Origin of the sequence: Metaclostridioides mangenotii (assembly GCF_018917235.1) — a bacterium.
Taxonomy (GTDB): Bacteria; Bacillota; Clostridia; order Peptostreptococcales; family Peptostreptococcaceae; genus Metaclostridioides.
In genome coordinates this window covers 1-230,686 of the sequence record NZ_JAHLOF010000005.1, presented here as the reverse complement: position 1 = coordinate 230,686, position 230,686 = coordinate 1, and the positions used below count along the sequence as shown (strand labels likewise).

Annotated in this window: 226 protein-coding genes, 1 rRNA gene, 5 pseudogenes and 8 riboswitches (1 of these 240 cut by a window edge); of the genes and pseudogenes, 183 read left to right on the top strand and 49 right to left on the bottom strand. The window is 30.6% G+C overall.

The features are described from left to right. From KQI18_RS09500 to glmS, 4 genes are all read left to right on the top strand, one after another. On the top strand, positions 1–600 hold the 3' portion of the coding sequence (locus KQI18_RS09500) for a thiamine pyrophosphate-dependent enzyme (RefSeq protein ID WP_216467546.1). Its footprint begins 156 nt before the window's first position; the window shows 600 of its 756 coding nt (coding positions 157–756); its start codon lies off the left edge, out of view; the stop codon is at positions 598–600. Continuing rightward, positions 601–1,146, top strand: coding sequence for a 2-oxoacid:acceptor oxidoreductase family protein (locus tag KQI18_RS09495; protein ID WP_216467545.1), 546 nt, complete (start codon positions 601–603; stop codon positions 1,144–1,146). 218 nt (positions 1,147–1,364) lie between these two features. Then, positions 1,365–2,717: a phosphoglucosamine mutase gene (glmM, locus tag KQI18_RS09490; protein WP_216467544.1), complete on the top strand. Its 1,353-nt coding sequence runs from the start codon at positions 1,365–1,367 to the stop codon at positions 2,715–2,717. A gap of 226 nt (positions 2,718–2,943) precedes the next feature. Then, complete coding sequence (glmS, locus tag KQI18_RS09485; RefSeq protein WP_216467543.1) at positions 2,944–4,770, top strand: glutamine--fructose-6-phosphate transaminase (isomerizing); 1,827 nt, start codon at positions 2,944–2,946, stop codon at positions 4,768–4,770. Between the two features lie 149 nt (positions 4,771–4,919). Here glmS and KQI18_RS09480 read toward each other — a convergent pair whose 3' ends face one another. Further along, positions 4,920–5,417 (bottom strand): GNAT family N-acetyltransferase, encoded by a 498-nt coding sequence (locus tag KQI18_RS09480; RefSeq protein ID WP_216467542.1) that lies wholly within the window; start codon positions 5,415–5,417, stop codon positions 4,920–4,922. 4 nt (positions 5,418–5,421) lie between these two features. After that, positions 5,422–5,823, bottom strand: a complete 402-nt coding sequence (locus KQI18_RS14190; protein WP_420372068.1) for a MarR family winged helix-turn-helix transcriptional regulator — start codon at positions 5,821–5,823, stop codon at positions 5,422–5,424. 350 nt (positions 5,824–6,173) lie between these two features. On the opposite strand from KQI18_RS14190, the gene KQI18_RS09470 reads away from it, so the two are divergent. The 10 genes from KQI18_RS09470 (at position 6,174) to KQI18_RS09425 (ending at position 16,685) form a co-directional block, all read left to right on the top strand. Further along, on the top strand, positions 6,174–7,304 hold the full coding sequence (locus KQI18_RS09470; RefSeq protein WP_216467541.1) for a (Fe-S)-binding protein: 1,131 nt from the start codon (positions 6,174–6,176) through the stop codon (positions 7,302–7,304). A 296-nt stretch (positions 7,305–7,600) separates the two neighbouring features. Next, positions 7,601–8,347: a rhodanese-like domain-containing protein gene (locus tag KQI18_RS09465; protein ID WP_216467540.1), complete on the top strand. Its 747-nt coding sequence runs from the start codon at positions 7,601–7,603 to the stop codon at positions 8,345–8,347. A gap of 224 nt (positions 8,348–8,571) precedes the next feature. Beyond that, positions 8,572–9,309: a YwmB family TATA-box binding protein gene (locus KQI18_RS09460; RefSeq protein WP_216467539.1), complete on the top strand. Its 738-nt coding sequence runs from the start codon at positions 8,572–8,574 to the stop codon at positions 9,307–9,309. Between the two features lie 20 nt (positions 9,310–9,329). Then, complete coding sequence (murA, locus tag KQI18_RS09455; RefSeq protein ID WP_216467538.1) at positions 9,330–10,583, top strand: UDP-N-acetylglucosamine 1-carboxyvinyltransferase; 1,254 nt, start codon at positions 9,330–9,332, stop codon at positions 10,581–10,583. Positions 10,584–10,675: 92 nt separating this feature from the next. After that, positions 10,676–11,734: a stage II sporulation protein D gene (gene spoIID / locus KQI18_RS09450; RefSeq protein WP_216467537.1), complete on the top strand. Its 1,059-nt coding sequence runs from the start codon at positions 10,676–10,678 to the stop codon at positions 11,732–11,734. 62 nt (positions 11,735–11,796) lie between these two features. Beyond that, on the top strand, positions 11,797–12,477 hold the full coding sequence (locus KQI18_RS09445; protein WP_216467536.1) for a M23 family metallopeptidase: 681 nt from the start codon (positions 11,797–11,799) through the stop codon (positions 12,475–12,477). Between the two features lie 406 nt (positions 12,478–12,883). Next, entirely contained in the window at positions 12,884–13,144 is a 261-nt protein-coding gene (spoIIID, locus tag KQI18_RS09440; protein WP_216467535.1) for a sporulation transcriptional regulator SpoIIID, read from the top strand. 205 nt (positions 13,145–13,349) lie between these two features. Further along, complete coding sequence (locus tag KQI18_RS09435; protein ID WP_216467534.1) at positions 13,350–14,366, top strand: rod shape-determining protein; 1,017 nt, start codon at positions 13,350–13,352, stop codon at positions 14,364–14,366. An 18-nt stretch (positions 14,367–14,384) separates the two neighbouring features. After that, on the top strand, positions 14,385–14,813 hold the full coding sequence (fabZ, locus tag KQI18_RS09430; protein WP_216467533.1) for a 3-hydroxyacyl-ACP dehydratase FabZ: 429 nt from the start codon (positions 14,385–14,387) through the stop codon (positions 14,811–14,813). Positions 14,814–15,803: 990 nt separating this feature from the next. Further along, positions 15,804–16,685: a hypothetical protein gene (locus KQI18_RS09425; RefSeq protein WP_216467532.1), complete on the top strand. Its 882-nt coding sequence runs from the start codon at positions 15,804–15,806 to the stop codon at positions 16,683–16,685. A 205-nt stretch (positions 16,686–16,890) separates the two neighbouring features. Here KQI18_RS09425 and yyaC read toward each other — a convergent pair whose 3' ends face one another. Beyond that, positions 16,891–17,400: a spore protease YyaC gene (gene yyaC, locus KQI18_RS09420; RefSeq protein WP_216467531.1), complete on the bottom strand. Its 510-nt coding sequence runs from the start codon at positions 17,398–17,400 to the stop codon at positions 16,891–16,893. Between the two features lie 200 nt (positions 17,401–17,600). Next, a riboswitch (SAM riboswitch) is annotated at positions 17,601–17,705 on the top strand. Positions 17,706–17,845: 140 nt separating this feature from the next. On the opposite strand from yyaC, the gene metK reads away from it, so the two are divergent. The 17 genes from metK to KQI18_RS14505 all read left to right on the top strand — a co-directional run bounded on the left by metK (position 17,846) and on the right by KQI18_RS14505 (position 40,493). Beyond that, positions 17,846–19,039, top strand: a complete 1,194-nt coding sequence (gene metK / locus KQI18_RS09415) for a methionine adenosyltransferase (RefSeq protein ID WP_216467530.1) — start codon at positions 17,846–17,848, stop codon at positions 19,037–19,039. Positions 19,040–19,209: 170 nt separating this feature from the next. Next, a riboswitch (cobalamin riboswitch) is annotated at positions 19,210–19,385 on the top strand. A gap of 93 nt (positions 19,386–19,478) precedes the next feature. Next, entirely contained in the window at positions 19,479–19,985 is a 507-nt protein-coding gene (locus KQI18_RS09410) for an ATP:cob(I)alamin adenosyltransferase (RefSeq protein ID WP_216467529.1), read from the top strand. 30 nt (positions 19,986–20,015) lie between these two features. Continuing rightward, entirely contained in the window at positions 20,016–20,924 is a 909-nt protein-coding gene (locus tag KQI18_RS09405; RefSeq protein ID WP_236887717.1) for an ABC transporter substrate-binding protein, read from the top strand. Further along, on the top strand, positions 20,914–21,930 hold the full coding sequence (locus tag KQI18_RS09400; RefSeq protein WP_216467528.1) for a FecCD family ABC transporter permease: 1,017 nt from the start codon (positions 20,914–20,916) through the stop codon (positions 21,928–21,930). The genes KQI18_RS09405 and KQI18_RS09400 overlap by 11 nt, the downstream gene beginning before the upstream one ends. A gap of 8 nt (positions 21,931–21,938) precedes the next feature. Next, positions 21,939–22,721 carry an ABC transporter ATP-binding protein gene (locus KQI18_RS09395; RefSeq protein ID WP_216467527.1) on the top strand — a complete coding sequence of 261 codons (783 nt, stop codon included), beginning with the start codon at positions 21,939–21,941 and terminating at the stop codon, positions 22,719–22,721. Positions 22,722–22,947: 226 nt separating this feature from the next. Further along, entirely contained in the window at positions 22,948–25,167 is a 2,220-nt protein-coding gene (locus tag KQI18_RS09390) for an ATP-dependent RecD-like DNA helicase (protein ID WP_216467526.1), read from the top strand. 2 nt (positions 25,168–25,169) lie between these two features. Continuing rightward, positions 25,170–25,982 (top strand): ComF family protein, encoded by an 813-nt coding sequence (locus tag KQI18_RS09385; RefSeq protein WP_216467525.1) that lies wholly within the window; start codon positions 25,170–25,172, stop codon positions 25,980–25,982. Positions 25,983–26,785: 803 nt separating this feature from the next. Then, positions 26,786–27,331 carry a ribosome hibernation-promoting factor, HPF/YfiA family gene (gene hpf, locus KQI18_RS09380; RefSeq protein WP_216467524.1) on the top strand — a complete coding sequence of 182 codons (546 nt, stop codon included), beginning with the start codon at positions 26,786–26,788 and terminating at the stop codon, positions 27,329–27,331. 451 nt (positions 27,332–27,782) lie between these two features. Further along, positions 27,783–30,458: a preprotein translocase subunit SecA gene (secA, locus tag KQI18_RS09375; RefSeq protein ID WP_216467523.1), complete on the top strand. Its 2,676-nt coding sequence runs from the start codon at positions 27,783–27,785 to the stop codon at positions 30,456–30,458. A 26-nt stretch (positions 30,459–30,484) separates the two neighbouring features. Further along, positions 30,485–31,598, top strand: a protein-coding gene (gene prfB / locus KQI18_RS09370) for a peptide chain release factor 2 (protein ID WP_216467522.1) whose coding sequence is annotated in 2 segments (ribosomal slippage) — positions 30,485–30,559 and positions 30,561–31,598 — 1,113 coding nt in all. Because the reading frame shifts where the segments join, the coding sequence is not laid out codon by codon here. A gap of 99 nt (positions 31,599–31,697) precedes the next feature. Beyond that, positions 31,698–33,839, top strand: coding sequence for a Tex family protein (locus KQI18_RS09365; RefSeq protein WP_216467521.1), 2,142 nt, complete (start codon positions 31,698–31,700; stop codon positions 33,837–33,839). Between the two features lie 94 nt (positions 33,840–33,933). Beyond that, positions 33,934–35,103 (top strand): amidohydrolase, encoded by a 1,170-nt coding sequence (locus KQI18_RS09360; RefSeq protein WP_216467520.1) that lies wholly within the window; start codon positions 33,934–33,936, stop codon positions 35,101–35,103. Between the two features lie 355 nt (positions 35,104–35,458). After that, a complete protein-coding gene (locus tag KQI18_RS09355) occupies positions 35,459–36,445 on the top strand; it encodes an ornithine cyclodeaminase family protein (RefSeq protein ID WP_216467519.1) in 987 nt (328 codons plus the stop codon). A 32-nt stretch (positions 36,446–36,477) separates the two neighbouring features. Beyond that, positions 36,478–38,130 (top strand): dihydroxy-acid dehydratase, encoded by a 1,653-nt coding sequence (gene ilvD / locus KQI18_RS09350; protein ID WP_216467518.1) that lies wholly within the window; start codon positions 36,478–36,480, stop codon positions 38,128–38,130. 210 nt (positions 38,131–38,340) lie between these two features. Then, complete coding sequence (locus KQI18_RS09345; RefSeq protein WP_216467517.1) at positions 38,341–39,141, top strand: TrmB family transcriptional regulator; 801 nt, start codon at positions 38,341–38,343, stop codon at positions 39,139–39,141. Positions 39,142–39,227: 86 nt separating this feature from the next. Then, positions 39,228–39,348, top strand: a riboswitch (FMN riboswitch). A 102-nt stretch (positions 39,349–39,450) separates the two neighbouring features. Further along, positions 39,451–40,065 (top strand): ECF transporter S component, encoded by a 615-nt coding sequence (locus tag KQI18_RS09340; protein WP_216467516.1) that lies wholly within the window; start codon positions 39,451–39,453, stop codon positions 40,063–40,065. Positions 40,066–40,241: 176 nt separating this feature from the next. Then, positions 40,242–40,493 carry a 4Fe-4S binding protein gene (locus KQI18_RS14505; RefSeq protein ID WP_216467515.1) on the top strand — a complete coding sequence of 84 codons (252 nt, stop codon included), beginning with the start codon at positions 40,242–40,244 and terminating at the stop codon, positions 40,491–40,493. Between the two features lie 150 nt (positions 40,494–40,643). Here the strand turns inward: KQI18_RS14505 and KQI18_RS09330 are convergent, their stop codons facing one another. The 3 genes from KQI18_RS09330 to KQI18_RS09320 all read right to left on the bottom strand — a co-directional run bounded on the left by KQI18_RS09330 (position 40,644) and on the right by KQI18_RS09320 (position 44,469). Next, positions 40,644–41,606 (bottom strand): D-alanyl-D-alanine carboxypeptidase family protein, encoded by a 963-nt coding sequence (locus KQI18_RS09330; RefSeq protein WP_216467514.1) that lies wholly within the window; start codon positions 41,604–41,606, stop codon positions 40,644–40,646. A 286-nt stretch (positions 41,607–41,892) separates the two neighbouring features. Beyond that, positions 41,893–43,047 carry a hypothetical protein gene (locus KQI18_RS09325; protein WP_216467513.1) on the bottom strand — a complete coding sequence of 385 codons (1,155 nt, stop codon included), beginning with the start codon at positions 43,045–43,047 and terminating at the stop codon, positions 41,893–41,895. A gap of 204 nt (positions 43,048–43,251) precedes the next feature. Further along, the gene (locus KQI18_RS09320) at positions 43,252–44,469 is read right to left on the bottom strand and encodes an SPOCS domain-containing protein (protein ID WP_216467512.1); all 1,218 of its coding nucleotides are present in this window, start codon (positions 44,467–44,469) and stop codon (positions 43,252–43,254) included. 406 nt (positions 44,470–44,875) lie between these two features. Between KQI18_RS09320 and tsaE the strand changes: the two genes are divergently transcribed. The 4 genes from tsaE to tsaD are packed head-to-tail and all read left to right on the top strand — an operon-like array spanning position 44,876 to position 47,549. Next, positions 44,876–45,328, top strand: coding sequence for a tRNA (adenosine(37)-N6)-threonylcarbamoyltransferase complex ATPase subunit type 1 TsaE (tsaE, locus tag KQI18_RS09315; RefSeq protein WP_216467511.1), 453 nt, complete (start codon positions 44,876–44,878; stop codon positions 45,326–45,328). Further along, complete coding sequence (gene tsaB, locus KQI18_RS09310) at positions 45,328–46,044, top strand: tRNA (adenosine(37)-N6)-threonylcarbamoyltransferase complex dimerization subunit type 1 TsaB (protein ID WP_216467510.1); 717 nt, start codon at positions 45,328–45,330, stop codon at positions 46,042–46,044. The genes tsaE and tsaB overlap by 1 nt, the downstream gene beginning before the upstream one ends. A gap of 2 nt (positions 46,045–46,046) precedes the next feature. Next, on the top strand, positions 46,047–46,529 hold the full coding sequence (rimI, locus tag KQI18_RS09305) for a ribosomal protein S18-alanine N-acetyltransferase (RefSeq protein WP_272876223.1): 483 nt from the start codon (positions 46,047–46,049) through the stop codon (positions 46,527–46,529). A 3-nt stretch (positions 46,530–46,532) separates the two neighbouring features. After that, complete coding sequence (tsaD, locus tag KQI18_RS09300; protein ID WP_216467509.1) at positions 46,533–47,549, top strand: tRNA (adenosine(37)-N6)-threonylcarbamoyltransferase complex transferase subunit TsaD; 1,017 nt, start codon at positions 46,533–46,535, stop codon at positions 47,547–47,549. Between the two features lie 199 nt (positions 47,550–47,748). Here tsaD and KQI18_RS09295 read toward each other — a convergent pair whose 3' ends face one another. Both KQI18_RS09295 and KQI18_RS09290 read right to left on the bottom strand, forming a co-directional pair. After that, on the bottom strand, positions 47,749–48,105 hold the full coding sequence (locus tag KQI18_RS09295) for a hypothetical protein (RefSeq protein WP_216467508.1): 357 nt from the start codon (positions 48,103–48,105) through the stop codon (positions 47,749–47,751). Between the two features lie 291 nt (positions 48,106–48,396). Next, a complete protein-coding gene (locus tag KQI18_RS09290) occupies positions 48,397–49,320 on the bottom strand; it encodes a hypothetical protein (protein WP_216467507.1) in 924 nt (307 codons plus the stop codon). 657 nt (positions 49,321–49,977) lie between these two features. On the opposite strand from KQI18_RS09290, the gene KQI18_RS09285 reads away from it, so the two are divergent. The 6 genes from KQI18_RS09285 to KQI18_RS09260 all read left to right on the top strand — a co-directional run bounded on the left by KQI18_RS09285 (position 49,978) and on the right by KQI18_RS09260 (position 53,019). Continuing rightward, a complete protein-coding gene (locus KQI18_RS09285; RefSeq protein ID WP_236887716.1) occupies positions 49,978–50,223 on the top strand; it encodes a phage holin family protein in 246 nt (81 codons plus the stop codon). Between the two features lie 39 nt (positions 50,224–50,262). Then, positions 50,263–50,508, top strand: a complete 246-nt coding sequence (locus tag KQI18_RS09280; protein ID WP_216467506.1) for a hypothetical protein — start codon at positions 50,263–50,265, stop codon at positions 50,506–50,508. A gap of 11 nt (positions 50,509–50,519) precedes the next feature. Next, entirely contained in the window at positions 50,520–51,344 is an 825-nt protein-coding gene (locus KQI18_RS09275) for an N-acetylmuramoyl-L-alanine amidase (protein WP_216467505.1), read from the top strand. A 111-nt stretch (positions 51,345–51,455) separates the two neighbouring features. Then, the gene (locus KQI18_RS09270) at positions 51,456–51,650 is read left to right on the top strand and encodes a hypothetical protein (protein ID WP_216467504.1); all 195 of its coding nucleotides are present in this window, start codon (positions 51,456–51,458) and stop codon (positions 51,648–51,650) included. A 2-nt stretch (positions 51,651–51,652) separates the two neighbouring features. Next, the gene (locus KQI18_RS09265) at positions 51,653–51,970 is read left to right on the top strand and encodes a hypothetical protein (protein ID WP_216467503.1); all 318 of its coding nucleotides are present in this window, start codon (positions 51,653–51,655) and stop codon (positions 51,968–51,970) included. Positions 51,971–52,464: 494 nt separating this feature from the next. Further along, complete coding sequence (locus KQI18_RS09260) at positions 52,465–53,019, top strand: hypothetical protein (RefSeq protein ID WP_216467502.1); 555 nt, start codon at positions 52,465–52,467, stop codon at positions 53,017–53,019. A 466-nt stretch (positions 53,020–53,485) separates the two neighbouring features. Here KQI18_RS09260 and KQI18_RS09255 read toward each other — a convergent pair whose 3' ends face one another. Together KQI18_RS09255 and KQI18_RS09250 are read right to left on the bottom strand one after the other, a co-directional pair. Beyond that, positions 53,486–54,862 (bottom strand): MATE family efflux transporter, encoded by a 1,377-nt coding sequence (locus KQI18_RS09255; protein ID WP_216467501.1) that lies wholly within the window; start codon positions 54,860–54,862, stop codon positions 53,486–53,488. 100 nt (positions 54,863–54,962) lie between these two features. Beyond that, positions 54,963–56,876, bottom strand: a complete 1,914-nt coding sequence (locus KQI18_RS09250) for an ABC-F family ATP-binding cassette domain-containing protein (protein ID WP_216467500.1) — start codon at positions 56,874–56,876, stop codon at positions 54,963–54,965. Positions 56,877–57,017: 141 nt separating this feature from the next. Between KQI18_RS09250 and KQI18_RS09245 the strand changes: the two genes are divergently transcribed. Beyond that, positions 57,018–57,647 (top strand): redox-sensing transcriptional repressor Rex, encoded by a 630-nt coding sequence (locus tag KQI18_RS09245; RefSeq protein ID WP_216467499.1) that lies wholly within the window; start codon positions 57,018–57,020, stop codon positions 57,645–57,647. 74 nt (positions 57,648–57,721) lie between these two features. Here KQI18_RS09245 and KQI18_RS09240 read toward each other — a convergent pair whose 3' ends face one another. Further along, positions 57,722–57,892 carry a DUF362 domain-containing protein gene (locus KQI18_RS09240; RefSeq protein WP_027703004.1) on the bottom strand — a complete coding sequence of 57 codons (171 nt, stop codon included), beginning with the start codon at positions 57,890–57,892 and terminating at the stop codon, positions 57,722–57,724. Between the two features lie 718 nt (positions 57,893–58,610). On the opposite strand from KQI18_RS09240, the gene KQI18_RS09235 reads away from it, so the two are divergent. The 8 genes and pseudogenes from KQI18_RS09235 to KQI18_RS09200 all read left to right on the top strand — a co-directional run. Beyond that, positions 58,611–59,858 (top strand): Glu/Leu/Phe/Val family dehydrogenase, encoded by a 1,248-nt coding sequence (locus KQI18_RS09235; RefSeq protein WP_216467498.1) that lies wholly within the window; start codon positions 58,611–58,613, stop codon positions 59,856–59,858. Positions 59,859–60,474: 616 nt separating this feature from the next. Next, complete coding sequence (locus tag KQI18_RS09230; protein ID WP_236887715.1) at positions 60,475–61,677, top strand: NlpC/P60 family protein; 1,203 nt, start codon at positions 60,475–60,477, stop codon at positions 61,675–61,677. A 243-nt stretch (positions 61,678–61,920) separates the two neighbouring features. Continuing rightward, positions 61,921–62,841 (top strand): aspartate carbamoyltransferase, encoded by a 921-nt coding sequence (gene pyrB, locus KQI18_RS09225; protein ID WP_216467497.1) that lies wholly within the window; start codon positions 61,921–61,923, stop codon positions 62,839–62,841. A gap of 10 nt (positions 62,842–62,851) precedes the next feature. Next, positions 62,852–63,544, top strand: a complete 693-nt coding sequence (locus KQI18_RS09220; RefSeq protein ID WP_216467496.1) for a dihydroorotate dehydrogenase electron transfer subunit — start codon at positions 62,852–62,854, stop codon at positions 63,542–63,544. Continuing rightward, positions 63,537–64,439: a dihydroorotate dehydrogenase gene (locus KQI18_RS09215; protein ID WP_216467495.1), complete on the top strand. Its 903-nt coding sequence runs from the start codon at positions 63,537–63,539 to the stop codon at positions 64,437–64,439. Before KQI18_RS09220 ends, KQI18_RS09215 begins: the two co-directional genes overlap by 8 nt. Positions 64,440–64,496: 57 nt before the next feature. Beyond that, entirely contained in the window at positions 64,497–65,075 is a 579-nt protein-coding gene (pyrE, locus tag KQI18_RS09210; protein WP_216467494.1) for an orotate phosphoribosyltransferase, read from the top strand. A 269-nt stretch (positions 65,076–65,344) separates the two neighbouring features. Then, positions 65,345–66,718 carry a cell wall-binding repeat-containing protein gene (locus KQI18_RS09205; RefSeq protein ID WP_216467493.1) on the top strand — a complete coding sequence of 458 codons (1,374 nt, stop codon included), beginning with the start codon at positions 65,345–65,347 and terminating at the stop codon, positions 66,716–66,718. Positions 66,719–66,849: 131 nt separating this feature from the next. Continuing rightward, positions 66,850–67,014 (top strand): annotated as a pseudogene (locus tag KQI18_RS09200) (hypothetical protein); the annotation flags it as partial. A gap of 109 nt (positions 67,015–67,123) precedes the next feature. On the opposite strand, the gene KQI18_RS09195 reads toward KQI18_RS09200, so the two are convergent. The 3 genes from KQI18_RS09195 to KQI18_RS09185 are packed head-to-tail and all read right to left on the bottom strand — an operon-like array spanning position 67,124 to position 68,102. Further along, complete coding sequence (locus KQI18_RS09195) at positions 67,124–67,273, bottom strand: cyclic lactone autoinducer peptide (protein WP_216467491.1); 150 nt, start codon at positions 67,271–67,273, stop codon at positions 67,124–67,126. Next, positions 67,270–67,857, bottom strand: coding sequence for an accessory gene regulator ArgB-like protein (locus KQI18_RS09190; protein ID WP_216467490.1), 588 nt, complete (start codon positions 67,855–67,857; stop codon positions 67,270–67,272). Before KQI18_RS09190 ends, KQI18_RS09195 begins: the two co-directional genes overlap by 4 nt. A 20-nt stretch (positions 67,858–67,877) precedes the next feature. Next, complete coding sequence (locus KQI18_RS09185; protein WP_216467489.1) at positions 67,878–68,102, bottom strand: hypothetical protein; 225 nt, start codon at positions 68,100–68,102, stop codon at positions 67,878–67,880. A gap of 57 nt (positions 68,103–68,159) precedes the next feature. Here KQI18_RS09185 and KQI18_RS09180 point away from each other — a divergent pair, with 57 nt between their 5' ends. After that, positions 68,160–68,345: a recombinase family protein gene (locus KQI18_RS09180; protein ID WP_216467488.1), complete on the top strand. Its 186-nt coding sequence runs from the start codon at positions 68,160–68,162 to the stop codon at positions 68,343–68,345. Between the two features lie 32 nt (positions 68,346–68,377). On the opposite strand, the gene KQI18_RS09175 is transcribed toward KQI18_RS09180, so the two are convergent. Continuing rightward, positions 68,378–69,073 (bottom strand): TraX family protein, encoded by a 696-nt coding sequence (locus KQI18_RS09175; RefSeq protein WP_216467487.1) that lies wholly within the window; start codon positions 69,071–69,073, stop codon positions 68,378–68,380. A gap of 133 nt (positions 69,074–69,206) precedes the next feature. Further along, the gene (locus KQI18_RS09170; protein ID WP_216467486.1) at positions 69,207–70,100 is read right to left on the bottom strand and encodes a LysR family transcriptional regulator; all 894 of its coding nucleotides are present in this window, start codon (positions 70,098–70,100) and stop codon (positions 69,207–69,209) included. 233 nt (positions 70,101–70,333) lie between these two features. Here KQI18_RS09170 and KQI18_RS09165 point away from each other — a divergent pair, with 233 nt between their 5' ends. From KQI18_RS09165 to KQI18_RS09075, 20 genes and pseudogenes are all read left to right on the top strand, one after another. After that, a complete protein-coding gene (locus tag KQI18_RS09165; RefSeq protein WP_216467485.1) occupies positions 70,334–71,377 on the top strand; it encodes a YeiH family protein in 1,044 nt (347 codons plus the stop codon). Positions 71,378–71,617: 240 nt separating this feature from the next. Further along, entirely contained in the window at positions 71,618–72,493 is an 876-nt protein-coding gene (locus KQI18_RS09160; RefSeq protein WP_216467484.1) for a DNA-3-methyladenine glycosylase family protein, read from the top strand. A gap of 22 nt (positions 72,494–72,515) precedes the next feature. Further along, positions 72,516–74,006 carry a cardiolipin synthase gene (gene cls, locus KQI18_RS09155; protein WP_216467483.1) on the top strand — a complete coding sequence of 497 codons (1,491 nt, stop codon included), beginning with the start codon at positions 72,516–72,518 and terminating at the stop codon, positions 74,004–74,006. Between the two features lie 135 nt (positions 74,007–74,141). After that, the gene (locus KQI18_RS09150; protein WP_216467482.1) at positions 74,142–74,429 is read left to right on the top strand and encodes a co-chaperone GroES; all 288 of its coding nucleotides are present in this window, start codon (positions 74,142–74,144) and stop codon (positions 74,427–74,429) included. 118 nt (positions 74,430–74,547) lie between these two features. Beyond that, entirely contained in the window at positions 74,548–76,179 is a 1,632-nt protein-coding gene (gene groL, locus KQI18_RS09145) for a chaperonin GroEL (RefSeq protein WP_216467481.1), read from the top strand. A 366-nt stretch (positions 76,180–76,545) separates the two neighbouring features. Beyond that, positions 76,546–76,794, top strand: coding sequence for a nickel insertion protein (gene larC / locus KQI18_RS14560; RefSeq protein WP_216467572.1), 249 nt, complete (start codon positions 76,546–76,548; stop codon positions 76,792–76,794). Positions 76,795–76,894: 100 nt separating this feature from the next. Beyond that, positions 76,895–76,996, top strand: a riboswitch (purine riboswitch). 264 nt (positions 76,997–77,260) lie between these two features. Further along, positions 77,261–78,796 (top strand): glutamine-hydrolyzing GMP synthase, encoded by a 1,536-nt coding sequence (gene guaA / locus KQI18_RS09135; RefSeq protein WP_216467480.1) that lies wholly within the window; start codon positions 77,261–77,263, stop codon positions 78,794–78,796. A 620-nt stretch (positions 78,797–79,416) separates the two neighbouring features. Continuing rightward, complete coding sequence (locus tag KQI18_RS09130; protein WP_216467479.1) at positions 79,417–79,644, top strand: hypothetical protein; 228 nt, start codon at positions 79,417–79,419, stop codon at positions 79,642–79,644. 84 nt (positions 79,645–79,728) lie between these two features. Beyond that, on the top strand, positions 79,729–79,908 hold the full coding sequence (locus KQI18_RS09125; protein ID WP_216467478.1) for a hypothetical protein: 180 nt from the start codon (positions 79,729–79,731) through the stop codon (positions 79,906–79,908). Between the two features lie 353 nt (positions 79,909–80,261). Further along, a complete protein-coding gene (locus tag KQI18_RS09120; protein WP_216467477.1) occupies positions 80,262–80,555 on the top strand; it encodes a hypothetical protein in 294 nt (97 codons plus the stop codon). Further along, positions 80,551–80,812: pseudogene (locus KQI18_RS09115) on the top strand (lysozyme family protein); the annotation flags it as partial. The gene KQI18_RS09120 and the pseudogene KQI18_RS09115, both read left to right, overlap by 5 nt. A gap of 28 nt (positions 80,813–80,840) precedes the next feature. Beyond that, a pseudogene (locus KQI18_RS09110) lies at positions 80,841–81,067 on the top strand (conjugal transfer protein); the annotation flags it as partial. Between the two features lie 82 nt (positions 81,068–81,149). Further along, a complete protein-coding gene (locus tag KQI18_RS09105) occupies positions 81,150–81,578 on the top strand; it encodes a MarR family winged helix-turn-helix transcriptional regulator (RefSeq protein ID WP_216467476.1) in 429 nt (142 codons plus the stop codon). Beyond that, positions 81,571–83,823, top strand: coding sequence for an ATP-binding cassette domain-containing protein (locus KQI18_RS09100; protein WP_216467475.1), 2,253 nt, complete (start codon positions 81,571–81,573; stop codon positions 83,821–83,823). Before KQI18_RS09105 ends, KQI18_RS09100 begins: the two co-directional genes overlap by 8 nt. Before the next feature lie 14 nt (positions 83,824–83,837). Continuing rightward, on the top strand, positions 83,838–84,020 hold the full coding sequence (locus KQI18_RS09095) for a cysteine-rich KTR domain-containing protein (protein WP_216467474.1): 183 nt from the start codon (positions 83,838–83,840) through the stop codon (positions 84,018–84,020). Positions 84,021–84,405: 385 nt separating this feature from the next. Continuing rightward, complete coding sequence (locus tag KQI18_RS09090; protein ID WP_216467473.1) at positions 84,406–84,582, top strand: hypothetical protein; 177 nt, start codon at positions 84,406–84,408, stop codon at positions 84,580–84,582. 215 nt (positions 84,583–84,797) lie between these two features. After that, complete coding sequence (locus KQI18_RS09085; protein WP_236887714.1) at positions 84,798–84,995, top strand: helix-turn-helix domain-containing protein; 198 nt, start codon at positions 84,798–84,800, stop codon at positions 84,993–84,995. 126 nt (positions 84,996–85,121) lie between these two features. Continuing rightward, positions 85,122–85,253 (top strand): hypothetical protein, encoded by a 132-nt coding sequence (locus KQI18_RS14325; protein ID WP_272876222.1) that lies wholly within the window; start codon positions 85,122–85,124, stop codon positions 85,251–85,253. A 143-nt stretch (positions 85,254–85,396) separates the two neighbouring features. Then, positions 85,397–85,522 (top strand): annotated as a pseudogene (locus tag KQI18_RS14555) (hypothetical protein); the annotation flags it as partial. Between the two features lie 15 nt (positions 85,523–85,537). Beyond that, positions 85,538–85,876, top strand: coding sequence for a hypothetical protein (locus KQI18_RS09075; protein WP_216467472.1), 339 nt, complete (start codon positions 85,538–85,540; stop codon positions 85,874–85,876). Between the two features lie 23 nt (positions 85,877–85,899). On the opposite strand, the gene KQI18_RS09070 is transcribed toward KQI18_RS09075, so the two are convergent. Further along, positions 85,900–86,478 (bottom strand): hypothetical protein, encoded by a 579-nt coding sequence (locus KQI18_RS09070; protein WP_216467471.1) that lies wholly within the window; start codon positions 86,476–86,478, stop codon positions 85,900–85,902. A gap of 161 nt (positions 86,479–86,639) precedes the next feature. Then, positions 86,640–87,065: a hypothetical protein gene (locus KQI18_RS09065; protein WP_216467470.1), complete on the bottom strand. Its 426-nt coding sequence runs from the start codon at positions 87,063–87,065 to the stop codon at positions 86,640–86,642. Between the two features lie 495 nt (positions 87,066–87,560). Here KQI18_RS09065 and KQI18_RS09060 point away from each other — a divergent pair, with 495 nt between their 5' ends. The 6 genes from KQI18_RS09060 (at position 87,561) to KQI18_RS09035 (ending at position 94,397) form a co-directional block, all read left to right on the top strand. Next, positions 87,561–88,481, top strand: coding sequence for a helix-turn-helix transcriptional regulator (locus tag KQI18_RS09060; RefSeq protein WP_216467469.1), 921 nt, complete (start codon positions 87,561–87,563; stop codon positions 88,479–88,481). A 440-nt stretch (positions 88,482–88,921) separates the two neighbouring features. Next, positions 88,922–89,506, top strand: a complete 585-nt coding sequence (locus KQI18_RS09055) for a DJ-1/PfpI family protein (RefSeq protein WP_216467468.1) — start codon at positions 88,922–88,924, stop codon at positions 89,504–89,506. Between the two features lie 866 nt (positions 89,507–90,372). Beyond that, the gene (locus KQI18_RS09050) at positions 90,373–91,050 is read left to right on the top strand and encodes a response regulator transcription factor (RefSeq protein WP_216467467.1); all 678 of its coding nucleotides are present in this window, start codon (positions 90,373–90,375) and stop codon (positions 91,048–91,050) included. After that, positions 91,032–92,183 (top strand): sensor histidine kinase, encoded by a 1,152-nt coding sequence (locus KQI18_RS09045; RefSeq protein WP_216467466.1) that lies wholly within the window; start codon positions 91,032–91,034, stop codon positions 92,181–92,183. The genes KQI18_RS09050 and KQI18_RS09045 overlap by 19 nt, the downstream gene beginning before the upstream one ends. A 105-nt stretch (positions 92,184–92,288) precedes the next feature. Continuing rightward, a complete protein-coding gene (locus KQI18_RS09040) occupies positions 92,289–93,707 on the top strand; it encodes an ABC transporter permease (protein WP_216467465.1) in 1,419 nt (472 codons plus the stop codon). 6 nt (positions 93,708–93,713) lie between these two features. Further along, complete coding sequence (locus KQI18_RS09035) at positions 93,714–94,397, top strand: ABC transporter ATP-binding protein (protein ID WP_216467464.1); 684 nt, start codon at positions 93,714–93,716, stop codon at positions 94,395–94,397. Positions 94,398–94,561: 164 nt separating this feature from the next. Here the strand turns inward: KQI18_RS09035 and KQI18_RS09030 are convergent, their stop codons facing one another. Both KQI18_RS09030 and KQI18_RS14500 read right to left on the bottom strand, forming a co-directional pair. Beyond that, positions 94,562–94,747, bottom strand: a complete 186-nt coding sequence (locus tag KQI18_RS09030) for a hypothetical protein (RefSeq protein ID WP_216467463.1) — start codon at positions 94,745–94,747, stop codon at positions 94,562–94,564. 390 nt (positions 94,748–95,137) lie between these two features. Beyond that, entirely contained in the window at positions 95,138–95,284 is a 147-nt protein-coding gene (locus KQI18_RS14500) for an AgrD family cyclic lactone autoinducer peptide (RefSeq protein WP_077173542.1), read from the bottom strand. Positions 95,285–95,850: 566 nt separating this feature from the next. On the opposite strand from KQI18_RS14500, the gene KQI18_RS09020 reads away from it, so the two are divergent. The 4 genes from KQI18_RS09020 (at position 95,851) to KQI18_RS09005 (ending at position 98,485) form a co-directional block, all read left to right on the top strand. After that, complete coding sequence (locus KQI18_RS09020) at positions 95,851–96,105, top strand: hypothetical protein (RefSeq protein WP_216467462.1); 255 nt, start codon at positions 95,851–95,853, stop codon at positions 96,103–96,105. 149 nt (positions 96,106–96,254) lie between these two features. Then, the gene (locus KQI18_RS09015; protein ID WP_216467461.1) at positions 96,255–96,779 is read left to right on the top strand and encodes a VanZ family protein; all 525 of its coding nucleotides are present in this window, start codon (positions 96,255–96,257) and stop codon (positions 96,777–96,779) included. 508 nt (positions 96,780–97,287) lie between these two features. Then, complete coding sequence (locus KQI18_RS09010; RefSeq protein ID WP_216467460.1) at positions 97,288–97,902, top strand: recombinase family protein; 615 nt, start codon at positions 97,288–97,290, stop codon at positions 97,900–97,902. After that, positions 97,892–98,485 (top strand): hypothetical protein, encoded by a 594-nt coding sequence (locus KQI18_RS09005; protein ID WP_216467459.1) that lies wholly within the window; start codon positions 97,892–97,894, stop codon positions 98,483–98,485. The genes KQI18_RS09010 and KQI18_RS09005 overlap by 11 nt, the downstream gene beginning before the upstream one ends. Before the next feature lie 365 nt (positions 98,486–98,850). On the opposite strand, the gene KQI18_RS09000 is transcribed toward KQI18_RS09005, so the two are convergent. The 3 genes and pseudogenes from KQI18_RS09000 to KQI18_RS14460 all read right to left on the bottom strand — a co-directional run. Beyond that, complete coding sequence (locus tag KQI18_RS09000; protein ID WP_216467458.1) at positions 98,851–99,603, bottom strand: Fic family protein; 753 nt, start codon at positions 99,601–99,603, stop codon at positions 98,851–98,853. 318 nt (positions 99,604–99,921) lie between these two features. Beyond that, positions 99,922–100,065 carry a hypothetical protein gene (locus KQI18_RS14465; RefSeq protein WP_330654389.1) on the bottom strand — a complete coding sequence of 48 codons (144 nt, stop codon included), beginning with the start codon at positions 100,063–100,065 and terminating at the stop codon, positions 99,922–99,924. A gap of 45 nt (positions 100,066–100,110) precedes the next feature. Beyond that, a pseudogene (locus KQI18_RS14460) lies at positions 100,111–100,215 on the bottom strand (ATP-binding cassette domain-containing protein); the annotation flags it as partial. Positions 100,216–100,438: 223 nt separating this feature from the next. Between KQI18_RS14460 and KQI18_RS08990 the strand changes: the two are divergent. The 13 genes from KQI18_RS08990 (at position 100,439) to KQI18_RS08930 (ending at position 120,024) form a co-directional block, all read left to right on the top strand. Continuing rightward, positions 100,439–101,008, top strand: a complete 570-nt coding sequence (locus tag KQI18_RS08990) for a TetR/AcrR family transcriptional regulator (RefSeq protein WP_216467457.1) — start codon at positions 100,439–100,441, stop codon at positions 101,006–101,008. A 255-nt stretch (positions 101,009–101,263) separates the two neighbouring features. Next, positions 101,264–103,057 carry an oleate hydratase gene (locus KQI18_RS08985; protein WP_216467456.1) on the top strand — a complete coding sequence of 598 codons (1,794 nt, stop codon included), beginning with the start codon at positions 101,264–101,266 and terminating at the stop codon, positions 103,055–103,057. Between the two features lie 138 nt (positions 103,058–103,195). Then, on the top strand, positions 103,196–105,307 hold the full coding sequence (locus tag KQI18_RS08980; protein ID WP_216467455.1) for a hypothetical protein: 2,112 nt from the start codon (positions 103,196–103,198) through the stop codon (positions 105,305–105,307). Beyond that, positions 105,304–106,542, top strand: coding sequence for a hypothetical protein (locus KQI18_RS08975; RefSeq protein WP_216467454.1), 1,239 nt, complete (start codon positions 105,304–105,306; stop codon positions 106,540–106,542). Before KQI18_RS08980 ends, KQI18_RS08975 begins: the two co-directional genes overlap by 4 nt. Before the next feature lie 12 nt (positions 106,543–106,554). Next, positions 106,555–108,498 (top strand): vWA domain-containing protein, encoded by a 1,944-nt coding sequence (locus KQI18_RS08970; RefSeq protein ID WP_216467453.1) that lies wholly within the window; start codon positions 106,555–106,557, stop codon positions 108,496–108,498. 636 nt (positions 108,499–109,134) lie between these two features. Continuing rightward, entirely contained in the window at positions 109,135–109,836 is a 702-nt protein-coding gene (locus KQI18_RS08965; protein ID WP_216467452.1) for a (Fe-S)-binding protein, read from the top strand. Positions 109,837–110,378: 542 nt separating this feature from the next. Continuing rightward, a complete protein-coding gene (locus KQI18_RS08960; protein ID WP_216467451.1) occupies positions 110,379–111,854 on the top strand; it encodes an aldehyde dehydrogenase family protein in 1,476 nt (491 codons plus the stop codon). 247 nt (positions 111,855–112,101) lie between these two features. Then, complete coding sequence (locus tag KQI18_RS08955) at positions 112,102–112,533, top strand: VOC family protein (protein WP_216467450.1); 432 nt, start codon at positions 112,102–112,104, stop codon at positions 112,531–112,533. A 127-nt stretch (positions 112,534–112,660) separates the two neighbouring features. Then, complete coding sequence (locus KQI18_RS08950) at positions 112,661–112,942, top strand: GNAT family N-acetyltransferase (RefSeq protein ID WP_216467449.1); 282 nt, start codon at positions 112,661–112,663, stop codon at positions 112,940–112,942. A 355-nt stretch (positions 112,943–113,297) separates the two neighbouring features. Further along, the gene (locus KQI18_RS08945; RefSeq protein ID WP_216467448.1) at positions 113,298–114,266 is read left to right on the top strand and encodes a zinc ribbon domain-containing protein; all 969 of its coding nucleotides are present in this window, start codon (positions 113,298–113,300) and stop codon (positions 114,264–114,266) included. A 677-nt stretch (positions 114,267–114,943) separates the two neighbouring features. Beyond that, the gene (locus tag KQI18_RS08940) at positions 114,944–117,646 is read left to right on the top strand and encodes a cell wall-binding repeat-containing protein (RefSeq protein ID WP_216467447.1); all 2,703 of its coding nucleotides are present in this window, start codon (positions 114,944–114,946) and stop codon (positions 117,644–117,646) included. 238 nt (positions 117,647–117,884) lie between these two features. Further along, positions 117,885–118,496: a pentapeptide repeat-containing protein gene (locus KQI18_RS08935; protein WP_216467446.1), complete on the top strand. Its 612-nt coding sequence runs from the start codon at positions 117,885–117,887 to the stop codon at positions 118,494–118,496. A gap of 163 nt (positions 118,497–118,659) precedes the next feature. After that, positions 118,660–120,024: a rhodanese-like domain-containing protein gene (locus KQI18_RS08930; RefSeq protein ID WP_216467445.1), complete on the top strand. Its 1,365-nt coding sequence runs from the start codon at positions 118,660–118,662 to the stop codon at positions 120,022–120,024. 61 nt (positions 120,025–120,085) lie between these two features. On the opposite strand, the gene KQI18_RS08925 is transcribed toward KQI18_RS08930, so the two are convergent. Both KQI18_RS08925 and KQI18_RS08920 read right to left on the bottom strand, forming a co-directional pair. Further along, positions 120,086–121,057 (bottom strand): alpha/beta hydrolase, encoded by a 972-nt coding sequence (locus KQI18_RS08925; RefSeq protein WP_216467444.1) that lies wholly within the window; start codon positions 121,055–121,057, stop codon positions 120,086–120,088. A 188-nt stretch (positions 121,058–121,245) separates the two neighbouring features. Further along, on the bottom strand, positions 121,246–122,133 hold the full coding sequence (locus tag KQI18_RS08920) for a CAP domain-containing protein (protein ID WP_216467443.1): 888 nt from the start codon (positions 122,131–122,133) through the stop codon (positions 121,246–121,248). Between the two features lie 301 nt (positions 122,134–122,434). Here KQI18_RS08920 and KQI18_RS08915 point away from each other — a divergent pair, with 301 nt between their 5' ends. Then, on the top strand, positions 122,435–122,938 hold the full coding sequence (locus tag KQI18_RS08915) for a sigma-70 family RNA polymerase sigma factor (protein WP_216467442.1): 504 nt from the start codon (positions 122,435–122,437) through the stop codon (positions 122,936–122,938). Next, complete coding sequence (locus KQI18_RS08910) at positions 122,931–123,782, top strand: DUF3298 and DUF4163 domain-containing protein (RefSeq protein WP_216467441.1); 852 nt, start codon at positions 122,931–122,933, stop codon at positions 123,780–123,782. Before KQI18_RS08915 ends, KQI18_RS08910 begins: the two co-directional genes overlap by 8 nt. Before the next feature lie 139 nt (positions 123,783–123,921). On the opposite strand, the gene KQI18_RS08905 is transcribed toward KQI18_RS08910, so the two are convergent. The 5 genes from KQI18_RS08905 to KQI18_RS08885 all read right to left on the bottom strand — a co-directional run bounded on the left by KQI18_RS08905 (position 123,922) and on the right by KQI18_RS08885 (position 127,741). Next, on the bottom strand, positions 123,922–124,782 hold the full coding sequence (locus KQI18_RS08905) for a cysteine ABC transporter substrate-binding protein (protein WP_216467440.1): 861 nt from the start codon (positions 124,780–124,782) through the stop codon (positions 123,922–123,924). Positions 124,783–124,794: 12 nt separating this feature from the next. Continuing rightward, positions 124,795–125,526, bottom strand: coding sequence for an amino acid ABC transporter ATP-binding protein (locus KQI18_RS08900; RefSeq protein WP_216467439.1), 732 nt, complete (start codon positions 125,524–125,526; stop codon positions 124,795–124,797). 2 nt (positions 125,527–125,528) lie between these two features. Next, positions 125,529–126,206, bottom strand: coding sequence for an amino acid ABC transporter permease (locus KQI18_RS08895; protein ID WP_216467438.1), 678 nt, complete (start codon positions 126,204–126,206; stop codon positions 125,529–125,531). Further along, complete coding sequence (locus KQI18_RS08890; protein WP_330654388.1) at positions 126,187–126,855, bottom strand: amino acid ABC transporter permease; 669 nt, start codon at positions 126,853–126,855, stop codon at positions 126,187–126,189. Before KQI18_RS08890 ends, KQI18_RS08895 begins: the two co-directional genes overlap by 20 nt. A gap of 541 nt (positions 126,856–127,396) precedes the next feature. After that, on the bottom strand, positions 127,397–127,741 hold the full coding sequence (locus KQI18_RS08885; RefSeq protein ID WP_216467437.1) for a RidA family protein: 345 nt from the start codon (positions 127,739–127,741) through the stop codon (positions 127,397–127,399). A 229-nt stretch (positions 127,742–127,970) separates the two neighbouring features. On the opposite strand from KQI18_RS08885, the gene KQI18_RS08880 reads away from it, so the two are divergent. After that, positions 127,971–128,378, top strand: a complete 408-nt coding sequence (locus KQI18_RS08880) for a VOC family protein (RefSeq protein ID WP_216467436.1) — start codon at positions 127,971–127,973, stop codon at positions 128,376–128,378. 11 nt (positions 128,379–128,389) lie between these two features. On the opposite strand, the gene KQI18_RS08875 is transcribed toward KQI18_RS08880, so the two are convergent. From KQI18_RS08875 to pdxS, 3 genes are all read right to left on the bottom strand, one after another. Then, positions 128,390–128,986 (bottom strand): DedA family protein, encoded by a 597-nt coding sequence (locus KQI18_RS08875; RefSeq protein WP_216467435.1) that lies wholly within the window; start codon positions 128,984–128,986, stop codon positions 128,390–128,392. Positions 128,987–129,078: 92 nt separating this feature from the next. Further along, positions 129,079–129,690, bottom strand: coding sequence for a pyridoxal 5'-phosphate synthase glutaminase subunit PdxT (gene pdxT, locus KQI18_RS08870; protein ID WP_216467434.1), 612 nt, complete (start codon positions 129,688–129,690; stop codon positions 129,079–129,081). Between the two features lies 1 nt (position 129,691). Continuing rightward, positions 129,692–130,573: a pyridoxal 5'-phosphate synthase lyase subunit PdxS gene (gene pdxS / locus KQI18_RS08865; protein WP_330654390.1), complete on the bottom strand. Its 882-nt coding sequence runs from the start codon at positions 130,571–130,573 to the stop codon at positions 129,692–129,694. Positions 130,574–130,989: 416 nt separating this feature from the next. Here pdxS and KQI18_RS08860 point away from each other — a divergent pair, with 416 nt between their 5' ends. The 8 genes from KQI18_RS08860 (at position 130,990) to KQI18_RS08825 (ending at position 137,823) form a co-directional block, all read left to right on the top strand. Then, positions 130,990–131,853 carry a histidinol-phosphatase HisJ family protein gene (locus tag KQI18_RS08860; protein ID WP_216467432.1) on the top strand — a complete coding sequence of 288 codons (864 nt, stop codon included), beginning with the start codon at positions 130,990–130,992 and terminating at the stop codon, positions 131,851–131,853. A gap of 255 nt (positions 131,854–132,108) precedes the next feature. Continuing rightward, the gene (mscL, locus tag KQI18_RS08855; RefSeq protein ID WP_216467566.1) at positions 132,109–132,492 is read left to right on the top strand and encodes a large conductance mechanosensitive channel protein MscL; all 384 of its coding nucleotides are present in this window, start codon (positions 132,109–132,111) and stop codon (positions 132,490–132,492) included. Positions 132,493–132,569: 77 nt separating this feature from the next. Then, positions 132,570–132,681, top strand: a riboswitch (TPP riboswitch). 149 nt (positions 132,682–132,830) lie between these two features. Further along, entirely contained in the window at positions 132,831–134,132 is a 1,302-nt protein-coding gene (thiC, locus tag KQI18_RS08850) for a phosphomethylpyrimidine synthase ThiC (protein ID WP_216467431.1), read from the top strand. 60 nt (positions 134,133–134,192) lie between these two features. Further along, positions 134,193–134,387, top strand: a complete 195-nt coding sequence (thiS, locus tag KQI18_RS08845; RefSeq protein ID WP_216467430.1) for a sulfur carrier protein ThiS — start codon at positions 134,193–134,195, stop codon at positions 134,385–134,387. Beyond that, entirely contained in the window at positions 134,388–135,215 is an 828-nt protein-coding gene (gene thiF, locus KQI18_RS08840; protein WP_216467429.1) for a sulfur carrier protein ThiS adenylyltransferase ThiF, read from the top strand. Between the two features lie 16 nt (positions 135,216–135,231). Beyond that, positions 135,232–136,002 carry a thiazole synthase gene (locus KQI18_RS08835; protein ID WP_216467428.1) on the top strand — a complete coding sequence of 257 codons (771 nt, stop codon included), beginning with the start codon at positions 135,232–135,234 and terminating at the stop codon, positions 136,000–136,002. A 79-nt stretch (positions 136,003–136,081) separates the two neighbouring features. After that, positions 136,082–137,185: a 2-iminoacetate synthase ThiH gene (thiH, locus tag KQI18_RS08830; RefSeq protein ID WP_216467427.1), complete on the top strand. Its 1,104-nt coding sequence runs from the start codon at positions 136,082–136,084 to the stop codon at positions 137,183–137,185. Further along, complete coding sequence (locus KQI18_RS08825) at positions 137,185–137,823, top strand: thiamine phosphate synthase (protein WP_216467426.1); 639 nt, start codon at positions 137,185–137,187, stop codon at positions 137,821–137,823. The genes thiH and KQI18_RS08825 overlap by 1 nt, the downstream gene beginning before the upstream one ends. 71 nt (positions 137,824–137,894) lie before the next feature. On the opposite strand, the gene nadA is transcribed toward KQI18_RS08825, so the two are convergent. Genes nadA through nadB form a run of 3 tightly spaced genes read right to left on the bottom strand, consistent with a single transcriptional unit; the run spans position 137,895 to position 141,347 of the window. Next, on the bottom strand, positions 137,895–138,992 hold the full coding sequence (nadA, locus tag KQI18_RS08820) for a quinolinate synthase NadA (RefSeq protein ID WP_216467425.1): 1,098 nt from the start codon (positions 138,990–138,992) through the stop codon (positions 137,895–137,897). Beyond that, the gene (gene nadC, locus KQI18_RS08815) at positions 138,980–139,834 is read right to left on the bottom strand and encodes a carboxylating nicotinate-nucleotide diphosphorylase (RefSeq protein WP_216467424.1); all 855 of its coding nucleotides are present in this window, start codon (positions 139,832–139,834) and stop codon (positions 138,980–138,982) included. The genes nadA and nadC overlap by 13 nt, the downstream gene beginning before the upstream one ends. After that, entirely contained in the window at positions 139,803–141,347 is a 1,545-nt protein-coding gene (nadB, locus tag KQI18_RS08810) for an L-aspartate oxidase (protein WP_216467423.1), read from the bottom strand. The genes nadC and nadB overlap by 32 nt, the downstream gene beginning before the upstream one ends. A 323-nt stretch (positions 141,348–141,670) precedes the next feature. Then, a riboswitch (guanidine-I (ykkC/yxkD leader) is annotated at positions 141,671–141,778 on the top strand. Positions 141,779–141,844: 66 nt separating this feature from the next. Here nadB and KQI18_RS08805 point away from each other — a divergent pair. Then, positions 141,845–142,189, top strand: a complete 345-nt coding sequence (locus tag KQI18_RS08805) for a DMT family transporter (protein WP_216467422.1) — start codon at positions 141,845–141,847, stop codon at positions 142,187–142,189. Then, on the top strand, positions 142,189–142,503 hold the full coding sequence (locus KQI18_RS08800) for a DMT family transporter (protein WP_236887712.1): 315 nt from the start codon (positions 142,189–142,191) through the stop codon (positions 142,501–142,503). Before KQI18_RS08805 ends, KQI18_RS08800 begins: the two co-directional genes overlap by 1 nt. A 189-nt stretch (positions 142,504–142,692) precedes the next feature. Here KQI18_RS08800 and KQI18_RS08795 read toward each other — a convergent pair whose 3' ends face one another. Further along, positions 142,693–143,211 (bottom strand): folate family ECF transporter S component, encoded by a 519-nt coding sequence (locus KQI18_RS08795; protein ID WP_216467421.1) that lies wholly within the window; start codon positions 143,209–143,211, stop codon positions 142,693–142,695. A gap of 64 nt (positions 143,212–143,275) precedes the next feature. Continuing rightward, positions 143,276–143,354, bottom strand: a riboswitch (ZMP/ZTP riboswitch). A gap of 136 nt (positions 143,355–143,490) precedes the next feature. Between KQI18_RS08795 and KQI18_RS08790 the strand changes: the two genes are divergently transcribed. Continuing rightward, a complete protein-coding gene (locus tag KQI18_RS08790; RefSeq protein ID WP_216467420.1) occupies positions 143,491–144,777 on the top strand; it encodes a transcriptional regulator in 1,287 nt (428 codons plus the stop codon). Positions 144,778–144,883: 106 nt separating this feature from the next. Here KQI18_RS08790 and KQI18_RS08785 read toward each other — a convergent pair whose 3' ends face one another. Genes KQI18_RS08785 through KQI18_RS08775 form a run of 3 tightly spaced genes read right to left on the bottom strand, consistent with a single transcriptional unit; the run spans position 144,884 to position 147,536 of the window. Continuing rightward, positions 144,884–146,197: an amidohydrolase gene (locus KQI18_RS08785; RefSeq protein ID WP_216467419.1), complete on the bottom strand. Its 1,314-nt coding sequence runs from the start codon at positions 146,195–146,197 to the stop codon at positions 144,884–144,886. Between the two features lie 23 nt (positions 146,198–146,220). Further along, positions 146,221–146,691, bottom strand: coding sequence for a hypothetical protein (locus tag KQI18_RS08780; RefSeq protein ID WP_216467418.1), 471 nt, complete (start codon positions 146,689–146,691; stop codon positions 146,221–146,223). 2 nt (positions 146,692–146,693) lie between these two features. Then, the gene (locus tag KQI18_RS08775; protein ID WP_216467417.1) at positions 146,694–147,536 is read right to left on the bottom strand and encodes a DUF3100 domain-containing protein; all 843 of its coding nucleotides are present in this window, start codon (positions 147,534–147,536) and stop codon (positions 146,694–146,696) included. Positions 147,537–147,864: 328 nt separating this feature from the next. On the opposite strand from KQI18_RS08775, the gene KQI18_RS08770 reads away from it, so the two are divergent. Then, complete coding sequence (locus KQI18_RS08770) at positions 147,865–148,749, top strand: DMT family transporter (RefSeq protein WP_216467416.1); 885 nt, start codon at positions 147,865–147,867, stop codon at positions 148,747–148,749. A 24-nt stretch (positions 148,750–148,773) separates the two neighbouring features. Here KQI18_RS08770 and KQI18_RS08765 read toward each other — a convergent pair whose 3' ends face one another. Further along, positions 148,774–150,045, bottom strand: coding sequence for a voltage-gated chloride channel family protein (locus KQI18_RS08765; protein ID WP_216467415.1), 1,272 nt, complete (start codon positions 150,043–150,045; stop codon positions 148,774–148,776). Between the two features lie 70 nt (positions 150,046–150,115). Then, positions 150,116–150,178, bottom strand: a riboswitch (Fluoride riboswitch). 56 nt (positions 150,179–150,234) lie between these two features. Then, positions 150,235–151,071, bottom strand: coding sequence for an alpha/beta fold hydrolase (locus tag KQI18_RS08760; RefSeq protein WP_216467414.1), 837 nt, complete (start codon positions 151,069–151,071; stop codon positions 150,235–150,237). 291 nt (positions 151,072–151,362) lie between these two features. Between KQI18_RS08760 and KQI18_RS08755 the strand changes: the two genes are divergently transcribed. From KQI18_RS08755 to KQI18_RS08740, 4 genes are all read left to right on the top strand, one after another. Beyond that, positions 151,363–152,097 (top strand): ABC transporter ATP-binding protein, encoded by a 735-nt coding sequence (locus tag KQI18_RS08755; protein ID WP_216467413.1) that lies wholly within the window; start codon positions 151,363–151,365, stop codon positions 152,095–152,097. Then, positions 152,087–153,112 (top strand): ABC transporter permease, encoded by a 1,026-nt coding sequence (locus KQI18_RS08750; protein WP_216467412.1) that lies wholly within the window; start codon positions 152,087–152,089, stop codon positions 153,110–153,112. Before KQI18_RS08755 ends, KQI18_RS08750 begins: the two co-directional genes overlap by 11 nt. A 12-nt stretch (positions 153,113–153,124) precedes the next feature. Then, a complete protein-coding gene (locus KQI18_RS08745; protein WP_216467411.1) occupies positions 153,125–153,775 on the top strand; it encodes a TetR/AcrR family transcriptional regulator in 651 nt (216 codons plus the stop codon). 132 nt (positions 153,776–153,907) lie between these two features. Further along, the gene (locus KQI18_RS08740; protein WP_216467410.1) at positions 153,908–154,942 is read left to right on the top strand and encodes a hypothetical protein; all 1,035 of its coding nucleotides are present in this window, start codon (positions 153,908–153,910) and stop codon (positions 154,940–154,942) included. Positions 154,943–155,001: 59 nt separating this feature from the next. On the opposite strand, the gene wecB is transcribed toward KQI18_RS08740, so the two are convergent. Further along, a complete protein-coding gene (gene wecB / locus KQI18_RS08735; RefSeq protein ID WP_216467409.1) occupies positions 155,002–156,102 on the bottom strand; it encodes a non-hydrolyzing UDP-N-acetylglucosamine 2-epimerase in 1,101 nt (366 codons plus the stop codon). Between the two features lie 33 nt (positions 156,103–156,135). After that, the gene (locus tag KQI18_RS08730) at positions 156,136–158,055 is read right to left on the bottom strand and encodes a glycosyltransferase (RefSeq protein WP_236887711.1); all 1,920 of its coding nucleotides are present in this window, start codon (positions 158,053–158,055) and stop codon (positions 156,136–156,138) included. Between the two features lie 302 nt (positions 158,056–158,357). Between KQI18_RS08730 and purE the strand changes: the two genes are divergently transcribed. From purE to htpG, 50 genes are all read left to right on the top strand, one after another. Then, positions 158,358–158,834 carry a 5-(carboxyamino)imidazole ribonucleotide mutase gene (gene purE, locus KQI18_RS08725; protein WP_216467408.1) on the top strand — a complete coding sequence of 159 codons (477 nt, stop codon included), beginning with the start codon at positions 158,358–158,360 and terminating at the stop codon, positions 158,832–158,834. Between the two features lie 4 nt (positions 158,835–158,838). Beyond that, positions 158,839–159,534, top strand: coding sequence for a phosphoribosylaminoimidazolesuccinocarboxamide synthase (purC, locus tag KQI18_RS08720; protein ID WP_216467407.1), 696 nt, complete (start codon positions 158,839–158,841; stop codon positions 159,532–159,534). 10 nt (positions 159,535–159,544) lie between these two features. Beyond that, positions 159,545–160,900 carry an amidophosphoribosyltransferase gene (purF, locus tag KQI18_RS08715; RefSeq protein WP_216467406.1) on the top strand — a complete coding sequence of 452 codons (1,356 nt, stop codon included), beginning with the start codon at positions 159,545–159,547 and terminating at the stop codon, positions 160,898–160,900. Positions 160,901–160,905: 5 nt separating this feature from the next. Beyond that, positions 160,906–161,982: a phosphoribosylformylglycinamidine cyclo-ligase gene (purM, locus tag KQI18_RS08710; RefSeq protein WP_216467405.1), complete on the top strand. Its 1,077-nt coding sequence runs from the start codon at positions 160,906–160,908 to the stop codon at positions 161,980–161,982. Continuing rightward, complete coding sequence (gene purN, locus KQI18_RS08705) at positions 161,976–162,569, top strand: phosphoribosylglycinamide formyltransferase (protein ID WP_216467404.1); 594 nt, start codon at positions 161,976–161,978, stop codon at positions 162,567–162,569. The genes purM and purN overlap by 7 nt, the downstream gene beginning before the upstream one ends. Next, on the top strand, positions 162,562–164,097 hold the full coding sequence (gene purH, locus KQI18_RS08700; protein WP_216467403.1) for a bifunctional phosphoribosylaminoimidazolecarboxamide formyltransferase/IMP cyclohydrolase: 1,536 nt from the start codon (positions 162,562–162,564) through the stop codon (positions 164,095–164,097). The genes purN and purH overlap by 8 nt, the downstream gene beginning before the upstream one ends. 10 nt (positions 164,098–164,107) lie before the next feature. After that, positions 164,108–165,358: a phosphoribosylamine--glycine ligase gene (gene purD / locus KQI18_RS08695; RefSeq protein WP_216467402.1), complete on the top strand. Its 1,251-nt coding sequence runs from the start codon at positions 164,108–164,110 to the stop codon at positions 165,356–165,358. A 23-nt stretch (positions 165,359–165,381) separates the two neighbouring features. Continuing rightward, a complete protein-coding gene (locus tag KQI18_RS08690) occupies positions 165,382–169,191 on the top strand; it encodes a phosphoribosylformylglycinamidine synthase (protein ID WP_216467401.1) in 3,810 nt (1,269 codons plus the stop codon). A 184-nt stretch (positions 169,192–169,375) separates the two neighbouring features. Next, positions 169,376–170,062 (top strand): lytic transglycosylase domain-containing protein, encoded by a 687-nt coding sequence (locus KQI18_RS08685; RefSeq protein WP_236887710.1) that lies wholly within the window; start codon positions 169,376–169,378, stop codon positions 170,060–170,062. 6 nt (positions 170,063–170,068) lie between these two features. Then, positions 170,069–170,491: a YaaR family protein gene (locus KQI18_RS08680; protein ID WP_216467399.1), complete on the top strand. Its 423-nt coding sequence runs from the start codon at positions 170,069–170,071 to the stop codon at positions 170,489–170,491. Between the two features lie 31 nt (positions 170,492–170,522). Continuing rightward, positions 170,523–170,834: a FliM/FliN family flagellar motor switch protein gene (locus KQI18_RS08675; RefSeq protein WP_216467398.1), complete on the top strand. Its 312-nt coding sequence runs from the start codon at positions 170,523–170,525 to the stop codon at positions 170,832–170,834. 145 nt (positions 170,835–170,979) lie between these two features. Beyond that, positions 170,980–171,252: a flagellar biosynthesis anti-sigma factor FlgM gene (locus KQI18_RS08670; protein WP_216467397.1), complete on the top strand. Its 273-nt coding sequence runs from the start codon at positions 170,980–170,982 to the stop codon at positions 171,250–171,252. Between the two features lie 4 nt (positions 171,253–171,256). Continuing rightward, positions 171,257–171,673 (top strand): flagellar protein FlgN, encoded by a 417-nt coding sequence (locus KQI18_RS08665; RefSeq protein WP_216467396.1) that lies wholly within the window; start codon positions 171,257–171,259, stop codon positions 171,671–171,673. A 12-nt stretch (positions 171,674–171,685) separates the two neighbouring features. After that, positions 171,686–172,966: a flagellar hook-associated protein FlgK gene (gene flgK / locus KQI18_RS08660; protein ID WP_216467395.1), complete on the top strand. Its 1,281-nt coding sequence runs from the start codon at positions 171,686–171,688 to the stop codon at positions 172,964–172,966. A gap of 11 nt (positions 172,967–172,977) precedes the next feature. Continuing rightward, the gene (flgL, locus tag KQI18_RS08655; RefSeq protein WP_216467394.1) at positions 172,978–173,901 is read left to right on the top strand and encodes a flagellar hook-associated protein FlgL; all 924 of its coding nucleotides are present in this window, start codon (positions 172,978–172,980) and stop codon (positions 173,899–173,901) included. A 12-nt stretch (positions 173,902–173,913) separates the two neighbouring features. After that, entirely contained in the window at positions 173,914–174,300 is a 387-nt protein-coding gene (locus KQI18_RS08650) for a flagellar assembly protein FliW (RefSeq protein WP_216467393.1), read from the top strand. Next, the gene (gene csrA / locus KQI18_RS08645) at positions 174,300–174,512 is read left to right on the top strand and encodes a carbon storage regulator CsrA (protein WP_216467392.1); all 213 of its coding nucleotides are present in this window, start codon (positions 174,300–174,302) and stop codon (positions 174,510–174,512) included. Before KQI18_RS08650 ends, csrA begins: the two co-directional genes overlap by 1 nt. A 19-nt stretch (positions 174,513–174,531) precedes the next feature. Beyond that, a complete protein-coding gene (gene fliS / locus KQI18_RS08640; protein WP_216467391.1) occupies positions 174,532–174,909 on the top strand; it encodes a flagellar export chaperone FliS in 378 nt (125 codons plus the stop codon). A 13-nt stretch (positions 174,910–174,922) separates the two neighbouring features. Then, positions 174,923–176,419 (top strand): flagellar filament capping protein FliD, encoded by a 1,497-nt coding sequence (gene fliD / locus KQI18_RS08635; RefSeq protein ID WP_216467390.1) that lies wholly within the window; start codon positions 174,923–174,925, stop codon positions 176,417–176,419. A gap of 5 nt (positions 176,420–176,424) precedes the next feature. After that, a complete protein-coding gene (locus KQI18_RS08630) occupies positions 176,425–176,760 on the top strand; it encodes a hypothetical protein (protein ID WP_216467389.1) in 336 nt (111 codons plus the stop codon). 110 nt (positions 176,761–176,870) lie between these two features. Further along, a complete protein-coding gene (locus tag KQI18_RS08625) occupies positions 176,871–177,719 on the top strand; it encodes a flagellin (protein WP_216467388.1) in 849 nt (282 codons plus the stop codon). A 424-nt stretch (positions 177,720–178,143) separates the two neighbouring features. Then, a complete protein-coding gene (locus KQI18_RS08620; RefSeq protein ID WP_216467387.1) occupies positions 178,144–180,300 on the top strand; it encodes a glycosyltransferase family 2 protein in 2,157 nt (718 codons plus the stop codon). A gap of 226 nt (positions 180,301–180,526) precedes the next feature. Next, the gene (locus KQI18_RS08615; protein WP_216467386.1) at positions 180,527–180,844 is read left to right on the top strand and encodes a flagellar basal body protein; all 318 of its coding nucleotides are present in this window, start codon (positions 180,527–180,529) and stop codon (positions 180,842–180,844) included. A 4-nt stretch (positions 180,845–180,848) separates the two neighbouring features. After that, entirely contained in the window at positions 180,849–181,253 is a 405-nt protein-coding gene (gene flgC / locus KQI18_RS08610) for a flagellar basal body rod protein FlgC (protein ID WP_216467385.1), read from the top strand. Between the two features lie 9 nt (positions 181,254–181,262). Continuing rightward, positions 181,263–181,586 carry a flagellar hook-basal body complex protein FliE gene (fliE, locus tag KQI18_RS08605; RefSeq protein ID WP_216467384.1) on the top strand — a complete coding sequence of 108 codons (324 nt, stop codon included), beginning with the start codon at positions 181,263–181,265 and terminating at the stop codon, positions 181,584–181,586. A gap of 23 nt (positions 181,587–181,609) precedes the next feature. After that, on the top strand, positions 181,610–183,175 hold the full coding sequence (gene fliF, locus KQI18_RS08600; protein WP_216467383.1) for a flagellar basal-body MS-ring/collar protein FliF: 1,566 nt from the start codon (positions 181,610–181,612) through the stop codon (positions 183,173–183,175). 14 nt (positions 183,176–183,189) lie between these two features. Then, a complete protein-coding gene (gene fliG / locus KQI18_RS08595; protein ID WP_236887709.1) occupies positions 183,190–184,245 on the top strand; it encodes a flagellar motor switch protein FliG in 1,056 nt (351 codons plus the stop codon). Next, positions 184,229–184,960 (top strand): flagellar assembly protein FliH, encoded by a 732-nt coding sequence (locus KQI18_RS08590; RefSeq protein ID WP_216467382.1) that lies wholly within the window; start codon positions 184,229–184,231, stop codon positions 184,958–184,960. The genes fliG and KQI18_RS08590 overlap by 17 nt, the downstream gene beginning before the upstream one ends. After that, on the top strand, positions 184,960–186,303 hold the full coding sequence (gene fliI / locus KQI18_RS08585; RefSeq protein WP_216467381.1) for a flagellar protein export ATPase FliI: 1,344 nt from the start codon (positions 184,960–184,962) through the stop codon (positions 186,301–186,303). The genes KQI18_RS08590 and fliI overlap by 1 nt, the downstream gene beginning before the upstream one ends. Before the next feature lie 325 nt (positions 186,304–186,628). Further along, on the top strand, positions 186,629–187,069 hold the full coding sequence (gene fliJ, locus KQI18_RS08580; protein ID WP_216467380.1) for a flagellar export protein FliJ: 441 nt from the start codon (positions 186,629–186,631) through the stop codon (positions 187,067–187,069). Positions 187,070–187,089: 20 nt separating this feature from the next. After that, complete coding sequence (locus KQI18_RS08575; RefSeq protein ID WP_216467379.1) at positions 187,090–188,346, top strand: flagellar hook-length control protein FliK; 1,257 nt, start codon at positions 187,090–187,092, stop codon at positions 188,344–188,346. 15 nt (positions 188,347–188,361) lie between these two features. After that, positions 188,362–188,877, top strand: a complete 516-nt coding sequence (locus KQI18_RS08570) for a flagellar hook assembly protein FlgD (RefSeq protein WP_216467378.1) — start codon at positions 188,362–188,364, stop codon at positions 188,875–188,877. A gap of 3 nt (positions 188,878–188,880) precedes the next feature. After that, a complete protein-coding gene (locus tag KQI18_RS08565) occupies positions 188,881–189,777 on the top strand; it encodes a flagellar hook-basal body complex protein (RefSeq protein ID WP_216467377.1) in 897 nt (298 codons plus the stop codon). A gap of 30 nt (positions 189,778–189,807) precedes the next feature. Next, a complete protein-coding gene (locus KQI18_RS08560; protein WP_216467376.1) occupies positions 189,808–190,641 on the top strand; it encodes a motility protein A in 834 nt (277 codons plus the stop codon). After that, positions 190,631–191,338: an OmpA/MotB family protein gene (locus KQI18_RS08555; RefSeq protein WP_216467375.1), complete on the top strand. Its 708-nt coding sequence runs from the start codon at positions 190,631–190,633 to the stop codon at positions 191,336–191,338. Before KQI18_RS08560 ends, KQI18_RS08555 begins: the two co-directional genes overlap by 11 nt. Next, a complete protein-coding gene (locus tag KQI18_RS08550) occupies positions 191,335–191,745 on the top strand; it encodes a flagellar basal body-associated FliL family protein (RefSeq protein WP_216467374.1) in 411 nt (136 codons plus the stop codon). Before KQI18_RS08555 ends, KQI18_RS08550 begins: the two co-directional genes overlap by 4 nt. Positions 191,746–191,758: 13 nt before the next feature. Then, positions 191,759–192,130: a flagellar biosynthetic protein FliO gene (locus KQI18_RS08545; protein ID WP_216467373.1), complete on the top strand. Its 372-nt coding sequence runs from the start codon at positions 191,759–191,761 to the stop codon at positions 192,128–192,130. Then, positions 192,114–192,776 carry a flagellar type III secretion system pore protein FliP gene (gene fliP, locus KQI18_RS08540; RefSeq protein ID WP_216467372.1) on the top strand — a complete coding sequence of 221 codons (663 nt, stop codon included), beginning with the start codon at positions 192,114–192,116 and terminating at the stop codon, positions 192,774–192,776. Before KQI18_RS08545 ends, fliP begins: the two co-directional genes overlap by 17 nt. A gap of 15 nt (positions 192,777–192,791) precedes the next feature. Then, positions 192,792–193,061 (top strand): flagellar biosynthesis protein FliQ, encoded by a 270-nt coding sequence (gene fliQ, locus KQI18_RS08535; RefSeq protein ID WP_216467371.1) that lies wholly within the window; start codon positions 192,792–192,794, stop codon positions 193,059–193,061. A gap of 9 nt (positions 193,062–193,070) precedes the next feature. Next, positions 193,071–194,876, top strand: coding sequence for a fused FliR family export protein/FlhB family type III secretion system protein (locus KQI18_RS08530; RefSeq protein ID WP_216467370.1), 1,806 nt, complete (start codon positions 193,071–193,073; stop codon positions 194,874–194,876). A gap of 95 nt (positions 194,877–194,971) precedes the next feature. Then, entirely contained in the window at positions 194,972–197,023 is a 2,052-nt protein-coding gene (gene flhA / locus KQI18_RS08525) for a flagellar biosynthesis protein FlhA (protein ID WP_216467369.1), read from the top strand. Further along, positions 197,024–197,152, top strand: coding sequence for a hypothetical protein (locus tag KQI18_RS14320; RefSeq protein WP_272876220.1), 129 nt, complete (start codon positions 197,024–197,026; stop codon positions 197,150–197,152). Further along, positions 197,149–197,949 (top strand): sigma-70 family RNA polymerase sigma factor, encoded by an 801-nt coding sequence (locus tag KQI18_RS08520; RefSeq protein ID WP_236887708.1) that lies wholly within the window; start codon positions 197,149–197,151, stop codon positions 197,947–197,949. The genes KQI18_RS14320 and KQI18_RS08520 overlap by 4 nt, the downstream gene beginning before the upstream one ends. 6 nt (positions 197,950–197,955) lie before the next feature. Further along, positions 197,956–198,156 (top strand): hypothetical protein, encoded by a 201-nt coding sequence (locus KQI18_RS08515; RefSeq protein WP_216467368.1) that lies wholly within the window; start codon positions 197,956–197,958, stop codon positions 198,154–198,156. A gap of 307 nt (positions 198,157–198,463) precedes the next feature. Next, positions 198,464–199,234: a flagellar hook-basal body complex protein gene (locus tag KQI18_RS08510; protein ID WP_216467367.1), complete on the top strand. Its 771-nt coding sequence runs from the start codon at positions 198,464–198,466 to the stop codon at positions 199,232–199,234. A gap of 54 nt (positions 199,235–199,288) precedes the next feature. Continuing rightward, on the top strand, positions 199,289–200,050 hold the full coding sequence (locus KQI18_RS08505) for a flagellar hook-basal body complex protein (protein WP_216467366.1): 762 nt from the start codon (positions 199,289–199,291) through the stop codon (positions 200,048–200,050). A 15-nt stretch (positions 200,051–200,065) separates the two neighbouring features. Continuing rightward, entirely contained in the window at positions 200,066–200,947 is an 882-nt protein-coding gene (locus KQI18_RS08500) for a FliM/FliN family flagellar motor switch protein (RefSeq protein ID WP_216467365.1), read from the top strand. Positions 200,948–200,950: 3 nt separating this feature from the next. Beyond that, the gene (locus KQI18_RS08495) at positions 200,951–201,301 is read left to right on the top strand and encodes a FliM/FliN family flagellar motor switch protein (RefSeq protein ID WP_216467364.1); all 351 of its coding nucleotides are present in this window, start codon (positions 200,951–200,953) and stop codon (positions 201,299–201,301) included. Between the two features lie 153 nt (positions 201,302–201,454). After that, a complete protein-coding gene (locus KQI18_RS08490; RefSeq protein ID WP_216467363.1) occupies positions 201,455–202,807 on the top strand; it encodes a tetratricopeptide repeat protein in 1,353 nt (450 codons plus the stop codon). Positions 202,808–202,909: 102 nt separating this feature from the next. Further along, the gene (htpG, locus tag KQI18_RS08485) at positions 202,910–204,844 is read left to right on the top strand and encodes a molecular chaperone HtpG (protein ID WP_216467362.1); all 1,935 of its coding nucleotides are present in this window, start codon (positions 202,910–202,912) and stop codon (positions 204,842–204,844) included. An 89-nt stretch (positions 204,845–204,933) separates the two neighbouring features. Here the strand turns inward: htpG and KQI18_RS08480 are convergent, their stop codons facing one another. Continuing rightward, complete coding sequence (locus KQI18_RS08480) at positions 204,934–206,136, bottom strand: HD domain-containing phosphohydrolase (protein WP_216467361.1); 1,203 nt, start codon at positions 206,134–206,136, stop codon at positions 204,934–204,936. A 395-nt stretch (positions 206,137–206,531) separates the two neighbouring features. Here KQI18_RS08480 and KQI18_RS08475 point away from each other — a divergent pair, with 395 nt between their 5' ends. The 15 genes from KQI18_RS08475 to KQI18_RS08405 all read left to right on the top strand — a co-directional run bounded on the left by KQI18_RS08475 (position 206,532) and on the right by KQI18_RS08405 (position 220,381). Further along, the gene (locus KQI18_RS08475) at positions 206,532–207,782 is read left to right on the top strand and encodes a sensor histidine kinase (RefSeq protein ID WP_216467360.1); all 1,251 of its coding nucleotides are present in this window, start codon (positions 206,532–206,534) and stop codon (positions 207,780–207,782) included. 23 nt (positions 207,783–207,805) lie between these two features. Continuing rightward, complete coding sequence (locus tag KQI18_RS08470) at positions 207,806–208,225, top strand: RrF2 family transcriptional regulator (RefSeq protein ID WP_216467359.1); 420 nt, start codon at positions 207,806–207,808, stop codon at positions 208,223–208,225. A gap of 24 nt (positions 208,226–208,249) precedes the next feature. After that, entirely contained in the window at positions 208,250–208,390 is a 141-nt protein-coding gene (locus tag KQI18_RS08465) for a 4Fe-4S binding protein (protein ID WP_216467358.1), read from the top strand. A 113-nt stretch (positions 208,391–208,503) separates the two neighbouring features. After that, positions 208,504–208,767, top strand: a complete 264-nt coding sequence (locus KQI18_RS08460; protein WP_216467357.1) for a hypothetical protein — start codon at positions 208,504–208,506, stop codon at positions 208,765–208,767. A 209-nt stretch (positions 208,768–208,976) separates the two neighbouring features. Then, positions 208,977–209,996, top strand: coding sequence for a LacI family DNA-binding transcriptional regulator (locus KQI18_RS08455; RefSeq protein WP_216467356.1), 1,020 nt, complete (start codon positions 208,977–208,979; stop codon positions 209,994–209,996). A 31-nt stretch (positions 209,997–210,027) separates the two neighbouring features. After that, positions 210,028–210,924, top strand: a complete 897-nt coding sequence (gene rbsK, locus KQI18_RS08450) for a ribokinase (RefSeq protein WP_216467355.1) — start codon at positions 210,028–210,030, stop codon at positions 210,922–210,924. Between the two features lie 177 nt (positions 210,925–211,101). After that, positions 211,102–212,055: a substrate-binding domain-containing protein gene (locus KQI18_RS08445; protein ID WP_216467354.1), complete on the top strand. Its 954-nt coding sequence runs from the start codon at positions 211,102–211,104 to the stop codon at positions 212,053–212,055. 126 nt (positions 212,056–212,181) lie between these two features. Continuing rightward, positions 212,182–213,693: a sugar ABC transporter ATP-binding protein gene (locus KQI18_RS08440; RefSeq protein ID WP_216467353.1), complete on the top strand. Its 1,512-nt coding sequence runs from the start codon at positions 212,182–212,184 to the stop codon at positions 213,691–213,693. After that, positions 213,677–214,672 carry an ABC transporter permease gene (locus KQI18_RS08435; protein ID WP_216467352.1) on the top strand — a complete coding sequence of 332 codons (996 nt, stop codon included), beginning with the start codon at positions 213,677–213,679 and terminating at the stop codon, positions 214,670–214,672. Before KQI18_RS08440 ends, KQI18_RS08435 begins: the two co-directional genes overlap by 17 nt. A gap of 46 nt (positions 214,673–214,718) precedes the next feature. Further along, positions 214,719–215,993, top strand: a complete 1,275-nt coding sequence (locus tag KQI18_RS08430) for a M20 family metallopeptidase (protein ID WP_216467351.1) — start codon at positions 214,719–214,721, stop codon at positions 215,991–215,993. Between the two features lie 14 nt (positions 215,994–216,007). Then, positions 216,008–216,751: a glutamine amidotransferase gene (locus KQI18_RS08425; protein WP_216467350.1), complete on the top strand. Its 744-nt coding sequence runs from the start codon at positions 216,008–216,010 to the stop codon at positions 216,749–216,751. 87 nt (positions 216,752–216,838) lie between these two features. Further along, complete coding sequence (locus KQI18_RS08420; RefSeq protein ID WP_216467349.1) at positions 216,839–218,236, top strand: M20 family metallopeptidase; 1,398 nt, start codon at positions 216,839–216,841, stop codon at positions 218,234–218,236. A gap of 283 nt (positions 218,237–218,519) precedes the next feature. Then, positions 218,520–219,350 (top strand): DUF5685 family protein, encoded by an 831-nt coding sequence (locus KQI18_RS08415; protein ID WP_216467348.1) that lies wholly within the window; start codon positions 218,520–218,522, stop codon positions 219,348–219,350. A 122-nt stretch (positions 219,351–219,472) separates the two neighbouring features. Next, positions 219,473–219,880, top strand: coding sequence for a hypothetical protein (locus KQI18_RS08410; RefSeq protein ID WP_216467347.1), 408 nt, complete (start codon positions 219,473–219,475; stop codon positions 219,878–219,880). A gap of 9 nt (positions 219,881–219,889) precedes the next feature. Beyond that, positions 219,890–220,381: a hypothetical protein gene (locus tag KQI18_RS08405; protein WP_216467346.1), complete on the top strand. Its 492-nt coding sequence runs from the start codon at positions 219,890–219,892 to the stop codon at positions 220,379–220,381. Between the two features lie 116 nt (positions 220,382–220,497). Here KQI18_RS08405 and KQI18_RS08400 read toward each other — a convergent pair whose 3' ends face one another. Next, positions 220,498–221,226, bottom strand: coding sequence for an HAD family hydrolase (locus tag KQI18_RS08400; protein WP_216467345.1), 729 nt, complete (start codon positions 221,224–221,226; stop codon positions 220,498–220,500). A gap of 124 nt (positions 221,227–221,350) precedes the next feature. Between KQI18_RS08400 and KQI18_RS08395 the strand changes: the two genes are divergently transcribed. Beyond that, positions 221,351–222,448 carry a hypothetical protein gene (locus KQI18_RS08395; protein WP_216467344.1) on the top strand — a complete coding sequence of 366 codons (1,098 nt, stop codon included), beginning with the start codon at positions 221,351–221,353 and terminating at the stop codon, positions 222,446–222,448. 215 nt (positions 222,449–222,663) lie between these two features. On the opposite strand, the gene KQI18_RS08390 is transcribed toward KQI18_RS08395, so the two are convergent. After that, on the bottom strand, positions 222,664–222,804 hold the full coding sequence (locus tag KQI18_RS08390) for a hypothetical protein (RefSeq protein ID WP_216467343.1): 141 nt from the start codon (positions 222,802–222,804) through the stop codon (positions 222,664–222,666). Positions 222,805–223,170: 366 nt separating this feature from the next. On the opposite strand from KQI18_RS08390, the gene KQI18_RS08385 reads away from it, so the two are divergent. Then, entirely contained in the window at positions 223,171–224,583 is a 1,413-nt protein-coding gene (locus KQI18_RS08385) for a cation:dicarboxylate symporter family transporter (RefSeq protein ID WP_236887707.1), read from the top strand. A gap of 171 nt (positions 224,584–224,754) precedes the next feature. On the opposite strand, the gene KQI18_RS08380 is transcribed toward KQI18_RS08385, so the two are convergent. Beyond that, positions 224,755–226,071: a DUF4175 domain-containing protein gene (locus KQI18_RS08380; protein WP_216467342.1), complete on the bottom strand. Its 1,317-nt coding sequence runs from the start codon at positions 226,069–226,071 to the stop codon at positions 224,755–224,757. 339 nt (positions 226,072–226,410) lie between these two features. On the opposite strand from KQI18_RS08380, the gene KQI18_RS08375 reads away from it, so the two are divergent. Then, complete coding sequence (locus tag KQI18_RS08375) at positions 226,411–226,785, top strand: ArsR/SmtB family transcription factor (protein ID WP_197314424.1); 375 nt, start codon at positions 226,411–226,413, stop codon at positions 226,783–226,785. A 14-nt stretch (positions 226,786–226,799) separates the two neighbouring features. Then, on the top strand, positions 226,800–229,181 hold the full coding sequence (locus KQI18_RS08370; RefSeq protein ID WP_216467341.1) for a heavy metal translocating P-type ATPase: 2,382 nt from the start codon (positions 226,800–226,802) through the stop codon (positions 229,179–229,181). A gap of 70 nt (positions 229,182–229,251) precedes the next feature. Here KQI18_RS08370 and trhA read toward each other — a convergent pair whose 3' ends face one another. Beyond that, the gene (gene trhA / locus KQI18_RS08365) at positions 229,252–229,899 is read right to left on the bottom strand and encodes a PAQR family membrane homeostasis protein TrhA (protein WP_197314422.1); all 648 of its coding nucleotides are present in this window, start codon (positions 229,897–229,899) and stop codon (positions 229,252–229,254) included. A gap of 663 nt (positions 229,900–230,562) precedes the next feature. Between trhA and KQI18_RS08360 the strand changes: the two genes are divergently transcribed. Further along, positions 230,563–230,686 (top strand): 16S ribosomal RNA (locus tag KQI18_RS08360); the annotation flags it as partial.

Here is a 230,686-nt window from a genome sequence, read left to right as displayed (position 1 = left end):
TCAGTATTAGGATATAAATATTATAATGTTGATACACAAGAAGCATCTCACGGTAGAGCTCCAGCTGCGGCTACAGGAGTAAAAAGAGTACACCCTGACAAAACAGTGTTTACTTACCAAGGAGATGGAGACTTAGCTTCAATAGGTACAGCTGAAATAATTCACGCTGCAGCTAGAGGAGAAAAAATAACAACTATATTCGTTAACAACACTACTTACGGAATGACTGGTGGACAAATGGCTCCTACTACACTAGTAGGTCAAAAAGCTACTACTGCTCAATCAGGAAGAAACCCAGAAACTCAAGGTTTCCCAATAAGAGTAAGTGAAATGTTATCTACATTAGATGGAGCAGTATTCGTTGAGAGAGTTACTGTTGATACTCCAGCTAATGTAAGAAAAGCTAAAAAAGCAATAAAGAAAGCTTTCCAAGTTCAAAAAGCAGGATTAGGATTTGGTATAGTTGAAGTACTTTCTACATGCCCAACTAACTGGGGATTATCACCAGTTGATGCATTACAATGGTTAAGAGATAATATGATGCCACATTATCCATTAGGAAACTTTAAAGATGTTGAAATTGATGGGGAGGTGAAGTAAATGTCTACAGCTAGAGTAATATGTGCAGGCTTCGGAGGCCAAGGTGTTATGTCAATGGGACAATTACTTACTTATGCAGGAATGTTAGAGAACAAAGAAGTATCTTGGTTACCATCATACGGACCAGAGATGCGTGGAGGTACAGCAAACTGTGCTGTAACAGTGTCTAGTGAGCCAGTAGGTTCTCCACTTATAACTGATGATGCAACTGCTGCTATACTAATGAATGCACCAGCATTTGAAAAATTCCAAAAAGACGTTGTTCCTGGAGGAAAAATATTAGTTAACAGTTCATTAATCGATGCAAAAGTTGATAGAGATGATGTTGATGTTTACTATATACCAGCTAATGATTTAGCTGTTGAATTAGGAAATCCAAAAGTTGCCAACATGATAATGTTAGGTGCTTACTTAGAAGTATCTGATACTGTTGACATAGAGTCAGTATTAGATGCATTTAAGAAAGTTTTCGGACCTTCAAAAGAGAAATTTGTTCCATTAAACAGAGAAGCTCTTCAAAAAGGTATGGATGCAACTAAGAACTAATAATAATTAGTATTTAAAAGGCAATAGAATTATTCTATTGCCTTTTTTTGTTATAGCAAGATACCAAAACATAAAATATTTATACCACCAATATTTAGGATAATAACAATTTTGTTATATTTTTTGTAATGATAGATTATTTCTTGATTTTATGATAATGTGGTATAATATATGAGATAGTGCATTTTATGCTTTCATCTTTGAAAGGAGTTTTTGAAGTGAGGAAATATTTTGGAACAGATGGTGTCAGAGGAGTAGCTAATACTGAACTGACATGTGATCTGGCTTATAAACTTGGAAGAGCTGGGGGATTTGTTTTAGCTCAGAATGATCATAAAGACAATGTAAAAGTCGTTGTAGGAAAGGACACTAGAGTGTCAGGAGATATGTTAGAGGCATCACTTATTTCAGGACTTATGTCAGTAGGATGTGATGTAATATCAGTAGGGGTTATACCTACACCAGCAGTTGCGTATTTAATTAAGAAGTACGAAGCTGATTGTGGTGTTGTTATTTCTGCGTCTCATAATCCTTTTGAATACAATGGGATTAAATTTTTTAATGAAAATGGATATAAACTTGACGATGAAATAGAATTTAAAATTGAAGAATATATAGATGATATAGACAAAATCGAATACTACCCAACTGGTGAAAAATTAGGTAAAAAGATTTACCTACATAATGCGCAAAAGGACTATGTAGAATACTTGAAATCTATAGTAAATGAAGATTTAAGTGGTTTAAAAGTTGTTCTTGATTGTGCTAACGGTGCTGCATTCAAAGTAGCTCCAACAGTATTTAAAGAGTTAGGAGCAGAAGTAATTGCTATACATAACGATCCAGATGGAATCAATATAAACGATAAATGTGGTTCTACGCATCCAGAGTTATTATGTGAGGCTGTAGTAAAAAATGGTGCAGACCTAGGTTTAGCTTATGATGGAGATGCCGATAGACTTATAGCTGTAAATGAACAGGGGCAAATAGTAGATGGAGATCATATAATGATTTTGGGTGCTATTTATCTGAAGAAAAAAGAAAAGCTTGCAAAAGACACGTTGGTTGTTACAGTTATGAGTAATATTGGTCTTACAATAGCAGCGAAAGAGCATGGAATTGAACTTGCAACTACATGTGTTGGAGACAGATATGTTCTTGAAGAAATGGTAAAGAGTGGTTACAATCTTGGAGGAGAGCAGTCTGGGCATATGATTTTCCTTGATTACAATACTACAGGTGATGGAGTATTAAGTTCACTAGTACTATCAAGTATTGTAAAAGAAGAAAAGAGAAAATTATCAGAGCTTGCATCTGTAATGACAAAGTATCCACAAGTACTCGTTAATGCAAGAATTAAAAATGAAAATAAAAACAAGTATATGGAAATACACGAAGTAAAAAAAGAAATAGAAAAAATAGAAAGCTTACTGCATGGTGAAGGAAGAGTCTTAATAAGACCATCTGGAACAGAACCATTAGTAAGAGTAATGTTAGAGGGTAAAGAGGAAGGTCAACTAAAAGAATTGGCGACAAATTTAGCTAATCTTATTACAGAAAAATTGTCGTAGATAAAAGGGATCTTTAGAAAAAACTAAGGATCCGCTAAAGCGCCAGAACTCACTATATGTGAGTTGACGAGGACAGAGTTAATCGAATTATCGGCGGATGCTCTGCGGTGTGTTTACCATCGAAGAATTTCTTTAAAACATTCGAGTAATCGTATGGACAAAGGGAAGTTCAAGTAAATGTAGACCTAACTCTTAAAATATATAAAAATTTTAGGAGGACACAAATATGTGTGGAATAGTTGGATATTTAGGAAAAGGGAATGCTTCTGAAGTAATTATGAATGGACTTTCAAAGCTGGAGTACAGAGGTTACGATTCAGCAGGGATTGCAGTAAACAACAATCATAAGTTAGATATCAGAAAGCACAATGGTAGACTTGCAATACTAGGTGAAGATGTTGAGTTTAATGGAATGGAAGGATCTTTAGGAATTGGCCATACAAGATGGGCAACTCATGGTGAGCCATCAGATACAAATAGTCATCCTCATTTCAATAAAGACAAGAGCCTAGCTGTTGTCCACAATGGAATAATAGAAAACTACATGGAAATAAAAGAAGAGTTATCAAAAGAAGGTTATGAGTTTTTAACACAAACTGATTCTGAGGTAATAGCTCACTTAATAGATAAGTACTATGATGGAAATTTACTAGATGCAACTTATAAAACAATAGCTAGATTAAGAGGAGCATTTGCATTAGCTATAATTTCTCAAGATAATGACAAAGAGCTTGTAGCTGTTAGAAAAGACAGTCCACTAGTAGTTGGATTAGGTAAAGATGAAAATATAGTAGCTTCAGATATAACTGCTTTATTAGCTTACACTAGAGATGTATATTTCTTGGATAATGGTGAAGTAGTTCATATGCAAGGAAGTGACCTAAAAGTATACGATTTCGATAGAAATTTAGTAGAAAAAGAATCTGTTCATATAGATTTAGATATAGAAGCAGCTTCAAAAGGTGGTTACGATCACTACATGGCGAAAGAAATACACGAGCAGCCAACTGCAATAAAAGACACATTAGAGAGAAGATTAGACGATAACGGAACTATAACACTAGATACTATAAATATGACTAAAGAAGATCTAGATAAAGTTCAGAGAATATATGTAGTAGCTTGTGGTACTGCTTACCATGCAGGATTACTTGGAAAATACGCTATGGAGAAATTTATGAAAGTTCAAGTTATAGCCGATATAGCATCTGAATTTAGATATTCAGATCCTATACTTGATGAAAATACTCTAATAGTACTAGTAAGTCAATCTGGAGAAACAGCAGATACACTTGCTGTATTAAGAGAAGCAAAAGAGAAAGGTGCTAGAGTACTAGCAGTTACTAATGTTGTTGCTTCTTCAATAGCAAGAGAAGCACACGATGTATTCTACACTTGGGCTGGACCTGAGATATCAGTTGCATCTACAAAAGCTTATACAACTCAAATAGTTTCACTATATATGATAGCATTAGACTTTGCTCTTAAAAAAGGTACAATAACTAGAGAGTACTACAATGAAATGATAGCTAAAATGAGAGCAATACCTGCTCAAGTGGAAGAAGTATTAAAAGGCGAAGAATCAATCAAAGAAATAGCTAAAAAGTTTGAAGAAACTACTAGTGCATTCTACTTAGGTAGGGGTATAGACTGTAGTTTAGCTATGGAGGGTGCTCTAAAACTTAAAGAGATATCATATATCCATGCTGAAGCTTTTGCAGCTGGAGAATTAAAGCACGGTACTATAGCTCTTATAGAGCAGGATATACCAGTAATAGCAGTGGCAACTCAAGAGAAATTATTTGAAAAAATGGTTTCAAATATGGAAGAGGTTAGAGCAAGAGGTGCTTATATTATAGGTATAGCACAATCTCACAACAAAGACGTTGAAAAAGCGGCTGATGATGTAATATACATTCCAGATGCTGACGATATACTTGCACCAATATTATCAGTTGTGCCAATGCAAATTCTAGCTTACTACGTATCTGTGTTAAGAGGATGCGATGTAGATAAACCAAGAAACTTAGCTAAGTCAGTTACAGTTGAATAATTAAATATAAATATACATGACATCTCTATTAATAACTGCGTATCAGTATTTATAGAGATGTCTTTTTAATGTTTTTGATTAATTTTTTATATTACTTAAAAAAAGAATATTTTAAATAATAATAAAATATTTTTATTAGATTAATTAACTTATCCTAATATTTTGTCATAACAGTTAAAATGAAATTCTTTACCTAAAAAGCTCATCTCACCAGCAAGTTGGTATCCGAATTTCTGAAATAGCGAATTCATCTTTACATTAAGTGAATATGTATCTGTCTTTAAATAACTTACGTTGTTTGTTTTGGCAAGCTCCTCGGCAAACTCCATCAATCTCGTGCCTATCTTTTTGTTTCTGTAGTTAGAGTTTACAGCCATTCTATGGACTATCATACACTTAGCGTTAGATACCCAATTTATGCACTTATACTCGTCTGGCTCTACGTAGTTTACGCATATAAAGCCGACTACTTGATCATCTAATAAGTCTACGTAAAGATCGCCATTATTTATATCATTTTCAAAATCTTTTACTTGAGGATAATTTTCATCCCACTGAGTGTTGTTGTAAGTCTTCATTTCTTCAACTGTGTCAGAAATAATATTCATTATTTGGTCTAGATCTTTTAAATTTGCTTTTCTTATCATAATATCACTCCTTGTAATGTTTTAGGTCATACCAATCGGATTCTATATTTTCTTGCATTTTTTTAACTAATTTATATGCAGTCAATTTTTCTTCTTCTGAAAAGCCGTTAAAGCATATATCGATACTTCTGTTTTCTTCATCTATTATAGTCTTGTATATCTCAAGTGCTTTTTCTGTAGGAGATAGTCTTGCTATCCTTTTGTCATTGTCATCGGTTTTTTTAGTTAAATAATCTTCTTTTATTAGTTTTTGTATTGCTTTAGTTGTTGTAGTTTTATCTACCTTTAGCATAGAGGTTAATTGGATAAGATTTATACCTGGATTTTCACAAATACGAGTTATAAATATATACTGTCCTTTTTGAATATTAAATTTTTTGTATTTAGTATCATTTAATGTGTTGATAGCTCTAGATAGAGCCCCAATTTCTCTAAGTATTTTATTATTTAGTTTTGTGATGATATCACCTCCAATATTAGTTGAACTTTCAACTAAATATCATTATACAAAAAAAATCATGTTGTGTATATATTATTTTGAATATTTTAATAAATAAAAATACTAATAAATTTGTAAGAAATATATGGAACTTCTAAAATAACAGAGATTTTTGGTATAATATATGTGATGCATATAAAAAATTAGCAAAAAATATATAAAGAGTACACAAATATGTAATACAATTAGAGTGTAGAATATATCGATTATTATATAAAATCACGAATTCAATACTAAACGAATTGGCGGTGTAATAAATGCAAAAAATATCTCTGAACAAAGAGACAATAAAACATATAAAAGAAGAAAATAAAAACTGTATAAACTGTAAAAAATGTTACGAAGTATGTCCAATGATGGATAGATTCGGCGAATCACCAAAAGAAATCGTGGAAGAAATAATATCAGAGAAAAAAATAGACAAATGCATATCCTATTCATGTATGTTGTGTGGAATGTGTAAAAAAGTATGCCCAAAAGATATAGACCTTGGGAATATGTTTTACGAAACAAGGAAGGATATATTTTCTGGTGGAGAAGCTAATTTGAAAGATTTAGGATACAAAACGGTTAAGTTTCATCAACAAAACAGTTTTTCATCGGTTTTCTCATATAGTTCGATAAAGAAAAATCATAAGACTGTTTTTATGCCTGGATGTAGTCTGGCTAGTTACAATGATAAAATAGTTGTGGATACATTTAAATATCTTAAAAAGCATATAAAAAGTATTTCAATTATTTACGAATGTTGTGCAAAACCGACTTTGATAATGGGAGATATGGATAAATTTAAAACCTATTATTCTAAGTTAGAGGAAGTCTTAAAATCAAATAACATAGATGAAGTTATAGTGGCATGCCCTAATTGTTATAAAGTTATAAAGGATAATAGCCCGAATGTAAAAGTTACATATATTTGGAGTATAATTAACGATTTTGGTGTTCCAAAAGAATTGAAAGAACATTATATTGATTTAGAGCAAAGATTTACTTTACATGACCCTTGTCCTACTAGATACAATAGCGATGTTCATGATGATGTAAGGGATATATTAAGCTCTATGGGATTAAAAATAGATGAATTTAAAAACAATAGGGAAAATACTGAATGCTGTGGTTCAGGTGGAATGACTAGAGTTACAAGCAATGAAATTTCTGTAGCTCAGACTAAAAATAGAGTTGATGAAACTGAGAATGATACAGTTATATCGTATTGTGAATCGTGCTGTGAATCTATGATGTTAACAGGGAAATCAACACTTCATGTATTAGATTTTATGTTTAACGACGATGTAAAAAATAAAAAGAAATTTAATCAGGAGAAAAGTTCAACAGTCGGAAAATGGATGACTAGAAGGAAGGGAATCAAAAAAATTAAAAAAATATAGCATATTAATCAGTAATTAAGGAATACTTATGAAGAAAATAATATAATATAAGTTAGCTATAAAGTGATTTATGGCTAACTAAATAAAATGTATTAATTTATTCAATAGTAAAGTTAATTATATTTTATAACTAAACTCTTATATTAATATAATATAGAAATTTCCTATATCTACTAATTTTGCATAGAAAAAGGAAATGAAGAATAAGACCATATTTTGTTATAATTAAAGGGAACGTGTAGAAAACGTTTATCTGTAGTATTAATAAAAATAATGAGCTTATGGAGGGTATTTTTATGAAAATTAGCAAGAAATTAAGAGTTTTAGCTTTAGGAATGATTATGGCACTTTCTTTTGGAAGTTTAGTAGGATGTAGTTCAAATGATGATAAACCAGCATCTGAGCCTGCAAAACAAGAAGATAAAACAGGAGTGGCTTACGAAGATATCGACGGGGAAAAAGCAGTAAAATTAATGGAAAAAGAAAAAGATGGAATAGTAATAGATGTTAGAGATGACAAAGAATACTCTTCAGGACATATAGCAAATGCTATAAATATAAATGTTGATGATATTGAAGGAAAATTAAGTGGTTTAGATGCATATAAAGATAAAACTGTAATATTATACTGTAACTCAGGTAAGAAAAGCGCTAAAGCAGCTGATATATTAGCTAAAAATGGATTTACAAAAGTATACAATGCTCAAGGTGTAAAAGATTTTGATTATGATTTGGTTACATATAATGATATAACTGGCGCTGATCTTGAAAAGGCAATAGCTGACAATAAAGATGCTGTTTTAGTAGATGTTAGAAAAGCTGATGAATTTGCTAAAGGTCATATTGAAAATGCTATAAATATTCCGCTTGAAGATATAGAATCTAAATTAGGTACACTTAATAAAGAAAAAGATATTTATCTATACTGTAGAACAGGTAATAGAAGTGGACAAGCAGCAAAGATACTTTCTGATAAAGGATATACTAAAGTATCTAATTCAATAGATGGTGTAGATGAGCACGAATTTAAATTAGTTAAATAGTATAAGACAAATATAAAACAGTAAATTTAACTAAATGTAAATATAAACATAAAAAAATAGACATATTCTATTAAACATAGGTTAATAGATATGTCTATTTTTTATTTAATAATAATTTCCCACAAATGTTTAATTAAATTTTTATCAAGTATACACAGGTAAATAATGTCAATAATTAGAAATATATAATTATAAAAAATTATTTTTTATCTAGGGGGATTAAAATGAAGAAAGTAAAAATAATTATAAGTTTGACATTATTGATAATATTAGGAGCTGCGATATCATATGCCGATTCAAATATACATTCGAAATATAGTACACTGAAATCTTCATTAGAATGTGTAAATGCGGATTATGAATTTTATAATGTAAAGTATATTTCAGAAATAGAATACAATATATCAAAAGAAAAGATGGAAAAAGTACTATTAAATATAGTAGAGATTTTTAATGTTCCAAAAAATAAGATAGAGTATAACGAAATATGGAATAATAAAACGAACGAAATTTTTGTAAATGTCGAATTAGAAGGTATAAAAATTACTGTAAAGGGAATCAAAAAAAGTTCACACGAAACATATATTACGGTTGACATATCAGAACACAAGGTATATAAACATATAGAGGATAATTATAACCAGCTTGAAAAAGTGTTAAATAATTATTCAAATAACACGGAAGTGTATGCCTGTATTGTAGGGAAATACACAAAAAAGTTACAAATTGACAAATATGATGATATTTTGCACAAAATATTATATAATATGAGTGCTGAAGAAATACATAAAATAAATAAGAAACACTTTTTATCAGCTGTAGCATATGGTAAAGTATTAAGATACAGCGAACTTGATTATTTAGGAAAAAAGATAAATTTAAATATAGCGATTAGGTACAAGGAAGATATTGGGGAAACGTACGTCTATGTCGCAAGTCCAATTATAAAAATAGATTATTAATTAATGAGGAGAAATGCAAAATGGCAAAAATAATAGTGAAGAAGAGTAATCCACTTAAAGGTAGTGTTAAAATAGATGGAGCAAAAAACGCAGTATTACCAATAATAGCAGCAACATTATTAGCAAACGGAAAGTCAACACTACATGGTGTTCCAAATCTACAAGATGTTCATGTTATATCAAATTTACTTAGACATCTAGGTGCAGAAGTAGAGTACAAAGACGATACATTAACAGTAGATGCTAGCAAGTTAAAGACTTGTGAGGCTCCTTACGAATTAGTTAGGAAGATGAGAGCGTCATTTTTAGTTATGGGACCGCTATTAGCTAGATTTAACAGCACGAAGATCTCTATGCCAGGAGGTTGTGCTATAGGAACAAGACCTATTGATTTACATTTGAAAGGTTTTAAAGCATTAGGTGCTGAGATAGAAATGGACCATGGATTTATAGAAGCAAAAACTGATGATCTAAAAGGAAGTAAGCTTTATTTAGACTTCCCGTCTGTTGGTGCAACTGAGAATATTATGATGGCCGCAACGCTTGCGAACGGAACTACTATTATAGAAAACGCAGCAGAAGAGCCAGAAATAGTTGATTTGGCCAATTTCTTAAATGAAATGGGTGCAAATGTAAAAGGTGCAGGTACTAACACTATAAAAATTAAGGGTGTTAAAGAACTAAAAGGTGCTGAGCATAATGTAATTCCAGATAGAATAGAAGCTGCTACTTATATGTGTGCTGCTGCAATGACAAAGGGCGACATAGTAGTAGAAAATGTTCTACTTGAGCATTTAAAGCCTGTTATAGCTAAATTAAGAGAAGCTGGTTGTAAAATAACTGAGATGGAAAATTCAGTAAGAGTGATAGGTCCTGAAGTACTTAAGCCAATTGACATAAAAACTCTACCACATCCAGGATTCCCTACAGATGTTCAGGCTCAATTTATGGCTATGCTTACCGTGGCAAACGGTACTGGTGTAGTTATAGAGACTGTATTCGAAAATAGATTTATGCACGTTGCTGAATTCAACAGAATGGGTGCAGACATAAAAATAGATGGTAGAAGTGCTGTTGTAAATGGAGTTGATGAGCTTCATGGAGCAAAAGTAAATGCTACAGATCTAAGAGCTGGAGCAGCACTAATACTATGTGGACTTATAGCGGAAGGTGAAACTCAAGTTGGAGAAATTTATCATATTCAAAGAGGTTACGTTGATATAGACAAAAAAATCAAGTCTTTAGGTGGAAATATAGATATAGTTGAAGACTAGTATTTTTTAGTTATAATTTTAAAAATTAAACATAAAATAAAGGGGTTGTTCATATACTTTAAGGTAAAAGCTAAATGCTAGGAGGAGAGTATATGAAGAACCCTATTTTGATCTTACTTTGTCTGGTTGTATGTTCAATTACAGCACCTATTTTGATAACAGCTGTATCGTACGATGAGTCAGAGTTGGCTAGTAGCAGAGAAAAAATAACTGTTGCAAAATCGGATAAAAAAGAAAATGAAAATAAATCAGATGTAAAAAGTGAAAAGATATTAAACCTGGAAAAAGTTGATAAACAATCACCAAAAATAGATATATATAATCATAAACTAGGTAAATATCAAAAAATGGATCTTGAAGAATACTTAAGTGGGGTCCTGGCTGGAGAGATGTCTCCAGATTTTGATATTGAGGCATTAAGAGCGCAGGCGATAGCTGCAAGGACTTACGTAATGTACAAAATGGATAGACCTTATCCATCCAAACATAAAAATGCCGTAGTTTGTACAGATTTTAGACACTGCCAAGAGTATAAAAGCTACAGTGAACTACAAAAAATTAATGGAAATAGTTGGATGAAGAGTAGATATTCTAAAATTCAAGAAGCTGTGAAATCAACTAAGGGACAAATAATAACCTACGAAAACAAGGCGATTCTACCACTGTACTTCTCAACGTCATCAGGGAAAACAGAAAACTGTGAGGAAGTCTTCTCTGCAAATTACCCTTACTTGAAATCGGTAGAAAGTCCTTATGATAAAATATCACCCAAATTTACATCCCAAATTAGTATTAGTAATAATGAGTTTGTAAATTCAATGAAGAAAAATAATAGCTCAATATCATTAAGTGCACAGGATTTAGGAAGACAAATAAGCATAGTTAAAAAAAGTTCAGGTGGTGCTATAGAAAAAATAAAGATTGGAAACAAGACATTTGCTGGAACAGATATAAGAACAATCTTTGGACTTAATTCAGCAAATTTTGAAATAGCATTTGATAAAAATAATTTAGTTTTTAATGTAAAGGGATATGGTCATGGCGTTGGAATGAGCCAATGGGGAGCAGAAGGAATGGCGAAAGGCGGTTCTAAGTATTACGAAATATTATCCCACTATTATTCAAATACTAGTATAAAAGATGTATATTAGATGTATAAAACCATAAAATGACGTCAATAATCCAAATGTACAAATATATTTGGAGGTGCAATATGAAGAAAAAGCTATTAGAGAAAGATGGTTTTTATTTATCTTTATTTGTATGTGTTTGCCTAATAGCAGTAGGCGGGGTTTGGTTTACAAACAGTAATGTAGATAAATTAGCCTCTAATAACGAAAAATTAGAGAATTCTAATAAAGATAACGAAATACACCTAATTGAAAACAATAAAAATGACAAAGTACCTACTGCCACTGATTCAAAGCAAAACCTTGAAAATGCAAAACAAAAAGATGATAAAGATGTAAGCAAAGCAGAGAACAAGACTTCAAAGTTATCTTATTTAGGGACTGAAATCCTAAGAGGATACTCTGAGAAAGAGCCTACATATTCTAAAACTTTAGATGTGTGGGAGATTCATAAAGCATTAGATATAAGCTCAGAGAAAGGTTCAGAGGTAAAGTCTCTTACTAATGGAGTAGTAGAGGATGTATTTAGTAGTGATAAATACGGATATTCAGTAAAAGTAAAAGACGAAGATAAAGGAATTGTAGTAGTTTATTCAAATCTTGATAAGGATACTAAGGTTGTAAAAGATCAAAAGATTGAAGAAGGTCAAGTTATGGGAAAAGTTGGAGATTCTTCTAGAGCAGAGAGCGAAGACGGAACTCACGTACACTTAGAAGTATATAAAAACGATAAATTGATCGATCCATCAGAATTATTAAAATAGAAATTCTAGTAACTATCAGTCAGCTAGTGACATCTAGCTAATTTCAAATCGATATATGACAATATCAATATAAATTGTAGCAAATAATAATAACTTGTAATAAAGCAAATAGTAATGAGAATAAGCAAACTAATTTTAAAATAATAAGCTTTTAAAGGGTGCTAAAAGTGATAATATCACTGAGTTAGCACCCTATTTTTCTTTAATGTCTTACAAATCCAAAACCCTCACTTTCTTATATATAAGATGGAAATTGCATAGTCCCGGATAACACGACTTTACATCCAGTTTGTAGTCATATACTCAATCCAAATTAATTCTTAGTTAAATTTGAACATGCCTTTGTTATATTTTCCCTCATTTTTACATATATATCATTAAAGCTATTATGTGAGGGGGGGAATCATTGAAATCGCATATAGAAGAAAGAGCAGTAGTGGTAGCAAAGTATATACTCGAAAAAAACACTACAGTAAGGCAAACAGCAAAGACTTTTGGAGTAAGTAAAAGCACTATTCACAAAGATGTTACAGAGCGATTAAAAGAGATAAATCCATACCTAGCTCAAGAGGTTAAAAACGTACTTGATAAAAACAAATCTGAAAGACATATCAGAGGAGGAATGGCAACAAAATTAAAATACTTAAATGATTACAAAAAAATGTAGGTTACTATGCCTACATTTTTTTATAATTATTTAAATATTATGGTAAATATAGGATTTCATCTTGACTAAAATAAAGTTTTTGTATATGTTGTATTATAAGGATAATATTTTGTAAATACTATATAAAAGGTAAATTTAGAATGATATATAAATATAACTTTAATTTAATAGAATATAATCAATAATCATAAAAGGAGTTGAAGACATGGCTGGAGCTGATATAGGCATAGACTTGGGTACAGCAAACGTGCTTGTTTATGTTAGTGGGAAGGGAATATTACTAGAGGAACCTTCAGTTGTAGCGATAGAAAGAAAATCTAAAAAGGTATTAGCTGTTGGTGAAGAGGCTAGAAGAATGATAGGTAGAACTCCAAGCAATATAGTTGCCATTAGGCCACTAAAGGATGGGGTAATATCAAATTACGATGTAACAGAAAAAATGCTTAAGTATTTTATAGACCAGATAGCTGAGAAAAAAGGATTTGGTAAATTTTTTATGCCTAGAATAATGGTATGTGTTCCTACGGGTGTTACAGATGTAGAAAAAAGAGCCGTAGAAGAGGCTACAAGAGAGGCTGGAGCACGAGAGGTATATATTATTGAAGAACCTATCGCAGCGGCTATAGGAGCTGGTATAGACATTGCACAACCAAATGGAACTATGATTATAGATATAGGTGGTGGAACTGTCGATATGGCAGTAATCTCATTAGGTGGTATCGTTGTAAGTGAATCTATAAAAGTGGGCGGAGATAGATTTGATGAAGCGATTACTAGATACATGAAAAAACAACATAATCTTCTTATAGGTGAGAGAACAGCAGAGAAGATTAAAATTGAAGTTGGTAGTGCTTTTGAAAGAGAAGAAGTTGTATCTATGAAAGTAACAGGTAGAAACCTTGTAACAGGTCTACCAGTATCAGTAGAAATTAATTCATCAGAAACCCTAGAAGCATTAAATGAATGTATAGAGCAAATAGTTGTTGCAACGCATACAGTACTTGAAAAAACGCCTCCAGAGCTAGCTGCTGATATAGGTGATACTGGAATAATAATGACTGGCGGTGGAGCTTTACTTTACGGATTGGACAAGCGTATAGTGCAAAGTACTGGTATAAATGTAACAATAGCTGATGAACCACTTTCATGTGTAGCTAAAGGAACAGGAATAGCTCTTGGATCTATTGATTTGTTAGAGACAGGTGGATCATTTAAGAGATAGAGATTAAGGAGTAGGAATATGCTAAATATAGATCAAATTAAAGAAATAATCCCACATAGATATCCATTTCTTTTAGTGGACAAGATAATAGAATTAGAGGTAGGGAAAAGAGCTGTCGGTATAAAAAATGTAACTGCTAATGAGCCATTTTTCCAAGGTCATTTTCCAGAATATCCTCTAATGCCTGGTGTTCTTATAATAGAAGCACTTGCTCAAGTTGGAGCTGTAGCTATGATGTCTATGGATGAGAACAAAGGAAAATTAGGTGTGTTTGCTGGGATAGATAATGTTAGATTTAAGAAAGAAGTAAGACCAGGTGATACACTTACAATGGAAATAGAGATGATTTCAATAAGAAGAAATATTGGTAAAGCAACTGCTAAGGCATATGTTGGGGATGAACTTGCGTGCAAGGGAGACCTTATGTTTGCGCTAGTTGAAAAGTAAATAATAATTCAACAAAATAAAATACAATTATGAAATCACTTTTTATTTTTATTAAATATAAACTTAAAAATAATAAAGTACAAATTATGACAAAATGCGAACTAAAAGTACATTAATAGAATATAGTATATTAGTGGATGAAATACTCCACTAATTAAATAATAATCCTATAAAATATACAAAGTTCGGAATACAAGTTGATGCTACAAAATTAAATAGTTGATAGAAGAGTTTTAGGTGACACGGCTTTTAGATTGAAAATGTACGAAATAGTCTTCTTAAAAAATCCAAAAGAATCTATAACTGGCTCTAAAACGACTACAGATCGTTTTAGAGCTAGTTTTTTTATATATCAATTATGAAATCACTTTTTATTTTTATTAAAAATATTAACTTAAAAATAATAAAGTACAAATTATGACAAAATGCGAACTAAAAGTACATTAATAGAATATAGTATATTAGTGGATGAAATACTCCACTAATTAAATAATAATCCTATAAAATATACAAAGTTCGGAATACAAGTTGATGCTACAAAATTAAATAGTTGATAGAAGAGAGTTTTAGGTGACACGGCTTTAAGATTAGAATGTACGAAATAGTTTTCTGAAAAAATCCAAAAGAATCTATAACTGGCTCTAAAACGACTGTAGTCGTTTTAGAGCCAGTTTTTTTAAAAAACTTTTTAAAATGGTCAAATTAATAAAATTTAATTGTCTTAATAATAAAAGATTAAATACCATACCAGATATATAATATTTAGATAATTTATTATTTGGCTATTTTAGTACTTTTCGGAATTACTTTTTTACAGTATTATTAGAATTAACTGTAAGCTTTTCTTTTCTAAATGATTACTACAAATTGTAGATACTCTTAAAGAGAATGTAATAAAATTAAAGACTAGTACATATGTACAAGTACAGTGATTGCAAGAGAGATTTGGTAAATATTACAATAAGAAAGTAAATACTAAAGGAGGAAATTATGTCAAAAAGTATAATAGCTAGGTTAATAGTAATTGCTGCAACTTTAATAGTATTATGTATGTTTATTAAGACTGACAATCAAGAAGATAAAATCTCTTTTGAAAATAAAAGGTTACTTTCGAGTAATAAAGAATTAATTATCGATAATAAATGGTCAAGTAATGTTATTTCAACTGTCGGTGATAGATTTTTGATTCAGATGAACATTTATGATTTTGATGATGAGTTTAGTGAAGGGTCAACTGCTAAAATAAATAATAATGATGCTTTAGATATTGAAAATATACAGATAGTAAAATTAGAGGATGGAGGAGGAAAGTATAATAAATATTATCAGACATATTCACTACTTATTGATGTAATTCCAAAAAATGAAGGTACATATAAATTTGATGATTTAAATATAGAAATAACTGGTAGTAAAAGTACTCATAAAATAAATTTAGGTAAGTTTTACTTAACAATTTACCCTAAGAATGTATTTGGTACTGATTTAGAATTTATGATTGGTGAAACCTCTATGAACTTTTATGAGATTAAAGATCGCGAAACACAGGACTATTTGAAAAGTTACTTTTATACAGAAATCCAAAATAAAGTTAAAGAAGATGTAGTAATAAAAGCAATTAGAGTAAGTAATGATAATATAATAGACCTAGAAAAACTAGATAAAAGTATTACCATAAAACCTGGAGAAAAAAAAGAAATCGAAGTTCCATTTAAATTGGATAGAAATATTTTTAACTGCTTATATAATACAGAGATATTATATACTGTAGGAGATCAGAATAAGAAACAAATATCAGGGATGAACATAATTTCAAGAAGCTTAGATAAAAATGGAGTTGCAAAATTGGTCGAAGATAATACAATACGATAAATAAAAAAAGGTGTATTTGGGAGAGAAAAGTTTTATAGAACTTTACTCCAAAATACACCTTTCTTTAGTTAGAATTTATCATTTGTATATCTTAAAATAATTGGAAATAAGAATACTTTAAAAACAATGCTTATTAGTGCAATTGGAACAAAGAATTTAAGCATCTTCCTCATAATATCACCTACCTTTGCTGTTATGTAAATAATCATGTCGATACTAGTATTGAAAGAGCGATAGCTTCAGCTAAATCAAAGATAAAGCTCAAACGTATATTATTAAACGAAAACCTATTGTTTTCATCTATTTTATCTACAATTCCCACAATTGAATAATTTCCTATCTGGGGGAGTTTTTTTCCGACACCTTTTCCAGGGAGTATGGGTCCTTCTCTAATTTGTATATTTCCTATAGTGCTTTCAGATCCTAGACAAGCGTCTATGGCTAAAAAATTGCCATTTTGGTGTTTATTCTTAATCTCATCTAAAGATTCATATATATTTAGTGCATGAATAGGGTTATCAAGTGTTCCGTAGACAGGGTATTTATAACTGTTGTTTTTTAAAATTGTTCCAACTAAAGGGCCGAGAGTGTCGCCGATAGCCCTATCTGTTCCTATACAAACTACAATGGTGTCTTCATCTATTATGTCCTTGAGGGATGAACTAAGGAGATCAACTGCGTTTTCCTCAATGTAGTTTACTTTGGTCAAATACAATAGGAACACCCCCTTCAAAAGATATATATGAATATCTGAAGCATAAAATACCATTAATTGTATATATTCACAAAATATACATGCTTATAAAAATTTACAAAATAATATTACATAATTCGCACATCATACACCATAAAAATATTGACAGTTTCAAGTAAAAATAGTAGTATTATATAGTATAAAAAATTAAATTCTTGATTACCTTATCAAGAGAGGCTGAGGGACAGGCCCTGTGAAGCCCAGCAACCACCCATATGGGAGAAGGTGCTAATTCCTACAAGACGATTAGTCTTGAGAGATGAGGTCAGTTAATTAGTACATTGTTACGGTAATTAACCTCTTCTGTGGAATAATAGAAGAGGTTTTTTAATTGTCTATCGTGAGAAATAATTCATTAGAATAAGGAAATTGGATAAGATAAAAATAAGAATGAGGAGGAATAAAAATGGCTAGACATTTATTTACATCAGAGTCAGTTACTGAAGGGCATCCAGATAAAATCTGTGATCAAATATCAGATGCGATTCTTGATGAATTATTAAGGAAAGATCCTAATTCAAGAGTAGCTTGTGAGACTACAGTTACAACAGGATTAGTTTTAGTAGCGGGAGAGATAAGTACATCTGCTTATGTAGATATACCAAAGTTAGTTAGAAAAACAGTACAAGATATCGGATATACAAGAGCAAAGTACGGATTTGACTGCGACACATGTGCTGTTATTACATCTATAGACGAACAATCAGTCGATATTGCAATGGGTGTTGATGAGGGTCTAGAGAGTAAATCTGGTGAGATGACAAATGAGGAAATAGAAAAGGTAGGAGCAGGGGACCAAGGAATAATGTTTGGATTCGCTTGCGACGAAACTCCTGAATTAATGCCATTACCGATATCATTAGCTCACAAATTATCGAGAAGACTATCAGAAGTAAGAAAAAATGAAACGTTGGATTATTTAAGGCCGGATGGAAAGACACAAGTTACAGTAGAATACGAAGGAAATAAGGCTGTAAGAGTTCACACTGTTCTTATATCTGCACAACACTGTGAAACTATAGAAGCAGAAACGATAAGAAAGGATCTTATAGAACATGTAATAAAAGCTGTAATACCAGCTAAATTACTTGATGAAGAGACTAAAATATACATTAACCCAACTGGAAGATTTGTAATTGGTGGACCTCAAGGAGACACAGGACTTACAGGAAGAAAGATAATTATAGATACTTACGGTGGATACTCTAGACATGGTGGAGGAGCATTCTCAGGTAAAGATCCTACAAAGGTTGATAGATCTGCAGCTTATGCAGCTAGATATGTAGCTAAAAATATAGTTGCGGCTGGACTTGCAGAAAAATGTGAAATAGAATTAGCATATGCAATCGGAGTTGCAAGACCTCTGTCGATTTTCATAGATACTTTTGGAACAGGAAAAGTTTCAGAATCTAAGCTTGTTGATCTAGTAGAGAAGCACTTTGATCTAAGACCTGGAGCTATAATAAGAGATCTAGATCTTAAAAAACCAATATATAAACAAGTTGCTGCATATGGTCATTTTGGTAGAACAGATATAGATTTACCTTGGGAGAAAACGGACAAAGCAGAAATACTTAAAAAAGAAGCGCTAGGAAAATAGTAATTTAAAATTATATATTTCTTACTTTAAAAAGGTTTTCAATTTTAATTAACAAAAAACAGATACTGCATTACAGTATCTGTTTTATTTTTACCATTATTACATATAAATTTTGATAAAATTTATAACTTGCTAAAAATAAAAAAATATGATAATTTTTAATTGGAATAGAGATTAAAAATATATTTGGTGTCAATATGACTTAATAGGGAATTGGATGGAAATTCCAAGCTAACCCAGTAACCGTGATATGGACGAGATCTTAAAACACCACTGAGTAAAATCGGGAAGGAAAGATCGAGGATGAAATTAAGCCGGGAGAACTGCCTAATATATTAGCTAATATCTTCTGCGGGTAGGATGTTAGACTTAAATAAAGACAATTTTAGTCTTAAATTTAAGCATTTTACCTAACAATATTATGTTAGGAGGAATCAAAATGAATAAGTACTTAGCATATCCTTTTTTGTATGATGAATCTTCAGACCTAAGATGTGACTTTGAAATTTTAACAGATGAAATTTCAAGCATGATAGGCCTACTTAGATCAATGGTCGAAGTTGAAGATCTGACGGAAGATTTAAGCAAAATCAATGAAATAATGTATCATATCAATCCAACTCTAAGAACTAGAGTTGCTGTTACTGAAGAAGAACTTTCATGGCTTGCAAAAAAAGTGACCGATATTCAAGAAGAGGTTAAAGATGTTTTTAATAAGTTCGTACTTCCACAAGGATGTACGCAAGCTTCGTATTGCCATGTAATCAGGAGTAAATGTAAGTCTTTAGTTAGACTTCTGAGTAGGCACAAAGAGCAAGGTAATAGTGTTGATGATATTTTATTTGATTTTGTAAATTTATACTCAGGATATTTCTTTGTTTTAGCACTAAAGCTTAACAAAGATCAAGGTCTTGAGGAAACAGAATTTACAAGTAGAGTTTACTAGTAATTTATGAAAAAAAGGAGAGAGATTCATATGAAAAAGAGGTTGGTAGCAATTATTATGTCTATGCTAATGGTTATATTAGTAGGGTGTAGTCAGGAAACAAAAAGAGAAATAACTGATAGAGCAGGGAATAAAGTTGAAGTCCCTAATAAAATAGAAAAGATTATATCTACAGCTCCATCAAATACAGAAATAATAGCAAATTTAGGTTTTGCAGATAAATTGGTCGCAGTGGATAAGTACTCAGAGAATATAGCAGGGGTTAGTAAAGATGTAACAAAGATTGATTTTTCGAATCCAGATTCAGAGGCTATAATAGGATTAGAGCCTGATCTTATAATAGCTTCAGGACACAACAAAACTGGTTCTGGTGAAGATCCATTTAAATTAGTTAGTGAATCAGGCATACCTGTAGTTTATCTACCAAGTAGTGATAGTATAGGTGGTATATACAAAGATATTGAATTTATATCAAATATTTTAGATGTAAAGGATAAAGGAAATGAACTTGTAAGTGATATGAAACGTCAAATAGATGATATATCTAAAGTAGGAGCAACAATCAAAGATAAGAAGTCAGTGTACTTTGAAATTTCTCCAGCTCCTAACCTATATACTTTTGGCGAGGGCACATTTTTAAATGAAATGATAGAGATAATAGGAGCAAATAATGTTTTTGCGGATGAGAAGAGCTGGTTATCTCCAAGTGGAGAAGCAGTAATAAATAAGAATCCTGATGTAATACTAACAAACGTAAACTATATAGATAATCCAGTTGATGAAATTAAAAACAGGGATGGATTTGAGAACATCACAGCAGTAAAAAATGGGGATATTCATCAAATAGATACTGATTCATCTTCTAGACCATCTAATCATATAATCCTTGCTCTTAAACAAATGGCAAAGGCTGTTTACCCAGAAAAATATGACAAATAGAAGTAAACTTTTAATTAGTGTTGCATTTGCATTTTTAATAATTTGTATTGGGACTTCTTTAGGTAGTTCCAATATTAGTATATACGATACAGTCGTGATAATCCTTCAGAAAATATTTAACACATCAATAGGAAATAATAATATAGATCCTAAAAATATTTCTATTGTGTGGAAACTTAGACTTCCAAGAGTGTTACTTGCATTTATAGTGGGAGGCTGTCTATCAATAAGTGGAGCTGTGGTACAGTCGATCCTAAAAAATCAACTAGCATCTCCTTATACTCTAGGTGTATCGTCAGGAGCATCATTAGGGGCCGGGATTGTTATTATAAGTGGATTATCTATTCCAATTATAAGTGGTTTTACTTTGCCAATAGTAGGATTTTTATTTGGTTTAGCTACCGTTTATTTAGTAATTGTATTTTCAAATAAGATAGATAAATCTATGTCTAATAATACTATAATTCTCTGCGGTATGGTTTTTTCACTCTTCGTAAATGCATTGCTTACTACTTTAACTGCACTTTTTTCAAATGAGTTAAAAGCCGTATCGCTTTGGCAAATGGGGAGTTTTGCAATGAAAGGTTGGTTATATGTACGACTTGTGCTTCCATTTTTTATAATTGGAACTATCGGTGTCCTTAAATTTACTAAAGAGATGGATATCTTGACATTTGGTGAGGAGCAGGCGAAATCTGTAGGAGTAGATACACAAATCGTAAAAAAGAAACTTTTTATATTTGCTTCAATACTTACAGGTGGAGCGGTATCACTTAGTGGAACAATAGGGTTCGTTGATTTAATAGCACCTCACGTAGCCAGAAAAATAGTTGGTTCAAGTCATAGGTATGTTATACCAATGTCTTTTATTGTAGGAGGAAGCCTGATGGTAATAACAGACCTTATTGCCAGAACTATTGTATCTCCGTCTGAATTACCAGTTGGAGCTATAACTGCAATAATAGGTGCTCCATTTTTTGCATGGGTGTATTTTAAAAAGAGATAGGTGATAAAGTGTTAGAGATTAAAGATCTTTGTTGTGGTTACGACGGAAATGATATAGTAAAAAACATGGATTTAAACGTAAGCAAGGGAGATAATCTATGTATCGTAGGTCCTAATGGAAGTGGAAAGAGTACACTTTTAAAAGCGATTGGTAACGTAATTGATTATAGTGGAAGCATAAAACTTGACTCTAAAGAGGTCTCAAATTTTTCTAGAAAAGATTTAGCTAAAAAAATAGCTCTTATGGGGCAGATGTCACAGTTATACTTTTCGTATAGCGTATATGATACAGTTTCGTTGGGTAGATATGCTCATTCTACTGGTGTACTAAAAAGCTTGACTAAGGAAGACAAAGAGATAATAATAGATGTCTTAAATAGAGTAGGTCTCTACGATATGAAAGACAAGATGATCGATGAATTATCAGGAGGTCAACTACAAAGGGTATTCTTGGCAAGGACTTTGGCACAAGATCCAGAGATTATTTTATTAGATGAACCTACTAATCATTTAGATTTAAAACATCAAATAGAATTACTAAATTATCTGACGGAGTGGGCGAAAGAAAATAATAAGACAGTTATTGGAGTTCTACACGATTTGAATTTAGTACAGTATTTTGGAGATAATGTGGCAATCATCCACAGAGGAGAGTTAGTCTCTTGCGGTAAACCTAATAAAGTTTTAGACGGTGAGACTCTTAATAATATATATGATATAGATATACGTTCATTTATGTTAGAGTCTTTAGAAAAATGGAAAAGTACAAGTGAATTTAAAAAAAGTATCTAATTTTTACTGAGATGTCTAAAGATTAAGGATTTTTCAAATAAACCTTATCAATAGACATCTCTTTTTTATGGACATATTTTTATTATTAGATATAATTTTTTATTTCTATAATCGCTAACTGAGAACTCATTGTAGTGATAGCCTTTTTAATTTATTTCTGCTAAAATGAATATTAATTGAATGAAGAGTCGAGTATAGAAATACTAGTCGTTTTAGGAGAATGAATATGGAAAGATTAGAAGGAATGGTAAGTGATATAGTATTTAAAAATGAAGATAACGGATATACTATAGCACATTTAGTAAATGAAAAAGATGAAGTTGTTATTGTAGGATGTATGCCGACCTTAGCAGTAGGAGAGAGCGTAGAAGTTTCAGGTAAATGGGTGAATCATAAAGTTTATGGAACACAATTTGAAGTGAATTCATTTATGCCTGTAACTCCATCATCACTTGAGGGTATTTATGTCTACCTATCTTCTGGCATGATAAATGGAATCGGAGAAAAAATGGCCAAGAGGATAATAGATAAGTTTGGCGTTGAGACATTAAATGTAATTCAAAATGAGCCGGAAAGACTTGAAGAAGTGGATGGAATAGGTAGGAAAAAAGTAAAACAAATTGTAAAAAGTTATGAAGAGGATAGAGAGCTCAGAAATATCATTATAGAATTATCGCCGTTTGGAATTACCCCAAGCTTCTGTTTAAAAATTTACAAAAGATACAGAGAAAAATCGATAGAAGTAATAAATAACAATCCATATCAACTTGCTGATGAGATTAGGGGTATAGGATTTAAGATAGCAGATAATATAGCTGAAAAAATTGGTATGGAGAAGGATTCGAAAAACAGAGTGGCTCAGGGCATTATTTATACATTAAATCTATCCTTAAATAACGGTCATACATATTTACCTAAAAATACTCTTATACAAGATGCGGTAAAACTTCTAGGAATAGACTCTAAAATTATAGAAGAATGTATCTACGAATTGGTATACAATAAGAAAATTCACATTGAAAAGATAGAAGGCCGTGAACTTGTATATTTGATGTCATATTTTCTATCAGAAAATGGAGTATGCTCGCAAATTGTTAAGCTATCAGAGCATAAGTTTGAAGATTTAAATGTAGATATAGACGAGCAGATTAGAGAAGTTGAAGATGAAGAGGAAATAGAGCTTGCAAATAATCAAATTACTGCTATAAAAGAGTGCGTAGATAATGGGTTGGTAATAATTACTGGAGGTCCAGGAACGGGAAAAACAACCACTATAAACTCTATTATCAAAGTATTTGAAAAGAATAAAAAAGAAGTAATCTTGACAGCTCCGACAGGTAGGGCTGCTAAAAGAATGAGTGAGACTTCAAATAAAGAGGCTAAAACTATACATAGACTACTTGAAATGGGGTTTTCTACTGATGACGAACTTATGTTTTTTAAGAGTGAAGAAGACCCAATTACAGCTGACGTAGTTATTGTTGATGAGGTATCTATGGTTGATATAATACTTATGTACAATTTACTTAAGGCAATAAAGGTTGGAACAAGAGTTATACTAGTTGGCGACAGCGACCAGTTGCCTTCTGTTGGAGCGGGAAATGTATTAAAGGATATGATAGATTCTGATGTAATAAACGTCGTTAGACTTACTGAAATTTTTAGACAAGCTCAAGAGAGTATGATTGTTGTAAATGCACATAGAATTAATAACGGACAACCATTGTATTTAAATTCAAAGGGAAAAGACTTTTTCTTTATAAAAAAAGATGAGCCAGAGGACATAGTTGCGGAGATTGTAGGGCTTATAAATGAAAGGCTTCCAAAATTTTATGGGGTGGATAAATTAAAGGATATTCAGGTTTTATCACCAATGAGAAAAGGAGATTTAGGAGTTACTAATTTAAATATAATACTTCAAAAATATCTTAATAAAAAAGAAAAATTTAAAGTAGAAGAAACTTTTTCTAAGAGACTTTTTAGAGTAGGCGATAAAATTATGCAAATTAAGAACAACTACACAAAAAAGTGGGAAACTGAAGACCAAAGTGATAGTGGTGAAGGAATATACAATGGCGATATAGGTTACGTATACCATATAGATAAACAAAAAAAGATTTTGTATGCAATTTTTGATCAAGAAAGGATAGTAGAGTATTCGTACGATGAGTTGGATGAATTAGAGCATAGTTTCTGCACGACAATACACAAGAGTCAGGGAAGTGAATTCCCAGTTGTAATAATACCAATTACTTGGGCACCGCCGATGCTACTTAGTAGAAATCTTTTATATACTGCGGTTACGAGGGCAAAAAAACTTGTTGTTTTGGTTGGTGAAGTTAAGTACTTAGAATATATGATAAAAAATAATAGAGTAAATAATAGACATTCTAATCTAGGTTATAAACTAAATAAGTTTAAAAAAGAAGGGTTGCTGATCGGCTAAGAATGAAGTTTAGCAAAGATAGAGATTTTGATTTTTTTAATTTTAAAGACAGACTTTACGAGATCTACAAAGAGTTTTTGGAAATTTTATATCCGCAAAATATAAGTTGCATATTGTGCGACAGGCCTATAAAAAAGACAAATTCGTATTCTATTTGCAAAACTTGTTTTAATGAGCTTAACTTTATATTAGATGGATGTGGCAAATGTGGAAAATTTAAAATAAATTATTCCTTGGAAAAAGAGTTTTTAGGTGAGTGTAATTTCTGCTATAATAGAACGTTTTATTTTGACAGAGCAATTTCGTGTATAGAATACAATGACATAAGTAAGAGATTTATATTAGGACTTAAGTATAGCTCTAAGACTTACATGTGTAAATATATTGCTCAGATTATGATACAAAAATTGGAAATAGAAAGAATTGGATTTGATTATTTAACATATGTACCTCTTCATAAAAAAAGACTTAAAAAAAGGGGGTTTAATCAATCTGAAAAAATAGCAAAGTACTTATCAAAACTGATAGGAGTATCATTAATAGAACTTGTAGTAAGGCATAAAAATACTGAGATGCTGTATAAACTAAAAAGGGATGAAAGAGGCAAAGAGTTAAGAGATGCCTTTAAACTAAATGAAAATATAGATATTGGATGTATTGAAGACAAAAGAGTACTGCTTTTGGACGATGTATTTACGACTGGAGCAACGGTAAATGAGATCTCTAAAGTATTAAAGCTTGCGGGTGCTAAGGATGTAATTGTTATAACACTCTTAACTAGAAGTAGCGAAAAATATGTTAAAAATGATTGTTAATAGACTGTAAAAAGCTGTATGTTGACAAAAATTGATTTTGATATTAAACTAAACAAGTAATATTTAGGTTTGTGGTTGAAAGTCCATGCCAGTCGCAGGCAAAAGGACCCACGTAAGTTAGCGATAAAAATGTTGCTAATGAGCATGGTGCGGCTTAGAAGTAAGTCCTACCGATAATAAAATCGAGAGAGAGTAGTAGTGCGGCGAACCCAAGCGAACCCTCCAGTAGGCGAGTGTGGGGGCAAAGACCAGGTCAACTAAATATTATTTTTAAGAAGGGGATACTTTGAGATATAAGATGAATTTATTTTATGTTTTGAAGTATCCCCTTCTAATTTTTGCATAAATAACATTAAATTTCAAAAGTTGAACAAATATTTGTGTATAACCTTTGAATTCGGGTATTAAAATATTAAGGGATACTAGTTAAATATTATTTAACTTACATGATAAAACAGTAAAGTTTAAATATATTTAAATTAATCTCAAAATCTACTTAATTTTAATTAATTCACAAATTAATAACAAATAACGACTTATATTGTGGATATTTTATAAATACAAAAAAGCTATTTACTAAGGGATTTAAACTTATTCACAATTTAATCCACATTATCCACAGAATGGTGTGAGATATAGTCCACATTATATACAGACTTATGCACTTTTACATAATTAGAAAATATTAGTTTTATAAAAAAATTATATTAATTTGTATGAACAAAGGGATAATTCTATTTGTATAGAATTAATATACAAATGGAATTATTTATATATTGTCACAAATGAAAGGGGATGTTTTTATGAACATAATAATATCTGGGAGACAAATAGAATTAACTGACGCAATAAAAGAGAAAATAGAGATCAAATTATCTAAGTTGGAAAACTATATTGATCAAAATACAGATGTGAAAGTGACTGTAAGTGCAAAAAAAGATAGACAAACTATAGAGGTTACTATTCGTACAATAAATGGACCTGTTATAAGAGCAGAGGATACTCAAGAAGATTTATATTCTGCTATTGATTTAGTTACAGATAAGTTGAAAAGGCAAATTAGAAAGTATAAAAAAAGACTACAAGATAAAAAACAAGATAATATGAGTATAAGATTTTTAGATGTAGCTGAAGAAGACGGCTTTGAGGATGATTCAGACTACAATGATGAATTAGTAATAGAAAGACGTAAAAAATTTAGCTTAAAGCCTATGACAGAAGAAGAGGCAGTGCTTCAAATGGATTTAGTCGGACACGATTTCTATATGTTTAGAAATACTGATACTGATGAAATTGCTGTTGTTTACAAACGTAACAACGGAGGTTATGGAATAATAGAGCACGATTAGATAAATAATTTGAAAAATATATTAAGGTTGTCTCTGAAGTTTGGGGCAACCTTTTTAATTTGTAAATTACCTCCTTCTATATTTATAAATAAAACTATGATATAACGTATTATAAAAGTTATTATGGATATTTTTAAAAGATATTTTGACAAAATTATGATATTTTAGTAATGATAACAAAAAATCAAAAAATCAGTGATTAATAGCTCTAAATAATGCTATAATAAATATTAGGCAGCTTTTTTATAGCTGTCTTTTTAAATAATAATACATATTCGGGTTTGTCACTGGAAAAATAGACTTAACTCTAGTATAATTGTTTTATAATTTGTGGATAACTATTTTAATATTGCTTGTAACTTTGATATTATAAGAGTTTGAATTTGGATACATGCTTAATGTTAAAATGTAGATAAGTATAAATACACACAGGAACGAGGAGATATATATAATGAGTTTTATGGATAGTTTGTTCAATATGGCAGATAAAAAGGAACTTAAAAAGTTTAATAAGACAGTGGATATTATAGATTCACTTGAGCCTAAGTTTGATGCCATGTCAGATAAAGAATTAAAAAGCATGACTACTGAATTTAAAGATAGATTAGCTAAGGGTGAAAGTATTGATTCGATATTACCGGAGGCATTTGCAGTGGTTAGAGAAGCTTCTAAAAGAGTCCTAGGCCTTAGACACTATAGAGTTCAATTAGTAGGGGGAATAGTTCTACACCAAGGAAGAATAGCAGAGATGAAGACAGGTGAAGGTAAGACTTTAGTTGCAACAGCACCTGTTTATTTGAATGCGCTTACAGGTGAAGGAGTTCATGTTGTTACAGTTAATGACTACCTAGCAAAGCGTGATAGAGATCAAATGGCAAAGATATACGAGTTTTTAGGTTTATCTGTTGGAGTTATAGTTCATGGACAGGACTCAGCAGTTAGAAGAGCTCAATACAATTGCGATATAACTTATGGTACAAACAACGAGTACGGTTTTGACTACCTAAAAGATAACATGGTTATTCATAAAGAAGAAAGAGTTCAAAGAGGGCTTAACTACGCTATTGTCGATGAGGTTGACTCAATACTTATAGATGAGGCAAGGACTCCTCTTATAATTTCAGGACCAGGGGACAAATCAACACATTTATACTCTGATGCTAATACATTTGTATTAACTCTAAAGCCTGAAGATTATGCCAAAGAAGAAAAAGATAAAGCAGTATCTTTGACTGAGACTGGAATTCACAAGGCTGAAGTTTATTTCAATGTTGAAAATATAACTGAGATTTCACATACAGAGCTTTATCATCATATAAACCAAGCATTAAAAGCGCATACAATTATGAAGAGAGATGTTGACTATGTAAATAAAGACGGAGAAATAGTAATCGTTGATGAATTTACTGGTAGACTTATGTTTGGTAGAAGATACTCAGAAGGTCTTCATCAAGCAATAGAGGCTAAAGAGAGTCTACAAATACAAAGAGAATCAAAAACATTAGCTACAATAACATTCCAAAATTACTTCAGAATGTACAATAAAATTGCTGGTATGACTGGTACAGCTAAGACAGAGGAGGAAGAGTTCAAAGCCATTTATAAAATGGATGTTTTTCAAGTTCCAACTAATAAACCGATGATAAGAGAAGACCAATCCGACGCAGTATACAAAAGTGAAATTGGTAAATTTAACGCTGTTTCACAAGATATAATTGAAAGACATGAGAAGAACCAACCAGTACTAGTTGGTACAGTATCTATAGAAAAATCAGAACTACTTTCTGCAATTCTTAAGAAAAAGGGAGTCAGACACGAGGTTCTGAATGCAAAGCATCATGACAAAGAGGCTGAGATAATAGCTCAAGCAGGTAGATTAGGCGCTGTTACAATAGCGACTAATATGGCTGGTCGTGGTACGGATATAGTTTTAGGAGGTAACCCTGAGGTACTTACTAAAAAAGAAATGAAGAGATCAGGTTTCAGTGATGAAACTATAAATATAGTAGATACACCTATTGAAGGACTAGATTTAGAAGGAAATGAAGAAATATTTGAAGCTAGAAAAGAATACGAAAGACTATTTGAAAAGTTTAAGAAGCAAACTGAAGAAGAGCAAGAAAAAGTTATAGAAGCTGGTGGTCTTGCGATTATCGGTACCGAAAGACATGAGTCTAGAAGAATTGATAATCAGCTTAGAGGACGTGCTGGTCGTCAAGGTGACCCAGGTAGTTCAAGATTCTATATTGCCCTAGATGACGATCTTATGAGACTGTTCGGAAGCGATAGAATATCAGGCGTAGTAGATAAAATAGGTTTAGAGGAAGATATGCCAATAGAGCACAAGATTCTTACTAAATCAATAGAGAGTGCTCAAAAGAAAGTTGAAGGTAAAAACTTCGGTATAAGAAAGCACGTACTTCAATACGATGATGTTATGAATAAGCAAAGGGAAGTAATGTATGCAGAGAGAAGTAGAGTACTTGAAGGAGAAAATCTACAAGATCAAATCCAAAGTATGGTTCACTCTGTGATAGAGGATTCTGTTAATATGTATACTACCGATCGTGGTTTTGAAGAAGATGCATTTAAAGATCATATTTATGGATTATTTATGCCAAAAGGTAGCCTAGAAATACCTGAAATGGATAAATTAAATTCTGTTGAGCTTATTGAAAAGGTATACGAAGTAGCAGAAAAGATATACTCATTAAAAGAAGGACAAATTGGAAACGAAAGAATGAGAGAGGTAGAGAGAGTTATACTACTTCAAGCTGTTGATAATCATTGGATAGATCATATAGATGCCATGGATCAATTACGCCAAGGTATAGGACTTCGAGCTATAGGTCAACAAGATCCAGTTGTTGCATATAAAATGGAAGGTTTTGATATGTTTGAAGAGATGAACAAAAATATCAAAGAAGATACTGTAAGATATCTATTCAACATTACAGTAGAAGAGCCTGTTGAGAGAAAACAAGTAGTTGATGTAGAAAAACTTTCAGCTACTACTTCAGATGATGAAGATGAAACTCACACTATTGTTAAAGGCGACAAAGTAGGAAGAAATGATCCTTGTCCATGTGGAAGTGGCAAAAAATACAAAAACTGTTGTGGTAAATAGACTCTAGAATGTAAGTGGAGGAATAAATGTTAAATACACAAGAAGTTAAACATAGTATAGAAGATATGCAGACAAATTTAGAAGAATTGAGGGTTTCTCTTTGACTTAGATACCTTAAGATCAAAATTGATAACCTATGAAAAAAAGATAAATAAACAAGACTTTTGGGATGACAACGATCATGCCCAAAAGGTCTTGAAAGAATTAAAATATATAAAAGAAACTATAGAGAATTATGAAAATATGAAAGAATCCATTGAGGATTTAGAAGTATTAGTAGAGTTAGCTGTAGAGGAAAATGATAATTCAGTCTATGAGGAGATTAAAGATTCTATAAATTCTCTTGAAAAAGAATTAGGTGATCTTAAGATAAAGACTCTTTTAGATGGTGAATACGATGGTAACAACGCTATTCTCTCACTTAATGCAGGTACAGGGGGGTTAGATGCTCAAGATTGGACACAGATGCTTCTCAGAATGTATATAAGATGGGCTGAAGATAGAGAGTTCAAGGTTAGACTTCTAGACATTATATCTGATCCAGAAGCGGGTATTAAAACAGCGACTATATCTGTAGAAGGTAGCAATGCATATGGTTACCTTAAAGGAGAAAAGGGAGTACATCGTCTTGTTAGAATATCTCCTTACAATTCTTCTGGAAAGAGGCAGACATCATTTGCTTCTGTTGATGTAGTACCTGAGTTAGATGATAGTATTGAAGTCGATATAAATCCATCTGATCTTAAAATAGATACTTATAGAGCATCTGGTGCTGGTGGTCAACACGTGAATACTACTGATTCCGCTGTAAGAATAACACATATTCCTACTGGTATAGTAGTACAATGCCAAAACGAAAGATCCCAACATCTAAACAGAGAAAGAGCTATGAGGATGCTAATGGCGAAACTCATAGAACTAAAGGAATCAGAAAAAAAAGAGAAAATAGAAGATTTACAAGGTAAGTACTCTCAAATAACGTGGGGAAGCCAAATTAGATCTTATGTGTTTCAGCCATACAAATTAGTCAAAGATTCTAGAACAAATGCAGAGTCAGGAAATGTAGATGCAGTTATGGATGGAGATATAGATTTATTTATAAACGAATATTTAAAGATGAACAAATCGATAAACAAATAAACTATAGGGGGTGTCTTTAAAACTGATTAAGAGAAATATTCTTGACAGTTTAAAGGCACCCCTTTGGGATAGTTAAGATAAAGAAAAGAGGTTAATATAGTGAAAATATATGATATTTTAAAAAGAGAATTTAAGCTTAGGGATGAGCAAATTAATAACACTATAAAACTTATAGACGAGGGGAATACTATCCCTTTTATAGCAAGATATAGAAAAGAAATGACTGGTGAGATGAGTGACGTAACTTTAAGAGAGTTACATGAGAAGCTTATGTATTTAAGAAATCTAGAGTCGAGAAAAAATGATGTAAAAAGGCTTATAGATGAGCAGGGAAAACTTACTGGTGAATTAGTTAAAAATATAGAGAATGCAAATACTCTTCAAGAAGTAGAAGATATTTATGCACCTTATAAGCAGAAAAAGAGAACAAGGGCTACTATGGCCAAAGAAAAAGGACTTGAAGATCTTGCTCTATCAATATTAGAGCATAGTATCTCAAATTTAGGTGATGAGGCTAGTTCTTATATAAACGAAGAAAAAGAAGTTTTAAATGTAGATGATGCGTTAAAAGGATCGAGAGATATAATAGCTGAAATGGTGTCTGATGATGCAGAAATTAGAAAGTTTATAAGAACTTTAGCTCTAAAAGAAGGGACTTTGATAGTAAAAAATACTACCGATGAGAAATCTGTATATGATATGTATTACGATTACAGCGAGTCTGTTAAATCAATAGCTCCACATAGAGTACTTGCAATTAATAGAGGAGAAAAAGAAGAATTCTTAAAAGTAAAGCTAGATATAAATACAGATAAAATACAAAGAAACATTGAGGATAAATATATAAATAATGACAATAGAAAAAATAAGGAAATAATTGTAGAAGCAATCGAGGACTCTTACAAAAGGCTTATATTCCCATCAATAGAGAGAGAAATAAGAAATCACCTAACAGAAATAGCACAAGAGAGAGCTATAAGTGTTTTTGGTAAAAATCTAAAAAGTTTACTTTTACAATCTCCTATAAAAGAAAAAGTTGTAATGGGATTTGACCCTGCATTTAGAACTGGTTGCAAGATTGCAGTGGTAGATAAAAATGGAAAGCTACTAGATTACACTACTGTATACCCAACAGAGCCTCAAAACAATGTTGAAGGATCTAAAAAAACTTTAAAGGCATTGATCGAAAAATATCAAATAGATATTATTTCAATTGGAAATGGTACAGCATCTAGAGAATCCGAGCTATTTGTATCCGAGCTACTTAAAGAAGTAGATAGAGAAGTACAATATGTAATAGTAAACGAGGCGGGAGCATCGGTTTATTCAGCATCAGAGCTTGCAAATGAAGAACACCCAGACATAAACGTATCTATAAGAGGTGCTATCTCAATAGCAAGAAGACTTCAAGATCCGCTTGCAGAGTTAGTTAAAATAGATCCGAAAAGCATAGGTGTAGGACAATACCAGCATGATCTAAACAAAAAAAGACTTGAAGAAGTTCTAGATGGAGTTATTGAAGATTCAGTCAATATAGTAGGAGTAGATTTGAATACAGCCTCATATTCATTACTTGAGCATATTGCAGGTATAAGTAAAACAATAGCTAAAAATATAGTTGCTTACAGAGAAGAAAACGGAGAATTTACGTCGAGAGCTCAGTTAAAAAAAGTTAAAAGACTTGGGCCTCAGGCTTTTGTGCAATGTGCTGGATTTATGAGAGTATTGGATGCAAAAAATCCTCTGGATAATACAGGTGTCCATCCTGAAAGTTACAATATATGCAAAGCTATGTTAGAAAAAATTGGATATTCATTAAATGATTTAAAATCTAAAAATATTGAAGATATCGATGATAGAATTGAAAATATCGGTATCAAGAATTTAAGTGAAGAATTAGGCATTGGTGAAGTAACTTTAAAAGATATAATACTAGAGATTAAAAAGCCTGGAAGAGATCCAAGGGAAGAAGGTATTAAGCCAATACTTAGAGTAGATGTTCTTAAAATAGAAGATATAAAAGAGGGAATGGATCTGACTGGTACAGTTAGAAATGTAGTAGATTTCGGAGCATTTATTGATATTGGAATAAAAAATGATGGGTTGGTTCACAAATCTAAGATGAGTAACTCATATGTTAAGGATCCTATGTCTATAGTGTCTGTTGGAGATATAGTAGAGGTAAAAGTAATCGGAGTAGACATGGATAAGAAGAGAGTTTCTCTTTCAATGGAAAAATAAATTATAAAAATATACAATATAAAAATGGCCATAAGAATCGATTAACTGTTAGTAGTTTTTTGAAGTTTATTTAAAAAGGTTTGGGAGGAATGTAATGATATATATAAAAAATGGTAATATAAATACTATAACAAATGGAGTTATAGTAGGAGATATTCTAATAGATGAAGGTAGAATAGTAGAGATATCAGATGGATTAGTAGCTCCATTGGATGCAGAAGTAATAGATGCAAAAGGCAGATTCATATATCCAGGTTTTATTGATGCTCATACGCATCTAGGATTATGGGAAGATGGAATGGGATCAGAAGGTGCTGATGGAAATGAGGAGACAGATCCAATAATGCCACATCTAAACCCTATCGATGGAATAAATCCAATGGATAAAACCTTTGTAGAAGCTTACTCTGGAGGAATTACATCTGTATGCGTTACCCCTGGTAGCGCTAATGTAATTGGCGGTCAATGCATAGCAATCAAAACTTACGGAAAAAGAATAGATAAGATGATTATAAAAAACCCAGTAGCTGCAAAAATAGCATTTGGAGAGAATCCAAAGACTTGCTACGGATCAGATGAAAAAGCTCCTCAAACTAGGATGGCTATAGCAGCTATGCTTAGAGAAAATCTAAAAAAAGCACAAGAATATCTAGAAGAAATTGATCTTTACGAAAAGGATGAGGACGACGATAGAGATAGACCGGAATACGATATAAAATTAGAAGGGTTACTTCCTGTACTTAAAAAAGATGTGCCTTTTAAAGTCCATGCGCACAGAGCGGATGATATATTTACAGCGATAAGAATAGGCAAAGAATTTGACCTAAATCTGACATTAGATCACTGTACAGAAGGTCATTTAATAGTAGAAGAGCTTGTTGAAGAAAACTATCCTGTGATAGTAGGGCCATCGCTTTCTGAAAGATCAAAAATCGAACTAAGAAACCTAACATTTGAAACAGCAGGAAAACTTTCAAATGCAGGCCTTGAAGTATGCCTTATGACAGATCACCCTGTTATACCAGTTCAGTACTTGCCGATGTGTGCTGGTATCGCTGTTAAACATGGAATGACTGAGGAGAGGGCTTTAGAATCAATAACTATAAATCCAGCTAAAGTTTTGGGAATTGATAACAGAGTTGGATCTATTGAAGTTGGTAAAGATGCTGACTTAGTAATCTGGGATGGATCTCCACTTGAGATAAACAGCAATGTAGTTTGTACTATTATTGATGGTAAGGTAGTATATAGCAACGAGAAGTAGTTTACCTAATAATAGAATAAATATTTTAAATAAAATAAAGACTATCTTAAGAAAGTATTCTTAAAGATGATAGTCTTTTTATTTATTTATAATAGGTTTCGTTACAAATAAGGTTGGATATCTAGTGTTTTAATAAAATTAAATTAATTGTCTATGTTAAAATTCTGTATTAAATATTGACAAAATATAAACAAAATATATAATAGTTACTAAAGGGGTATACGTTAAAATTTATATTATTTTTAAATTATATATTTGAGGTATACCTTATAACAAAAAACTTGAAAAAGCTATTATTTATAAAAACGATATTCTAATTTTTAAATTATAATAACAAATAAGGAGGAATTAATTTATGTTACTATTATCAAGAAATGACATCGACAAAGTGTTTACAATGAGAGATTCTATTGAAGGTGTAAAAGAAGCATTTAGACTGTTTTCTGAGGGAAAAAGTGAAGTTCCATTAAGAGGTCAAATACCAGCTCCTAAATATGAGGGTACATTTTTATCAATGCCAGCTTATGTTGAAGAACTAGATATTGCATCTCTAAAATTAGTAAATATATTTCCTAGAAATATAGATATGGGTATACCTTCAGCACCCGCCACAGTAGTACTAATGGATGGAAAGACAGGTGAATTTACATCAATTATGGACGGTACATATGTTACTCAGCTTAGAACCGGAGCAGCCTCTGGAGCAGCTTTTGATCTATTAGCTAAAAAAGATTGTAAAAAGGGAGCTTTAATTGGGACAGGTGGACAAGCAGCTAAACAGCTAGAGGCTATGATTGTAGTTAGGAACCTAGATGAAGTTGTGGTTTATGACATAAATTATGAAAGAACTAAGGCATTTGCTGACAGCATGCAAGAAGAATTAAAATCATATAATACAAAGATAACAGCAGTTAAAACATCTGATGAAGCTGTATCTGATGCGGACTTAATAATAACAGTTACACCGTCAGAAAAGCCTGTATTTGATGCAAGTATTGTTAAAAAAGGAGCTACAGTTAGCTGTGTTGGATCTTATCAACCACAAATGCAAGAGATGGATCCTGTCGTATTGACTAAAGCTTCTAAGATATACTTTGATTCAGTAGATGCGGTTTTATCAGAGGCAGGGGATATACTTATTCCTCTTGCAGATGGAACAATAACGAAAGACGATTTTACAGGAGATCTAGGAGATTTAATATTAGGTAAAATAGTAGGAAGAGAAAATGATGATGAAATAATAGTATTTAAAACTGTAGGGATAGGAACACAGGATTTAGTAACAGCTAAGCATATTTACGACAAAGCACTGTCTGTAGGGGTAGGCACAGAGTGGAATTAATTTAAATTAATTATAGTTGTGGAGGTATTATTATGAAGAGTAATCGCGAATATTGGAATGGACCTAAGGCAGCACACAGAAGAGTAATGTTGAAAGCTTCAGGATATACAGATAACGAGATTAAAAATAAACCTCATATAGGAGTTGCCAACTCATTCATGGAAGGCTCACCTGGAAGTGCTCACTTAAGACAGATAGCTGAAGCTGTAAAGCAAGGAATTTGGGCAGCTGGTGGGATACCTGTTGAGTTTGGAATACCTGCAACTTGTGGGAATGTCGCCAACGGAGCAGAAGAATTAAAATACGAACAAGCAGGTCGTGATATAGTAGCTATGTCAATAGAGTTTGTTACTAAAGTCCACCACTTTGATGGTTTGGTTATGGTAGCTTCTTGTGACAATATAATTGCTGGTACATACTTAGCAGCAGCTAGACTTGATATACCTAGTATGATAGTAACTGGTGGATCTATGCAACCAGGGAATTACCGAGGAAAGAAAGTTGTAGAAGCAGAGCTTGATGTGGCAGTACTAAGAGGAGATAGTGAAGAATCTCTTGCAGATATGGAAGAACATGTTTGTCCATCATTCGGTGCATGTCCATCTATGGGAACAGCGAATACAATGCAAATGTTAGGTGAGGTTTTTAACTTAGTGCTCCCAGGTACAGGAACGATACCGGCATCGGATAATCAAAAAATAAGAAAATCCAGAGAAGCTGGAAGTTATGTAGTTGAGCTAGTTAAAAAAGGAATTAAACCTTCAGACCTAATAACTAGAGAGACGCTTTTAAACTCAATTATGGTAGATATGGCAGTAGCAGGTTCTACAAATGCAGTGCTTCATATTTTAAGTATGGCTGTTGAATTAGATATAGATATTACTATGAAGGATTTTGATGAACTTGCATCTGAAATCCCGTGTATATGTGGTGTTATCCCAAGTGGATCTTATACAGTTGTAGACTTCCATTATGCCGGTGGCATACCCGTTGTAATGAAGATGCTAGAAGATAAGTTACATACAAATGTCCCAACTATGTTGGGAAATACATGGAAAGATGTATTAAAAGACGTAAGAGCAGAAAGCTCTGAAATCATAAGAAGTTTAAAAGATCCTTTATTTGATGAACCAGGTCTTAAAGTACTTAGGGGAAATCTATCACCAAACGGAGCGATTGTTAGACCAACAGGAGTTCCAAAAGAAATGAAGTATTTTAGAGGTAAAGCTAAAACTTTTGACAATGACTTCCATGCACTCAAAGCAATAGAATCTGGAGATATAGTTCCAGAGGATGTTATAGTAATAAGATACGAAGGATGTAAAGGTGCACCTGGAATGAAGGAAGTAATGCTTTCTACAGATGCTTTAGTTGCCAAAGGATTACATACAAGTGTAGGTCTAGTAACAGATGCAAGATTTTCTGGATTTAATTATGGTGCTATAGTTGGCCATGTTTCACCAGAAGCTTACGACGGAGGGGTTATTGCTTTAGTTGAAGACGGGGATATGATTGTAGTAGATCTACCAAAAGGTGAAGTTACTTTAGAAGTATCTGATGAAGAACTTGCAAAAAGAAGAAAAAATTGGGTTCGCCCTGAGCCAAAAGAGACAAAAGGTTTACTAGCTCTTTTTGCTAAAAATTGTAGGCCTGCAGAAGAAGGCGGAGCAATGCAACCTTGGTAAGATAAGAAAGATTAATGAAAAAATAAAGGCGGTAGTCTTAATCTATCGCCTTTTTAAATTAAAATTAGCTAATGTTTGATTACATTAAATAATATTCTAATTTAACAGAGAATTTTAATTATTTTCTTACTTAGTTTTATTGTATATATAATAAAATATTTAGTCTATGATAAAATAGTAGTATCAAAATAGAGAGTAGGTTATGTTTATATGTTTGCTAAAGAGATTTCCTTATTGAATAAGCTTGGATTGACGGATTCTGAAGCCAAGGTTTATTTAGCGCTGCTTAGAAATGGGAGTGCGTCTGGATATGAGGCGAGTAAGATTTCTGCAGTTCCACGTTCTAAGATTTACAATATACTAGAGTCTTTGACTATAAAGGGCTATATAATATATGCTGAAGAAGAAAATAACAATAGATACGCTGCAGTACCTATTGATGAAATAGAAAAAAAGGTGAAATATGAAACAGATAATGTATTAGAGGAACTCACTACATCATTAAAAGACTTCCCAGTTAATACAGATTTGGATTATCTATGGCATATACGTCAAAACACAAATGTATTTGCTAAATGTAAAGAGATTCTTCAGAGAACAGAAAAGGAATTATTGCTTCAGATTTGGGAAGAAGATTTACCAAAACTATTGCCAGAGATAAAAGCTCTAGAGGATAAAAATATAAGAATGGGTATTGTTTATTTTAGCAATGATGATAAATCTAATGTTCCCTTAAAGAAGTACTGTAGGCATGGTTTAGTAGAAGAGAAATTGAAGGAGATGGGCGGAAGATGGATAACTCTTGTATCTGATATGAAAGAAGTTGTCTTTGGACAAATAATAAGTGAATCAACGGTTGAGGTGATATGGACAGAGAGTAGACCTTTAATAGTATTGGCTGCAGAATGTGTTAGACATGATATGTACTTCTACAAAAATGCTGGCATATTTAAAGAGGCTATGCAGCGTGAGCTTGGTGATGATTTCTTCAAAGTTAGAGATATATTTTAATATTTTTAATCTTATGAAGGTCGGTAGTGCTTGACTTTTATAAAAAAATTAACTATCATATATATGTAAGGAAAATAATAAATACAGAAGATCTTCGGGGCAGGGTGAAATTCCCTACCGGCGGTAAAAGCCCGCGACCTACCATAGAGTAGTTGATTTGGTGAAATTCCAAAGCCGACAGTAAAGTCTGGATGAGAGAAGAGATTGAAAAAGCTTAAAAGCATTTTGTTTTAAACTGATTCAAATACTCGAAGATAAGACCTTCGAGTTTTTTATTTTTCCTAATAAATTAAATTAGGGGGAATTATAATGCAAAATCAAAACACAGTAAATAGACAAACTTCTATGAAAACTAGAACACTAGTTATGATGGCAATTTTATCTACAATATCATTTATTCTTATGTATATAGAGATGCCAATTCCAGGGATTTTTCCTGACTTCTTGAAGATAGATATATCAGAAATACCTGCGATTTTAGGTGGTATGAGTTTTAGTCCTATAGTCGGAGTAGGTATAGTAGTCGTAAAAAATATAGTACACGCAATAACAGTAACTACGACTGGTGGAGTAGGAGAAATTGCAAATGCCTTAATTGGTGGAGTTTATGTGTTTGTTATTTGTTATATTTATAAAAAAAGCACAGACATCAAAGGTGTAATAGCGGGAATTATTCTGGGTACTCTGTCAATGACTATAGTTGGGGCAGTAGTTAACTACTTTATAACTCTTCCATTTTACGGTCAACTTATGGGTCTAGATGCTATTATAAATTTAGGATCAGTTATAAATCATAGAATAACGGATTTATTTAGTTTCGTTATGTGGATGATAGTCCCATTTAATATACTAAAAGGAACATTATTATCAATATGTAGTGTAGTTCTTTATAAGAAAATGGGTCACATAATCAATAATAAATAAATATTTTATATAGCACGGTATAAACTAAAAAATAAAAATATTAAATAAAATTGGTAATTAAAAAAAATTTATAAATACAAATAAAATGAACAATTCTTATAACTATTTTTAAATAATATCTAAAATTAAACAAATTAATAGATAAATACAAAAGAAGAGGCATCTTATTATATAGGATGCCTCTTCTTTTGTATTTATCTAGTAGGTATTTATGCCCGTTAGGTGCATTTTATTCGTTATTTAATAAAGTAAGTTTTATAAAGTATGAGATAGATGAAAATAAATGTACAAGTTGTAACGCCTGTACTCAGAAGTGTAAAATGAATATACAAATATACAAAAACCCTAATAGTATTGAATGTATTAGATGTGGTGATTGTATAAAAACATGTCCGACACAATCAATAAAAAAAAAGAATAAAGTTTAGATAAATCATCTTTAAATAACTAATTATTATTAAAAATTAAGAAAGAGACAATAAAAACAATCCGAATGTATTGGATTGTCTTTATTGTCTCTTTTAATACCTTACTTTTAAAGTATATATCAATATAATACCTTACTATTTATACTAAGCCTAATTTGTGAAATAAGTATTGTATATATTAAAGGCATCTACTATATTTGAAGAGGGCTCTTTATCAGTCTTTTTTGCACCTGTAGTAATTAATATATATTCATTACCATTATTTTCAAGAAGACTTGCTAAACAATTTCCTGCTTCTTCTGTATATCCAGTTTTACCACCTATTATTTTTCCTCTTACAAAGTTTTCTGCATCCATTTTCTCAAATGTAGAACTGCTAAATGTTATTCCTGCCGAATTTAAATTTGTAGGAGATGTCGAATATTTTTCTGTTGTAAATATAGTTCTAAATATTTCATCTTCAAGAGCATAATCGAGCAGTAAAGATAAATCAAAAACTGTTGTATAATGATTATTATTATGAAGCCCTGTTGCATTTGTAAAGTGAGTGTTTTTCATACCTAGTTCTTTAGCTTTTTCATTCATAAGATTTACAAAGTTATCTTCAGAGCCAGATATATATTCTGCAATTGCAATTGATGATTCAGCTCCAGAAGGTAACATTATACCATAAAGAGCATCCTTAGCTTTAACTTTTTCATCTGGTAGAAATCCAGTCATAGAAGCTCCAGATTTTCTAAGAGATTCAAACATGCCACTTCTTATAGGTATCTTCACATCCAAATCGTTTAATTCATCTATGGCAACAATTGTTGTCATTATTTTTGTAAGAGAGGCTGGATAGCATCTAGTATTGCTGTGTTTTTCTGCTATGATTTCACTACTTTTATTATCAACTAATATAGCATTTTTACTTCGGATATTTTTTAATTTGTCAATCTCACTATTTTCCTGACTAAGTGAGTTAACAGTAATATTTTTTAAATCAGTAAATTTTCCTGTACTATAAACTAATAAAGTAATACTTAATAAAATGATAGCCATTAAAATAATTGATTTTAATTTTTGTTTTGATTTTCGTTTTTCCTGTTGTTTTATGTTCTTTCTAGACATTATTGAGTCCTCCGTAGTTAAATTATCTTTTACAATACTATTTAACTACATTTATAAATACGATGTTTTAATATAAGCTTATTTAAATCTTAATAAAATCTTAATTATATATACATACTATTCAGGAAATTTATTGATTAAAAAAATCGGTCCTATCTCAAGATAGGACCGATCTTATTTAATTTATTTTTAAAAATAAAGTATATATATTTTGTTATAAAAAAATTTAGTCAGCATTAAAAGATGAATATTAGTATTTTTAGTACTAAATAAATTTAAATAGAATTTATACATTTTCTCCTTCAAAAGAATCTTGATGCTCTTGTTTAAATTTTTTGTTTTTCATATGTCCAACAGTAAGCACTGGTATAATTACAACGAAAATTCCTAATACACCAGTATAGCCGTATCCAATTTGAACTATAGCTGTAAGTCCAAATAAAGAAATAGCCATAGATAAGATCATACAACATAGAGAAAGTAATCCTCTTCTTACAGTTATATTCTGTGGGACTTTTATAAGGTTTTCGAATCTTGTAATCGCACCAAACACACAGCTAATTCCTGTAGATATAAATGCAAGTAAAAGCACAATTGTATATACAAATACAAGCCAATCTTTGCCTATTTGCTTACAAATATAAAGTATTGGAAGTGTTTCTCCTGTAGTTCCAGGAAGCCATGCAAATAACATCATACAGCTTAATACTATCATGACGCTGTTAAGAATAAAGCCAACAATAGTTGTATGGTTGATCTCTTTATCTGTTTTAAGCGGCTGGCAAACACTTATAACTATTGACCATACTATAGCTTGGAATCCTGCATATTTAAGACCCAGCCACAGGGCATGCCAAATTGATTCAGTTGAGTAGCGAGTTGTAGTTAATTCAATGAAATTCCCAGAGTTTGCAGATATTCCTATGTAACAGATTAGAGTAAGGCAGATAACAATTATTATTGTCATAAGTGAGGAAGCGCTTCTTATAAGATTAGCTCCAAAAATTGTTAGTATGAATAGAATAGTTCCTGTAATTACGACACCTAAATTGTAACTTAAGCCAAAATCGGCAAATAGAGCAGCAGCACCTGCAATAGAACCTCCTGTAGCAAGTAATACGATAATTATATAGCAGATTTCAAATACTATAGAAAGAACTTTATCATAAGGTTCATATAATTTTTTAGATAAAGTTCTATAATCGTATGCTTTATGGTTTCTAGCCATAATCATCGTTTCTCTATAAACTAAAGCTATAATTCCTATAATTAAGATTGGCATCCAAAATGTGTACCAACCTTCTTTAACAAAGAAATTCATTGTCTGATTACCTGTAGCGAAGCCCCCACCTACATGAGCGCCAAACCATACTGAAGCAACACCAAAAATACCCTTCCAATTAAGTTTAGAACTTGATGGATCTAAGTTATTGCTTTTCATTATAAACATCTCCTTTGTTATATTTATATTCATCTTTGTTGTTATTATAACAACAATTAATCTGTTAGTCTATCAAATGGCATAATCTATGATATAAAATAGCCAACTTGCAGAGGAGTATAAGAATTTAAAAGGAAGATTACCATAAAATTTCAGCCCTGCAAGGTGGCAAATATAAATGTGTTTTTCATTAAATTGCTGGCATTAAACATTAGCTATAAGTTCAATACTAGTTTGGCAAAGTACGCATCTTTCATCTGACGATTGGTATTTGACATCTATAACTTTTCCGTTTACTTGAATTGTATTATCTTCATTATAATTACAAAGTAAGACTATGGTTCCTTCGAAGGGGGCTTCAATTCCTTCAGCCTTAATTTCTTGATTAGAATCAAAAGTTGAATAACCAAAGTTATATACTATTTTACCTTGTACAAGTATTCTTACACCATTTATAGTGTTAGGGCACTTTGAATCACATCTGATTGAGTTTATTGGCTTCCAATTAGTAATATTAAGGTCGCCATTTATCCAATATACTTGATCTATATCAGGACATTGATTGGGTAAACATACGGAATTATCCAATTCAAAATTTCTAGAGTAAGATAAATTTATTTTAATATCGACCATATTAGAATAGCACATATGTGTACCTGTATAGCCATTTGGTAAAAAATAATTGTATGTTGTACTAGAGGTACTTTGAATTGTTCCATTGCAATCTCCTGTTAGAACTCTAACCTGATACTCTACGATTAAACTTTGACCGACTCCGATATTTCCTAAATTTACTCCATAATTTAAATTTACATTCTCGATAACCACTCCATTTACTGTAAATGTACCATTTATCAAGCTTGTTGAGTTTGGATTATTATCCTCTAATAATACATCATAAACATCTAGATGACTTGTGTTGTCCAGATAAATTGTAAATTTTATTACATCGTTTAAAGAAGCAGTTGTAGAACTAGTTCTTTTAGTTATGTTAATATCATTTTCATAGATACTTATTGTTAGAGGATTTGATGAGATTTTTCCTTTGAAATTAGCATTATTGTTACTAGAGTTGTAATTATAAAATATTGTAATATCTGTATTTATAGCATTACATTCGTCTTCAGAGCTTATAACTTTCACAAGAAATGACACTAGCTTACTTTCTTTTGGCTGAATAGTGCCAAGTTCAATACCAGAAGCTATATCAGCATCCTTATACTCTACAGAATTGATCTTTACGCTTCCGTTTATAAACTCTAAACATGGACTAAGTGTATCTACGATAATTACATTTTCAACAGGTGTATCGCTTTTGTTATAAACTGTTAGATCGTACTGGATTATGTGTCCTACAACTGCGTGATATGATGATACATTTAATAACAATGAGATCGGATCAACTGCGCTTGGGTCTAACATATTATTATCTCCACCTTTCCTAATATATGTATACGTATAGGGAAAGTAGGTTATTATTGATTTATTAGAAAAGTAGTTTTTGCAGAACGGAATCCAATATAAAGTTCAGTAATTATAGTTAAAAAATTAACTAAATAAATAATATAATTAAATACTATTAGAAAAATTATTTATTTTTTCACAATTAAAATCTACTCTTTAATAAGTGCAAACTTTTTTGCTTTGTACTTAGGATTGAATTTATTAAAATGGTTTAAAAGTCAAGATTAATCGTGATATTATAAAGTAATAATAGTCATAAGAACTTTATTATACATAGATATTATTATATAATAATTAATATAGCTATAATTGAGTACAATAATAAATAATTTAGATAAATGTATAGAGTAATGGAGATGGACAAATGTATAAAGTTTACCTTAAAGATGATGAAGCGACTAAAAGTTATGGATTTAAATTAGGAGGGTTAGTTAAAAAAGGAAATATAATATGTTTGTTGGGCGACTTAGGTGCTGGTAAAACAACGCTTACACAAAGCTTTGCTAAAGGTTTAGGTGTTGACGATTATGTGACAAGCCCGACATTTACTATAGTTAATGAATACGATGGAAGAATCCCGCTGTATCATTTTGACGTGTACAGAATTGGAAGTAGTGATGAAATGTACGACATAGGGTACGACGAATATATAAATTCGGATGGAGTTTGTATAATCGAGTGGGCAAATCTAATAGAAGATGTCTTGCCTGAGGAGTATTTAAGTATAGAATTAAAATATGTAGAAGACGGAAGAGAAATGATACTGACTCCAAAAGGAGAAGAGTATATTAGGATTGTTGAGGAGTTGTTAAAATAATGAAAGTCTTAGGAATAGATACATCTTCCATGGCTGCAAGCATTGCTGTGATAGAAGATGATACACTTATCTGTGAATTTGTAGTTAACGATACAAAGACACATTCACAAAAATTGATGGTTATGATAGAAGAAATGCTAAAAATTTCTGATATTGATGTAAATGAAATAGATTTATTAGCAGTTTGTATTGGTCCAGGTTCATTTACAGGTATAAGGATAGGAGTAGCAACTGCTAAGGCTATATCTCATGTAAACGACATACCAATAGTCGCTGTTAATTCTTTAGAGACTATAGCACAGAATGCAAGCCTGTCTGATAAAATTATCCTTCCGATTTTAGATGCTCAGAAAAATCAAGTTTATTCTGCAGAGTATAAATATGGGAAAGATGGTAAATTTGGTGGTATAGAAACAATAAGTGATATTCAAATAAAGGAAATAGAGGCATTAGTAGACGAAATTAAAAACAGTGATAAAGAGTACGTTATATTAGGAGAAGCGGTATATAAATATATAGATAAGTTTAAGGAACTTAAAAATGTAAAAGTTTGTGATAGTATTTACAATGTATCTAAAGGTAGTAGTCTTTGTTTATGCGGTATAAACAAATTCAGACAAGAAAAAGATATATACAATTGTTATGATATAAAACCAATGTATATAAAAAAGTCCCAAGCAGAAATACAATATGAGCAAAAACATAAAGAGGTATAAGTATGAAAGACGAGATTATAGAATCAAAAAATAATGATGTATTAATTTTAGGAAAAATGACATACGAGGATATAAGCGGAGTATTTGAAGTAGAGAGAGCATGTTTTGAAGACTTTTGGAGTAGAGAATCTTTCACAAAGGAAATGTCAAACAATCTAGCTCATTTTATAGTAGCAAAAATAGGAAATAGAGTAGTTGGATATATAGGAACGTGGTTTATACTTGATGAATGTCACATAAATAGTGTAGCTGTACACAATGATTATAGAGGAAGAAAAATAGGCGACAGTCTAATGGAAGAACTTATATCGCTTTGCAAACAAAATAATATTGTTGCTATGACTCTTGAAGTAAGAAAGTCTAATACTGTAGCACAAAATTTGTATAAAAAATACGGATTTAAAATTGCAGGAATTCGAAATGAGTATTATACAAATAATCGAGAAGATGCAATTATAATGTGGAACCAGTTGGAAGAGGTGTAAATAATGAAAGATATAATAACATTGGCTATTGAGAGCAGTTGCGATGAAACCGCAGTAGCCATTTTAAGAAATGGAAGAGAAGTACTAGCAAATATCATCTCTACACAAATAGAAACACATAAAAAATTTGGTGGTGTAGTACCTGAAGTAGCTTCTAGAAAACACGTTGAAAATATTGATATAGTTGTTGAGGAAGCCTTAGAAAAATCGGGAGTAGGATTTAAAGATATAGATGTAGTAGCAGTTACATACGGGCCAGGTCTAGTTGGTGCACTTTTGGTTGGTCTTTCTTATGCAAAATCTCTTGCATTTACTTTAGGAATACCATTAGTTGGCGTAAATCATATAGAAGGACATCTAAGTGCAAATTATATTGAACATTTAGATTTAGAACCCCCTTTTTTAACTCTTATAGTTTCTGGGGGACATACTCATCTAGTAGAGGTAAAAGATTATGGAGAGTACGATATACTTGGAAGAACTAGAGATGACGCATCTGGAGAAGCCTTTGATAAAATCGCAAGAGCTATGAACTTAGGATATCCAGGTGGACCTATTATAGACAAACTAGCTAAAAAGGGAAATAAAGATGCAATTGATTTTCCTAGAGCCTATATTGATGATAGTTACGATTTTAGTTTTAGCGGGCTTAAATCTTCCGTACTAAATTATTTGAATGGCAAAAAAATGAAAAATGAAGATATTGTAGTAGAAGATGTAGCTGCGTCATTCCAGGAAGCGGTCGTAGAAGTGTTATCTAAAAAAGCAATCAAGGCAGCAACAGATAAAGGATATAATACAATAACATTATCTGGCGGTGTTGCAGCAAATTCTAGACTTAGAGAAAAGATAGTAGAGCTTACGGGAGGAACTGGAATTGAAATTAAATATCCGCCGTTAGTTTTATGTACTGATAATGCAGCAATGATTGGGTGTGCTGGTTATTACAATTATATTAATGGTGTCAGAGATGATATGAGTTTAAATGCTGTTCCAAATCTCAAAATCGGTGAAAGATAGTATAAACAATAAATAAAAATAATCTACAATACACATATATATTATAAAGAGAAACCCTCCTTTAGTAATTTTACATAGGCATGCTAAAGGAGGGCTTTTATTTTATTATATGTTATTGTCTAGCGTGTAATGTAATTTCTGTAGGAGGGGAGATCTAAAATTATTTACAGGATAAATAAAAACGTCTTAGATATGAGAGTTAAATTTCATTTATTTTTTCAGCCCAAGACATTAAAAAGCCGTCATGAGCATTTTCATTATAGGATACTTCGAGTGATTTTATTATGTAGTCGATTTTATAAATGTCTTTTTCATACTTTACACTAAGTTTCTTAAAACTATTCTCTATATGCGCATCTAATTTTTCAAAAAATAACTTGTATTGACAAATCAGTTTAAACCCATAAAGATCATTTTTTATTAAGCTTTCCCTAATCTCATTTAAATAAAAAAGTAAATTTTCGCTATTTTGCATACTTTTTACTAATTCAATTCTTATTTTATTACTTTCCACTATATTCACTGTGGAAATCTTATCAACAGTTTTTATAAACATGTAATACCCCCATCTACATTAAAAAAAGCATCAGCTCACTTTTTTATCTCAAATACCCTAATGTTAAGCTTGATCATAGTTTTAAGTTATACAAAAATACATTATCCTATTAAAGTAACTAAAAAATTTATTTCTTATCAAATTATATATGACAAAGCCATAATCATAGTCAAAAGAATAGTATTGATACTGGTATATAATTTGAATATCGAATATATGTTCTGCTTAAATTATATACCTTAGCATATACATTTTCAATAGGGATTAAAATTATTTACAAAAAAATCCATTTTACAATGGATTATATTTTTGATTATATGTTATTAGAACTTCGTGGGAATCTATCTTATAACCCAATTTATTTTTCAAATCATTTACCATCTGTATTGTCCACTTATCCTTTTTTTCCTCATACATTTTATGCATAAATCCCGCTATCCTAAGGTGTCTTGGAGTTAAAGTCCACGACTCAAGAGTCTCATTTAGAAAGCTAAATCTCTGTCTAAGTGCAATTTGAGATATAGGTTTTATGCCATTCTCATTTTTGGAGGTTGGTTTAGTTTTAATTAAGTATTCAGATTCTTGGTTGAAATCATAAGACAAACTAGTTGTTAAATTTTCTAAAGATTCTGGTCTCATAAGTTTATAATAAGTTTTCTGCTTTTTAGTCTTGTCTGCCAAGTCTATGAAGATATTATCTACATTGACTTTTTTTCCGTTATCTATAACAATTTTATTCTCGAAATCTACATCTGTAACTTTTAAATATCTTAAATTGTGTAGATTTAATTCAGTAAATCCACAAAAAACGGAATAAACAATAAATCTATCTTGATAATTAATCAAACTGTTACAAATATCTAGAATTTCTTTAAATGATGGATATTCAAAAAGATTTTTCTTAATATTGTCTGGATTTATGCACTTAAATGATATATCTAAGTTAAGTTCATTCATAAGTTTAGTAAGTATACTAGTTTTAGTTGCACTAGTTTTATATCGATCTTTTCCAATGGTAGCATTTACAAAATCCTCAGTATCACTTGATACTAAGTTTACTGCAATATTACAGTTATCTTCTGTGATAAGTTTATTATTTCTTTCTAAATAATGTATCAATTCAGAGTACATTTTAGATGCTATTGTCTTATCCCTCGGAGACCAATTCTCTATTAAGTTGTCAATTTCTTGTTGATTTCTAAGGTTATAATTCATAAAGACACTCCTTTATATATTTACATATGTAAAATAGTATTTTGTTTAGAGAAAAGATGAATGCCAACTAAAATTTAAGTAAACGGTTATCTTATTTTATAAACTCTGTTTAAATACCTTTCTTTATTATAGAAATTATATGAGATTATGTCAATTAATACAATATCAAAATATTTCATAAATTTAATTTTCATATAACTATTGACATATTTTCATATAATTGATATATTGTATATGAAAATATGTTATATATTCAATTTTATAATTAGTAGGGGATTATATAGAAAATAGGGGTTATATAGACTTAGAAAGCTCAAGTTCTAAAAGCCATTCCCGCGATTGAAACAGAGTTAGCTCGATTAGACGGCGTCATGACTACACTAAATGTCGAAAAGGATAAAAACGAATTGTTTTAAATAAATCACATTTGTTATTGATACAATTTCCGGCGGTACACCGCTTACGAACGATTCTACGTTTGGAAATATAGTTGACGAATATTCTCTTGTATCTTAAGCGTTGGGATATAATAAAAAGCTAAAGCGAAGAAAACAGGTTAATTATGAAGATAAACAAGAATCAAAGAAATTATAAAGCAACTTGCTAGGTTAATCCAGGCTTTTTTTATATAAAAAATAAATAATTGGAGGTTTTATTATGGAAATAGTTAGTTTTATACCAGAGCAGTTACTAATATTAGTAGCTGCTTTAAATGTTTTAGGGTATGGATGTAAAAGCATACCGGGGCTTGATAATAAATTTATACCATCTATCTTATTAGTACTAGGAATCATTTTTAGTATCTGGATACAAGGAATTGATCCAAACTCAATTTTACAAGGTATTTTATGTTGGGGTGTTGCTATTGGTGTACATCAAACTGTTAAGCAATTTAAAAATTAAACTCTTAGAATCACACAAAATTAGAAAGGAGGATTATAAATGGAACAATTCGGGACAGAATTAATAAATTTAGGGGTGGTAAGTGTAATTGCTTATCTGTTAATTAGCAATGTTTTAGCTGAAAAAAAAGAAGAAAGAGATTTGTATAGACAGAGTGTAGATACTTTTACTGAAGTATCGAAACAATTTGCCGATAGTATTCAAGGACTTAGTTCTAGGATTGAAAAGGTGGAAGAAGGCAATGAAAGAATTGAGCAAAAACTTGATAATTTTTTTAATAATTAGGAGGAATAAAAATGAATATATGTATCACAGTTGGTCATAGTATCCTAAAAAATGGAGAATGTACAAGTGCTTCTGGGGTGGTAAATGAATATCAATATTGTAAAGCATTAGCCCCAGTTTTAACAAATTTACTTGAAAAAGAAGGGCACACAGTAGATATGATTATCTGCCCTGAAAAACAATTTACAAAGGCTACAGAAGAGAAAAATTACAAACTAAGTAGAATAAATGGAAAGAAATATGACCTTTGCCTCGAATTGCACTTAAATAGTTATAACAAAAGTGCAAAAGGGTCAGAAGTTTTATATTGTTCAAATGCAGGTAAAGTATATGCTGATAGAGTTATGAAAAAATTAGCTACGATATTTACTGATCGTGGGATTAAAATTAGAAAAGATTTATATATTTTAAATGGCACATATTGCCCGACTATTTTGTTTGAGACTTTTTTCTGTGATAATACTGCAGACTACAATATAGCTAAGAATAATGACTATGATGGTATCGCTAAGTTAATAGCAGAGGGTGTGTTAAATAAATCTTTAGATTCAAATTTAAATCAAGGAGGTAATACTATGCATAAAAATTGTGTTTTATATGACGGAACTGTAGATTGGCATATAGCTAATTTATTCTCTTGGTACTTAGAAGATTGTGTTGTAATTAAAGTTGATGATTTCAAATCTTTTGCTGCACATAATTTATACGTAATCGGCGGAGTTGCAGAGAAAAAACTAATTGAAAAAAAATTACCAGATAGATATACAACATTTGTTGGCATTGATAGAGTTGAAACTTTAGAGAAAACATTGGCGTTTGTTAAGTTCTCAAAATAACTATTTGTCGTACTTGAAATTGATTCAAGTGAATTTGAAAAAATAATGTGTACGTTAGACCTGTTTAAGGCTAGAAATTAATAAATATGATTACAGAGAGGGGAGAGAAAAATGCTAAATGAAAGTTTCAGATCAAATCAAGTGTATAGATTAGTAGAAGTAAAGGAAAAAACGGAAAACTTGGAAAACATTTTGAAGAAAGAAGATATAGATTTTAAAGATATTATTGAATTTGTAACAATCGAGGGAGGAATAGTATCAACACTACAAAATATAGCAAATGACATATTAGAAGTGAGTATATAAAGATGAATACAGTTATTGAGTGTCCAATTTGTAAATACAAGTTTGAACTTTCAGAAGAGCTTCACTTTTTAAATGGCCAAGAATATATTGAACTTATATGTAAAAAGTGTAAAGAAAATTTAGTTGTATATCAAAGATTTAATCCAACACTTATAGCACTTAAATATGATAGTTGTATTTGTTCTAAATGTAAAAAAATAACAATAAATCTAAAAACAGAGGAAAATTCCGATCTGTTCCCGAAATTTAATAAAGGAACATATTCAATACTATGCAAAAGTTGTTGGATGATAATGTTGTATGAGGAGTTTTTTTACTAAAATGAAAGGACAAATGTGATTTACGAAATAATTTTTGTATGTAATTTATCCCAATGATGATTGTAAAAAGTAATTAAAAAAGGAACATCTAAAATTAAATTATAATTTTATAATAGAAGACTTAGAAAACTACATAAAAAAATTAGATACTATAGAAAATAAATTAATGAACCTTAGTAAATAAGAACATTTGGAGAGTGTTATGAATATTATATTAACTAATGCAATGACATTGTTTTTGTGAGTAATAATTGGTGGATTACTGGAATATAGATATAAAAGATTTCACAATAATGAGGCAGAAAAAGCGACAGGAGAATCCATCAAATTAAAAAAGGAAATAAAGAAATATGTTGAAAAAATAGATGTATTGCAATAAACTATTAAAGTATCAAACTAAAAGAATATCCCATTAGTCAAAAAGAAGAGAAACTTTGATAGATAATTATAAATTATAAGGAGTGATTTTTATTCGAAAAAAGATATCGTGGGTTTTGATTAGTACGTTATTATTTCTACTAGTCACTGTAAAGATTTATGCTGACAGTGATACAGAGTTACAAAAAGCAGATAATGTGATGTTTAGAAAAGGACAAACTCATATGGTTGCAGAGGTAAGTACTGCTCTAAACAAAGGTTTAAACGATTACATTAATAGTGATGAATACAAAAACTTAATGGTTAAGACTGATTTGGAAAAGGAGCTTGGCATAAAGATCAAAGAGATAAAGCCTATAGTTTGTAAGATAACTTATTATTCAAGTTTGGCATGTGAAAATGGTCCTTATGGACTAAAAACAGCTTCAGGTGTTAATATGAATAGTAAAACTGTAGCAAATAACTTTTTGAAATTTGGAACTGATTTATATATAGAGGGGCAAGGACATAAGGTCGTCGAGGATACTGGAAGCAATAAACATTTCAACACAGTAAATAGATTTGATGTATATGTTCCGAGGAATGAAAATGAGAGTGATGACTCGTATTACAAAAGGGTAAATAATATGGGAAGAAAAACAAGTATAGGATATATAATTGTGAAAGAGTAAATAAACAAGTATTTAGGAAAAATATTAAGGGATATAAGAAATATAATTATAGGTATACATTGAAGTATTAAAACAAAAGAAAAATTATCAAAGTTATTATGTAAGATATTAATTATTTGAATAAAATTAAGTAATAAAAAATTATTGGGTACACGATAAACATAAATAAATTTTATATAAAGTAATACAAGATCAAATTATAGATAAAATAAATAATCGTAGTGAAAAATAAATTAATAAGTAAAAAATTCTTACAAACAAACTATTACATTAGGTAATAGAGAAGATATAAAATGTATAGTGGACATTTTTAAATAATAGATTTTTTATGTTAACGATAGACATAAAATAGCAACATTAGGCTTGATAAAAATATGTAAATACACATTTCAAAATATATAAATCAATAAAAAGCCGGTTTCTGTAAATTATACAGAAGCCGGCATTTTTGTTGATTTATATATTTTTAATCAATCTCTTTAACAATATTGGCCGCCCATTTTTTAGAAAGAACCCTAGGAAGTCCGAATATAAATTTCATTAATTCCTCGGTATATGTTAATAAAAATAAGAGATATATAGGATAACCTTTAAATGCAGCGAAGAATGTAAGTGGCAGAGCAGCAAACCACATACTACCTTGCTCTAAAAATAGTGCATATTTAGTGTCTCCACCGCTTCTGAGAATTCCAATTATCATAAGTGTGTTAAAGGCTTTAAGAGGCATAAATACTCCGAGTATTATAAAAATCTTTATTATGTTAGGTGATAAGTTGTCAGCTACATTAAACATTTTCAATAAGGATGGTATGTTTAAAACAAGCAGCCCACCCATGATAACTCCTGCAATTACAACGAGTATAGAGAATTTTTTTGCATACTCTATAGCTTTTTTTATTTTATCAGCTCCAAGTTCATTTCCGAGCATTATTCCACCACCAGAGGCAATACAAACACAAGTCATAATAAAGAAATTTCCTGTGGTAGTAGCTATTTGGCTAGAAGCGATAGCAGAAGTACCTGCTTTGGAATAAGCAACGGCGTAAAGGACTGTTCCAAACGCCCATGCAGAGTCATTTAAAAATATTGGAATACCTTTAGATAAAAATTTACCAGTAAAATCTTTAGTAATAGATTTAAGATTTGATATTCCAAATCTTAGTGCATAATTTTTTTTATAAATGTACACGTAAGATAATAATAATATTATCTCAATTACTCTAGCTATAACAGTGGCTAAAGCTGCACCTTTGACACCAAGGTTAGGCATTCCCAAATTTCCGAAAATAAGACCGTAGTTTAAAATAATATTTGCAATAAGTGCGAATAGACTACATATCATACCAAGTTTTGGGTTTCTTATACTTCTAGATCCAGTGCTAAAAACAGTGCTAATAGCAATAAGCGGATATGAAAAAATAACGATACTGAAATAGTCTTTACATATTCTTACGACTTCTTGATCATATGAAAAAATATGTATAATTAATTCTGGTTTCAAAGAGACAGGTATAAGAAATAATAAAGATAAAATTAATGCAAACCCACAACTAAGTCCAACAACTTTTCTTATATTATTTGTGTCTTCTTTTCCATAAAACTGTGAAATAAATACACTAGCTCCACCAGTTACGCCTGATAAAGACATGTTAAATAGGAAGAAAACTTGGTTCGCTATACCTATAGAAGCAACTGAAGTTTCTCCCAGACCACTTACCATAACTGTATCAATGACATTTACAGATGCAGAAATTAAATTTTGAATAATTATTGGTATACATAAGAAAAATAAGATTTTATAAAATTTCTTATTTTCCTCATTTAATGATAATTCTAGGCTCAATAAATCACCACTTTCATATTTAGTTTTAGTTATTCATAAATTTTGATATATTGATAAAAGTTCATGAATATGAATCTGAATTGTTAAATAAAAATCAAAGTTATATTAGTTTTTCCCATTCTTCATAAAGATGTAAAAGTTTTTCTTCATTGCTAAGCTTTTCTTGATTTACATCTTTAGATTTCTCTGGATTAGAGTAGACCTCCTCTTGGCAGAGCATCTCATCTAAATAAACTATTTGATTTTCTAAATTCTCAATTTCTTTTTCAATATTTTGTCTCTCTAACCTTGATTTTTTCTCTATTTCACGTTGTTCTCTTTGTTTTCTTTTCTCTTCCTTTAATTGAGTTTTTGTTTTTTCAGGTTCTTCTTCTACAATATTCATTTCAGACATTTGCCTTTTCTTATCAACATAATAGTCATAGTTTCCAAGGTATTCAGTTATTCCATTCTCATCTAATACCAATATTTTTGTTGCGATTGTATTTATAAAGTATCTATCATGAGAAATAGTAAATATTGTACCAGTGTAGTTTGATAGTGCTTCTTCTAATACTTCTTTCGAGTCTATATCTAAGTGATTGGTTGGCTCATCTAAGAGAAGTAAGTTTGCATTAGAAAGAATCATCTTTAATATAGCTACACGAGACCTTTCCCCACCACTTAATGTTGATATTTTTTTAAATACATCATCATCTTTAAATAAGAAAGCACCTAACATATTTCTTATAGATGTTTGAGTTAAGTGAGTGTTGTTTTCCCAGATTTCATCGATGATAGTATTATTTAAATTTAAAGTCTTTTGCTCTTGATGAAAATACGCAATTTGAACTTTAGCACCAAATTTAACTGTACCAGATAGCGGTTTTATTTCATTATCTATAATTTTAAATAGAGTAGATTTACCTATTCCATTGTCACCTATAAGTGCAATTTTTTCACCACGGTAGATATCAAGATTTAGATCTTTGAATAAAATTCTCTCTCCATAACCCATAGAAATATCTCTTAAAGCTAGTACGTCATTTCCACTTTGTACAGATGGAGAAAATCTAATACGTGCTCTTTCTCTATCTGCATCTGGTTTATCGACTAACTCTACTTTATCGAGCGCTTTTTCTTTACTACGTGCCCTTTTTAGGTGCTTTTCCCTTCCGTATGCTTTTAGCCTTTCAATAGATTCTTCTTGTTTTTTGATATCTTTCTGCTGATCTTCGTATTTTTTTTGTTCTATTTCTTTTTCGGTTTTAGATGCCACTATAAAGTCAGAGTAGTTACCGTTATATTGTTTAAGCTTCTTATTGTTAAGCTCAAATATTCTGTTGACTGTTTGATCTAAGAAATATCTATCGTGCGATATTGCTAAAACAGTTCCTCTATACTGTCTTAAAAAAAGCTCCAACCATTCGATAGCATCTGCATCTAGATGGTTAGTAGGCTCATCGAGTAGTAGTAGAGTAGGATTTTTAAGAAGTAATTTACTTAAAAGAACCCTAGTTTTTTCTCCACCTGAAAGTACATTGATCTGTTTATCAAAATCGATGTCGTTGAATCCTAGGCCTTTCAGTACACCTTTAGCTTCGGATTTATAACCATATCCATTTAAATCAGAAAAAAGTTCTAATTTATGAGAGTAATCATCCATTAACTTTTCCAATATAGTTGAGTTAGTTTTCGTACTTTCTTCAGCTATTTTATTCTCTAAACTTCTTAGTTCTTTTTCCATATTTATTAAATCATCGAAAACTTCTAAGACTTCATCTAATATAGTATTGTTTGAGTTAAAATTAGTATTCTGTTCTAAATATCCAATTTCGCAATCTTTAGAGGTATAAATATGGCCAGTATCATACTCGTAAATGCCTGCAATTATCTTGAATAAAGTAGTTTTTCCAGTACCGTTGACACCTACAACACCAACTTTGTCTCCCTCATTAACCGTAAAATCTACATTATTAAATATTGACTCTATGCCAAAGTTTTTGCTAAGATTGTTACATGACAAAACAATCATAAAATTTCCACCTCCTTGAACTATCTAAAATTATAATATTTTGATATAATATAATCAAGCTTATATATATTAGTTTTTATCAATGAAACGTCAATAAATGAGGAAACATAGAAATAGAAATCTGTAAGAAGGAGTGATTGTGTGACTAACAAGAATATTTCAATGGCAGTTATACGAAGATTACCAAAGTACCATAGATATCTTGGTGACTTATTGGATAGAGATATACAGAGAATATCTTCAAAGGAATTGAGTGATATCATAGGGTTTACTGCATCACAAATAAGACAAGACTTAAATAATTTTGGGGGATTTGGACAGCAGGGTTATGGCTATAATGTTGAAGCTCTATACACTGAGATTGGGAAGATACTAGGTTTAGATAAAAAATACAATGCAATACTTATTGGGGCAGGTAATTTAGGACAAGCGATAGCAAACTATTCAGGATTTAGAAACGCGGGATTTGAGATAAAAGCACTTTTCGATGCAAATCCTAGAATAATTGGTCTTAAAATTAGGGAATTTGATGTTTTGGATCCAGACATTATAGAAGACTTTATAAAGGAAAACAACATAGATATAGCTGTAATGTGTATACCAAAAAATGGAGCACAAGAGGTTATAGATAGAGTTACAAAAGCGGGAGTTAAGGGAGTTTGGAATTTTGCACCTATAGACTTAGAAGTACCAGAAGGTGTTATAGTTGAAAATGTTAACTTAACAGAAAGCTTATTTACACTTTCATACCTTATGAAAGAAGAAAGCTAATATTATATAAAAATAAGTAAAAAAAAGACTGATTTAGGATTGTCCTAAGTCAGTCTTTTTATAGTCTTTTTTAATTATTCTCCTTGAGGAGCGTCAACTGGACATACACCTGCACAAGATCCACAATCTATACAAGTATCTGCATCTATTACATATTTATCGTCTCCTGCTGATATACAGCTAACTGGACATTCAGCCTCACATGCTCCACAGCTTATACAAGCGTCATTAATTTTATATGCCATTTTAAAATCCTCCTTTAGATATGTATTTTATATTCAATAGTATTATAACAAATATTATTATAGATAACAATAATATTTATTTTATATTTGATTGTAAAAAGAAGTTTACTATTTATGAATATTTAGAAAATTATTACAAAAATTAATGTGAAAATTAACAGTTCTAATGATAATGTTATTTAATAGATTTAGAAAGTATTGATAATATAAGTAGGGATCATATAGAAATAGATATGAATACGCCAGAGGATAATATTTATAGTGTTGTAACTAGAAAAAGAGGCGACTACTATAAATAATTCGTTTATAAAAAAAATGATATATATGGAGAAGAAATTTCTAAACTTTAAGAAAGAATTTTTGAATTGAGTTATGCAGACTTTTTTAGTGTCGAGGAAAATGGAGAATTCAGTTATATCGTGTAACATTTAATAGAATAAAAACCACCTAATTTTAATGTTTCAAAGCATATTTTGGGTGGTTTTATTCATATTTTGCAACAGATAAATAAAATGAGTTAGTTTAAAGAATAAAGTGAATTTTCTGAAATAACTTAATTATAAAAATAAATAATGTATTAAAGTTAAAAAATAATCTTAAAATTGCTATACTAATATTAGATAAAGTATGCTATAATCTAAGTGTAAACTTAGGAAATGGTTTTTCCTAAGGATAGAGAGTATACATAACAATAATTGAATTTAAGGGGGCTTTCAAAATGTCAGGTAAAGATTTAAATGTATTTGAAATGGCACAATCTCAAGTTAAAAATGCATGTGAAAAATTAGGACTTGATCCAAAGATCTACGAAGTACTTAAAAACCCAATGAGAGTATTAGAAGTAAATTTCCCAGTTAAAATGGACGATGGAACAATCGAAACTATAACTGGATACAGATCTCAACACAACAACGCTTGTGGACCATACAAAGGTGGAGTTAGATTCCATCCAGCTGTAGATATGGACGAAGTGAAAGCGTTATCAATATGGATGACATTTAAGTGTGGAGTAGTTGGAATACCTTATGGTGGGGGTAAAGGTGGTATCACTATAGATCCTTCTAAATACTCTGAAGCTGAATTAGAAAGAATAGCTAGAGGATATACTGCAGCTATAGCTCCAGTTATAGGAGAAAAACAAGATATACCAGCTCCAGACGTTAATACTAATGGTAAAATAATGTCTTGGATGGTTGACGAATTTGCTAAAGTAACAGGAGAATTCCAACCAGGGGTATTCACTGGTAAACCAGTAGAATTCTACGGATCATTAGCTAGAACAGAAGCTACAGGATTCGGTGTTGCTAAAATGGCTTTATTAGCTGCTGATAAATTAGGAATAGATTTACATAAAGTTACAGTAGGTCTTCAAGGATGCGGTAACGTTGGTAGTTATGCAGGTAAATATATAGAAGAGTTTGGTGCTAAAGTTATAGCAGTAGAAGACCATACTGGTAATATATACAATGCAGATGGAATAGATATGAAAGCTTTATTAGCTTACAATGCTGAGCATAGATGTATTAAAGGATTCCCAGGTGCAGAAGCTTCTGACATAAGAGTTTTAGAGAGAGAAGTTGACATATTAATGCCATGTGCTCTTGAAAAACAATTAAACGAAGAAACAGCTCCAAATGTAAAAGCTAAATTAATATGTGAAGGTGCTAATGGACCAACAACTCCAGAAGCTGATAAGTTCTTCTTCGATAAAGGAATAACTTTAGTTCCAGATATATTAGCTAATGCTGGTGGTGTTACAGTTTCTTACTTCGAGTGGGTACAAAACTTACAAAGATACAACTGGTCATTCGAAGAAGTTCAAGAAAAACAAGTTGCTTCTATGACTGATGCTTTCAACGCTATATGGGACTTAAAAGAAGAGTTCGGTGTTGATATGAGAACTGCTGCATTCATGATGTCAATTAAGAGAGTTGCAGTTGCTATGCAATTAAGAGGATGGTGCTAATATTCAGCTTGCTGAATTAGATATCCTTATATAATAAAAGGCGGGTTATTTTGACTCGCCTTTTTTGATACTAATTAGAAATATTGTTGCTAAACATTTTAAAACGTATATAAATTTATTTAAGATAATCTTTTTTAGTTCTTTAATTATCTTACTAAAAGAATAACTTAGAAACTAAATAAGTTTAAAATATAATTTTAGATAACAAATAATTAAAATAAATATTAGGTAATTATTGGAAACAGAGTTGTCTTTATCCATTGGAACAACAAAAAATACACAAACTTATTTGTGTATTTGTTATACTCTATATCTAAATTATTTATGCTTAACTTTACTTTTATATACCCTTAAGATATAATAAACTAGATGATGTATATTTAGAAATTAAGTTTTGTGAATAATTAATTGGGCGAATTAATTATCCTATACATACTGCTATACAAGATTAAAGATAACAATACTGCTTAATATAAGGATACTATAAATGTAGAAACTTTTGATTACAAAATGGTTACAATTGCACAGTATCCGAAATCTTGTATATACTTTTCGATGATTTTTAAATGTACTCATGAAAAAGACATATACATATGTCAATTTTAGGAGGAATTTTATGAGGAAGAAAATTTTTGCACCAGTCTTTGCTACAGCAGTGGCTTTATCTGCAAGCATAGTGTCTTATGCAAATCCCGCAGATTATTCACAACAAAATCAAGACGTAGAAAAGATAGATATGACAGAATCACAAGAATATCAAGATATAAGATTTAAGACAGCTGTGGTAAAAGATGGAGTTGCGGTAAACGTAAGAACTGAACAAGTAGATGGACAAGTACAAAACGTTGCTTATTCTGGAGATAACTTTAAGGTACTAGGTAAGCAAGGAGATTGGCTAAAAGTAGAAAATGGATCTTTAGAAGGTTGGATGTCAGCTAAATATTTAGATCTAAAAGAATGTGACGGATATGTTGAAGCTAGTAAGCTAAACTTTAGAGCAGAGGAAGGAACAGATTCTGATGTTCATGAAGTATTAGATTACGGTACAGCAGTAACAGTTTTAGAGGACAATGGAGATTGGCTAAAAGTTAAGCACAAAGATCAAGAAGGTTATGTATTTGCAAAATACTTAACTGATGAATCTCCAATAGTTGAAGTATATAATTCTGGATCAGAAAGTGTTAAAGGTGCTACTACTGAAACACAAAACAATCCGACAGATGAAGAAAATTCATCTCAAGGAAATGAAGAGACAAGCACTGAAGATAGCTCAAACTCAAACTCAGGAAGCGACGAATCATCAAACTCGGGAAGCGATGAATCATCAAACTCAGGAAGCGATGAATCTTCAAATTCTGGAAGCGACGAATCTTCAAATAGTGGATCTAATTCGTCAGGAGAAGAGTCTAACGATTCATCTTTAGATGTTCCAGCATCAAGTTCATCATCAGTACAATCTGTTCTAAACTTAGCGTACTCTAAACAAGGTCTTCCATATGTATGGGGAGCAGAGGGTCCTAATAGCTTTGACTGCTCTGGATTTACTAAGTATGTATTTAAAAACTCAGTAGGGGTTTCTATTCCTAGAACATCTAAAGAGCAAGCTAATTTTGGACAAACTGTAAGCAAATCAAATTTACAACCAGGAGACATGGTATTCTTTACTACTGATGGATCTGGTCAAGTAAGCCACGTTGGTATTTACGTTGGTGGAGGAAGTATGATACATGCTCCATCTTCAGGAAAAAATATCAAAGTGACAAGTATTGAGTCATCATATTACACTCAAAGATTTGTAACAGCGAAGAGAGTTTTATAATTTTTAACTAAATCTGTAAATTTTAAATATTTTAAGGCTAGAGTCATTTGATTCTAGTCTTTTTTAGTATAATAAATTTTATTTTTGCAAAATAATAATTTAACGAGTTTAGATAAATGTATAAATTATTTGCTTATTTAAAATTCTACTTATATTGACATTGATCAAAAAAAGTGATAAGCTACTAGCAGTATAAAAATAACTTTTAATTTTAGTCCAGAGAGGCTAAAAAAGGAGGATAATATGAAATCAAGAAATTTGATCCAACCAGAAGATTTTTCTATAGAGGAGATTAATCAATTATTAGAGTTAGCACAAAATATAATTGAAAACCCATCAAAATACTCACTAGCATGTGAAGGGAAATTACTTGCAACATTATTTTTCGAGCCATCAACAAGAACTAGACTTAGCTTTGAGTCTGCGATGTTCAGATTAGGCGGAAAAGTTGTGGGGTTCTCAGATTCTAACTCATCATCTACAACAAAAGGTGAGTCACTTGCAGACACTGTGAGAACAGTTTCAAATTATGTCGATCTAATTGCGATCAGACATCCTAAAGAGGGAGGGGCATCAGTTGCCTCAGAATATTCTGAAGTACCTGTAATAAATGCAGGAGACGGAGGAAACCAACACCCTACACAAACCCTAGCAGATTTACTTACAATTAAATCATTAAAAGGAAGCTTAGATAACCATACAGTTGGACTTTGTGGAGATTTGAAGTATGGAAGAACAGTACACTCTCTAGTAAAAACTTTATCTAAGTACAAGAATATAAAATTTATATTTATATCGCCTGATGAACTAAAGATGCCAGATTATGTAAAGGAAGCTTTAGATGATTCGTCATATATAGAAACAGATAGTTTAGACAATGTACTTGGTGATTTGGATATACTTTACATGACGAGAGTTCAGTCAGAAAGATTTAGTGATAAAGACGAGTACGAGAGACTTAAAGGTTGTTACCATCTAAATAAAGCAAAGCTTATATGTGCTAAAGAAGACATGCTTATTATGCATCCACTGCCAAGAAACGGAGAATTAGACACAGATCTAGATTCAGATAAAAGGGCAGTGTATTTCAAACAAACAAAATTTGGAATGTATGCAAGAATGGCTTTAATTATGATGCTATTAGAAGATGATAACAATGAATAGGAGAAACTCAATGTATAAAATTATAGATAACCAATATATCGGTGACGATATGTACAAAATTAAGGTTGAAGGAAACTTTAGAGGAGAGATGGGTCAATTTTATATGCTTAGAGCATGGGATATGTACCCTCTTTTATCGAGACCAATAAGCATATTTGATATAAATTCTGAAGGAATAACTTTTATATACAAAGTTGTTGGAGAAGGAACTAAGATAATAAGCGAATTAAAAAAGGGCGATACAATTAAATTAGAAGGTCCCTATGGAAATGGATATACAAAAGTCGAAGGAAAAGTAGCATTAGTGGGTGGAGGTATAGGAATAGCGCCACTTTACTTTGTTGCAAAAAATATAGATAACTGTGATGCTTACCTTGGATTTAGAAATGAAGTAATACTGGAAGATGAATACAAGGAAGTGTGTAAGAATGTGTATACGACAACAGGAAGCACATTTGTAACAGACATAATAGATATAAGCGAGTACGATTATATACTTACGTGTGGGCCTACACCGATGATGGAAAAATTAGTAGGTATGATTGAAGGAACTGACACAAGAATTATGGTCTCTCTAGAGAACCATATGGCATGTGGAGTAGGAGCTTGCCTAGTTTGTACTTGTAAAACTAAAGAAGGAAACAAAAAAACATGTAAAGATGGACCAGTATTCTGGGGAGAGGATGTGGTATTCAATGGCTAATTTAAATGTAAAATTTGGCGATATCAACTTTAAAAACCCAGTCGTAATGGCATCTGGAACATTTGGATTTGGAAGAGAGTATGGAGAAATCTATGATATAGAGAAATTAGGTGGAATAAGTAGTAAGGGGCTAACACTTAATCAAAAAGACGGAAATAGTGGGATGAGAGTTTGGGAGACTCCATCTGGAATGATGAACAGCGTTGGTTTAGAAAACCCAGGTGTAAAAGGATTTATTGATCATGAACTTCCTAATTTTAGTAAATTAGATTTAGTTAGAATTGCAAACTTAGGTGGTGGAACTCTAGATGAATACTTGGAGGGAGTTAGATTATTAAACGATCAACCTATAGATATAATAGAATTAAATATTTCATGTCCTAATGTAAAAGCAGGCGGGATGGCCTTTGGTATAAAAAATGAAATAGCAAGAGAAATGGTTAGAGAAGTGAGAAATATCACTAAATTACCATTAATCATAAAATTATCACCAAATGCAGAAGACATAGTAGGTATGGCAAAAGTATGTGAAGAAGAGGGGGCTGACGGTATTTCTTTAGTAAATACATTTAAAGCCATGGCAATAGATATTAAGACAAGAAAGCCTGTATTTGAAAATGTATACGCAGGATTATCTGGTCCGGCAATTAAGCCAATAGCTCTTAGGATGGTGCACGAGGTATGTAAAAACGTAAACATCCCGGTAATGGGAATGGGTGGAATCACGAAAGCTACAGATGCTATAGAATTTATAATGGCTGGAGCTGCTTGTATACAAGTAGGGACAGCGAACTTTATAAATCCTAAGATAGGGCTGGATATAGTAGATGGAATAAATGAGTTTATGAATAAAGAAGGAATTAAAAGTTTAGACGAGATAAGAGGAATATTATAGAACAATATATAAAATTGGATTTATTAACATAAAAAGATATAAGAATAGGAGATAATTATGGAAAATTCAAATATAGTGGAAATTTTAAAAGATAGCGATGCGTTATTAGAGGGACATTTCCTTCTATCTTCAGGGAAGCACAGTAACAGATATATTCAATGTGCTAAAGTATTAAGATTTCCAGATAGAGCTGAGAAAGTTTTAGCTTCAGTAGTAGATCAGATTAAAGCTTTAGATATTGATATAGTAGTAGGTCCTGCAATGGGTGGAGTAGTGGTTTCTTACGAGTTAGGAAGACAATTGGGGAAAGAAGCTATATTTACAGAAAGAAAAAACAACATAATGGAACTAAGAAGAGGGTTTGAAATAAAAAAAGGAGCTAAGATAATAATAGCAGAAGATGTTGTTACGACTGGCAAATCAACTATAGAAACTAAAAAAGTATTAGAGGAACTTGGCGGAGAAGTTATAGGAGTAGCTTGCATAGCTGATAGAACAAGTGAGGATATTGGGATGCCAATTTATAGTGCAATCAAACTGGATATACAAGTATATGATGCTGATGAGTGTCCACTTTGTAAAGAAGGTAAAATAGAAGTAATAAAGCCAGGTAGTAGAGAGTTCGCATCAAAATAAAATACAAAAAAATATAATTTAATAAAAGGAAGCATTTCAAATTAATAAAAAATTTATTTTTGAATGCTTCCTATTTTTGTTAACCAAGACATAGTAAAATAAGGAAATTCACTTATTATAATAAATAATTAATTTTTGTAACTTTTTAAATTCAAAAAGTTACAACTTGTAACTTTTTGAATTTAATGTTATACTCATAAAAGTGATTTACCAAATAATGTAATGTTACTTATAAATCTTAAAACAAATGGGGGAAAAGGAGAGAGTAGATGAAAATTAGACAGAGAAGATTTATTATATCTTTATTAACTATGGTAGCTATATTCTCTTTTAATAATAAAAGTTTTGCAGAAGATAATATAGTTTATGAGAGAATATCAGGGGTAGATAGATATGAAACATCAAGAGAAATTGCACTAAACACATATACAACAGCGGATACAGTTATTTTGGCAAATGGAAATTCATATCCAGACTCAATATCTGCTACGGGTTTATCTAAAAAGTATAATGCGCCGATTATTTTAAACGAAAAAGAAAGTTTAAAAGATGGAAATCTACAAGTTTTAAAAAATTTAAATACTAAAAAAGTTATATTGATAGGTGACGATACATCTATTAGTTTAGATGTTGAAAATAAACTTAAAGATAATGGTTTTGAGATTGAAAGATTTGCTGGTGATAATCGTTATGACACTTCAGCAAAAATAAACGATTACGTTTATGAAAAAGAAAACGTAGATGAGTTAATTATTGTAAGTGGAGAGAACTTTGCTGATTCAATTAGTATATCTTCATATGCGCACAATAAGAACATTCCTATGTTTATTACACCAAAAAATGCTGATTCAGATTTAATTGATAAGATTAAGAGCTTTAATCCAAATAAAGTCTATGTAGTCGGTGGCGAAAATGTAGTAGGGAATTGGGTTGAAAAGAGTTTTAGTAATGCTGAAAGAATAGCTGGTGCAGATAGATATGATACATCAAAAAAAGTTCACAATAAATTCTTTGATAGTACAGACGTAGTATACACTACTAAAGGGGATAGTTTCCCAGATTCTATAACTGGTATACCTTTAGCTTCGAACAATGATACAAATATAGTGTTATCTCAAAATAATGCAAAAGAGCTTACGTATGTTGATGCAGATAAAATAGTAATATTAGGTGAGAGACTTTCGATAGACCCAGTTATTAAATTTAATGGTTGGAAAGGCGAAAAGTATTATAAAGAAGATGTTCCAGTTAAAGGATGGCAAAATATAGGTGGCAAGACTTATTACTTTGATAGTAATGCCAATCTTGTAAAGAAGCATACTTACATGGATGGTAAATGGTATTTATTTAAATCAAGTGGTGAGTTTATAGGTAAAGGAAAAAAATATACATCTAATGCCTCAGCATATTCAGGGCATAGTATAACAGCGAGTGGAGAAAAACCTAAGTGGGGTACAATAGCAACAGACACTAGTGTAATACCTATGTATTCAAATGTTTATATACCTTACTTTGATAAAACATTTAGAGCTAATGATAGAGGTGGAGCAATCAAAGGTACTAAAGTTGATATATTTATGAATTCTAAAAAAGAAACAAGTCAATTTGGTAGAAGAAATATAGATATTTTTGTGCTAGAATAATAAGATGTTACACAATAATTAAAATAATTTAAGATTTTTAAATCCCATGATTGGTATAGGAATAAAAGTATACAATCTTGGGATTTTTTATTCTTAGATAAAAACGTAAGAAGTTACTAGAAAAGACTGTAAATGAAATGGATAGGTTTAAATATGAACCTTCTGGATCTAATAATGAAGATGAAGTTTGGATAGAGCCGACTTTAGTATGTATAGTTGAGTATATGCAAAATGATAAAGGATCATTAAGGCAACCAGTATTAAAGGGAATTAGAGAAGATAAATTACCTAATTAGTGTAGAGAGTAAACAAATCTATTAAATAAAAAAAGACTATTTTATGGCGAATAGTCTTTTTTTATTTAATAGATAATAACAACTTAAAAAGATTTGAGCCATTCATCAACTAAATTTTCTTTTTAAATTTTTTAATACCTTCTGGCATTTTTGCTTGATGTGTCATGAACATACATGTTGTATTAGCGGACACTTTTAAAGTATTAGTTGCTAAATTTCCTACTTTTTCTAATATTATTGGCTTAAGCTTATTTTTCATAAATTTCTCACCCCTTTCTTAATGATACCTAATATTAACATTATAAAAATCCATACCATAACAGATGATAAATAAACACCATACACATATGTTATTGAATGATTAATACTTATAAATGAAATCACTAAAAGAAAACTAATAATATACATAACTATTTTTTTGTATTTTTTTCTTTCTGCAGTGCTTAAAGGATTATTTCTATGTTCTTGTGGTACAATAAATACTATTCCTATGAAACTAATAAACGTTATTACTACTATAGGAATAGTAACTTTTAAACTAATTAATTTATCTATTAAAAATATATTAGATATATATATTGTTATAAAAAATAGCAAACACCTTCTATAGTTTTCTGTGTGGAATCCACCTGCAAACTGTCTTATTGGACAATAAAATAATAAAAATAGTAATGTTTCAATAAACCTATTAAATACTGCTCCTATAAGCAATATAATTACTATATTACTTATAGAGGATATTAAAACTTCAAAAGCATATAAATAAAGCTGAAAATCATTATTTTTTATTTTTTTATTTTCGATTAAGTAATTTGTCATTTTATTTGCATATGATTTGACCATTTAACCACTCCAAATTAAATTTATTTATTTTCTGAATCAACCGTATTCTTCTTTCTTTTTAAAGGTATCAGTATAGTTGTTGTAAACTCATTCTCGCTATGATCAATAACTATATCACCGTTATATTTATTTAAAGATTTTTTTATAGCACATAAATTTATTGCTGGTGGACTATCTTTATCAATAATTATTAAATTCTCGTTATTAATTACATTATAAGATTTAGAACACTCACACTTTATCACAAAATATTTACATACTTTTTTTGCTGCTAAATTAATCTAAAAAGAGGTGATTTCTCATTGATTTATGGATACATACGAGTAAGTACAGTAAAACAATCTAATGAAGGAAATAGTTTAGAAGCTCAAGAAAATTCACTGATAGTAAATGGAGTTTCAAGAGAAAATATATTTAAAGATATTTATACTGGAACTAGATCTAGTAGATCTGAATTTAAAAAATTATTCGATAGGTATATTACATAAAATAAAAATAGTGAAAGTTTCAAAAATCAATATTATATAAGATTTATCAACACAATGACTATTAGATGTACTGGATAAAATACGTAAAAAAGGCATTTTGTAAATTTATTTTTCAAACCTTGTTTTCCGTTGTACATAAGTATTGGGATAATAGCAAATATCATCATCCATTGGATGTTATGAATAAACAACTGATTTAAAATATCTTTTGTACTAAGTGCTGGAAAAATAGGTTGTATACTTAATAAAAGATAACACAATGCCATCAGTAAATTATAATCTCTGCAGAAATAAAATATCAAAGTTATAGCCAATCCATAATATGATGCATTTGTACAAAGATAAATGGCGGAAGATATAATTAGAATAAAGAATGATAAAGTTGCAATTATATTGCTTTTTATAAAACGTATATTGTCTATCATCATCATTATAACTACTGAAAGAGTAAGTGATAAAAATATATTATCACCAATTTTTAAGATCGATTCTAACACTATCATCAATGCAGAAAATATAATTAAACGAGTTAAATATTTAAATCTATTACTTGTTTGGAAGTATCCTTCGACTAATAAGAAGATAAATAAAGGAGTAGCCAATTTACCTAAATAACCAAAAAATAATGGAATATCAGTATGTATTTGTCCAGAATATCTGTATAAATGATCCATTAGCATTGTTATTATAGTTATTATTTTTAAAGTAAATGAATCAAATTTTTTCATCTCATTATAACCTCCTGATGTACTAATTATTAGGTCTATTTAATCTCACTTTAACTTTGAGTTTATAATTTTTGAGATTTTGATTCAATTGATAACTATAACAATAACCTTACAGAATTGTTAGGTTACTGTTTTAAGAATTTAATTTGTTACAGTAATTACAAAGTTCGTATAAAAATACTTCAACTGCTTTTGATGCTGTAGTGTTTTTTGGAATTATATATGATAGATGCCTGTCAAAGCTTTCATCTAATTCAATTGTAGACAATGACTTATTTATAACGTCTGACTGTGTAACTAAGTTTGAAATTATTGTTATTCCTAATCCATTTTTAACTGCTTCTTTAACAGCATAATTACTTCCAAGTATAATTATATTTTTTGGGACTATTTCGTTGCTATTTAAAAACATATTTAGGTATTCTCTTGTTCCAGATCCGTTTTCTCTTGCAATCCAAATTTTATTTTGTAAGTTATCTAATGAAAAGCTTTCCAAATTCAGTTTTATGTCATATGGCATAGCTAAAATCATCTTATCCATTAAAAAATATTTTTGAATAAAATGTGATGATGAAGTAGTACCTTCTACAAGCCCTACATCATAATTAAGATTTTTTATATGTGATGAGACCTGAGATGTATTTTGAATAAAAACTTCTATATCAATATCTGGATAAACTTCTGTAAATTCTGCTAAAAATTTAGGCAGTATGTGTTCACCAATAGTTAAACTAGCTCCTATTTTTACATGTCCTATTACCGAATCTGAAACATCTTTCATTTCATGTTCTACCTTATCAAGCATATTTAGAATTTCTTTTGCTCTATTATAAAGTATATAACCGCTTTCGGTGATATATATAGTTTTTTGTTTTATTGATCTATCAATAAGGGTTACTCCAAATTTGTTCTCAAGGTTTTTGATATGTGTACTAACACTTGGCTGAGATAGTTTTAGGTTTTCACCAGCTTTTGTAAAATTTTTACATTCAACGACAGCTATAAGTGTTTTTAATTCCTCTAACATTAGATTCATCTCCAAGCTTCTTAAAATTTATTTATTTGATTTAAAACTATTTATCTATTCTTATTATTATACTATAGTTTGATAGCAATTTCTTTATAATATTCTTTATAATAAAAAATCTTAACGCTTGAATAATAATTAAAATATATAATGATTACTATAAGATATATTTATTTTACTTATGATTATGCTAGTAATATACTATAAATATAATAAGAAGAGAGGAGTAATTTATGGGGAATATAACAATAAAGTCATCAGTTAAATACCTAAAAGAGATACTGCCAGGCTTATCAGTATCAATAGCAGTTGCATTTCTTAGCATACTAATATCAAAAATTTTTCCACAGATAGGAGCAGCTTCAATTGCTATTTTTTTAGGAATGTTTGTAGGAAATCTTTTTTTAGGACAAAAAGTATTCCAAAAAGGATATAAGTTTTCAGAATCTAATTTACTTGCATTTTCAATAGTTTTACTAGGAGGTACTCTTAGTATTAAGTCTCTATTAGGGCTTGGGTTCTCAGGGATATTATTTATAGTTATACAAATGACAATTACAATAGTTGCAGCTATGTTTATAGGTAAAAAATTAGGTTTTGGAGAAAATTTTAGATACTTAATGGCAAGTGGAAATGCAGTTTGTGGTTCTTCTGCTATTGCATCTACTGCACCTGTTATAAATGCAAGTGACAAAGATAAAGGAATATCTATAACTATAGTAAATGTTACAGGAATATTTCTTATGTTTTTGCTTCCAATAATATCTCAGATTTTGTACAATCATGAACTTATAAAAACATCAGCATTAATAGGTGGAACACTACAGTCAATAGGTCAAGTTGTAGCTAGTGGTGCTATTGTTGGAGAGGAAGTAAAAGATTTAGCGACTATATTTAAAATAATGAGAGTTATTATGTTAGTAGTTGTTGTTCTACTATTTGGATATTTGAAAAATAGATCAGACCAAAAAGAACTTATTGATAATGATGAGATCAAAGTTACTAATAAAAAGAAAGCAAAGGCAAAAGTTCCCTGGTATGTATTTGGATTTTTTTTAATGTGCGCTTTATTTTCTTTAAATGTAATTCCTGAAAGTGTATCTATGGCATTTAAAGCTATAAGCAATAAATTTGAAATAACTGCTTTAGCTGCAATAGGTTTAAAAGTTAATGTAGTAGATTTGGTTAAACAAGGAAAGGAAGTTTCGATATACGGGTTAGGTATTGGGACCGTTCAAGTGGTTTCAGCGGTAGCTCTTATAAGTATTTTATTTTAATTATAGTATGATAAAAATAATAAGTGCAATGGCAGTATACTACTATTTATTTAGAGCTAAAAGTATACAAAATGCTGCTATTGCGCTTTTTTTATTATAAAATATATCATTAAGCGACTTATTTTAAGACATTTAAAGACAGCGTTTTTAAAATAACATTATATGTGTTAAAATGATTAAAACATGTGTATAAACTAAAATAGAAAATAAATTACAGATGGTTACAAAGGGGAGAATACTATGAAAACTTACGATAAAGATAATGCTGTTATAGTAGAGGGACTAACAGATTTCGATGCTAAGCATATATTTGAATGTGGACAGTGTTTTAGATGGAAACTACAAGATGATGGATCATATACAGGAGTAGCAATGGGAAAAATACTAAATGTAAAATATGAAGATGAAAAAGTAATATTTAACAATACAAATTTAGACGATTTTAATAATATTTGGTTTGACTACTTCGATTTAGGAACTGATTATTCAGATATAAAGAAAACATTAAAAAATATGGATGAGTACTTAAACAAAGCATCTGACTTCGGATGGGGAATAAGAATACTAAGACAAGAAGGATGGGAGATGCTTATATCTTTTATTATCTCATCAAATAATAGAATTCCGATGATCCAAAGAGCAATAGAGAATTTATCTGAGAAATTTGGTAAATATATAGGAGAGTATAATGGGCAAAAGTACTACGCTTTTCCTACTCCAGAGGAACTAAATAAAGCTACACAAGAAGAAATAAGAGCCTGCTCAACTGGATTTAGAGATAAATACATAAAGAGTACAGCGGAATCTATAGTTGCAAACAAAGACAATGTTGGAGGATACTGTAAGTTAGATACAGAAGAGTGTAGAAAAGAGCTTTTAAAATTTAACGGGGTCGGACCAAAGGTTTGCGACTGTATTGCATTATTCGGAATGCAAAAATACGATACTTTCCCTGTAGATGTATGGGTTAAGAGAGTTATGCAAGAATTTTACGTAGAGGAAGATCTGAGTTTACCAAAAATCAGAGCTTTTGCAATGGATAAATTTGGGGATATAGCAGGATATGCACAACAGTATTTATTCTATTATGCTAGGGAGCTTGGAATAGGTAAATAAACAAAACTGAGGAGTAGTATTTATGGGATTAGGATTAACGTTGTTTCTAATTTATTTAGCCATATCATATATAGCAGGGGCTATTATATCTTTAATAATACTTTTAGAAAATAGAGACCCCGCAAAAACAATGTCCTGGCTGATGATGTTTATATTGTTTCCGGGAATAGGGTTAGTAGTATATGCTGTTTCTGGGAGAAATATAAGGAAGATAAAATTATTTAAGACTCAGAAACTCGCTAACACTATAAAGGAAAAAAGATTATTTGATACTTTAGAAAAAATTGAAGAAGTTGTTGAATTAGAGATTGAATCGATAAAGCAAAATAAGCTGCTTTCAGAAGAAGAAGATGGAAGTGGAATAAAAAGAGTTATAAGTTTGCTTTTAAAAACAGGAATGTTTCCATTTACAAAGAATAATAAAGTAGATGTGTTTATAGATGGCAATGAAAAATTCCCACATTTAATAAAAGACATAAGAAATGCAAAAGATCATATACATTTAGAGTACTTTATTATTAAAGATAGTGAAATAGGTCGTGTTATTAAGAATGAACTAATTGAGAAGGCTAAACAAGGAGTTAAAGTAAGAATAATATACGATGATGTAGGTTGTTGGAGATTTTGGTTTAATAGGAAGTTTTTTAATGAAATGAGAAATGTTGGTATAGAAATCATAGCTTTCTTACCCACAAAATTTCCTATTATAGGTGGAAAATTAAACTATCGAAATCACAGAAAAATCGTTGTAATTGACGGAATAATTGGTTACACTGGCGGCATTAATATTGGAGATGAATATTTAGGCAAAAAAGAGAAGTTTGGATATTGGCGAGATACACATATAAGACTAGAAGGTATTGCTGTTTACATGCTCCAAATGACATTTATAATAGATTGGTACTATACTACAAAAGAAGTAATAGATGCGAAAAAACTATTCCCGACAATGGATTACATAGGGGATAGCATGATTCAAGTAGTTGCAAGTGGACCAGATAGCGACTGGGAAGATATTCACTATGCTTACTTTACAGCGATATGCCAGGCTAAGAGGAGAGTTTATATAGAAACACCGTATTTTATACCAGACGAAAGTATTTTAAAGGCCATAAAGAGTGTTGCTTTAATAGGTGTGGAAGTAATAATTATATTTCCTAAGATTGCAGATCATAAGATTGTTAACACTGCATCACATTCCTATTTCGAAGAAATATTAGAAGCTGGTGGAAGAGTATTCTTGTATAATAAAGGATTTATTCACTCTAAAGTAGTAATTATTGATGATGAAATAGCTTCAGCAGGTTCTGCAAATATGGATCTTAGAAGTTTCATGCTAAACTTCGAAGTAAACGCATTTATTTATGATAAAAAAGTGATAGAGAGAATGACAGATGATTTTTATAATGATTTAAAGTGTAGTAAGGAACTTACTTTAGAGAATTTTAAAAAGAGAGGATTTTCTAGAAAAGTTAAAGAATCAGTTGCTAGATTGTTTTCACCAATATTATAGAAATTACCAAAAAAGGTATTGAAAATTATGTAGAGTTGGTATATTATAATAATTATTAGCACTCTATTGGATAGAGTGATAACAAATCAAATAATAAAATAAAATTTATTTCTACATAGTATAGGAGGAGTAAAAATGAAGATAAGACCATTAGCTGACAGAGTAGTAATTAAAAAAGTAGAAGCAGAAGAGAAAACTGCAAGTGGAATAGTATTACCAGGTGCTGCGAAAGAACAACCTCAAGTTGCTGAAGTAGTAGAAGTAGGTCCTGGTGGTATAGTAGATGGAAAAGAAGTTGTTATGGAGTTGAAAGTTGGAGATCAAGTAATATTCCAAAAATATGCAGGTACAGAAGTTAAACTTCAAGGTGAAGAGTTTACTATATTAAAACAAAGTGATGTATTAGCTGTATTAGTAGACTAATACATATCTTGAGATAGTTATTATTTAATTAATAGCTATTTCAATTTGCGTGAAAATAAACAATTAATATACGGTACAGAGTTAATAAAAAATTAGAAATAAGATGGAGGGATTTGTGATGGCAAAAGAAATTATGTTTTCAGAAGAAACAAGAAGAGCTTTAGAAGCTGGTGTAAATAAATTAACAGATACTGTTAAAGTTACATTAGGACCTAAAGGAAGAAATGTTATATTAGATAAAAAATTTGGATCACCACTTATAACAAATGATGGTGTTACAATTGCTAAAGAAATAGAATTAGAAGATAGATTTGAAAATATGGGTGCTCAACTTGTAAAAGAAGTTGCTACTAAAACAAATGATGTAGCAGGAGATGGTACAACTACAGCTACATTACTTGCTCAAACAATAATAAGAGAAGGGCTTAAAAATGTAACTGCAGGAGTTAACCCAATACTTTTAAGAAAAGGGATACAAAAAGCTGTTGAAGTGGCAGTTGAAGAATTAAAAAATCAATCAAAGGCAATATCAGGAAAAGAAGCTATATCTCAAGTCGCTTCAATTTCTGCAGGAGATGAAGAAGTAGGTAAATTAATAGCTGAGGCTATGGAAATAGTAGGAAAAGAAGGCGTAATAACAGTAGAAGAGTCTAAGACGATGAATACTGAGTTAGACGCTGTTGAAGGTATGCAATTTGACAGAGGATACTTATCTTCATATATGGTTTCAGATGTAGATAAGATGGAAGCTGTTTTAGACAACCCATATATCTTATTAACAGATAAGAAAATAACTAATATACAAGAAGTACTTCCGATACTTGAGCAAATAGTTCAAATGGGTAAAAAATTATTAATAATAGCAGAAGATGTAGAAGGTGAAGCTTTAGCTACATTAATAGTAAATAAATTAAGAGGAACTTTCGATGTTGTTGCTGTTAAAGCACCAGGATTTGGAGATAGAAGAAAAGAAATGCTTCAAGATATAGCAATACTAACAGGTGCTCAAGTAATATCTGAAGAATTAGGATTTGACTTAAAAGAAGCTGGAATAGAAATGTTAGGTAAAGCTTCTTCAGTTAAGGTTACCAAAGAATGCACTACAATAGTAGATGGAGCAGGAGATAAACAAGAGATAGAAGATAGAGTTAACCAAATAAAAAATCAGATAGAAGATACAACATCTGATTTTGATAGAGAAAAATTAATGGAAAGACTTGCTAAACTTGCAGGTGGAGTTGCAGTAGTTAAAGTTGGAGCTGTAACAGAATTAGAGATGAAAGAGAAAAAATTAAGAATAGAAGATGCTCTAAACGCTACTAGAGCAGCCGTTGAAGAAGGTATAGTTGCAGGTGGTGGAGCTGCCTTAGTAAATGTTATTCCAGCTGTTGATAAACTAGTTGATAGTCTAGAAGGCGAAGTTAAATTAGGAGCTCAAATAATAAGAAAATCACTTACAGCACCATTAAAACAAATAGCAGTAAATGCTGGTCTTGAAGGAGCTGTAATAGTTCAAAATGTTATTGATTCTAAACCTGAAATAGGATTCGATGCATTAAATGAAGAGTACGTAAATATGATTGATGCTGGTATAGTAGACCCAACTAAGGTTACTAGAACAGCACTACAAAATGCTGCATCGATTGGTGCTACATTCTTAACTACAGAAGCTGCTGTAGCTGATTTACCAGAAGAAAATCCAGTAGCAGGAATGCCTCCAATGGGTGGCGGAATGCCAGGAATGATGTAGTCTAGCCGCAAAATGGAACGATATCAAGTTCACTTGGTTATCTAACAGTACCAAATTGACTGTCGCTATACTCGAAAAATCGATCCATTTGCTGAGTCGAAATTCGGGGTCGGGGTAGTGCAATAATGTAATGATAAATTAAAGATTTAAGAGTTAGGATTAATTTCCTAACTCTTTTTTGTTAAATTGATTATTAAAATAATTATATAAATATTTACTATCGTGGTGGAAATATGATGCGTGTAAATCAAGTTAATAATCAATATAGGAATCTGATTTAATTTCAAGAAGAAATACTAATGATCTATCACTTGCTATAATGGAGTTTAAATATGGAGATGGCTTTATATATGGGAAAAGAAGTAAATCGAGAAGATCCTCAGGTTTAACAAAGATAAATTTACAGAGATAATTCTCAGAGAAACTAGCACTTTTGGTGTTAGATTCATAGAGTATAAAAGGAGTGCTATTGAGAGAAAGTTTACCAAAATTAATACAGAATATGGTTTAATAACTGTTAAATTGGGATATTATAAAGATAAGTTAATAAAGTTCGTACCTAAATACGAAGAATGCAAAAAAATAGCTGAAAAAACAGGGCTTCCCATTAATTAATATTTTTGACAGTATAAATTCGAGAAATATAGAAGAATTTGACGAAAACTTATTGACATAATACTTGAATTTGTGATAAATTAGTACTCAGCTGAAATTATAAATTTAATATAAAATCACTCGTATATACTCAGTAATAAGGTCTGAGAGTTACCCCTAAGATACCGTAAATATCTTATCTATGAGTGAAATTATTATAGCAGAATAGCTATTAAAGTAAATATGTAGGCTGATTAATATCCCTATGTGTTGGCTAATAATTTTATAAGCTCTTCTGGAGACCTGTATAGTAATTTCACTTTCCGAAGTATTGGAAGTTATTATACAGGTTTTTTGTATAGATTTATAAGCCGAACGAAAATGTGAAATAATTTGGTAAATATTCGTTTGAGTTATCAAATTATAAAATGTGTGTTAATATAGTTATATATAATGTAAAATAAATTTAATTGTAAGGAGAGAGATTATGAAACATGAACTAGTTTTAGTAGTAGACTTCGGTGGTCAGTACAACCAATTGATTGCTAGAAGAGTTAGAGAAAATAATGTATACTGTGAAATAATTCCATACACAGCAGGAGTTGATGCTATAAAAGCAAAAAATCCAAAAGGTATAATATTTACAGGTGGCCCGAATAGTGCATATTTACCTGATTCTCCGCAAATATCAGCGGATATATTTGATTTAGATATCCCAATACTAGGAATATGTTATGGAGATCAGTTGATAGCTCACACTTTAGGTGGTGTAGTTAGAAAAGGTGAAAAACAAGAAAAAGAATACGGAAAAACAAAGATAACTTACGGAGACTCTGCATTATTTGAAGGTCTTACAACTAGTTCTGTATGGATGAGTCATACTGACCTTATAGAAAAAGCTCCACAAGGATTTGATATAGTTGCAACTACAGAGGTTTGCCCTGTGGCAGCTATGGAAAACATAGCTAAGAAAATATATGGAGTACAATTCCACCCAGAAGTTGAGCACAGTCAAGAAGGACACAAAATTATAAGCAACTTCTTATACAATATATGTAAAGTAAGTGGAGATTGGACTACAACTTCATTTATAGATGATAAAATTAAAGAATTAAAAGAAAAAATAGGTGACAAAAAAGCACTATGCGCATTAAGTGGTGGAGTTGATTCATCAGTTGCTGCAGTATTAATACACAGAGCAATAGGAGACAACCTTACTTGTATATTTGTTGATCACGGTCTACTTAGAAAAAATGAAGGAGACGATGTCGAGAAAATATTCAAAGAAAGATTTGATATGAACTTAATCAGAGTTAACGCTCAAGATAGATTCTTAGGAAAATTAAAAGGAGTTACTGAGCCAGAATCTAAGAGAAAGATAATCGGTGAAGAATTCATAAGAGTATTTGAAGAAGAATCAAATAAATTAGGAAAAATGGACTTCTTAGTTCAAGGAACAATCTATGCTGACGTTATAGAAAGCGGTCTAGGAGATGCGGCTACAATCAAATCTCACCACAACGTTGGAGGAATACCAGAAGATGTAGATTTCAAAGAAATAGTTGAGCCATTAAGAGAACTATTCAAAGATGAGGTTAGAAAAATAGGTCTGGAGTTAGGAATAGATGAAGATCTAATATTTAGACATCCATTCCCTGGTCCAGGACTTGGAATAAGAGTTATAGGTGAAGTTACAAAAGAGAAGTGTGACATATTAAGAGAAGCTGATGCAGTTTATATGGACGAGCTTAGAAAAGCTGGACTTTACACTGAAATATGGCAAGCTTTTGCAACTTTACCAGATGTAATGACAGTTGGAGTTATGGGAGATGAAAGAACTTACGCTCACTTAGTAGGATTAAGAGCTGTTAATTCTTCTGACGGTATGACTTCTGATTGGTACAATATGCCTTATGATATTTTAGAGAAAATCTCTAATAGAATAATCAATGAGGTTGATGGTGTAAATAGAGTAGTATACGATATTACTTCAAAGCCACCAGGAACAATAGAGTGGGAGTAGTATATAAAAACCGTGTATATGTTGATAAATCAACATATATGCGGTTTATTTTTTTACTTATGATACTATTATAATACTATAAAATTAAATTATCTAATTTTTACCAATTCAATAACCGTTTTTTTATTTTCAAATAGAAGCACTCTCCTATTGCTTCTTTTATTCTTTTCTAATATATCTATAGTTGCCTTAGGGAATTTCTAAGGGCAAATTAAATCATCTTCATCAGCAATTTACCACATAACATCAAATTATCTTATTGCAAGAGTTTGTCAATTATCTTTTCTACATTTTTTCATGACTTTTTTTAGATAGATGTAGCATATAACATTCATGACGCTTTAATTAAGGCTGAAAGAGATTTAGAGGGCGAAAATGATTAATGATATAGCGTTTGTAATAATACTTGTCCTGGTTGGGATAGGGGCGTTAATATAGGTGTTCTTTAAGATATAATCAATCAAGAATAGATGCAGAGATAGCTTATATCATAAATATAGCTTTTCCATATAGTAATACTATAAGGGAGATTAGAAATAGCCTAGAAAACTTAAACTTAATTCATAATGCCAAATATATAGTTAGAAATATTATATGGAATTTATTTTTGGAGGTATAAAATGATTAACGATATAGGAAGTATATTAGCCCTTATCCTTCTAGTCATTATTTTAATTATAGTGGCATTTATAGCAGGAAGGTTAGTGGAGTATAGAAAACATTTAGAGGACATGGAATTGTCTGATGATGTATTTAATAGATGTATTGATCTTACTAAGGAAAATATTTATTTAAGAAGTCAATTAGAGTTAGATAATCTAAAAGATGATGATTTGAAAAGTAAGTAAAAATTAAATAATAAACTAATTTTCAAAATAATAAATAGATATTGTAAGGAAATTTTTCGATACAATCTAAAGGGGGATTGTAGAATGTCTAGACAAGAAGAACATAAGCATTCATACACAAGGAATTCTATCACGAGGACAGTGCGTGTAGGCAATGATAGAGTTTTGATAAGTTATGATGAATATTTCTGTAAGTTTTGTGGTCATATTTTAAATATAATCACAAACGTTAAAGTAGAGAAAGACTACTATAAATGGATATAGTTGATTAGAGGGTGCTTTACAAATATAGGTTCCCTCTAAAATACATAAAAATGAGGGAAAAAGAATTGAGAATTGAGATTACAATAACAGAAGAGTGCGTTAAAAGTTAGTAGACTTGTATTGTTTTAAGGATGCTAAACAAGTTAAATACTATGGTGAAGGGACAAAATGTATTGAAGAAATAATCCAAAAATTGAATAGCGAAATGAATAAGAGATATATACAAATTAGAAAAGCAGGGTTGTAAGGATATTAATAGTTATAGAAGAATACGAAGATTACCGTATATATTTTTAGTAATAGAAGAACTGGCATCATTTAACCCGAAAGACAATAAGGATTTTTATAATAGTTTGGCGGACTTATTAGCAAAAGGTAGAGCATCAGGTATATATGTAATAATAACAACACAAGCACCATATTCTCAAATATTACCTGGTATGCTTAAAAACAATATAAACACAATAATAGGACTTAATACAAAGACTAAAGAAGCATCAAAAGTTGTTTGTGGTATTGAGGAAGCATTGGTGAATTTAAGAGGTAAGGGACATGGTAAAATATTTTTACCAGATGGAATGACGGAAATTCAGTGTTTTAATATAAATGAATGTACTATAGAAAATATAGTTAATGACAGTAAGTAGCGGTACTGCGGAAGATGTTATGCAGTCCTCGGAATCGCTGGGTCTTCCACCTAACTCATAGTACAGAAGAATCCATCAAGCAAGGTGTGAAGTATTTTAGTGAATTGTTAGCCAGTGCAGTTAGACTAGGCGTTGATTTAGAATCGGCTATCCAATCCTACAATTATGGCGGTGTTTTCTTAGGCTATGTGGCTAGTCGTGGCAATCAGTATACCTTTGAACTGGCTCAAAACTTTTCTAAGGAGCATTCGGATGGACGAAGCACTGAAATATGAGGGCTGGAAGAAGCTCTATCCTACAGCTACAGTCAGTGAGCTTTCTTACTATGTGAATGAGGATTTTTGAGGCCAATCTGAAAAGATTATATCTTTCAAGAACTGGTAAATCCTATTTATAATCGTAAGGGCAATCAAATCACGGTATCGATGGCAGTGAAATATCTCGACCAGCAGACAAAAACAACACAAGTATCACAATTTGATTTGATACTTGAGAAAAGTGGTGAGAACTGAATAGAATAAAGATCATCTTTAAAAATGATTTCTAATGTGATATAATTTCCATATGGCATTTATATTAAGGAGGGAAATTGTAATGAATTTAAAAACATCGTTAATAGATTTACAATGCGAAATGGTTGCTGAAAGAACGCTTGTCAATCCAAAAAATATTTCATGGTTACAATATGATATTCTATATCAATTAGAAAAAGAAGGAGAGATTCTGCCTTCAAACTTAAGCGTTATTTTGGGAACATCACGAACAAAGTTATCAAAAGCGTTAAAGAATTTAAAATCATTGGGATATATACAACAATTGCCTAATCAACTAGATGGTAGAGAATTATATACTTCTATTACTTATGAGGGGAAAACACTATTGATAGGTATTTCAAATAAGCATACATCACTTTATCAATCTGCATTGAAGTCATTTACGAAAGAGGAACAAGAAGAATTTGCTCGTTTATCTAGTAAATTATCAAGCGGGTTAAGAAAGGAACGGATAGAAAATTATGAATAATTCTATAATAATAAAAAATGCCACAACAAATAATCTCAAAAACGTTTCTCTCACTATACCTAAGCATAAGATAGTCGCTGTTACCGGAGTTTCAGGTTCGGGAAAATCGTCTTTAGTGTTTGATACCATTGCAAGTGAGTCACAAAGACTGTTAAATGAAACATATTCTAGTTATATTCAGGATTTGTTACCTAAATACAAAAAGCCTATTGTTGATTCCATCACAAATCTCCCTATTTCATTAGTGATTAATCAGAAAAGAATTCGTGGGAATTCCAGATCAACAGTAGGAACAATTACAGATATTTATTCTAGTTTAAGATTACTTTATTCCAGAATTGCTACTCCGTTTATTGGCTATTCTATGAAATATTCATTTAATAATCCAGAAGGAATGTGTAAACATTGTAAGGGATTGGGTGAAGTAAAATCAATCAACATTGAGAATTTGATTGATTTTGATAAATCTTTAAGTGAAAATGCGATTCAATTTCCTACTTTTCAGAATAACGGCTGGCGACTAACAAGATATACAGAATCTGGTTTTTTTGATAACGACAAAAAGATTTCTGATTACTCAAATGATGAGCTCGAATTATTGCTATATTCAGCTAAGATTAAGCCACAAAAACCTAGTGAAAAATGGCATAAAACAGCAGATTATATTGGTGTTGTACCACGAATTATGGATAGTTTTGTTTATGAGGATAGTACAAAGTATAAAAAAGATTTAGATAGAATTTTAACCACAAGTGTATGTCCTGTTTGTCATGGTTCTCGATTAAATGATGAAGTGTTACGTGCAAAAATCGTTGATAAATCCATTGCGGACTGCTGTAATATGTCCGTTACGGATTTAATTGAGTTTATCAACAATATTGAAGATACAGAAGTGAAAATCATTAAGAATGAGTTAAAGTTGAAATTAAAAGGCTTATGTATGGTAGGATTAGACTATTTAACATTAAATCGAGCTACAAGTACTTTATCTGGCGGAGAATCACAAAGAATTAAGATGACAAAATACTTAAATAGTTCATTGTCAGATGTTCTTTATATTTTTGATGAACCTAGCGTTGGTTTGCACCCACAAGATATCAAAGGCATCAATAATATTTTGAGAGAAATTAAGAACAAAGGAAATTCTGTTTTGTTTGTAGACCATGATCCAGACATGATTGCTATTGCTGATGAAGTAATAAACTTTGGCGAAGGAGCTGGGGTTGACGGAGGGAATGTAACTTTTAAAGGTACATTTGAAAAGCTGCTACATTCTAATACAATTACAGCCAAAACATTTTTGAAAAAACATAGGATCAACACAAAGAAAAAAAGTTTTATAAATTATTATAACCTTGAAAATGTTTCAAAAAATAACGTTAAAAATGTTTCAGTTAATATCCCCAAAAATGCTTTAACATTAATAACTGGAGTTGCCGGATCAGGAAAAAGCACATTGATAAGGCAGCTTTTTAAAAGTAAGTATCCCCTGTCAACGATTTTAGATCAAAGTTTACCTCATGTATCTAATCGTTCTAATATTACTACTTATTTAAATATATTTAATGAAATTAGAAAGATATTTAGCCGAGAAAATAATGTAGATATAACTTTGTTTTCGGTAAATGGGAAAGGTGCTTGCCGCGAATGCAAGGGAAAAGGTACTGTTAAGCTTGATTTAGCCTATTTAGGAGATTCCCAACGGATTTGTGAAAAGTGCCAAGGAAGAAGGTTTAATGATAAAACACTTTCATATCGATATAAGGGAAAAAATATAAGCGAAATCTTTAATTTGACAGCACAAGAGGCAATGCGGTTATTTTATGATAATTCATTGATAAAAAAAACATTGGAATCCATTATCAAAGCCAATCTTTCTTATATAAAACTCGGTCAAACTCTTGATACATTTTCTGGTGGAGAATTGCAAAGATTAAAGATAGCTCAAATGTTAACGAAAAAATCGTCTGAAATTATAATTTTAGATGAACCAAGTACAGGTCTGCACGAATCAGATATTGATAATTTATTAACGCTTTTTCATGAGTTAATAGAAGAGGGAAATACATTAATTGTGTTGGAACATAACTTATCGATTATAAGTCAAGCAGATTGGATCATTGACCTTGGCCCAAAGGGAGGGAACTTAGGCGGTAATTTATTGTTTCAGGGTTATCCATTGGATTTTATTAATTGTGAAAATTCATATACTGCAAGCAATTTAAGGCGGTTTTTAAAATTATAAGGGGGTGTTAATTCTTGAGGAAGGAGTGGCTTATTTGCCCCATCTGTAGAAATAAAACACGAATAAAAGTACGAGAAGATACAAAATTAATTAATCTTCCTTTGTATTGTCCAAAGTGTAAGCAAGAAACTTTAATAGGTGTGGATTCTTTCAAAGTAATAGTAATCAAAGAGCCAGACGCAAAGCCGATAATTTGAGAAATTAACATCTCATCGAGGGGTTTCACCCTCGGTTTTTTTATTACAATTATAAACCTGATTATAATTGTATAAGTATATGTATAACGATATAATTATAATAATATATTTAGGTTAGGTGGCTGTTGATTTGAAGGAAATTATTTCAGTAATTATTCAAACTCCGTTTGCTCCCAAAACCTCTGCTCTGCTGGTCGCTTCACTAATTCTATTGCTTATAAAGGAAAGTCTTATTGTCTGAAAACGTTGGAAATACTATGTTTTTTCCATGTTTTAGCAGATTTTTTCTGTAAATTATGGTATAATATAATTAGGAACATAACAGGATTCGGGTGTGTTGCTCCATACTTTTAACTCCCATCTCTTTTAGAAGGGAGGTGAACATATGGAGAATTTTATTTTAATGTTACTAGCATATATAGCTAGTTATCTTTATGCTATAAATAAAGTATTAAGTCTTTTTAATAAAGTACTTGATAATTATATAGCTGTAAAAGATAAAGTACATAAAATAGAGACGCACCCGAACTGCCATTCGGATGCGTCTAACGATAATGTTTAAAATTATTGACTAGGAGTAGCACCTAAACGAATTAGTTTGTGTTCCTACTCTTATATTCTTATATATATTATACCCTAAATCCTCTAATCAAGTCAAATAAAGCATTACAACATTTTTTACTTTAATCCTTCAATTTTTTTTGCATAATTAAAAATGTCTGTATTATAGAAAATATATTTATATTATGCTATATTAAATAAAAAGAAGGTGGTGACATGATGAAATATAAAAAACTAAAAGAAATCAGAGAATCTAAAGGCTATAATCAACAAACAGTTGCAACATTTAGTGATATGGCTCTTTCAACATATGCAGATAAAGAAAGCGGAAAAACTAAATTTAAAGTAGAAGAATTTGAAAAGGTAGTTAAGTTTCTAAATATAGATCCCTTGGAATTGTTAGAATTAGACTAATTTTTATACCCTAAAATCCGATTTTTCGTTGATAAAACTCGGATTTTAGGGTATAATATAATTAAGAAATAAAAAATTTTACAAAACAATTCCGAAATATCGGAAAGATAAAAAGGAGAGTTAAAAATGAAAAAAATATTATTATTTGAAGGTGCTGGAATGAATTTTTGCGAAGAAGGTTTAAATAGATTCGGAGAATACCTAAGATACAGTTCAGAAGTAAAAGAATTAAAAGATAAAACGATATTTTACAGATAATGAATTAAAGACATATAAGTATACTCATATAATTATAATCATACAGGTATACTTATATAGTAATAGTATATATCTAACATAACTATAATATATAGAAAAGATAGAAAAGAACTAGATTAATTTAACATGCTAGTTGATTTGCGATATCTAGATATATAGAAGGAAAGAGAAAAGCCTTATACCAGGTTGCAGAGAATCAAAAACTAGAGGGCATAGTTGCAAAAGATAAAAAGAGTATATATTGGTTCGGTAAAAAGAGTAGGGACTGGATAAAAATTAAGTATATGAAGGATGAAGACTTTGTTGTATGTGGTTATATATTAAAAGAAAATAATATGACTAGTTTAGTTATCGCACAATATAATGAAGAAAACGAATTGATATACAAAGGACATGTTACTTTAGGTGGAAGCCTTAGAAAACTAAATCAATATAAATATAAAAATACTGGATTACCACCAATCAAAAACGTTCCTTCAGGATCAGGCAATGAGGATGCGGTTTGGATAGAGCCAACTCTTGTATGTACAGTAGAGTATATGCCAAACGATAAAGGCTCATTAAGGCAACCAGTATTAAAGGGAATTAGAGAAGATAAATTACCTAATGAATGTAGAGAGTAAATAAGAGTAGCATAATAGCTACTCTATTTATTTATTTGAGTCATTAATATTTTCGAAAACGTAATAATACATTCGTTGTAATAATTCTTATCGATTGATATATACTCATTTAAACCTATGTTATATATATTACCTTCAGCAGTTTCAATATATTTTTTATCACATATCCCACCTTTATGTATATGTATATTCCTTCTACTGATCATTTCTAATAATCCTTTATAACTATTTATATTATTTAAAAAGGAGTTTATTTTATTTATGATTTTTACCATTTTGGTTAAAGAAATATCTTCAACATATTCTTCAACTTTTGCTCGTTTGAAGTCCTCTATTGTATCATGGATCAAAATTTCTGAATAATCAATCTTTTGCTTTTCTTTTTTTATTTCTTTAACAAATTTTTCGAAATCATATAGAAAAACTTCTTTTGCATAATCTTTTATAAAAGCATCAAATGCTGTCATTGCAAGTATAAATGATTGCCTATATATATTTATTTTATTATAATCATCAAACACTTGATATAATGTCTTAAGCGTTTTTAACTTATCTAATTTAGACTCGATTTCATTTATTATTCCATTCTTAGCATCACACATATAATATTTTATTAATTCTTTAATATCTTCTATATTACATTCTTCAATCCAGCTATAATCATTTATAGTTATATCGGGTATATGTTGTTCAATATCTGTAAAGTTAATGCTTCTAATAAATGTATTTTTTTTATCTGCATAATTATCTATACTACTTTTTATTATTGTTGCATCCGTACTTCCAATACACTTATCTTCTCTTCTAAAGACATTTTATTTAAAAGGAAATTTAGATCATTCTTTCCCCAAATTTCCTTATCAACTATGAATTTCAATGATTTGTCATCTATAATTTTTGGTCTTATATTATCTAAGTTTACTTTTTCTCCATTTTTATTTATTGTTTCTTCAAGTTTATTTTCATATATTTTTATATGTTTGTTTACTTCTTGATTTATCTTATTAATAATTTCTCTATCTATATTATCATTTGAATTAGCACTAGAAATTAAATTATACAATTCTTCTATTCCTATTACTTTATTAAGATTTTCAGTCTGTATATAATAATTATCTTCTATATACTTTGTGTAGTTATCTATATTATTTAATTCTTTTCTAAATATTTCCTTATAGTTAATATCCATTTTACCCCCCCTAATTGTATGTGTATTTTTGTGTCAACATTGGTATTATAGCACATAGCTAATTATTAAGAATAATTTTATAAAAAATCTTAACAAATCCTTAAGTTATTAATATAAGTGTCATAATGTTGTTTATTGTTATCTACTTCCTTCTTCCTGATGTATTCTATTAATAATTTCTTTTCATCTATTTTAATTTTTTTAGTAATATGTTATGTCTGCATATATAAAAATAAGCTGAAAATAAAACAGATGCTAATCATATCTATTGAATCAGTTTCCCTTTTATATAATCTTTCTTCAACTATCCCCTACTGATATTAAAAGATATATAGTAAGCCCTTTAAATCCATTTATTAGATTTTAAGAGCTTTATATTTGTTATACATTCCATGTGCATTTATTTTGTAATAAATTTATTTAAATTTAACCGGTTTTAATTGCTATTGAAGGATGAACTTTATAAAATAGATAGTGACAGAGAGGAGATTTTAAATGAAAATAGAAAGATTAATGTATATTATTATCATGTTGCTTTCAAAAAAGCAGATTTTAGCGAAAGATATTGCTTCTCAGTTTCAAGTAAGCACACGAACTATTTACAGAGATATTGACACCTTAACTTTATTAGGAATCCCAATATACTCGGAACGAGGTAATAATGGTGGTTTTTATTTAGCTGATAATTATAAAATGGATTCTTTTTTATTTACAGAAGAAGAACAAAAAATTATTTTAAATATAAGTCAAAGTATTTCAAATACCACAAAGATTCCTGCAATAGAAATGCTAAAAGAAAAAATGAGATTATCTATTCCTAATACTACTAAAGAGACCTATTTTTTTGACTTTAGTTTATGGACGACAAATAAAATTACATTCAATAAAATAGAGTCCGCTATTGACAAATCACTCACTGTGAGGCTGAACTATACATCTTTTAATAATGTAGAATCTATTCGTGAAATTGAGCCTATTAATTTAGTCTACAAATCCCATACATGGTACTTGTATGGTTTTTGTAAAAAGAGACAAGATTTCCGACTATTTCGATTATCAAGAATTAGAAACTTGAAAATTTTGGATATTGTATTTGACGATTCAAAATATCAAAGTATTAATGAGGAAGCATTCTATAAAATCCTTTCTAACTTAAAAGATAGAACATTGTTTGATTTAGTAGAATTAGAGTTTAGCAAAAATATTAAATCAAAAGTATACGACACTTTTTCAGAAGAAGTTATCACTGAGCTGGAAGATAAACTAATTGTTAAGAAAAATATGCCAATAGATGATTGGTTTATCGGACTAATATTAAGTTTTAGAGGAGAAGTTAAAGTCATAAAACCATTAGCTCTCAAAGATTCAATAAAAAAAGCCGCATTAGAAATTTTAACCCAATATGACATGATGTAGTCATATTGGGTTTGTTATATTTATGTTGTACTTAAAAGGAAAGGAGGAATAGATAATGAAGAAATTGCCAAAGCTAATGCAATATATCAAATAGAAGGAAAAATGAAAGGTATAATGCATGCAGAGTACAATATATTTATTTATATTATGATAAAAAAGAAGTACATAACTCTACATCAGTGGTTAATGGGTTTACTAAATTTCAAGCTGAGATCGGTAATAAATAAGGTAACATTATTATGAAAGATCGTGGTAGTTTTATAGATAACAAGTATTCTACATTTCTGAAAATAATTGAAGGCTGGCTCTGGAACTAGTGACTTCGAGAAAATATATGGAATGAAGTGGTACATACTATCCTATAGAAAATGGAATGACATTAGAATTAAACATTACTACAAAATAATATAGTCAAAGACTTTATAAAAAGGGAGCAAATGATGAAAAAAATTATTTACGTTTATATTTTAAATACATTAGCTGATTGGGAATTAGGTTTCATCATGTCAGCTATTAGCATGAAACAAAATACAAAATATACTATGAAAACAGTCAGTCACAGCAAAGAAACTATTCGTACACAAGGAGGTTTTACTATTACCCCAGATTGTTCTACAGAAGAAATCGACGAGAATAATATAGCAGCAATTCTTCTTCCTGGCGCTGACACATGGAACGAATCAATTCATACAAGTATATTACAAGTTGCAAAAAGTTCTATTAGCAAAGGAATTCTGGTTGGTGCAATATGTGGTGCTACACTAGCACTCAGTAACTTAGGCATTCTAAATAAATATACTCATACAAGTAATTCTTTTGAGTTTCTTTCTCTCTTTTCTAATATGTATACTGGTAAAGGCTTGTATCAAAATGCGCTTTCAGTAACAGATAGAAATTTAATTACTTCAAGTTCAGCTGGAAGTTTATTATGGGCAAAACAAATTGTCGAATATCTAGAAATTCTTCCATCTGTGATGATTGAACCTTGGTATAATTATTTTTCCACAGGTAATCCGGAATACTAAATGGAATTATTATCCTTTCAACAAGGGAGCCAGTTATAAACTTAATAGTAAAAATTAGTTGGTATTATATAGTAAGCCCTTAAAATCCATTTATTAGATTTTAAGGGCTTTATATTTGTTTTAAATATATAACTAGTCCTTAAAGTTAAATTTAGAAACTAATTATATTAAACTGATATAATCCTAAGCCTAAATTTGCTAAAGAAAATAAAAAACATAAAATAATGATACTTAATTTAATATTGTATGATTTTCTAACTTAAATCCAACATAGGTTATTATAAAAAGTACAGTTGACAGTAAAATAGAGGTATTAAATTTTAACAAATTTAAATACAGAAATAATAAGAAACATGAATTATTTCTGCTAGATCCATTGAGATATATTAAATTCTTTTCGATAGTTTTTAAGTTGCTTACTAATATTCATAAAATTCCCTTTCTATAAATCAATCATATGTTCATTGAGATAATAGTTCTATATAATGTATTTGTCATTCAGTTAGTTTTAGTCGATAAAATATTTTGTAACTAGCTTAATTATAAAACAATTATACAAATAAATCCAAATTCAATGAAAATATAATTTACATTATAAAAATATTTCAAATTATCTATGTAAAAATATTTTGACATGGCTAAAATTCAATATTAAAAGATATTATAATAACTTAATGGTAATATCTTATTTTGTGTGACTAGTATTAGCAAATTATAGAATATTAAAGTGCATTAATTCGTTATTTAAAGCTATTTTAGTTATTTATAAATTAATTAGTAAGTTTTAATTATTTGATGAATAATTAAGGTTAGGTTATAATTTCGAAAAAGGTTAATATTTAGATAGTATATTAGGAGGTACAAAAATGCGTATATTAGTTATAGAGGATAATATAGAATTAGCTAATTCTATGAAGGTTGGTTTAGAAAGAATGAATTTTAAAGTAGATGTCTCAAATACAGGGCAGGATGGTGAAGAAAAAGCAACTGTTAATGAATATGATGTTATTCTTTTAGATTTAAATCTTCCAGACATGGACGGAATAGAAGTATTAAGCTGTTTACGCAAAGCTTCAATACATATCCCAGTAATTATCATTACAGCTAGGGACAAGGTAGTGGAAATGGCTTTAGGGTTAGATACTGGAGCTGATGATTATATAACAAAGCCATTTCAATTATTAGAGATAAGAGCAAGGATTCATGCTGTAATAAGAAGATTTCATGGTCGTACAAATCCAATAATAAACATAGGTAAGCTACAGCTTAATCCGATTACCCGTACTGTTCATATAGATAATAAACAAGTAATAATGTCTACTAAAGAATTTGATATTTTAGAATATATTTGTTATAAACATCCGGCGGTAGTATCTAGTGAGGAAATTGCAGAACATATATATGATGAAGATTTTGATCCATTTTCATCTGTATTAAGAGTACATATTGCAAGGCTTAAGAAGAAATTAAGCAATGTCTATGGGGATGATGTATTAACCAATATTAGAGGAAAGGGATATATTTTATGCGTAGAGAAAATTTAAAAAGTGGATTAGTTATAACTATATACTCTTTAATATTAACCTTAGTTGTGATTTTTGTGATTTATGGGGTTAAGAGTTCATTTAGTAATTTAGAAGAAAGTAAACATATGAAAGCTACTAAAGTTTATATTGTTGATTTTGGTACAAATGCAAATAGAGAAATTGTTGAGAGAATGAATTTTCAAAGTAATGGATTAAGTAATATATATAAAAATATAGAATATCCTTATTGGAAAAATTTACAATTAAAACGATTAACGGATTTAGGGGAAATTGGAAAAGTATATTTAAAGAGTGGATTTGAAGATATAGCAAGTACTATTTTGATATCTTTTTCTATTTTTATAATTGCATCTATTATATTGTGGATAATTTTGAGTAAGATTCATGATAAGGAGATTGAAAATATCGTTAATAAGCTTAATACACCGGAGGACGATTTTGATCCAGCTTTGGTAAGTAAATCTTTTGGTATTGCCTATGAAAATATAGAGGATAAATTTAATCAGTCTTTAGATGAATATAAAAGATTAAATTCCTATTTATCGCATGAACAAAAAAATGCTATAGCGATTTTAAGGACTAATTTAGAAATAGATAATAATCAAGAGTATATTAAATTCATAGATAATATTTCAGATAGTATAGATGATATTTTAACTTTAAGTGATGTAAAAGTTGATAAAGGGATGACAGAAGTAGATATTTCCATAATTTGCGCATCTATTTGCGATGGATATAGTAAAACATATAAGAATATTGAATTTGATTTTGATGATGAAAGTAATACTATAATTTTAGCAAAAGAAAGGTGGATATATCGTGCGATAAGTAATTTAGTTGATAACGCAGTAAAATATGGAGGTGGAAAATCTATTAAAGTATCTGTTAAAAATAAAAATAATAGTGTTATTATTACAGTAAAAGATAATGGAATAGGTATGGATAAAAATTCTATTGGAAAAATATTTGATAATAAGTATAGAATTAATGAATTAAATAAGGATGGTTATGGAATAGGATTAAGCTTAGTGTCCCATGTGTGTGATTTATGTGATGGTTTTGTAATTGTAGATAGTGAAATAAATAAAGGATCTTGTTTTTATTTATCCTTCTCTGAATATAAAAAGTAATTTTTATTTTATATTTAATCCTTAGTTCGAGGGTTAACATTGAGTAAACAATTAATTTGTTATACTGTGTTTACAATCAAAGTTGAAAAAAGGAGAGTTTAAAGGATGTATATTTTAAAAAATGCACTAAAAAATTTAGCGAGGAATAAAGGTCGTAATATTTTACTTGGTGTTATAATGATTGCAATACTTTCATGTGTAGCTATTTCGGTTGTTATAAATACTACTTCGGGTGAAATCATAAAAGATTATAAAAATCGATTTGGTTCAGAAGTATTTATTCAGCCTGATCAAGAAAAAATTATGGAAAAAGTACAAGAAGATGGTATAGAGTCAGTAGAATCCATTGGGCCTAAATATGATTTACTAGAAAAATTGTCTAAATCGGAATATTTAAAAGAGACAATATTTACTGCAAGTTACAGTGGTTATAGTGATAAGCTAAAAGCACTAGACCAAGATGAATATGAAAAAAATAATAAAAATTCTAGTAATATTGGAGGAGCTGTTACTGAGGGAAAAGAAAGATCTGAAAATGCAAAAGATTCTAATCTAACTATTAATGGAGGACTTAATTCTGCAAGATTAGATGAGTTTAAAAAGGGTGATAGGAAAGTCACTGATGGTAAAATGCCAGAAAAAAATGGCGAAGCTATAGTTAGTGAAGATTTTGCTAAATTAAACAATCTAAAAGTAGGAGATACTTTTAAAGTTCAAAACCCAGATGATCCTGATAAATATGATCCATTAGAACTAACTATTTCTGGAATTTATTATGATGGAACTAAATCTCAAGATTATGGCTTTAAGCATCCTATGATGAATAGAAAAAATGAAATTATTACAACTTTCGATACTTTAAAACCATACAAAGTAAAAACAAATAATGATTTAATTTCAGTAGATGCGAAATTCTTCTTAAAAGATCCAGATTTACTAAGTGAGTTTAATGAAGAAGCACATAAATTGGGATTAAATAAGTTATATGATGTATCAACAGATTCTCAAAGTTATGATGAAATTGTTAAGCCTGTTGAAGGATTACAAAAGATAGCCAACATGTTTATGATATTAGTACTATGCTTTGGCGGTAGTATTTTAATTTTAATATCTATCTTAGGAATTCGTGAAAGAAAATATGAAATTGGTGTTCTTAGAGCAATGGGAATGAAAAAAGGTAAGGTTGCACTTGGTTTAATCTTCGAAACATTATCTACAATAGCTATTTCATTAGTTGTAGGATTGTCTATTGCTAGTTTATCTGCCCAATCAATTTCAAATGTACTCCTAAAAACTCAAATAGAGGCTCAAAATCAAAGTGCATCTGAAGGAATAATGTTTAGAATGGGCGGAGGAGCAGCTCCAAATGTAGATCCAATAACTAATTTAAATGTACATCTGAACAGTGATGCAATTATGGGAATAACATTAATAGCACTGTTACTTGGAGCAATATCTATTGGTATTGGAATTGTATATATAATGAGATTTGAACCAAGAAAAATATTATCAGAAAGGAATTAGGTAGATATGAGTTTATTGAGTTTAATAGATGTAAGTTATAGATATGAAGGTGGAAAGAAAGATGTTTTTGAGGATATAAATATAAACTTTGAAAAAGGAAAAGTTTATGGGATAGTAGGAAAATCAGGAGCAGGAAAAAGTACATTACTTTCTCTAATATCAGGCCTTGATACATGTACTAAGGGAGAAGTTTTATACAAAGATAAAGGCTTAAAGTCAATAGATAGGGATTTATATAGAGCCAATGATATTGGGGTTATATTTCAAGGATATAATTTACTTTTAAATGCTACAGCTAAAGAAAATATACTATTATCGATGAATATAAGTGATGTAAAGAAAAAAAATGAAGATAATTATATTTATAATTTACTAAAAGACGTTGGAATAGACGCTGATACAGCTAATAGAAAAATCCTAAATTTATCTGGTGGGGAACAGCAACGTATAGGAATTGCCAGGGCGCTTGCTCATGATCCAGATATAATAATTGCCGATGAACCAACAGGAAATTTAGATAATGAAACTGAAGAAAAAATAATGGATATTTTAGTATCATTAGCCCATAATCATGATAAATGTGTTATTATCGTAACTCATTCAAAAAAAGTATGTATGTATTTGGATGAAATATGGGGATTAAAATCTGGAAAATTATTATTTTTAAAGGAAAATAATGAAATTGATTAGGTTCTGTCTAATCAATTTAAGACTTTGACGTGACGTCTAATAAAAATATATTATATGTAAAATCTGGAGGATACAGAAATGTATTGTCCAGATTTTATTTGTCTAGAAATACACCATAAATCATACTACTTGTTGTTTTATTAATGATTTTTTAACAAGTAGAATTATACACTTGCCAAAAAGCCATCAACAAAACCAATTAAAAAAGGAATGGCAATTCCTATAGAAGTTAAGATAATTCCTATTTTTTGAACTGAATTTAAACGAATAAAGTCCTTTTTAAAACCAATTAATAGAAAAAATACACCTAAAAAACTTACAAAACTTCCTATAGTATATAAAATGTCCATAATTTCACCTCTCAGATATTATTTATTGAACTCAAAGTTATTTTAACATATTATTGGAATAATTTCACATGCAGATGAAATATAAACGTTTAAACAATACTTTAAAAACACAATTTAAGATATCTAGTAAAAAAGCCCTTAAAATCTATTTATTTGAATTTTAAAGGCTTTTAAATACATAACTAGTCAGTGAAGTTTTAAGAAATGTAATATAGATTGTACACAGTGTATTTAAATATCTCTTTAGTAATGTAGGAGTTTTTACAGATTACACAAAGCCTTACAGTCGATAGGAGACTATGAAAAAAAGTATTAAATTAAAAACCGATTTACTATAGTAAAATTAATTTAGCTAAAGGAAGTCGGTTTTTTGAACTTTTTTTGGACTTTCTATTTCTTTTTAAAATTTTTTATATCCTGTGGCATTTTTGCTTGATGATTTAAAAATGTACAAGTAGAGTTAGCTGATAATTTAATAGCACTTACCGCTAAAGATCCTACTTTTTCCAATACTGTTGAAGTTATATCTTTTTTCATAAGTTAGTCAAAATTAATTCGACGTAAGTCAAGTCTTATCCTTTTTTTCAGAGTATTTTTTTTACAGTCTCTGAAAGTAGGATATTTTTTTAAATATATTATTAATCGATGCCATAATGTTAATATTGACGCCGATCTATTAACTCTAGTAGAATCAAAATATAACCTACCCTTAGCTTGACAGATATTGCAATAATTTGCTACAATAAAAAAGCTACCACTGTAATATATGGTAGCTTTTTTAAATGAATTAATTGATTAAATTATTGAAAAATAATTAATATTGTACAAAAAAGATCCTATATTAATAGACACGTTTTTTATCGTGTCCACTATATAGGATCTATTTTACGTTAATGGTCAATCTAACTTTGAATAAGTAAAATTAATAAAATCTTAAGCATTTCTTCCTAAAATATTAAAAAACAATTAGAGTGATTCTTTTATACTAAGGGGGTGATAGAGAAAGGGAGTAGGAAAACATGAAGCATTATTATGGATTGGAATGATCATATTTATCTTAACAGGATGTTCAATGGATAATGTTTTATGAAAATATTCAGACGGTGAATAACCTCGCTGGAGCACAACAATCAGTAAGTATTTATACACAAGAACTAAATAGTGAATATGCTTTATTAATCGAAGCAGAAAGTGGAAGTGGACAAGTCATCCTAAGCAAAAATAGCAATAAAAAGATGTTTCCGGCGTCGATGACGAAAATAATGACGGACTTAGTCGTGATTAAATCCTTGCCGGATTTAAATGAACTCATATTCTTAACCCTGAGATGTCTCAAGAATTATGAGAACAAAGTGTAAGCTGTTTATATAAACCAAAGTTTATTAATTATCGAATGCTTAGGATTTCATAAAACGAAAGATAAGAAGAAGATGGAACCAGCTTTAAAGTTTAAAATAATACAGAAATATTATAGGAATGAAAAAAATTAGGAATTGAGTGAATTTATATGGAAAAATCAAAAAATTATCAAAACATATTGACTGCTGGCTTGTTAGTCGTATATTTATTTGTATTAACATGGATTATAATATTTAAAATGCAATTTTCATTTCAAGGATTGCCCCATTTTAGGGAAATCAACTTAATCCCTACTGGTTCAGGTATTGTTAACAATCAAATAGATTATAGTAATACAATCTATAATGTGCTTGCATTTATCCCGTTTGGAATTTATATCAGTATGCTAAAACCAAATTGGTCTTTCTTGAAAAAGATTGTGCCAATAGCAGGAGTTAGTTTGTTATTTGAAACATTGCAATTCACCTTTGCAATAGGTGTTAGTGATATAACTGACCTTATCGGAAATACATTAGGTGGAATTATTGGAGTCGGAGTATATATTGTATTTTTTAACCTGTTTAGTACAAAAGCAAATAAAATCCTTAATGTTTTAGCTTCAATCGGAACGATTTGCATTTTTAAATTAGTACAGTTGTTAATTAGTGGTGTTATTATTTTTAAACTTACGTAATTGGAGAATTACTGTTCATGAAAATTAAATGGAAGCTTCAATGATATAGTAGTTATCTACCTGAGTATTGTTACAAGGATAGAGCTAGGATTATATTTATGAGCGAGAAAGAGGTAACAGCTAATTAAAATAGTTGCTACCTCTTTTTACTTCTATTTACATATGTATAGTCGCCTTAGTCAAAGTATTTATCATCTGTCAAAGGTCCTCAACAAAACTCAAGGGGGAAAAGGAAATTTAAAAAGGATAGCTTTACCAGATGTAAATCTCAATTTTCACAGATTTATTTACTACTTCAACAGTCCTAGTTTAATAATACTTATTCATAAAAGTATAGCTTTACGAATTAAAATCTCAAATTTAAATAAGTAGTATTTATAATGCTTTTATTTTCCGAAAAAGTTATAAAATATAAACGAATATATCCGTAAATAATAGATGTGTTTTTCGAATAATTATTGTATAATTTAAGTATTATTACTATAAAAAGGAAAGGAAGGAGAAGAAAATGAGATTAGGCTATATACGTGTTAGTACAAAAGAACAAAATATAGTTCGTCAAGAACTACTTATGAATCAACTAAATGTTGAAAAGGTCTATATGGAAAAAGTAAGTGGAAAAGATACAAATCGACCACAGCTAAAAGAAATGATTAATTTTGCTAGAGCAGGCGATGTAGTAGTAGTTGAAAGTATAAGTAGGTTTGCAAGAAATACAAAAGACTTACTAGAATTAATAGAAATACTAAAAGAAAAGAATGTTGACTTCGAGTCACAAAAAGAAAATATAGATACTTCTACATCTAGCGGAGAATTTATGTTAACCATTTTTGGTGCTATGGCACAACTAGAAAGATCTTATATACTAGATAGACAAAAAGAAGGTATAGATGCAATGCCTTTAAATGAGTATGGGAAAAAGGTATCTTTAAAAACTGGTAGACAGTCAGGTCGTCCTAAAATAGAATATCCTATAGATTGGGAAATTGAATTTAAGAAATGGCAAACAGGCGAGCAAACTGCTAAGCTAACTATGGAAAAACTGGATTTGAAAAGAACAACATTCTATAAACTCGCAAACAAATATGAACATAGCAAGAAAGGTATTGATTATGAAAAATAACTTTGATTTTAAGGATTTAAAAACTCTTAATAAAGAAACTAAGTTTTTATGCGTTAGAAATTTTTTAAACTATTATGTAAAGATTATTATTTTAATTGTTTTAGCATTACTTCTATTGAATCTATTGCTTAAACAAAATAAATCAATAGAATTTTTACAACCCATAATAACAAATGATAATTTTTACATGTCTGTATTTACTCTACTTGGTGCATTGGTTGGGGGATTCTGTACAATAGTAGGAGCAAAAATGTCTTTTAATAGTGATATCAAAGCGAAAGCAAGTTTAATACGTACTGATAAAATATACACTTTACTATATGATGAACTTATTTATAACCATAATATGTTAATCAATTGTACTATGGATGATTTGTTAGTACATAGCAAGAACGACGGACGTGATGATTATGATGATCGATTAGTTTATAGCGAACTAGGAAAAATTTGTAATGATTCTCGATCACTTGAAATTCCAAAAAAATTCAAGAAACAAATTGATAGCTTTTATAATTCAATAGAGGAATTTCAGACTCTATTAAAATCTCGGATAAAGCTATTAAAGAATTCTTTTATGAATTAGGTGATTATGATGATCAAAAAATTTTAGGGAAACATGGAATTATATCTCATATTATTTTAGGTGGTTTTGAAGGAGAAGCATTAGAACTTAAATTGGAAAATACTGATGCTTCAATTAGAGATTTCAGTAAATTAATATCATCTGATGTATTGAATTTAGAAGAGATAGTAAAGCTCAAAGAAATATATTCAAATTTGATTAATATAGAAAAAAATTTAATTAGATCATTAGAATACGAGATAAAGTACATAAATTTTAAGTATAAAAAATAAAAGGTTTTATTACTTGATGGATTATTTAATAACACTATAACTTTTCAATAATAAAAACTAGTCCCCGGGGGACTAGTTTTTTGTGATTATACATTATCTTTCAAATTCATCTTTCACTTTAGTTTTTCTACTATTTAAATCATTATAAGTTTCTAAATTGCGTAACATAGATGTTAACTTTTCTTTAGATAATTCATATACCATTTTGGTAAAATCACTTGAATCACCTGTTACTTGTGCATGTTCAAGAGCCTTATTATATCTAGTTCTACTTTCATTGTCTGGTTTTATAGCTATTGTTGGATATCCCTTGCTTGTCAAAGCAAAATTCATAAGTAGTCGTGCAACTCTCCCATTACCATCGATAAAAGGATGTATAGTAACAAATTTTAAATGAACTTGTGAAGCATACTCAATTGGATGTAATTTGTCTTTATTTACTTCCACCCATTTAAAGAAGTCATCCATTTCATCCTGGACTAAATAAGCGGACGGTGGTTTATGTTCTGAACCTAAAATTTGTACATCAACTTTTCTATAAACTCCCGCTACATCTTTCATATCATATTTTGATGTATTATTATAAACCAGAAAATGAATTTGTTTCAAGTTAGACTCAATTAACGGCTCATTTCCCCTAACTAAATCCTCCACATAATCAATAGCACCATTCAGGTTAACAATTTCTAAATGTTCCCTCATGGATTTGCCACTTATAGTAATACCTTTTTCTAGAATCATCTTAGTCTCACTTGCGGTAATTGTGTTTCCTTCAAGTGCTGTACTGCTATAAATTTGTTCTATTCTATCATGCTCTTTTAGTACATTTAATGATGCTTTATCCATTGGTCTAAACTTTGTCAGCTTATCTTTTAATTTAGTTCAGGAGAAAATACTATTTTCTCGTTATCTAATTTTCCACCGTTAAACTCACAAAAAAGTAGTCCCCCGGGGACTACTTTTTCAATTTAACTAATTAATTTATAATTTTTAATATTCATATATTACATACTTATCATAAGTTGCAATAAATAAAGTTTTCCCATCTTCAATTTAACTTAATATGAAAACCTAGTGCTTGCTAAATCAAATAAATAAAAAAGAGAGCAAATACTTATTATTTTGCTCTTTTTTACATTATGAAATGAATTTAAAGTATAAATTCTATTTTTCAGATATATTTACTATTTTCCCATCAACTACTTTTATTACTCTTGTTGCATTTGTTGCATAACTACTAAGATTTTTATCATGAGTAACCATAATAATAGTTTTTCCCTTTTCGTTTAACTCTTTAAATATTTTCATGATTTTTAAACCATTACGTTGATCTAAGCTTCCTGTTGGTTCATCAGCTAAAATTATCTCTGGATTATTTGATAGAGCTCTTGCAATTGAAACCCTTTGCTTCTCCCCCCCTGATAACTGCGCTGGAGCGCCCTTTAGTGTTTTGCCTATTTGTATGATATAATATGTTTAAAATACTGATGTAAAGTATCAGCATAAAATAAAGGGTATTATTGGAATTAATTAAGTATTTGGATTGTGTAGACAGATTAGATTACAGCTGTTTCATAAGGGTTTGAGAAGTATAATAAGCCAAATGATGATGAATTACTTTCAAATAACTTACCATGAGTTATGATATTGTATACAGATAAAGCGTTAAGGAGGTGGCGACTTGGCACAGCAATATACCAAAAAAATGATTAGAGATGCATTCATAAAGATGCTGAATGAGCGTCCACTTAACAAAATCACAGTTAAGGATATTGCTACAACGTGTGAGATTAACAGAAATACTTTTTATTATTACTACGCAGATGTATATGCGCTTCTGTCAGAGCTGTTCCGAACAGAACTTCAGACAGTAATTGATGAATATAATGATACACTCTCCTGGGAGGAGAGCTTTATTGTGGCTACTAAATTTGCATTAGAGAATAAAACAGCTATTTATCATGTATATAATTCCATGCAGAGAGAAGAATTGGTGAACTATATATACAATGTATCAGGAAATGTTATGATTCGGTATGTTGAAAAAGTAAGCGATGATATCTCTGCTTCGACAGGAGATAGAAAACTGATTGCTTCCTTTTATCAGTGCGCCCTCACTGAAATGGTACTACGCTGGATTGCTTCTGGAATGAAGGAAGACCCTGATACTATCATTAGACGAATTGGGTATCTCTTCTATGGGAACATTGAGTTATCCCTTATGCGAAGTGCTGGTATGAATGATACCTAGTAAAAAGTAGTGGTAGATTTTTTTATCAGACATTTTAATATCAATGCCTAAAAATTAGACAAATTAACTGCGGTGTTCGAAATTCGAACACCGCAGTTAATTTGTCTAATGAAAAAGACACAAAAAAACTATATTATAGATTTATACTAGTCTTACAGATAATAAGTACTCACAAAGCTAAAGAAGGACTTATTATTTATTACTGGAATAGTATTCTTTAGAAGACTATTTAAAATTGAGAAAGAAGGAGATAAAATGAAATTAAAGACACATGATGATAGACTTACACTTACAAATGGAACTTACCATTCTTTAGTAAATGCAAGAAAACCTAAAGGAATTGAAGAAAAGCAAGCTTACTTAATAGGTACAGGAATTGGCGCTTTGGCTGCAGGATGTTTTTTAATTCGTGACGCTCATATGGATGGAAGCAAGATTACTTTTCTAGAGCAATTAGACATACCAGGAGGATCTTTAGACGGAGAAGTTCGTCAAAATGCAGGTTATGTGGCACGTGGTGGACGTGAAATGGGTCATTGTTTTGAAGTATTATGGAGCTTATTTAGTTCATTACCATCTACAGAAGATCCTAATATGACTGTGTTAGATCACTTTTTTTATACAAACTACGATGATCCAAACTTTAGTAATTGTCGTATTACTAAAAATCAAGGTGAAAGATATGACAATGGAAAATTTAATTTAGGACAAGATTTAGCAATGGAATTAGCTTCTTTTGTAAATATGTCTGATAAAGAACTTGAAAATAAATCTATTGAAGATATTTTCTCTGAAGAGCTTTTAGATAGTGATTTCTGGACATACTGGAGAACAATGTTTGCCTTTGAAAATTGGCATAGTGCTTTAGAAATGAAATTATACATGAACAGATTTATACACCACGTTGGGGGATTACCTGATCTTTCAGCTTTACAGTTCTCACGCCATGATCAATTTACTTCATTTGTAAAACCTATGGTTAAATATTTACAAGACCATGGTGCTAAATTTGAATATGGAGTTACTGTTGATAATGTTGAGTTCTCAATTACAGACGATAAAAAAGTTGCTAAAAAAATAGTTGCAAAAGATAAAAATGGAAAAGATATTTCTATAGACTTAACAGAAAACGACCTAGTGTTTATAACTAATGGTTCTATGACTGAAGGTTCTGGATATGGTGATGATAATACTCCTGCTCCATTTAATAGAGAACCAGAAGGTTGCTGGAAGTTATGGAGAAATATAGCGGCTCAATCAGATGAATTTGGTAATCCAGATAAATTCTGTACAGACACTGAAAAATCTAATTGGGAGTCTTGTACAGTAACTTGTCATGATGAACGTGTTCCTGAATACATAGAAAAGATTACAAAACGTTCACCATATGGCGGGCGTACTGTAACCGGCGGTATTGTTTCAGCGCTTGACTCTTCATGGTTGATGAGTTGGACAATAAATCGTCAAGAACAATATTATGGACAGCCAGAAAAGGACGTTGTTGTTTGGGTATACGGGTTGTTCTCAGATATTGATGGAGACTACATTAAAAAACCGATGAGAAATTGTACTGGTAAGGAAATTACAAAAGAATGGTTATATCATATAGGAGTTCCTGTAGATCAAATCGAAGAATTGGCAGAATCTTGCACTGCAGTTCCTGTTATGATGCCATTTATCACATCACAGTTTATGGTTCGTGAATTAGGAGATCGTCCTTATGTTGTACCAAAGAATGCAGTAAACTTCGCCTTCCTTGGACAATTTGCAGAGACACTAGATGATCCAGGACGTGACACAGTATTTACTATTGAATATTCAGGACGTACAGCAATGGAAGCAGTATATGTATTGACTGGAGTTGAAAAAGGAGTTCCTGAAGTATTTGGTTCAAGATATGATTTACGTTATTTATTAAATGCAGGTAAGTGTTTACTAGATGGAGAAAAACCAAAAATTGATTTACCTCCACTAACTAAACGTAAAATCTTAAAACAAGTAGCAGGAACAGACATAGAAGAATTATTGAAAGAACATGGAATTATTTAACAATACAACAGTTAGATAATTTGATTAAAATCCCGAATTTGAAAAAATCGGGATTTTAATTTATATACATTTATTATCTATGTTATAGTTTGGTATATTGGTAATATTACACAGTACTTTATAAAGGAGGAACCTTATGTGAAAAAACAAGAAAATTCAAAACAAGTTTATATTCCTACTATAGTAGAAATGCAGTGTTGGTATGAAGAGGATTTACGCAGAGAAGCTTTAAAATCATCAGAATATGAGATTAATATAAAAATAGAAGAGCATGGATCGTTTTTTAATGCATTTAGAAGATTTAAAGAAAGGGATGACACAACTCATCCTGATCCCAGAAAGAATAATATTTATTATGAAAAATATAAAGTTTTTGTAGAAGAAGAAACAAATAATAAGGGTAAAAAGATACAAGAAATTGAAAATTTAATTGAATACGAAAGATTTTTTCTTCGTTGGGAAAGAAGGGTAAGTAGCGAGAATAACAATTACGGTCACTATGGGAGTAATTCTGCTACAAGATATCGTGTTGATCGCATAGAAAGATTAGAAAATAAGCTAGAAGAAATTATAAGTAGGTCTTCAGAAGCATGGGGGTTTTATTATAAACGTCAATTATTAAGTGATATCGAAACACAACAACAAAAACGTTTAATAGCTGTTCCTTATGTAGTTAAAGCAAAGCAGAAATTAATAGATTCACTGAACTTAGGTATTCCTGTATATATTGTAGGGCATTTAGGGAGTGGTAAAACACAATTAGCGACTGAAGCAGCCTTAGATTTTACTATTCAAAATAAGATACAAATAGAATTAGAAGAGAAGATGGATAAGTGGTTTTCTGTAAACCAAAATGCAACAGAAAACGAAGCTATTCAAAAATTTAGAGAGTTTAATAGAGAAAGAAAACTTTACTATAAAAACATTTTAACTAATGGAAGCAAAGCAGAATTAGAATCTTTGCAGCCGCTTTTTATATCTGGTTCTCATAATTTAACTTATGAAGATATGTTTGTAGAGAAGACTTTATCTCTAAATCACAGCTTTTCTCAAGGTTCATATGCAGATTATCTAAACATGATTATAGTGGATTTTTATGAGTGGATGGATGAACACAAAGAAAGGCTAGAGAGTATGACGGAACAAGAGCAATTGCAGCTTAAGATTCAAATATGGAAAAGTTTCTCTGACTTATTTGTAGCAAAAAATAGTGCATTTGGAACTGAAATAAAAAAAATAGAAAGAGAAATTTTGATTGCAGTAAAAGAAGGTCGACCTGTAATAGTGGATGAATTAAATACAATTGCCATGCAAAACCTAATTGCATTAAATGATATATTACAACGTCATTCGGGAAGTACAGCTTATATAACTGGTGTTGGTCCTGTATTAATCAAACCTGGATTTGGATTTATCGGAACAGGAAATCTTTCAACACAAATGGTTAATTATGAAGGAACAAATGAACTAAACCCAGCCTTTAAATCACGCTTCGTAACGATTGAATACAACTATGTACCTCAGCAGATAACAGGGTCATTAGCAGATCAAGAGTTTCCAGAAAAAAATGAACTTTTTAGAATAATAATGACACGATTAGCTGATAAAAATGGAAGTATTCACATTCCTAATCCAAGAAGAACATTAGAAGAATTGTATAGATTTTCTCAATTATGTAGAGTTACTCAGAATGTTTTTATGGGTAAGTGGAAAGATAATAAGATAAAAGTTGATTCTGGAATAGGTGAGCTAGAGCTACGAGAATCTGTATTATCAATACGAAATATTTTACATGTTTTAGATAATTGGAATCAAGGTGAAGAAAAAGATTTGAGTAAAGCCTTATGGGATGGTTTTATTAGTTCAATTACTTACCCTGACGATAAAAACTATATACTCTCACAAGCAGTGCGATTTGGTTTCTTTCCTGCTGGAGAAGGATGGAATATTGAGGTAAAAGGTATAGGAGAATCAACGACGACATATGATGAAATTCGTACAAGTCCATACTATTATGTTCGTCCATCAGTAGAAACCCTAAGTTATTTAGACGTAGTTCATTTAATATTCGGCTTGGGAATACCTAGAAAAAATTTGCCAAAAGGGTTAATAGAAGATTTTAAAAGTGATATTGATTATTCATCGAGAATAGATGCAAAGAAATATCAGGAATTAGACCAAAAATTATCTCATTTAGAGCATTCAAAATATTTATTTGAATACTTAGAAGATAATGGAGGACAAAAATGAAAATAAATTTGTCAATAGACGGAAAAGATTTTAAGAGTCAAGTTGCAGATTTAAGGGAAAAATTGAATAAATGTCAAACGAATGGAATTTTGGATGATGATTTTGAAAAACAGTTATATGAACTTTCACAAATGGAAGAGGAGTTATTGAGAAGCCTAATACCATATTATAGAGTTTATGTAAATAATATAAAAACAACAACGATGCAAATAAATCCTATAAAGCAATTAGGAGCTTTTAGCTTTGATAGTTTTTTACAAACTGCATTAAGGATTAGTAAAAATCTTTTTATTACAAGTAGTATAGATAAGAACGTCCAATTTTTTTATATAGATTCAGTGGAGGGTTTTTATGAGAGTAATTCAATAAGAGTAGAGTGGAGTCCTCCTATCAAAGAGCTTAAAAGAAGAATTTCATTTATGTATCAATTGAATGATAAGGAAATTTTACTTTTTGATATAACTGGAGAAAGCTATCTACTGTCAAGCGATAATTTTGATCAAATACCTAATGTAGACGGACAGATTAAAGTTAATAAAGTTCAAAAAAGTCACAAATTTGATGGATTTCAAAGATGTTTAGAAATTAGAGATGGTTTACTTGTAGTTGAAGACTTAGATGAAAAGTTAAATTTAGTTGAAATAATAAAAGAAAATAATGAATATAGCTTGATTTTTCATAAAGATGTATTTTGTACTGTTCAAAATTTGACCACACTTGAAAAAATTGAAGAAGATTATTTTGTAGCTGGGACAAAGCTAGGAGAGTTGTATTTTATCAAATATGAGAATAGACAACTTATCATTACAGAAAAAATAGACTTTCTAAATAATGAGATAAGACAGGTTAGATTACTAGAAGATGAAGGTGGAAGCAAGGATTCTCTTATAACGATAGGAAATAACGGACAGCTTAAGATATTTTCTTTATATAAAAATTCAAAAATTGTTAAAGGTGAGATTTATGATTTAAAAGGCAATTTATTTGATGTTCAATCAAAAAAAGGAACAGCTGTAGTTTTGAGTGAAGATGGAATCATATATTTACTTGAAGAAAATTTTGGGAATTGGCATTTAAATGAAGAGGTGACAATTGAGGATACTTTTTGTACCAATGTATTAAATTTGGGTATTTCAAAATATATAGGAATTGATATAGAAGGCAAAATAAATTTGTTGGATATTGATCGTATTGATACACCAAAAAGCTTGTGGGATCAACCACTACATCAATAGGAGGTAACGAGTATGCTTGACTTTGATGAACAGAGTTTAATTGAAAAATCTAAAATACACTGTGAGGAGTTTTTAAAAAAAGAACAACGATCGTTAGTCACATTTACTGGAGACTCAAGTCTAATGTATATTCCTGATCCCAAATTACAAAGATTTATATTAGACTCTTACAATGGAATTTTGTACTTGCCATTGGAGAGTTTTTTGGATAAAAAATTAGATAATAACCAAATCATGTGGCATATCTACTATGAATTAGCCCTATATCACGATTGGAAAAAACACACTAAAAAATATTTTCGTAGAAAAAATGATTGGCAGAAAGAAATTGATCACATGTCAAGCTATATTTTAGATAGAATAAAAAAAGAAGGACTAGAACAAGATCCTGCATATCAACCCAAAATAATTTTCAATTATATAAGAAGGGAAATTATTGATTTGTTATATACTCTGGATAAGTACACATCTTTTCTAAGAGTTTTGCAGTTATGCCCTATTTATAGAGATGGAGAGAACTATGAAAAAATCATTTCATATATGAAGCAAACAGGAAAGACTATTGATTCGATTTTTCAAATTCCTAAACATAGAGCTTTTGCAAATAGTTTCTTAATTATCGAGTTATATAAAGACAATCTTAAAATCGAAGAATATATTAAAAATACAATGGATAGAAAAATTTTTAATCAGCCTTACTTTGAGTTTATAAATTATCAATTAATAAGACAGATAAATAATAATCATGGGATTGTAGAAAGAGATTCTTTCTTTCGATCTTTTGTTTTTCCTACTTTTGAGCAATTGTGGAAAGAAGAAATTGATGAGATGGAATTTTATGAATCAAAAGGTCAGAAAAAAGAGCTAGATAAAGGAAGTCAAAGTCCTTTTGAACAATCTGAAGAAGATGAAGCGCCAGACTCACTGGAATCTACACAAGAAGAAGTGGACAAAATTTTAGAAGAAATGCTAGACCAACAAGAGCAAATAAGTGCTGGTATACAAGAAACTATTCAAGGGAATGTAGATTTAGATTCCTACGGAATCAGTCAAACAGACCAACAATTGTTTAAATTCTATTCAAATAAGATGAAATCAGAAAGAGAGCAGATGCGTCAATTTTGGAAAAAATTGATAGGAGATGCAAAAAAAGAAGTAAGTGTAAAAAAGGACAGTCAAATAAAGGGAAAACTAGATGTGGATAGCTTTATTTATTCTTATCCAGATTTTATAGAGGCTGAAAAAAAGGGGAATTATAAAAATTTATCTATTTTTAACAGGTACTTGTTGGAGACTAAAACAGATATATTGCCTGAAAGAATAGAGATTTCTTTTGTTATTGATAATTCAGGATCAATGGATGCATTAAAAATTGAGGCGGCTAGAAAAGCTTTGGCTGTGACTTTGCTGTCAATAGATGATTTTAATAGGTATTTAAAAATTAGTGCAGAACAATTGAATCAAAAAGTAGAGGTTTTGAGTGAAACCTGGTTTTTTGGGAGTAATCACTATAATGTTAAAGAATTTAATGATAAAAATGTTAATGAAAAAGAAAAAAGTGAAATAATTCGTTCAATCGTAAAATTGAATGCAACAGATGGTGCAACAGATGATGGACGCTGCCTTAGAGAAATATCCAATAAAATTACTCCTAAACAGGAAAGAGAATTAAGAGATGGAAAACAAATAAAGATAGTCTTCGAAATTACAGACGGTGCGTCAAGCTTTCCTGGATCAGCAAGAGAAGCTGTACAAGAATTATTATCTAAAAATGTCGAAGTCTATGCATTTCAAATAGGAAAAAATAGCAAGACAAATGAAAAAATATTTAACTACGTATGGAATGAAGGATACAAACAACCCCATGGAGTAATGATTGGTGAACAAGTAGAAAAACTTCCAAAAGAACTGCTAAAAGCAGTAAGAAAAAATATGCAGTCTATTTTTAATAATTAGTTGTGTAAGCGCAAAATCCAACCTGCATTCTCTATGTTATACATATTACCCTCAGCAGTTTCAAAATATTTTTCATCATATATCCCACTTATATGTATATGTTTATTCCTTCTACTGATCATTTAAATGCATTTTTATTGCCTATTTTACCATAGCCAGTAACGTAGACAAGTCGAGAGTATAACTTTGATAAATTCAAGATAACTCAATTGTTATAAATCTTTATCTATAATAAGTATTATTTTAAACTTGAGAAATGAGTTTTGTCTTATACAAACAAAGACAGGTTCTCTAGTTGATTGGGCGGGGGTGGTGAATCGCTCCAACATGTAAATATAGGCTAAGTAGGTTCGATTCCTACAACTTGCGATTCCTCTCTTTTATTGTGACTAAATAAACTTCCATTATGTTCAATTATTCTTCAATACTTGATTAGATATCTGCCGCCTTTGTCTGATGGTCAAGATATATCACAAACAGGGGCGCGGTTGTTACTACTGCTAGCAAAGTGTGGAAAAGCGTTGTATAATGGAAAAGACGCCTTATTACGATTAAGAGTTCAAGCGTAAGACGGAGTATTTAAATAATTTGCAACTTGAAGTAGTATGACTATATTTTACTAATAGGAGGTTTTTTATGAATGGATTTCGACTTTCAAGTATACCCTTGTCAAGCATAGATATGAACAAATGCTATTTTAATATTGGCTGTGCATTTAATACATATAAGCCAGAATCAGAGGAAAAAATATTCAAAATTTTACAGAGATATTTTGGACCAGTGAAGCTGCATAAAATATGTTGTCATCATGATCCAAAATTGGAAAATGGGTCTACCATAATTAATAATTGTGCAGGTTGTGATAGGCGTTTTCGTAGTTTGTATGCTGGGATAAACACAATCTCTTTATGGGAGGTGTTAGATTCTATAGAGAATTTACCCTTACCAAAATATTCTGGGTTAACTCTTTCTGTGCACGATTCTTGTTCATATCGTCCAAAGCCACAAGTTCATGCTGCAGTTAGAAGTTTGTTAAGAAAGATGGATATAGAAATTATTGAGTCAGAACACTCGGGAACAAAATCAATTTGTTGTGGGGACAATTTTTATCCAAAATTACCGGTCGAAGAGGTAATTGCATTTCAAAAGAAAAGGGCGGCCCAGATGCCTTGTCAAGATGTGGCAGTTTATTGCGTATCTTGTATAAAGTCTATGACAATTGGTGGAAAAACAGCACATCATATGGTTGATCTTTTGCTAAATGAACAAACTGATCCTCAGGTGACTGATATTGTTGCATATCATATTGAGGTGCAAAAGTATATTGATAATCATTAAAATTTTTACTCTCTATGAGGATATGAAATACTCTCCTTTATGTCCTCTTAGCCAGGTGTTAGAGCATTAACCCTAGACATTAAGATTCTATAATATTTATGAATTTGTTGAGTGGGAGTTTTGAATATCAAAATAAAAATTATTGGATTATATATTACAGATAAAAAATTAAAGCGTGTTAGATATTACTTTATTTTAAGTGGTATACAACACGCTTCTTTGTGTTTTTATTTAAATTCTTCTATATCCAAAACTACATCCTATAAGCATCTTTTTCACCGTTGTTCATGCTTATGCATATGGTTAGAATGGAAATTATAATACTTATTAGTATAAAAGGTAACCTTGTACAAGAGTATTGTTAATAATTTAAAAACTATTAAAAATAAAACTGAATCTAATATAAAAAGATTTTTAATAAGATCATATTTATTAAGGATGACAGTGCAATTGTATGTAAGTGTAAGATATAAGGTATCAAAACGTAAGAGAAATAATATTATATTAATGATGTCTACTAAAATTATTTAGGAGGGGATATTGTGGATACCTTAAAAATGTATATCAATGGTGAATGGATAATAAATACCAACAATAAAAAGAGAAAAATAAGAACACCGATAGATGGAAAAACAATAGCAATAGTCACAGAAGGAGACAAAAATTGTGTAGATAAAGCAGTGAAATCTGCCAAAAATACACTATCAAAAGAACATCAATGGAAAAATATATCATCAGGAGAAAAAAGTTATATATTAAATAAAATAGCAGAACTAATAGAATCCAAAGCAGATTTAATAGCAGAAACAGAAACTAGAAATACAGGTAGGCTATATAAAGAAACCATAAATGATGATGTATTTGGAGCAGCAGCTGAATTTAGAAATTATGCGGGAATACTATCTGAAATAAGTGGAAAAACACATAACCAATCCTCAGATTTATTTTCATTGAGTGTAAGAGAGCCTATTGGAGTATGTGGAATAATAGTACCTTGGAATTACCCTCTACTTACAGCTTCATCTTATATAGCGGCTGCTTTGGCAGCAGGAAATCCAATAGTTGTAAAACCATCTTCATCTACACCACTTACAACTATACTATTATTTGAAATATTTGAAGAAGCAGGGCTGCCTAAAGGGGTTGCAAACTTAGTTCTTGGTTCAGGTAATGAAGTAGGTATGAGCTTAGCAACACACGAAGATCTAGATATGATAGTTTTTACAGGGAGTACTAGAACAGGAAGTGAGATTGTACAAAGTTCTAATAATATTAAAAAAATGTTATTAGAATTAGGAGGTAAATCTCCTATATTAGTATTTGATGATGTAGATATTGACACTGTTGTTGATAATATAATGTTTTCGATATTCCTTAGTCAAGGTCAAGTATGTGTATCAGGTTCTAGGGTATATGCACAGGATGCAATATATGAACGTTTAATCGATAAACTAGTTGAGAGAACTAAAAAAATAAAACTAGGAAACCCTATGGATGAAAAATCTCAGATGGGACCTATATGTACAAAAGCTCATATGGAAAGTGTTTTAGATTATATCGGTAGTGGAATAAATGAAGGGGCAAAATTAGTTTGTGGAGGGAAAAGAGCACAAGGAAATGGATTAGAAAATGGATGGTATATAGAGCCAACAATATTTACAGATTGTAAGCAAGATATGAAAATCGTCCAAGAAGAAATATTTGGACCAGTGTTAACAGTTCAGAAATTTACATCTGAACAAGAAGCTATAGATATGGCTAATGATACTAAATATGGATTAACCGCTCAGGTATACACAAGTAATTTAGGTAAAGCTATGAGAGTAGCAAATCAAATAGAAGCAGGTATGGTATGGATAAATACTTATTTAGAAGCCAATGCAGGATGTTCAGTAAGTCCATATAAACAAAGTGGACTTGGTACAGTTGGAGGAGTTACAGGCCTATTAGAGTTTACTAAAAGTAAGTTAATACACATAAAGAGCAAAGCGCAGAGAATAGGATGGTTTGATAATTAATATATACTATTGAAAAACGATTTATCCCTTAATCCAAGACTAATTATTATCTTCCTTACACATTATATTGATAAATAGGATATTTATTATTTTATAAGATATTATATGATAAAATATATTAAACAAAATAAATATAGTCAGTTTAGAAACTAAAATTTAAATTTACTCGATTTAGAAGAGATTAGTAATTTATAGCTATTGAGTAATTTAGAAATGACTAATAAATTTAGGGGGAGGCAATAATTTGATGAACAGAATGAATATTATATGCTTGGGTGTAAGGAATATGGAAAAAGCAGTCGTGTTTTATCGAGATGTGCTTGGATTTGAAACCAATGAAAAAGAAAATAATCCTAAAGTCATATTTTTTAATACTTCAGGAACAAAATTAGAGTTATACCCTATCGATTTATTAGCTGAGGATATTAGTAAAGAAAATCCACCTAAATTTGGAACTGGATTTGGTGGAATTACACTTGCTTATAATGCTAAAAAGAAAGAAGAAGTAGATTCAATAGTTGAATTAGCTCGAAAAGCTGGGGCTAAAATCGTAAAAGAACCACAGGAAGTGTTTTGGGGAGGATACCACGCATATTTTTCCGATTTGTATGGATATTATTGGGAAGTTGCTTGGGGACCCGATTTTGAATTTGATGAACAAGATATGTTGAAATTGTAGAATAAATAACTCCTTGCTATTTCTTAATATAATTTAGAAAAAAAATAGTACACAGTTTAAATTTAAATAGAGAAGGTATAATATATAGTAATATAAAATATTGTATTAAAAACATGGAGGTTATCTTATGATTGAATATAATTATGAAGAATCAAAGAATAGAATTGCAGCATATTATAAAGGAAAAGAAGTTGGAGAAATAACTTATTCTAAAGCTGGAGAAAATATTTTAATTGTCGATCATACTTATGTAAATGAGGAATATAGAGGTAAATCTATAGCAAACCAATTAGTTAAAAATGTGGTTGACTTAGCAATTTCACAAAATAAAAAGATAGTTCCTTTGTGCTCGTTTGTAAGAAAAGAATTTGACAGAAATCCTGAATATCAGGAAGTAGAGTCTAAATAAAGTATTAAGTATGTCAGCATTTATATATTTAACTAAATTTATTAAGAATAGAAAAAGTTTTAAAAAAGAATTTAACTTATAAAATACGATATACTATTAAATTTTAATATATCGTATTTTTTATTTTTACTTGGATGTAAATTATTATAGAGGATAAAAATGATTTAAATTATTTATGTTTTTATTTATCTATAGATTTATTCTTTAAATCTATAGATGTTATTTTTATTGTTAAAATGAGCTTGTCTATTATTATGTACAAAGTACAAATTGTACGCTAGGAAAATATATATAATAAGAGGGAAAATATATATTACAAAGATTTTTAACGAATAAAAAGAATGGGGGATCTTTTATGAGAGAAGATGAGGATAAGCTGGTTGAAGGTATGGACAATGATAATGAAAATAAAGAGACAGAAGGATCGGAACCTGTTGGAATAAAAGAAAATGTTGAGACTGAAAAAGAATTAGAAGAAAGCATAATTAATAATGGTTATGGAATACAGCAACCTAATAATGATAATGACGATATTGAGGTTACTTCTTTAGATATTGAAGAAAACACCGAGTACAAAAATATGCCAGATGCAGAGTTTTTTGATGCAGTAAATGAAACGAATGAGAATTTATGTAAGTCTTGTGGCGAGGAAGTTTCAGAAAATCAAATATTTTGTCCGAAATGTGGCAAAAAGGTTAAAGAAGACCCGATATATAGGAAGAAAAAGATAAATATTATAGTAGGGGTAATAGGTATAATACTGATAATAGCTTTTTCAGTGATCTTTGTTAATGAGAAAAAGCAAATAGAGGAAGAGAAAAGGCAGCAAGCTATAATTGAAATGCAAAGAGAAGATAGAGAGCAATATATTGATGATTTTGAAAACTTTACTTATAAAGTTATAGATGCCGGAGCAAATATAGAGGGTATAACCAACACAATTCAAAAGTATTGGTATGAAAATATATTTGAAGGAAAACATGGAGCTGATATTGATGAAGCTATTCTAAATGCTATGTCTGATCAAGATGATAAAATTAAGAAAGCTCAAAATTTAGATGAGGATATACTAGCTTTATATATAAGGCTTAAGGAAGTACCTAAGGGTAGCGAAGATTTAGATAACTATGTAGATGAGATTGAGGATTTATACAATGTTTATTCAGATTACTACAACTTTGCTGTAAGTCCAAGTGGGAACTATGCTCAATATACAACAAGTAATGGAGATAAAAATAGTGCTTTTGTAACAAAGTATAAATCCTTAGAAAGTATCCTTAGGTCAGACAGCAATTTTAATAATTTAGAAGAAAAAGATCTATAAAATAATATTTCAATATATTTTTATTAATTTTAATAAAGTGTGTTTATATATAATCTATTTATGTGTAAACACACTTTTTATTTCTATTACATAACAGCAGTAAGTATATCAGAGAGATTTTCCTTATACAATTGCGTTAACAGCCTATGATATTTTAACTAACCCTGAGTTAGTTCAAAATATGAGCAAAGAACATTCAAATACTTTAGGTGGTAAAAAAATATGTATCAGCAGCAATTCCATCTGATGTTATGCCACACTAATAAAAGAAGCCGATAGTAACTGCTATCGGCTTCTTTTACTATATAAACCCATTGAAGTTAATTATAAATATTCACTTTTGTTTTATATACTACTATTTATCTTTAACTAAAGCTTCTAAAACAATTTGAATTTGCGTCGTAGCTCCGCAAGAAAATGCATCTTCATTGATTTTAAACTTAGGATGAAGGTTCATAAATTAGCATCACCTCTGATTGAGTACCTATACTATAACAAACTTTGTATTAGGAATAATTTATTCACTACAAAAAAATAGCGATTCACAACATTGAACCTCTTTTTTTAATATCTAATGTTATAATATTTTAAAAATAAATGGAATAATATACATAAATTCTTAATTTAACTATAATTAAATTTATTATATTAGCATATCACAAAAGGAGGTAAATGTTATGATAATTTTCAATTCGAAAAAAAGGTATTTTTTAGTTATTACGTTTCTATTTCTGTTACTATCACTAGTTTTTATAAAAGACATATCTGGTGAAGAAATAGGTGTAAGTACACCTGATGAACTAGCTGATACAGTTAATTCAGCAAATGATGGAGATATTATCAAATTGAAAGATGATTTTATATTTGATAAAGTTAATATCAATAAGACAAACGACACAAATATTACAATAGATGGAGAAAATAAAGTTTTCACATCTGGTAATATAACTATTAATGGATCAGGAAATGGATCAATTATAGTCAAAAATCTAAAATTTACTCAAGCGACTGAATCCAGGGCTTTTAATATTTATTCAACCGCTAAGATTATATTAGATAATGTTCAGATATTTGAACGTACAAAGTTTGATAGCGGTGGTGCTATATTATTGGGTGGTGCTTCAAATGTAGATATAATAAATTCGACTTTTGAGAATAACATATGTAATGGATCAGGATATGATGGTGGAGCAATAGCTGCGAAAGGTTTTGGGGGAAAGCTAAAAGTTAACAATTGTGTTTTTAAGGGAAATAAAACTACTGTTGCAGGAACTGGTAATTTTGGTGGAGAAGGAGGAGCTATAAGTTTTAATATGATTAGTAGTACAGCAGTAATTAATATATATAATTCATATTTCGCTGAAAACGAAGCTGTAAAAGATGCATCTGTAAACAAAATAAAATTAGCAGATGGTGGTGCACTTTCATTTTTTAATATTGTACAAGGAAGTACATTAAATATAGAGGGTAATACTTTCTATAAAAATATAGCTGGTGATGATGGAGGGGCTATACTTATACAAACTAATAGTAATTTAATTAGTGGTATTAAGTTAGCCAATAATACATTCTATATGAATGAAGCTCAAGGTTTAGATGATACTATATCAAATGGTGGAGCAATTCAATTTTACGCGAATGGTAGCCTATTTGAAGGAAGAAAAGCAGTTGTTAATTTAGAGAATAATAGCTTTATAAAAAATAAGGCAAAATATAGAGGTGGTGCAATAGCTGGCTCAGGTTATGCAACAAATATGTCTGGTTCTAATAGTAAAAATAACATATTCGTGGGAAATATATCCACGATATATGAGAACTATAACAATGTAGATCAACCAAGCAACGTTGGAGATAATCTTGGTGGTAATATAGGATTTGACAATGGGACAAAGTCAAATATAACAATCGAAGATGTATTTGGAAAATCAGAAGTTGCCCTAGTAGATAATTATAGTGGTATTAAAGCTGGTTATGAAGAAGATCGTATTGTAATTCCTTCAATTCCTATTGCTCCTGAATTACTTGCAGATGAAGTTGCTGATTCCACAAACTATGATAAAGACCAAAGAGAGTTACCGAGAACTGGAGGAAACACAGATGTTGGTTCAGTAGAAATATCTTGGATTAAATACGACGCAAATGGTGGGACTTTTACTCTACCTGAGTTAACTCATTATAATGGTACTAAATATTATGAGGGAACTAATACTAATAAATACTACGATGTAAATTACATAGATGCGAATAATAAAATAAAGTCAAAAGAAGATTTAAATTTACTTAAGGGCGATGAGATTTTTTTAGGGTGGTCAACAAATCCAGATGCAACATCTCCTGATGTACAATATAAAGAAGGTAAAGAAATAACACACTTACCAGAAAATTTGGTACTATATGCAGTATGGAAGAAAGATGGAGGTAGCACAGGAGGCGGTGGGGGAGGAACAGTTGATCCACCAAATACAATGCAATCTGTGATCTTAGCAAGCGGAGAGAAGTATACAGATGTTCTTACTGCTACTGTACTAGGCAATGAAAAAAATTGTCCAATTCTTTTAACTACAAGAGATTCAATTGATGAGAAAACTATAAAAGAAATAAAAAGATTAGGTGTTAGTGAAGTTATTATTTCAGGAGGAACGGACTCAGTTTCAGATAAAGTTATAGAGCAATTAAATGGTTACAAGGTAAGAAGAGTTGCAGGTGTAGATAGATATGAAACAGCAGTAAAAATAGGCGCTGAAGTGAGATCTTTAGCAGGAAATTTAGATGAAGTAATGTTAGTCGATGGAACAAACTTTCCTGACGTAATTACAATATCAACACTTGCATCTCTAAAAAGGGTTCCAATTCTTATAACTCAACCAGATCAACTAGTTAATACTACAAAAGATTCATTTAAAGAGTGGTCAATCAAAAATGTGACTATAGGAGGAAGTTATAATTCAGTATCAAAAAATGTAGATAATAGTCTGGGTGATTCAAATATAAGGAGATTAGGTGGAGTAGATAGATATGAAACAGCAGAACTAATAGGAGCAGAGGTTAGAAAATTGACAGGTAATACTTCAGATATGATTTTAGTCGATGGTACTGACTTCCCTGATGGTATAACTATAAATAGTTTGGCTTCAAAGTTCAAGTCACCAATAATGCTAACAACCCCTGATAAACTTATAAATATAACAGAAGATAAAATATCAGAATGGTCAATAAAAAATATACTAATAGGTGGGGGATACAATTCTGTATCAAAATATATAGAGAACAACTTAAATGTAGATAAAAAAGAGAGAGTAGCAGGGGAAGATAGATACGAAACGGCAGTTAAGATATCTCAGAGATTAACTCAGACAAATAAAGCAATAGGAGATAGATAATAAAAAATTGCTATAACAATAATGAACTTTAATTGAGAAACATCCAAATTCTTTGGGTGTTTCTTTTATAAAGTAGATAAACAAATGTCAGAATTTTATTGTTAGGTATATTCACTTTAATTAATTGTTGATATTATATAATTAGTAGAAGGTAGAATTGAGTAAAAGACTAACAGTAAGATTTAAATAAATTTTGCATACAAATTAATCTATATAAGATATGGAGATGTTTATTTTTATGAGAATAATAACTCAAGAAGAATTACTAGCAATATTAGAAAAAAGAGATGAAGAGGCAATTGATCTTAATGAAGTTTGTTTTGATAAAATGGATTTACAAGGTATAGATTTTCATAATATTAATCTTTCAAGGTCGAGTTTTAAAAATACTAATTTAAGTGGAGCTAATTTACGAAATTGCAACTTGACCGGAATTAATATAGAAGGTGCTAATTTGTTTGGAGCAAACTTAGAAGGTGCAGTAATTAAGGATATAGTATTTGATGAGAATACAAAGTACTATAATATGGCTTGCCCTGAAGAAGGAGCCTTTATTGGTTGGAAAAAATGTTTTAACTTTAGAGTTGTTCAACTATTAATACCCGCGGATGCTAAAAGATGTTCAGCTACATATAATGCGTGTAGATGTAACAAGGCAAAAGTTCTTTCAATAAAGAGTATTGATTACAAAGAATCATATGATGAGGCGGTTTCTTATGCCGATGGTAATTTTAAGTACCGTGTGGGAGAGTGGGTTATTCCAAGTGGTTTTAATGATGATCGATGGAATGATTCCACTGAGGGGATACATTTCTTTATGACAAGAGAAGAGGCAATTGCTTTTTTATAAATGATTATAAAATTAAATTATTAAAAATAAAGTCGAATATTATATGAAATAACAATAGTTTGTCGAATGATTATTGTTATTTTCTATTTTTATTTCTATTTTATATACTTTATTTTACTATAGTCTTAGGCAATTGTATTATTTTTTAAATAGGAGGATAGAAATGAAAATTAAATCTGCAAAAAAATTGCTGCTAGGCGTAATACTTGTAATAGGGGTATTTTCGTTTGCTGCCTGTAGTAAGGAAGAAGCAAAAAAGGACGAGGGATCAGATGCTTATAAAACTATAACTACACAAGATTTGAAAGAAAATCTAGATGATAAATCTTGGGTAGTGGTAGATACTAGACTGAATGACTCTTATAATGGTTGGGTATTAGATGGTGAAAAAAGAGGAGGCCATATAGACGGAGCAGTTGATTTTTCTGCAAATTGGCTTTCAGTAGACAACAAAGACAAAGATAAGATACTTGATGAAGCATTAAAAACTAAAGGTATTAATACTGGCAAAAACATAGTTTTATACGATGCTAATGGTAAGGATGCAAATAAAGTGGCAGATTATCTTTCAAAGAAAGGTTATAAAAATATATATACATATGATGTAAAAGAATGGGCTAATGATAATAAATTGCCAATGAAATTATATGAAAACTACGAATTAATAGTTCCAGCAAAAGTTGTGAAAGAAGTTGTAGATGGAAAAACGCCTAATACTTTTAAAGATGCTAAAAATGTTAAGGTAGTAGAAGCTAGTTGGGGAGAAGAAAAAGAATCTTATTTAAAAGGACATGTTCCTACTAGCGTTCATATAAATACAGATACTATAGAACCTCCACCAGAGTGGATGCTGGCAAATGATAAGGATCTTGAAAAATTTGCTTTAGATTATGGATTTACAAAAGATGATTCTGTAATAGTAACAGGTCCAGATCCAATGGCATCTTACAGAGTTGCGGTTGTACTTAGATATATTGGTATAAATGATGTAAGAGTTTTAAATGGTGGTAATGATGCATGGGTTTCAGCTGGATATGAATTAGAAACTAAATCTAATAAAAAAGCTCCAGGTACAGATTTTGGTTCATCTATACCGGCAAATCCAGATTTAATAGATACAATACCAGAACTTAAAGAACATTTAAAAAATCCAGAGTATACATTGGTTGATGACAGAACTAAAGAGGAATTTGAGGGTAAAATCTCTGGTTACAGTTACCATGATAAAAAAGGACGTATACCTGGAGCAGTTTATGGATATTCAGGTACAAGTGCTACAACTTTAGAAGATTATCGTAATATTGATAACACAATGAGAAATGCAGACGAGATAAAGGCACTTTGGGATAAGTCAAAAATTGATACGAACAAACATCTTATATTTATGTGTGGGAGCGGATGGAGAGCAGCAGAAGTAATGACTTTCGCAAATGTAATGGGTGTTGAGAAGTATTCTCTATACAGTGATGGATGGATTGGTTGGAGTAATGATCCAGCAAATCCGGTTGAAACAGGAGTACAAGAATAATTTTTAAAAAAGGGGCATCTTATTAAATAGATGCTCCTTTTAATTAATTTAGTTAAACAAACTAATCTAAATATTTATTAATAAAGTTTTCAATCTTTTCCCAATACATTTCTCCAGCTACACTTGCAGCTTCGCCATGACCAGCACCTTTTACATAGAGCTTTTCTTTAGGTACATTTGCAGCTTCGTAAACTTCATTGAACATTGAAGAAGGTACAAAAGTATCATTGTCACCATGAATGAACATCATAGGTGTTTTAGACTTAGCAACTTGATCGATAGCACTAGCTTCTTCAAGTGTGTATCCAGCACGAATTTTTGTTACTGCAGATGAAAAATTCATAATAGGAAAAGAAGATAAATTAAAAATCTCCTTTAGTTGATAAGAAAACTCATCCCATACAGATGTATAACCACAGTCTTCTATGATAGCCTTTACATTCTTAGGTAGTTCCTCACCGGAAGTCATCATTACAGTAGCACCACCCATAGATACACCATATAGAACTATTTCGGCGTTTGGATTATTTTTTACAATATCGTTAATCCAAGAAACTACATCAAGTCGGTCATGCCAGCCCATACCAATATACTCTCCTTCACTTTTTCCCTGTCCTCTAGCATCTGGGAGTAAAACATTAAATCCCATATCGTAAAAACGAGATGCTGACTTAGTCATAAGAGAGCCTTGACCTCCATACCCATGACATATAATAGCGTATTTATTTGTTTTCTCAGCGTTATTTATACTGTAGAAGTGAAGTTTGAGATTATCGTACGATTGAATATATTGATTATTGAACCCGCTGTCTTTGAGCCATTTTTCGCTATCTAGTAGTTCTTTCTCTCCGGAAGAATCGACGTCAGCTTCATTATCTATTGAATTGTGAGGTGCATTAAGTACTGTTGACTTATCTGTGTTTGGATTTAGTGCTAGGTTGTAAAACATATTGCCCATATAAAATCCTGCTACAAGTATAACTATTATTAAAATAGATATGGGAATTAGTATTCTTTTTTTATATTTCTTCATATCTCCTCCATTACATTTCTTTAATGTTTAAAAATATATATCATACAAAAATTAGAATTAATTTTTCTAATTTCATAATGGTATTTATGATATGTATATTAGTTTTAATAAAAAAATAAAACCCTTAGTAATGATTTAAACCATTATACTAAGGGTTTTTATGTAGTTGGGGTTGGGAGAAAATAAAATTATCCGATAAACATTTGTGTCCAGTAAATTTGACCATTGCTGTTTTGTGCAACACCAACGCCTATTTTAGTGAAGTTTCCGTTTAGAATATTTTTTCTGTGACCTTCTGAGTTCATCCATGAATTTACAACTTCTTTAGGATTTCTTTGACCCATTGCTATATTTTCACCTGCAGTCTTATAGCTTATTCCAAATTGTTTTAACATATCAAATGGAGAACCATAAGTTGGAGAGTTGTGGTCAAAATAATTTTTATCGATCATATCTTGAGATTTTTTTGTAGCTACACTTGATACTTCTGCGTCAAGAGTAAGAGGTTTTACTCCTTGTTTAGATCTCTCTGCATTTACCAAATCAACAACTTCTTTTTGGTAAGCAGAGAAGTTTCCTGTAGTAGATCCTGCATTATTGTCGTTGTTATCACCAGGATTAGTAGTGTTACCTGAGTTATTGTCGTTGTTATCGCCAGGATTAGTAGTATTACCTGAGTTATTATCATTATCGTTGTTATCACCAGGATTAGTAGTGTTACCTGAGTTATTGTCGTTGTTATCACCAGGATTAGTAGTATTACCTGAGTTATTATCATTATCGTTGTTATTTCCTGGCTTGCAATTAGTTCCTAAGCCATTGTTGCAGTCATTCTTATCTTGATCTTTAATTGTGCAAGAATTATCTTTGCAAGGTTTTAGTTCAGGTTTTAATGAACACTTTGGCTTTGCTGAATATTTATATTTAGCGTTACTGCATACTGACTTATTAGTATTCACATTTGCGCAATTCTCAAGAGATAATGCACTCGCAGGAACAGCGCTAGAAGCTGTTGCTATAGTTACTACTCCTAAAGCTAATAAAGTCTTTAATTTTGTTGGTATATCTCTTCTCATTATAAAACACCTCGTAATTTAAAAATTCTAAAATTGTTACTAAATTGTAACCTTTAGTGTGGGGGTACCCTGTGCATTTATACTAACATATAAAATAGTGTTTTTTTACTGTAAAGATATGTAAATAATACAAAAATAGGCTGAAGGCTAGTTATATGCTAATAAAAAAATACGAAAATTAACTTAAAAAATACTTGTAATGTGAATTTTTTATTAAATTTAAAACTTTTATATATAATATTAGCGTCTAATAATTGAATGTATTATTTGTATTAATGATTAAGAAAGAGAGGTCAAAAAAGTGTTCAAAACTCTAAAAAGAAAAAAAGTAGAAGAGTTTATAATAGATAATCGTGAAAATTTTTATAGAGTTGCATACAGTTATGTTAGAAATGAACAAGATGCATTGGATATTTTGCAAGATGCAATATATAAAGCATTAAATTCTGTAGAAAATTTAAAAGAAAGTAAGTATATAAAAACTTGGTTTTATAGAATAGTTGTAAACTCGAGTATTGATTTTTTAAGAAAAAATAAAAAATATGGCGACTTATTAGAAATAGATCATCTTGAATCGTTAGAAAGTCATGATAAACATGCAGATATTGACTTAAAAAAGAATTTAGATGATCTACCAGAAAAATATCGCATTGTCATTGTCCTAAGATTTTTTGAAGATCTGAAGATAGAGGAGATAGCAAATATTTTAGATGAAAATGTAAATACAATTAAAACGAGGTTGTATCAAGGTTTAAAAAAATTAAGAATTAAAATCGAAAATGAGAGGAGAGGTTATTATGAGTAATACAAGATTAAACGAACTAAAAAAAGAGTATATGGGCACTCCTATACCAGAAAACTTGTATTCTATCATTGATGAGCAGATAAAAAATATTAAATTAGAAAATAAAAAAAAATATAGTTTTAAAAGAAGATTAAATGTTGCATTAGTATCTATCTTAAGCTTTGTTTTATTGATAAACGTAAGTCCTGCATTTGCAGAGACAATCTCAAAGGTTCCAGTATTATCACATTTAGTGAAACTTGTTACGGTAAGGGAGTACATTATAAAAAAAGATGGTTATGATGCAAGAATAAAAGTTCCAGAAATACAAGGGTTAGATGATAAAAATTTAGAAAAAAGAATAAATGAAAACTTCAATAATGAAGGTAGAAAATTATATGAAGAGCTAAATAAAGAAGTAAATTTAAATAAAGTAAATAACAAATACGTTAGCACAGACTATGTAGTTAAAAGTGAAACTAATAATAGACTTTCAATAGAAATGGAAAAATTAGAAATAGAGGCATCTGGTTATACGACAAAGAAACATTATAATATTGATAAAAATAAAAAAATAATTTTAACACTTCCAATGCTGTTTAAAGATGAAAAATATATAGATGTAATTAGCCAAAATATAAAAGTACAAATGAGGGAGCAAATGAAAAAGGATTCTAATAAAGTTTACTTCATTGACCAAGATGAGGGCGGTTTAGAAAACTTCTCTAAGATAGATAAGAATCAAGACTTTTATATAAATGATAAAAACCAATTAGTTATATCATTTGACGAATACGAAGTCGCACCAGGATATATGGGAGCTATAGAGTTTGTAATTCCAGATGATGTTTTAAACGGATTATAAGCGAAACTGTATTACAACAATTAATAATATAAAAAAGGCGATAGCTATTCATAGATATCGCCTTTTTATATTATTCTATTATCAATTTTATGTGTTTAAACAAAACATAGTATTTACTCAAAGATTATTGATCTAAGTTCTATTTACTAATTTCGCCACCTTCTACAACAACACTTTCAGGATCTACGGCGTCACCGTAAACTGGAAGTAAAGTCGCATCGTAATCAGAATGGAAGAAGTTCTCTTTTCCTAAAGTTTTGATTTCTTCATTTAACCATTCTACAAGTTCTTTATTACCTTTTTTAACTGCTGGTGCAATTGTATCTACACTCCCAAGTGAGTCGATACTTGTAGTATACCCCTTATTTTTTGTAACCCATGCAAAAAGTAAAGTGTTATCATGCGCTATTGCATCGCCTCTTTTATCCAAAAGTGCGTTGAAAGCGGCTGTATTTTCGTCATATTTTAAAAGTTCTATATTTGGATAATTTTTTGTAAAATAAGTTTCTGCAGTTGTACCTTTATTCACAATAAGCTTTTTACCTTTTAATTGAGAAACATCTGTAATAGGACTTGCATCTGGAGTTACAATACCAAGTGCTACCTTCATATATGGTAGAGCAAAGTCTACTTTTTCCTTTCTTTCATCTGTTACTGTAAAGTTAGCAAGAATAATATCTACTTTATTTGTTTCTAAAAACTCAACACGGCTTGCGGCTTCCACAGATACGAACTCTACGGCATTTTCATCACCAAGTAAGTCTTTAGCGATACGTTTACCAAAATAAACATCATACCCTTGAGGTTCTCCATTTTCATCGATATATCCAAATGGGGCTTTGTCACTAAATACTCCTATACGAATTTTACCGGATTCTTTAATTTGTTCCAAAGAAGATTTACTTTCTTTTTGGCTTGTTACATTTTTGCATCCACTTACTAGACCTATTGTTAAAACTAAAGTAAATAATAAAGTAAATATAGCTATTGATTTTTTCATAAAAACCTCCCATTAAAAATTAAATATATTTAAAAACTTCTCAGCCCTCTCTGTTTTAGGGCTTTTGAAAAATTCTTTCGGTGTATTTTCTTCAACTATGATTCCATCATCAATAAAAATAATTCGATCTGCTACTGCTTCTGCAAATTTCATTTCATGAGTTACAATAGCCATCGTCATACCTTGATTGGATAGCTCTAAAATTACATCTAGAACTTCTCTAACCATTTCTGGATCCAGGGCTGCAGTTACCTCATCAAATAAGATTATTTCTGGATTCATGCATAATGCACGGACAATCGCCACTCTTTGCTTTTGACCTCCCGAAAGCTGTCTTGGATATGAATTGGTTTTATCTTCTAGACCAACCCTCTTTAGTAAATTTATAGCCTGAATTTTAATATCATCTTTATTTCTTTTTTGAGCTTTTACAGGACCTAGCATGATATTATCTAGAACTGTCATATGCGGAAATAAATCATAACTTTGAAAAACCATACCGATTCTTTGTCTCAGCAAATGCCATGGAGTTTGTTTAGTATTCATCAAGTCACCATTTAGGCTAATGCTTCCAGACTGAAATTCTTCTAGTCCATTTATGCATCTAAGTAACGTGCTTTTTCCACATCCAGAAGGCCCTAAAATCACTACGACTTCTCCCTTGTGGATATTAAGGGATACTCCTTTTAATACTTCATTATCACCGTAGCTTTTCTGTAATTTTTTAATCTCTATAACTTCCATAATTAATCCCCCCATTTTGTTTCGAGTTTTTTTGATGCGATAGATATAGGAAAACAGAGTATAAAATAAAGAACTGCAATCCACCCATATACCCAAAGTGGAGCGCTTGGGTTAGATAAAATAGAGGATTCGATAATCTGCTGACCTACCTTTAGTACTTCTACGACTCCAATCAAAACCACTAAAGAGGTGGTTTTTATAATTCTAGTTGAAAGGTTAATTGCTGCAGGTATCATTCTTCTGATTGCCTGTGGAATGATGATGTAGAGATATATTTGATTCTTTGTAAGACCAATTGCTTTTCCACTCTCTATTTGGTGTTTAGGTAAAGATGTTATAGCTCCTCTTACAATATCTCCCATTTCTGCTATTCCCCACATAGAGAATACAATAAGAGATATAAGAAAAGAGTCAATGTGGATACCTATTAGCTTTGTTATTCCAAAATAAAAAATAAATAACCATACTAAAAGAGGAATAATACGAATTGCTTCAAGGTAAATCCTGCTAACAAGTATTACAATCTTATTCTTACTCGTCATGATAACTCCAAATATAATTCCGCCAATAATTGATATTAAGATTGAAAAAATTGCAATTTCTAGAGTAACCGTAAGACCAGTTAAGATTCTATCCATGTTTTTGCCTTTAAATAAAATATCATAACCCATAACCGGCATATCTCAACTTCCTTTCTAAAAATGTAAGAGTAATGGATAATGGCAGTAAAATAATAAGATAAGAGATTATAAGTAAAAATAATGCTTCATTGGTATCATAATAAATACCGATCAAATCTTTTGCCAAGAATGTGAGATCTGCAATTGCCACAGCACTAAAGAGAGAAGTCTCTTTAAGGAGAAATATTATATTTGCTCCTAAAGCTGGAATAGATATTGCCATAGCTTGAGGAAATATAACATATCTCATAAGTTGAAATCTTGTAAGACCTATGCTTTCACCTGCATCCAACTGCGATTTACCCACAGCATCTAGCCCGCTTCTAAATGCTTCAGCAATATAACTACCACCTAAAAAACCTAATCCAGTAATTGCACAGACCTCTGCTGGAAGTTTTAATCCCAATTTTGGAAGTCCATAGTACATAAAGAATAATTGTATCAATAGCGGAGTATTCCTAGATACTTCAATGTAGATTCCTATAACTTTATCAAGTACAGGAACTTTATAATAACGAATGAAGCTACATACTAATCCAACTATGAGTGCAAGTAAAATTCCGAGAACTCCTAGTATGATTGTAATCTTTGCAGACTGAATGTAAAGTGGGATGTATTTAATAATGACATCTAAGTTTATGTTACTCACCACCTTTCGTATATTTGTTATTATCAAAATGATAATAATGAATATATTATATAATTATCATTTTGATAGCGCAAGCTTTTTTTAAAAATTTAATGTACGAGGGGATATGAATTGATATAATAAATATTCAAAAGATTAAAACTAAATAAAAATAGATATTTAAATAAATAGTAGAGAAGAAATGTAGGTTATAATAAAATAATATTTACAAATATAAAGTATTGATATATACTTAGTATCAGTGGGAGCTTGTATAAAATACAAGTATACGCTAGCCCTAAAAAGCCATCTATTATTATAGATGGCTTTTTGTTATAAATTTTAGAATTTATTATTTTAAGTTTTTATTAGTACATTAATGTTCTTAATGCAATTACAATAATCTCAGCTTTGAATCCGGTTTTGTGGTTAAGTTTAGAAAAAATAAGGAAAGTTAATAAGACACATAAAAATAGTGAGCATCTACTGATACTCACTATCAAAAATTTTATATTTAAATCCTTATAGAGATTTAACATGTAGTAAATAAGGCTACTACAAACTATTTAACTGCAGCAACTATAGTTATCTCAACTAGTAAGCTTTCTCTGGCCATTCTAGCTTCAACACAAGCTCTTGCTGGTTCGTTTCCGTCTTCTATCCAAGCATCCCAAACTGAGTTCATGTCTGCGAAATCTTTCATATCTCTTAGATAAATGTTAGCTGATAATATATGATTTTTATCAGATCCATACTTATTTAATAGATCTTCTATCTTCTTTAATACTTCTGCAGTTTGCTCTTTTACGTCACCTTCAGCGTGAGTTTGTCCACAAAGATATACAGTGTTGTTATGCACAACAGCTCTACTCATTCTTCCAGTTCCTTCATATCTTTTGATTTCCATATATATGATACCTCCTAATTTATAACTAATAAAATTATAATATAAAAATAGCTTAAATTCTACTAAATAAATTAAATTAAATTTCTTGAAGCTAAAAAGGGTAAGAATATTTGTGTTATTATAAATATAGATTAACGTTGCTGTATAAATAATAATACTTATTTATTGTATAAAATTTATGGAAGATGATAAATATACTTTTTATACAAGAGATATGGAGGATATTAAAATGGTTGAAGTATATCTTATGTTTAATGGAAATTGTAAAGAGGCGATGGCGTTTTATAAAGAAGCCTTAGATGGTAAAGATGAAGCAGTTTTGACGTATAAAGATATATTGAGTAAAGATGATAAAGACTATGAGTCTATGAAAGATCTTATAATGCATGGAGAAATGAATATTAAAGGGTCTGTAATTAGTTTTTGCGACTATCATAATTTAACTGTAGGTGATCATATATCGGTAGTATTAAAGCTTGATTCAGAAGATGAAGTAGTTACTTGTTTTAACAATCTAAAAGTTGGAGCAGAAGTGCTTTCTGAGGTGGCACCAAGTTTTTTCAGTCCTATGTATGGGAATTTAAAAGATAAGTTCGGTGTTAACTGGATAATACTAGCTAGAAAAAAAGATGCTTAAAAAGCATCTTTTTATTTTTGATTTCTATAGCTGTTTACAAGTTTTTTAATTAACCAAATTATTGTTATCGCTAGTATTACGGATAATATTAATTCAAATGATATCAGTTCTAACTTAAATAAATCGCTTAAAATTGTACCGCCAGTTATCAATATGTAGTTCCATATAAATATTCCAAGAGTTGAAAAAACTATAAATTCAACCAAGTTCATTTTTGCTACACCCGCGACCAAAGATATCGCAGTTCTAGCTATTGGAATAAATCTAGTAAGTAATACAGATAGTTTACTGTATTTCCTCATAAAATTATTTGAAGCAGATATCGATTTTTTAGTCTTGGGAAATTTCTTAATTATGTATTTTATAACTTTTTCACCAAAATGATATCCAATCCAATAGTTTAGAATAGATCCGAATAATCCGGCCACAGTAGATAAAAGTATAAGTAAAAATATATCTATATTATATTCCTTACCTACAACTCCTATCATGGGAAGAATAACTTCACTAGGTATAGGGAAGTTGGCGTACTCTAAAAAAACGAGTATAAATATACTCACGACTCCGTAGTTAATTACAAAATTCTCTATAATTATATTAAAATCCATTGCTACATCTCCTAGAAAATATTTCCATATTATTTATATATTAATGTATATAAAATAATATAATATAGAGAATTAAAAATCAAATGAATTTACTAGATATTATTTACAATTAACCTATTATTTACAATTAACCTATTATTTTTATTTACCATACCAATAAAGTACTTATGAAATCTCAAGTCATTGGTAAGCTCTGGATGAAAAGATGTAACTAGCATGTTTTTTTCTCTTGCTGAAACAATATTTTCATCCACTACAGAGAGTATTTCAACATTTTTACCAATACTTTTTATATAAGGTGCTCTAATAAATACCATATCAATATCATCTCCAAGGTTTTTGACCTTAGATTTCGTCCTGAAGCTTCCAAGTTGTTTCCCATATGCATTTCTTACAACTTCAATGTCCATAGTAGAAATATGAGTGTAATCTTCACCAGATATCTTGTTAGCTAATAAAATCATTCCTGCACAAGTTCCCCATACTGGTATCTCTGATATTATTAAATCTTTAAGCATATCTTTTATATCGGTATCAACTATTAATTTTCCAATTGCCGTACTTTCTCCCCCTGGTAGTATTATTCCATTGATATCTTTTAAGTGCTCTTTATTTCTAATTACTATAGTCTCTACATTTAGTTTTTTTAAAATTGCAATGTGCTCATGGAATGCACCTTGCATAGCAAGTACACCGATTTTCATATTACCAACCTCTTACAGCTAACTTTTCTTCTTCTGGAAGAGTTAATACAGAAATTCCGCTCATGGCTCCACCAAGATCTTTAGAGATTTCTGCTAATAATTTAGGATCATTGTAATTTGTAACAGCTTTGACTATTGCATCTGCTCTTTTATGTGGATTATCAGATTTGAATATTCCAGATCCCACGAAAACACCATCACATCCTAGCTGCATCATAAGAGCTGCGTCTGCTGGTGTAGCTATACCACCTGCGGCGAAATTAACAACAGGTAGCTTTCCATTTTCATGTACATATTTTATGAGTTCAAAAGGTGCTCCTAATTCTTTTGCAGAATTCATAAGTTCATCTTCATTTAGGGATACAACTTTTTTAATATCTGAATTCATTGTTTTCATGTGAGTTACTGCTTCAACAACATCGCCAGTCCCTGCTTCGCCTTTAGTCCTGATCATCGATGCACCTTCTCCAATTCTTCTAAGAGCTTCACCTAAGTTTCTTGCGCCACATACAAAAGGGACTTTAAAATCATTTTTATTTACATGGTAAATTCTGTCTGCTGGTGTTAATACCTCACTTTCGTCTATAAAATCTATTTCTAACGCTTCAAGAATTTGAGCCTCGACAAAATGTCCTATTCTAACTTTTGCCATAACAGGAATGCTTACAGCTTCTTGTATTTTTTGAATCATACTAGGATCTGACATTCTTGCAACTCCGCCATCTTTTCTTATATCAGAAGGAACCCTCTCAAGGGCCATAACAGCACATGCTCCTGCTTCCTGAGCTATTAAAGCTTCCTCAACATTTGTTACATCCATTATTACTCCACCTTTAAACATTTGTGCTAAGTTTTTATTTAGTTCATATCTATTGCTCATAATAATCCTCCAAAATAAAATTTTTAGTTAACGTGATTGCAATCAATTGATTAAATATTATTACAACAAATTTATTTATTCAATAAATTTGGCTAAATTTGGACGTTTATAGTGATTGTATCGGTACAATTAGTTGCGAATTTTTAATTATATCTTAGGGACTAATAAATATTAATTGAGTTATAAATTATTATAAGATTTAATAAATTAGTGTTAATTCTTTAATATTACAAGTATATTTGTTTGATAGTATAAATTAGTTTAACAATATTAACTATTGATTAACTCTGTTTTTAAACATCCTTAACATTAATAAAATAAAATAAAATTAAGGAGGTAAATAAGAAATGAGATTTAAAAAATTGTATAAAAAAACTTAGTAAACTATAATAATAAAATTTTGGAGGGAGTGTTTATAAATGTTAATTAGATCAGATAGCCATGTGCATACACGTTTTTCAATTGATGGAAAGGATCATATTTATAAAATTGTAGAAAGAGCTATAGATTTAGGAGTAAAGTATATAACAATAACAGATCATTTAGAGTACGACAATAATAAATTTAGTTTAGATTTTAATAACTACTTTATAAAAATACTTGAATGCAAGGAAAAATATAAAGCTAAAATTAACATATTTGCGGGAGTAGAAGTTGGATACCAAAGTCATATTAAAGATGAAATAGATAATGTTGTAAATTCATACCCATTTGATTTCGTATTGTGTTCAACACATACAATAGATAATAAGGCTGTTAGCAAAAATGAATATTTTGAGAAGTTGACTCAGCGTGAGGCTTATACAAAATATTTTGAAAGTATTATAAAAACCGTAAAGGAATTTAAAAATTTCGATATATATGGGCATTTAGATTATGTAAGAAGATATGGAGATTATAGAAAAAACAAATACATTTATGAAGATTATAAAGATGTATTGGATGAGGTATTAAAAGAGATTTTGTATGCGGGAAAAGGTATAGAAATAAATACCTCAGGCTTTCGATACAAAGTTGATTCATTCCATCCGACAATAGAGGTATTAAAAAGATACAAGGAAATAGGTGGAGAGTTAATAACGATAGGTTCAGATGCACATAGGTCAACTGATTTATGTCGTGATTTTGATAAAGTACATGATATTTTAAAGTACTTAGGATTTGAATATATATGTGTGTACGAAGAAAGAAAGCCTAAATTTTTAAAGATTGAAGAAAATACATCACAAGTTGATAAAAATGTTATTAAAGCACAAGGGGAGACATTTATAAACATAATATAGTTTTTTGTTATGGTTTTAAAAAAATATTTATTAAAGCAACTAAAATTTGGTAGATTCCAAATTTTATTTTTTTGTCCATTTTTTCAAAATTTCTTTTAATTGATCTTAATTATATATTTTGAAATAATTAAATTATCAATTTTTGTATGGAATTGGTGTCATTTTAGTGTAGAATAAGAAATATACTTATTATGTTATAATATCCATAAAAAGCTATTATATGTTTATAATTAATGGAGGTACAAAATGAAGCAAATGATGCGCGAATTTAAAGAATTTGCACTAAAAGGAAATGTTTTAGATCTTGCTGTTGGGGTTGTAATAGGGGGAGCTTTTGGAAAAATAGTATCTTCTCTTGTCGATAATATTATAATGCCGCTAGTAGGTGTTTTACTTGGAGGACTAGACTTTACTAGTTTATCAGTAGTGGTAGGAAGCGCTACAATTAAATACGGAGTATTTATTCAATCTGTAGTTGATTTTCTAATAATTGCATTTTCTGTATTTATATTTATTAAAGTTTCAACTTCTCTTATAAAGAAAAAAGAAGTTGAAGTTGAAATTGAGGAAGAGCCTGAGGTAAATCAAGTAGAGGAGTATTTAAAAGAAATCCGTGATTTATTAAAAGATCAAAATTAGTATAATTAAAAATTATTTTATTGAATTAATAATTTTAATGTGCTAAACTTAACCTATAAAAATCAAATAAGAACAAGACGAATAGCTAGGGGCGCTAGAATTGGCTAGCTGAGAGAAAAAGCCGCAACTTACAAACCCTAATAACCTGATCAAGATAATGCTTGCGAAGGGAAGCTCAATAGACTTTATATAGATTTATCTAAATTAACATACTAGTATTAAAATTGTTTATATACTAGGAGTTTAGATATATCGGCTAATTTAGAGTATACAAGTGCTTACCTTAACAAGGATAAGCACTTTTTTATTACAAAAAAACAAAAAATGGAGGAAAAAACATGAATTACACAACTCAAATGGATGCAGCTAAAAAAGGAATAATAACAAAAGAGATGGAGGTAGTAGCTGAAAAAGAACAGTTGGATATAAAAGTTCTTATGGAACTTATGGCAAAGGGCCAAATAGTAATACCAGCAAATAAAAATCATAAATCTCTTAGTGCAGAGGGTGTTGGCAAAAATCTGAGAACTAAAATAAATGTTAATTTAGGGATATCTAGAGATTGTAAAGATGTAGAAGTAGAGCTTGAAAAAGTAAGAACTGCTATTGAAATGAAAGCTGAAGCAATAATGGATCTAAGTAATTACGGTAAGACTAGAGAGTTTAGAGAAAAAGTGGTTGAGTTGTCACCAGCTATGATTGGATCTGTACCTATGTACGATGCAATTGGATATTTAGATAAAGAACTTAAAGATATTACAGAAGAAGAATTTTTAAAAGTTATAGAACAACATGCTATAGATGGAGTCGATTTTATAACAATACATGCGGGACTTACAAGAGATGTTTGTAAGAAAATTAGAAACCATCAGAGACTAACACATATTGTTTCAAGAGGTGGTTCACTTTTATTTGCATGGATGGAATTAAACGACAAGGAGAATCCTATATATACTAATTTTGATAAGATATTAGATATTTGCGAAGAATATGATGTGACTCTTAGCTTAGGTGATGCATGTAGACCTGGATCTATAGCAGATTCCACTGATACTGTTCAAATACAGGAACTTATTAATTTAGGAGAACTTACTAAAAGAGCTTGGGAAAGAAATGTTCAAGTTATGATAGAAGGACCAGGTCATATGTCAATAGATGAAATAGAGGCTAATGTAATTTTAGAAAAAAGGCTATGTCATGAGGCACCATTTTATGTACTAGGTCCTTTAGTAACTGATATTGCCCCAGGTTATGATCATATTACTAGTGCGATTGGTGGGGCAGTTGCAAGTGCTAAGGGAGTTGATTTTTTATGTTACGTAACTCCTGCTGAACATCTGAGATTACCAAATCTTGAAGATATGAAAGAAGGTATTATAGCTACTAAGATAGCTGCACATGCTGGTGATATAGCCAAAAATGTAAAAGGAGCCAGAGATTGGGACAATAAAATGAGTAAGGCAAGAGCGGATTTAGATTGGAACGAAATGTTTAATCTAGCAATTGATCCTGAAAAAGCAAGAAGATACAGAGAGGAATCTACTCCGACTCATGAAGATAGCTGTACAATGTGTGGAAAGATGTGCTCTATGAGAACAGTTAAAAAGATATTAAACGATGAGGAGTTTAGCTTAATATAGGATTTGAATTCAACGAAAGTTTATTAAAAATATATTTTATAAAAATGGGAGGTGAAGCTTATGAAAGTAAATGGAAAAGACGTTGAGTTAAAAGAAGGTAGTAACGTTTTAGACCTTTTAGATAATTACAAACTCGATAAAAATAAAGTGGTTATAGAGGTCAATCATATTATCTTAGACGAAGAGGATTACAACAATTACATAATAAATAAAGAGGATATAGTTGAGATAATAAGCTTTGTTGGTGGGGGTTAAATGAATATTTACATAAATGAGAACTTAAAATCTGTTGAAGATAACATTAGCGCCTATGCTTTACGTGATATTTACAATAAACAAAGTGATGTCTTTGTACTGAATGGATTTCCAATAAAAGAAGATATAATTCTAAAGGCTGGAGATAGAGTAACTCTAATACAAAAGGGAGTAATCCCAAATTATGACGAACTTGAAAGCCTAATGATAGCAAGGCACACACCAAATATACACGGTAAATTAAAAAAGGGTAGCATTGCGGTATTGGGTCTTGGTGGATTGGGGTCGAACATAGCTATCTCTCTTGCTAGAATAGGTGTAGGCAACTTAGTTCTGGTTGATTATGATGTTGTAGAACCTTCTAATTTAAATAGACAGCAGTATTATATAGACGATATCGGAAAATACAAGACTCAAGCTTTGAGTGAAAATATAGATAGAATAAATCCTTTTATTGATGTTAAAACTTTAAATATGGTTGTAAATAAGGATACATTGGGCTATCACAGCTGTAATAGTTTTTTAAGTGAAGATGGAGTTGACATAGTAATTGAAGCATTCGATGATCCTAAGTACAAAGCTGAATTGTGCAATTACGTTTTAAAAAATATAAAAGAAAAATACCTAATAGCTTCGTCTGGAATGGCAGGTTATAGTGACTCAAACACAATAATGACTAAAAAGATTAGAGACAAGTTTTATATATCAGGTGATTTTATAAATGAAGCTAGGCCTGGTGAAGGGTTAATGGCGCCAAGGGTAGCCATATGTGCAAATCACATGGCAAATTTAGCTGTACAGATACTCGTAGATAAAATTAATAAATAATATATAGGAGGCAAATATGGATAGATTAACTTTAGGCGGTCGCGTATTTAATAGTAGGCTATTTGTAGGAACAGGTAAATATGGGTCAAATGATATTATACCGGATGTTATAAATGCAAGTGGCAGTGAGATGATTACAATGGCTTTAAGAAGAGTAGATTTAGATAATGAAAAAGAAAACATTCTTACATATATACCAAAGGATATGACAATTCTTCCAAATACATCAGGAGCTACAAATGCGAATGAAGCAGTTAGAATAGCTAGAATTTCTAGAAAAATGGGGTGTGGAGATTTTATAAAAATAGAAGTTATATCAGATACTAGATATTTGCTTCCAGACAATGAAGAAACTATAAAAGCTACAAAAATACTAGCTGATGAAGGTTTTATAGTGTTTCCTTACATGTCCCCTGATTTATATGCAGGGAGAAGGCTTATAGATGCAGGAGCAGCTGCTGTTATGCCACTTGGTGCACCAATAGGATCAAATAGAGGTCTTCAAATGAAAGAAATGATTAAAATTATGATATCAGAGTTAGATATTCCAATAATAGTTGATGCTGGAATCGGAAAACCATCCCAAGCTATGGAGGCTATGGAGATGGGAGCATCAGCAGTCTTGGTTAATACTGCTATTGCATCAGCAAGTGACCCCACAAAAATGGCAAGAGCTTTTAAATTAGCAGTGGAAGGTGGAAGAGAAGCTTATCTTGCTAAGACGGGCGCAGTTTCAGAATTTGCAAATGCATCATCACCACTTACAGGATTTTTAACAGAAGCTTAGTAAAGCAATAGAGATAGAGCTACCAGCATATAGCTTGTAGAATAGTTTTAATGTATCAATATTGGGGAGGATGGGAAATATGAGTTTTTATGAAGTAATAGATGAGTACAGAGACTTTGACTTTGGCGGATATTTTGATAGCGTTACTGACTCAGATGTTCTTAGAAGCTTAGATAAAGATAAATTAGATCATTTTGACCTTTTAAATCTTTTATCTCCTAAAGCAAAATTACATTTAGAAGTTATGGCACAAAAGGCAAATCGTTTAGCTATGCAGTATATGGGAAAAACAGTGTGCTTATACACGCCTATGTATATTGCAAACTACTGTATAAATGAATGTGTATACTGTGGATACAATATAAAAAGTGGAATTAAAAGAAAAAAATTAAATTTAGATGAAATTGAAAGAGAAGGTAATGCTATAGCCGATAAAGGATTTAAACATATACTTGTTTTAACCGGAGAGAGTGAATTTCATTCAAGTATCGAGTACATAGGAGAAGCTGTTCATCTTTTATCTAAAAAGTTTCCATCAATAGGTATAGAGGTATATCCTATGGATATAGATGGATACAAGCATCTAGTTTATAAAGGCGCCGATGGATTGACCGTATATCAAGAGACATATGATGAAGATATATATAACAAGGTTCATTTAAAAGGGCCTAAAGCAGATTATAGATATAGATTAGATGCTCCAGAAAGAGGTGCTAAAGCTGGAATGAGAAGCCTATCTGTAGGCGCTCTTTTAGGGCTTAACGATTTTAGGAAAGATGCCTTTTTTACAATACTACATGGAGAATATTTGAAGGATAAGTATTCACACATAGAACTATCATATTCGGGGCCTAGAATTAAACCTTTTAAAGGTAGTTTTGATAGTGTAGTAGAGGTTAGTGATTCTGATTTATTTCAAGTTATGACTTGTATGAGAATATTTGACCCTCATGCGGCGCTAAATGTATCTACAAGGGAGAATCTCGAGTTTAGAAAACATTTAATGCCATTAGGGGTAACAAAATTAAGTGCTGGTGTTACTACAGATGTCGGTGGTCATTCGCAAGACGAACATGATACTGCTCAATTTGAAATAGAAGAAGACTGTTCAGTTGAAGAAGTAGGAAAGATGTTAAAATCTATTGGTTACCAATATGTATTTAAAGATTGGGAGAGATTTTAATGTACCTTATAACCAACAGAAGTTTTTGTAGTAGAGAAAGATATTTAGAGGTTGTAATAGAAGCATCAAGATGTGGAGTAGGAAACGTAATTATAAGAGAAAAAGATTTGCCAGATGATGAGTTAGAAAGCTTATACATAGATATTAAAAAGTCATTAGGTCCGACAAATACTAATTTTATAATCAACAGCAATTTGAATCTATTTGAAAAATTAGATTTTGAAGGTCTACACCTACCATTTATAAAGTTTTTGGAACTCCTTAAAAGTGGATATAATTTTAATAAAATAATAGACAATAAAAAAATTTTGGGTCTATCACTTCACAGTTTAAATGAGATAGAAAAGTTAAATCAGATTGTAGATAAGACTAAATTAAATATAGGATATGTAACTTTGTCTCATATTTTCGAAACTGATTGTAAAAAGGGACTGGAACCTAAAGGATTAAGGTTATTAAAAGATAGCAAGAAAATTACTGATCTAAAAATCGTGGCTTTAGGAGGAATACTACCTACAAATGTATGTGAGGTTATGGAATACAGTGATGACTTCGCTGTTATGTCTACCGTTATGAAGTCTAAAGACATACAAAAAGTAGTACAAAAGTACAACTCAAATTTAAAAAATTTAATTTAGATTATTGCAAATAGAGAGATGATTTTATTAGTATACTAATAAAATCATCTCTCTTAATGTAACAAAACAGATTAACTTAGGGATAACATTTTATCTAAAGCTTTTAAAGCAGGAACTTTAATTTTATCCTCTACGACAATTTGATTTTTTATGTTAGAATTTAAAATATTGTCTATAGCCCATGCCAAATGTGGAAGTTCAATTCTATTCATTGTAGCACACGGACATGATATAGGGTTTAGCGAATAAATATTTTTGTCAGGATATTTTGCGATTATTCTATTAACAAGGTTATTATCCGTTCCAATAGCCCAGCTTGTTCCAGGTGCGGCATTTTCTACTGCATTTAATATATTATTGGTAGATCCATGGGAATCAGAAAGCTTTACTACATCATGTGAGCATTCTGAGTGTACAATAATATTTATATTTGGATGATTTTTTCTTATCGTGATAACATGCTCTGGAGTAAATTGCTGGTGTACCGCACAATATCCATCCCATAAAATAACTTTACAGTTTTCTAAGTCACTATCGTATTCCAATTTGTTTGATATAAAATCCCAAGTTGCCATCTCTTCTAATTTTATTCCAAGACTATTTGATACATTTCTACCCAAGTGCTGGTCTGGAACAAAAAGCACTCTTTTACCTTGATCTAAAGCCCAGGTAATTATTTTTTCTGCATTGCCAGAAGTTACTGTGGCCCCTCCGTGCTTACCAACAAAAGCTTTTACAGCTGCTGTTGAATTGATATATGTAAGAGGTAGGATTTCACCAAAAACATCGGTCAATTTTTCCCATGCAACTTCTAGATCCTTGTATTCTACCATGTCTGCCATTGTGCAACCAGCGTCTAAGTCTGGTAGTATGATCTTTTGAAAATCTTCTGTCAACATGTCTGCTGTCTCCGCCATAAAATGGACGCCACAAAATACAATATATTCAGCCTTTTTATTCTTTGAGGCGATTTGGGCTAATTGAAGAGAGTCTCCGGTTTCATCTGCAAATTTAACGACTTCGTCTTTCTGATAGTGGTGTGATAATATTAAAAGCTTATCTCCTAGTGCTTTTTTTGCTTCTACGATTTTTTGAGTTAATTCATCGTTAGAAGCTTCTAAATAGTATTGCGGTAGTACATTTTCTGTTGGCAATTTTACAGTCCCCATACCTTTTCTCCTTTTGTATTATTAAAACTAATATCGAGTGCTTTAATCGAGTGAGTTAAAAACCCAAGCGAAATATAGTCAGCATTAGTTCCTTTATAAGAATTAATATTTTGAAGATTTATACCCCCGGATATTTCAGTAGTAATATTAGAGGGAACATGTTTAGCAAACTCTTTGATTTCATCTGGAGTTCTATTGTCGAACATTATTATGTCAGCACCTGCGTGCACAGCTTGTTTAACTTGATCAAGTGTTTCAACTTCTACTTCGATTTTTACCATATGACCAATTTTATTTCTTGCCATTTCTACTGCTTTTTCAATTCCTCCTGCATATGCTATATGATTGTCTTTAAGCATCACCCCATCGTAAAGGCCGACTCTATGGTTATATCCTCCACCCATGCGTACAGAATATTTGTCAAAGATTCTTAAGCCTGGAGCAGTTTTACGTGTATCGCAAATTTTTATTTTAGGATCATCTAAAGTATTTACTGCTAAATCTGTAATTGTAGCTATACCGCTCATTCTTTGCATCAAATTTAAAATTACTCTTTCACCGGTCAACATTGATTTTATAGAGCCAGATGCTGTACCTATAATTTCACCAGCTTTTACAATATCACCATCGGTTTTATTTGGGGTAAATATTACTTTTCCACCTAGTAGTTCATATACTAGATTTGGAATTTCTAGTCCACATATAATTCCATCTTGCTTTGCAATAAAAGCTCCATTATCTACATCATTTTCACTAAAAATAGAGTCTGTCGATAGATCTCCTGTTCCTATATCTTCTAATAAATACTCTTCAATTTTTTTCTTTGCCAAAAGTAAATTCATTCTCAATAGTTCCTTTCGTTAAGTAGTGAGCACCTAGGCTTTCTTTTCTGTTTAATGCTGATTTTGCAACTAAATTGGCAACTAGACATAGATTTTGACATTCAAAACGATCTCTACTTAAATATTTATCAGGTAGAGGAGAGTAAAAATCATAACTAGAAAGCCATACCAAAAATTTATTAATGTTTTCTTCAGATCTATTGATGCCTATACTATTCCACGCTTTTTTTTGTAATTCTTGTAATTCAGGAAGCTTTGGGATATTATCTTTTAAGTTCTTTTGTATTTTTTCGGAATCTACAGCAATTTCTATATTTGAATCTAAGTCAACTTTAGCTGCTTTTTCATCGACTCTACTAATAATTGCTTTAGATGCAGAATCTGCAAATACTATAGCTTCTAAAAGAGAATTACTTGCCAATCTATTTGCGCCATGAACACCTGTACAAGACGTTTCTCCAAGGGCAAATAAATTTTTTACAGATGTTTCACCATTTAAATCAGTTTTAATGCCACCCATAAAAAAGTGAGCTCCTGGATGGACTGGTATTCTTTTAGTTTGTTCAAATGGTATTCCATGCTTTTTAAGATTCTCAGTAATAGCCGGAAATCGATCGATAAAATTTGGTATATTAGATATATCCAAGAAAACCTTTTCACCCAATTGAATTTCCTTAGTAATTTCCCTACTTACGATATCCCTAGGAGCAAGGTCTTCATATTTATGTTTACCTTTCATAATTTTACTACCATCATTTCTTACAAGAAAGGCACCTTCGCCCCGAACTGCTTCGGATATCAATCCATAACAGTTATCGTCAATAGATAGTAGAGTAGGGTGGAATTGAATAAATTCCATATCTTTTAATTCACATCCAGCTCTTTGTGCCATAGCAATACCATCTCCTGTTACTGTTTCGACATTAGTTGTAAGAGGAAAAAGTCGCCCTATACCACCAGTTGCAAGAATTACATAATCTGAATACAAACATTTTACATTATCGTTTGCATCTAATAATTTTACCCCAAAACATCTTTTATCTTTGGAAAGAATCTCGACAACTGTAGTGTTTTCACATATTATTACATCTTCTAGTTCATTAAAAATAAACTCAGTCATCTTCTTACCAGTTTTATCTCCTCCAATGTGTAGAATGCGAGGTATTTTATGAGCTCCTTCAAGACCATAAGAAAAGCTTCCATCTAAATTCTTATCGAATTCGAGACCTAAATCAATTAGACTTTGTAGTACCTCAGGGCCTTTTGTCACTAAACATCTAAGAGCTTCTTTATCGTTGTAAAAACATCCCGCGATCATTGAATCTTCATAATGATTTGCACATGAATCACTTTTATCTAGGGCAACAGCAATACCACCTTGTGCTAACATAGAATTGGAATCATTAATTTTTTGTTTTGTTAAAATAGTAACAATGAATTTATCTTTTAGTAGGTTTGCAGCCATGATTCCAGCAATACCACTTCCTATAATAATTATTTTTTTCTTTTGCAAATATTTTCACCACCCAAATAATTGATTGACATACTTTAAAAATAAATTTGCATCTTAAGTATATATTTTACACAAAAAGGTACAAAAAACAAGGGTATTTGAACAAATTTAGGACAAAATCATTGTCTATTTTTTATCAATAAAAAGCTGAATTATTTATGATTTATTAAAAATATAAAAAATATATCTGGAAGGCTGTATAATCCAATGTTGTAGAATAATTAGATAAAATATTGATAAAATATTAACGATAAAATTGATGATTTATAGAATTTATAACATAATATTGACCGCTATTTTATTTTGTGATATATTACAATGATATTAAAGATTTCTAGGGTTCCGTTTGTTGTTACATAACAATAGCAAAGCCTGGTCCGAGAGAAATCGCAAACTATGTTTGTACACGGAAGGACAAAAGCCTGGGAGTAAGTTATATACAAATAAACTCTCAAGGCTTTTTTGTTTTGCGTATTATTATAAGGAGGTCACTTACAATGAAAATTAATCCGTGGGGGAAAATTATTATAGGAGCAATATTTGAAGTAGGTTGGGTGATAGGTTTAAAACATTCAACAAATGTTTTTGAGTATTTAGTTACTGCTATTGCCATTTTCGGAAGTTTTTATTTTTTAATAAATGCATCGAAAGAGCTTCCAGTAGGGACAGCATACTCTGTTTTTGTCGGGTTAGGTACTTTTGGAAGTACTTTGTCTGAAATATTTATTTTTGGTCAGCCAGTAGTACCATTAAAAATATTATTTACAGCGACTCTTTTAGTAGGAGTAATAGGACTTAAGATTGAAGAGGATATCCGAAAGAGAAAGGAGATTGATGAATAATGTACTGGTTAGCGCTTGTTACATCAGGTATCTTTGAAATGCTTGGAGTAACAATGATGGGCAAATTAAAAGAAGAGAAGAATAAAAAAAATCTTTTGTTATTAATTTTGTCTTTTACAAGTAGTTTTACACTATTAAGTTATGTAATGAAATACCTACCTATGGCTACCGCATATGCAATTTGGACTGGGATTGGTTCTTTTGGTGGAGCTTTGATGGGAATAATATTTTTTAAAGAGTCTAAATCGGCATGGAGAATACTATTTATTTGCGTGATCCTTTTAAGTGTAATCGCATTAAAAATAATTTCATAGTTTTAAAATCGATTAAATAAAATAATTAATTTAAAATTTTAATATTTAATAATATATAAAGATAACTCATCGATACTTGATAGTTTGTAATATACTTCTTTGTCGTTACTACAAATCACCTAGAATCGATGAGTTTTTTACTTTATAAAGTAAATAATATTCGGTTATAATCTATATTGAATTTAGTTGTTACTGTAAAGCCACTTTATTTTGAGACTCAATATTTAATACTCTGTAAGCAACTACCCAAATTGTAATAACTTTAACTGGGAACATTGCTACATTTTGAATGATTTTTGTAGGAAGAAGCGCTATATATCCTTTACCTGTTAATATTGAAAGCCAAAAAGTTCCTAGTAATAAGCTTATAAAGATATTTATGATAGCTACGGCTAAACATACCCTCCATAATTTTTTTTGTTTATTATGCAGTAGTACTCCATAAACTACACCTGTTAAAAATGCCGATAATGTGAAGCCTGGGAAGATTGAAGCAGGACCAAATAGAACAGTACCTATAACATCTCCTATAGCTGATCCCAAGCCAGCATATAATGGACCATATAAAATACCTAATATCGCAATAGGTAAAAATGAAAAGCCTATTCTTACTATCGGTGTACTAATTGATAAGAATCGAGATAATATTATCTGCATAGCGATTAAAAGCCCAACAATTACCATTCTTTTAATATTGTATTTCTTCATTAATAAAATTTCCTCCTATAAAAAATATTCATAAATAATTGCATAAAAAAAGCCACTCAATCTAGGTATTTGCCCAGACGGTCGGCTAATAATAGTTATACTTCATGTGGTTAAATCCACTTCCGTCAGTCGTATAACTATTATAAAATATCAATTTCATAAGAATTTGTCAAGCATATTAAGTTTATGTCTAAGTTTATGCAATACTAATCATAATAGTGTTGTAATCTTTGTTATATTAAGTGATAATAATAGTGTGGTGTATAGGAGGTATTAAGAATGATATTAGGTGTTGTAGGCCCTGAAGATTCTAGTATGAAGATAAAAGAATGTCTTAACAAATTAGATTTAGGATTGAAGATAAATTTATATATAAGAGAAAAAGTTCATCAAGCTATTGAAGTTATGGAGATATGTGATAAGGAATGCGATGCGTTTATTTTTACAGGTTGTGGTGTATATGAGGCTGTCAATGAAAAATTTGAGTTAAACAAACCGCACTCATTTGTTTCAAGAGGTGGGACAAGCATTACTAAAGCTCTGTGGCAAGTAAAAAACAGCGGTATTGAATATAATAAAATGAGTTTAGATGTAGTAGAGCAAGAAGAGCTAGTTGATACTTTGACTGAGCTAGACATAGATCTTGATAGAGTGTATTCAAAACCATTTTCTAGTGATTGTCATGAGGATGAGTACGTCAAATGGCATATTGATCTGTACGAAAATAAAAAAACAGATATAATGTTTACTGGATTTGGTGGAGTGTACAATGAATTAAAAAATCTTGGATATCCAGTATACAGGCTGCAAGCTACTGTACCTGCAATAAAGTCCAGTTATGAAAAAATAAATAGCAGTTATAAATTAAAGAAGGCTAAAAACTCACAAATAGCAGTTGAAGTACTGAGGTTGATTGATTACGGTGATGAAAAAGAAAAGTATTATTCAGATATGCTTAAAATGGCTGAAATAGATAAAAAGGTGATCGAGTATGTAAGAGAATTACAAGGTTCAATATTTAAGTTTGGACGTGATGAATATGTTGTATTTGTGCATAAGGGTGCAGTCGAAAATATTGATAACTACAGTATGTTATTTGATCTAAAAAAAGATATAAAATCAATGGGGTTTGTATTATGTATCGGAATTGGAATAGGTCTTACAGCATATCAAGCTGAAGCACATGCTTATAAATCTATAAAAAGGTGTGAGGATTCGAGCGAGAAAGAGATTTTTTTAATCGATGAAAAAGAAAACATTAAAGGACCATTGAAATCTAAGAATCAACTTAGTTACTCTTTGGTCTCAGCTGATAAAAATATACTTCAAATATCTGAAAAAACAAGTTTAAGCTGTGAGTCAATATCAAAAATTATGTCTTTAAATAAAACAAGGCAGAGTAATGTTTATGATTCTAAAGAATTCGCAGATTACTTGAATATAAGTGAGAGAAGCGCTAGACGTATACTCAATAAAATTGTCTCAGCGAATTATGGAAGGATCTATGCAAAAGAGAGTAGTAACGGCGTAGGAAGGCCAAGACATCTAATAGAGATTTCATTTTAATTTATCAAAGATTTAAAATAATGAGAGCTCAAATTGATAATCAATTTGAGCTCTCATTTAAGATTATTATTAAAATGTAATTTAGATTGTCATTTATTTATTATTTTTATATAGTTTTATCGTATTTAGATAAAAACTCTAGATACTCATCTTTAGTCATTGTAGGATTAAAGTTTGCGAGTATATTATTAGCCCCCTTAGCGTTATCAAATAAAAGGTCTACAACTGTTAGAGCCATAGCTTTTGCAGGAACTATATATGCAAGGTCTTCATCAATGATTTCATATTCTCTTGTATGTAGAGCACCTTTTACACCTGCAACCATTGGATGAAGTGTAGGCATAAGATGAGAAATGTCACCGAAATCGAATGATCCAGTGAAGTCTCCACCTTCTACTATTTTATTGCCATCAACACCGCATTCAATTAAATTGTCTCTAAATAAGTTATCAAATTCATGGTATCTTATTATAGGTAAATAGCCAGGTAATTCAGTGATTTTAACATCAGCCCCTACAGCATATCCACCAGCTTTTAAAGCTCTATTCACTTTCTCGCTTGCATCAATCATACCTTCTATTGTTCTTGCTCTTACATATGACTCCATATGTACATCAGCAGGAACTACATTAACTATATCTCCACCTTTAGTTATAATTGGATGGAATCTTACTCTCTCTTTCTCTTGGAATGTTTCTCTAAGCGCATTCACGTTATTTATAGCAAGCATTGCTGCATTAAGTGCATTAATACCTTCATGTGGTGCGGATCCAGCATGAGATTCTTTTCCTATAAACTGTACTTTCTTACCGATAAACCCGTTACTTTCGGGGCCTACTAATGCCATATCACCATTTAAGTCAGAAGAGTGAAACATCATAGACATATCTATATCATCAAAATAGCCTTTCTTAACTAGCTCTTGCTTACCTCCAAAGTAAGTTATTTCACCTTTATCTTTTAACTGCTGTCTGTATTCTAATTCAATAAATTCTTCAGCAGGAGTTGCCATAAAAGTTATTTTACCATCTAAAGAATCTAGAACGCCACTTTTTATAAGTCCAACAGCAGCACCAAGCATTCCAGCTATTTGATTATTGTGACCACAAGTGTGAGATGCTCCCAATTCATTGGCATCTTTATGATCTTTGCATGAAATTCCATCTAATTCACCGAGAATAGAGATATGTGGACCAGTTTTCTCATTATTTACAGTTGCCTTACATCCTGTAACAGCTATATTTTTTTCTACATCTAATTTTAATTCTTCTTCTAAGAACTTTGAGACAGATTCTGTAGTCTTAAATTCTTTGTAACCAAATTCAGGGTTTTGGTAGATACCGCGACTTATCTCAGTTATTTTATCTTTATTGTCATCAATAGCTTTGATGACTAATGATTTAATTTGATCTTTGTTCATATTGCATTACCTCCAAAATATTTTTATATTCTCCCTTGAAGTTTTAAAACAATATGTGCTATAGATGCACAAGCGAAGAATATTGTTGTAAACACTAATAGCGATATTACAACGATTTTCCATGACATTTCTTTTAGTTGCTCTATTTTATTACCTACTGATATACCTGCGAAAGCAAGCAATGGAGTAGTTATAGCCATAAAGTTTACATTATCTGTATTTTCTAAAAAAATCTTTGCTGTTGGACTGTATGGCATACTAAGTAATAAACCTAGTATAGTTGCAAATCCAAAGGCAGGAAATATTGATTTAGGGAATAAGTCTTTTAATATCATAGAGGCCATTGCAGCAACAATTATCATAAGCATACCTGGCAAAGCCTTAATTATAGGAGTACCAAGGCTTATTTTTTGTCCAAGTAGTATTATTGCTCCTACACAAGACATAACAAGTAGTTGATAAGAGCTTCTTTTAAGATCTATTTTTCCAAACATGTTTATTCACCTTCCTCTACTTTTCGTTTTTTTTTCTTTCTTCCAATAATCGGTTCTAATTTCGCGTACATGAAATTAGTAAATGGCAGTGATACAAATACTAAAAATATTATTCCTGTTATACTTGACATCATATTACTTGTAGCAGCGTATGATAGTATAGTTTGTTCCATTGACTTCGGAAGCATAGCTGAAAGTGATGCAGACGCTGCCGTCATCATACTACCACTACCAACCCCACAAGCCATTCCTAGTGCATAAGGATGAAGTCCGCTGTATATAGATACCGATCCTAAGAAGCTAAAATATATAGTTCCTAAAACTGTACCCATTAGGTAAGTCCCTAGGACACCGCTTCCCTCGGGAGAATTAATCCCATATTTTTCAGAAATAACTCCTAGAGACGGCTCACGACTAATACTTGCTGTAGCACCAACGGCTTCTCTTTTCATACCAAATAATAGAGCCAGTGGTAGTGCAACAATTGGAGCTAGTATATGACCAAACTCTTGAGCTATAAATGCTGGACCAGCTTGTATTATATTTTGGATATTAGGGCCGACTGTTGTTCCATATTTAATACCTAGCATGACTAGGGCGATACCAACTACATCTCCGGCAATATTGATTTCTTTCTCATTAATAACTTTTTTTAGAGCAGGTATTTTTTTGCCTAGAAGATCTGGTGTTATAAATAGTCCAATTAAAACGGCATAAAGCATTGGAAATAATGCCATAGTAAATGCACCTATACCAATATTTCTTTGTCCGATAAACTCACAGACAATAACGATTACTGCGCATGTTAAAAATGCATTGATGAAGTATTTTTTGCTATTTTCCATTTTCTCCTCCCGAACTTAATAATTTTAGGAAATTAAATCTCCCATTGAATACGATTTCCTGTAAGTTAAGGTCATAACCTAAATATGTCCTTAATATGAGGATAAATTATAAAATAATTATTGTCAATAACGAGTTTTCTAAAAAGTGTGTAATTTATTTAAATCAGGGTATAAGTATTAAGTTAGGACTTATGAATATCAAACATTAGCTAGTATCTTGAAATTAGCTTATAATACTACTTAGATAAAAATATTTTTAGATTATATAGTTGATCAATATTTATAAAATGAAAAAACTATATAATTATGAAAGGATGTGGATAATTCTATGATAGATATAATCAAATCAGATAGAGTAAAGGGAATTATTTTTATTACAGCTTCAGCCTTAGGTTTTGCATTAATGTCTGCGTTTGTAAAGCTTGCAGGTGATTTACCAAATTTTCAAAAAGTATTTTTTAGAAACTTGGTTTCAGCTACAGTAGCTCTGTATTTAATAATGAAACATAAAGGAAGAATGACTGGAAAAAAAGAAAACAGAAAGATCCTTATTTATAGATCTCTTTTCGGTACGCTAGGAGTTATTTTCAGTTTTTACGCTATTGATAATTTGGTTTTGTCAGATGCAAATATGATAAATAAATTAAGTCCGTTTCTGGTCATAATTCTAAGCGCGCTATTTTTAAAGGAAAAGATTAATGCAAAGCAGATTACATCTTTAATAGTAGCTTTTATAGGTTCATTGTTTATAATAAAACCGACATTTTCGATAGATTTAGTGCCCTATATTGTAGCTATTTTAGGAGCATTGTTTGCAGGTGCTGCATATACTTGTCTAAGGGTTTTAAGAGATAGAGAAGAGTATTATACTATTGTATTTTTCTTTTCAGTTTTTTCATTGGTCACAACTTTTCCAGCATTTATATTTGTTTATAAATCTATGACTTTATTACAGCTAATATATTTACTTTTAGCAGGGGTTTTTGCAAGTTTAGGTCAGTTCGGTATTACATTAGCATACAAATATGCACCGGCTAAGGAAATTTCAATATTTGACTACACGAATATTATTTTTTCAGCGATACTAAGCATTGTACTATTTAATCAATTTCCAGATATTCTCAGTATAATCGGTTATATAATAGTATTCATTGCATCGTTTTATATGTTTTTATACAATAAGAAGCTAGATAAAATTGAAGACAAGAATTAATCTTGTCTTCATAAAAACTACCAATTAAAATTTTTCATTTTCAGGTTCATCATTAAATGTTGTTGAGCCTTTTTTAGTTCCTATTTTTTGTGAGGAGTATATCCCAGTATTTCCAGAACAAAGATAGCTTACTACACACACTAAAAATAGATAAACCGCTGCATCAGATCCAAAGAGTTCTATTCCCATTATAAAACATGTTATAGGTGTATTTGTAGCTCCAGTAAAAACTCCAATAAAGCCAAGAGCTGCAAGAAAAGCAGTTGGAATTACTAAAATAGTTGAAAGAGTTGACCCTAGCGTTGCTCCAATTATAAATAGAGGAGTTACTTCACCACCCTGAAATCCGCCCCCTAAAGTAAATGCAGTAAAAATTAACTTAAATAAAAAAGTTAACGGATGTACTGTTCCATTAAAAGCCTGCTCTAAAAGTGATAGGCTAAGACCAAGGTAGTCTCTTGCTCCAACTAAAAAGACAAGAAGAATAACCACTGAACCTCCGACAAATGATCTTAAAATTGTATTTGGCATATGTTTTGTATAAAAATTTTTTATAATTACAAAAGATTTACTAAAAATGAGTCCCACCAATCCAAAAGCTACACCAGCTATAATAAGTTTTATAATTAAATATGCACTTAGATTTGGAATTACTCCAATATTGTAGTGAGAATGAGTAACCCCATAGCTAAGTGTAACGATATTTGCGAAAAACGCTGAAAAAAAGCTAGGAACAAGGGCATCATGTCTTATTAATCCAAGGGATAGAACTTCAAGACCAAATATTGTGCCAGCTAAAGGAGTTCCAAACACTGAGCTAAATCCCGCACTTATTCCGCATATAATAATTATTTTTCTATCTAGTTTATCCAGTTTAAATATTTTACCTATAAATTCAGCGATTGCTCCACCCATTTGAACCGCAGTTCCTTCTCGCCCAGCTGACCCTCCAAACAAATGAGTTATAAGTGTTCCAGAGAGTGTAAGAGGAACCATCCTAAGCGGTACATTTTCTTCTTTTCCATTGGCCTGTTCAATAATTAAATTGTTGCCTTTAATAGCATTTTTTCCGAATCTTTTATAAAAATACGATACTAAGGCACCACCAAATGGCAATAGAAATAGTAGCCATTTATAGTTGTTCTGTATTACAGTAACAATATTTAGACTTACTAAAAAAAATGCAGATACTGATCCAACAAATAGTCCTACTACAATGGAAATTAGAATCCATTTTATTAGATAAATCGCGATTGATTTTGATTCAATTATAAATTCTCTTAATTTTAAATCCATAAACTCACCCCGCATTTGTTTTTTAACTATAAAAAAACGCCTACTTAAATAAAGGCACAAGAGTCCTAATATTTAAGTAGGCGTCATCAATCTTTTTATGATAGTTATGGTGAACGCCATCACCAATTAAATTATTATAATTTAATTTTACCAAATATCATTACAAAATACAATAAAGCAAAAAATTATTTATATGAATCTAGGCATTATTTTATATTCATTCGTGAAGTCTATTATTTCTTGCGTAACAAGGTCTCTCTGTTCATAAAAAGCTCCATGGCCGCTTACTGTAAGTGGAATAAGTGTTGCATCCGGAATAGCTTGCTTCATATATTCAGCAAATTCGAACGGGCATATTTGGTCGTGAGTGCCATGTAGTATCAACGTTGGCACATATATTTTTTTAAGATCTTCAAATTCAACTTCATCTCTAAGCGACTCTAAAGTACTTATTGTAGGCCAGCTATTTCCTGAAAGGGATATCGCAGAGAACCATTCTGCAAGTGGTGTGCTGATATATTGAAAAAAGAACATTTCGGAAAATATCCTAATAGCTCTTGGTCTATCATTGTATAATTGATTTATCATATCGTCTACTTGTTCAGTTGTAAATCCATAATTCCAATTCTCTCCCTGCGTCCATTTTGGAGACGCAGCTCCGATTAATATTAATTTAGCAACTCCATAGTTTCTGTGTCTAGACATGTATCTGACAGCTATAGCACCTCCCATAGAGTGACCAATCATAGTAATTCTGTCTAATTTTAGTGTATCAATTACTATTTTTATATCATCTGCCATTCTATTATAATCATATCCGCTGGTAGGGCTATCTGAATTACCAAATCCTCTAAGATCTATTGCAACACATCTAAAACCTAAACTTATAAGTTTATTTATCTGATATTCAAATACTTTATGGTTTTGCGGCCACCCATGTATGAAAAATAAGGTTTTTTCTCCAGTGGGATTTAAGTCTTCTGCGAAAATTCTAACATTTTCTTCAACTCTTATATAGTATTTCATAAAATCCTCCTAAAATATCTTTATAATAAGATATTATAATAAAGATACGAATATGTTTTGTTGATTAGTGTTTTTAGTATTGTATAATTTTGATTACAAAAGCTAGTCAGGATGTAATTTGAATATCGTATAATTAATGTTTAAAAAAGCCATATATTACTAAGTTATAAGTAATATATGGCTTTTTGTGTTATAAAGAAGTGTTTACGCATATCGAATTGAATATAGAAAAAATAATTGATAAAATAAAAGTGAGTAAACACTCATTTTATAAATTTAGGAGATGATTAAGTGAGTTATGCATTCTGTATCGAAATAAAAAATGTTTCAAAAAGTTATAAAAAACACAAAGTGTTAAAAGACGTTTCTTTTGATATAAGAGAGGGAGAAATATTTGGATTACTAGGTCCGTCTGGAGCAGGAAAGACAACTCTGATAAGGTTGATAATGGGCATGGAATCACCGTCAAATGGAGAAGTAGTTATTATGAATAAAAAATCTCCAAGTATAGATGTTATAGAAAAGATTGGATACACAGCACAAGCAGACGCACTGTATACAGATTTAACAGCTGAAGAAAATATGAAATTTTATTGCCGATTATACAAGATACCGAAGAGGAAGTGGACAGAAAGAATTGATGAATCTTTAAATATCGTAAATTTGAATCAAGATAAAAAGAAAATAGTATCGAATTATTCAGGGGGAATGAGGAGAAGGCTATCTCTTGCTATATCACTATTGCAACAGCCGAAACTCCTTATTTTAGATGAACCGACAGTAGGGATGGATCCACTTTTAAGAAAACAAATATGGGAAGAGTTAAGAACTTTAAAGGAATCTGGTGTAACTATTCTTATAACAACTCATGTCATGGATGAAGCGCAAAATTGCGATACTTTAGCTATGATAAGGGAAGGAAGATGTATATCTGTTGGTTCACCAGAAGAATTAATATATATGAATAAATGCAGTAATTTAGAAGAAGTATTTTTGAAGTTGGGAGGTGGTGTTTATGAGAATTAATGCAATTGTCACTAGAATAATAAGACAGTTTTATAGAGACAAACGAACACTTGCCTTGCTAATATTTGCTCCAATAATTATACTTACCCTAATGAACTTGGTATTTACTGATAACGATGCTAGTATGAACATCGGGGTGGAAAATGATAAGATTAAATCTGCACTTTCAACTATGAAAGATGATAATACTATAACTATTATGAGAAAAGAAGAAGCAGAGCATAAGTTTAAGCAAAATGATTTGGATGCGTATATATCATTGGATAATTCAAATTTGAGAGTTTTATTAAATGGATCAGATAGTTCTATAAATTCCCAGATAGTTAAAGATGTACAAAGTTCAGTAAAGAATACATTAGCAAATGAACAGGGATCAAAAATTAATATAGAAAATTATTATGGATCGAGTAATATGAAGACTTTAGACTACTTAGGACCATTGTTAATCGGATTTTTTATATTTTTCTTTGTATTTTTAATTTCTGGAGTTAGCTTTTTACGAGAGCGTACAACAGGGACTCTAGAGAGACTATTGGCTACACCAATAAGAAGATATGAAGTAGTTTTAGGATATTTAATAGGATATGGTGTATTCACTATTTTGCAGTCCGCTATAATATCATCGTACAGTATATGGGTATTAAAAATATACAATGTAGGTAATTTCGGTTTGATTTTAGTGATCAGTACAGTAATTGCTCTCTGTGCCCTTAGTTTTGGAATGTTTATATCTGCATTTGCTAATAATGAACTACAAGTAGTTCAATTTATACCGATTGTAATAGTTCCGCAGGCATTTTTCGCTGGAATATTCCCTATAAGAGGTATGGCAGAGGCACTGCAGATCTTATCAAAATGTATGCCCCTAACATATGCTGGTGAAGCGCTTAGAGATATAATGACGCGCGGTGCTTCACTCTATGATGTAGGACCTGACTTATTAGTCTTGCTTGGATTTACATTTGTTTTTGGTGTATTAAATGTATTTGCACTTAAAAAACATAGAATATGGTAAAGAGGTAATTATATGAGCAATTGGATAGATTATATTATAAATGACAATAGTAAGGATGGAAAACTCACTAAGAAACAACAAAATATTTTGATTGCAGCTATAGAACTCATCAGTGAAAAGGGATATGAAAAAGTGTCTACAGCAGAGATTGCTCAAAGGGCAGGAGTTGCAGAAGGAAGTATTTTTAGACAGTATAAAACAAAGAAAGGTTTATTAGATGCAGTTGTATTTCCATCGTTTATGAGATTTATGGCACCCAAGTTCTTCAAAGAGTTTTCCGAATCCGTACTAAATAAAGAGTACGTTACATTTGAAATGTTCATAAGAGCTATTGTAGATGATAGATTTAAATTTGCAAAGAAAGAGACACCACTTTTAAAAATACTTGTAAATGAGTTCATGTCACAAAAACATGTTAGAGATGAAATCGAGTCGTTATTTTATGAGTACGGATATAATAAAATTGAAAGTACTTTTGATAAATTTAGAGAAAAAGGTGAAATAATTGATATACCGACTATGACTGCTTTTCGAATAATTATCACAAATGTATTAGGTTATTTCATTCCTAGGTTTATTTTATATCCAAATTTTGAATGGGATGATAAGATTGAGAAAGATATGGTTGTTAAAACTATTGTTAAAACACTTAAGCCTCTATAGATTTAATGGATATATGTTTATATTTTGTATTTTAATAAGAAATTTTGTATTTTAGTGTCAAAAATTCGTTAATTTAATATATTGTATTAGGGTAGAAAAATTTATCCTAATATAAATATAGGAGTGGAATAAATGGACAATACAAAAAATTTAAATAACTATAGAAATGATTTAGAAGCTTGCTCTGCTGATTTAATAAAACTAGTTGACATAATACCTCAACAAAAATTAAAATCTTTAGAAGTACAAAAAGGTCAATATAGAGTGACACCTTGTTATATATGGAGTATAATTCAGTATATTTTAGTTGGAGGAAATCTGCAATCAGCTGAACTTGTAGGAGAAATTGAAGAGAATTTTAATCTTAGTATCGATTGTGATAAAAGGGATAATGGAATTTTAGGTAAGCTCGCTAGAATTTTAGAAGAAATAATCGAGAGTGGTTTAATAGAAAATTGTGATCTTAAAGACGAATTGAAGAGAGCTTTAAAACTTATTCGTTGCTTAATTGATGCAATAAAACAAGTAAGCTGTAATGATAAATGCGAGTCATTAGTAGGTGAATTATTCTGCGTACTATTACAAATAATACTTTTAATTTTAGCTATAATAGCTAAAATAATTGTATTAATCATATTCTGCCACAAAAGTTGTTGCAACCTTGAGGGAGTATCTTCATCTTTCTGTAAATGTTTAATTTGCGATTTATCTAAAGAATTAGATGAACTTGAAGAATTAATAGATAAACTTAAAGAAATAGCAATTGGATTTATTATTAACTGTGATGAAAAGTGTAAATTTACAAAAAAGCACGATGATAATGACGATTGCAACAAAAAGCATGATTGCCATAAAGATTGCGATTACCACAAAAAGCATGATTGCCATAAAGATTGCGATTGCCACAAAAAGCATGATTGCCATAAAGATTGCGATTGCCACAAAAAGCACGATTGCCATAAAAAGCATGAATGTCATAAAGAGCATGAATGCCATAAGGATTGCGATTGCCACAAAAAACACGATTGCCATAAAAAGCATGAATGCCATAAAGAACATGAATGCCACAAAGAGCATGATTGTTGTGACAAAGAGATGAAGTCGAAATACAGCGACGATAACTATTATATTAAATATCAAAATTATTATAATCCTAAAAAAAGATAGGGTTTTATAAGTATAAAGGGGATGCATCGAATTTGCTTCGATACATCCCCTTTTTTTGATTAAAATAAATCTAAAACATGTTTTACTATATATTTACTAGCTTTTCCATCACCATACGGATTTGAAGCCTTTGCCATTTTACTGTACACATCTTTATCGGTTAACAATTGTTTGGCAAGAGTATATATTTTATCTTCGTCAACACCAGCTAACTTTAATGTACCTGCAGCGACCCCTTCAGGCCTTTCTGTAGTATCTCTCAAAACTAAAACCGGCTTGCCTAGGGAAGGAGCTTCCTCTTGTATACCTCCGCTATCCGTCATAATGATATATGATTTATCCATAAAGTTATGGAAATCTAGAACATCTAAGGGTTCGATTAGATGTATTTTTTTATTGTTGCCAAATACTTCATTGGCAGTTTTTCTGACTACTGGATTTAGATGAACAGGGTATACTACTTTGACATCATCAAATTCATCTACAATTCTTTTAATGGCTTTAAACATACCGTACATATTTTTTCCAAGATTTTCTCTTCTATGTGCTGTAAGCAAGATCATCCTACCGTTTCCTAAATTCTCTAGTACATCGTGATGGTAATTATTGCTTACTGTTGTTTTTAAAGCATCTATTGCTGTATTTCCAGTAACAAATATTTTACTTGCTTCTTTACCCTCTTTTAGAAGATTTTCTCTTGCATGCTCTGTAGGAGCAAAATGTATATCTGCTAGTATTCCAGTTAATTGTCTATTTATTTCCTCCGGGAAGGGTGAGTATTTATTATTGGTTCTAAGCCCAGCTTCCACATGGCCCACCATTGCCTTATTGTAAAATGCAGAAAGACTTCCTACAAAAGTAGTTGTTGTATCCCCATGAACTAAAACAATATCTGGTTCTACCTCTTTCATTACGTTATCCAAGTTAGAAAGTGCTTTGGATGTTATATCTGTTAGAGTTTGACCATCTTTCATTATATTTAAATCATAGTCAGGTGTTATATTGAAAGTCTTTAAAACTTGATCGAGCATCTGTCTATGTTGTGCTGTGACACATACTATACTTTGTATACTTTCCTGAAACTCAAGCTCTTTTATTAAAGGAGCCATTTTTATTGCTTCAGGTCTAGTTCCAAAGATAGTCAAGACCTTTATTTTCACTTTTTTCACCTTCCTTGAATTTCTATTATATTTTTAATTGCTTTCTTCCCATTTAATTAAGTTTACATCTGTATCAAGAATAGATTGATATTGTTCAAGAGAACCAAATTTTCCATCTGGATCTAGCTCTAGATATCTATTATATTTCTCAATTCTATCCTCTTCACGTGCCCATCCATAGTGTTTTAGTCTTAAATTAGACAGGAAGTACTGAAGTTCTCCTGCATTATATGGTAATCTACCACAGTGTTGGGCTGTTTCGTTAAATTTGTATTCAAAGTTTTTTTGATATCTAATCATAAAAATTCTATATAAATTATGAGCACACCATAGTTGATCATCTCTATAATGTTCTTCATCCCATAAGTCGTAAAGTCTGAACATATAACTGTCAACATCGTAGTTTATCATAAGTTCTTTAACATGATTTTTAAAATTATCTTCGAATATTTCATCGGCATCTAAGAATAGAATCCAATCAGGGTCTGTTTTTATTGTTTCTGTCCACTGCTGTTTTCTTAGCTCGGTTTCGTTACTGAATTTAGATTCTTCATTTTTGATTAGCGTGAGAGGTATATCTTTGAGTAATTCTTTGCAGATTTCAACAGTGTTGTCAGTACTAGCATCATCAATTATCACTGCATTGTCTATATATTCTCTAGCTGATTCTAAAACTCTCCTTAGATATCTATTTCCTTCGTTTTTAACAATCATAGATAATGTAAGAGTTGGTTTTTCTCTAAAATATCTAACTAGTGGAGTATGATCTAAATCTAATTTATTTTTAATAGAAAATTTATCGATTAGATACTTTCCATCTTGATTTATTAGCTGACAATTTGCAGAGTATTTTTCATAAAAGCTCTCAAAGTTTCTATAGCCATCCAAAATTAATTCTAAATCGCAATCTATATATAAATCATCTAGCTCGAAATCAAATTCACATTTAGTGATACTAGCTTTATTAATTATTTTGTTATCCTGTATATATTTTATTTTATTGTTAATACCGTCAAGTAATTTTTGATGTTCCTCAAAAGTGAAGTGTTCTAAACAATCATTCGTAGAGATATCATTTTGGTATGAATAGTTCTCTAATACATTTACGCCTCTAATTATTGTATTCAAAATCTCATACCTTACAGCTTCTTTGCTGACGTTAATCGAATTATCTTTATAATTTTTAACACCTTCTAAGTCAGTGTCTCTGTATATGTGGTATGCAGGAAAATGGGTGTCTACATAAAGTTCTAGACCTAAAGCTACTGCTCTAATACAGAAATGTCTATCTTCACCCCAGAATGATACATTGTATATTCTATCAAAACTAACGCCTTTTAGTAGAGCTTTCCTGTTGATTAGAGTACAGGCACCAAGTCCACCAACCTTATATACTCCTGGTATTCTTATTTTGTCTATAAACTCCATAGTCTGCTGATAATGGTCTTTAGGATTTCTGTCATCAAACATATCATACGAATCCATTAACCATACTTGAGGCATTTCAATTGTGTTTGGCTCCCATTTTGTCCAAAATACATTAGAAATAATATCCTTTTTACTTTTTTCAAGTTGATTCAGTGTACTAGGGTTTATAACTAAGTCTGAATCAATAAAGAAAATATAATCAAACTCATTTTCTATCGCATAATTAATGATTCCATTTTTAAAATTTGCGACTTTGTCTACGAGGTTAGAACTCCAAATATGAGTATGATCGTTTTTTATATAATTATCTTGAAAATCTGATGTAACTAAAATTACGTTTTTTTCACTATCTTCAAAGTCCTTTAAAAGTCTTGAAGAATATTGATCTATATTATCATCTATAAAGTAATAACTGATATCAAACTTACTTTTATCTAACTCTTTCAGAGATAATAGAAATTCTTTTAATATTTCGGGTTTCTGATGTATAGGGCTTCCTATTAATATCTTTTTTAAGTTTAACAATTACAATTCCCTCCTAATTAAATATGGTAATATTATTATTATCAAATTATTTAACAGTCCACTCTATACATATTTATGTATATAACGGTAAATAGTTTATAGAAATACATTAAATGTAAATATCTAAAAAATACTTATAAAAGGCAAAAAACACGAACGTTATTTATGGAGCTTTAAATAATATTCTAGAAATATTCAAAAATGACTTGATAAAAGCTGTATATTATTATAGAATTTAAGTATATAATTCGTATAATTACTAGATTATAAGATTTAAATATAAACAAGGATGGTGAAGTTAAGTGAAAGTAGCAGTAATAATGGGATCTAAATCTGATTACCCTAAATTAGAAGATGGAATAAAGCTTTTAGAAAGATTCGGAATTGATGTAGTAGTAAGAGCATTATCTGCACATAGAACACCAATTCAATTAAGTGAATTTATAATAGAGATAGAAGAAGAAGTAGATGTAATAATAGCAGCTGCTGGTAAAGCAGCACATTTGCCGGGTGTTATAGCAGCACAAACGCTAATTCCAGTAATAGGCTTACCAATAAAATCATCTACAATGGATGGTTTAGATTCATTATTATCAATAGTACAGATGCCAAAGGGTATTCCAGTAGCAACTGTAACTATAGACTTAGGACTTAACGCAGCTCTTTTAGCAGTTCAAATCATGACACTTAAATATCCAATGCTTAAAAAAGATTTAAAAGAATACAGAAATGAAATGTCACAAAAAGTATTAGAAGATGATGAAAGTTTAAGGGGGTAATAAAATGTTATTATATGAAGGAAAAGCTAAACAAGTTTATTCAACAGATAATGAAAATGAGTATGTAGTATACTACAAAGATGATGCAACTGCTTTTAATGGAGAAAAAAAGGCAGAGATAGATTCAAAAGGAATATTAAACAACAAGATATCGACTATAATTTTTGAAATGTTAAATGAAAATAAGATAAAGACACATTTTATAAGAAGTGTATCAGAAAGAGAGATGTTAGTTAAAAAAGTAGAAATATTGCCACTTGAGGTAATCATAAGAAATATAACAGCAGGTTCATTTTGTAAGAGAGTAGGTATGGAAGAAGGTATAGTCTTAGATGAGCCTATATTTGAGTTGAGTTATAAAAATGACGATTACAATGACCCTATTATAAACGACGATCATGCAGTGGCTATGAGACTTGCAACGAGAGAAGAGTTAAAGTACTTAAGAGAAGAAACATTAAAAATTAATGAGTTGCTAAAGGATTTCTTCTTAAAACTCAACTTAAAACTTGTTGATTTTAAAATTGAATTTGGAAAAGATGCTAAAGGAAACATAATATTAGCAGATGAAATATCTCCAGATACATGCAGACTTTGGGATGTAGACACTAATGAAAAGCTGGATAAAGATAGATTTAGAAGAAATCTTGGAGGGCTTATAGAGAGCTATACAGAAGTCCTTTCAAGAATGAATAAATAGGAGGCTTAATATGTGTGGTATCATAGGAATTTACTCCGATAAGAGCATAGCAAAAGAACTTTACTATGGACTTTTCTCTATACAACATAGAGGACAAGAAAGCTGTGGTATGGCTGTTATGGGTGATGATAAAATAAAATACAAAAAAGACATGGGGCTAGTTGGTGAAGTTTTTAAAGAGGAAGAGATCGAAAGCCTTGATGGAAATATGGGTATAGGCCATGTTAGATACTCAACAGCTGGAGGTAGTCATATATCCAATTGCCAGCCATTTGTTGGAACTTGTAGAAAGAGAAATTTAGCAATTTCTCATAATGGTAATTTGGTTAATGCAAATTATTTAAAAGATATGCTTGAAGAAGACGGATATATGTTTCAGACTGATTCTGACACAGAGGTTATCCTTTATATACTAGCTAGATATTATAAAGGAGATATAGTAGAGAGCTTGAAACTTACTATGGACTATATAAAAGGTGCTTATGCTCTTGTTATTTTAAGTGATGATGAACTAGTTGCAGTGAGGGATCCAAATGGTTTTAGACCACTTATAATGGGTAAAAAAGGCGATGAATATATATTCGCTTCTGAAAACTGTGCGATAGATATACTAGGTGGTGAAGTGATTCGAGATGTAGAGCCTGGTGAAATAGTAGTAGTTAAAGATGGAAAAATGAAGTCTTACCATTATTCTGAAAATCTAAAATCTGTTAAGAGAAGTTGTATTTTTGAGCATATTTATTTTGCAAGAAATGATGCGACAATAGACAATGTAAATGCTTATGACTTTAGAGTGAAATGTGGAGAAAGACTTGCTCAAAATGATGATATAAAAGCAGATATAGTAGTTCCTGTGCCTGATTCTGGATGGCCTGGAGCACTTGGATATGCAAATGCAAGTGGAATTAGAGTAAGTGAAGCTCTAGTTAAAAATAGATATGTAGGTAGGACTTTTATAAAACCTACTCAAGAGGAAAGAGAAATAGCAGTAAAAATAAAATTAAATCCTTTAAAAAGTATGATAAAAAACAAATCAATAGTTTTAGTAGATGACTCTATAGTTAGAGGAACTACATCAAAACGATTGGTTAAATCACTTAGAGAAGCTGGGGCTAAGGAAATTCATTTAAGAGTAACTTCACCGCCCGTTGAGTATTCATGTTTTTATGGAATAGATACACCTAATAGATCCAATCTTATTGCTTCAAATCATTCTGTTGAGGAAATGAGAAAACATATAGGATGTGATAGTCTTAAATTTTTAGATATTGAAGGAATGATTGAAGCGACAGAAAGTGAAACTACGTTCTGTAAAGCTTGTTTTGATGGAGATTACGCAGTGAAAAGAATTGATAAGGAGGACTAGGTTATATGTTGACATATAAGCAGTCGGGAGTAGATATAGACGAAGGTAATAGAGCAGTAGAGCTTATTAAAGATAAAATAAAAGCAACTTACGATAAAAATGTAATAGGTGATTTAGGAAACTTTAGTGGGTTATACAGTTTAAAAGATTTTGTATCTATGACGGAGCCAGTTTTACTCGCTTCAACAGATGGAGTTGGAACAAAGTTAAAAATAGCGCAAATGATGGACAAACACGACACTGTAGGAATAGACTTAGTTGCAATGTGCGTAAACGATCTAATATGCCAAGGTGCAAAACCGCTGTTCTTCTTAGATTATATAGCTCTTGGTAAACTTGTTCCGGAACATATAGAAAATATAGTCGGCGGAATAGCAGATGGTTGCAAGATGTCAGGCTGCGCCTTAATAGGTGGTGAAACAGCGGAAATGCCTGGTATGTATGGTGAAGGGGACTACGACCTTGCAGGTTTTTCTGTAGGCATAGCTGATAAAGAGAAGATAGTATCGGGAAAAGATGTCAAATCTGGAGATGTACTAATAGGGATATCTTCAAGCGGCGTACACAGTAATGGATTTTCATTTATCAGAAAAATATTTTTAGATACTTACGACTATAAGATGGACCAATACGTTGAGGAATTAGGAATGACTGTTGGAGAGGCACTACTTACGCCAACAAAGGTATATGTTAAATTAGCTCTTGATGTACTAGAAAAGTACAACATTAAAGCAATAGCACATATAACAGGTGGTGGACTTATTGAAAATATAACCAGAGTAATTCCTAAGGGGCTAGGTTTAGATATAAATAAAAAATCTTGGATAAAACCAGCTATTTTTAATATGATAGAAGGTTTTAATGCGGTAGATGAAAGAGAACTGCACAAGAGTTTTAACATGGGAATTGGTTTAGTAATGATAGTAAATAAACAAGATGCAGAAAATGTTGTAAATTTTATAAACTCTAGAGAAAATGACAATTTAAACTTTGTAGATCCTAAGTACAAGGAATTGTTTAAGGACAAGGCTTATGAAATTGGAGAAGTTGTGGATAGTCATCAAGGAGTAGAACTATGTTAAACATAGGAGTTTTGATATCTGGTGGAGGTACAAACTTACAATCAATTATGGATGGTACTATATCAGGAGAAATTGATGGAGCTGTAAAGGTAGTAATTTCTAATAAAGAAAATGCATATGGACTAGAAAGAGCCAAAAATAACGGTATTGAAGCAATATTTGAATCTGAAGAGGATAAGATAATTGAAATTTTAAAGAATAGAGAAGTAGATTTAGTAGTTTTAGCAGGTTATCTAAAAATAATTAGTCCAAAATTTATAAATGAATATAGAAATAAAATGATAAATATACATCCTTCTCTTATTCCTGCATTTTGTGGTAAAGGATTTTATGGACAGAAAGTTCACCAAGGGGTAATTGACTATGGAGTAAAGTTTTCTGGTGCTACAGTTCATTTTGTAGATGAGGGAACTGATACTGGACCTATAATAATGCAGGATATAGTCGAAGTAAAAGCAGATGACGATGCAAAAACTCTTGCGAAGAGAGTCTTGGAAGTTGAGCACAGGATACTTAAAAAAAGTGTAGCTCTTTTCTGTAAGAACAAATTAAGAGTTGAAGATAGGAGAGTGTTTATTGATGAGTAAAAAGAGAGCTTTAATAAGCGTTACAGATAAAACTGGTGTAGTGGATTTTGCAAAAGAACTTAGTAAATTAGGATATGAAATAGTATCAACTGGAAATACATTTAAAGTTCTTAAAGAAAAGGTTGAAAATGTAATTCAAATAGATGACGTTACACATTTTCCTGAGATATTAGATGGAAGAGTTAAGACATTAAACCCTATGATACATGGTGGAATATTGTATAAAAGAGATAACAAAGATCATGTTGAGACAATAAAAGAGCACAACATAGAATCTATAGATATTGTAGTAGTGAATTTATACGACTTTGAAGGAACATTGAAAGCTGGAAAAAGCCACGATGAAATAATTGAAAATATAGATATTGGTGGACCATCAATGATAAGATCGGCTGCTAAAAACTATAAAGATGTTGCAGTAGTTGTAGATATAAATGATTATGAATTTATAATTGATAAGCTTAAAAAAGGCGATCTAACTGCAGAAGATAGAAAGAATTTAGCTTATAAAGCTTTTTCAACAACAGGTAGATATGATAGTTTAATATCAAATTACTTTGCAGAAGAAGTTGGAGACAAATATCCAGAAATACTTAACATGAGCTTTCAAAAGGAAAATACATTAAGATATGGAGAAAATCCACATCAAAATGGTTTAATATACTCACAATCGAGCGCTAAAAACCCTATTCTAAACTTTGAACAATTAAATGGAAAAGAGATTTCTTACAACAACTTAAATGACCTACACGGATGTTTAGAAGTTATGAGAGAATTTAAGGATAGTGATGATGTAGTATCAGTTGCAATAAAACATGCTAATTCATGTGGTGTTGGTCTGGGTAAAGATTCATTTGAAGCTTATACAAAATGTTATGAAGCGGACCCAGTTTCAATATTTGGAGGAATAGTTGGAATAACTTCAACTATAGATAAATATACAGCTGAAAAGTTACATGAGATATTTTTAGAGATAGTTGTAGCATATGACTATGAGCCAGAGGCGCTTGAAATTTTAAAACAGAAGAAAAACTTACGAGTACTTAAAATAGAGAAGATAGAGGATAGTTTACAGCCATTTGAAATGAAATACTTAGATGGAAAACTTCTTGTTCAAGATAAGAATAATACATTATTTGATAAGATGGAAGTAGTAACAAAAGCAAAACCAACTGGCAGAGAATTAAAAGATATGGAGTTTGCGATGAAGATTGCTAAAAACTTAAAATCAAATGCTATAGCAGTAGTAAAAGATGGACAGACTTTAGCTCTTGGTTGTGGTCAAACTTCTAGAATTTGGGCACTTAAAAATGCATTAGAGAATAATAAAGATAAAGACTTCTCTGGAGCAGTCTTAGCATCCGATGCATACTTCCCATTTGATGACTGTATTACTTTAGCAAACGAATACGGAATAACTTCTGTAGTACAGCCGGGGGGGTCAATCAGAGACAAAGATTCAATAGAGGCATGTGATAAATTCAATATGTCAATGGTATTTACTGGAATAAGACACTTTAAACACTAGGAGAGATGTTATGAAAATATTAGTTATAGGTGGCGGAGGAAGAGAGCACGCTATATGTTGGAAACTGAAAGGCGAAATTGATGTTGAAAAGATATATTGTGCACCAGGAAATGCAGGTATTAGTGATGTAGCAGAATGTGTTAATATAAGTGATAGCAATATCGATGGACTTATACTGTTTGCAAAAGAAAAGAATGTAGATTTGACAATTGTCGGTCCAGAAGTTCCGTTGGTTATGGGAATAGTAGATAAATTCGAAGAAGAAAGCCTTAAGATATTTGGGCCTAATAAAGAATGTGCAAGACTAGAAGGAAGTAAGGCATTTTCTAAAGACTTTATGATTAGGCATGCTATACCGACTGCGAAGTACAAAGAGTATACGGATATAGAACGTGCAATTGATGAGATTGATGACTTTGGTTATCCAGTAGTAATAAAAGCTGATGGACTTGCTGCAGGAAAAGGTGTAATAATTTGTGAAAATAGAGATACCGCTATAGATAGCTTAAAAAATATGATGCAATCTAAACAATTTGGATCTGCTGGAGAAAGAATAGTAGTAGAAGAATTTTTAGTGGGAATTGAGACATCAATACTTGCTTTTGTAGATAACAACAATATAATTCCTATGGTAAGTGCAAAAGATCATAAAAAAATATTTGATAATGAAAAGGGTCCAAATACAGGTGGTATGGGAACATTTTCACCTAGTGAAATATACACAGATGAATTGGCTGAAAAGATAAAATTTGAAGTCTTAGAAAAAACTTTGCATGGTTTTAAAGAAGATGGGTTAAATTTTAGAGGAATATTATTTGTAGGGCTTATGATAACTGAAACAGGTGAAAAAGTTCTCGAGTATAATGTAAGATTTGGGGATCCTGAAACACAGTCAGTTCTTTTCAGATTGGAAACAGATTTAAATAAAATAATGAATGCGATATTAGAAGATAGATTAGATAGCGTAGATATAAAATACAGTGATAGTCAAGCAGTATGTGTCATGTTGACATCTGGCGGTTATCCTGATAAATACGAAAAAGATAAAGAGATTACAGGACTAGATAAATTGGACGAAGATATAGTTGTATTCCACAGTGGAACTAGGTTTGAAGCTGATAAATTAGTTACAAATGGTGGACGTGTACTAGGAGTAACAGCAAAAGCAACTACAGTCAAAGAAGCAGCTGATAAGGTTTATAAAAATATAAAAAATATCGATTTTGATGGGATGCACTATAGAACTGATATAGGATTATAATTTTCAAAAATGGAGGATGTATCATGCCAAATACTGTTGATGTAGATTTAAGCGTAAAAAGAGTACTAGTAGAAAAAAGATACGGATTTGATATTGAAGCTGCAGCTCTAAAAAATGATTTAGTTGAAAATCTGCATTTAAGTAGCGTAGAAAATGTAAGAATTTTAAATAGATACGATATTGAAGGTATTTCTTCTGACGTATACAACAGTGCAATTAAGACAATATTCTCAGAGCCAAATTTAGATTTAGTGTATGACGAGGAATTACCAAAACTAGAAGGCGAAAGAGTTTTTGCAACTGAGTACCTACCTGGTCAATACGATCAAAGAGGAGACTGGGCAGCTCAATGTGTACAAATACTAAATGGTGGTATAAGACCAGAGATAAATACTGCAAAAGTATATATTCTAAGTGGAGATATAAGTGATGATGACTTCATTAAAATTAAGGACTACTGTATAAATCCGGTTGATAGTAGAGAAGCTGCAATTGAAAAACCACAGACACTAAAATTGGAGTACGAGGTACCTTCACCAGTTAGAGTTATAGATAAGTTTATTGATTTTACTAATTCTGAGTTAGAAGGGTTTTTAAATGAATTTGGTCTTGCTATGACTACTGGTGATTTAAAACATATACAGAAGTATTTTGGAGAGATAGAGCGAAGAAATCCAACTGTAACAGAAATAAAAGTACTTGATACTTATTGGTCTGATCACTGCAGACATACAACTTTTATGACAGAAATAAAAAATGTAGAGATAGAGAATGGAAAGTACACTGATATAGTTAAAGATACTTATAAAATGTATTTAGACTCTAGAAAGAATGTTTATACAGATAGAGATAAAGATATGTGTTTAATGGATATAGCCACAATAGCTATGAAAGAGCTCAGAAAAGATGGAAAACTTGAAGATTTAGATGTCAGCGAAGAAATAAATGCTTGTAGCATAAATGTTGACGTTGAAATAGATGGAAAAATTGAAAAATATTTAGTTATGTTTAAAAATGAGACGCACAACCATCCGACTGAAATAGAGCCATTTGGTGGAGCGGCTACTTGTTTAGGTGGAGCGATAAGAGATCCGCTTTCAGGTAGAAGTTATGTCTACCAGGCTATGCGTGTAACAGGTAGTGGAGATCCTAGAAAGTCTTTAGAAGAGACTTTACAAGGTAAGCTTATGCAAAAAACAATAACAACTGAAGCAGCAAATGGCTACAGTTCATATGGAAACCAGATTGGACTTACAACTGGGCAGGTATCCGAAGTTTACGATGAAAATTTCGTAGCTAAAAGAATGGAAATTGGAGCAGTTATAGCCGCAGCACCAAAAGAAAATGTAGTAAGAGAAAGGCCACAACCAGGTGATATAATAGTTCTTCTTGGTGGAAAAACAGGTAGAGATGGATGTGGAGGAGCTACTGGCTCTTCAAAAGAACATAGTGAAGAATCAATATTCACATGTAGTGCAGAAGTACAAAAGGGGGATGCCCCTAACGAAAGAAAAATTCAGAGATTTTTTAGAAACAAGGAAGCTGCACAAATGATAAAAAGATGTAATGATTTTGGTGCCGGCGGTGTTTGTGTTGCAATTGGAGAAATAGCAGATAGTTTAGATATAAACCTAGATTTAGTACCTAAAAAGTACGATGGTTTAGATGGTACAGAGCTTGCAATATCGGAATCACAAGAACGTATGGCAGTAGCGATAAATAAGAAAGATAAAGAAAGATTTATATCTCTAGCTTCAGAAGAAAACCTTGAGGCAACACATGTTGCAACAGTAACAGATACTGGATATATGAGACTTTTTTGGAACGGACAAACTATAGTAAATATCAGCAGAGAGTTTTTAGATACAAACGGAGTAAAACAAACCACAGACATACATGTAACTAAAGTAGACGAGGAAGAGACATTTTTTAATAAAAATGAAATACTAGAAGATATGAATTCTAGTAGTATGAAAGAGAAGTTCTTAAAGGTTATGTCAGACCTAAATGTTTGCTCTCAAAAAGGTCTTGTGGATAAATTTGATAGTACAATAGGATCAAATACAGTATTAATGCCATATGGTGGAAAATATCAGGGTTCCCAATCACAAGCTATGGTGGCTAAAATACCGATACTTGGTGGAAATACAAACACATCGACTATCATGACTTATGGGTATAATCCAAAAATAGGAAAGTGGAGTCCATTTCATGGTGCTCTTTATGCAGTTGTAGATTCCATAGCTAAATTAGTAGCAGTTGGCGGGAATTACTCGACAACAAGACTTACTTTCCAAGAGTATTTTGAAAAGCTTGGAATCGATCCTAAAAAGTGGGGTAAACCATTTTCAGCTTTACTAGGAGCTTATTATGTACAAAATAAACTCGGAATACCTGCAATAGGTGGTAAAGATAGTATGTCAGGTACATTTAAAGATATAAATGTTCCACCATCTCTAGTGTCCTTTGCTGTGGATACTGTGGACGCTTCAAAAGTAATTTCTTCAGACTTTAAGAAAAGTAATTCACAAGTTGTTATGTTATACACAGAAAAAGGTGAAAATGATATTCTAGACTTCGAAAAGTTTAAGGCGAATATGGATAAAGTAAGATCACTTATACACAGTGGGAATGTGTTATCAACATATGCAGTAGGATTTGCTGGAATAGGCGAAGCTATAAGCAAGATGTCATTTGGTAATAAAATTGGATTTGAATTTTCTAAAGAAGCAGTAGATAGATTCGGAAATGAGAAGATGTTTGCACCATATTACGGTAGTATAATACTTGAGTTAAATGGCAATCCGGATATTTGCTCTTTAGAAGGATTTGATTATTGTGTTCTAGGAAATACTACAGCTGAAGAATCAATAACAATATGTGATGAGAAAATTAAATTAGATGAATTATATAAACATCACATAAATACGCTTGAAACTATATTCCCTACTAAATCATCTATGATTAATTCTGAAATAGAGACCATTAGCTATATACCAAAAGGTGAAGCTAAAAAATCTTCACTTAGTATAGTTTCGCCAAAAGTATTTATACCAGCTTTTCCTGGTACAAACTGCGAGTATGACACTGCTAGAGCTTTTGAAAAAGCGGGAGCTAAAACTAGTGTAAAAGTATTTAAAAATCTAAATAGCAATGACATAGATGATTCAATAGATGTTATTGTGAAAGAGATAAAATCATCTCAAATAATAATGCTTCCAGGTGGATTTAGCGCTGGTGACGAACCAGATGGTTCAGGTAAATTTATAGCGACAGTGTTTAGAAATCCGAGAGTTTCGGAAGCAATCAATGAATTTTTAACGAAGCAAGATGGCTTAATGCTAGGGATTTGCAATGGATTTCAAGTTCTTATTAAGTTAGGTTTGGTTCCATACGGCGAAATAAGAACTATTGATGAAAAATCACCGACACTTACTTACAATAAAATTGGTCATCATCAATCAAAGATTGTAAGAACAAGAATATCATCAAATAAATCACCTTGGCTATTACAGACAGAAGTTGGTGATATACACAGTATACCTATTTCACATGGCGAAGGAAGATTTGTTGCAGATGAAGATTCAGTAAGAAAACTAATAGAAAATGGTCAAATAGCTACGCAGTATGTTGATTTTAATGACGAAGCTACTTACGATGTAGAGTTTAATCCAAATGGATCTTTCTATGCAATAGAGGGTATAACTAGTCTAGATGGACGTGTATTTGGAAAAATGGGTCACTCAGAAAGAATAGGACAAAATGTAATTAAGAATATCTACGGAGAAAAAGACCAGAAAATATTTGAATCTGGTGTTAGCTATTTTAAGTAAAAAATATAAGAGCGGAAGATATTATATTTACGATATTTTAGATGAAAATTAAAGAAACAAGTTTATAAAATCGTAGATTATAAATAATTCTTATGCTAAAATGATTATGCTATGTTTAATTTAATTTAAACATAGCATAATTTGCATTATTCTAATTATAAAAATAATGGAAAGGATAGAATTTATGTCATATGAGATAAGCAATTTGTTGAGCACAAGCACACTGTTAGGTACAAATCTAGACAATAGTACAAAAAGCTGTGACTGCAGTAATAAAAATAATGATATATTTGGCATGGTAGTAGAGGGATTATTACTAGCCTTATCCCAGAAATCAAGACAGCATAGCGCTTTAGGTAATCAAAATGAGTTTATGGTGGATTATTTAGATGGTATTGTAAATATGAGAGAATCGCAAAAAAATAGCAGTATGACAGAGAATATAGTTGAAGTTACAAACAAAGATGTAGATACAAAGACAAGAATAGAAAATGCTGTCGTCACAGCATCGAAAAAATATGGTATTAGCGAGAACCTAATAAAAGCTATAATAAAAGTTGAGTCTAATTTTAATCCAAATACAGTTTCTTCAGCGGGAGCAAAGGGACTTATGCAGCTAATGCCTGAAAATTGTAGAGATTTAAATGTTAAAAATCCTTTTAACATAGAAGAGAATATCGACGGCGGGACAAGACATATTAAAGAGTATTTAGATTTATATAAAGGTGATGTTAAAATGGCTTTAATGGCATACAATGGAGGGCCTACTAGAATGAGAAAAAGAGGTGTATTAACTCCAGATGATATCTACAAGATGCCAAAAGAAACACAGAACTATGTTCCGAAAGTAATGAAATATTATTTGGGGTAGTTAAATATGAAAATAGATGATTTAAAAATAAAACCGACCACAGTATTTGAATCAAAAAAGATAGATGGAAATAAAAAATTTAATGAGAAATTCAATTATATTCAAAAAGAGAAGTCACTAGAAGATGTAAAGCAGAGTTTAGAGAAAGTTAAAAATCTAGGTGAAAGATTAACACTTACTGAAAGTTATCTTGATATAAAAAGATACAAAGATGCTATAAAAGCATATCTAGAATCTGCTGTTGAGTATATGTACACACTCAAAGATCAAAAAGGATTTTGGGATCAGCAGTATTTTAAGACAGTGGAAATTGTAGATGAAAAACTTGAACATATAACTAGAGAACTTATGAATGAAGAAAAAGAAAATTTAAATATAGTGTCTTTAGTAGATGAAGTACAAGGTCTACTAATAGATCTTTATAGATAAATATAAAAAATTTAATCAAAAGGAGAAGATCATGAATAACGCAGAAGAAGTATATGAGCTTGAATTCGATCAACTGATAGAAAAAGAAACTGTCACGTTGAGTTCAAATAATAACTTATTTAATGCAGATATATCAGTATCAGTTTCTATCGGAAATATAACAAAAAGTATAAGAGATATTCTTAGTTTACATAAAGGGTCAACAATTATACTTGACAAACACATTGACGAAAAATTAGATGTGTACATGAATGATAAAAAAATTGCTCGTGGTGAGAGTGTAGTATTTGATAACAATATATCAATAAAAGTGTTAGACGTTGATAATACAAACTTAAATTAAGAACAAGAGTTGATTGGCTAGTTTATATATTAAATAGACTAGTCTTTTTTATTCTATTATTTTATACAAATAAATTTTAAACATTAAATATTTTCACTGTTTAGACGATAATAATTGTATAAGGATAATATCTGGGGGATAATTTATGGATATAAAAAAGATCAATTATGATATAGTCGTAAATGACTATAAAAAAAATATTAAAACGATTTATAACAGCAAAGAAGTAACATCAATTGCAGGTGTTGATAAAATAGAGCTATCAACTATGGCAAGAGAAATATTTACAAATGACGAAATGAATACTTTTATTGACGTCAATAAAGTTGAAAGAATCATGGCGGCGGTCGATAATGGTACGTACATAATAGATCCAAATAAAATTGCTAAAAAGATGTTAGGTATGATGAAAGGATAAAAAGATGATTGCTGATTTGAAAGTAGTACTTTATGAAGAAAAAGAAGAGTTAGATAATATGATTAACTTACTTGATTTACAGCTGGATTATATATTAAAGAAAGATATAAAAAATTTAAATAAATTAAACAAAAAACTAGAATCTGCAAGTAAGAATTTAGCAACCATAGAATTAAAAAGAAGGCATATAGTTGGAGAAGATAGTGTGTTTATAGAGTTCATTGAAAAAACAGAAGATGAATTTTTAAAAAATATTTATTGTGAAATAAAAGTACTATTAAGAAGTGTGTCTAGACAACAGGAATTTAACGTAGAACTTATAAAAAAAGAATTAAACTTTACTAAAAGAGTAATAGAATTTATGAAGCCAAGGAATTCAGAAGTAGGCACATATAATGCAAAAGGTCAGATAAGTAGATAGGGGGAGATTTCATTGTCAGGATTATTTTTAACACTTAGAACCTCTGAGTCAGGAATGAGGGTTCATCAAAAGGCGATACAGACAACATCTAATAACGTTGCGAATATAAATACTCCAGGATACTCAAGACAGAGAGCTGAGATAGTATCATCTGGTGCACTTTATACTCCATCGAGAAGTAATATAACAAACAATGGTCAAGTAGGTACGGGTGCAGGAATTTCAGCTATTACTAGAGCTAGAAATGCATTTTACGACCACCAATATAGAAGTGAAGTTCATAACTACGGTATGACTAATGTGAAATATGATTACTACAATGGTATAGAAACAATTATAAAGGAGCCTAGTGATTACGGTATTTCATCGAAGATTAAAGACTTTTTCACAGGATGGGGAGAGTTGTCAAAAAATACATCTAGTAAAAGTAGTAAGAATCTAGTAGTGGAAAAAGGTTTAGATTTAGCAAATGCTCTAAGTGACTCTTACAATAAGCTTAATAATTTAAAAGAGGGCATCAGCGGAAATTTAGATTCTGAAATAGAGCAGATTAACGGCATGTTGGATTCTTTGAAAGAAATAGAAAGACAGATTGATTTAGTTAATGCTAGTGGATCTGATCCAAATACTTTACTAGATGAAAAAGACAAAATATTAGATGAGCTTAGTTCTAAATTGGACATTCAAGATAAAGATGTTGCAGCTATGATATCAGATGGAAAGCTAGATAGAGCAGAACTAGATGAAGCTTTTAAGAATGGAGTAAATGTATCTGGGTCACTTCAAGGCTACCATGATATGGATACTAAATTATCAGAGTATATGGATGATATTAAAGTTTTATCTGATACTATAGTAGATAAAGTAAATGATGCATACGGTGGAACTTTTTTTGAAAAGGGAAATCCACCAACTGATAAATTGATAAGTGTGGAAGAAACCATAAAAAATAATCCATACTTGATAGATATTACATCTGAACAAGCTACTGCAGTTGGGAATATACAAAATCAAAAGTTTAATATAAATGGTGAAGAAATCACTATAAATAACTTTTATAATAATTTTGCGGAGAGAGTAGGAATAGATTCTAGTAAAGTTAAACAGGATGAAAAGAATCAAAGGGGTCTACTAACTGAAATAGACGGATTTAGAATGAGTGTTTCCGGAGTTTCTATGGATGAGGAAATGATTAACCTAATACAGCTAAATCATTCATACACAGCGAGCGCAAAAGTTTTATCAACAGTAGATCAGCTTTTGGATGTTGTCATAAATGGAATTATACGATAGGGAGGCATTATATGAGAATTAGTAACGGCATGATGAATACAAACCATTTAAATTCTATACAAAATAATCTTCAAAGAGTGGACAAAGAAAATCAGCGTATAGCGACTGGGAGAAAAGTTAATAAAATTTCAGATGATCCATTTAATACAGCTAGAATTTTGAACATGAGAAATGAAGTAAAATCAGTCGAACAGTTTGAAAAAAACTGCGATGAAGGAATAGAATGGATGAACCAAACTGATAATGCACTTGATCAATTAGGGAAAATAACATCAGACATTAAGAAGCTTCTAATAGAAAGTGGCAATGGAATTCATACAGATGAGGATATGGATAAAATAAAAAATAATATAGACACCCTGATGAAACAAATGGTTGATGCTCTAAATACATCACATGGGGGAGATTATATATTCTCAGGAACAGATACTGATGAAGCACCAGTTACTTATGAAGTAGATCAAATAACTGGAGCAATAACAATAAAGATTAGTGATAATCTAGATCCTAACAAGATGGACAATAATTTAGAACTTGAACTAGGTTCTGGTGTAAGTGGAAATTATAATACTACACTTAAAGATATATTTGGATCAGGTGATCTGTTTAAAGATTTAAATGATCTATCTAAAGAGCTTGCAGTAAGAGATGATAGCGATAAAAAGCTATCTACTGAATACTTGGATAAGATGGAGAAACTTATATCTAATATATCTGGAGCTAGGGCTCAGAATGGTGCTAAGACAAATCATTTTGAAGCTCTTAAAGAAAAAAACGGTGATGATTTAGTTGTCATGAAAGAAGCTCTTTCAAAAAAACAAGATGCAGATTATGCTACTACACTTACAAAATTAAAAGAGGCTGAGTTTGCATACACTGCAACTCTAAAAACAACATCACAGTTTTTAAATAACACAATTCTTAACTATATATAGAAAGAGGTAATTATGGACATTAAATTTAGAAAGCCACTATTGGGATTTGACAACTTAGTTGAATTTGAAATAGTAGATGTTGAAATAAATCGTATCTTTAAAGAAGTTAATTCATTAGAAGATGAAAATATAGGTTTTTTAGCTATATCTCCATTTGATATGGATGATAATTATGAAATAAAACTATCTGATAACGATATCAAAGAGCTGGAAATAGAAAATCCAGAAGATGTATTGTTGCTAAATATTATAACTTTAGGTGATAGTCTTGCTACATCTACAGTAAACATGAGAGCTCCTATAGTTATAAATATTAAGAATAAATTAGCCTCTCAAATTGTAATACAAAATGATAAGTACGATATAAAAGCACCTTTTAATTTAAGGGGTGATATATAGTGTTAGTAATCTCTAGAAAAACAGATGAGACAATACTACTTGGTGATGATATAGAAATCAAAGTTATAAGTGTTGATAATAACACAGTAAAGCTAGGAATATCAGCACCGAAAGATATAAGTATACTAAGAAAAGAAATATACGAAAAAATTAAAGAAGAAAATATTAAGGCTATAAGTAAGAAATCAAATCTTTCAAATTTATTAAAGTAAAGACATTGTGAGGGAAAATATGAATCAATCTAATCCATTTAATACATACAAACAAAACGAAGTAAATACAGCGACTAGAAATAAATTGCTTTTGATGCTTTTAGACGGTGCTGTAAAGTATACAAAAATAGCAAGACTTGCAATTCTTGATAAAAATATAACTAAAGCACATTTAGAACTAGTTAGAGTACAAAATATATTTATAGAGCTTATGTCCACACTAGATACAAGTGCGGGTGGTTGGACAGAAGATATATACGATGTATATGAATTTATAAGACAAGAGTTGATGAAGGCAAACATCAAGAAAGATGCAAAAGTACTAGACAAGTTATTACCGCTTATAGAACAAATAAGAGATTTATGGTATGAAGTAGACGAAAAGGCTAGGGCTTAGAGGAGGTTTTTTTATGGCAAGTATAAACCCAGTTAGGATAACAGGGCTATCTGGTAGCGGAATAGATACCGAAAAAATTATAAAGGATATGTTAGTATCAAATCAAGAACAAGTTGATAAAGCTAAGCAAAACCAACAGTTAACTAAATGGAAACAGGAGATATACAGAGATATAATTAAAGACGCAAAGTCTCTTTACGACAAATATTTTAGTATGACATCAAGTAGTAATTTATTAACTGATAAAAACTATTCGAGTATGAAAATTAACAGCTCAAATTCAGATGTAATAACAGCTACATCGGGATCCGGCACAGATAAGATTAATTATAATTTTGTTATTTCTCAAGTTGCTGAACCTCCAAAGGTCTCAATCAGTTTAGAATCTATAAAAAAACAAATATCATCTGGAGCAAATACGATTACTATAAACGGAAAAGACATTAATGTAGAATCATCGGATTCTGAGAAGGATATTGCAGATAAGATAAATAAAGCCTTTGAGGGGGACGGAAGTATAAAAGCGAGTTTCAACGAAATGCGTGGAGAGCTAATAATTTCTGGAACTGAAGAAGGTAAAAATTCAAAGTTTGATATTGGTGGAGATTTTATAGAAAATATCGTTTCTGATACAACAACTACAGACCTTAAAGATCTAGGAGCAAGTGTCAATGGAGTATACACATCAAATGGCAAGAATCTTGAGGGCGAAGTTATCGATATAACGACAGGAAAGGTTATAAGAACATTAGACGAAAGCAAAAACAACTTTACTATAGATAATATTTCATATAATGTAAATTCAGTTGGAGAATCAAAACTTACATCTATTGTAGACAGCACTAGTGCTGTAGATAATATGAAAAATTTTGTTAAAGAGTATAACGCTTTATTGGATAAGACATACTCTCTTGTGATACAAAAAAAATCAAAGGACTATCCCCCTCTAACAGAGGAACAAAAGAAGGAAATGAGCGAAAAAGAAATAGAGTTATGGGAACAAAAGGCAAAAGCAGGTGTACTTAGAAATGATGATGAGCTTAGAAAGTTTGTTGATGATCTAAATGATGATATATTTGGTAATATACATGAACTTGGTTTTAATCTATCAGATATGGGTCTAACAGTAGCTGAAGATTATAACAAGAGAGGTCAAATTGACTTTGATGAAGAAAAATTTCGACAAGCTCTTGAGCAAAATGGTGATAAAGTTAAAGAATTATTAGTTGGAAGTTCTAATAAAAAAGGACTATTTGAAAAAGTAAAAGATACTCTTTTTGAATACTCTGGAAGTTCGACATCTATATTAGCTAAAAAATCCGGAATAGATAAATCAGCTACAAGTGCAAACAATTTATATTCAAAAGAAATAAACGAGCAAGAGCAGGTTATTAATAGATTAATTGAAAAGATGAAAGATAGAGAAAGTCAATTATATGCTCAATTTGCAAACCTTGAAGCGACTTTAAATAAATACAACGCACAAATGAATTATTTTAATCAGGTATAGTACCTATGAAAAATATAGAAGAGAAAATTTTGATATATGAAAAGAAGTCGCTTGAATTGATAGAATTGCTAGAAAAAGAAAATTATATACAAATAGATGATAAATTAGACGATAGAAAATTACTATTGGATACAATAGATGAAACAGATAAAGGTGAATTTATTGAAATTTACTATTTAAAAAAAATAAATACATTAGATGATAAGATAAAAGAACTATTTAATTCTAAAATAGACAAATTAAAACAAGAACTAATAAAATATAACTACAAAAAACAAGGAAATATCGTATATTCAAAAACTTTTAGAAATAAAATTGATATTTTTGATAAAAAAGTATAAAGTTTTGTATATTTTGGACGATTATAATATTGTAAGTCATTATAAACTTACAATATGCGGATTATATTTTATGACAAGGATGTCGACAAAAACTATGGAGGGTAAATAAAATGAGAATTAACAACAACGTAAATGCTTTAATAGCAAACAATCAAATGAACAAGAATACGGCTTTGCAAAGTAGATCTATGGAGAAATTATCTTCTGGACTAAGAATCAAAAGAGCTGCTGACGATTCAGCAGGTTTAGCGATATCTGAAAAGATGAGAAATCAAATTAAAGGTTTAAATCAAGCGGGACTAAATGTACAAGATGGGATTTCTGTTGTACAAACTGCAGAAGGTGCTTTAGAAGAGACAGGAAATATTCTAAAAAGAATGTCTCAATTATCTGTTCAAGCGGCCAATGAAACTAATACAGCTGACGAAAGAGAAAAAATAGCAAACGAATTGACTCAATTAAATGACGAATTAACTAGAATGTCTAAAACTACTGAGTTCAATGGAAAACAGTTATTAGATGGCACTAATACAGAGATAAGTTTACAAGTTGGATCAACTGGATCAAGCAACAACCAAATCAACGTAAGCTTAGTGAACACTGCTAGTATAATGAGTGATGCTGGTATAACTTCAGGCGCAATAGCATCTATGAAAGCGGGGACTTCAGACGGAACTACTGCTGCTAGAACAATGATGTCAAGCATCGATGCTGCTCTTGCTAAAGTAAATACTGCAAGATCTACTTTAGGTGCACAACAAAATAGACTTGAATCAACACAATCAAACTTATCTAATACTGTAGAGAACATATCTGCTGCAGAATCTAGAATAAGAGATACAGATGTAGCTAGTGAAATGGTTCAATTATCTAAACTTAACATATTAGCACAAGCGTCTCAATCAATGTTAGCGCAGGCTAACCAACAACCACAAAGTATATTACAATTATTAAACTAATAATTTGAAATTTTTTTATTAAAGGGGCTGTCTCAAAATTGATTGATTTATCGGATTTGCTCCATACAAATAGTACGAGCGGGATACTTTTCTTATCAGATTGTCGATTGATTTTGTTGGGTCAACCCATGAGGATGGCTTAGGGAGATAAAAATATAAAGTATTTTAATAAGTCATGGGCTAATGTCTCATGACTTTGTTTGTATAAAAGCCTTTTATTTTTAGAATGTATTTAGATTAATTAATATATTTCTCTAAGTTTTTTTCAAGGTTGTATTCCAAAAAATTGATTGATGTTGAAAATTAGACTATCTTTTCGTTTCTTAGATTTGTATGCAGAATTTAGTCAATCGATCAATTTTGAGACATTCCCTTTATTTTATGTTTGAATGTGTATCAATTTATGGATGAAAGGATGTGGCTTATGTTACTAAGTATAGTAATGATGGTAAAAAATGAAGAGCGATTTCTTCAGCAAACATTAAATGCCTTAAAGCCTTTAACAGATTCTATCGATAGCGAGATCATAATACTTGATACGGGATCTACAGACAAAACTGTGGAGATAGCGAAAACATTTACAGATAAAATATATTTTTGTAAATGGAAGGATGATTTTGGATGTATGAGAAATATATCAATATCTTATGCATCAGGTGAATGGTTACTTGTTATCGATGCAGATGAAGTTCTCACTGAATCCAATAGCTTAATAGAGTTTTTTAGAAGCGACATGCATAAAATATATAATTCCGCCTCAGTAGAAATAAACAATATCGTTAATGGAAAATCAGAGCAGAGTAATTATGAGACCTCTGTAGAGCTAGTTAGATTTTTTAGACGAGATGGATTTAAATATACTGGTAAAATTCATGAACAGCCAGTTTTTGAAGAACCTCTTTTTAGAAAGATAGCTAAGTTTGACCACTTTGGTTATTTATACATTGACGAAGAATTCAAAATGAATAAGATTAAAAGAAATTACGAAATTTTAATCAAAGAATTAATGAGTAATCCAAATGATCCGTATCTTAATTATCAGCTTGGTAAAAATTTTATGGCTGAAAAAAAAGACAGAGAAGCACTTGAGTATATTGAAAAATCATACAGTATATATAAGAGTGAAAAAGGCATAAGTATACCAGGATATATAACGTCGACTTTAGTATGGATGTATTTGATAAACGGTAAGTACAAAAAGTGTGAAGAAATTTGTCTGAAGTACATAGATGAAGATAAAAATAATATAGATATATATTATTTCCTGGGAAAAGCTCAGAGAAATTTGGGTAATATGGAGAAAGCTATACTTTATTATGATAGATATCTATATTTATTAGATAACTATGAACTTAGTACACAAGCAAATGATATGCTTACAGATAATGCTACTTCAGCAAATCGAGATAACGTTATAATTGAGCTTATACAAATACACTATGCATATGAAGACTATGATAAAGTAATTGAAAAATATAATAATATAGAAGATTTTGAAAATAAAAAGGATGTATATAAATTAGTGTTTGCATCGTTGGAAAAAATAAACAAAATTGATGATATATTAGAATATTATTCAGAGATACCTAATTCTAAATTAGAAAAAAATATCTTTTATGAAAATCTTGAGGTTTTCATAAGGACTTTAAAAGAAGAAGATAAAAAAATAATGTACGAAAAATTATCATACTTTAATGATAATTATGGTAGATTAAATAAAATTAGATTTAACCAATATCTGACTGTTGAAGATTGTAAAAATATATTAAAACATGAGAAAAATACTATGTACAGTCCTCTTATAAATACAGCTTTGTGCAATGGGCTTAATCTGATAGATATCTTCTTTGATTTTGACTTAGTTTGGATCGAAAAATATATGCAACATGTGTTAATCCATAATAAGGATATGTCTATTGTGCTGTATAATTTTATAATCAGCCAACCAATTACTTCTGACATCAAGTACATTAGAATATATAGAGTTATATCTAAAGTATTACTGGAGAATGGATCACTATATGACAATAGATATAAGCAACTATTTTATTACTATATAATGTATGCTTATCAATATTTAAGAAGTGTATATAAGGACTTTAGTGATGAAGAATTAAAGTTATATGTAAATAATGATTTAGATAGATTTGTAATAGAATTCAAAATTTTTAATGAGAATTATAGATCTAAAGATTACATATCTATAAAAGAATTAGAATCAATTTTATATGAGTATCCTAGATATAAAAGAGCCATTAAGCTTATAATAGATGAATTACAAGAAGATCTTAGAGAGAAAGTCGAAATCAAAGATCTTAGAAATCTATTTTTAGACAACATTGAAAATATGATTAATAATGGAGAAATTCAATCTGCAAACACTCTTTTATTAGAATATTCAAATAAATTTGCAGAAAATATTAGAGTGTTAAATATAGAGGGAATACTGTCAATCATTAATGGAGATTTTAAAAGAGCGGACCAAGTTTTTAAAAGAGCGTTATCTATGGATATAACAAATGAAGATACTATTCATAATATAAAATATTTAATAAGTAATAGAGATTTAATAAGTGTATAGTTTTAATTAAATGTTTTAAAAAATTAAATTATAAGTAAATTTTATAAAACGATTTAATGTAAGTGAATTGATGAATATATTACATAAAATATCTAAAAATATAAAAATTTACCAAAAATAAATATCAAAATGATATAATAATATGAGAATTATTATTAAGAAAACTTGCACTTTAAATATAAACTTAGATAATAATTTAAAATAAATTTAAAAAGGAGGGCGATAAATGGAAACTTATGGGTTAATAAAACTTGGCCTGGATGCATCGAATCTAAGGAGTCAGACAATTGCAAATAATATTGCAAATATTAACACTACAGGTTATAAAAGGCGATATGTAACTTTTGAAGATACGCTTGATAGCAAGACGCCAAAAATAGAGGTTAAAGTTGATAGATCAAGATCTATGAGAATTGATAAAAACAATGTAGATATTGAGTCGGAAAAGGTAAATCAAGCAGCTACAACTTTACAGTATAGCGCACTTGTCACAATGGCAAATGGCAAATTATCTATGATGAAAAGTATTATAGGAGGAAAATAACTAAATGAGTGTGTTTAGTGGATTAAGGATAAGTGCAAGTGGCCTGTCTGCAGAAAGGTTAAGAATGGATGTTATTTCGTCCAATGTAGCCAATATAAGCACTACACGAGGTGCCAATGGAGAGGCGTATAGAAGAAAAGTAGCTATGTTTGAAGAAAATTATGACAATAATTTGGGAATGTTAGGTGTAAAGGCTACTGAAATTGTTGAAGATAAATCTGATTTAAGAAAAGTGTACGATCCAACACATCCAGATGCTGATGAACAAGGTTATGTAGAATATCCTAATGTTGATATACTTGTTGAAATGTCAAACTTAATAGCAGCTTCGAGATCATATGAATCTAATGTGGATACATTAAACGCGCAGAAGACAATAATATCAAAAGCGTTGGAGATAGGAAAGTAGGTTATATATATGCCAGTAATTGATGCAAATCAGTTAAATAATGTTACACAAGTGACAAATATAGCGGATAATATTGGAAATACACAACAAAAAAATAATGTTGAGGTAGAAAAATCTAATTTTACAAATATCTTAACAGATGCTCTTGATAAAGTTAATGAATATCAAGTTGTATCGGGTGAAAAAACAGAACAGTTTATTAAAGGTGAAAATGTATCTATGCATGAAGTTATGTTAGCAGGGCAAGAAGCACAAATTTCAATGCAACTTCTTATAGAGGTAAGAAATAAAATTTATGATGCATACCAAGAAATGTATAAAGTACAAATATAGAACTTTGGGTAGAGGAGTATACCATGAAAGTTAGCATCAAAGACAGAATTAAAAATAAAATTGATCCTCTAATTCAAAAATTTAAATCTTCTAAAAAAGGCGTCAAAATAGCAATATGTACAAGCGCTTTAGCAGTTTTACTAGCAGTTGTGTTTACTATTATGTTTATGAATAAAAATAAATACGCAGTTTTATTTTCTGATATAGATGCGCAGGATGCAGCTGAAATAGTTGAAAATCTGGAGTCTGACGGTGTTAAAACTAAGATAAAAGGAAATACTGTGTATGTTCCTAAAGATCAGGTTGATAAACTTAGACTTGAATTAGCGCCTGAATTGACAAATGGCTCAGTTGGATTTGAACTAATGGATGAAGGATCTTCAATGGGACTTACTGATGAAGAGTTTAGACTTAAGAAGCAGAGAATGCTCCAAGGGGAAATAGAGAAAACAATAAAAAGCTTTCCACAGGTTGATGGAGCAAGAGTTCATATAACGCCAGGAGAAAAATCTGTATTTGAAAAAGAATCAGAACCTGGTAAAGCAGCCGTATATATAATCTTAAAACGAGGAACTAGCCTTGATGAAAATCAAGTTAAATCTATTGTTTCATTGGTATCGGGAAGTGTAGATAATATGGCTAAGGAAAACGTTGAAGTGATTGATGATAAGATGAATCTATTGTCTGAAGGACTTTTTGTTGCGGGAGATAAAACAAATAAAACAGGTATAAATACCAATATCAAAGAGGCTAAAGAAGCAGAGAGTGCTTTAAATTTAGAACTAGAAAAGTCAATTCTAAATATTTTAGAGCCAATATTTGGTAAAGGCAAAGTAAAGGCTACTGTAAATGCTGATCTAAATTTTGACTCTGTAGAGCAAACTGAAATAAAAATAGATCCAAATAAAGTTGCTATAAAAGAGACTAAAATGAAGAATACATCTCAAGGAGGCGTCAATAACGCGGGTCTTGTTGATGATAATATGACTAATGCTATAAATAATAACACAAACAATAAAGAAGAATCTTTGGAAGAAAGTTATGAATACGAAACCGGTAAAACAGAAACGCATACTATTAAGGCTCCAGGAGAACTTCAGAGGCTTACTACATCTATTGTAGTAGATGGAAAAGTTAAAAAAGCTGTTCTTTATGATGTAGAGGATATTGTTTATAATGCGATAGGCCTTGATAAAAAAAGAGGAGACGACATCTTTGTTACTTCTATGGAATTTGATCCGGAAGGAAAGGCTGAAGCTAAAAAAGAAATAGCTGAGATAAAAGCACAGGAACTAAAGGCTAAGTTAGTTGCAATAGGAATTTTTATTGTTACTTCTCTGATAACATTAGCGGCACTTTACTTCTTAGTAATCAGAAAAAATAAAAAGAAAAATGAAGATGAATACGATGATGAATATTATGACAATATAACCAATGAACAACAATCATCGAAGTTTGATGCTACTGTAGGGAGAGCTAATCGCATAGTAGATGATGAGGATTTATCATTAGAAGATGAAGTAAGATTGTATGCATCAGATAAGCCTGATCAAGTAACAGAAATAATTAAGACTTGGTTAAATGAGTAATAGGGGTGATACCTTTGAACGAAGAGAAAAATGACATAAGTGCTTTTGATATGAGTGATATAGAAGAAGAATATAAAGAAGCTGGAATAAGAAAAGCAGCTATTTTATTGATGACATTGGGGCCAGAAGCTTCTAATGAAGTTATAAAAGATTTACCTGATGAACAAATTCAAAAAATTGGATTAGAGATCGCAAATATTCACCATATATCTTCTAAAGAGAGAAGGCAAGTATTGAAGGAGTTTATAGAGGTAAATAAGGCAAAGGATTTCGATATAGCTGGTGGCATGTCGTATGCAAAAAGTTTACTTAGCAAAGCATTAGGAGATGAAAAGGCAGAGCAACTATTAGAAGGGATAATTCAGGATGCTAAACAAAAACCATTTTTAGCAGTTAGGAAATCGGATACACCTAGTCTAATAAATGTTCTAATGGATGAAAATCCTCAAACTATTGCAATTACACTTGCTAATATACAACCACAAAAAGCAGCAGCAGTTATGGCTGAATTACCATTGCAACTTCAAAAGGAAGTAGCTGTAAAAATAGGTAATGATTCCTCTGTTCCAATAGAAGTTATTAAAATAATAGAAGAGAGCTTAACTAGAAAGCTTAAATCTATTAATAATAGTGAAAGCGAAACAGCCGGTGGAGTTGTTGCACTAGTAGATATTCTAGACAATGTAGATAGAAGGACGGAAAAATTTCTACTAGAAAAAATAGAAAACGAAGATTCGGAATTAGCGGAAAAAATTAGAGAAAATATGTTTGTGTTTGAAGATTTGGTTAAATTAGATAAAACAAGTATTCAGAAAGTATTAAAAGAGGTTAAGATGCGTGATATAGCATTTGCTCTTAAAGACGCAAAAGACGAGATTATTGAGATAATATATCAAAATCAATCGAGTAGAGCTGCGGAAGCTTTAAAGGAAGAAATTGAGCTTCTTGGCACAGTAAAAAGCTCCCAAATTGAGTTAGCGCAACAAAATATTGTACATATTGTAAGGAAGCTTGAAAAAGAAGGTTCAATCAACATAATAAGGAATTCTAAAGATGATTTTATCAGATAGAGTAATTAAAAGTAAATCTGCTGAAAGTAAGGGAAAACTTAGTTTATCTCATTTTTATGTTGAAAAGGATATAGGCAGTAGCCAGTCTGAAGACGTCTTTAACGAGAACATAGAGGATTATAAGCAGAAATTGAATGAACTAAAGGAACAGATTATTGAAGAAGCTAGATTAAAAGCCAAAGATATAGAAAAAGATGCATATATAAAAGGTTATGATCAAGGAAAAAAAAATGGATACGAAGATGGATATAAAGAGGCATATACTGAATATGTAGACAAAGCTAAAGAAGAGGCTTCAGTTATAAAAAACGAAGCTGATGCCATATTGTTTAGATCAAATATTGAATTTATATCTTATCTAAAAGAGAAAAATAAAGATGTAATTAATTTAGCAATTGATATAGCTAGTTCAGTGTTGAGAAAAAGGTTTGAAGATAGAGAATCTATGAATGAGCTATTAAAACACATTATTTCAGAGTACGAGCAAGGTTCTACTTTCATTATTAAGTGTAATTCGTACTATGAAGATTCAATAAGGGAAGATTTAAAATCTTGGAAGAGTGAACTACCACTTGGTAGAAACATTTTTGTTGTAGCTGATGATTGCTTAGATAAGGGCAATGCAGTTATAGAGAGAGAAAATGGACGAGTTATATTAGGCATTGACTGTGCAATAAGCAAACTAAAAGAAGAGCTTTTAGGAGGAAATGCATAATGGAAGAACAGTTTATTGACATAGATTTTAAAAAAGTTAGTAAAGTTGTAAATAATTTAGAGTTAACTATTTCTGAAGGTAAGGTAAAAAAGATAATTGGACTTACAGTTGAAGTAGAAGGAATTAAGGCATTTGTAGGTGAGCTGTGTGTTATATACAACAAACTAAATCAGCCTATAAATTGTGAAGCAGTTGGGTTTAAAAGCGAAGTGGTTATACTAATGCCTCTAGGCGAACTTTCTTTAATATCTCCAGGGTGTAAGGTTGTTTCAAAGGGGATTCCTCTCAGCGTTGTTTGTAGTGATAAAATGCTGGGTAAAGTTTTAGATGGTTTAGGAAACCCATTAGATGGTACTGATCTCAGTGGTATGGGTGATAGGTACAATTTAAATAATGAGCCGCCAGATCCAATGAAAAGAAAAAAAATAAAAAATATAATGACGACTGGAATAAAAGCTATTGATACTTTCACAACATGTGGAGAAGGTCAAAGGATTGGTATTTTTGCTGGTAGTGGCGTGGGTAAAAGTACTACGATGGCTATGATAGCTAAAAATGCATGTGCAGACGTAAATGTAATTGCATTAATCGGAGAAAGAGGCAGAGAGGTAAGAGACTTTATTGAAAACGACCTAAAGGAAGAAGGAATGAAAAAGTCTGTTGTCGTATGCGTAACATCGGATAAGCCACCGTTGCTTAGGTTAAAAGGAGCACTAACTGCTACTGCAATTGCAGAGTATTTTAGGGATCAAGGAAAAAAAGTTATTCTTATGATGGATTCAGTAACTAGATTTGCTATGGCACAAAGAGAAGTAGGCATAGCAATAGGAGAGCCACCTGCTCAAAAAGGTTATACGCCTTCTGTATTTGCAATGCTACCAAAACTTATGGAGAGAACAGGGACTTCGGATAAAGGATCTATAACAGCATTTTATACAGTATTAGTAGATGGAGATGACTTCAATGAGCCTATTGCAGATACTACAAGAGGTATTTTAGATGGGCATATAATACTATCTAGGGAGCTTGCTCATAAGAATCAATATCCAGCCATAGATGTTTTGAATAGTATAAGTAGACTAATGAATGATATCGTTGATAAAAAATATTTAGAAATTGTTTCAATGGCTAGAAGTATATTATCTGATTATAGGGAAGCAGAGGAACTTATTAACATAGGTGCATATACCCCTGGTTCTAACAAAAAGATAGATAAAGCCATAGAATTTCATGATCCAATTATAGCCTTCTTAAAACAAGGAACTGACGAAAAATGCACATTTGAGAGTGCTATGATGGAGTTGAAAGCGGTATTAGAACAAAAAAATACACATAATGAGTAAGAAGGTATGGATTAGATTGATATTAAAAATAATATTATTTTATGTTAAAAAAGGTAATCGATACTCCGCAAGATGTTAAATTGGTATGAAAAGCTATAAAGATATTATATACAAGGAAGATATGAATACAGTATCTAAAGCAAATAGCACATTGCGGAATATCGACAGACAGAACAAATTAATATTTATATTAATCTATCCTGTTAGCTACAAATTAATAATTGAAGCTATAAAACATTAATGCCCAATTATCGTTATTTTAAACATAAAACTTAAAATGACACTTAGTTATTAATTGAAAATATGTAACGATAAGGTGAAAAATATGGACAAAAAATTTAAATTTAAACTTCAAAAAGTTTTAGATATAAAGATTGATATTGAGAAAGAAGCTGAGATTCAGCTCGTTCAATCTCAGACAAAGAAAAAAGATATTGAAGAACAATTAATAAATTTAGAAAAAAGCTACCATAAATATATGAATATGCAGATTGATGGTGATAGGGTATCACAAAAGTTAACTAGAAGTTACATAACATTACTTGATGACTCTATAAAGGATACAAATGAAAAACTTAATAAATCTGCAAAAGAAGTTGAAACAAATAAACATAAGTTGATAGAGAGGAGAATCGAAGTAAAATCTCTTGAAAAGCTTAAAGAAAATAAATATACATCGTATAAAAAGGAACAAAATTTAAAAGAGCAAATCGAAAATGATGAATATGCTATTTTAAATTTCATTAGGAGAAGAGAAACAGTATAAAGATGCTTAAGAGGTGTTATATGAAACTAGATTTTAACTGTAAATCTATTGACTTCAGTGAAAATAAAGTAACAGGTACATATTCAAAATCTAAAGATAATATAGGAACAGAAGATAAGTTTAACGATAAACTAAAAAGTGTAGATAAAAAAACGGATAAAAAAAGTGGACACATTGATGAACAAGAGCCTGAAAAGAAAAACATAGATGATTTAGATTACAGAGATCTCTACTCATTCTTAGAAGGCTTACTATGTGAGATGACGGAACATTTAAATGATGCAAATACAATTGATATTAATAAATTAAATGACTTTATTGGTAACATCAAATTGAATAAATCCATAGATCAAGGAGATTTAGAAACAATAATTAATACTATTAATTCTATATTTTCAGATGGAAGTATGAAAGATATGGTCAATCAACAAGATAGTGTTAACTATCTTGGTAAAGATTTTAATCAACTTGAAGGATTAACTGATTTGATGAACAAAGATACTGACAATCTAGAAGTAAAAAAACTTCTAGATATTATCAAGGGTAATAATAAAGAAATATCAAAAAGTACAGGATTTGATAATTTTGAAGGCACTTTCTCAGAAGATAAAGATAATTTTTTAGATCTACTTGATATAAAAAAACAAACTTTAGTAACTGAGAAAGTTCCTAAAAGTGAAAGTGTATGCGTATTAGAAAAAATTGCAAACCTGAATTCCTTCAATAAAAATTTGAATACAGAATTTAGTTTTGATGTTGAAGCAAAACACAATTTAAATAATTTATCACAAAATAACGATTTGGAAGTTAGAGACATGTCAGGTGATAAAATAACATCGTATATAACTAGTACGAATACCCAACAAGATATAGTCAAAGCTTTTAAATATATAAAGTTTAATGGTTTAGAGCAGATGACGATAAGACTAAAACCAGATGAATTAGGTGAAATGAATATCAAGTTATCAAAAAAAGATGGAGAAATGATCGGAATAATTACTGTGACAAACAAAAGTGTGTATGAATTGGTCAATAAAAACACTCTTGATTTGAAACAACATCTTGAATCTCTAAATATAAATATAAAGGAAATAAATGTAAATGTATCTGATCAAGGCTCTCAACAATTTGATTTGTCTAAAAAAGATTTTGATAGAGAAAAGTATCGAGAAGAAAATCACAGACAATATAATCGTGATGATAAAGAAGAATTAAGTACAGAAGTCAAAAGTATCAAAGAGGAAAACACTGAAGATAGACTAGATGTATTAGCTTAAATAAGGAGGTTGTTTATGGACAACTTAAATTCATTAAATTCGAAATCTTTGGGTATTGCCAAAAATGATTCAGTTACCAGTAGAAATACATCGGATACGAGATCTAGTGGTAGCGTTGATAAAGAGATGTTTATGAAGATTCTAGTAGCTCAAATGGCTAACCAAGATCCATTGAATCCTCAAGATCCATCTCAGTACGTATCGCAATTAGCAGAATTTTCTAGTCTTGAACAGATGATGAACATGAATACAAATATGGATATATTATTGGCTCTTAGTAATGCTAATTTGATTAACTCAGCTCTAGGAATGGCTACATCTCTTATAGGGAAGGAAGTAGAGCTTGCAAATGAGAATTCGGAAGGGGAAGGTTCAGTGAATGAAAACTTTGTAGGAGAGGTTCAATCAACATATGTAAAAGACGGGATTATTTACTTAGATGTGAAATTAAACGAAACTGGAGAAGTTAAGTCTTTTAAATATGAAGATTTGTTGAAAATAAGCAATAAAAACAATTCGGAGGACAAATAAACTATGATAAAAGCAATGTATTCAGGAATAAGTGGAATAAAAGCGAATCAATCAAAATTAGATGTTGTTGGAAATAATGTTGCCAACGTAAGTACTGTTGCATTTAAAAAATCAACAGCTAGAACTACTGATTCATTTTATCAAACGATGATATACTCTAGTGCACCTACTGCAGCTATGGGAGGGACGAATTTAGGGCAAGTTGGAATTGGTACACAAGTTTCTTCTATAGTAAAAAATATGTTGCAGGGAGGTCTTCAACCTACTGGAATCTCTTCAGATCTTGCTATAGATGGTGAGGGATATTTTCCGGTTGTTAGAAATGGACAAGTTTTATATACGAGAGATGGGTCTTTTGGTCCAGATGAGCAAGGAAGATTAGTTAACTCTTCAGGTTTTATGTTACAGGGAAAAATAACTACAGGAGGAAATACAGTAGATGGGATTATAGAAATTCCGACTCAAAGTATAAGTCCTAAGGACGGAACTGTACAAGATGTAGTATCTTATACTATTTCTAAAGATGGGGTAATCACATACTCTCTGGCAGACGGTCAAACTACTGATAAAGTATACGATATACCTGATGGTACAGAATCTGGAACTCCAGGTGTTAAAACAAACGAGAGAACTCAAAAGGTTCAAATATATGCATTTAAAAACCCTGCAGGCTTAGATGCTCAAGGAGGAAATTTATTTTCACCTTCAGCTAACTCTGGTGATCCAGAAATAAAAGGGGCTACTGGTGTAATAAAACAAGGATCTATTGAGATGTCAAACGTAGACTTGGCAGAGGAGTTTACTGAGATGATAGTTTCAAGTAGAGCTTTTCAGGCTAGTAGTAAAATAATAACTACATCTGACGAAATACTGCAAGACATAATAAATTTGAAGAGATAGTTAACTTTTGATTTTTTAGGAGGGGGAAATATGAGAAGAAAGAGCGATATTTTAACTCCACTTGGACTTATCGTATCCATAGGTTTAATACTTTGGGCATGCGTATCAGGTGGAACTAGCATAAAAATATTCTACGACTTCCCATCCATCTTAATAACTGTATTAGGATCTTTTGGAGCTATAGTAATTACTTATCCTATTGAGGATCTAAAGCTAATTCCTAAAGCTCTTAAATATTCATTTACAAGTGGAGATTCTTCAAAAGTTGAATTGTTAAACCAGTTTAAGATGTTGTCTAGGAAAGCTAGAAAAGACGGTTTATTAGCGCTAGATGATGATTTAGAAAGCATTGAGAATCCTTTTATTAGAAAAGGTCTAGAGCTTTCAATAGATGGAGTTGAGCTAGAAGTAGTAAAGGAAATTTTAGAAAACGAAATAGCTGAATATGAGTCAAGCACTAGCAAATATTCAGATATATTTAAAATATGGGGATCGTATGCTCCAGCATTTGGAATGATGGGTACACTAGTAGGACTTATTCAAATGCTATCAGATATGACTTCTCCCGATACAATTGCAGCAGGAATGGGAAAAGCATTAATCACAACATTTTACGGAAGTTTTTTATCAAGTATAGTACTAAATCCTATTGGATACAACATTGAAGGAAAATTATCTGAAGAAGTAAGTACGATGGAAATGATTATGGACGGAATATTGAGTATTCAGCAAGGAGATAGCAGTAGAGTATTAGAAGGAAAGTTACTTTCATATCTATCAAATAATGAAAAAATAGAGTACTATAGTGAACTTAAAGCATCAGGAAATTCATTTGTAGAAGGAGTAGCAGGAAATGTCTCGTAGAAACAAAAAAAAGACATCTGTTAATTTAGATGCGTGGTTACCAACATATGCTGATACTGTGACACTCTTATTAACCTTTTTTGTTTTGTTATACTCTATGGCAAGTGTTGATAATGAAAAGTTTAATGATGTTAATAATGCAATAAAAGGTCAATTTCAAGGTCAAGGTGTATTAAATGGTGGTGCAAACATTAGTGATAAAGAAGCATTTGAAGGATTTATTACTAATGAATCGCAGAAGGCACAAGTGCAAGAACAGTTGCAGAAGCAAATAAATGAGAAGCAGCTTGATAATAGCATAAAGTTGAGAAACGACGACAGAGGGATATTGCTTGAAATGGAAGATTCAATTTTATTTGACTCTGGAAAATCAAACCTAAGAAGTAATAGCAAAGAGGTTTTAACAGAAGTTTACGACATGATAAAAGATATGAAAAATCAAATAGTAGTAGAGGGACATACAGATAACGTACCAGTTGGCCCAAGAAAAAGTGACACCAACTGGGAGTTGTCGGCAAATAGAGCAGTAAGTGTAGTTAGATATTTTGTAGAAGAGAAAGGGATGAGTCCAAATCTATTTTCTGCTACTGGATATGGAGAATATAAGCCACTGCATTCAAACGATACAAATGATCACAGATCAGAAAATAGAAGAGTTAATATTCTAATAACAACACTTCAGGAGGGCAAAAATTGAAAGGGAAAACAGGATTTTTTATTATAGTTTTACTAATTGTAGTTTGTGCAGGAGCAGGTGTAGCATATGTAAAATTTACAAGCAGCACTCCTATAGATAAAAATGTAGCGGCCACTACAATATTGGATTTAAAAGATGAAATATTAGTTAAATTATCTGACGAAGATTCAGCCAGATATTTAAAATCTACTATGAGTATTGAATACTACTCTAATGATAAAAAGTTTGAAGAAAAATTACCTCTAGTAAGAGATGTAATAATTAATTTTTTGATGTCTAAAAAAGCCGAAGACTTTTCAGCAGACAATTTAGATAATTTGAAGGAGCAATTAATACAAAGATTGAACGAAAAATTAGGTTCAAGTATTGTTCGTGATGTGTATTTTACTAATTTAGTAGTTCAGTAGAAGGATGGGTAGTATGTTGCTTTATGTGTTTAAAATATTAATATTTATACCAATAGTTATATTTTTAATAATAATCTCGCTAAAAATGAGTCAGAAAACGTTAGTAGGGAGTTACAAAAATAAATATATCAGAGTACTTGAGGTTTTAAATATTAGTAAAAATAACAGTATCATTGTATTAAAAATTGGAGAGAGTGGATGTGTTGTTTCATCTACTCCAGCGGGTGTAGATAAAATAAAAGATTTAACACAAGAAGAGATTTTGATAATAGAAAGAAATCTCAACGAAAATAGTGAAATAGATTTCAAATTAGATAATAAATTAAGAAAGATTATGGAAAAAATTAAAAAGAAAGAAGATAAAAATGATGGAAATACTATCTAACTTAATTGCTGATAATGCGCAATATACGCCTATGATGCAACTATTTATTTTTATGACCATATTGATGTTTTTACCATCTCTTATATTCATGATGACATGCTTTGTAAGGTTAGTAATAAGTTTATCATTTTTGAAATCGGCTCTAGGAGCATCGCAAGCTATTCCTAGTCAAGTTCTCGCCGGTTTAGCAATAGTATTAACTATTTTTATAATGAGGCCTGTCATTGATGATATCAATAAAAATGCTATACAGCCATATAAAAAAGAGGAAATAACATTAGAAGTAGCTTTAAATAAGGCTGAAAAACCTATTAGAAAGTTTATGCTCAATCAAACTAGACAAAAGGATTTAGAGCTTTTTGTTGAACAAGCTGATTTGAAGGATAAAAAGCTAACTAGGGACAATATTCCTTTAAGTGTTGTATTGCCTGCTTTTGTTACAAGTGAGCTTAAGACTGCATTTCAAATAGGGTTTTTAATATATATTCCTTTTTTAATTATTGATTTGGTTGTTGCTAGTGTATTGATGTCTATGGGAATGTTTATGCTTCCACCAGCGATGGTATCATTACCGTTTAAATTACTTTTGTTTGTAATGGTTGATGGATGGAATTTGGTTATAAAATCGTTGATTATGGGATTTTAAGGTAGGAGAAAATTAATGAGTGAATTAATAATAATGAGTATTGTAAAAAAATCTCTTCTTACTGCTGTTATGATTGCAGCACCAGTTTTAATAGCATCGCTTGTAATAGGCCTTATAATAAGCATATTTCAAGCCACTACACAAATACAAGAACAAACTCTTACATTTGTGCCTAAGTTAATTGGAATTTTGCTAATCATAGCTGTTTTGGGCGGATGGATGTTGAGGACGTTATCAACATTTACTGTAGAGATATTTGATATGATAAAGCTCATAACAAAGTAGGAGGATTAAATGTATGTATTTATAAGAGTATTAGCATTTTTTGCCTCACTTACAATGCTATTTCCAAAGGGTACTCCAAATTCTTTTAAGGTGATTTTTTCTATTATGATATCTGTACTTTTATCAGTCAATATGGATGTCCAATTAATAGGACCAGCAGACAGTACAGTAGAATTTATTTTGTGTGGTATATCCGAAACATTGACCGGGCTTATTTTAGGATATATTACTAATATTTGTTTTTACTCAATAAGATTTGCAGGAAGCTTAATTGATTTTCAAATGGGGCTATCAATGCTAAGCATTTTCGATCCAGGTTCAAACTCACAGACAACACTTATTGAAAATGTTATGAACTGGCTTGCGATTATGATATTTTTCAGCATGGATGGGTTTCAGATACTTATAAGTGGTATAAAATATAGTTTTAGTGTTATTGAGATTGGGAGTGGAATCCTGATTAATAATACTCAATACATAGTAGATATATTTGCACAGTGCTTTTTAATTGGATTTAAGATAGCTATACCAATAATAATTTGTTTGATTCTAGCTGATTTTATACTGGGGCTTATATCTAGAAGTGTACCACAATTGAATGTAATGCTAATAGGTATGCCTCTAAAGTTATTAGTAGGTATGATTCTAATTATGATGGTATTACCTCTTATTATAAATGAAATAGTCGATTTGTTTAAAGAAATTCCAAATATGTATGATGGTACATTCCAAGCAGGGGCAATATTTATGCTTTCATCTGAAAAGACTGAAGAGGCAACCCCTAAAAGAAAAAGAGATGAAAGAAAAAAGGGTAATATAGCTAAAAGTAAAGAAGTATCATCAGCGTTAACGTTAGTTGGATTTACTATTTTTATGCCAGCTCTTACAAAATTTATGGTTACTTCATTTACAAATATTATGACTGAATTTCTTACATTCAATATTACTGAATTCACTTACAGTGGAGTTCAGAGTCTTCTAATAAATGGGATGATATATGTATTGAAGCTGTTTTTACCTGTTGCATTAATTTTCATGAGTTTAGGAGTAGCAGCGAATTTGATTCAAACAGGGCTTGTATTTTCAAATGAGGGTTTAAAACCAAAACTATCGAAAATTGATCCTATTAAAGGCTTAAAGAATATTTTCTCTATGAAAAACTTAGGTACTTTAGTTAAAAACTTAGTGATTGTAACTATTTTGGGATATATCGGATATTCATTTTATAAAAACAAGTACATAGAGGTAATAAAATTGAGCAATATTTATATACCTACACTCATTTATGAGATTGAAGATTTAGTGTTTGAGATATTGGCAAAAATTTGTATAGCTATATCGGTGATAGCTTTTGGCGATTTTTTATTTCAAAAATTCACGCACAAAAAGTCGATAAAAATGACAAAGCAAGAAGTAAAGGAAGAGTTCAAACAGGCTGAAGGGGATCCTCAATTAAAATCAAAAATAAAACAAAAACAAAGGGAGATTTCATCACAGACAAGAATTCAAGCGGTGCCACAAGCTACTGTTATAATTACAAATCCAACACATATCTCGGTAGCAATTAAGTATGAAAAGGGAGTACATGAAGCACCTGTAGTAATAGCAAAGGGAGCAGGTAACCTTGCCTTTAAAATAAGGGAGATAGCGAAGGAACACGATATAGAAATAATGGAGAATAAGCCCCTTGCTCGTACATTGTACAAGAATGTAGCAATTGATCAAGAGGTGCCAGAAGAGATGTACCAAGCTGTTGCAGAAATTTTAGTGGCAGTTTATAAGATCAAAAACAGATATAAATCCGTTAATAAATAAAATAAAAACAATAAAAATAATATATAAAATTTTGAAAAACTAAATAAAACTAAATATCTTAAATACATTTAGTTGTTTAGAAAGTAGGATAAACAATGAAAAAAGTAAACATAAAAGGCCAACTAGATATCATAGTAGCTTTTGGTGTTATGTGTATCATACTGATGATAATAATACCACTGCCAACATTTTTACTAGACTTATTGTTATCAGTCAACATAAGTTTATCTATACTAATACTACTTATGACGCTATTCACAAAGGACATACTTGAGCTGTCTATATTTCCAACGATGCTATTGATAACTACACTTTTCAGGTTGGGGCTTAATATGTCTTCAACTAGATTGATATTAAGTGAAGGATATGCAGGAAATGTAATAGAGGCATTTGGTAGCTTTGTTGTAGGTGGTAATTATATTGTTGGGATTATTATATTTCTAATAATAATAATCGTCCAATTTATAGTAATAACTAATGGTTCTGGGAGAGTATCAGAGGTTTCTGCAAGATTTACCTTAGATGCAATGCCAGGTAAACAGATGAGCATTGATGCAGATTTAAACGCTGGAACCATTGATGAAGAAACAGCTAGGAAAAGAAGGGAAGCATTACAACAAGAGGCGGACTTCTTTGGTTCAATGGACGGTGCGTCTAAGTTTGTAAAAGGTGATGCTATAGCAGGGATAATTATAACTCTAATAAATATCGTAGGTGGTATTATTATTGGAGTTTTAATGATGGACATGACTTTATCTGAAGCAGGCCAGACATTTGTAAGGTTGACAATTGGTGATGGCCTAGTTAGCCAGATACCAGCGCTATTAATATCTGTTTCGTCTGGAATACTGGTTACTAGAGTAGCAAGTACTGACAACTTTGGAACATTAGTTGGTAAACAGCTTACTTCTATACCTAAGGCAATTACAATTACTGGAATTGTACTGTTGATTTTAGGTATTATGCCGGGACTTCCTAAGTTGGCGTTTTTTACTCTGGGAATAGGCGCTATAGTTTCAGGATATTATTTATCTAAAGATACAGAAGAGAAACTTGATGAAGATTTAGTAGAAGATACAAATATGATTTCAGCGGATAAAAACGAAGTAGAAGATGTAAAGGAATTAATAAATGTAGAGACTATAGAAGTGGAGATTGGATATGGTCTTATTGCACTTGCAGACGAATCTAGTGGAGGCGATTTACTACAGAGGATAGCATCTATAAGAAGACAATGTGCTATAGATATGGGAATAATTGTTCAACCAATTAGGATACGAGATAATTTACAATTAAACCCAAATCAGTACAATATAAAGATCAAAGGAAACATAGTTTCTAGTTATGAAATAATGCCAAATATGGTGTTATGCATGGATTCGTTAAATCAAGGATTTAGCATAGATGGAATAAAAACCACAGAGCCGACTTTTGGTTTGGAAGCACTTTGGATAGATAAAGAAAAAATAGAAGAAGCAGAACTAAGAGGTTATACATTAGTAGATTCTGCAACTATTTTAATCACTCATTTGATGGATGTAATTAAATCAAATGCCCATGAGCTTCTGGGAAGACAAGAAGTTAAAAATATAATTGACATTACACGAGATAACTACAGTGCTGTAGTTGATGAGCTTATACCAGACCTTATGACTTTAGGAGAGGTTCAAAAAATATTACAAAACCTTCTTAAAGAAAAAGTAAGTATTAGGGATAGGGTAACTATTCTAGAAACTCTTGCAGATCAATCTATAAGCACAAAAGACATAGAAGTTTTAACTGAATACGTTAGGATAGCTCTTAATAGAAGTATTTGCTCAGATCTAGTGGATGAAAATAATACTATTGTAGTTTCGACTTTGAGTAAGGATGTAGAGAATATGATTTCTAGTAATTTACAGAGATCAATAAGTGGTAACTATCCAGCTATTGATCCAGAGTACTCTAATAAAATATTCGAGGCGATACAAGAAATTATGAGAACGGTATACTTTAATAATAATATTCCAGCAATAGTAGTATCTCCAAAAATAAGAGCGCCATTTAGAAAGTTAACTGAGATAGTATTTCCCAATCTAATGGTATTGTCATTAAATGAGATTCCGAACGATATCCAAATTAAGGCTGAAGGTGTGGTGGAAATCTAGATGATAATAGAAGAAGAATCATATAGATACAATATAAAAATTGGATTAGAGAAAATAATTCCAGATTATATTTTGAAACCAGATAAAGATAAAATAATAAGAGTGTATTTGGGGGCTGAATGTATATGATGGATCAAGCGTATATGTTGAGAAATTTGGTATTTGACAAAAGTACAATTACTGAGCCATTTAATATTGAAAGTAAAAATAATATTGTTGTTGATAGAGAGCAATTGATCAAAGATAATATTCCTCTTGTAAAGAGTATTGCAAACAAACTATTTGTACCAAATAAGGGCCTTGAATTTGAAGATCTAGTAAATACAGGTGTATTGGGATTGATAGATGCAGTCAACAAATTTGATATGAAGAGGGATGCAAAATTTTCAACTTATTCTTACATAAAGATTAAAGGAGCAATACTAGATGAAATAAGAAGGCAACAACCAATTTCAAAACAAAAAATGACTAGAATTAATAACTACTACAAAGTAGTTGAAAACTTAAGGAATAGGTTGCTTAGAGAACCTAGTATTGGAGAAATAGCAGATGAATTAAATGTAACTAAGACTGATATTTTAGAAATTGAGACTGATATAGATATGTTGAGTACTTACTCTCTAGATAAAGCAAATTTTGATGATACAAATGATAATATAGAGCGTTTTTTAAGGGTAAGTGAAGATGAAAATCCAAGCAGTATTGTCGATAAAAATGAAAAGGTCGAAGTTCTTTCAAAAGCAATTACGAATTTAAAAGAAAAGGAACAGCTAGTGTTGTCATTGTACTATTACGATGAATTTAATTTAAAGGAAATAGCAAAGGTATTAAAAGTATCTGAATCCAGAGTATCTCAATTGCATCGTAAAGCTATTTCTAATCTAAAATGTGAGATAGAAAAAATGAAATACTTAATCAAGGAATGAGTAAATATGATACAGGTAGTTTTAATTTTTATAGCAATATCTATATTCTTTTTTGTTGGACTTTCTAATAGAAGAGAAATTAAATTGCAAAGAAAAAATTTCGATGAGATATTAGAAAATAGTTATAAAGGACACGATTTGTTTTTTGAGGAAAAAGAAACTCATTTCCTAGATAAAATATCAAATCTTATTATGGGAGATAAATAGGGAGATAATAAAATTTTAACAAATACTATCTCTGATTGAATAAGGCTATACAGATGAAAATATATGTAAAATTCTTAATATAGATAAGGGGGAATTGCAATTAATCACAACGTATTACAAAGAATAAAAACTATCGGTTTTGACAAAAAATTTTTAATCGGATTAGGTGTTGGAATTCTCATATCTGTAATTAGCACAATTGTATTTGATAAAAGTGAAATGAGCGATGCTGAAATAGAAAAAAAAGCAATGGAATTAGGTATGAAATATCCAAGTGAAATGAAGGTTATTGAATAGGAGGAACAAGATGTTACGAGGTCTATACACGTCAGTGTCATCTATGATAACTAATGAGAAGCGACAAGCTGTAATAACTAACAATTTAGCAAATATTAATACAATTGGATATAAAAACGAGAAATTAATTTCAAAGAGTTTCGATGAAGTTAGCATATCTAACAGAGACAAATTTGCTGGTGGTAAGGGTCATAAACAGGTAATAGGTAATATGAGCCTAGGTGTTGCTATGGACGATGTTGTTGTAAATTATACTCAAGGTGTTATAAAACAAACTGGAAATAAAATGGATGTGGCCATTAGTGGAAAGGGATTTTTCAAAGTATCAGATAAAAATGGTCAACAGTTTTATACAAGGAATGGTAACTTTAGGGAAGACACTATGGGAAATCTAATAACAAGTGATGGTTATTATGTTCTAGGTACAAATATACAGACAGGAGCTGTTGAACCTATTCAAGTCAATGGTGGATCTTTTGAAGTGTCTAGGGATAATACAATCTCAATAAATAATACTCCAAAGTATAAGTTTAATATTGTAGATATAGAAGACTATGCTACATTAAACAAAGTAGGCAATAATGTATACACTGGAGATGGTGAAGTAGCAGCTTTAGGATTTGAAACGGTGCAAAATTCTGTTGAGACATCTAATGTTGATATGATAGCTGAAGTAAGTGATATGATGATGTACATGAGAGAATATGAAGCAAGTCAGAAGATAATTCAGACAATAGATTCTACTTTAGAAAAAATAGCGAACCAGATTGGAGCAGTGTAGTTATTGCAAGGAGTATATAAAGAATTTAGGCAGCAAAATAGCGGGGAGAATTAAATGTATACAATAATAAATAACAGCAGAGCTGGGATGAATTCTAATCAAGAAAAATTAAATATAGTCTCAAATAATATAGCTAACGTAGATACCGTTGGATATAAAAAGATAAATATCGAATTTAGTGACTTAGTTAATGAAACCCTAAACAGAAGGACATATCCGACTGGAAAAAATAAAATTGATACTGGAACAGGAAGTAAAGTTACTCTACCAGTTAGAGATTTAAGACAGGGACCAATTAGATCTACAGAAATAAGGTCCAATTTAGCTATAGATGGAAATGGATTTTTCAGAGTAATTAAAAATGATGGCAAATATGCATATACTAGAGATGGTAACTTCAGTGTTGATAAAGCTGGCAATATAGTGGATACACGAGGAAATAAACTAGATGTTCAATTTAATGCAGGATATAATTATGCAAATAGTAATATCACGAATGAAAATCTGAACATAGCTAAAGATGGAAATATTTATGTGGATGATATTCATATTGGCAAAGTAAATCTTTATAACTCGGTTGGAGATGATGCATTTATATCTATTGGTGATAGTCAATATGAATTAAAGGACGATGCTGCTTTATACATAGAAAATAATTCAAGTATAGAACAGGGTTATTTGGAGATGTCCAATGTTAATTTACAGGATGAAATGGTTGAAATGATAACTACCCAAAGAGCTTTTCAACTAAATTCAAAAGGTATGAATGTAGCCGATGATATGTGGTCAATGGCTAACAATTTAAGATCTAAATAGTTTGGAAGTGTAGATATGATTAAAGCAAAAGAATATGATTTTAGAAAACCACAGAGATATTCTAGTGAGAACATTAGAAATATAAGTATTTTAACAGAAGACTTCTGTAGAAAATCCAATATGTACCTAAACTACGAACTTAAGTATAGATCGAACTTAAAGATTGTAGATATTGAGCAATCAAGTTACCAAGATTTTTTTGAAAAAATATCTGCTTCTTCTATAGTTGTACAGGTTACAATAAAGCCTATAGATAAAAGTTTTTTGTTGAGAATAGATAAAATAGTGGCTCTTATTTGGGTGGATGTAGTATCTGGTGGAGATGGAAATATAGAAAATCTGGATAGATCTTTTTCAGAAGTAGATAAGAATGTTTTAACGTATATAGTTAACAAACTTATGGAAAAGCTATATATACCAGATAAATTTACCGCTATACAAGTAGAAGGAATTTACTCAAAAGTAGCTATACCGCAATTTTTTATCCCAAGTGACTCTAGCTGCATATCAGATGTAGAGGTAGATCACAAAGGAATAAATATTGGAACAATATCATTCTGTATGCCTTACAGCAGTATGGAGGATTGGCTCGAAAACTATCTTCCTGAAAATGATTTGGTAGATAAGTTTTCAAACAATCCTGAAGAATTTTCTGCTAAATTAAAAGAAAATGTGTATGAATCAGATTTGAACTTAAGAGTAGAGATTGGAAAAGTAAATATTGTTGTAGAAGATTTATTAAAGCTGGAAGAGGGAGATATTCTGATTACTAATAAAAGAATCGGAAATCCTGCAGACATATATATAGAAAATGTAAAGATGTACGAGGGAAAACCGGGAATTGTCAACAACAAAAGAGGCTTAGAGGTTTTGGACTCTGCAAATAAAGAGGTGTAAATTATGGACAGCAGTAAAACTATTTCTAACGAAGAAAAAGATATACTTTTAAAAAATGAGACTGAAAACATGAGTGATGATGTAGATTTCATAAATGAAAATCTATCTAGAATATTAGATGTCAATTTAGAATTATCAGTTATTATAGGTAGAACAAGAATGAAACTTAAAGAGATACTTTCACTACAAAAAGGTTCTCTAATAGAATTAGATGCTCTGGTTGACCAAGATGTTGAAATATTAATTGATGATAAAGTATTCGCATATGGGAAGGTAGTAGTTGTTGATTTGAATTTTGGAGTAAAGATAACAAATATAGTTGAAGGTGACGAATGGGTTAAAACATTTATATAAATTACAATTACTGAGGGTTGTCTAAAAATAGTTGTTTGGCTACTTGAACTTAAACTTGTTTTGTGTAATTTTGAACACAAGTTATGTTTTGTTTGAGTTAACAGATTATTATTAGGCAACCCTGTGATTTTTAGGCTGAAAGGAGGAATAGTATTGCTGTTTAAAGATATTGAAATTGACCTGAAAAATTTTAATAAAATTGATCAAGATGAATATTCGAATAAATTATATAATGAGGCAATTGATTTGATAAAAGATGGAGATCTTTCAAATGCATATATATTAGTAAGAAAAAGTGTGTATATCGATGAATACAACACGACTGCTAGGAATTTATATGGTATATTAAGTTTAGTTATGTGTGAATTCGATAAATCATTTGAGAATTTTTATAAAAGTTTAAAAATAAAAAAAGATGAGATAGCCGAAAAATATGTAGAATACTTTTTATCTGATAAGTTTACATGTTTTATAAAAGAGTACAATACATTTATAAAACATGTAAACTTAGGAGAATACGATGAAGCAATAGAAGGGTTTAAAGATATCACAAGAAAAAATAATTATCTCATAGAACCTAATTTAATTTTATACTATATATATAAAGATATTCATAAGTTAGAGGAAGCTCAAAAACATTTAAACAGAATACGCCAACTAGATAAAGGACATGAAATTCTTTATAATAATGAATCTCTTATTAATAAAGAAATATATAAAGACATTAATCATGCAGAGAATAGATATAATAGTGGAGTCGAAGTTAAAGAATTCACTGAATTTAAAAATAACATTAAAGAGTTCGAAAATACTGAAATCAAATATAATCGAAACAGAATATTTAAGTTTACAAACATTTTTAAAAATAAAAGAGGAGTACTTTTAATAATTTGTTTGTTAATATCTGTACTTGCTTATAACTCTTACCAAATAATATTATTAAAAAGTGATCTAGGTAAAGATTCTAACCTAGCGCAAGTAAGTAAAAGCAATGAAGATAAGTCTGTAGCTAAATCTAAGAAGAATATTAAAGAAAAGACCGATGCATCAGTTCAAAGTTCCGATACGTACCAGGAGAATAAAGAAAATCAAAATGATGAAGGATCTAAAACTAAGCAAAATCTAGAGAATTTAACAGATAAAGAGACTTTTGAAAAGGCTATTGAATTTAAAAACAACAAAGAGTATCATAATGCTATAAATCTATATAAAGAAGTTGAAAAAGATAGTCAGGATAAAAATTATATTTCTGAATCAATATATCAAGTAGCTAGTCTTTGTGATAAGGTAGGAAAATACAGCGATGCAGAGAAGTATTATACTAAGTATATTGAAAAATATAATAAAGAATATCCTTATTATGAAGAATCATACTATAATCTAGGGTTACTTTACTACAACAATGGTCAACTAGAAAAATCGAAAGATATATTTAGAGAATTTAAGAAGAAGGTTCCTAACAGTGTGTACAATAATTCAAAAGCACAAGAAATATTAAAAAAATAATCTATAATTTTTTAATCGATTCTTATCTTTATTAGAGATTATATATCAGAGTAGATATTTAATTTATAAACAAAATAATAACTTTTTAATGGAGGGATGATTATGAGTATTGAAAAAGGGAGTATATCAATTCATACAGAAAATATTTTTCCGATAATTAAGAAATGGTTATATTCTGATAAGGATATTTTTATCAGAGAGCTTATAAGTAATGGTTGTGATGCTATAAGCAAATACAAAAGACTAAAAACTCTTGGAGAGATTACAAACGCTAAAGAGGAAAACTACAAAATCACTGTATCAGTTAATAAATCTGCTGGTACTATTAAGTTTGTAGACGATGGTATTGGTATGACTGAGGAAGAAGTTAAAAAGTACATAAATCAAGTTGCTTTCTCTGGAGCTGAAGATTTTTTCAACAAGTACAAAGATAAAATTGAGGAATCTAATGACATCATAGGACATTTCGGACTTGGTTTTTACTCGTCTTTTATGGTTTCTTATAAAGTTCAAATAGATACTAAAAGTTATCTAGCATCTTCTAAATCAGTTAGATGGCTATCAGAGGGTGGCACTGATTATGAAATATCTGAATCAAGTACTAGAAACAACAGAGGAACAACAATAACACTTTATTTAGAGGAAGATAGTAAGGAATTTTTAGAATATTATACTGTACATTCAGTTATAAGTAAGTACTGCTCTTTTTTACCTGTAGAAATTTATTTAGTAGATGAAGAAAAAATGGAAGAAAACAAAGAGGAGCATATTAATAATATTAAGAACACAAATTCCTTAGAACAAGCTAAAGAAAAACCTTTAAATAACACAAATCCTTTATGGCTGAAATCGCCAAAAGATTGTACAGATGACGAGTATATAGACTTCTACAAAAGAACTTTTAATGAATTTGACGACCCATTGTTTTGGATGCATTTAAATGTGGACTATCCATTCAATTTGAAGGGGATACTTTATTTTCCTAAACTAAAAAATGAATTCGAAATTAGGGAAGGGGAAGTTAAACTTTACAACAATCAGGTTTTTGTTGCAGATAATATAAAAGAAATAATACCTGAATTCCTTCTTTTACTTAAAGGCGTTATTGACTGTCCAGATCTCCCTTTAAATGTTTCTAGAAGTTTCCTCCAAAATGATAAAGAAGTAGGAAAGGTATCTAAACATATAGTTAAAAAGGTAGCAGACAGATTGAAGTTATTATTTAAAAATGATAGGGAAAAATATGGTAATATATGGGATGATATACAGTTATTCATCAAATATGGATGTTTAAAAGACGAAAGTTTTTATGAAAAAATAAAAGATTGTATATTATATAAAACAATAGACAAAAACCATATAAGCCTCAAAAATTATCTAGATGAAAATAAAGGGAAACACGAAAATAAGGTTTTCTATGTCACAAACGAAGAACAGCAATCACAATACATAAAATTATTTAAAGAATACGATTTAAATGCAGTAGTTCTTGATTCTACAATTGATGTTAACTTTATCTCATTTATAGAGTTTAGACAAAAAGGAGTTAAATTCAGTAGAATAGATTCAGACTTAAATGATGTATTAAATATAGATCAAAAAGATGATAAAGAAAATGACGACAGGAGTAAGAGAGAGATAGAGGCAATATTTAGAGATTCTGTAGGAGAAAGAGTAAATCACTATAAAGTAGAATCATTTAAAAACGAAGATACTCCTGCAATAATACTTATTTCAGAGGATTCAATAAGAATGAGTGAAATGAAAGCAAATTTTGCTGGTTTTGATTTTGGTGTTGATCTACAGGAAGATAAAACACTTGTTATAAATAATAAAAATCCAATTGTTAACAAAGTAGTTGATTTAAAAAATAGTAATAAAGATGAAAACTATATAAAAAATACGATAGATCTATTGTGTAATCAAATAGTAGATTTAGCGTTGATTTCAAATAAAGAGCTGGACTCTTCGCAGATGAATGAGTTTATAAAAAGGAATATAAAACTTATGAGTATGGTAACAGTAGAGAGTATATAAGTTAATTATAAACAAAATGTAAAATAAATAATGAGTTTACGAGTACAGATTATCATAATCAGTACTCGCAAACTCAAAAATCAAATTATTTAAATTTGTAATTTATCTGAATTTTGAACAAATAGATCGTAAATATATGGATCTATAATACTTCCACTACATTTTTCAAGTTCAGTAAGTGATTCAAAATGATCCATTTCAGGATCTCTTGCTGTTATGAACTCACAGTACAAATCAACTGCACACATTATACGTGCCTCAATGGGGATATCATTTCCGCTTAGTCCATTTGGTGCACCTGATCCATCGAAAAATTCTGTGCAACCATTTTCTATAGTTGAAACATAATTCATAACATCATCATTAGGATGAAGAGAAATAGTATTTTGAAGGATGCCAACTGAATTTAAGATATTTGATTCTTTAAAGCCAGTTAAAAATTCATCTAATTTATGATAAGTTGTGGCATAGTACATATTGTCTACAAAATTCACTTTTTGTTCAGGTGAAAGATTTGCATCTGCATAAGATGAGGAAATAATTTTAACGTACGTTTTTAACCTTTTTATGTACTGACCGAAATTATCATCTATATTAAAAATAAGATTTTCAACAGTATAACTTAGAGTTTCTTTTGAATCCTGTAGTTTTGTTCTTAATATTTCAATATCCTTTGATAGACCTTTATTTTCTTTTGATGTTTTTACTCCAATTATAAAGTTCCTACGAAGCCTATCTTCTCTATAGTAGTTACTTAGTATGCCTACACCATTAATGCCAATCAAAAATATAGAGCTTCCTATAAATACATTACTAAATTCATTTCCAGAAATAGAATATAGAACAAAGTAAGTAATTGCAATACTCCATCCTACTATATGTGTTATTTTAGTACCTAAATTAAATAGTGAATATATTGAAAAGTATAAAAAGAATAGTCCAATAAAATAAATAGTATTAAATCTAAATGATACTAACATATAGCAAAGATAGCAACCTAAAAAAATTAAAAATACTGATAAAATGTATACAATATTTTTTCGACCAAATTTTGTAAATGATAAACCTAATGTAATGAACATAGGGATTAGTAGAATTAAATATATTATTATAATATTACTTATATTTACCTCATTAGTAGAGATAATACTTGATATTGCATAAAATAAAGTTATAAAAATATACAAAGGTAGGCCTAATTTTGCCATAGTAGTATTTTCGCTTGATTTAAATTCAAGATATTTTTTCTCAGTCGATTCTTCGAAACCACTACCAAAAATTACATCTCTCATAATTACCTCCCAAAAACAAGAATTACAATAAGAACTGAAAGCGTTAAATAAGTTAAAATTATTATAGCATTATTAAATTACAATGTATATCTATAAAAGTCTATTATAGTTTGTATTAGTATAACATAAGGCATTAATGGATAATTAGTATACTTTATGAAAATGCTTAAAAGTAACTGTTTCCAATGAAAAGAGAAATAAATAGAAAGTAATAAAAATATAAAGAAGGTAAACCTTTATAATAACCGTGGTCTATTTAAAAAAATAAATATATATGTTAAAATTAGACATAAGAGTTTAGTGAACAGATACTAGTTGTATCAACAGGGATAACGAATATTAGGGTGTATCATAAAAGATTTAAAAACGTTTTCTGGGAATGGGGGAGGGGAATTATGCTAAATATAATTATAACTTTTATTGCTATGGGTTTTTATGTTTTTCGTGATGATTTAAAAATTAGCAAGCCTCTGACGATGCTTTATGTATTCCCTATATTTATATCTATAAGAATAATACAGCAAAATTTTAATGGTAACTTAGCTATAGGTGTACCGTTTTTGATTTTTTCTTCGCTATTAACGATAGGAATTATTGATAAGCCTGCCATTTTTTCAATATATAAGAATTTACAGTATACATTTTTGCAAGAATTTTCTCATATCATATCGCTTATGATAATTAGAAACATAGCTTACTTTGCATTAAATGTGGAACAAATTTATGGGATTGTTTTAGTAGTTGTATTTGCAATAGTATTAGTTATAACAAAAATATTTGAGAAAAGGGATAAACTTAATTCAGTACCACAAAAAATTAATTTAATAATTGGGATTATAGTCATGCTTGTAGGGATATTATATTTATATAAATATATTAGCGTAAGTTTCATATATGATAGAGGATTCGATGATTTCTCTGTTCTATTGATATTTACACTTTTTTTCTGTTTGATGGTTTATATACAAGAACTATCTAAAATTGTACGATATTTAAATATAATAGACGATTTGCAAGGACAGTTAAAGCTACAGTTAGAACACTATAACTCTTTTGAGAGATACATAGAAACAACTCGAAGATTTAGACATGATATCAAAAACCACAATTTCCTTATACTAACTCTTATAAAAAAAGGTGATTTTGGAGGAGCTATTGGGTATATAAATAGCCTAACAGATAATATTTTTGATATACCATACAAACAGGTAACTAACAATAAAATAATCGATGCTGTAATGATAGGCGCAATTGAGAAAGCTAAAAATTTAAGCATAGATTTTGAGTACAAGATAAATAATGTGCAAAATTTGAATATTGAAGATATAGACTTATCTTCAGTTTTTTCTAATATACTCAATAATGCTATTGAAGCTTGTGAACGTATGCCTATTAATAACAGAAAGATTAACTTGATAGCAAATTCAAGATCAAATGTACTAGCTCTTGAGATATCAAACACATACAATGGACTTATTGCGAAAGAAGGTTCGTCGTTTAAAACACTTAAGGCAAATAATCGTGATCACGGAATAGGGATGGTCAACTTAAAAGAAATCGTAAAAAAATACAACGGGATATTCGATGTAGATTATGATGACAAAATTTTTAAAATATCCATAACATTATTTAGTAAAGACATTTAGACAAGACTGATAGGGGGATAAATATGAAAATTACAAGAGAAGTTGATTATGGTATACGAACTATACGGGCTTTAGCAGATGGTAAGACCCGTACTATAAAATTTATTTGTGATAATGAACATATTCCTATAGATTCAGGCTACAAAGTATTTAGGAAGTTGAAAGAATGCAATATTATTTCTATATCTGTAGGCGCTAAGAATGGTGGCTACAAGCTTTTGATTGACCCTAAAATGTCGACGTTGCTAGATGTTGTAAGTGCATTAGATGATGATTTATACATAAATGATTGCTTAGAGGATGGGTTTAATTGTGAAAACAATACAGGCGATAAAGTGTGTATGGTAAATAGAGAGCTTTGTAGAATTCAAAAAATTATGATGGAGGAAATGTCCAAACATACCTTATATGAAATCCTAACAATGTACGATGATGGTACATAGATCACATAGCGAAAGCAATTCAAAATGGTTTTAACACCTACTGTAAAAGAATCTGAATGTATTGGATGTGGAAAGTGTATTGCAAGTTGTCCAAGAGAAGCCCATCCAGATATAAATGCTACTAGAATTATTGACTATGCTTATGTGATGGGTATAGTAAATTAGGGATATGAGTTAATAAAATTCTAAAAGATTATTAAATACTAGATACTTTTTTAGTTATATGCATATAAAGATTATAGGGGTATTATCAAAAATATGTATGAGAGGTATCTACAATGAAAATATATAATAAAAGTAGTAAAAGTAAAAAACAGAATGTAAACAATATACCAAATGTATTTGCATTCACTTATCTTAGAAATTTTTTAACTAGTAAGGAATTTGAAGAAACTAGAAAAGAGTATTTTATAAACAATTTAAATAAAAATCAGGTGAATAAGTGTATGAATAATATAAAATGGCTCTTTAAAAATTATAGTGGGCTAGAGGTAATTACCATAGAAAAAAAAGATGGATCAAGTTCAAAGTTCACTTTATAAACAAATTAATCATATTTTAACATTTCACCTTTTTCAGCACTTTATTAGTGTTGTTTTAGGTGATTTTTTATTTACATAGAAAATTTAAAGAATTTGAAATAATTTCATAAATAAAAAAATCAAAACTATTGTATTCAAAATATTATTATGATAATATTTTAGGTAACCGTTTACTTTTACCGGTTACCCAAATATTTGGAGGTGCGACATTGGGTATTACAATTAAGGAAATAGGCCAATTAGCTGGTGTTTCAAAGACGACAGTATCAAAGGTAATAAACAACAAGGATGAAAGTATCAGTCAAGAGACAAGAGAAAGAATACAAAGGATCATAAAAGAACATAATTATGTTCCAAATAAACTAGCTCAAAGTTTGGTTACGAAGAAAACGAACACAATCGGACTTTTAATACCTGATATACGAAATCCATTTTTTACAGATGTTTCACGTGGGGTAGAGGATAAAGCACATGAGTCAGGTTACAATGTTATTCTTTGTAACACAGATGAGGATGCTGAAAGAGAGCAATCAGGAATATTAACACTTCTAGAAAGAAAAATTGATGGAATCATATTTGCTGCTTCTTCAAACACAAACTTAGATGAAGCTAATTATACAGATATAAGTATACCTACTGTTTTGATTGACAAAAATATCAACATTAATCTTGAAAATTTAAAGGGAAAAGTAAGAGTAAATAACCTAGATGGTGCTTACAAGGCTACAAAATATTTGTTAGAGAATGGTCACAGAAAAATATTGTATTTAAGTGGTCCAAATCACAATGAGATTGCATCGGATAGAATCGGAGGATACAGAAAAGCATTAGAAGAGTATAATTGCGAATGGAATTCAGAAAACGTAATAATTGGACAATTTTCAATAGAGTGGGGATTTGATTTTATCCAGAGCTTGGAAGGTTTTGACTTCACAGCAATTTTCTGCGCAAATGATCTTATAGCAATAGGTGTTATTAAAGGTCTTCAAAGTAAAGGATTAAATGTTCCCCAAGATGTAAGTGTTGTGGGATTTGACGATATCGATATGGCTAATATAATAAGTCCATCTCTTACTACAGTAAGACAACCTTCTTATGATATTGGATATAAAGCAGGAGAAATCCTTATAAAAAATCTAGAAAATACAAACAGTAATATGGATTCTATAGAAAATATGGTTTATGAGCCAGAGCTTGTAATTAGAGAGTCCACCAAGAAATTGGTATAGACATATATAGACTACATGAAGGAGTAAAAAGATGGGAAATATAATAGTTGTAGGCAGTGCAAATTTAGACATGGTTTGTTCAGTCGATAATAGACCTAAAAGTGGAGAAACTGTTTTAGGCAATGACTTCTTTACCTCGCCTGGAGGAAAGGGAGCTAACCAAGCAGTTGCAGCAGCAAAATTGGGAGGAAATGTTGACATTGTAGCATGTTTGGGATACGATTCTTTTGGTGATCAAATGCTTGAAAATTTTAATAATAACAATGTTAATACGAGTTTGATAACTAAAAAAGAAGGAGTATCTTCAGGTGTTGCGTCTATAGTGCTTTCAGACAATGATAACAGTATCATAGTAGTTCAAGGTGCAAATGAATTACTTGATGTAGGTGTGGTAAAACAGTTTGAGAAAGAATTATTGATGGCAGAGATAGTGCTACTACAACTTGAAATACCTCTTAAAACTGTTGAATACGTTGTAGACTTCTGTTATGAAAATAAAATTAAGGTACTATTAAATCCAGCTCCAGCAGTTAAACTTTCTACTGAGATAGTTGAGAAGGTTTCATATTTAACACCAAATGAACATGAGTACAAAATTGTATTCAATACTAAGGAAAGCGTTGAGAGTATTTTAGAAAAGCATCCTAATAAGTTGATAATAACTGAAGGAAGCAACGGTGTAAGGTTCCATGATGGTGAACAAGTAAGACATGTACCTAGTATTAAAGTTGATGTAAAAGATACTACTGGTGCAGGAGATACTTTTAACGGAGCATTATCAGTAGGCATAACAGAAGGGAAATCATTATATGATTCTGTTAAGTATGCTGTAGTAGCATCTGGTTTATCAGTTACAAAACTTGGCGCCCAACCTGGAATGCCGTCGAAAGAAGAAGTGTACAAGTATTTACAATCAAATCAGAAATAAGTTTTACTGGTTTTAAGTTAAAACATTTGTAATAAATCTGCTTACTTCTAAATATAAAATTTAGAATAGATAGTCTAAACAGTAATAGTGTGCAGTTTATAAATATATATAAAATAGAGGCTAAGTGGTTTTAGTACAAGTTTTATTTATTTTATTTTAACTAAATGGAGGTTAATCATGAAAAAAGTATTATCACTAGGGGTAGTTACTGCATTAGTTTTAGGTGCTCTTACAGGCTGCTCTATGGAAAGTTCTTCAGGATCTGGGAAGAAAGATTCTAAAGACAAAAAAGACCTAACTATTGGAGTATCAACAATAACTATGCAACATCAATTCTACATTGATATTGATGAGGGTATCAAAGAAGAAGCTGAAAAACAAGGTGTCAAAGTTATAGTTAACGATCCAGACCAAGACGTTGCTAAGCAAACTTCTGCAATAGAAGACTTCTTACAACAAGGTGTTGACGGAATGATAGTTATGGGAACTGACAACTCAGCAATAGTTCCAGCAGTAGAAAATGCACAAGAGGAAGTACCAGTTGCAACAGTAGATGCAAAGCTTACAACTGACAAAGTACTTACTTATATCGGTACAGAGAGTAAAGCTGCAGGTAAGCAATTAGGTGAATACACTAAAGAACATATAGAAAAAGATTTAGGTGGAAAAGCTCAAATAGCTATAGTAACTGAATTAAAATCTCATATCCAAAGAGAGAGAGTTGAAGGATTCAAAGAGGCTTTCAAAGATTCAGCAGATATAAAAATATTAAACAGTTTACCAGGATATGACAGAGAAGAGTCTCTAAATACAGTTGAGAACTTATTACAATCTAATCCAGATGTAGATATAATATACGCTACAGCAGAAAATAGTGTTCTTGGAGCAAAAGCAGCTCTAGAATCTTCTAAAAACACTAAAGCTAAGATTGTTGGATTTGACTTAACAGAAGAAGCAGCATCAGGAATAAATGATGGAACAGTTCTTGCGATGATACAGCAACAACCTAAAGAAATGGGTAAAATGGCTGTAGATGCTGTTGTTAAATCAATAAGAGGAGAAAAGGTAGAAAAAAATATACCAGTACCTGTTGTTCTATACGATAAAACAAACGTAAAAGATTTTAAATAGGAAATGCATCAAGAGGATGTCTCAAGATTGAACGGTTTTAGGATATGACAATACGAAGATCGTTGATTTAAAAAGATGGCAGTTATCGATCAATTTTGAGACAACCTTTATATAAGGAGTGAAGTAATGAGCAATACAATTTTAAAATTAACTAATATTGCCAAAGAATTTCCTGGTGTAAGAGCATTAGATGATATAAACTTTAGTCTTGAAAAAGGTGAAGTTCATGCATTACTAGGTGAGAATGGTGCAGGTAAATCTACTCTAATAAAGATTCTTACTGGAGCACATTCTAAAACATCAGGTAAATTTGTTTTCCAAGACAAAGAGATTGAACATATATCACCAACTATATCAAAAGAAATTGGTATAAATGCAATATACCAAGAACTAACAGTATTTGATGAGCTTACTGTAGCTCAAAATATATTTATGGGAAAAGAAATAAACGGAAAAATCTTAACTAATGATAAGAAAATGAATGATGAAGCAAAAAAGATCTTTGACAATATGGGAATCGACATAAATCCAAAAAGTTTAGTAAGCAGTTTGAGCATTGCACAGAAACAGATGGTAGAGATAGCTAGAGTGCTGTCTTTAGATACAAAAATACTGATAATGGATGAACCTACATCATCGATAAGTAAAAAAGAAACAGAGATATTATTTAGATTAATAAAAGATTTAAAGAAGGATGGCGTGAGTATAATTTATATATCTCACAGAATGGAAGAGTTATTCGAAATATGTGACAGAATAACGATAATGAGGGATGGAAAAACCATTACTACACTTATAACAGAAGAAATTAAGTCTGAAGAGGAGTTAGTAAATTTAATGATAGATAAAAAGTTAGACCAATTTTTCCCTAAAAGAAACGTTGAAATAAAAGATGAAATATTAAGAGTTGAGAATTTAACTAGAAATGGTGTTTTTAAAGATGTAAGTTTCAATGTTAGAAAAGGTGAAATATTTGGTATTGGTGGTCTAGTTGGCAGTAAGAGAAGTGAAATTGTAGAATCAATATTTGGACTAACTTCATTCGATTCAGGAAAGTTATTTTTTAATGGCAAACAGGTAAAATTTAAGGATCCTTCAATAGCAATCAAAAATGGTATAGGTTTGATCACAGAAGATAGAAAGAGAACCGGTTTATTTTTGCAGATGACGGTAAAAGAAAATATAACAATGCCAGGTTTAAGTAAGATATCTAAATTTGGATCAGTTATAGATAATAGTAAAGAAAAAGAAATAGTTGATGGATATATAAAATCACTTAATGTAAAAACGCCTAGTATGAATCAAATAATACAAAGTTTAAGTGGTGGTAACCAACAAAAAGGTATAATCGCTAGATGGCTATTATTAAATCCAGACATACTAATAATGGATGAACCAACAAGAGGTATAGACGTAAATGCTAAATCAGAGATATACAACTTGATGGGTGACTTGGTAGAAAATGGAGTTAGTATAATAATGATTTCATCTGAGATTCCAGAACTTATCTCTATGAGTGACAGAATAATGGTTATGAGAGAAGGTAAAGTAAGCGGATTTTTAGAAGGCGAAGAAAAAGTAGAAAACAACGTTTTAAAATTAGCTTTTGGAGGTAAGATTGATGAGTTCAATAACTAAAAAAGAGGAAAATGCGTCGCCAACATTTAAAAGTAAAGTTCTTCCTTTTTTAAGAGAGCAAGGTAGTGCAGCAGCAGGGCTTATAATATTATTTATAATTATGAGTGTGGCTTCATCTAACTTCTTGACAATGGATAACTTAGTAAATGTTATGAGACAGATTTCTATAAATGCTATACTAGCAGTTGGTATGACATTTGTAATTATAACAGCTGGTATTGACCTTAGTGTTGGTGCTGTTATTGCATTAACTGGTACTTTATGGGCAGCAACTGTAGTAAACTACAATATGCCAATATGGGTTGGTATACTTTTAGCTTTAATAATAGGTGGGTTACTTGGTGTAGTTAAAGGATTAATAATTTCTACTCAAAATTTACCACCATTCATCGTAACATTAGCGATGCTTACTATAATCAGTGGTTTAAGTTTTGTGTTCACTGGTGGTAGACCGATATCTGTAAATACAGATGCGTTTAAAATGATAGGTAGAGGATACATAGGTCCAATTCCTATACCAGTAATAATTATGATTATTGTAGTTATCGCTGGGCATTACTTACTTAAGAAGACTGCATTTGGTCGCCATGTACTTGCTGTAGGTGGAAATCCAGAAGCAGCTAGACTTTGTGGTGTAAAGGTAACAAGTGTAATAGTTAAAGTTTACGCTTTAGCTGGAGTACTTACAGCTCTTGCTGGAATAATACTTTCTTCTCGTCTAGCATCAGGATCTCCAACAGTTGGTGACGGCGCTGAGCTTGATGCTATAGCAGCAGTTGTACTTGGTGGAACTAATATGATGGGTGGTTCTGGTTCAATACTAGGGACATGTATAGGTGTTGGTATAATAGGTATATTAGGAAACGGTCTGAATTTATTAGGTGTTTCATCATACAACCAGATGATTATAAAAGGTTTAGTAATGTTATTTGCTATATGGATCAATAACTTAAAGTTAAAGAAAGCAAAATCTAACTAATATAGTCTAGTGAAAAAATATTATAACCCAATATTTGGAGGTTATTATGAAAAATATCTTAATAGATACTTTAAATAAAAATAAGCAGGAGTACATCGAAGATCTTAAAGGGCTTATTGGAATAAAAACAGAGAACATAAGCCATGGTGTACTTGGTGGTTATGAAAAAGAGGGACAAGTTTATTTAGAAAAACTTGCTAAAGAAATTGGATTTGAAGCTAATCGTCAAGATATGAGTGAAGAGACAATTTTTAATTCTAGAGAAATTAACAAAGAAGGAAATCTTGGTCATAATTATAAAGATCATGATAGATACAACCTTATTTGTGAATACAGTGAAAAAAATCCAGGTAAAACAATAGTTTTTAATGGACATATGGATACAATGCCAGCAGGTGATTTAAGTAAATGGACATATGATCCTTATACTGGTACTGAAGTCGATGGTAAAATCTATGGCCTTGGAAGTGCCGATATGAAGTCAGGTTTGATAGCACCTTTTATGGCAGTTAAACTTATAAAGGATAGTGGACTGGAACTTCCAGGTTCTGTAAAAGTCATGTCTGTATGTGACGAAGAAGGTGGAGGTAATGGTACCATAAATGCTGTGATGAATGGTATTGATGGAGATTATTGTGTTGTTTGCGAATGCTCAGAAAAAAACATGATAGTTGCACATATGGGATTCGTCGGATTTGATGTAGAGGTAAAAGGTGTCGCCCTACATGCTGGCAGTAAATGGAAAGGTGTAAACGCTATAGAAAAAGCTATGTTACTTATTCAAGATCTTAAAGAACTTGAACACAATTGGCTTATGAACTATAAGCATTCAATGCTTCCAGCTCCTACAATTAACTTAGGCGTTATTCAAGGTGGAGATGCAGCATCTACGGTAGCTGGAAAGTGTACTTTCAAAGCTATGGCGCATTTCTTACCTACAGTTATGAGTTATGATCAAGTTGTTGATGATATATATAATACCATTAAGACTAGAGCTGGAGGAGATAGCTGGCTAATAGAAAATATGCCAGAAATAATAATATCTCAATCAGGATTTGGATATGAGATTGACTCTAATTCTGAGTTTGTAACTAAAACTAAAGCTATACTAGAAGATACACTTGATAGAGAAGTCAAAATTATTTCATCTACAGCGGGTAATGATGCAAGAATAATGCAAAATATGGCTAAAATTCCAACTATAATATTAGGACCAGCCTCAATAAATCAGTGTCATTCAGTAGATGAATATGTAGAAATAGATAGCTATTTAGAGAGCATATTAATGTATGCAAGTATGATTTTAAACTTATCAAAATAGGAGGAAACAAAAGAATGAAAAAAGTTTTAATTGTTGGAGAATCTTGGGTTAAGCAAATAACTCATATTAAAGGATTTGATACATTTGTAACTTCACACTATGAGGAAGCAGTAAAATGGATCAAAGAAGGTATAGAATCAGGTGGATACGAAGTTACTCATATGCCAGCTCACGTAGCTGTTGACAACTTCCCATTCCAAATGGAAGGTTTAAAAGAGTATGATTGTATAATCCTATCAGATATAGGTTCTAACTCATTCTTACTATCTAATAGTACTTTCGTTGAATGCAACTCTAACCCAGATAGACTTGAGTTATTATGCAACTATGTTAAAGACGGTGGAGCATTAATAATGGTAGGTGGTTATATGTCATTTACTGGAATAGATGCTAAGACTCGTTACGGTGAAACTGCTCTTGCAGAAGTACTTCCTGTATCTATGTTAGATAAAGATGATAGAGTTGAAAAGCCAGCAGGAATAACACCTGTAATAGTAAATTCTAACCACGATGTATTAAAAGGTATACCAACAGAGTGGCCAAAATTCTTAGGCTACAACAAGACTATAGCTAAAGAAGGTTGTGAAGTTTTAGCTACAATAGGTGGGGATCCATTTGTTGCGGTTGGAGAATTCGGAAAAGGTAAATCAGCTATATTTAGTTCTGACTGTGCTCCACACTGGGGTCCAAAAGAATTCACTGATTGGGAATACTACAATACACTATGGGTTAACATGGTAAATTGGTTAACAAAATAATTAGATGAATTTAGAACCTCTTGAATTGTTCACTTTGACTTTACAAGAGGTTTTCTAATATATAAATAAAGGGGATGGTAAATTGCTATGGGTGAACTTGATCCGAATAAACAAATGATATTAGACTATATCGATAGTGTTGAAGACGAGCTTAGAGATGTTTCTGACCAAATTTGGTCAAATCCCGAGCTTCAATATAAAGAATACTTTGCTTCAAGTCTTCAAAAAGAATACCTAAAAAGTAAAGGTTTTCATATTGAAGAAGTAGAGGGAATGGATACAGCATTTATTGCAACCTATGGAAGTGGAGAGCCAGTTATTGGTATTCTTGGTGAGTATGATTCATTAGCAGGGCTATCTCAAAAAGTTTCAACAACTAAGGAACCTGTTAAAGAAGGAGCCCCGGGACATGGATGCGGGCATAACTTACTTGGAACAGGCGCTTTAGGAGCTGCTATAGCTGTAAAGAAGATGATTGAGGATGAAAAGGTAAGTGGTTCTGTGAAATACTTTGGAACACCAGCAGAAGAGGACCTATCAGGGAAGATATTTATGATAGACAAAGGATGTTTTGATGAAGTAGACTGTGCTTTTAGTTGGCATCCATTTGATATAAATACACCTATAAGAATTCCGACGCTTGCAAATTATTCTATTAAATTTAGATTTAGAGGAATAAGTGCACATGCTGCGCAAGCTCCACAAAATGGTAGAAGTGCACTTGACGCTGTTGAACTAATGAATGTAGGATGCAATTATTTAAGAGAGCATATATTTGACAGTTGTAGAATTCATTATTCAATTACGAATGGAGGAGGAGCGCCAAATATAGTACCAGCATTTGCTGAGGTGTGGTACTATGTCAGAGGAGTTAAAATGGAGCATGTACAGAGTGTATTTGAGAGAGTAGTTGATGTTGCAAAAGGTGCAGCACTGATGACTAGTACACAGATGGAGTATGAAATCATTAGTGGCGTTTACGATTATTTGCCAAATACTGCATTAACAGATATTCTTTCAGAAAATATGATAGCAATTGGAACACAAAATTATAACGAAAAAGATATTGAGTTTGCAAAGGCGCTTTCCAAAGATAAATCAAAGGCAGATAGAAGTATGGTTGCAAATGTATTAAGTGGTAATCTAAATATAATAGATAATTATCTACATACAGAGGTAACTGACGATACAGTAATACAAAACAACTGTATACCATTATCACTAGATATCGGTGACATCAGTTATATAATTCCAACAGCACAGTGCTCTTGTTCAGTTTGGCCGATAGGAGTATCAGCACATACTTGGCAATCGTGTTCAAGTGCTGGATCAGATATGGGATTTAAAGCTATGCTGCTAGCTTCTAAGTCTATAGCTTGTACAGTATTTGATGTAATGGATGATAAAAAGGTGGTTGAAAAGGCAAAAGAAGAGTTAATAGTGACAAAGGGAGAGTTTGCATACGAGCCAATTTTAAAAAAATAATAAGAATTAAGAAGATGTATCAGCTTACGATACATCTTTATTTAATAAAATTGATACATATTTAATTGAACAAATTACAAAGGTATTGCAAATAATCATAAAAATTATAGCTGAAAGTATAATGCAAAAATCAAAAAATGGTGTTTATTCGATATTGAGATTCTTATCTTATAATCTAATTCTAATCTAAATGTAACCCTTTGTTGTTAGTAAAATGAATAAAAAAGTGTTATACTATAATATATTAATTTTATGTAAATAGAAGAATTAGAAGGGGATAAATATGTTTGGGTATGTAAAAATAAACAAGCTTGACTTAACATTTAGAGAGTATGATCATTATAAGTCGTACTACTGTGGTCTATGTAAATGTCTTAAGAAAAATCATGGTGAAATATCTAGGTTGTCATTAAATTTTGATATTACTTTCCTGATCGTTTTACTATCAGCAATATATAAGCCAAAATCAGTTATTACGGATGAAACATGTATTTCATCTCCTTTTAAAAAGAATAAAATTTTGATGAATGAGGTGACTGAATACGCTGCCAGCATGAATGTGTTACTTTCTTGCTATAAATTAGAAGACAATGTTCGTGATGAAGGAGGTATTAAAAATAAATTAGCATATAATATATACAAAGGTAAATTAAAAAATGCTTATAAAAAATACCATCAAAAAGCAGAGTATATAAAGAAGCAACTCGAAGAACTAAACAAACTGGAAAATGATGGAAATATCAATATAGATGAAGTATCAAATACATTTGGAAATTTGATGAGTGAAATATTTGCATACAAGGAAGATGAGTACGAAGACAGACTAAGGACTGTAGGTTTTAATATAGGAAAGTACATCTATATACTTGATGCCTTTGAAGACCTAGATGATGATATTAAAAAAGGAAGTTATAATCCATTTAAAAATTATGTTAATAGAAGAGATGAACTCAGAGAAAGAGTAGATAAGATTATAAGTTTTTCATTGGGGATGCTTGGTAATGCAGTTGACAGCTTAGAGATTGAAGTTAATAAAAATATTATAGAAAATATAATTTATTCTGGAGTGTATTTGAGATATAAAAAAATATTAAACAATCCGAGCAGTCAATAAAAAATTAAGGTTATCTATAAAGTATTAAAAATCGAAATAATAAATACTGTGTAAAATTTCCTGGGAAATTATATGTCGTATTAAGAAAGAAAAATAGATAGTTTGAAAGGAGAGAGAAAAAAATGTTTAACAATAGTGGTTTTATGGAAGCTAGAAGAATGATTGACAATAGAGAATTTAGGAATGCATACAATTTTTTGAAATCCATTTCTGATAAATGTGCAGAATGGTATTACTTATCAGGAATATCAGCGATGAATATAGGTTACTACGAAGAAGGCGAAGACTATATCAAAAGGGCAAAATTTATGGAACCAGAAAACAAAGAATATAGCAGTGCATTAGACAATTATACTCAGTATAGAAATAACTATAATGATAGAGCTGATTACTACAATAGAAGACGTCAAAGTGACTTAGGTGGATGTTGTTGTTGCTGTGGCGATGACTGTTGCGATACATGTTGTAAGTTGTGGTGTTTAGACTCATGTTGTGAGTGTATGGGAGGAGACTTTATTTCTTGTTGCTAGGTGATGTATATGAATAAGAAAATAGCTTATGGTGGAATGTTATTGGCAGTAAATGTTATACTTCTATTTTTAATAAATATTATTCCTAACAATACAATGTTTTTAATGGGGATCGCTTCTCTCATTGTAGCAGTAGTTGTCATGGAGTGGGGTATAAAAACAGCATTTGTATATTATTTAGGATCAGTAATACTAGGATTTTTAGTAATGTCAAATAAAATACATTGGATTGTATATGTATGTACTTTTGCGGTATATGGGATAATAAAATATCTGATTGAAAAAGATAGGCCATTATACGTAGAATATTTTTTAAAGATAGCATATGCAAATATAGCAGCTATCATGCTATATTTTGTATTTAGAACTATAGTGTATTTTCCTATTAATTTATTTATGGTTTTAGCATTTCAAGCTGTATTTTTGGTTTATGATTACGCCTATTCAATGTTTATAAATTACTACAATCATCAGCTTAGAAAAATACTTTTTAAAAACTAAAAATGTAAATCTAATAAAATATGAAATAATTTAAACAGAAAGCTTCTCATTAAAGTTAAATACAATTGAGAAGCTTCTTATTTACACATAAATTTTAATGTTTTAATTTATTGAATTTATATATCAATAATTTCGACTCTTGAAGTAAGGGAATAAACTAGGTCTTTTCTTTCTACAATAATTTTAGTTTTATTTTTCATATTTTCATTTAAGTTAATCATTTTTAATAGTTCTTTTGTAGGATTTATAGCTATTGGTTTTCCAACTCTTCTCAACATATTGAAATCACCATTAGTATCACCGTAAGCATATGAATTCAAAAGGTCTATTTCATATTTTTTAGTAAAGTTATTAATAGATATATTTTTACTATCTGAATCCCACATTGGGATTAAATTTCCTGTAAACACATCATTTTCAAAAATATATTCACTTCCACAGAAATCACTAGCATTATACTTTTTAGCCATTTTTTCAACTAAAAAATTAGGGCTACCAGAAATAAATATCACAATATGTCCTTGTTTTAGATGCCATTCTATTCTTGATCTAGTGTACTTATAAACTCTGTCAGCTTTTAATTTAATTACTTGGTCACTTGTAAAATCAATACATGTAGTGTCAAGACCTGTTATTGATCTTACGTAGAGCTCACTAACTTCCAGTAAATAGTCATCATAATTACCCTGTCTTTTATCCCAATCCATAAAAGTATCTCGAACATTACTATACCAATCTTTTTGGTCGATTATATCGTATTTCATTAGCTTCTTAAAATGTTCTACCATTAGCGAGTCTCTATACAAAGTTCCATCTATATCGAAAAAGGCTGCCGTGTTTCCCAAAAAATCACCCCTATGTTAATCATTTTTATTATTATTATATTATAAATTATATCTATGTTACCATTATATATGTATAATATCTAATATAAATAAATTTTATTTAAAAATGAGAGGAAATGATTTTATGAAGTTTAACTTCGCAAAGGTTACAAATTCTAGACTTATGGGAAGTATGGGTCTTGTTATAAATTGGAGAAACAATGATGACAATAAAATTTTTTGTCAGTACTTTTTATTAGATTCTGAAGGACTAGGAATTGCAGACTATGTGGGTCTTGATAATCCTAGTGGATATGAAGTTTATAGAGAAGAAGAAAGACTAATGGGAGGATTGGGATCCGATAAAATAAGGATATCTGAAGACGAGGCTAGATTTTTGGTGAGTTTTTATGGGAAGAAAAACGAGTACTATAATAAAGAACTTCCTGGAGAAGTTAACGAATATATTAATATTATTGAAGGGTATAGTGGAAATTTAAAAATAGAAGATATGTATCCCATCATTTGTAAAGAAGTTTTAGATGAAGTAGAGTTTGTAAATTATATGACGATGAGGTTTATAGCTTGGGACAGAGAAGGCCTTATGTATTATTCTGGAAGTAATGAAATTTCTAGCATGCATGTAACCAAAATAAACGGTACATTACTTAAAACCAAAGTAAAAAGAATGGGAAAAGACAAGTATTTAACTACGGCTATATACGAGGATGTTGATGGTTACTATTCTTGTAAAATAGCTCTTAGCATCGAAAAAGATATACATAAAAGAAGAGGATTTAAATTAAATTCTCTGTTAGTCACTGATATTGATGAGGTTTATGATTTCGAGGTATTTGATGAAATATCAAAACCGGAATATGTTTCAGTTTATGAAATAAAAAACATTGATAGTTTTGAAAAGAAATTTTATGACGAGAATCCATTTCTGTTTAAGAGTTTCATGGATAATGGAAATTTATATACTAGATTTAGTTTTAATAATGATCATGTAAAAGAAAGTGAATATGTTATAAACAATGATATCAAAGCTATTTATTACTTTGCTATGGGTAGGCTATTTATTGGAACTTATTCTAATGATGATAGTGAATTTATAAATGAATCTATTGAATTTAACTATGGTGGTAGTACTAAACTAATTGGTAATTATTATTTTGAACAGAATGCTCTTTATGATTTTGCAGAGTCTGGGGCTGAAGATTTTAATGATTTTTTAAATTAAGATTATGAGACGAAAATATTTTAATCAGTTTAGACAATAAAAATTTTATATAAAAAATAAGAGTGACCAGTTTTGACTGGCCACTCTTATTTTTATTTCTATAATATTGGGGGAATATTATGAGGAATACATTAGTATTATTGTCAAAGTATTGAAATATATACTTCTTTTTTAAAAAAATTTTATAAAATTTCAAATTTGCAACTGTATAATATTTAATCCGGTGGTTTTGGAGTATCTAACTCAAAGGAATTATCCAGTAATCTGACAAATGTTTTGTTAATATGCATAGTACGATTATCAAGGTTTATATCTTTCCATGAAAGTGCCGCAACTTCCCCTGCTCTCAAACCCATATGAAAACCTAATTGAAGCGGAATGTAGAATGCGCTACCTTGATTTGATAAAATGCATTTTCACAATAAATTTTTTATAAATATAATATAAATCAATTTGGAAGTTAATAATTACAGAATGGGCTTATATACTAGTATACAAAATGATGTATTATATTGCTCAAAATCTATATTTAACAAATAAAATTCTATTAAATATAGATTTGTATAGATATATACTTGCATTATCAAAATGATAGTTGTATAATGTACAATGGAATTATCAATTTGATAGTTGATTAACCATTATCAATGCAAGTATATTTCGGTAGATTTAATTTGCCGATATAAAGTAATTAATAAATTATAATTAAAAGGAGATTTACAATGGTAAAAAGTTCGTTTTTTTCACAATTTCTAATGATCACGGATTTAAAGACAATACTTTTCATAGCTGTATTATTAGGAATGTTTATTTTTGTTAAAAAATTAGGGAAAAAGAAAGTTAGCTTCTCTATGAGGACCATCATTGCTACAATTATGGGACTCGCATTAGGTGTAATAATACAATTAGTTGCAGGTATGCCAGATGACCCGACTAAAGTAGTATGGCTGCAGGAAGTAACTAAATGGTATGGTCTATTTGGGAGCGGATTTATGGCTTTATTAAAAATGCTGGTCGTTCCAATTGTATTTGTGTCAATACTTAGAGTAATAATCAACATGGGGGATGGAGAAAATTTAAAATCTATGACATTTAGAACTATAGGAATGCTATTAGGAACTACAGCGATAGCAGCAGTTATAGGAATTGTTGTAGGAAAATTTATGCACTTAGGTGAAGGGGTTAAAGGTATTGTAGATAATACTGCACAGATGAAAGAGATAACGTCAGTGGTTGATACATTAATTGGATTATTACCAACAAACCCAGTTCAAGCTATGGCAGATGCAAATATTGTTGCTATAATAATATTTGCCGCATTCTTAGGTCTTTCAGTTAAGAGATTAAATAAAAAATATGAAGATATAATAAAACCATTTGTGGACCTAGTAGAGGCATTTTATAAGATTATTGTATGTGTTGCTATGACAGTTATATCAGTGATGCCATATGCGGTTATAGCGATGCTTGCAAATACTATAACATCAGGTGGGATAGGGTCAATGTTATCAGTATTGGAGTTTGTTTTTGCACTTTATGTATCTACTGTTATACTGTTTATAGTTCACTTAATTATAATAGCACTTAATGGTTTAAACCCTATAAAATATATTAAAAATGCAATAGAACCATTAGTATTAGCTTTTACATCTCGTTCAAGTTTAGGAACACTCCCTGTAACAATAAATAACTTAGTTGAAAAACAAGGGGTAGATGAAAGTGTATCAAGTTTTGCTGCAAGTTTAGGAGCTAATATGGGTATGAATGGTTGTGCTGGTATATATCCTGCACTTATGGCTGTGACAATAGCAAATATGGCTGGAATAGAAATGAATGCTACGTTCTATGCAATGTTATTTATAGTTATAACGATAGGTTCTATAGGAATAGCAGGGCTTCCAGGCACAGCTACAATGGCAGTATCTGTTGTGTTATCTGGAGTTGGGCTTGGTCCATATTTCCCGCTGGCAGCAGGTATACTAGCAATAGACCCTATATTAGATATGGGTAGAACCATGATAAACGTAAATGGATCTATAGTTACTTCAATAATTGTTGGAAAATCTTTAGGGAAGGTAAATAAAGATATTTATTATAAGGATGGAATAGAAGATAAAGAAGCTGTTAAAAAGTAAATATCCTTTTTTCCTTACTTTTTAAAAAAACGGACTATAATTTTTTGTAAGTTCCAATTTAAGTACAATATTGATGTATAAATTTAAGAGGTGTTACCAGCAATAAAATGGCTGAGTATCACCTCTTTATTTAAAGTTACTAATTTATTATTTTTAATTCTGTTGAAAAGTTTACATCTCTTCTTCGTCAAGTTCCTCTAAATTTATTTGTGAATTACTAGTTTCTTTGGAATTTCTAAGTGTTCCTGATGTTGAACCTGTTAGAACTCCAGTTGAGCCGGAAGAAACTGGACCAGAACCTGTGTAAGTACCGAAATTAATTCCATAGCCACTTGAACTTAAAGGGGTACCACCTATAGTATTAAAAGTTGAACTACTTGGAGTTTTGCTCATATTACTATTCATTTGGTTATTCATACTTCCAGCGGATGAACTGCTCATATTACTATTCGGATTGTTTGGCATACTACTTCCCATACTACTGCCCATGCCACTGCCCATGTTACTGCCCATGCCACTGCCCATGTTACTGCCCATGCCACTGCCCATGTTACTGCCCATGCCACTGCCCATGTTACTACCCATGCCGCTGCCCATACTACTGCCCATGCCACTGCCCATGTTACTACCCATGCCGCTGCCCATGTTACTGCCCATGCCACTGCCCATGCCACTGCCCATGCCACTTCCCATGCTGTTTCCTAAATTATTGTTCATAGGATTATTCATCCAAGGGCTTGTAGGATTTGAATTAGTAGAACCCATACTATTTGATCCGCCCATATTTGAATTATAAGGTGTCATTCCTGATCCAAAGTCCATGGATTGTGGAACAATAACAGGGAGACCCTGCATAGTACCTCGAATTACTCCGGGTATCATTATAATAACATCACTTCCCATAAAGTTTAAACCAGGATACATGTTAGGGTTATTTTGTTGATTCATTAAATTTCCCTGTTGGCCCATTGGGTTCATCTGCGGATTCATTGGATTTCCCTGTTGGCCCATTGGGTTCATCTGCGGATTCATCGGATTTGCCTGTAGGTCCAACGGATTCATCTGTTGATTCATTGGATTCATCTGTGGATTCATTGGATTTGTTTGTGGGTTCATGCTATTTTGATTTTGTCCATTAAGCATATTTGCAAAGTTTTCAAAATAAGTATTTGGATTGTTGTTCCTATTACCTAGTGTACCTCGAACCTGTGTATTTGGATTTGCCATGCTTTGATTAAGCTCTTGATAATTTCCTAATCCCTGTTGATTGTAGTTTGGCATTTCATTTAAATCTAGATCTGGTTGAATATTACCTACAGACTGTTTGTAATTGTTATTCATTTGATTTAAGTTAAGACTAGAATTAGCTCCTTCCACTCTTTTCATGAACTTGTCACTACTAAGATCAATATAGTCTTTGTAAGAATCTGGATTTAGGTATGGCATGTAGCTACTATCTAGTTTGTTCTTTGTTTCGTCGAAACTCATATAAAAGCACCTCCCAAAAAAACTATAAAAAAGTTATTCTTATAATATATATAAAAGTCGGCTACATAATATGTATGATTTCTTTATTTAAAAAATATAGAATAGATATTGCAAAATTTAACAGTAAGTCTTATAATGAATATATGAACAATTATTCATATATTAAAATGAGGACAGGAGAGAAGAAGAAATTATAAGTATAAATGAGGAATTTAAAAAATTGAATGTAAGAATATATATAAAGAAATAATATATTGCAAAATTTAATAATAAGACCTATAATGAATATATGAACAATTATTCATATATTGAAATGATAGGATAGGAGAAAAGATAATTATGAGTATAAATGAAGAATTTAAAACATGTGAATGCAAGAATATACATGAGGAGATAGTAAGTGGAGCAAAATCAACCATGCCAGATGAAGAAATACTTTATGATTTAGCTGAACTATTTAAAGTATTTGGAGATTCTACCAGAATAAGAATATTGTATGCATTATTTGCAAGTGAGATGTGTGTTTGTGATATAGCTAGTTTATTAAACATGACGGATTCGGCTATCTCACATCAACTGAGGGTTTTAAAACAAGCAAGACTTGTTAAATTTAGAAAAGAAGGCAAGACAGTATTCTATTCATTGGATGACGATCATGTAAGTCAAATATTTAATTGTGGTCTTTGCCATATACAAGAGAGAAATAAAAAATAAAGGGGGTATTCGATATGGCATCTCAAGTATTAAACAAAAAAGAAATGATTTTAGATGGTTTAAGTTGTGCACACTGTGCATCTGAAATAGAAGAGGCTGTTGGAAAACTTGATGAAATAAAATCCGCTAATCTTAACTTTGTAAATAAAAGGCTGAGTTTTGAATTGAAAGAGTCTTCAAATGAACATGAAGTTATTAACAAAGTAATGGATAAGATTAATACTATAGAACCAGGTTTAGATATAAAAATTAAAGATAATTTAAAGAATAATTCAAATAAAAAAGAAATGATTTTAGGTGGACTTAATTGTGCACACTGTGCAGCTGAAATTGAAGAAGCAATAGAAAAATTAGATGGAATAGTATCTTCAAACTTAAACTTTGTAAATAAGAAATTAATCTTTGAATTTAGTTCAAATGCAAATGAAAAAGAAGTATTGGATAATATTATAGAAAAAATTAATACTATAGAACCAGGTTTAGACATTCAAATGAAATCAGATAAGAAGCATAGTGACAATGGAGAGGATTCACACGACCATGGTGGTGGAGGACACAATAAGAAAGAATTAATAAAATTAATTTTAGGGGTAGCTGTATATATATTGGGAATATATCAAACAGCCACAGGAAATGAAAGTGTTGTAAATAGCGTAATATTTGTTGTAGCCTATTTAGTTATAGGTGGAGATGTTCTTTTAAAGGCTCTAAGAAATGCTACTAAAGGAAGAGTATTTGATGAAAACTTTCTAATGTCAATTGCGACAGTTGGTGCTTTAGCTATAGGAGAATTATCTGAAGCTGTCGGCGTTATGCTTTTCTATAAAATAGGGGAGTATCTACAGGATCTAGCAGTTGGAAAATCTAGAAAATCTATAACTGCTCTAATGGAGATTAGATCTGATTATGCTAATCTTAAGGTCGGATCTGAGCTAAAAGTTGTATCACCAGAAGATATTAGTGTTGGAGATTTGATTGTAGTAAAGCCAGGGGAAAAGGTTCCTTTAGACGGAGTAGTAGTTGAAGGATCATCTATGATTGATACATCAGCAATAACTGGTGAATCAGTTTTAAGAGAAGTATCTAAAGATGAAGATATTTTATCTGGTGTAATAAATAAAAATGCATTGATCACTATTAAGGTCACTAAACCTTTTGGAGAGTCAACTGTTTCAAAAATTTTAGACCTAGTAGAAAATGCTAGTAGTAAGAAAGCTCCTACAGAAAACTTTATTTCTAAGTTCTCAAAATATTATACACCAGCTGTAGTCATAATAGCTTTAGGAGTTGCATTTATACCACCACTTGTACTTCCTGATGCATCACTTAGAGATTGGCTTTACAGAGGGCTGATATTCTTAGTTGTTTCTTGCCCTTGTGCTTTAGTATTATCTATACCACTAAGCTTTTTCAGCGGAATAGGATTGGCATCTAAAAAAGGAATACTTATAAAGGGAAGTAACTATCTAGAAGCTCTTAGAGATGTTGACACTGTAGTGTTTGACAAAACAGGTACTCTTACTAAAGGAGTTTTCAAAGTAACAAAAGTTAATTCTGTTGGTATATCAGAAAAACAGTTAATTGAGTATGCAGCATTGGCAGAGGCAAACTCAAATCATCCAATAGCGAAGTCTATAACAAGCTTTTACAACAAAAAAGTTGATTTAGATAAAATTGAAAATTACGAAGAAATAGCAGCGCATGGTATCAAAATTAGATACTCTGGGGAAACAATTTTTGCAGGTAATGAAAAACTTATGAAGAGTGAAAAAATTTCTTATACCCCAGCTACAGATATTGGAACAGTAGTATATGTTGCTGTTGACTCAGAATTTAGAGGATATATAGTAATTTCTGATGAAATAAAAGATGACAGTGTTAAGGCAATTAAAGATTTAAAAAAAGCAGGTATAAAAGAAGTTGTAATGCTCACTGGTGACAATAAAAAAGTTGCAGATAGTATTGCTAAAAAACTAGGATTAGATAAAGTTTATTCAAATCTATTACCTGATGAGAAAGTTGAAAAACTAGAAGAGATATATAAAGGTAGAGCAGAAAAAGAAAGAGTTGCATTTGTCGGAGATGGTATAAACGATGCACCAGTTCTTGCTCGAGCAGATGTCGGCATTGCGATGGGTGGACTGGGATCTGATGCAGCTATAGAAGCGGCGGATGTAGTTCTTATGAATGATGAACCTAGTAAAATATCAACTGCAATAGAGATCGCAAATAAAACTAACAAAATTGTATGGCAGAATATAGCATTCGCTCTTGGTGTGAAGGTTATAGTTATGGTATTAGGTGCTGGAGGGGTTGCTACTATGTGGGAAGCAATATTTGCTGACGTAGGTGTAGCACTTATAGCAGTACTAAATGCAATGAGGGCGATGAAATAGAAAAAAACAAAGCCAATTACACGACAATAAATTATCTGTGTAATTGGCTAATTTTTTTAAAAAATTATTATTATATTACATATTTAAATACACATATGTAGTGAGTAAGCGTTCCTAACAGTATAAATACATGGAATATTTCATGGTACGCAAAGTTTTTGAATTTTAAACACTTAGGTTTAACAGCGTATATTACTGCACCTATAGTATAGAAAACACCACCACCTACAAGTAGCACAACACCTTCTAGTGATATAGCTTTATATAGAGGTACTATAAGTAGTACAGAAACCCATCCCATAGCAACATAAATGGCAGTTGATATCCATCTAGGGCAGTTGAACCAGATAAGTTTGAAGCATACTCCTGCAATAGCTGCAGACATAATCACCGCAAAAAGAATCCAACCTGTAGGACCATTAAGTGCTATTAAACAAAATGGTGTGTAAGATCCTGCAATCAATATAAATATCATTGAGTGATCTAATCTTCTAAGCCAACTTATTACTCTATCTGATGATATTACTAAGTGGTATACAGTAGATGCTGTATATAAAAGTATCATACTGATACCAAAAATAATCACAGCAGTTAGTGATAGTGCAGAAGGATTTGCTAAGCTAGTTTTTATAACTAGGGCAAGTAATCCTATAAAAGAAAGTACAGCTCCAGCTAAATGGGTAAATCCATTAATTGGTTCTCTTAGATATTTATCCAATTTTTTATCACCTCTCTTAACTTAAGTATATAAAACAGAAAAGATATAATAATATAATTTAAATCTATTATTGACTTGTTTCTTATTTTATATAATATAGACTATTATACTTCAAAATTACTGAAAATAGATACATTTTAAAAATAAATCAAAAATAAATAATATAATGAGATTAAATATATAAAAACAATGTAAAAAACTTTATGTGTAAAAATTAGTTTATCGTATTATATAGATAATAGGGATGTTATTTAAAAAAATTGCTTCATGTAATTATGAGATAGATACAAATAAATCTAAAACATATTTGTATGTCTTTAAAAATATAAAGAAAATTATAAAATAGAATAAATTTTATAATTTAAATATAAATACAAGTGAAATAGTTGAAAAATACAAGTATATCTGGAATATTTGATTGTATTTATTAAATATATAGAGAAAAATATTGAAAAAAGTTTTAAAAAAGTGTTGACATGTTTTTTTAATTTTGATATAGTAATACTTGTCTTCGAAAGAGACGCAAACGAAACAAAGAAAAACACAGAGAAAGTATTGAAAAGAACATTGAAAATTAAACAGTAGGTTAATTTATAAGAAAACAAGAAACAAACCATATAAAGCCAGATATTTTGATAACAATAGTATCTGAGCCATCAAATTTTTTTTGAGAGTTTGATCCTGGCTCAGGATGAACGCTGGCGGCGTGCCTAACACATGCAAGTCGAGCGAACCCCTTCGGGGGAGAGCGGCGGACGGGTGAGTAACGCGTGGGTAACCTACCCTG

Coding starts and splice junctions, on each gene's coding strand:
- KQI18_RS09495 (WP_216467545.1), top strand. CDS start 601: ATGTCTACAGCTAGAGTAATATGTGCAGGCTTCGGAGGCCAAGGTGTT.
- glmS (WP_216467543.1), top strand. CDS start 2,944: ATGTGTGGAATAGTTGGATATTTAGGAAAAGGGAATGCTTCTGAAGTA.
- KQI18_RS09480 (WP_216467542.1), bottom strand. CDS start 5,417: ATGATAAGAAAAGCAAATTTAAAAGATCTAGACCAAATAATGAATATT.
- KQI18_RS09470 (WP_216467541.1), top strand. CDS start 6,174: ATGCAAAAAATATCTCTGAACAAAGAGACAATAAAACATATAAAAGAA.
- KQI18_RS09465 (WP_216467540.1), top strand. CDS start 7,601: ATGAAAATTAGCAAGAAATTAAGAGTTTTAGCTTTAGGAATGATTATG.
- KQI18_RS09460 (WP_216467539.1), top strand. CDS start 8,572: ATGAAGAAAGTAAAAATAATTATAAGTTTGACATTATTGATAATATTA.
- murA (WP_216467538.1), top strand. CDS start 9,330: ATGGCAAAAATAATAGTGAAGAAGAGTAATCCACTTAAAGGTAGTGTT.
- spoIID (WP_216467537.1), top strand. CDS start 10,676: ATGAAGAACCCTATTTTGATCTTACTTTGTCTGGTTGTATGTTCAATT.
- KQI18_RS09445 (WP_216467536.1), top strand. CDS start 11,797: ATGAAGAAAAAGCTATTAGAGAAAGATGGTTTTTATTTATCTTTATTT.
- KQI18_RS09435 (WP_216467534.1), top strand. CDS start 13,350: ATGGCTGGAGCTGATATAGGCATAGACTTGGGTACAGCAAACGTGCTT.
- fabZ (WP_216467533.1), top strand. CDS start 14,385: ATGCTAAATATAGATCAAATTAAAGAAATAATCCCACATAGATATCCA.
- KQI18_RS09425 (WP_216467532.1), top strand. CDS start 15,804: ATGTCAAAAAGTATAATAGCTAGGTTAATAGTAATTGCTGCAACTTTA.
- metK (WP_216467530.1), top strand. CDS start 17,846: ATGGCTAGACATTTATTTACATCAGAGTCAGTTACTGAAGGGCATCCA.
- KQI18_RS09410 (WP_216467529.1), top strand. CDS start 19,479: ATGAATAAGTACTTAGCATATCCTTTTTTGTATGATGAATCTTCAGAC.
- KQI18_RS09405 (WP_236887717.1), top strand. CDS start 20,016: ATGAAAAAGAGGTTGGTAGCAATTATTATGTCTATGCTAATGGTTATA.
- KQI18_RS09400 (WP_216467528.1), top strand. CDS start 20,914: ATGACAAATAGAAGTAAACTTTTAATTAGTGTTGCATTTGCATTTTTA.
- KQI18_RS09390 (WP_216467526.1), top strand. CDS start 22,948: ATGGAAAGATTAGAAGGAATGGTAAGTGATATAGTATTTAAAAATGAA.
- KQI18_RS09385 (WP_216467525.1), top strand. CDS start 25,170: ATGAAGTTTAGCAAAGATAGAGATTTTGATTTTTTTAATTTTAAAGAC.
- hpf (WP_216467524.1), top strand. CDS start 26,786: ATGAACATAATAATATCTGGGAGACAAATAGAATTAACTGACGCAATA.
- secA (WP_216467523.1), top strand. CDS start 27,783: ATGAGTTTTATGGATAGTTTGTTCAATATGGCAGATAAAAAGGAACTT.
- KQI18_RS09360 (WP_216467520.1), top strand. CDS start 33,934: ATGATATATATAAAAAATGGTAATATAAATACTATAACAAATGGAGTT.
- KQI18_RS09355 (WP_216467519.1), top strand. CDS start 35,459: ATGTTACTATTATCAAGAAATGACATCGACAAAGTGTTTACAATGAGA.
- ilvD (WP_216467518.1), top strand. CDS start 36,478: ATGAAGAGTAATCGCGAATATTGGAATGGACCTAAGGCAGCACACAGA.
- KQI18_RS09345 (WP_216467517.1), top strand. CDS start 38,341: ATGTTTGCTAAAGAGATTTCCTTATTGAATAAGCTTGGATTGACGGAT.
- KQI18_RS09340 (WP_216467516.1), top strand. CDS start 39,451: ATGCAAAATCAAAACACAGTAAATAGACAAACTTCTATGAAAACTAGA.
- KQI18_RS14505 (WP_216467515.1), top strand. CDS start 40,242: ATGCCTCTTCTTTTGTATTTATCTAGTAGGTATTTATGCCCGTTAGGT.
- KQI18_RS09330 (WP_216467514.1), bottom strand. CDS start 41,606: ATGTCTAGAAAGAACATAAAACAACAGGAAAAACGAAAATCAAAACAA.
- KQI18_RS09325 (WP_216467513.1), bottom strand. CDS start 43,047: ATGAAAAGCAATAACTTAGATCCATCAAGTTCTAAACTTAATTGGAAG.
- KQI18_RS09320 (WP_216467512.1), bottom strand. CDS start 44,469: ATGTTAGACCCAAGCGCAGTTGATCCGATCTCATTGTTATTAAATGTA.
- tsaE (WP_216467511.1), top strand. CDS start 44,876: ATGTATAAAGTTTACCTTAAAGATGATGAAGCGACTAAAAGTTATGGA.
- tsaB (WP_216467510.1), top strand. CDS start 45,328: ATGAAAGTCTTAGGAATAGATACATCTTCCATGGCTGCAAGCATTGCT.
- rimI (WP_272876223.1), top strand. CDS start 46,047: ATGAAAGACGAGATTATAGAATCAAAAAATAATGATGTATTAATTTTA.
- tsaD (WP_216467509.1), top strand. CDS start 46,533: ATGAAAGATATAATAACATTGGCTATTGAGAGCAGTTGCGATGAAACC.
- KQI18_RS09295 (WP_216467508.1), bottom strand. CDS start 48,105: ATGTTTATAAAAACTGTTGATAAGATTTCCACAGTGAATATAGTGGAA.
- KQI18_RS09290 (WP_216467507.1), bottom strand. CDS start 49,320: ATGAATTATAACCTTAGAAATCAACAAGAAATTGACAACTTAATAGAG.
- KQI18_RS09285 (WP_236887716.1), top strand. CDS start 49,978: ATGGAAATAGTTAGTTTTATACCAGAGCAGTTACTAATATTAGTAGCT.
- KQI18_RS09280 (WP_216467506.1), top strand. CDS start 50,263: ATGGAACAATTCGGGACAGAATTAATAAATTTAGGGGTGGTAAGTGTA.
- KQI18_RS09275 (WP_216467505.1), top strand. CDS start 50,520: ATGAATATATGTATCACAGTTGGTCATAGTATCCTAAAAAATGGAGAA.
- KQI18_RS09270 (WP_216467504.1), top strand. CDS start 51,456: ATGCTAAATGAAAGTTTCAGATCAAATCAAGTGTATAGATTAGTAGAA.
- KQI18_RS09265 (WP_216467503.1), top strand. CDS start 51,653: ATGAATACAGTTATTGAGTGTCCAATTTGTAAATACAAGTTTGAACTT.
- KQI18_RS09250 (WP_216467500.1), bottom strand. CDS start 56,876: ATGATTGTTTTGTCATGTAACAATCTTAGCAAAAACTTTGGCATAGAG.
- KQI18_RS09240 (WP_027703004.1), bottom strand. CDS start 57,892: ATGGCATATAAAATTAATGACGCTTGTATAAGCTGTGGAGCATGTGAG.
- KQI18_RS09235 (WP_216467498.1), top strand. CDS start 58,611: ATGTCAGGTAAAGATTTAAATGTATTTGAAATGGCACAATCTCAAGTT.
- KQI18_RS09230 (WP_236887715.1), top strand. CDS start 60,475: ATGAGGAAGAAAATTTTTGCACCAGTCTTTGCTACAGCAGTGGCTTTA.
- pyrB (WP_216467497.1), top strand. CDS start 61,921: ATGAAATCAAGAAATTTGATCCAACCAGAAGATTTTTCTATAGAGGAG.
- KQI18_RS09220 (WP_216467496.1), top strand. CDS start 62,852: ATGTATAAAATTATAGATAACCAATATATCGGTGACGATATGTACAAA.
- KQI18_RS09215 (WP_216467495.1), top strand. CDS start 63,537: ATGGCTAATTTAAATGTAAAATTTGGCGATATCAACTTTAAAAACCCA.
- pyrE (WP_216467494.1), top strand. CDS start 64,497: ATGGAAAATTCAAATATAGTGGAAATTTTAAAAGATAGCGATGCGTTA.
- KQI18_RS09205 (WP_216467493.1), top strand. CDS start 65,345: ATGAAAATTAGACAGAGAAGATTTATTATATCTTTATTAACTATGGTA.
- KQI18_RS09195 (WP_216467491.1), bottom strand. CDS start 67,273: ATGAAAAATAAGCTTAAGCCAATAATATTAGAAAAAGTAGGAAATTTA.
- KQI18_RS09190 (WP_216467490.1), bottom strand. CDS start 67,857: ATGGTCAAATCATATGCAAATAAAATGACAAATTACTTAATCGAAAAT.
- KQI18_RS09175 (WP_216467487.1), bottom strand. CDS start 69,073: ATGAAAAAATTTGATTCATTTACTTTAAAAATAATAACTATAATAACA.
- KQI18_RS09170 (WP_216467486.1), bottom strand. CDS start 70,100: ATGTTAGAGGAATTAAAAACACTTATAGCTGTCGTTGAATGTAAAAAT.
- KQI18_RS09165 (WP_216467485.1), top strand. CDS start 70,334: ATGGGGAATATAACAATAAAGTCATCAGTTAAATACCTAAAAGAGATA.
- KQI18_RS09160 (WP_216467484.1), top strand. CDS start 71,618: ATGAAAACTTACGATAAAGATAATGCTGTTATAGTAGAGGGACTAACA.
- cls (WP_216467483.1), top strand. CDS start 72,516: ATGGGATTAGGATTAACGTTGTTTCTAATTTATTTAGCCATATCATAT.
- KQI18_RS09150 (WP_216467482.1), top strand. CDS start 74,142: ATGAAGATAAGACCATTAGCTGACAGAGTAGTAATTAAAAAAGTAGAA.
- groL (WP_216467481.1), top strand. CDS start 74,548: ATGGCAAAAGAAATTATGTTTTCAGAAGAAACAAGAAGAGCTTTAGAA.
- guaA (WP_216467480.1), top strand. CDS start 77,261: ATGAAACATGAACTAGTTTTAGTAGTAGACTTCGGTGGTCAGTACAAC.
- KQI18_RS09130 (WP_216467479.1), top strand. CDS start 79,417: ATGATTAACGATATAGGAAGTATATTAGCCCTTATCCTTCTAGTCATT.
- KQI18_RS09125 (WP_216467478.1), top strand. CDS start 79,729: ATGTCTAGACAAGAAGAACATAAGCATTCATACACAAGGAATTCTATC.
- KQI18_RS09105 (WP_216467476.1), top strand. CDS start 81,150: ATGAATTTAAAAACATCGTTAATAGATTTACAATGCGAAATGGTTGCT.
- KQI18_RS09100 (WP_216467475.1), top strand. CDS start 81,571: ATGAATAATTCTATAATAATAAAAAATGCCACAACAAATAATCTCAAA.
- KQI18_RS09090 (WP_216467473.1), top strand. CDS start 84,406: ATGGAGAATTTTATTTTAATGTTACTAGCATATATAGCTAGTTATCTT.
- KQI18_RS09085 (WP_236887714.1), top strand. CDS start 84,798: ATGATGAAATATAAAAAACTAAAAGAAATCAGAGAATCTAAAGGCTAT.
- KQI18_RS14325 (WP_272876222.1), top strand. CDS start 85,122: ATGAAAAAAATATTATTATTTGAAGGTGCTGGAATGAATTTTTGCGAA.
- KQI18_RS09075 (WP_216467472.1), top strand. CDS start 85,538: ATGAAGGATGAAGACTTTGTTGTATGTGGTTATATATTAAAAGAAAAT.
- KQI18_RS09070 (WP_216467471.1), bottom strand. CDS start 86,478: ATGTGTGATGCTAAGAATGGAATAATAAATGAAATCGAGTCTAAATTA.
- KQI18_RS09065 (WP_216467470.1), bottom strand. CDS start 87,065: ATGGATATTAACTATAAGGAAATATTTAGAAAAGAATTAAATAATATA.
- KQI18_RS09060 (WP_216467469.1), top strand. CDS start 87,561: ATGAAAATAGAAAGATTAATGTATATTATTATCATGTTGCTTTCAAAA.
- KQI18_RS09055 (WP_216467468.1), top strand. CDS start 88,922: ATGAAAAAAATTATTTACGTTTATATTTTAAATACATTAGCTGATTGG.
- KQI18_RS09050 (WP_216467467.1), top strand. CDS start 90,373: ATGCGTATATTAGTTATAGAGGATAATATAGAATTAGCTAATTCTATG.
- KQI18_RS09045 (WP_216467466.1), top strand. CDS start 91,032: ATGCGTAGAGAAAATTTAAAAAGTGGATTAGTTATAACTATATACTCT.
- KQI18_RS09040 (WP_216467465.1), top strand. CDS start 92,289: ATGTATATTTTAAAAAATGCACTAAAAAATTTAGCGAGGAATAAAGGT.
- KQI18_RS09035 (WP_216467464.1), top strand. CDS start 93,714: ATGAGTTTATTGAGTTTAATAGATGTAAGTTATAGATATGAAGGTGGA.
- KQI18_RS09030 (WP_216467463.1), bottom strand. CDS start 94,747: ATGGACATTTTATATACTATAGGAAGTTTTGTAAGTTTTTTAGGTGTA.
- KQI18_RS14500 (WP_077173542.1), bottom strand. CDS start 95,284: ATGAAAAAAGATATAACTTCAACAGTATTGGAAAAAGTAGGATCTTTA.
- KQI18_RS09015 (WP_216467461.1), top strand. CDS start 96,255: ATGGAAAAATCAAAAAATTATCAAAACATATTGACTGCTGGCTTGTTA.
- KQI18_RS09010 (WP_216467460.1), top strand. CDS start 97,288: ATGAGATTAGGCTATATACGTGTTAGTACAAAAGAACAAAATATAGTT.
- KQI18_RS09005 (WP_216467459.1), top strand. CDS start 97,892: ATGAAAAATAACTTTGATTTTAAGGATTTAAAAACTCTTAATAAAGAA.
- KQI18_RS09000 (WP_216467458.1), bottom strand. CDS start 99,603: ATGGATAAAGCATCATTAAATGTACTAAAAGAGCATGATAGAATAGAA.
- KQI18_RS14465 (WP_330654389.1), bottom strand. CDS start 100,065: ATGAAAATATTTAAAGAGTTAAACGAAAAGGGAAAAACTATTATTATG.
- KQI18_RS08985 (WP_216467456.1), top strand. CDS start 101,264: ATGAAATTAAAGACACATGATGATAGACTTACACTTACAAATGGAACT.
- KQI18_RS08975 (WP_216467454.1), top strand. CDS start 105,304: ATGAAAATAAATTTGTCAATAGACGGAAAAGATTTTAAGAGTCAAGTT.
- KQI18_RS08970 (WP_216467453.1), top strand. CDS start 106,555: ATGCTTGACTTTGATGAACAGAGTTTAATTGAAAAATCTAAAATACAC.
- KQI18_RS08965 (WP_216467452.1), top strand. CDS start 109,135: ATGAATGGATTTCGACTTTCAAGTATACCCTTGTCAAGCATAGATATG.
- KQI18_RS08955 (WP_216467450.1), top strand. CDS start 112,102: ATGAACAGAATGAATATTATATGCTTGGGTGTAAGGAATATGGAAAAA.
- KQI18_RS08950 (WP_216467449.1), top strand. CDS start 112,661: ATGATTGAATATAATTATGAAGAATCAAAGAATAGAATTGCAGCATAT.
- KQI18_RS08945 (WP_216467448.1), top strand. CDS start 113,298: ATGAGAGAAGATGAGGATAAGCTGGTTGAAGGTATGGACAATGATAAT.
- KQI18_RS08940 (WP_216467447.1), top strand. CDS start 114,944: ATGATAATTTTCAATTCGAAAAAAAGGTATTTTTTAGTTATTACGTTT.
- KQI18_RS08935 (WP_216467446.1), top strand. CDS start 117,885: ATGAGAATAATAACTCAAGAAGAATTACTAGCAATATTAGAAAAAAGA.
- KQI18_RS08930 (WP_216467445.1), top strand. CDS start 118,660: ATGAAAATTAAATCTGCAAAAAAATTGCTGCTAGGCGTAATACTTGTA.
- KQI18_RS08925 (WP_216467444.1), bottom strand. CDS start 121,057: ATGAAGAAATATAAAAAAAGAATACTAATTCCCATATCTATTTTAATA.
- KQI18_RS08920 (WP_216467443.1), bottom strand. CDS start 122,133: ATGAGAAGAGATATACCAACAAAATTAAAGACTTTATTAGCTTTAGGA.
- KQI18_RS08910 (WP_216467441.1), top strand. CDS start 122,931: ATGAGTAATACAAGATTAAACGAACTAAAAAAAGAGTATATGGGCACT.
- KQI18_RS08905 (WP_216467440.1), bottom strand. CDS start 124,782: ATGAAAAAATCAATAGCTATATTTACTTTATTATTTACTTTAGTTTTA.
- KQI18_RS08900 (WP_216467439.1), bottom strand. CDS start 125,526: ATGGAAGTTATAGAGATTAAAAAATTACAGAAAAGCTACGGTGATAAT.
- KQI18_RS08895 (WP_216467438.1), bottom strand. CDS start 126,206: ATGCCGGTTATGGGTTATGATATTTTATTTAAAGGCAAAAACATGGAT.
- KQI18_RS08885 (WP_216467437.1), bottom strand. CDS start 127,741: ATGGAAATCAAAAGATATGAAGGAACTGGAAGAATGAGTAGAGCTGTT.
- KQI18_RS08880 (WP_216467436.1), top strand. CDS start 127,971: ATGGTTGAAGTATATCTTATGTTTAATGGAAATTGTAAAGAGGCGATG.
- KQI18_RS08875 (WP_216467435.1), bottom strand. CDS start 128,986: ATGGATTTTAATATAATTATAGAGAATTTTGTAATTAACTACGGAGTC.
- pdxT (WP_216467434.1), bottom strand. CDS start 129,690: ATGAAAATCGGTGTACTTGCTATGCAAGGTGCATTCCATGAGCACATT.
- KQI18_RS08860 (WP_216467432.1), top strand. CDS start 130,990: ATGTTAATTAGATCAGATAGCCATGTGCATACACGTTTTTCAATTGAT.
- mscL (WP_216467566.1), top strand. CDS start 132,109: ATGATGCGCGAATTTAAAGAATTTGCACTAAAAGGAAATGTTTTAGAT.
- thiC (WP_216467431.1), top strand. CDS start 132,831: ATGAATTACACAACTCAAATGGATGCAGCTAAAAAAGGAATAATAACA.
- thiS (WP_216467430.1), top strand. CDS start 134,193: ATGAAAGTAAATGGAAAAGACGTTGAGTTAAAAGAAGGTAGTAACGTT.
- thiF (WP_216467429.1), top strand. CDS start 134,388: ATGAATATTTACATAAATGAGAACTTAAAATCTGTTGAAGATAACATT.
- KQI18_RS08835 (WP_216467428.1), top strand. CDS start 135,232: ATGGATAGATTAACTTTAGGCGGTCGCGTATTTAATAGTAGGCTATTT.
- thiH (WP_216467427.1), top strand. CDS start 136,082: ATGAGTTTTTATGAAGTAATAGATGAGTACAGAGACTTTGACTTTGGC.
- KQI18_RS08825 (WP_216467426.1), top strand. CDS start 137,185: ATGTACCTTATAACCAACAGAAGTTTTTGTAGTAGAGAAAGATATTTA.
- nadA (WP_216467425.1), bottom strand. CDS start 138,992: ATGGGGACTGTAAAATTGCCAACAGAAAATGTACTACCGCAATACTAT.
- nadC (WP_216467424.1), bottom strand. CDS start 139,834: ATGAATTTACTTTTGGCAAAGAAAAAAATTGAAGAGTATTTATTAGAA.
- KQI18_RS08805 (WP_216467422.1), top strand. CDS start 141,845: ATGAAAATTAATCCGTGGGGGAAAATTATTATAGGAGCAATATTTGAA.
- KQI18_RS08800 (WP_236887712.1), top strand. CDS start 142,189: ATGTACTGGTTAGCGCTTGTTACATCAGGTATCTTTGAAATGCTTGGA.
- KQI18_RS08795 (WP_216467421.1), bottom strand. CDS start 143,211: ATGAAGAAATACAATATTAAAAGAATGGTAATTGTTGGGCTTTTAATC.
- KQI18_RS08790 (WP_216467420.1), top strand. CDS start 143,491: ATGATATTAGGTGTTGTAGGCCCTGAAGATTCTAGTATGAAGATAAAA.
- KQI18_RS08785 (WP_216467419.1), bottom strand. CDS start 146,197: ATGAACAAAGATCAAATTAAATCATTAGTCATCAAAGCTATTGATGAC.
- KQI18_RS08780 (WP_216467418.1), bottom strand. CDS start 146,691: ATGTTTGGAAAAATAGATCTTAAAAGAAGCTCTTATCAACTACTTGTT.
- KQI18_RS08775 (WP_216467417.1), bottom strand. CDS start 147,536: ATGGAAAATAGCAAAAAATACTTCATCAATGCATTTTTAACATGCGCA.
- KQI18_RS08770 (WP_216467416.1), top strand. CDS start 147,865: ATGATAGATATAATCAAATCAGATAGAGTAAAGGGAATTATTTTTATT.
- KQI18_RS08765 (WP_216467415.1), bottom strand. CDS start 150,045: ATGGATTTAAAATTAAGAGAATTTATAATTGAATCAAAATCAATCGCG.
- KQI18_RS08760 (WP_216467414.1), bottom strand. CDS start 151,071: ATGAAATACTATATAAGAGTTGAAGAAAATGTTAGAATTTTCGCAGAA.
- KQI18_RS08750 (WP_216467412.1), top strand. CDS start 152,087: ATGAGAATTAATGCAATTGTCACTAGAATAATAAGACAGTTTTATAGA.
- KQI18_RS08745 (WP_216467411.1), top strand. CDS start 153,125: ATGAGCAATTGGATAGATTATATTATAAATGACAATAGTAAGGATGGA.
- KQI18_RS08740 (WP_216467410.1), top strand. CDS start 153,908: ATGGACAATACAAAAAATTTAAATAACTATAGAAATGATTTAGAAGCT.
- purC (WP_216467407.1), top strand. CDS start 158,839: ATGTTATTATATGAAGGAAAAGCTAAACAAGTTTATTCAACAGATAAT.
- purF (WP_216467406.1), top strand. CDS start 159,545: ATGTGTGGTATCATAGGAATTTACTCCGATAAGAGCATAGCAAAAGAA.
- purM (WP_216467405.1), top strand. CDS start 160,906: ATGTTGACATATAAGCAGTCGGGAGTAGATATAGACGAAGGTAATAGA.
- purN (WP_216467404.1), top strand. CDS start 161,976: ATGTTAAACATAGGAGTTTTGATATCTGGTGGAGGTACAAACTTACAA.
- purH (WP_216467403.1), top strand. CDS start 162,562: ATGAGTAAAAAGAGAGCTTTAATAAGCGTTACAGATAAAACTGGTGTA.
- purD (WP_216467402.1), top strand. CDS start 164,108: ATGAAAATATTAGTTATAGGTGGCGGAGGAAGAGAGCACGCTATATGT.
- KQI18_RS08690 (WP_216467401.1), top strand. CDS start 165,382: ATGCCAAATACTGTTGATGTAGATTTAAGCGTAAAAAGAGTACTAGTA.
- KQI18_RS08685 (WP_236887710.1), top strand. CDS start 169,376: ATGTCATATGAGATAAGCAATTTGTTGAGCACAAGCACACTGTTAGGT.
- KQI18_RS08680 (WP_216467399.1), top strand. CDS start 170,069: ATGAAAATAGATGATTTAAAAATAAAACCGACCACAGTATTTGAATCA.
- KQI18_RS08675 (WP_216467398.1), top strand. CDS start 170,523: ATGAATAACGCAGAAGAAGTATATGAGCTTGAATTCGATCAACTGATA.
- KQI18_RS08670 (WP_216467397.1), top strand. CDS start 170,980: ATGGATATAAAAAAGATCAATTATGATATAGTCGTAAATGACTATAAA.
- KQI18_RS08665 (WP_216467396.1), top strand. CDS start 171,257: ATGATTGCTGATTTGAAAGTAGTACTTTATGAAGAAAAAGAAGAGTTA.
- flgL (WP_216467394.1), top strand. CDS start 172,978: ATGAGAATTAGTAACGGCATGATGAATACAAACCATTTAAATTCTATA.
- KQI18_RS08650 (WP_216467393.1), top strand. CDS start 173,914: ATGGACATTAAATTTAGAAAGCCACTATTGGGATTTGACAACTTAGTT.
- fliS (WP_216467391.1), top strand. CDS start 174,532: ATGAATCAATCTAATCCATTTAATACATACAAACAAAACGAAGTAAAT.
- fliD (WP_216467390.1), top strand. CDS start 174,923: ATGGCAAGTATAAACCCAGTTAGGATAACAGGGCTATCTGGTAGCGGA.
- KQI18_RS08630 (WP_216467389.1), top strand. CDS start 176,425: ATGAAAAATATAGAAGAGAAAATTTTGATATATGAAAAGAAGTCGCTT.
- KQI18_RS08625 (WP_216467388.1), top strand. CDS start 176,871: ATGAGAATTAACAACAACGTAAATGCTTTAATAGCAAACAATCAAATG.
- KQI18_RS08620 (WP_216467387.1), top strand. CDS start 178,144: ATGTTACTAAGTATAGTAATGATGGTAAAAAATGAAGAGCGATTTCTT.
- KQI18_RS08615 (WP_216467386.1), top strand. CDS start 180,527: ATGGAAACTTATGGGTTAATAAAACTTGGCCTGGATGCATCGAATCTA.
- flgC (WP_216467385.1), top strand. CDS start 180,849: ATGAGTGTGTTTAGTGGATTAAGGATAAGTGCAAGTGGCCTGTCTGCA.
- fliE (WP_216467384.1), top strand. CDS start 181,263: ATGCCAGTAATTGATGCAAATCAGTTAAATAATGTTACACAAGTGACA.
- fliF (WP_216467383.1), top strand. CDS start 181,610: ATGAAAGTTAGCATCAAAGACAGAATTAAAAATAAAATTGATCCTCTA.
- KQI18_RS08590 (WP_216467382.1), top strand. CDS start 184,229: ATGATTTTATCAGATAGAGTAATTAAAAGTAAATCTGCTGAAAGTAAG.
- fliI (WP_216467381.1), top strand. CDS start 184,960: ATGGAAGAACAGTTTATTGACATAGATTTTAAAAAAGTTAGTAAAGTT.
- fliJ (WP_216467380.1), top strand. CDS start 186,629: ATGGACAAAAAATTTAAATTTAAACTTCAAAAAGTTTTAGATATAAAG.
- KQI18_RS08575 (WP_216467379.1), top strand. CDS start 187,090: ATGAAACTAGATTTTAACTGTAAATCTATTGACTTCAGTGAAAATAAA.
- KQI18_RS08570 (WP_216467378.1), top strand. CDS start 188,362: ATGGACAACTTAAATTCATTAAATTCGAAATCTTTGGGTATTGCCAAA.
- KQI18_RS08565 (WP_216467377.1), top strand. CDS start 188,881: ATGATAAAAGCAATGTATTCAGGAATAAGTGGAATAAAAGCGAATCAA.
- KQI18_RS08560 (WP_216467376.1), top strand. CDS start 189,808: ATGAGAAGAAAGAGCGATATTTTAACTCCACTTGGACTTATCGTATCC.
- KQI18_RS08555 (WP_216467375.1), top strand. CDS start 190,631: ATGTCTCGTAGAAACAAAAAAAAGACATCTGTTAATTTAGATGCGTGG.
- KQI18_RS08545 (WP_216467373.1), top strand. CDS start 191,759: ATGTTGCTTTATGTGTTTAAAATATTAATATTTATACCAATAGTTATA.
- fliP (WP_216467372.1), top strand. CDS start 192,114: ATGGAAATACTATCTAACTTAATTGCTGATAATGCGCAATATACGCCT.
- fliQ (WP_216467371.1), top strand. CDS start 192,792: ATGAGTGAATTAATAATAATGAGTATTGTAAAAAAATCTCTTCTTACT.
- KQI18_RS08530 (WP_216467370.1), top strand. CDS start 193,071: ATGTATGTATTTATAAGAGTATTAGCATTTTTTGCCTCACTTACAATG.
- flhA (WP_216467369.1), top strand. CDS start 194,972: ATGAAAAAAGTAAACATAAAAGGCCAACTAGATATCATAGTAGCTTTT.
- KQI18_RS14320 (WP_272876220.1), top strand. CDS start 197,024: ATGATAATAGAAGAAGAATCATATAGATACAATATAAAAATTGGATTA.
- KQI18_RS08520 (WP_236887708.1), top strand. CDS start 197,149: ATGATGGATCAAGCGTATATGTTGAGAAATTTGGTATTTGACAAAAGT.
- KQI18_RS08515 (WP_216467368.1), top strand. CDS start 197,956: ATGATACAGGTAGTTTTAATTTTTATAGCAATATCTATATTCTTTTTT.
- KQI18_RS08510 (WP_216467367.1), top strand. CDS start 198,464: ATGTTACGAGGTCTATACACGTCAGTGTCATCTATGATAACTAATGAG.
- KQI18_RS08505 (WP_216467366.1), top strand. CDS start 199,289: ATGTATACAATAATAAATAACAGCAGAGCTGGGATGAATTCTAATCAA.
- KQI18_RS08500 (WP_216467365.1), top strand. CDS start 200,066: ATGATTAAAGCAAAAGAATATGATTTTAGAAAACCACAGAGATATTCT.
- KQI18_RS08495 (WP_216467364.1), top strand. CDS start 200,951: ATGGACAGCAGTAAAACTATTTCTAACGAAGAAAAAGATATACTTTTA.
- htpG (WP_216467362.1), top strand. CDS start 202,910: ATGAGTATTGAAAAAGGGAGTATATCAATTCATACAGAAAATATTTTT.
- KQI18_RS08480 (WP_216467361.1), bottom strand. CDS start 206,136: ATGAGAGATGTAATTTTTGGTAGTGGTTTCGAAGAATCGACTGAGAAA.
- KQI18_RS08475 (WP_216467360.1), top strand. CDS start 206,532: ATGCTAAATATAATTATAACTTTTATTGCTATGGGTTTTTATGTTTTT.
- KQI18_RS08470 (WP_216467359.1), top strand. CDS start 207,806: ATGAAAATTACAAGAGAAGTTGATTATGGTATACGAACTATACGGGCT.
- KQI18_RS08465 (WP_216467358.1), top strand. CDS start 208,250: ATGGTTTTAACACCTACTGTAAAAGAATCTGAATGTATTGGATGTGGA.
- KQI18_RS08460 (WP_216467357.1), top strand. CDS start 208,504: ATGAAAATATATAATAAAAGTAGTAAAAGTAAAAAACAGAATGTAAAC.
- rbsK (WP_216467355.1), top strand. CDS start 210,028: ATGGGAAATATAATAGTTGTAGGCAGTGCAAATTTAGACATGGTTTGT.
- KQI18_RS08445 (WP_216467354.1), top strand. CDS start 211,102: ATGAAAAAAGTATTATCACTAGGGGTAGTTACTGCATTAGTTTTAGGT.
- KQI18_RS08440 (WP_216467353.1), top strand. CDS start 212,182: ATGAGCAATACAATTTTAAAATTAACTAATATTGCCAAAGAATTTCCT.
- KQI18_RS08435 (WP_216467352.1), top strand. CDS start 213,677: ATGAGTTCAATAACTAAAAAAGAGGAAAATGCGTCGCCAACATTTAAA.
- KQI18_RS08430 (WP_216467351.1), top strand. CDS start 214,719: ATGAAAAATATCTTAATAGATACTTTAAATAAAAATAAGCAGGAGTAC.
- KQI18_RS08425 (WP_216467350.1), top strand. CDS start 216,008: ATGAAAAAAGTTTTAATTGTTGGAGAATCTTGGGTTAAGCAAATAACT.
- KQI18_RS08420 (WP_216467349.1), top strand. CDS start 216,839: ATGGGTGAACTTGATCCGAATAAACAAATGATATTAGACTATATCGAT.
- KQI18_RS08415 (WP_216467348.1), top strand. CDS start 218,520: ATGTTTGGGTATGTAAAAATAAACAAGCTTGACTTAACATTTAGAGAG.
- KQI18_RS08410 (WP_216467347.1), top strand. CDS start 219,473: ATGTTTAACAATAGTGGTTTTATGGAAGCTAGAAGAATGATTGACAAT.
- KQI18_RS08405 (WP_216467346.1), top strand. CDS start 219,890: ATGAATAAGAAAATAGCTTATGGTGGAATGTTATTGGCAGTAAATGTT.
- KQI18_RS08395 (WP_216467344.1), top strand. CDS start 221,351: ATGAAGTTTAACTTCGCAAAGGTTACAAATTCTAGACTTATGGGAAGT.
- KQI18_RS08390 (WP_216467343.1), bottom strand. CDS start 222,804: ATGGGTTTGAGAGCAGGGGAAGTTGCGGCACTTTCATGGAAAGATATA.
- KQI18_RS08385 (WP_236887707.1), top strand. CDS start 223,171: ATGGTAAAAAGTTCGTTTTTTTCACAATTTCTAATGATCACGGATTTA.
- KQI18_RS08380 (WP_216467342.1), bottom strand. CDS start 226,071: ATGAGTTTCGACGAAACAAAGAACAAACTAGATAGTAGCTACATGCCA.
- KQI18_RS08375 (WP_197314424.1), top strand. CDS start 226,411: ATGAGTATAAATGAAGAATTTAAAACATGTGAATGCAAGAATATACAT.
- KQI18_RS08370 (WP_216467341.1), top strand. CDS start 226,800: ATGGCATCTCAAGTATTAAACAAAAAAGAAATGATTTTAGATGGTTTA.